Source organism: Mucilaginibacter aquatilis, assembly GCF_009755275.1.
GTDB lineage: Bacteria > Bacteroidota > Bacteroidia > Sphingobacteriales > Sphingobacteriaceae > Mucilaginibacter > Mucilaginibacter aquatilis.
In genome coordinates, this window is record NZ_WQLA01000001.1 from 519043 (window position 1) to 749728 (window position 230686).

Consider the following 230686-nt stretch of genomic DNA (forward strand, 5'->3'; position numbering starts at 1 on the left):
CACGTGCACATTTCTGGAAACGTCACCACCCTGTTGACCTGCAGGGGCATCAGCGCATTATGGACATGCTGCAGTCGGGCAAAGATTTCGATTTCTTGTTTGCTGTATTTCCGAGTGTTGACTGGGACTCTCACTATCATGATGTACGTGACGCCCGTACCATTGAGGCTTACAAAATTGTTGACAACAGCCTTGGTGAGGTACGCGCCCTGTTAGAGCAAAAAGGCTGGTGGGACGACACCTTATTTGTAATGACATCAGACCATGGCCTTACCCCTACCGATAAGCACCTTGATTTGGGCGATTGGATGACTAATAACGACTTAAAATCTGTTTACTACCCAACCATTTGGAAATCAAATCCGAAATCGGCGGTGATGATATCCGGTAACTCATTCGGTAGCATACACCTGCTTAATCATGAAGGCGATCATCCGCTGCGCGAGAGCGAAATTAACACAGCTATGGGCACTAACCGCTTAAACAGCCTGATTGCCGAGCAAGCAGTTGATTTTGGAATTTACCGCGGTAATACTGAACAAAGCTATATTGTGCATAATACTGAGGGTAAAGCAACGGTACAGGTAAATGGCGATAAATTTATATACCGCCCCGAAAGTGCCGACCCGCTTAAACAAGGCAGAGACATTGAAGTAAACGGGCACCGTGCAGCATTGGAAGCTACTTTTGAAACAGATTACCCCGACTCTTTATTTCAAATACATCAACTGTTTAGGAGCCGCCGGGCGGGTGATATTGTGATTAGCGCCCGGGTGGGGCATGACCTGCGCGATTTTTGGGAATACCCTGAACACTTGGGTTCGCATGGTTCGCTGCATAAATCACACATACACGTGCCGCTTATTTACAACCAAAAAAACTGGAACACACAGCCCGCACGCACAGCCGATCTTTTCAACTCCATACTTAAATGGAAGGGCATAACGCCTAAAGCATCTGAAGGCGAATCACTTTTCTAGTATCTCCAAACATCAACCCAAACGTCATCACCAACCATGTCTGATTCAGCAGAAAATTCAAGCTTAAACGTTACACCTACTCAGGAAAAGCAAATAGAAAACGAGGGTAAACAAGAGGTAAAATCGGTATTTGATAAAAGTATTATCATTAAAGGCTCGCTTTGGTTTGCGCTGATAACCGTTTTAACCATCGCCGGAATTTTCTTTTATAATAACACTGGTCAAACGGTTGAAGCGTTACAACATATATCATACAAATACATTGCTATTTGTTTGGTAATGCTTTTTGTTGATTTAATGCTGGGTAGCTGGCGTAATCATATTTACATACGCAAACTTAACCCCGAGGTATCTCATTGGGTTAGTTTCAGGGCTAATGTGGCAAACATGTTTATGGGAGCAGTTACCCCTGCGCACGGCGGTGCTGGTCCGGCTCAAATTTATGTGTATACCAGTGCAGGTGTTTCTTTTATAGATGCCTTTGCGGTAAGCCTTATTAACATGGGTGCAACGCTTATTTTTATGCCGTTGGCCGGCTTTGTGGCCATTATGTTAATGGATACCAGTTACGTAAGCGGCATTGTACCTGCCATGCTTAAATATGGCTTTAGCTTTTTCCTGTTATTTTTAATTGCCTTTTTACTGGCCTTTTGGAAGCCGGTTTGGGTAGGTGTAATTATTAAAAAAATAGCGTCAGGTTTATCTGCAGTTTTCCCAAAGCGCAAAGAGAAACTTGCAGCATGGGCCGAGAAATCATTCGTTAACATATCAAAATACCAGCAAACCTGCAGCGTAATTATAAAGCAGCATCCATTTCTGTTTCCGCTAAGCTTAATAATAACTACGTTGCTTTACATGAATAAGTATTGCATGCAGTACGTTATTTTACTTGGCCTTGGTGTTAACGCAAGCCTGGTGCAAGTAATTTCAATACAAATATTAATTCAGTTTATGATTTATTTTGCCCCTAGCCCGGGTGGCAGCGGCTTTGCTGAGGTAAGTATTTCTGTGTTATTTGGCAAAATTGTGCCGGCTGCATTACTATCAATTTTTACGCTTTTACAGCGCTCTTTTTTGTTATTCTTTCCAGCCATTATAGGGGCTTACTCAGTAATTAATTTATTAAGGAAACAAACGCAACGTCAACACCGTAAACAAGTCAAAAACTAAAAGTTAATTCATAAACAGCGACACAATTTATCAGCGAGGCAATCGTTTGTAACTTTCAGGCTCGGTAAAAATAATTTGGAACTTGCTTAATATTTATTAATTTTATAAAACAACGTCCTGATAGCACATCAATTTTAGGACATTCTTAATTTCAGTTATCATAACCAACCTTTCATTATTTAGTAATTAGTTATAGAGAAAATAGATACTTAATAACCCCTTACTTATAAATGAAATTTAAACTGATTGTATTGGTGCTTTGTATACAAGCATCTTTTGTAAAAGCTCAAAACTGGGACGTCAATCTTTTAAACAAATTTAACCCAAACCGTGGCGATGAAAGCTCGAGCTGGAAATTTGTATCCAATCATGCTATTTACATGTCGGCGGCTACCCCGCTTACTTTAATGGCCATTGGTATTGCCAAGCATGATCAAAAGCTCAAACAAACAGCCATGAATACCGGTATAGCCCTGTTAGGAAACACCGCTATTACCATGATGATGAAGAACACCATTCAACGTCAGCGTCCGTTTGTTACCTGGGCCGATAAGATTGTTTTACAAGGCAACACATCCCCTACCGATTATTCATTCCCATCAGGACATACATCAACTGCTTTTTCGGTGGCAACATCAATAAGCCTGGCTTACCCTAAATGGTATGTTATTGCGCCAAGCTTTGCCTTTGCGGGTGCAACTGCCTATTCTAGAATGTACCGCGGTGCGCACTATCCAAGCGATGTACTGGCAGGAGTGCTTGTAGGTACCGGCTCGGCTTACTTAACACATAAGCTGCAAAAAATGATGTTTAACAAAAGAATGGACCGCCGGCAAAAGGCACTTGCACTGGCAATGGAGCAAGAAGGTCAGTACGGTATGAAATAATATCATATTCAATAAGAATTAGAAAGCCGCTTGGATTACTCCAAGCGGCTTTTTTTGATTTTAACTTGCGAATTATAATGTTATTCGAAATGCAAAAGCCCCCTTAATGTATATAGAAGCTTTTTATTGGTGACCCCGGAGAGGCTATATACTGAGTGCAAAATACATTAAATTATGAATATCAAAGCTCAAATGGGTTCATTTAGGATACTATGTATTGATACTGCAACGTATTTGGAGGTTGCGGCCAGATTGCTAAGCATCAAACACATCCTTGGGTTATCTTACAGGCTTAACCTAATGGAGGTTGATGCCTATATGTTAAACCGGCTTGATAGTCGAAGATCTAAACACATGTTGAAAGTGATAAATGCACTCGTTTTAGATGCCAAAACTACGAAATAGAAAGGCCCAGCTTGTGGGCTTGACGCGAATATTAGTTTTCAATAACAACTGTCAATTCTGCATATTTATACTTCATCTTCATTATCCTACTCAATTCATCTTTTGGCACCGCTGTTTCGCAAGATTCATACCTTTTTTTTGGCTTCACCTCAGCCCAAGGTTTTGTTGAACTGAAATTAATATTGAGGTTTTTAAGGCTTGCGTCAAGAATTATAACGGTGTCTCCCTCTGCTGTTTGGCATAAGTAAGTATTTACACTAGGTATATTCGTACTTGTACTTTTTTTTGAATAAAGCCATGCGTTTAGAATAACAGGAAGAGGTTTTGGACTTTGCATTTCGATGAAATTCGCTTCTTTCATTTCTGACGTATGCAAAACTGTTTTATCTTCATTATTGAACATTTTGCAAGAGGATAGTATTAATATTGATGACACTACTATTAGAGTTTTTGAGTATGTAGCCGTTGGCATCTAAAGCTTTATATAGTTTATTTAGGCAATAGCGCCTGTACATCCTTTGAACCTGATTATAATTTATTGTACCTGACCGCAAATTTAAACCTAATTCATAAAATTGGACCGATCGTTAGCTTTCTTATTATTGTTTTCGCCATAAATTCCAGCGATCGACTTACCATTTCCATTCCCTATCGGTCAATCAAAATCAAATTTTGGGAGCCTCTATCCCAGCAGTATGGCCGCCTTGATGTGCTAGCATTTTTTTAATTGACCTGACATAATGCGTGGCACATATTTCTCGTTAAGAGATATATTTAATCCATTTCATTGCAACTCCAATTGTTCCTGCACTAAATTCTTTATAGTTACGGTCTTTTATTCGATAGACGTGGTCATTTTTCCTATATCTTTTCTGAATTTGCCACATTAATGCTTACAGAAGACGAAATATGGATTTATATCCATCTTCTTTCGAAACTGTGCTATTTAAGACATTTAACATTGTTTGCCCGATTTCCATTGCTCAGGCTCCCAAATAATACTTTATTGCTTTGGTCACTATTCAATTGGCTGTAGTCATCCTTCACTGCATGCCTCTTAAGTTCTGTGATGTAGGACATCACAGAATACATCATGTCTTTACCATCCCTATATCTAAGTTGGTTAACAGCGTGTTAAGCTATTGGCCAATGATCAAACTGGCTCAATCACATTCATTCCGTATCACTCAAATTTCACCTATAGCTTTACCCATTAACAAAAAAACGCCGTTTTCGCGTATGAAAACAGCGTTTCGGGTGACCCCGGAGAGGCTCGAACTCTCGACCCACTGATTAAGAGTCAGTTGCTCTACCAACTGAGCTACGGAGTCAAATTAGCGTTGCTAATATAATGGTTTTGCTGTATGCCAGCTATACTCGCTAACAAGTTTGATTACTAAAATCAATTCAAACTAAGGCATTGATTAACGGTGTTTATTAGCTCAGTTAAATCAAATGGTTTTGCAATAACAGCATCACAGCCAAAACTGTAAAAATCAACGTTATTGGTGGTGTAAGCAGAAAAGATAATAACGGGCGTTTTATGCAAAATTTTGTGAGATTTCATGCTACGGCATATATCACCGCCGTTAGTGTCCATCAATTTAAAATCGAGGATGATTAAGTCGGGATTATAGTTTTCTGCTATGGTGATAATACCACTACTGTCCGAAGTTGATTTTACTTCAAATTGCTCATAAGTAAGCACTTCATGAACAATGTCAAGAATGTCCATGTTGTCGTCAAGTACTAGTATACGTTTGAGCATAATTTGCAATAGTTGTTATAAAAAAACTGTAAGGGAAGTAGCAGATGCATTACAGAAATTTCTGCAAACGCTCGGAAGTCAAAGCTTATGAAGTCAGATTTTTTAATTAGTACAAAAGTAATAAAAATATTTGTGAAATTTTTATCTGTGTTATAGCTAAGTCTGCTGTAGCGCTTTTGGGGTCAACATCATATAAACTAGCAAAAGCCCGCGGCAAAACGTTACCATGTATTTAAAACAAGGAGTATTGTGCCTGCATTGCAGGTGGCTGACTAATGTACGTTGATACAGTAATAACGGCTTCCTGCTTAATTTGATACACCGGCGTTTCCTGGTAACGTGATGTTACAATGATTTGAGTATCCTGAGCATGCGGCAAAAACATATTCCTCGCAACATCAGGGCAGTTGTTGTCTTTTGATAAGTGGGCTAACAATAAGTGACTCATAAATTGTGGCCGGTGTTGCTTAAAAAGCTCCAATGCCTGATGATTTGACAAATGCCCACGGCCGCCGCTAATACGTTTTTTCAGATGATATGGATAGCTGCCACTTGCAAGCATAGCCTCATCATAATTTGCCTCCAAAAACGCTGCATGGCATTGGTTAAAATGCTTTATTAAATGCTGACAAGTGGCTCCAATGTCGGTAAACACCCCGACGTTAACGTTACAGCAACTAACTAAAAAGCTGTGCGGCTCGGCTGCATCATGATATTTTGGGAAGGCGTTTACTTTGAGCCCGCCAATTAAAACCGGTTCATAAGCTTTAAAGGGAATAACTAAGTGCGACTCTAAAAACAGCCGGCCATAATGCATAGTTGCTGCGGTGATGTAAACCGGAATCTGATATTTTTTTGATAATACGGTTAAGCCCCTTATATGATCTGAATGCTCGTGGGATATAAAAATAGCTTTGACTTTTTGTATGTTAAGTCCTAGCCTCAACATTCTGCGCTCTACTTCGCGGCATGATATGCCAACATCAATTAACACAGCCTCCTGCTTATTACCAACATAATAACAATTACCGTTGCTGCCCGAATTAAGTGATGTTATATAAAGCGCCATTCAGTTACAAAGTAACGGTTTTGGCGATAAAAACTTAACAATTATTCAATATTTTTCCTTACTTACTTAGCAATGCAATTTGGGCTAAACACCCGTAGCTAACTTACTTAGTAGAATCTTTGTAACAACGCTATTCATGCTTTTTACTGCGTTACTACTAAATCAAGCTTCAAAATTTACGCTTAATCTCAATGCTTTTAAGCCAACTACTCCTTGAAGTTCCTCCAGTTGCAGGTGTTCAACCTCGGGCTTAATTAGGTTTTTGCCTTGCAACTCCTTAATATATTCTAATTGCTCCTTGGCTTCTTCTTCGGTAAAGTATACAATGGCAATTTTACCGGGTTGCGTAAGCCTTTCTGATCCATCAGCAAGCATTACCTTATCTATACGCTTTTTAATTACTTCATACCTTATGTTGTAGGCACCTTCCACGTCAAAGCGGCGTTCATCGTTCCTAAAGCAAATATCAATTGCCATGCTGTGTATAAAAATGAGTTGGGTAGTTTGTAAAACGGCCGGTAAGCGCTCAAGCAGCTGATTGGTTTGACTGGCAACCTCCACCATGGAGGTTAGTTGCCACATACGCATCTGCTTTAAACAATCATGAGAAAATGACTGTTGCGGCGATATGGCTTGGCCAACATAAACATCATACTCAACACCATCGGTACGAAACTTTTCAAAATAACAAGGATATATGCTTTGCAAACGATGCTGAGCCTGCTCAAAATACTTATTTATGCAATGATTAATGGTTTGCATAGCATTTTCGAGCCGGTTGCGTTGTGTAAACGCCGGACCATCATTCTCCTGCGATATCATTTCCAGGTAACGATCAAGCAACTCGGCACTTTCCGAATTTCCGTTCTTAAAATCACTCAACACCTTACCGGCTTCATCTTCAAGAAAAGCATTAAGGGTTACCTCTTCGCCGGCGTTGATAGGATTTTGCAGCACCTGCAACCAGTTGTTAGCTTTATCAATCAAAGGCTGCCAGCGGTCGTTAGGGTATTGCTCATCAAGCGTTAGCAAAATTTTAAGTAGTAGCTTGGTAACACGGCGCATATCCTGCTGCAGGGCAATGTTGCGCTCCATGGTTGAGTTACGGATATCAATAGCACCATATAAAGGGAAAACATCTTTAAAAGTGATATCATTTTGCTCTTTCTTCTTTCTGCGGCGGTTAGGGTTCTTGATGTAATCCCAGGCAACTTCATTAAACTTCCACTGTACAGCAGGCTGAATAGAAGTGAACTTCTCCTTGATTACATCAGTAATACAATCGTTAAAATACTCTATGGTGTTTTGGAGTAGTTGGGCAACCAGGGGCAAAGCAAATTCCAAACGCGACAACAGATTCTCATAAAACACAAGCTCTTTCTCCGAGTAAACTTCCATAATACCTGCTATGTGCTTGTTATGGAAAACAGGGATGACGGCGTATGACTTAATACCCGACTCGCGCAATACTTTTAAAAAGAAATACTTGTTTTCGAGTGCTTCGGTTATTGAACTAAAAAATTTCGCTTTCGGTTCTTTTTCGTAACGCGTAACCAAGGCATGATAGGCAGCCTCGGCAACACCATACTTAGAGGCCGATTGTATCAAAATACTTTCTGAGCAAGATGACTGATCAAATAAGGGTTGCCCGTTTAATTTCAAAAACGGCAGCAAACCAAATTTAACCTCTGTGTTTTCGGTTAATACTTTAAGCGAATCTATTACCTTTTGGTATAGTGCTTTTTGGTCTTCTGCAGACTCATTGATTGCATCACGAATATCTTCAATGGCCCTACGGGCGGTAACATCTTCCAGGGTAATAACTGAAAACCCCTCGAGTTTAAACAAGCTCAAAGGAAGTATTTCGGCCAATATGCTTACACCCCCGTTATCATCCTGAAGGTAATTTTCAATAGTTTCAAATTCAAGATCAGGAAGCGGGCCTTTTACCTGTATGTCAATAAAACTGGTGTTAACATGTATATGATAATGCCTGCACAAGCCTGTTACAGGATGATGGTAAGTGTAATATACATTACTGCTTAATACCGACGAAAAATGATAGAGACGCTTTAAAATAAGCCTGTAAACGTACTCCAGTTGCTGGCGGCGCAGTTCATCGTCATTGGTTATTATTGATGATGATGCTTCCTCAATACCTTTGCTGGTAATGAGATTATGAAAGGCGTCGGTACTATATAGTATCTCATTGGGTACTGGCGTGCTTAACGCCCAAAGACAGTTATCTTCGCTTTGCAAAACGGGCGATAGTGCACTGTAAATTAATTCTAGCGCATAGGTGTCGTATCCATTAGTTGAAGCAGTAGCTTCATCATTTGCAGTACCTTTAAAATGGTCGAGCGCGAAAGAGTAAAATTTAGCCTTGATAGAATCTGCCGACTGGATATGATGCTCAAGATGGTTTACAAACGGAGTGAATGACAAAGTAGCCTCTACAGGATTTTTGCCCGCCAAATGCTCATTAATGTAATATGATACTTTTTGCATATACCCTTTGGTAATTAACTTATACAACCAATTCAACTATAAAATTGATTGCATTATTAATTACGTAATTACTTTTTACTTGGCTCCCGAATAATTAAATTTCAGTACGCTACCCCTGCTAAATTCATCGCCTTCGTTTGATATATACATGTTGCCTTTTGAATCAAAGGCCAGGCCTTCAGGTTGCAAAAAGTTTTTGTGTTCAAGCGGATAAGCGGCCGTTACTTTGAAAGATGCATCGGCAACTACAAGTAAATTGTTAACTGCCGAAACAATGTACCAGTTTTTGTCAATGGGGTTGAGTGCCATTGCCGATGGACGGAATTTGATCTTATTATCTTTAATAAGCTTTGTAATTTGCTTTACTTCAATTTTAAAATTACCTGCAGGCTCAATTACGCCACTTGGCTGCACATTAAACACATAGCCGGTGCTGCTTTTTGTGGTACGCTCATCATCGCAGTTTTTGCATAACACATAAAGCTTTTTTGCACTTTCATCTGCATACATACTCTCATACTCACCGCCCGGCAGCAAATCAACCAGTTCCTGTACATGAGTAAGCTCCTGCTCATCAATTTCGGCTAACGGGAACGTATATAATTTACCATTACTTTTAAGCACAATTACCTTATCGCCCATTATGGCTACGTCTTCGTAATCGCCATGCTTGCCAAACTTAGTGTGGCTTACGCGGGTATCGCCAAGTTTGCCGTAAAACAGCTTACCATCTTCATCTTGAATGGCATAAAACCTGTCAGCATTTCCTTTGCTAAAGGTAATTCCCGAAATTTCAAGCAAATCGTCGGGCATTTTATACTTCACGGGCTTATTAAGGTCATATCCCTTTGGACTGCTATATTTTGTTTGCTGATTTTGTGCGCACGAAAAATTCATTAATATAAATAGTGTCAGCAAGCCAATGGCTGTATAATTCTTCATTTCAAAAACTGCTTTTAATTGCTTCACTTGGTTTATTTGTGCAGCAAATTGTAAATCATTTGCTGCGAGCTTACAGCTTCTTCTCCGTTTTGTTTAACAGGTATGTTGGTTAATTGTGTGCCTAAATGAACCGCCTGCATGTTATCCCTGAGTTGCAAATTAATCATGGAAATAACCTGATTTTTGATCTCCTCATTTTTAATAGGGAAGCAAACCTCAATACGATGATAAATATTGCGGTTCATCCAATCTGCCGATCCCATGTAAACGTTGGTACTACCGTTATTGCAAAAAATAAAAATGCGGCCATGTTCAAGGTAACGGTCAACAATACGGGTTACGCTAATGTTTTCACTTTGCCCGCTAACACCCGGAATAAGCCTGCAAATACTCCGTACTATAAGCTGCACTTTAACCCCTGCGTTTGAGGCTTCGTACAATTTATTTATCAGCACCTCTTCTTCAAGGTTATTCATCTTAATGGTAATGAATGCCTCCCTGCCCTGCCGCTTATTCTGAATTTCTTCATCTACCATCTCCAAAAAACGCTCCTGCAGGTTAAACTGGGCAACTAGTAAATGTTCAAACGGCATAACATCGGTATCAGCCGGCTTTTGCTTTTTTGCAAGAAAAATGAAAACAAGTTCCATTTCACGTAGCAAATCATGATTACCCGTAAACAAAATATGATCGGTATAGAAACGGGCTGTATTTTCGTTAAAATTACCCGTAGCCAGCAATCCTCTGTATTGCATACGCTCGCCTGCACGCAGTTTAACCAAAGCTATTTTGGCGTGCACTTTAAGCGCCGTTACGCTGTATATTATTTTTGCACCGGCTGCTTTAAGTTTTTTAGCCCATTTAATGTTATTTGCCTCATCAAAGCGTGCTTTAAGTTCAACCAATACATTTACCTTTTTCCCATTTTTGGCTGCGCTGATGAGTGCATTTACAATTTTAGAATCACTCGCAACACGGTATAATGAAACGTAAATTTCTTCTACCTCTGCACGTATAGCAGCTTCATTAAAAAAACGCAACACCATATCATAACTTTGGTACGGCGTATTAAGCAAAAAGTCCTTGTTGCCAATGGCATTTAAAAGCGACGGCGCGTTTGACATTTCATTCATGCGCAATGCGGGCCAGCGCTTTATTTTTAATCCCGCCCCTTCAGCAGGTAACGATGCAAGATCTTTAAGGTTATGATATCGTCCGCCCGGCATTAAACTGCCTTCACGTATGCCCAGCAGTCTGCTTATTTGGTGCAAGGTGCGTAGCGGCAGTCCAGGCTCATGCAAAAAACGTGTAGCTAGGCCATAATCACGTTTTTTAAGCTGCTTCTCCAGCACATCGGCCATATCGCCGTTATACTCATCTTTAAGGTCGTACTCCGCATCGCGTGTCACCTTAAAACTATAGCAACCGTTTACTTGTTGAGTAAATACCTTATCAAGATTATACCTTATTACATCATCTAAAAATATAATGTATTGTCTGCCGTTGTCTTCTACCTTAAAAAAACGAGGCAAATCATCAGACGGAATGTTCAGTACCACCAGCTCGTCATCCTGGCCCAAACTTATCAGGAAATAGAGCTTATTATTTTCGGGAAAAAAGGTGGTAGTTTCGGTAATAGTAAGCGGCTGCAAAAATGCCATTACCTGGCTTAAAAAGTAGTCGGTAGTTGGCTGCTGTATAGCATCAGGTAAATCGCAGTTATATATTATGTCAACACCTTCGTTTTTCAACTGCGGAAGTATGTCCTGAGTTAAGATTTTCCCGTAGAGTTCCTGCTGTTGCTGTATCTGCTCGCGGGCTTGCAAGTATTCTTCATTTTCAATCTCAGCATCAATTTCGGTACCCTTGCGCTTACTTATTTTGTGCAACGCCGCCAGTACAGGCATTCGAACCCGATAAAACTCATCGAGGTTTGATGAGTAAATTGATAAAAAATTTACCCGTTCAAGTAAAGGCAAACTTTCTCTACCAGCTTCCTGCAAAACACGCTCGTTAAAAGAAAGCCAGCTAAGATCACGATTGAAATAGCTATACATATTAATTAGTGCTTACCGTTACCGTTTATAGCTGATGCAATAATGAATGCTAAAACCGATGCAATAAGCCCGAACATGAAAATGTTATATGAGATGCGCAGCAAACGATATTTACGGCCTAAAACCACACCTTGTGAATACACATCAATAATCAAGCTGCCATATAAAAACTCTCTGTCGGCCATTACATTGCGCATGCCAGCAATATATTCCTGCAAATTCATACGGTAAAAGTTTCCAAAAAACAGCAGATTTACCTTTTTTTCATCAACATCCTGCGCTGTAAAGCGGCCTTCAGGAATTGACGGACGTGTAGCTAAAATGGCAAATATCATAGTGGTTAAACTTACCATCAATATGATAAACGTTGGAATAATAAGATAACTGTAATCTTCAAGCCGGCGAAGCAGCAAACTAATTATTGCCGAAAGGATAATGGAATTAACGGTAATCATGATGTGGGCCTTATTATCGGCCATGTCACTCAACCTTTGATGATTGCTTGAACTTACCCTGAACATGGTTTCAATACCTTTTTCGGGCTTATCTTTCTTTTTTACATTTTTTTCGGTGTATACCTCAGTTGGCTTGGCCGATTCGCTTGGCGTGAAAAACAGTTGTGAGTGCTCTGTTTCAGTTACTGTTGTTGTTTCGGTAACCTTAGTTACAGGCACCTGCGGTTTATTTTTTTGATCCCATGCCTCAACCTTTGCCTTAAGCTCCTGCAGGTTTTTAGCTTTTTGATCATCAAGCAGCAACTTTGCATAATCAGTATGGTAGTGATGCATTTCCATAAATCTTATGGTTTTTTCTCTCCACTCCTGTTTACTGTAATCATAGTTAAATGCCAGCTTGCACTCCTTACGCATTTGCTTGTTATTGTCATTAAAGGTGGCCGTACCCAAATGAAATACATCAGCGTCACAAATAATACTTTGCAACAAACCTTCAGGCTTTTGCGGCATCTTTGTAGCCATTATGCAGCCTTTTACCTCGCCAATGGTACTATCGTCAACGTAGTGGGCCTTTAAAAAATCTTCAGCCTGGCGCGCACTATGCTCTTCATGGTTGTTTTTATCTTCCATGTAACCCACATCATGAAACCATGCAGCCGCAGTTACTACAAAAAAGTCATGATCATTTAACTGGTAATGATTTGCTAATTGTATAGCGGCGTTGACTACGTTTTCAGTATGGGTACGATTATGATAAAGCAAATCTTCGTTGTTACGAAGTTTAAAGTATTTAGTAACCTGCTGTTTAATATCTTCAAGCAGCTGCTGGTAATTGATAGATGAATTTATGGTTGCCATTTGTGAAGTTGAACTGCTGTATAATAACTTTTTTGGCTATATGGTTTTCAGATTGTTATGCTTGTAAAAACAAACGCTTGTTAAAGGTAATAAATTACGATTTTATTTATGCAACAGTATGCCTATGTTAGCGTTTAGTTAACTGTATGCGCTTATAATTTATTGCAGTTTTAACACCCTTTTTACTGCGACGCCTATCATCTCACTTATAATGAACAAACTAGATTTTGGTAAATATATTTTAACCATTGCAACGGCACTGGCAACTTGTGTTTCGGCAAGTGCCCAGCTATCTCAACCTACGTTTTTGCGGCAAATTGATACCGATATTATGGTTAACCTGTCTGAAAACCGTACTCCTCCGCGTACCGACTTTTATTACTTTATGTCGAAGACCAACTTGTACGGCAATGCCTTAGTACCGGCCAGTTTACTCATTGGAGGAGCTATAAGTGGAAATAAGGAAATGCGGCAAAACGCGGCTTACGTAGCAAGCAGCTCTGTACTATCATACGGTGCCGTATTGCTAATCAAAAAGCTATTGAAACGTCCGCGGCCGTTCAGAGGAAATTACAGGATTATACCTGTTTACATTGCCGGCGATTACTCTTTCCCATCCGGACACTCATCATCAGCCGTCAGTACCGCAACATCATTGTCTATTGCATATCCTAAATGGTATGTGATTGCGCCTGCTGCACTATGGGCCGGTTCAGTTGCTTACTCGCGTATGTACCTGGGCTTGCACTACCCAAGCGATGTAGCCACAGGCAGTTTAATGGGTGCGGGTACGGCGGTATATTTAAATACGATTAGAAACAGAGTTCAGTAAATAAAAGGCTTCATACTGCGTACGGATTCAGTAAGCCCACAATTACCTTACTTATGAATGATATTGATATTAGAAAAGCGGATTTTAAAAATTTAAAAGCGCTGCAAGCACTTAGTAGAGAAACTTTTATTGAAACATTTGCAGAAAGCAATTCAGACGAAAATATGGCTCAATATGTTGAAGCCAGTTTTAACGAAGATAAATTAACCAACGAACTCCATAACAAAGGCTCACAATTTTACATTGCCTGGGATGAAAACGTTGCGGTAGGTTACTTAAAACTGAATACGGGATTGGCCCAAACGGAAGAACAAGACACGAATGCGCTGGAAATTGAACGCATTTATGTAAAAAGCGCTTATCTCGGCAAAAAAGTTGGACAACTACTGCTAAATAAAGCTTTAGATACTGCAGTCCAACAAGCAAATACTTACGTATGGCTGGGCGTGTGGGAAAAAAACTTGCGTGCTATCAGATTTTACGAAAAAAATGGGTTTGAAGCTTTCGATAAACACATTTTCAAAATGGGTGATGATGAACAAACCGATATTATGATGCGTAAGGAACTTTAAAATGAGAATTGCATTACCTAAGCGATGTAGCCAAGGGCAGTTTAGTGGGTGCAGGTACGATGGTATATTTAAATTCAATTAAAATAGAGTTCAGTAGGAAGCTACTGCAAATGTGAGTTGTAGTATTGCGTTTGAGTGTAAAGACAATTGAAACATTTGATATAGTATTAACGTCTTGTACGTTGCCTACGGCGCGAGCTATCCATTACAAGTCCTCATTTCGCTATCGCTTTATTCCGGGCTTTTCGCTTCTATCCCTAACGCAAATTGCATTATAAGTTTCTTGATACTGCAAAGACTAAGGCAATCTATTATAGTTATGCTCTGCAAAGATTGATTTGATGACCTTTGTTTACAGCCACGTTTCGCATAGGATTTAAAATGAAAAATCCCCCGAGCACTCGCTGCCGGGGGATTTAGCCTCAATTTACAATAATTTTTATTACAGAGCCGATTTAACGGTTTTGATAATACGTGCAGCAACTTTGTACGGATCGGCAGCCGAGTTAGGACGACGATCTTCCAGATAACCGCTCCAGCCTTTTTGTACAGTGTATAACGGGATACGGATCGACGCACCGCGGTCAGATACACCATAGCTATAATCATGAATAGAAGCAGTTTCGTGTTTACCGGTTAAACGTTGCTCATTATCAGCACCATAAACTTCGATGTGTTCTTTTACTACCGGACGGAAAGCCTCAAGGATTTTTTTGTAGGTCTCTTCGCTTGCAGCTGTACGCAGTACAGTGTTTGAGAAGTTAGCATGCATACCTGAACCATTCCAGTCTAATTTACCTAATGGTTTACAGTGCCAGTTGATTGATACACCGTAGCTTTCGCCAATTCTTTCTAATAAGTAACGGGCTACCCAAATTTGGTCACCAGCATCTTTAGCTCCTTTTGAGAAAATTTGGAACTCCCACTGACCTGCAGCAACCTCAGCGTTGATACCTTCAACGTTTAAGCCCGCTTCTAAACATACGTCTAAGTGTTCTTCAACAATTTCGCGACCGAAAGCATTGTTAGCACCTACCGAGCAATAGTAAGGACCTTGAGGGCTTGGGTAACCATTTACAGGAAAACCTAATGGTTTGTTGGTTTCAGGATCCCAAAGGAAATATTCCTGCTCAAATCCAAACCAAAAATCGTTATCGTCATCTTCAATTAAAGCACGACCATTTGACTCGTGTGGTTTACCATCTGAAGATAGTACTTCGCACATTACCAGGAAGCCATCTTTTCTTTGCGGATCGGCACAGATAAATACCGGTTTTAAGATACAATCTGAAGAACCACCCGGTGCTTGCTCGGTTGACGAACCATCAAAGCTCCAAAGAGGACAATCTTCCAGTTTTCCTGAAAAATCTTTTTCAATTTTGGTTTTGCTACGTAAACTTTGGGTGGGTTTGTAACCATCCAGCCAAATGTACTCTAATTTTGATGCCATTTTTGTAGGTTATTAACTAATTAAGGAAAACTATATAAGTTTTATGTTTTAAGTTTTTTATTTAATTGCGAATATAAACTTTCCGCATCAAATCTTTAAAATTTTTGTTAAAATTCAAACTTTATTTTAAAATATTTCTAAAAAATTTACCATTCTTCCAAAATTATATATGGTTTCCTCGATTTTTAAATAATCACAAATTTTATTCGCTCTTAACCTGATATGCCATTTTAAAAATAAAAATCAAGCTGCTTCCAGGTTAGAGAATCGCTTCAATTAAATTCTTTTGTTTTAAATGGCCAATAAAATATATCCACATGCATTTTTAGTATTAACATTTACAACGATCATCAACTAATTGCTAAACCCCAATATTTATGCACAAAAAAAGCCCTCTAACAATTTGTCAGAGGGCCTCTTTATAGCTAATTCAGTAAACTTACTTTACTTCTTCAAAATCAACGTCGGTTACAGTGTCACCTCCGTTTTGAGGGTTTGAACCAGCATCACCTGCTTCAGGCTGTTCGCCCTGTTGTGCTTCGGCAGATGCTTTGTACATATCTTCAGAAGCAGCGCTCCATGCAGTATTTAATTCTGTTTGGGCAACTTCGATGCTTGCTAAGTCTTTAGAAGCATAAGCTGTTTTCAGTTTCTCTAAAGCCGATTCAATAGGTGCTTTTTTATCAGCAGGTATTTTATCACCGTACTCTTTCAATTGTTTTTCAGTTGAGAAGATCAGTGCATCTGCGCCGTTCAGCTTTTCAATCTCTTCTTTAGCTTTTTTATCGGCATCAGCATTAGCCTCTGCTTCTTCTTTCATTTTCTTAATCTCAGCATCAGTTAAGCCAGATGAAGCTTCGATACGGATTTTTTGCTCTTTACCGGTAGCTTTATCTTTAGCAGATACATGCAGAATACCGTTAGCATCAATATCAAAAGTTACTTCAATTTGAGGCACACCACGAGGAGCAGGCGGAATGCTGTCTAAGTGGAAACGGCCAAGTGTACGGTTTTGTGATGCCATAGGGCGCTCACCTTGCAAAATGTGTATCTCTACTGATGGCTGGTTATCAGACGCAGTTGAGAAAACTTCTGATTTTTTGCTAGGGATAGTAGTGTTTGACTCAATTAACTTGGTCATTACACCGCCCATAGTTTCGATACCTAATGAAAGTGGGGTTACGTCTAACAATAACACGTCTTTAACCTCACCGGTTAGTACACCACCTTGAATAGCAGCACCAATAGCTACAACCTCATCAGGATTTACACCTTTTGAAGGCGATTTACCAAAGAATTTTTGAACAGCATCCTGAATAGCAGGAATACGTGTAGAACCACCTACCAGGATGATTTCATCAATATCTGAAGTGCTGTAACCGGCATTTTTCAATGCTGTACGGCAAGGTTCAATTGTACGCTTTATTAAGCTATCGGCCAGTTGCTCAAATTTAGCACGGGTTAATTGCTTAACCAAGTGCTTAGGCATACCGTCAACTGCTGTAATATATGGCAGGTTAATTTCGGTAGTAGTTGAGCTTGATAATTCAATTTTAGCTTTTTCAGCAGCTTCTTTCAAACGCTGTAGTGCCATTGGGTCACGACGCAAGTCAAAACCTTCATCATTTTTAAATTCATCAGCTAACCAGTCAATTATTACCTGGTCAAAATCATCACCACCTAAGTGAGTGTCACCATCAGTAGCTTTTACTTCAAATACACCATCACCCAACTCGAGTACTGATACGTCATGTGTACCACCACCGCAGTCAAATACTGCAATTTTCATATCCTTGTGCGCTTTGTCAAGGCCGTAAGCCAAGGCAGCAGCAGTAGGCTCGTTGATAATACGACGTACTTTTAAACCTGCAATTTCGCCGGCTTCTTTAGTAGCCTGACGCTGAGCATCGTTAAAGTAAGCAGGTACGGTAATAACTGCTTCGGTTACTTCGGTTCCAAGGAAATCTTCAGCAGTTTTCTTCATTTTTTGAAGAATCATAGCAGAAATTTCTTGCGGAGTGTATTTACGGTCGTCTATTTCAACACGTGGAGTATTGTTATCACCTTTTACAACTGAGTAAGGTACACGCTCAGCTTCTTTAGTAACCTCGTTAAACTGGTTACCCATAAAGCGTTTTACTGAGTATACAGTTTTTTTAGGGTTGGTAATTGATTGACGTTTTGCAGGGTCACCTACTTTACGCTCGCCGTTGTCAACAAAAGCAACTACCGATGGCGTAGTGCGTTTACCCTCGCTGTTGGCAATAACTACCGGCTCGTTACCTTCCATTACTGCAACGCAGGAGTTTGTTGTTCCTAAGTCGATTCCAATGATTTTAGACATATGATTGATATTTCCTGTTATTATTTTTTAATCTTAACATGCACTATTTATCAATGCTTGTGCCAATGTTATTTGTCAGTATTATTTATATTCTGATGGCAGAAACTTCTACATTTAGTCAGCCAGTACTTACATTTTAGTGACATGTTGACATTGCTATAGGTAATAGGTAATTTTAAACCATAATCGGCATCAATGCCAAACAGGCATGGTAACTTGGGGTAAGTGTATGCTGAATAGATTCATCGATGTATAATACACAATCTAAAAGGTTAAAGCTTATTCCTCTTGCTCATCATCAGCTTTTATTATCAATAAATGACTGGAGCAAGTTTGAACAAAGTCTTGATCTCAACCCTTCAACACCGTTAATAGATGAGGCTTTCAAAATTGAAATGAGTGAAGCTATGAACAAATACTGGCTGCCCAATACCTTGGCCTACCCTGAATTGTATCACTGGTACACAAACTGGCAAATTGTATTGAAAAGCACTAACAGCATAATTGGCACAATAGGTTTTGGCGGCTACCCTGATGATTACGGCAGTACATCAATTGGATATATGATATTTAAGGACAAACAAGGAAATGGTTTTGCTACCGAAGCTTTGAGTGCTATGCTTGATTGGGGCTTTGGCTTTAGCATACTTAAAAAAGTGAAAGCCGATACGCAGACGAGCAATAAAGCATCACAAAGGGTGCTGCTTAAAACTGGCTTTAAGTATACCCATATAGAGGGCAGTACACTTTATTACGAAGTTACTAAAGATAGATTTACTCAAAGCAACGTAAATTTAACACACTAATTTGCGATGAACTAACGCGCGTATTGCTTTAATTTTATATCGAACAAAATGACATGTTTGAACCACTGCTAAACCACATAGATAAATTCATTAATTTAACTGATAATGAACGGCAACTGGTGGTGAACTATTTGAAGTACCGGGAAATTGGCAAAAAAAGCTACTTGCTAAGCGAAGGCGATAAGTGCAATGCGCAGTACTTTGTAGTTGAGGGCTGCATACGCATGTTTTTCATTAAAGAAAATGGCATTGAGCAAATTGTACAGTTTGGTATAGATAACTGGTGGCTGGCCGATTATACCAGCTTTACACTGCATACACCTTCACAGTTTTACATACAAGCCGTTCAAAAAAGTAAGGTAATTATACTAAGCCAAGACAACCAAGACGAGTTACTTGATAAAGTACCTAAGCTTGAAAAGTATTTCAAGCGGATTTACCAAAGGGCTTATGCCGCTTTACAAACACGCCAAATATTTCAGTCTGATTTGTCGGGCGAGGAGAAATACCATCATTTTGCCAGCCGCTTTCGCGAATTCATTCAGCGTATTCCCCAATATATGCTGGCATCTTACCTTGGTTTCACACCTGAGTTTTTGAGCAGAGTGCGAGCCAAGGAACACTAATTTCATTTCTTGATCATGGTCAAGATTTTGGTTGGAGGCGGTGTGCACCTTTGTACTGTCAGGAACGACAAAACAAATAACACATACCTTAAAAAATAGAAATCATGAAACCAAGATTTGCACAAAACCAAATTGACCCCGAAGCATACAAAGCTATGTTGGGTTTAGAAACCTACGTACAAAAAAGTGGTGTTGATAAAAAGTTGCATGAACTAATAAAGATTCGTGCTTCCCAAATTAACGGCTGTTCGTACTGCCTTGACATGCACACCCGCGACGCACGTAGGGCAGGCGAAACCGAGCAACGCATTTACGTACTCCCCGCCTGGCGCGAAACAAACTTTTTTACCCAAGAAGAGCAGGCTGTTTAAGCCTTGACCGAAGAAATTACCAATATACAAGGGCACGTTAACGATGCAACGTATGATAATGCCGTTTCCGTATTAGGCGAAAGCTTGGTACAAAAGGTTCTTATTGCCGCACTTACTATAAACGCATGGAACCGTTTAGCAATCACAAATCACTTTTTGCCGGAGTTGCAAAAGTAACTGAACGGCTAAGAGACTATCAAAAAACCCAAACCAGTATTTATAGCTAAAACAAAAGCGGCCTGTTCAAGTGAACAGGCCGCTTTGCGTATAAATGATAATTTAAAATTACTCGCCTTTTTCTGCATTCTCTTCGTTTGCAGCAGGTGCTTCCGGAGCAGCAGTTTCTTCAGCAGCAGGTGCTTCAGCAACAGTTTCCTCAGCAGCAACAGGAGCAGCTTCAGCAGCTTTAGCTTTTGAGCCAGCGCCACGACGACGTGTAGCTTTCTTAGCAGGAGCAGCTTCTTTAGCACCATATACAGTGTTGTAATCAACAAGCTCGATGATTGCCATTTCAGCGTTATCGCCTAAACGGTTTTCTAACTTGATGATACGAGTGTAACCACCCGGACGGTTAGCAACTTTCTCAGCAATTTCGCGGAACAAGATAGTAGCCGCTTCTTTGTTTTGCAGGTAGCTAAATACAGTACGACGTGAGTGAGTAGTATCGCTTTTTGATTTGGTTACCAATGGCTCAAAATACACGCGAAGTGCTTTTGCTTTTGCCAAAGTGGTAGTAATACGTTTGTGCAGAATTAATGATGAAGCCATGTTGCTCATCATTGCCACGCGGTGGCTTTTGGTACGACCTAAGTGGTTGTGTTTTTTACCGTGTCTCATTTTTGTTTGTTTGTTGGCACGTGCATACCGTTGGGCGGCGTTACCGTCAAGCCCTCGGAATTATGCCGGGTGAAATATTAGAATCAAGAGTCAAGAAGCAAGAGACAAGATTTCTTAACTCTTTACTCCTGACTCTTGATTCTGTTGTGAAATTATTCTTCGTCTAATTTGTATTTAGACAGGTTCATACCAAAAGATAGGCCTTTTGATTTGACTAAGTCCTGAATCTCAGTTAATGATTTTTTACCGAAGTTTCTGAATTTTAACATATCAGCAACGTCATAAGAAACCAAATCAGCCAGGCTACGGATGTCAGCTGCTTTTAAGCAGTTCAATGCACGTACTGAAAGATCAAGATCAACCAACTCCGTTTTAAGAATTTTACGCATATGTAAAATTTCCTCATCAACTTCTTTAGTCTCTTCTTTAGCCTGAGCTTCTAACATCATATTCTCATCAGAGAACAACATGAAGTGCTGAATTAAAATTTTAGCAGCTTCTTTAAGTGCATCTTCCGGATGAATTGAACCGTCTGTAGCAATGTCCAACACTAATTTCTCGTAGTCGGTTTTTTGCTCTACACGATAGTTTTCTATAGTGTATTTAACGTTCTTTATTGGAGTATAAATCGAGTCGATAGCAATTACACCAACCGCAGCGTCAGGATTTTTGTTCTCATCACTTGGTATGTAACCACGGCCTTTATTTACAGTTAACTCTACTTCTAAAGTTACCGATGAATCCATGTTGCAAATAACAAGATCTGGATTCAGGATAGAAAAGTTGTTAGAGAACTGAGTGATATCGCCGGCTTTGAAAGAATCCTGGCCATTGATGATCACAAAGATCTTTTCCGTATCACCAGACTCACCAGTTTTTTTCAACCTAACCTGTTTAAGGTTCAGGATAATCTCGGTAACGTCTTCAACTACACCTTTGATGGTTGAAAACTCATGCGTTACACCTGAGAAACGTACCGAGGTGACAGCATAACCTTCCAGTGATGAAAGTAAGATACGACGTAAAGCATTACCAATGGTTACACCGAAGCCTGGTTCTAACGGACGGAATTCAAACGTACCTTCAAAGTCGGTAGACTTCTGCATGATAACCTTATCAGGTTTTTGAAATGCTAAAATTGCCATTTATATGCTTTGTTTATTGTTTACTGATGGATGATATGTAACCACGAAAATGACTGACATAATATGCCAATCATTTCGCAGTTCAATATCATTAATTATTTTGAATAAAGCTCGACGATTAAGTTCTCTTTGATATTCTCAGGAATCTCGTCGCGGTTAGGGTAGTTTAAAAGCTTACCGCTTAACGCAGCAGCGTCCCACTCAAACCAGCTATATTTATTGATCTTGCGGCCAGCTACCGAATTGGTAATGGCTTCAAGAGATTTTGATTTTTCACGTACTGCAATTACATCACCCGGACGTAAAGTGTATGAAGCAATGTTCACAACTTCTCCGTTAACAGTAATGTGTTTGTGACCTACCAACTGGCGTGCACCAGAACGGGTTGGGGCAATACCTAAACGGTATACTGCGTTATCTAAACGAGCTTCTAATAGTTGAAGCAAGTTAGTACCGGTGATACCTTCACGTGCAGAAGCACGGTGAAATAAGTTTTCGAAGTAGCGCTCTAATACACCGTAAGTGTATTTCACTTTTTGCTTCTCCATTAACTGTACAGCATACTCAGATTGTTTACCTCTGCGTTTTGACACGCCGTGCATGCCAGGAGGGTAATTTTTTCTTTCTAATACTTTATCAGGACCGAAGATCGGCTCTCTGAACTTACGCGCAATTTTGGACTTGGGTCCGGTGTATCTTGCCATTGTTGTTTGACTTTTAAAGTATCATGCAGCCTGTAGCTGCAGAATCTTAGCTTTAAAAAATATATAAATTAAACTCTTCTTCTTTTTGATGGACGACAGCCGTTGTGCGGCAGTGGAGTGATGTCCTTAATAGTAGTAACCTCGATGCCTGAAGTTTGCAATGTACGGATAGCAGACTCACGACCAGCACCCGGACCTTTTACAAATACTTCAACTTTACGTAAGCCTAAATCATAAGCAACTTTACCGCAATCGGCAGCAGCTTGTGATGCAGCGTATGGAGTGTTCTTTTTAGAACCTTTGAAACCCATTTTACCTGCAGAAGACCAAGATATAGCCTGACCGCTGCTGTTGGTTAAGGTAATAATGATGTTATTGAAAGTAGCGTTAACGTGAGCCTGACCTATCGGCTCAACAATTACAATACGCTTTTTGGTTACTTTTTTAGCTTTAGCCATTTTCTTTTAATTATTAAACCGATGAATTACTGGGTTAACGCGTAACCGGACCCTTCGGCTGTTTGATAATTGTATATTCCTAAGGGCCTGTTACCACGCCCCTAATCATTATTTACTATTTAGTAGCTTTCTTTTTGTTAGCAACTGTTTTACGTTTACCTTTACGGGTACGAGAGTTGTTTTTAGTACGCTGACCACGTAGAGGTAAACCTTTACGGTGACGTGTACCACGGTAACAACCAATATCCATTAAACGCTTAATGTTCAGTTGAACTTCTGAACGCAGAGCACCTTCAACTTTAATCTGATCGTTAATAATTCCACGAATTGCAGCTAACTGATCATCGGTCCATTCTTGTACTTTAGTATCATATGATATACCAGCCTGGTCCAAAATTGCTTGCGCAGTTGAACGGCCGATGCCATAGATGTAAGTAAGTCCGATCTCTCCTCTTTTGTTTCTTGGTAAATCAATACCTGATATCCTTGCCATATTTGTTTGTTTTAATGAATGACCGAACGGCGGGCCACCGTTGTACGAATCATTCCAATGTTTTTAATTACCCTTGACGTTGTTTGTACTTAGGGTTCTTTTTGTTAATAACAAAAAGCTTTCCTTTACGACGGATGATTTTGCAATCAGCGCTACGTTTTTTGATGGATGCTCTAACTTTCATTTTAATTATTTATATCTGTAGGTTATTCTGCCTTTAGTTAAATCATATGGACTCATCTCTAGCTTAACCCTGTCGCCAGGTAAAATTTTGATGTAGTGCATGCGCATTTTTCCTGATATATGAGCAATGATCTCATGACCGTTCTCCAGTTCAACTCTAAACATTGCGTTTGATAATGCTTCCCTGATAGTACCGTCTTGCTCAATCGAGGATTGTTTGGCCATATTTTACTGATTATTACTTTTTTATACCGATGCAAATCGGGATGCAAAAATAAAAATAATTTTTTAAATATTTTTATTTTTTGCTAAAACTTCTTCAACGAATTCAAATGAGGATAAGATCTCGGCTTTTCCCTTGCGCACAGCCACCGTGTGCTCAAAATGAGCAGATGGCTTACCGTCAACAGTAGATACCGTCCATCCATCCTTCCAAAACTTAACACCAGCCTTGCCGGCATTAATCATAGGCTCAATGGCAATCACCATTCCTTCCTCCAGTTTAGCACCAGAACCACGCTTACCGTAGTTTGGAACCTCAGGCTTCTCATGCAGCTTAACGCCAACACCATGCCCTACCAGCTCTTTAACTACGCCGAAACCATGCTTCTCAGCGTGCTCCTGCACTGCAAATCCAATATCGCCGGTACGCATACCAACCACAGCTTTTTCAATGCCTTTGGCTAAGCACTCTTGCGTAACACGTAAAAGCGTTTTAGCTTCTTCACTAACCTCACCAACGGCAAAGGTATAGGCAGAATCGCCGTAAAAGCCGTTTAGAACAACACCGCAATCAACAGAAATGATATCACCGTCTTTTAGCTCTTGTTGTCCTGGAAAGCCGTGTACAACCTGATCATTGGGAGATATACAAAGAGAATAAGGAAACCCGTGAAAATTAAGAAAAGCCGGCACGCCCCCGTTATCACGGATGTAGGCTTCGGCCAGCTTATCTAGTTTGATGGTTTTTACACCAGGTTTTATGATCTTGGCAATTTCGCCCAGTGATTTTGCAACCAACTGGGCGCTTTGCCGTATGAGCTCTATTTCTTCAGCAGTCTTGAATATAATCTTTGACATGCCTCAATTAAATAGCCGGAGGAACAGTACCGGCAGCTGCAGGAACAGCAGTACGGCCTTTAACACGTCCGGTTTTCATTAAGCCATCATAATGACGCATCAATAAATGACTTTCAATTTGCTGTAATGTATCTAACACTACACCCACCAGGATAATCAATGAAGTACCGCCAAAGAAGCGCGCAAACTGACTGTTAATGTGCAAGATGTTAGCTAAGGCCGGAATGATGGCAATAATTGCTAAAAATATTGAACCTGGAAGTGTAATACGTGATATTACGGCATCAATGTACTCAGCAGTAGCATTACCCGGAGCAACTCCTGGAATGAAACCACCATTTTTCTTCATATCGTCTGACATTTGCTTCGGGTTAACCGTAATAGCAGTGTAGAAGTAAGTGAAAAGGATGATAAGAATCGCAAACACCAGGTTATGTAACCAAGATGTGTAATTTGATAATGCCATCAAAACACTGTTCGACTGAATGTCAGGAAAGAAAGAAGATATGGTAGCTGGTATAAACATTAATGCCTGAGCAAAAATGATTGGCATTACACCTGCAGCATTCACTTTTAAAGGAATGTACTGGCGAACACCACCATACTGTTTGTTACCTACTATGCGTTTTGCATACTGTACTGCAATTTTGCGTGTACCCTGAACTACCAGGATAGTAAACATAACTACCGCAACCAGCGCAAGTATCTCCACAATAAACAGTAACGGACCACCTGTAGCGTTAGTACCGCTAACACGTGAGCTGAACTCATCAATTATAGCCGCAGGCAATTGAGCAATAATCCCCACCATAATAATAAGTGAGATACCGTTACCAATACCTTTGTCAGTAATTTTTTCACCTAACCACATCACAAACAAGGTGCCTGCAGTTAAAACGAAAATTGAACTCAGGGTAAATAAGCCCGAACCTAAAGCCGGATTAATGGCTGCAGGTGTAATTTGCGAGCGTACGTAACCTACTGCCTGTGCCATAGTAATAATGATGGTCAGGTAACGGGTCCATTGATTGATTTTGCTGCGGCCGCTTTCGCCTTCCTTCTGCAACTTTGCAAAATAAGGAACAGCAATACCTAATAACTGCACCACAATTGAGGCAGAGATGTAAGGCATAACGCCCAGGGCAAAGATAGAAGCACGGGAAAAAGATCCGCCGGCAAACATATTAAGTAAGCCCAGCAAACCTTCTTTGGCTGCCTGGTTGTTCAAAACATTGGCATCTACACCCGGTAGAGCAATGTATGAACCTACACGGTATATTAAAAGAAATAAGAGTGTGTTTAAAATACGCACTCTTAAGTCCTCAATTTTCCAAATATTGGATAATGTGGTGAAAAAATTTTTCATTGAGAATTACAACTTTACAATTGAACCGCCCGCTGCTTCTATAGCTTTTTGCGCAGTGGCAGAAAATGCATGGGCCTGAACTTCAACTTTAGCAGTCAGGGTACCACGACCAAGAATTTTCACAAGGTCATTTTTTGAAGCTAACCCGTGCTCTTTCAAGGTATCAAAGTTAATAGAAGATACTGAATAAGTATCAGCTAATTGTTGTAAAGTATCTAAATTGATACCGTTGTACTCAACGCGGTTAGGGTTTTTAAAACCAACCTTAGGTAAACGGCGTTGTAATGGCATCTGGCCACCTTCAAAACCAACCTTGGTTGAAGTACCTGAACGTGAACCGGCACCTTTATGGCCACGGGTTGACGTACCGCCACGGCCCGAACCGGTACCACGGCCTATTCTTTTTCTATTTTTAGTAGAACCTTCTGCAGGCTTAAGATTACTTAAATTCATAACATTAAATGTTTTCTACTGCTACCAAATGATTAACTTTTCTAATCATGCCAATGATAGCAGGATTAGCTTCAACTTCAACGCTATGGTTAATTTTCTTTAAACCTAAAGCCTCAACAGTTTTTTTCTGGCGCTCACTTCTATCGATCACGCTTTTAATCTGAGTTATTTTGATTTTTGCCATGATGATTATCCGTTAAATACTTTACCTAAACTAACACCACGATGTTGAGCTACAGTATAAGCATCGCGCAATTGCGCCAGAGCCGATACAGTGGCTTTAACCACGTTGTGAGGATTTGATGAACCTTTTGATTTTGCAAGTACGTTATGTACGCCAGCACTCTCTAATACAGCACGCATCGCACCACCAGCAATTACACCGGTACCGTTAGCAGCAGGCTTCAAGAAAACGAAGCCACCTGAAAACTTACCAATTTGCTCGTGAGGAATGGTGTTGTTGATGATTGGAACTTTAACCAGGTTCTTTTTTGCATCATCAATACCTTTGGCAATTGCCTCGGTAACCTCTTTTGCTTTACCTAAACCGTAACCAACTACACCGTTTTCGTCACCTACAACCACAATGGCCGAGAAGCTGAAAGTACGGCCACCTTTAGTTACTTTGGCAACGCGTTGTATGCTTACCAGGCGGTCTTTTAATTCGATCTCGCTGGTTTTAACTCTTTTAATATTTATTGTTGACATTACTCGTTACGGTTAAAAGTTTAATCCACCTTCACGTGCACCTTCAGCCAGTTGTTTAATACGGCCATGATACAAGTATCCATTTCTATCAAACACTACTGATTCAATACCAGCAGCTTTTGCTTTCTCGGCAATCAGTTTACCTACGGCAACTGATTGTTCGCTTTTACTGCCGTCAGATGAAAAATCTTTTGACAATGATGAAGCTGATACCAGTGTTTTGCCGGCAACATCGTCAATAATCTGTGCATAGATGCCTTTATTGCTTCTGAACACTGACAAGCGCGGACGTTCTGCAGAACCTGAAATACGTTTTCTGATTCCTTTTTTAATTCTGTCTCTTCTTGATAATTTACCTGTCATGACGATTATTTTTTAGATGCTGATTTACCTGCTTTTCTTCTTAACACTTCGCCAACAAATTTAACACCTTTACCTTTGTAAGGCTCTGGAGCACGTAACGAACGGATTTTGGCGGCAACCTGACCGATTAACTGTTTGTCAATTGACTCCAGGATGATGGTTGGGTTTTTACCTTTTTCAGCAGTAGTGGATACTTTGATTTCTGTAGGTAATTCAAATACATAGTGGTGAGAGAAACCTAACACTAAATCTAATGTATTACCTGTATTGGTAGCACGGTAACCTACACCAACCAACTCTTGTTCTATTTTGTAACCGTTGGTTACACCTACAACCATGTTGTTAATTAATGCACGATACAAACCGTGTAATGCTTTGTGACGTTTTTGGTCGGTTGGACGTACTACTGTTAATACGCCATCTTCTTGTGATACAGTGATATCACTGTCTAACGCCTGCTCGAGCTGACCTTTAGGGCCTTTTACGGTTACTACGTTAGCATCACTAACGGTAACAGTTACGCCCGAAGGGATAGTAATGGGGGCTTTTCCTACTCTTGACATTTCTTTAATTCCTTTTGTACGATTAATAAACGAAGCATAATACTTCGCCACCGATGTTTTGCTGACGGGCCTCTTTATCAGTCATTACTCCTTTTGAAGTTGACAGGATAGCGATACCCAAACCATTTAATACTCTTGGCATAGTGTCCATGCCTGCATATTTTCTCAAACCTGGTTTGCTCACACGGGTAAGCGTACGGATAGCCGAAACTTTGGTTACAGGGTGATATTTTAACGCTACTTTAATGGTACCTTGAGGGCCATTGTCTTCAAATTTGAAGTTAGCGATGTAACCTTTGTCGAAAAGCACTTTAGTGATTTCCTTTTTCAGATTTGATGCAGGAATTTCAACAACCCTATGGTTGGCTTTAATAGCATTCCTTACTCTGGTAAGATAATCTGCGATTGGATCTGTATTCATTTATGTTAAAATATGACGGCGGTTTCCTTCGTTTTCACAACGACGACCTTCCATCGGTTAATAATTCAATATAAAAAGGCAAAATAGTTTAGTGGCAAGTATCACTACTTTCCAAACCCACTACTCGCCTGCAAACAGGCATATGTTACAAATTGCCGGCCGCAAAGGTAAGAATTTAATTCTCAACCTGCAACCGGCAATTTTATTACCTGTATTGCTGTTACCAGCTTGCTTTCTTAACGCCGGGGATTTTACCAGCCAGGGCCATTTCACGGAAAGTTACACGTGAAATACCAAACTGACGCATATAACCACGTGGGCGGCCGGTAAGCTTGCAACGGTTGTGCAATTTAACCGGTGACGATGCTTTAGGTAATTTATCTAATGCTTCGTAATCACCAGCGGCTTTAAGGGCTGCGCGTTTCTCAGCATATCTTGCTACTAATTTAGCACGTTTTACTTCGCGTGCTTTTACACCTTCTTTAGCCATTGTTTACTGGAGTTTGATTTTTAAATGGTAAACCAAATTGTTTAAGCAATTCTAACGCTTCAACATCGTTAGTTGCCGAAGTTACAAAGGTAATATCCATACCCTGAATTTTGTTGATTTTGTCAATGTTAATTTCAGGGAAAATGATTTGCTCGGTAATACCTAAGGTATAGTTGCCTTTACCGTCAAAACCTTTATCGTTAATACCTTTAAAGTCACGGATACGTGGCAATGCAACGGCAATTAAACGATCTAAGAACTCGTACATGTTGTTATCACGTAAAGTTACACGTACACCTACAGGCATACCTTTACGTAATTTGAAGTTCGAGATATCTTTTTTAGATTTTGATGCAACAGCTTTCTGACCGGTAATGGTAGATAGCTCGGTAATAGTAGTATCGATAAGTTTTTTATCGGTAGTAGCACCACCAACGCCCTGGTTGATAGCAATTTTCTCCAGCTTGGGAACCTGCATTACGCTTTTGTACTGAAATTTATCTTTCAGTGCAGTGCGGATCTCCTCTTTATATTTGGATTTTAATCTTGGAACGTAAGACATTATTTAATTTCCTCCCCTGATTTTTTTGCTACTCTAACTAATTTACCTGCGTCATTCTTTTTACGGCCTACGCGGGTGGTTTCACCTGTTTTTGGATCAACCAGTGCAAGGTTTGAAATATGAATTGCGGCTTCCTTTTTAACGATACCACCGTTAGGGTTAGCTGCATTTGGTTTGGTGTGCTTTGATATTAAGTTTACGCCTTCAACCACTGCGCGGTTTTTCTCGGCAATAATCTCAGTTACTTTACCTTGCTGACCTTTAGAGTCGCCGGCAATAACTTTCACCAGGTCACCTTTACGGATCTTTAATTTAATTTTCTTTTCCATGGTTATAATACCTCCGGTGCTAATGAAACGATTTTCATGAATTGTTTTTCACGTAACTCTCTTGCCACCGGACCGAAGATACGTGTACCTCTTGGCTCGTCCTGGTTATTTAACAAAACAGCTGCGTTGTCGTCGAAACGGATGTAAGAACCATCTTTGCGGCGAACCTCTTTTTTAGTTCTTACTACTACGGCTTTAGATACAGTACCTTTTTTTACGTTACCTGATGGGATAGCGCTTTTTACAGTTACTACAATTTTATCGCCTACAGAGGCATAGCGCTTTGCTGTGCCACCTAATACGCGGATAACCAGTACTTCTTTAGCACCGCTGTTATCAGCTACGGTTAATCTTGATTCCTGTTGTACCATCTTATTTAGCCCTTTCTAAAATTTCAACTAATCTCCAGTTTTTATTTTTGCTCAACGGGCGGGTTTCCATAATCAATACGGTATCGCCAATACCACAGGTATTAGTTTCATCATGAGCCATGAACTTGGCAGTTTTGTTTACGAACTTACCATAGATCGGGTGTTTCACTTTCCGCTCAACAGCAACTACGATAGATTTATCCATCTTATTGCTTACTACCAGACCGGTACGTGTTTTTCTTAAATTTCTTTCCATTTTGTTTCGACGCTTTAATTATTGCTGTTCAGAAGCTGACGCCGCTTTACGCTTGGTTAATTCAGTATTTAAACGAGCAACTTCCTTACGTATAACTTTGATACGGTTAGGGTTCTCAATAGCCGAAACTGCATGTGCAAATTTCAGTTTGGTAAGATTAGTTTTCTCCTCGCCAATTCTTGCAACCAACTCCTCGGTTGACAGCGCTGATATTTCTGAGCTTTTCATTTTTGTGAGTTTTTCTCTGGTGAACGGTGAGAGGTAAGTTGGATGCTTACATCACGCGTTGCTTCTGTTTGTTAACTTATAAATCAGGTTACGGGTTGTGAGCTTTAATATCAACTCAAAACTCACAACCCGCAACACTTATTATGCTTCTACGTAATCCCTACGTACAATAAATTTGGTTTGTACCGGCAGTTTTTGTGCAGCCAGGCGAAGAGCTTCTTTAGCTACTTCTAATGGCACACCTTCTGCTTCGAAAATGATCCTTCCGGGGCGTACAACCGCTACCCAGTATTCAGGAGCACCTTTACCTTTACCCATACGTACCTCTGCAGGTTTTTTAGTTACAGGCTTGTCAGGGAAAATCCTGATCCACACCTGGCCTTCACGTTTCATAAAACGTGTTACAGCGATACGGGCGGCCTCGATTTGACGGCTGGTGATCCAGGCCGGCTCGAGTGATTTTATACCGAAAGATCCGAATGAAAGTTCAGCACCACGGGTGGCGGCACCTTTCATTCTGCCTTTTTGCATCTTTCTGAACTTCGTTCTTTTTGGCTGTAGCATTTTATTAGCTTTTTATATCTAAACGATGTTATCTCAACTTTGATTAATTATCTGTTTCCGCCCGGACGGTTACCACCCTGACGATTTTGGCCACCTGGACGGTTGTTACCTCCGCCACGTTGGTTGTTGTTACCGCCTCTGCGGTCACCACCACCCTGACGACGATCATTACCACCACGACGGTCATTGCCACCACGCTCATTGCCATAAGCTGCCGCGCCTTCAGGGCGACCGCCACGACCACTTGAACTGCTGGTTGAACCAATGTTTGGAGAAAGATCACGTTTACCGTAAACCTCACCTTTACAAATCCAAACTTTAATACCTATTTTACCATAAGTAGTTAAAGCTTCACCCAGTGCGTAATCAATATCAGCACGGAAAGTGTGCAGAGGAATTCTGCCTTCTTTGTATTGCTCGGTACGTGCCATCTCAGCACCGCCTAAACGGCCAGATGTCATAACTTTGATACCTTCTGCTCCCATACGCATGGTTGATGCGATAGTGGTTTTCATGGCACGACGGAAAGAGATACGAGCCTCTAATTGTTTAGCTATGCCTTCTGCTACTAACTGAGCATCAAGCTCAGGACGTTTAATTTCAAAAATGTTGATTTGAACGTCTTTTTTAGTAAGCTTCTTAAGCTCTTCTTTAATTTTATCAACCTCCTGGCCGCCTTTACCGATAACGATACCCGGACGGGCAGTGTGGATTGTTACAGTGATGCGTTTCAAGGTACGCTCAATAACTACTTTTGATACGCCGCCTTTAGCAATACGTACTGATAAGTATTTGCGGATTTTTTCGTCCTCAACTAATTTATCAGAGTAGTTGTTGCCACCGAACCAGTTAGAATCCCAACCACGGATGATTCCTAAACGGTTACCTATTGGATGTGCTTTTTGTCCCATTTCTAATTAGTTGATTTCGGTTTTACTATCCACAATTAAAGTTACGTGGTTTGAGCGTTTACGGATACGGTATCCGCGGCCCTGAGGAGCCGGACGCAGTCTTTTTAACTGACGGCCACCACCAACTGAAACTTCTTTTACATATAAGTTGCTATCATCGATGCTTTTACCTTCGTTTTTTGCTTCCCAGTTTTTAATAGCTGAAAGCAATAATTTTTCAACGCGGATAGCAGCTTCTTTGTTAGTAAACTTTAAAATGCTAAGTGCTTTAACTACGTTTTCGCCACGGATAAGATCCACTACCAAACGCATCTTACGAGGCGAAGTTGGGCAGTTCTGTAATTTGGCAACCGAAGCTCCTCCTTGCTGAGCTTTCTCTTGCTCTTTACGCTGTCTGATTAGTACAGACTTTTTGATTTTTGTTGTTGCTTCCATTACCTAATTATTTTTTCTTTTCTGCGTGACCACGGAATGTACGGGTTGGTGCAAACTCTCCCAGTTTATGACCAACCATGTTTTCTGTTACATACACAGGGATAAACTTGTTACCATTGTGTACTGCAAATGTATGACCAACGAAATCTGGAGAGATCATGGAACGACGTGACCATGTTTTTACAACAGATTTCTTATTTGATTCATTCAAAACCTGAACTTTTTTGTCCAGATTATGATCAATATAAGGACCTTTTTTAATCGAACGTGCCATTATTTCTTCCTTCTTTCTATGATATAACGATCAGATGTTTTCTTTTTGTCGCGGGTTTTGTAGCCTTTAGCCAATAAACCTTTGCGTGAACGTGGGTGACCACCTGATGAACGGCCTTCACCACCACCCATAGGGTGATCGACAGGGTTCATAGCTACACCACGAACGCGTGGACGACGACCTAACCAACGTTTGCGACCTGCTTTACCCAACACCTCGTTTGCTTTCTCAGAGTTAGATACAGTACCTACGGTTGCAAGGCAGGTAGCCAGGATCATACGGGTTTCGCCTGAAGGCAATTTGATGATAGCATATTTGCCATCACGAGCCGACAATTGAGCATATGTACCAGCTGAACGGGCAATAATACCGCCCTGACCTGGGTTAAGTTCAATGTTATGAATGATAGAACCTAAAGGAATATTCTTTAATGGTAAAGTATTACCCACCTCTGGAGGTGAGCCAGCACCTGAAAGAACAGTTTGACCTACGGTTAAACCTTCTGGAGCTATCATATATCTTTTCTCGCCATCTGCATATACTAACAGGGCAATACGAGCCGAACGGTTAGGGTCATACTCGATAGTTGCAACAGTTGCAGGGATATCGAATTTATTACGTTTAAAGTCAATTAAACGGTATGATTTTTTGTGACCACCACCTAAATAACGCATGGTCATTTTACCGGTGTTGTTACGACCACCTGATTTTTTGTGCGATACCACCAATGATTTTTCAGGAACGTTGGTTGTAACGTCAGAGTAATCAGCACCTACCCTGAAACGGGTACCCGGGGTTACCGGTTTAAATCTTTTAACTGCCATTTCTCTTAATTAAATTGTGCTGTAAAAATCTATTGTTTCACCATCCTTTAAAGTGATGATCGCTTTCTTGTAAGCAGCTGGTCTACCGGTTACGGTACCTGCTTTAGTGTAGCGGCTCTTCAGTTTGCCGGCATATTTCATGGTATTAACTGCAGTTACAGTTACACCAAACATTGCTTCTACTGCTGCTTTGATCTGAATTTTATTCGCTCTGTGATCAACTTTAAAAGCATAACGATTCAGTTTCTCTGTCAACAGAGATACTTTCTCAGTAAGTAAAGGTTTTTTTAATATCTCCATAATTACTTAGCGAACGCTTCCTCCAGAGTTTTAACAGAACCAGTAGTAAGTAACAGTTTGCCAGCGTTTAACACGTCATAAGTGCTCAACTGATCGGCAGTTACAACCTTAGCTTTTTTCAGGTTTCTGCTTGATAAATAAATATTTTGATTAGCCGCAGGTAACACCAATAAAGTTTTTTCGTTGGTGAAGTTTAAGTCAGCAACTAACTGTACATAGTTTTTGGTTTTAATGCTATCGAAGTTAAAGTCTTCTAAAACTACGATGCTGTTATCCTGAGCTTTGTAAGTAAGAGCCGATTTACGGGCTAACTGCTTTAATTTTTTGTTCAGCTTGAAGCTGTAATCGCGCGGTTGCGGACCAAATACACGGCCACCACCGTTAAACAAAGGCGATTTGATGCTACCCGCACGGGCGCCACCAGTACCTTTTTGTTTGTGCAATTTGCGGGTTGAACCTGCAATTTCGTTACGTTGTTTTGCTTTGTGAGTACCCTGACGTTGGTTAGCTAAATACTGTTTAACGTCCAGATAAATAGCGTGGTCATTAGGCTCAATAGCAAAAACCGCATCAGACAGTTGCACCTTGGCACCTGTTTCTTTTCCTGATACATTTAATACGTTGATTTCCATCTTACTTATCCACAATTACGAATGAACCTTTAGCTCCTGGGATGGAACCTTTAACAACCAGCAAGTTTTGCTCAGCAAATACTTTAACAACTTCAAGGTTTTGTACTTTAACACGTACATTACCAGTTTGGCCGGCCATACGCATACCTTTAAATACGCGTGAAGGCCACGATGAAGCACCCAGTGAACCTGGAGCGCGTAAACGGTTATGCTGACCGTGAGTTTGCATACCCACACCGCCAAAACCATGACGCTTAACAACACCTTGAAAACCTTTACCTTTTGAGGTTCCAACTACGTCCACAAAATCACCTGCAGCAAAAATATCAACGGTAACAGTGTCACCTAATGATTTTTCGTCTTCGAATGATTTGAACTCAACCAGCTTACGCTTTGGCGTAGTGCCGGCTTTTTGGAAATGACCTTTTAAAGGAGCAGAAGTGTTTTTTTCCTTCTTTTCATCGTATGCAAGCTGTACTGCTGCATAACCGTCTGCGTCAACAGACTTTACGTGGGTAACCACGCATGGCCCAGCCTCGATTACCGTACAAGGAATATTCTTCCCTGCCTCATCAAAAATGCTGGTCATTCCTACCTTTTTTCCAATAATTCCTGACATTTTAATAATTTGTTTGTTATGCCCATCGAAGCAGTAGGGCTTCGCTCAAGGCGGTTTTCCCGGTTTAAGGGAGGGCAAAGATAGGTATTTTTAATTAGCTGTCAAATAGTTACTTAATTATTTTCAAAGTTTTTAAGCCCTGATAATCAGCAACAACAAACTTTGGCTATTAACCATAAAACACATGTAAGCGCAATAGCAGGCGCAGTTGTCAAAACCTTACCAAAGTTTTTATTAAACTTGATTGTGCGGATGCCTTTTGCCAGATAAGCTTTATAAATTTCATGAATCAGGGTCAGGGCTTTTATACATAAGTAGTATAAATAGCACTCTACCCGTGCAGCAAAGGGATAGCAATACGGTACATTAAAGTAAGAAGTTGATTAACATCAACTTCTTACTTTTGCATCAGCTTTCTAATCATATCAGCACTATGTTGCTGTCCTTCTTCTAAGCGGTGACTAAAAAACGACTGCACCTGATTGAAGTGCTTTTTGTAACCTTCAATATCGCCATAGTTGATGATGGATGACCACTCGCGCACTGCCGAATGAAATTCAAGATCATCTCCTCTTATTGATTTATCATATAGTGCCGTTTGGATTGACTCTTCCAGCAAGTCTTCATTTTTAAATAGATACTCAGCAATACCCAGGCGCAAACGATATGGTGGCGTTTGGCCTATCAGGTTATCATATGGGTTAACGCCAAGGTGATACCAAGCATCAACCATGCTTAATATACTCAGGTGCGAGTTAGCCTTGCGGTCTTGCACACTGCCGTGGAACGTAAACTCATCCATTACTGCGTCATTAAGCATTATTAGCTTACGGCTTTCATGAAACACAAAATCGCGGGCTTTGTATAGGCGGTCACGTAACGTTTGCTCGTCTTCCATAATCATGAGCTTAAAAAGTTCAGATTCTGACTGTGCATAACGCTTAACCTGCTGCCGCGCATACGGATTCAAAATAGCAAGGCCCGCATACACGTGAGCCTTATAACTGAAGATGCGTAAAGTAATTAATATTTTAACGTTATCAATTCCACCTAAGTAGGATGCGTTTTCCCAGGGGAAGAAGCCGGCAGATGCCCAGGCGGTACCCATACTTTCGAAACCTACGTGGGTTACGGCTTGAGTATCGGCCGAAATTTTGTCGTGCTCGTGGTAATCAGATATCTCTACTATTTCGGAGCCAATGGTTGTAAACAAATCAAGCATTCGCTGATAAGCTGCATCATCGGCACGGTAACGAATAAGAATTAATTTTTGCCCTGCGGGTTCAAATCCACCACCATGCATGGCATGAAAAGTAATCACTTGCGAATCGGACGGCAGGTACTTATCAAAGATGGCAATCTCTGGATGTTTAACTGAGGTTTGCCCGGCCACTATTGCGCCAAATTTAATTGAACCGCTTGTTTGGGCAACCACCTGTTCCATACTATCGGCCTCAACCGAATAAATGAGCAAATCGCTCAGGCGGGCTACCTGTTTACCGTCATCCATCAGCTTAATGTTCAACGGCGCTAATTCTGCTTCAAGCCTGTCGCGGTTTTGCGGTAAATCACACCCCATTACGGTATAGCCGGCCCGGGCAAATGCCTTTGCATAAACTTTGCCCATATCGCCCAGCCCTATAATTCCGATATTCATGGGGCTAATATAAATATGGTTTGTTAATTTGCGTCAGGTTATCCTATATTCGTTATTTAGGCTTGGCCAAATAAAACATATTTGTTTTTATACGTTTAAACAAAACTAACCTGTTTACTACTCTACAACTATTAGCTTATGAATAACCGGTATATTGCATTCGCTTTAACATTTGCATTATCTGCAGCCAGTACAGTTACCACTGTGGCGCAAGACTCAACTAAAAAAAGCAATGCTACTGTTGTTAAACCAACATATAAAGCCAAACCGGCTACTTACGCTTACGCCAGCCAGTCTCCCGCTGCACAACAACCCGGAGGCGCTCCTGTAAATACAGACAAAAGCCTTAACGGCCAGTATCAATATCTTGCTACAAAGGTTTACAATTATCAAAAGCCTCAACTTGCAGCATTTTATAAAAACGTAAACGACACCTTACGCACCGAGCGAAAAAAAGTAAGGGATTTACAGGCCAAACTAGCCGAACAAGGCAAAGCAGTTAAAAACCTGCAGTCAGATGTGGATGCAAAAGAGCAAAGCCTTAGTGAGTCAAACTTAAAGGTAGACTCTATAAGCCTGCTTGGTATGCCGGTATCAAAATCGGCGTATAACAGTTTAATGTGGGGCCTGGTAATTGTGTTTGGCGCTGTAGCAGCTATTGTTATTTTCCAATCGGGCAGTGCGCGCCGCGAGGCCAAGTATCGTATTAAACTTTACGAAGAACTGGATGAGGAATACAAAGCCTACAAAGTGAAAGCCAATGAAAAGGAAAAGAAGCTGGCGCGCGAGTTACAGACCGAACGCAACAAGCTTGACGAACTTTTAGGCCGCGGATAATTTAATCCGTTAAATCTTAGAACTTCTTAATATAACATCCGTTAATTGGACAAGCCATTAGCCAACGCTTGCAAAGCAAACTTGCGCTTAATTAACATTTAGGTAAACTTACGTATAGCAGGCAGGCTATTTAACAGTTAAAATTAACAATGGACTATTTAATAGAGCTAAAAAACTGGCTGTTTTCCCTGGGCGAAGAACATGGCGTAAATCCGTTATTTTTGGCCTGCTTATATCTAACCAGCAAAGTATTCTTTTTTTCGCTACTTGGCTGGGTACTTAAAAACCTAAGGGACAAAAAACCGATTACGCTACCATTACTTTTTGCATGTTTATGCTTTAGTGTACCGTACGTTTACATTATTATATTCGGTTACAACATATCTATTTGGATATACCTTTTTATTGCATGTGTGTTTTCATACGGAGCATTTACCATCTGGAAAAAAGTTACTACCAAACCTTCCGTAGTCAACATTCCGGCAGATCAGGCACCTTGATTGAAAGATAGCAAAAAGAGAAAGCCACTTAATTAAGTGGCTTTCTCTTTTTATTACTATTCTGTTCGTAAGCTTTTCACCGGATTGGCAATGGCAGCCCTGATAGCCTGAAAGCTTACCGTAAGCAACGTTATCAGCATTGCTCCTACTCCTGATATGCAAAATATCCACCAAGAAATATTAGTACGGTATTCATACGCCTGCAGCCATCCGCTTAAAAAGTACCAGGCAAGTGGGGCCGCAATAAAACATGAGATTAGTACCAGCAATACAAAGTCTTTTGAGAGCAAACTCCAAAGATTGTAAACTGATGCACCAAGTACCTTACGAACACCAATTTCTTTGGTACGCTGTTCGGCAACAAAGGATGCTAAACCAAATAAGCCCAATGAGGATATCAGGATGGCGAGTATGGCAAACAGCGTAGCCAGATTACCAATCCGCTTTTCATTTTCAAATTTGCTGGCATACTGCTCGTCAACAAATCTGTATTCAAATGCCCCTTTCGGGTCATACTTTTTTATAACCTGCTCAATTTTGCCTAAGGCATCGTTAACCGGCATACCGGGCGTGATACGTATAATAATTTCATTTGTCCAACCGTAATTCAATACGTAAACAATAGGCTGAGCAGGTGCATAAGGTGATTCCATAACCATATCTTTAACTATACCAGTAACCCGCAATGGCTTGCTGTTGAATATGATTGTTTCTCCTATTGGCTCTTTAAAACCAACTATTTTGGCTGCGGCTTCATTAATGATGATACCCGCTGTATCGGTAGAGAAACTGCGTGAATAGTCACGTCCTTGTTTAAGCTGCCATCCTATAGTTTTACCATAGTCATGCGTAACGGCTACAGTGCCGAAAACCGGCGTTGTATTGGGTTGCTTGCCTTTCCAGTAAAACCCTATCTGGTTACTACCAATTGATGTTACCTTGCTCGATGATTCGGCCATGTTTGCTACGGCGCCGGTTTGCAAAAGCTCCTGGCGTATGGCATCATAATGTCCGTTCAGTTCAGGGCTTTGAATGCTGACGTTTATTAGTCCATCGCGCTGATAGCCAACAGGCCGGTTACGTGCATGCTGAATTTGACGGAATACGATTATAGTGCCAATAATTAAAGTGACCGATACTGTAAATTGTGTTACCACTAAAACCTTACGAGGTAGCGCCGCAAACCTGCCGGCCCTGAACGTGCCTTTAAGTACTTTAACTGTGTTGAAACCCGATAGGTAGAACGCCGGATAGCTACCTGCTACCAAACCGGTAATAACTGTGAACGCTATAGTAAATATCCAAAACACAGGATTTAACCAAGGGAAAGCAATTTGCTTATTTGATAAGCTATTGAAATAAGGCAAAAACAGGATAACTAGTACAACTGCTACCAAACACGCCAGCGATGCCATTACTAATGATTCGCTCAGGAACTGTCCTATAAGCTGACCGCGTACCGAACCCATGGCTTTGCGTACGCCTACTTCGCGTGCACGTTTTTCTGACCGGGCGGTACTCAGGTTCATGAAGTTGATACAAGCCAGAAGCAAAACAAACACACCTATAGTGCCAAACAGCCAAACAAAACGAATTTTTCCACCTGAGCTTTTGCCGTTATTAAATTCACTATACAAATGCCATTTACTCATGGGAAACAATTGGATCTCATCTGCCGCCTCGGTAAAGTGTGATTTGGCAACGTCCTTTATACGGGTATTGATGTTGTCCCAACTGGCCCCATCGTGTATCTGAGCAAAAAGTTGAAAGCTATGGTTACCCCACTCATCTTTAGATTTTCGCACCCACTCCTGGCTATCAGCATAAGATTGCCACGCGGTAATAATATTCACGGCATTAAACGTAGTATTGGCAGGCATGTCTTCATAAACTCCAGCTACCTTTACTGTATTTTGGTTATTAATTACAACCGTTTTGCCCATCGCAGCACCATCACTAAAAAGGGACTGTGCAAGAGATTTTGAGATAATAGCTGAATTAGGATCTTTCAAAGCATCAAGCCGGCCTTCGAGCATATGCAGTGCAAGCATTTCCGGAAATTTCGGCTCAGCAAACAAACCGTTGTTTGATATCACTTTATCACCAAACCTTATCATCATATCAAACTGCCAGGTTGTTTGAGCCAGGCGCTTAAGGTCTGAGCCAAATTTTGCCCTTAACTCTGGCGCTAAAGGCAATGCCGTTGCGGGATGCGTGCCTATATTACCGTCAAAGTTTTGGGTTGTCATTATTTGTGCTACCGTATTGTAATTGGCATGGTACTTATTGAAGGATAACTCATCCCAAAGCCACAATCCAATCAACATTGACACAGTCATGCCCAGTGCCAATCCGAATATATTGATAAATGAATATACCCTGTTTTTAAGCAGATTGCGCCAGGCTATTTTAATGTAATTTTTGAGCATAAATGCGAAAGTTTTGATCTCCCCATCAAGTTATCCAAGACGATGCCGAACAAATATTTAATTGATTTACAGTTGCATAAGACAATTACTTCAGTCTTATAGTGTTCGGTTATGATACAGGTTTGTGCGGATGCGTGCGTTAATAATTTTGGCAATTAAAATTAAGTCAATCCCTTAATAACACCAAATAGTTTAACGTGTAAGGTGTCTGAGTACATTACAGTGTAGAGAGCCTCAAATCAAAAACTATAAAACAACAAAGGCTGCCTTTTGAAAGGCAGCCTTTGTATAATCCGTATCTTCCGGTACTATCACACTTTGATTTCAACTTCAACGCCGCTTGGCAACTCAAGTTTCATCAGCGCATCTACAGTTTTAGAGTTAGAGCTGTAGATATCCAATAAACGTTTGTAAGAACATAATTGGAATTGCTCACGTGCTTTTTTGTTTACGTGTGGCGAACGTAAAACAGTAAATACTTTCTTTTCGGTTGGTAAAGGAAGCGGTCCGCTAACTACAGCGCCGGTTGGCTTTACGGTCTTAACGATTTTCTCAGCTGATTTGTCAACCAAGTTGTAGTCGTAAGATTTCAGTTTAATTCTGATTCTTTGGCTCATTGTTGTTTGTTTAATAATCCCCTCTAAGAGCTATTTATTAGTGAGGATTGAATTTATTTTTATTAAGTTGATTGAGTATTAGCAGCAGCTAGCTACTCAATCAACTATTCATCAGCAATTAAACTGATGCTTTTGATTTACCTTTTGATTTAGCAACCACTTCTTCCTGAACGTTACGTGGAGCTTCTTCATAGTGATCAAACTCCATGGTTGAAGTTGCACGACCTGAAGTGATGGTACGTAATTGAGTTACATAACCAAACATCTCAGAAAGTGGCACCATAGCTTTGATAACCTGTGCACCGTTACGAGTGTCCATACCTTGCAGCTGGCCACGACGACGGTTCATGTCACCGATAACGTCACCCATGTTTTCTTCAGGGGTTAAGATCTCGATTTTCATGATTGGCTCTAACAATACCGGTTTACATTTTGGTAACGCCTCGCGGTAAGCCGAACGACCTGCAATCTCGAAAGATAATGCATCCGAATCGACAGCGTGGAATGAACCGTCAATTAAACGTACTTTTAAGCCGGTAAGAGGGAAGCCTGCTAAAACACCATTTGCCATGGCAGAAGCAAAACCTTTTTCTACAGATGGAATAAATTCACGTGGAATTGAACCACCGGTGATTTCATTCACAAACTGTAAACCTTCTTTACCATCATCAGCCGGAGAAATAACAACCTGAATGTCGGCAAATTTACCACGACCACCAGTTTGTTTTTTGTAAGTTTCGCGGTGTTGAGTAGTACCGGTGATAGCCTCTTTGTAAGCTACCTGTGGAGCACCCTGGTTAACCTCTACTTTAAACTCACGTTTTAAGCGGTCCATGATGATGTCCAAGTGAAGCTCGCCCATACCCGAAATAACGGTTTGGCCGGTTTCTTCATCAGATGTTACACGGAAGGTTGGATCCTCTTCGGCAAGTTTACCTAAAGCCATACCTAATTTATCAACGTCGGCCTGAGTTTTAGGCTCAATTGCCAAACCGATAACCGGCTCAGGGAATACCATCGACTCAAGAACGATCTTGTTCTTCTCGTCACAAAGGGTGTCACCTGTTTTTATATCTTTAAAGCCTACTACCGCAGCAATATCACCTGCACCTACGTTAGGTATAGGGTTTTGCTTGTTAGCGTGCATTTGGAATATACGAGAGATACGCTCTTTGTTATCTGAACGCATGTTGTGCACGTATGAACCCGCTTCAAGGTTACCGGCATATACGCGAATAAAGCATAAACGACCAACAAACGGGTCGGTAGCAATTTTAAATGCTAATGCAGCAAATGGCTCTTTAACGTCAGGTTTTACCAATACTTCTTCGCCAGTATCAGGGTTAGTACCAGTTACACCTTTTGAATCTAAAGGTGAAGGCAATAACTCCATTACATAGTCAAGCATGGTTTGTACACCTTTGTTTTTGAAAGATGAACCACAAGTCATTGGAACGATTTTACCAGCTAATGTAGCCTGGCGTAAAGCGTCTAATACTTCGCGCTCGGTGATGGTTGTAGGATCGTCAAAGAATTTCTCCATCAACGTATCATCAAACTCAGCAACAGCTTCAAGTAATTTTTCTCTCCACTCGTTAGCTTCGTCAACCAAATCATCAGGAATTGGCACCTCGGTAAAGGTCATACCTTTATCGTGCTCATTCCAAACCACACCACGGAAGTTAATTAAGTCAACCACACCTTTGAAGTTATCTTCGGCACCGATTGGAATTTGAAGTGGCACAGCGTGGCTGCCCAACATTTCACGTACTTGCTTAACAACTTTAAGGAAGTCAGCACCTGAACGGTCCATTTTGTTAACGAAACCGATACGTGGTACGTTGTAGTTGTTAGCCAAACGCCAGTTAGTTTCTGATTGAGGCTCAACACCGTCAACCGCAGAGAAAAGGAAAACCAAGCCATCCAGTACACGTAATGAACGGTTTACCTCTACGGTAAAGTCAACGTGGCCGGGGGTGTCAATTACGTTTACCTGAAATTTATTACCGCGGTAGTTCCAGAATACTGTGGTAGCAGCCGAAGTGATGGTAATACCACGCTCCTGCTCCTGAGCCATCCAGTCCATGGTAGCAGCACCTTCGTGTACCTCACCAATTTTGTGGCTTACACCAGCATAATAAAGGATACGCTCGGTAGTGGTGGTTTTACCGGCATCAATGTGAGCGGCAATACCAATGTTTCTTGTGTATTTAAGATCTCTTGACATGTCTTTATTTTATTGAGTGAATGAGCAAATGAGTGAATGAATGATTTAAAACCACTCAATTCACTCATTCGCTCATTCAAAAATCTCTCATTAGAAACGGAAGTGTGAGAACGCTTTGTTGGCTTCAGCCATTTTGTGCGTATCTTCTTTTTTCTTAACTGCAGCACCCTCGCCTTTAGCAGCAGAGATGATTTCACCTGCTAATTTCTCCATCATGGTTTTTTCACCACGACGACGGGCATAGCTGATTAACCATTTCATACCTAAAGCAATTTTACGCTCAGGACGAACTTCAGTTGGAACCTGGAAGTTAGCACCACCCACACGACGAGATTTAACCTCAACAGCAGGCATAACGTTGTTTAATGCTTTTTTCCAAGTCTCTAAGCCGTTTTCGCTTGTTTTTTTCTCAACAATATCAACAGCGTTATAGAAAATGCCGTATGCGGTAGATTTTTTACCATCATACATCATGTTATTTACGAACCTGGTTACCATTACGTCGTTAAAACGTGGATCAGGAAGAAGGATTCTCTTTTTTGGTTTCGACTTTCTCATTGTTACTATCCTCCTTTAATTATTTCTTTTTACCTTTTGCCGGTGCAGCAGCTGCCTGACCTGGTTTAGGGCGTTTAGTACCATATTTAGAACGACGCTGGTTACGACCGTTAACACCTGAAGTATCCAGTGCACCACGAATGATGTGGTAACGAACACCCGGTAAGTCTTTAACACGACCGCCGCGGATCAACACGATAGAGTGCTCCTGTAAGTTGTGACCTTCACCTGGTATGTAGGCGTTAACCTCTTTACCGTTTGTAAGGCGCACACGGGCAACTTTACGCATTGCTGAGTTTGGTTTCTTAGGGGTAGTGGTGTATACACGGGTACACACGCCTCTTCGCTGTGGACAGCTGTCCAACGCTGGGGATTTACTCTTATCCTCCAGAGCTACTCTACCTTTTCTAACTAATTGCTGAATAGTAGGCATTTCTTCCTTTTTGTTTTACTCTTGTTTTAACCCGGTTTTCGGGACTGCAAAAGTACACAGTTATTTTTTGATTTTCAAGAGGTTGAGGAAAGTTTTTTCATCGTCTAATTAATCATCTGATAAGCAAAGTATCATCAACGGCTAAAAATACGCATTATGAATGCATCTGAATGTTATATTATTGATAACTAATCTTATATCTTAGTCATTATTAAAACTACTCCATGTCTACCTCCCCCCTCCTCACGCTTATCAAACGCCTCAAATCTATCTCCGACATTGGCCTGTTATATGCTAAAGACGAGTACAATCGCGAACGATATACCGAACTGCAGGATATAAGTTTTGAGATGCTTGAACAGGTAACAGGACAAGCCATAGAAACCCTGCAAGCCGCATTCCCGCCTGCTGCTGACTACCCTACAGCCAAGGTTGATATACGAGGCTTGTTACTATCGGCCGATAATAAGATTTTACTGGTGCGTGAAAGCGCCGACGGCAAATGGTCATTACCGGGCGGATGGGCTGATATTGGCTATAGTCCTAAGGAAACAATAATTAAAGAATTTAAAGAAGAAACCGGGCTTGATGTTACTCCAGTAAAACTATTGGCCGTGTTTGACAAAAAGCTGCACCCTCACCCACCGCAGCCTTTTTATGTATATAAAATGGTGTTTTTGTGTGAGGCATTAAGCTCAGACTTATTAAAAGGCTTTGATGTGATCGATGTACAATTTTTCAATATAGATAATCTGCCCGAGCTTTCAACTAACCGAATACTGCAAAGCCAGATTGAGATGCTATACCGCAATCACATTGAAAATAAACAAACGGCGTATTTTGAATAAAAAAAGGCTGCCTGCAAATACTGCGGGCAGCCTCATATACTCAAACACAAAACCTTAACTTATGCTTTTTGAGCCTTGTAGTGACGGCCTCCAAAATGACCTTTTCGATCTTTGAACAACTCCTTCATCTTAGCTTTCTGATCGGCATTTAAACTGGCCATGAAAGCTTTGCGGCTTTCCTTGCGTACAGCACGATTATCAGCCAAAGCTTTTTTCTGGCTATCAGTAAACGAGGAATTTAATTTTGCCCTGCGCTCTTTATGTGAAAGCGACTTATCTTTAGCTATAGCCTTTTGCTCAGTTGTTAAAGATGCTTTGAAAGCAACCATAGCCTGTCTGCTCTTTTTTTGATCAGCTTTCAATTGCTCCTGCTGCTGAGGTGTTAAAATAGCAGCCATCTTTTGGTGCATTTCTTTACGATGCTGACGATGAGCTACTTTATTACTATCTGCAACTTGTGCATTGGCGGCTACTGCAAAACCCGATACCATCAGGGTTGTAAATGCTATTGATTTAAGAAACTTTATCATTGTTATAATTTGTTTGTTTAATGAGATAGATTACTTAACGGACAATAGGTTTAAGTAACATTTTTGTGAAGAATTATCGATGCCAGCTACAAGGTGAAGGCTGGCGTATTACCTTTTTCGAAATGCTGCCTACTACGTTCAAATAAAACTTTATACCCTCAAATAGGTTAATTATATAAACCCGACGTATGGCTGCCATTTTTTTTACAATAAGCCCAAACCTTGCCATTATTGTAATACCCAATACGCGCGTACATCAAAACGGGCATCAGGTAATTACTTACACTTATAGCGTTTTTAATAACAAGCAGGCAGCTGAACCCGCAGAAACGACATCAACGTTTGGGCTGGAAGAAGGTAAATTAAAGAACCCTGATTATATGGGCTTTATAACATTTGAAGACCCGGGGAAATTATTTAATTATACTGATGACGGCAGCCAAAGGCTTAGCCTGGGCCAGGTTGAAGAGATTATAGAACATATAAGCCATTACCGTGATAACCCTGGTATGTGGCGTCATATACACCAATAAGAATTTAGTTATGGAATTTCAAATAGGAGATGCTGTAAGCACACCAAGGGGTAACGGTTACATTAACGACATAATTGACAATGAAATTATTGTTGACCTTATTGATGGTGACGACCAGCGCGAAGTATTCGAAAAAGAACAGGTATCGCTGCTGGCCGAATAAGGACATAAATGCCCGGCAGTTTAAATTCCTAAAACCTGCTTGAGTTTTACATACCCGGTTTTGCTAACCGGCACGCGTGCTCCTGATTTAAGTATAGCAATATGAGCGTCTTTCTCGTAGGGATCAATACGCGTAATTTGTGCTATACTTACAATATATGAACGGTGTACCCGTGCAAAATGACGTGTATCAAGCGTTTGCTCAAAAAAGCTCATGGTTTTGTTTTTAAGAAATGCTCCTTCTGCGGTATGAATACTTACATAGTCGTCATCTGCCGATAGATATTCAATATCCTGCACCGGTATAATTTTAACCTTAGTACCCGTTTTCACTACTACTCTTTCATGCTGGGAAGGTGATTGCGCTGCAGTTTCCAGCAAATCATCAGTTGATTTGCTGACAGGTTTTTCCGCTGGTATTTGCGAAAGATATTTATCTACCGCTTTATTAAACCGCTCGCGACTAAATGGTTTAAGTAAATAATCAACCGCATGGGTTTCAAAAGCCTTAATTGCATACTCATCAAATGCGGTGGTAAAAACAACCTGAGGCGCCTGCTCAACCAGCTCAAGCATTTCAAAGCCATTGATTTTAGGCATCTGCACGTCTAAAAAAATCAAGTCGGGCTGATACTGCATAATGGCCTTTATGCCTTCAAATCCATCCCCGCATTCCTGCATTACCTCTAATTTGTCTTTATAGGCCTGCAAGTATTCAAGTACAACCATTCGCGCCAATGGCTCATCATCTATAATAAGTACGCGCTTCATGCCTGAGGAATTTTTATCATGATGGTAAATATATCATCATTTGGGAAAGTTTCAACCAAATCATTACGGGCAAAAAGTAAATATAGCCTACGCTGTACTCCGCTAAGGCCAAAACCTGTGCCTCTGCGCGGGCGCGATGTTTTAGGATCATAAGGATTTTGAACAATAACCGTGAGGTAGTTATCTTCCATTTCGGCACGTAAGCTTATGGTTACTTCGCCCGTGGTGTCATATAATCCAAACTTTATAGCGTTTTCAACCAGTGGCTGTAGCAGTAGTGGCGGCAGCATGGCTTCGCGGCATTTATCATCGCAACTAATTTCGGTTAGTAAACGGTGGCCAAAACGCACCTTTTCAATATCCAAATATAAATTTAAATGAGCCAGCTCTTCATTGAAAGATACCTGCTGCTGGTCGTCTTTTTTCAAGGTTCCGCGTAAAAAGTCAGATAGCTGATGAATCATGCGGCGGGCTTCATTAGGCTTAAAGCCTATAAGCGCGTTTATAGAGTTAAGGCTGTTGAATAAAAAATGTGGCTGCAATTGCTGGCGCAGGTTATAAAGTTCGGCATCACGTGAAAGTTTCTCAGCCTCAAGCTTGCGTTTCTCATTGTCCTTCTGGTCTTGCTGTACATACCATATAAGGCTAATCATGGCCATCCAGCCTATAGCCAAAAAGTTGGTTGAATAACGCAGTATTAGTGATTGCTTAAGGAAAGAGTTATAAGTAACGCCAAGCGCTAACATAGGCAATGCCCAACGCACAACCAGTGTACAACCTGCGGCTAATGCAACACACCAAATAAACAGGTTAATATAACTGCCTTTACCTGGTTGATAATAGCGCAGATTATTATCAATAAGCCAGCATGAGGCTGCCAACGGAATTACACTTGCTACGCTATCAATTGCCGCTATATACCAGTTAAACCCAAAACTATAAATGATGTAGGCATGTAACACAGCCCAAATCAAGCCAGCGGATACAAAAGCCAGTTTTAGTCTGCTGTGAAAAGTAGGTGAAGCAGTCATTGCGAAATAAATACAGGGTGGTCAGTTGAAGTTGATTGGGTATTAACCTGGTGTTAGCTTACCGGCCCGCCAAAGAAGCCGATAATCATTTTAAGGATAATACAAATGTTGATGATGATGAGATACCAGTTCATGACTTAAAAGTTTAAAGGTTAAAAACTACGTATATCTATTCCGGCAAATACCGAGATGCCTTTCAGGTAAAGAATTTTATCCGAGCTTTGAGTGGCGTTGCCAAAGCGCTTATCATCAACTCCGGCAAATACCGATGAAACATCTGACACAACCTGCCAGTGCGGGGGAACCAACAATTTGGTGCCGCCAAACAGCTGCGTTATTTCAACAACTACCGGCCCTTGTATATCAGCACGTGTAAAATCTACCTCTGCCCCACCAAATATGTTTACTATCTCGCCTCCTTTAAATGCCTTGGATAGCACCGTGCGCTTTACTCCTCCAAAAACTGAAACAATGTCTAACACATCGTCACCCTTAATATAGCTGTATGCCGACTGGCCTTGTTGTGACGGCTCCTGCTCGGTTGTACCCGGCTCAGTTGCGGTTTCGCCTTCCGGGCGCACTACATAGTCGGCTTCTGTGAATACCGGTTGTTTATCAAAAAACTGGTCTTTTTTTTTATCCCATGGTTTAGGTGATTTGCGTTTAGCTATCAACCAAAAACCAATTCCAATGATGGCAAGCGGAAAAAAGAAGTCGCGTAAATCAAACCAGGGTAGTATATGACGTGATAAAAACACAAACCCAATTAATATGAGGGCAAATGGCCAAGGCTTTTTGAAGTTATCTTTTGCTCCCTGAAACAGGCCTATTACTATAAGCAGTGATGGAAAGCTAAAAATCCATCCGGGAAAATAAAAGAAATCAAACTGGCGCAAAAGTAGCATAGCACCTACACCCAACAGGATAAGGCCTGCTATGGGACGTCCGTTATTATTACGTGGTTGATTGTGATATGATGGTTCGTTATTCATGACTATTAGTATTAGTTGTTATTATGATTCAAAAGTAATTCATGGAGCTAAATCACGCTACACTTATATGGCAGCCATAGCAAGATAGTCGGTAAAAGGCAGGAATTTGTCGGTGAAACATTTTGCGTTATAGCATCTGGCGGTTAACCGGCATTTTACCGGTTGACTGTGATTATTGGGACTAAACTACTTTGGCATCTAAATACTCAAATGCTCTTTAACCAAAATCGGCCCGAACAATTGTTCAGGCCGATTTTGGTTTTATATAACCTTCTATCTCGAGAGAATGTAATTGGATAGTTAATCTTCCGGCTCTTGCTGGCTAAGGCAATGAAAACTACCTAAGCCCCATATGATATCAGTTGAATCGACACCAACTACCTTACGATCGGTAAAACATTGCTGTAAGATGTTAAGTGCCTTGTCATCATTGGCGCAACGGAAGGTTGGTACAATGACGGCAGCATTGCTAATGTAAAAATTAGCATAAGATGCGGGCAGCGGCTGGTCTTCATAAATAACAGGCGTTGGCATAGGCAACTCAACAATATTTAATTGCTTGCCGTTTGTTAAGCGCATACCCTTTAAGGCTTGCAGGTTTTCCTGAAGAATATGATAGTTTTCGTCATTCTTGTTTTCTTCAACAACGGTTACTACCGTGTCTTCATTAACAAAGCGGGTGATATCGTCAATATGCCCATCTGTATCATCACCTATAATACCATCACCCAGCCAAAGTATTTGTTCTACGCCGTAGTAATTTTGTAAATACTCCTCTATCTGACCTTGGTTTAAATGCGGGTTACGGTTGGGATTCAACAGGCAAGCCGTTGTGGTTAACAACGTACCTTTACCATTAAATTCAACCGAACCACCTTCCATAACAATGCCCGGGTGATAAACCGGCAAATTAAAGTGTTGGGCAATACGGGTAGGAATTACATCATCTAAATCATATGGAGGATATTTTCCGCCCCATGCATTATAGCCCCAGTCAACCACAACCTTCTGTTTCGTTTCGGGGTTCACCAAAAAAGCAGGACCGTGATCGCGGCACCAGGCATCATTAGTAGCAAATTCAAAAAACTGGATGCGGTTTAAATCAACTCCGGCTTCATTTAAATGTTGCTTTGCAAATGAAATCATCTGCTCATTAGCCACGTTGATACGCACCAGTTCGCCTGCTGATACCTCTTTAATAAACTCACAATACTTCGCGTAAATGGTATCAATTTTACCCGGCCATGAAGCTTCCTTATGCGGCCAGCTTAACCAGGTGGCCGTGTGCGGTGCCCATTCAGCCGGAAAGGTAAAACCCTGTTTGCCGGGGCTGTTCTCAAAATTATTCATCGTCAAGCAGGCGTTTAGTTATTGGCTGGTAGGTTTCAACTCTACGGTCTCTTAAAAACGGCCAGTGAGTACGGTAATAGTCAGATTTAGCTAGATCTAATTCAACCACGCTGATTTGCTCCTCATGATGGTCACCCTGGAAAATAACCTTTCCAAATGGGTTTGAAACAAATGAACCACCCCAAAACTTCAGTCCCGCTTCTTCGCCAACACGGTTAACGCTTACTACGTGTACACCGTTAGCAACCGAATGTGAGCGTTGTATAGTTTGCCACGCATTGTACTGATCGGTGTTGGTATCCACATCCTGGCTTGAAGCCCAGCCAATAGCAGTTGGATAGAACAATATCTCGGCACCCATTAACGACGTAATACGGGCAGCTTCAGGATACCATTGATCCCAGCAAATTAAAACACCTATTTTGGCAAATTTGGTTTGGAATGTTTTGTAACCCAAATCGCCCGGGGTAAAGTAAAACTTCTCGTAAAAACCCGGATCATCCGGAATATGCATTTTACGGTACTTACCCAGGTAAGTGCCGTCGGCATCAAGTACTGCGGTAGTATTATGATACAGCCCTTGAGCACGTTTTTCAAACAGCGATGCAATAATTACCACACCCTCTTCGGCTGCAACTTTTGAAAGTGCATCAGTTGAGGGGCCGGGAATTGCTTCGGCCAGTTGAAAATTATCGTAGTCCTCCACGTCGCAAAAATACAACGAGGTAAAAAGCTCCTGAAGGCACACTATCTGGGCTCCTTTTTGTGCAGCCTCGCGTACCTTTTCAATTGCTTTCTGCAAATTTTGCTGTTTATCAGCCGTACAGGTGGTTTGTACCAAACCTACTTTTACTTTGCTCATGGGCTTTTAAAAATTTGCGCAAAAATACGCATTACCAAATTAATTAATACACTATTACGTATTGTATAAACAATGATAATATGGACATAATGTAAAAAAACCGACAGGTGTTTTAACACTACCTGACATTAAACTACACATCAGCAACAGGTAAGGTTTTAGTTACTATAAATTGTGTTTAAATACTTTTTCATAGTTTTGCCCCCAAATGACTGATACGGAAACTCTTCCAAAGCAAAAAACCTGGAAGGATACTTTATGGAGTGCCACTAAGCTGATACTTAAAATTGTAGTTACGTCTGCCTTGCTGTACTACGTTTTTACACAGGTTCCTTTTCAAGAGGTTAAACAAAAGCTGCTTCATGCTAACTATTGGTGGATGGCTACTGCGGTAGCAGTGTTTTTCTTATCAACGGTTGTATCAGCCTGGCGCTTGCTAAGTTTCTTTAATTCAATTGAATTGAGGTTAGATCCGCGCTTTAACTTCCGCTTGTACCTGCTGGGTATGTTTTATAATTTCTTATTACCGGGCGGTATTGGCGGCGACGGGTATAAAATTTACTTGCTGACCAAAAATTATAAACTGCCGGCAAAGAAGGTATTTTGGGCAATTTTGTTTGACAGGTTAAGCGGCTTGTGGGCCATAGGTTTAATTATTGTTGCACTTATACTTTTTGTACCACAGGTTGAGTTGCATATTGCCGTACCCGCTTCCGTTTTCTTGGTCGGGACTGCTTTATACTACTTTATCACTCACCGTTTTTTTAAAGAATACACCCGTTATTTTGTACAGGGACATGGCAAAGCCGTTTTAGTGCAATCATTACAGGTTTTAACTATACTTTGTGTGCTATTGGGTCAAAACTTCGATGGCAAGTTTGCACCTTACCTCCTGTCCTTTTTAATATCGGCGCTGGCCGCGGTTGTGCCTATCTCTTTAGGTGGCGCAGGTGCGCGCGAGGCTATATTTACTCAGCTCTCGGTTCCTTTCCATATGAATGTGGCACTGGCCGTTTTTTTGAGTATATCATTTTATATCATCTCACTAATCGTTTCTCTTTTTGGGTTGTACTACGTACTTAGGCCAAGCCGCCTGCAAGAAGGTTTGCCAAGTATTGAAGAAGAAATCAAAGCTGAAAGCAGCGATATTTAACAATAGTAATTTATGAATATTATTATAACCGGTGCCAGTAGCGGCGTAGGCTTTGAGTCTGTTTTAGAACTTATTTTGCAAAATAATAACCAGGTTATCGCCCTGGCCCGTTCGCACGATAAACTAACCCGTTTGCTGGAGATAGCTAAAGGACTCAACCCTGATTGTACGCTTTATCCAATTGCGTTTGATATTGTTCATGATGAATATGTAGGCCTGAAGCAGTTTGTTGAAAGCCGTTTTGAGGGCAAAATTGATGTGCTCATTAACAATGCCGGAGCTTTGGTAAATAAAACATTTGTTAATACCGATGAAACCGACTTCATTGAGATGCTGCAAAGCAACTTTTTAGGTCATACCCGTATGATACAAAATTTGCTACCTTTTATGGCGCAGGGAAGCCATATTGTAAACATTGGTAGCATGGGTGGTTTTCAGGGCAGTGTTAAGTTTGCGGGGTTAGCTGCTTACTCGGCCAGCAAGGCGGCTTTGCACACACTTACTGAGTGCCTGGCACTGGAATTAAAAGACCAAAAAATAAGTGTAAACTGCCTGGCATTAGGATCGGCACAAACTGAAATGCTCGAAAAGGCCTTCCCCGACTATGAATCGCCGGTGATGGCCTTTGAAATAGGCAAATACATTGCCGACTTTGCCACTACGGGTCATAGGTTTTTTAACGGAAAAATACTCCCGGTGGCAGTTACCACACCTTAAGTTACATCAGTGCTTCTTTAACTTGCAGATGGCACTGCCACTTCCTCAGCAGCTGGTTTAGAAGCCAATGACTCTTTACTGATCGTTAAATTGCGGGCTAATTCTTTAGCTAATTGCTTAGCACCTTTTTGAATTTTTTTATCAAGCTTCTTTGATGATTGGCTGAGTTTGGAAGTCATTTCATTTAACTCATTAATCAATGTTGCTTCTATATCTTTTTTTGCAGCTTTGCGGGCTTCCTTTATTAATAACTTAGCGCTTTCCTTTTTCATTTCTAAACGTATCTTCTATCAATCATTCAAAGATATGTTATGAAAAAATCAATTCAATATTATCATTATGTTAACAGCGCAAGGTGAATACGTTGCAAATTTTGATATTTTAACACATCAAATTGATTATTCTGTAACAATAGGTATAAAGCGAGGTCTTACAATTGAATTCAAGTTGTTTATTAATAATCAGGAAAATGATGGGAACAGTGTTATTTCTTTTGACGCGTGCGGCACTGCTAGGTGTACTAGCTGTAATAGCCTGTGCTATGCGCACTGATGTACAAGGCGAGGATGTGTTTTGAAAACCCTGCGAGTGCCAATACAACGCTGCGGAAAATGGTTGAGTTAAGACAATACCTTTAGAACATTACCAGCACTACAAAAATTGAAAAAACTGTGAGCTACTGGCAATGTTTGGATATGCTTTGAAAGACTAATCGTTAAGGATGAATACCGTCATACTACGAGGCCCGTGTGCGCCCAGTACCAACGATTGCTCAATATCAGCCGTTTTGCTTGGGCCGGCAATGAATGCTCCCCAGCCATACTCTGCCTCACCTATACGCATGTAAGCACGATGCATGGTATCAACAATGCTGCTGGCGCTGATAACCGCCGCCAAATGCTGACATATGAACGGTACAGCTCTATGACCAAGTAATTCCTCCGTAACCCAAACCGAACCATTTTCAGCTACGCCAAAGTGCGCTTTAATAATAGATAGCTCTACATCGGCCAGTTGATGGGCACTGGGATTAATTTCGTATGCCGATGTAGCTACGTCATCCAGCTCAGGCACTAAGCTCAATACCCGCACATTTTGCGAGTTGTATTTTTCAGACACAATGGTCCTAATCTCGTCCCAATTGTTTACCCTATGTACCGCGCCGCCAATAGTGGTCAGCACCGTTTCGTACTGAGCCAATACATCGGTATAACCAATATGCTTAAATGGCTCAATATCGGGCAAAGGCTTGGCCTCGGGTTTGCTTGCAGCTACCGCTGCTAATATTTTATCTCGGCTAGACATTTTAGTTCATTGTTGATGGTTCATAGTTCATAGTAGCTTTTTGCTCATGGCTTACCATGAACTATCATCTATAAACCATGAACTAATTTACTTCGTGATTCCTGGCTCTGTACTCTTGAGTCTATTTCTTCCTGTTTTTAGCGTACCACTCCCCAAATGATTCTTTTGGTGACTCCGGCATGTCGCGGTTTTTATACCAGGGGTTTAGCTTGTTGTTTACGGCAAATGGTGCATACTTAATGGTTAAGCGTCCCATTTTACCGGCTGCATGGTATAAAGTTGATGAACCCAGCGTGGTTGCCATTACATGCATGGCTACGGTTTTGGCTTTTGGGGTATAACCCTCTTTAACCAACACTTGTCGCCACTTATATAACTGATCGTGTATATCAATTTTAACCGGGCATACGTTTGAGCACGACCCGCACAGCGTTGAGGCAAACGGCAGGTCGGCATATTTCTTCATATCGAGGTTTGGTGCCAAGATAGAACCGATTGGACCGGCAACCGCGGTATGATAACTGTGACCACCACTGCGACGGTAAACCGGACAGGTATTCATACAAGCACCACAACGTATACATTTTAATGAGTTACGGAAATCCTCGCGGCCTAACTGAATACTACGGCCATTGTCAACCAATACAATGTGCATTTCCTGCCCTTCGCGTGGTTTTTTAAAGTGGCTGCTATAAGTAGTGATAGGCTGGCCTGTGGCGCTGCGGGTTAACAATCTTAAAAACACTCCTAAATGCTCGCGTTTTGGAATTATTTTTTCGATGCCCATACAGGCAATGTGTACATCGGCCAGGTGAGCACCCATATCGGCGTTACCCTCGTTGGTACAAACCACAAACTCGCCGGTTTCTGCAATGGCAAAGTTTACGCCGGTTAAGGCTACTTTGCGGGTTAGGAAAGTTTCCCTTAAGCTGCCGCGGGCAGTTTCGGTGAGAAACTGTGGGTCTGACATGTTGCTTGGCGTACCCAGGTACATGTGGAACAGATCGCCAATTTCTTCCTTTTTTTTATGGATACAAGGTAATACAATGTGGCTTGGCGGTTCGCCGGCCAGTTGTACAATACGCTCGCCCAAATCAGAATCTATAACTTCAATGCCGTGTGTAGCCAGGTAATCGTTCAAATGGCACTCCTCAGTAAGCATCGATTTGCTTTTTACCATTTGTGTTACCTTGGCATCGGTAAGCAATTTATGTACAATCTCGTTATGCTCCTTAGCATCTGCAGCCCAATGCACAATAATGCCGTTGGCCTTTGCGGCGGCTTCAAATTGTGCAAGGTAAATATCAAGGTGACTAAGTACGTTAAATTTGATATTGGAGGCTGCTTCACGCAAAGCTTCCCATTCGGGCAATTGGTGAACGCTTTTATCGCGCTTGGCACGTATCCACCACAAGGTTTCATCATGCCAGTTTACACGATCTTCGTCCTTGTTAAATATATCGGCCAGTTCGGCGTGAGACCCCCCAGCCCCCTGAAGGGGGGGGTTTTTATCTTGAGTTGTTGTAGTTTCCATTTTGAAAATCTTTTTAATGTTTCAAAAGTTCCCCCTTTAGGGGGTTAGGGGGTTATTGACTATTTAATATCTCTGCAATATGCAGCACTTTTACGTTGCTACCCTGGCGTTTTAAAATACCTTCCATATGCATGAGGCAGCTCATATCAGCACCGGTAATGTATTCGGCGCCCTGGCGTAAGTGATCGGCTACGCGGTCTTTACCCATTTTTGATGATACGGCTTCTTCTACCACGCAAAAAGTACCACCGAAACCGCAGCACTCATCCTTACGGTCGAGCTCTACCAGTTCCAGGTCCTTCACCATGTTCAATAACGACCCAGGTTTTGAAAAGCCAGGAGCAACCAGCTCGGTCATCGAGCTTAAATGCAATCCTCGCTGACCGTGACAGCTTTGGTGTACACCTACCTTGTGCGGAAAACGCGAGGGCAGGCTTTCTACCTTCAAAACATCGGTTAAAAATGAAGTGAGTTCCCAAACCTGATGCGCTACTTCTTTAGCAAGTTCGGGTTGTTTATCATCATGCAAATGCTCACGAATGTGCAGCACACAGCTTCCCGAAGGCGATACGATATAATCGAACCCCTGAAAGTTTTCAATAAACAGCTTGTTACAGCCGCCGGTTAAGTGCTCATAACCCGAGTTGGCCATTGGCTGGCCGCAACAGGTTTGGTTTTTGGGATATACCACGTCTACGCCAAGCTTTTCGAGCAATTGCAGGGTTGCAATGGCCGCACCAGGGTAAAACTGATCGACATAACACGGTACAAATAAACCTACACGCATCTATCGCTCCTATTCTGTTTTTATATTGTGTATAACTAAATTACGTTGTAATGCCTTGCGTAACTGAGTAAAACTTCAGCTCGAGCAAGTCGTGTGGCAAGGGTTTAGAGTTCCAGGCCTTGTGAATGGCTAAAGCTGCGCCAACGGCAGTAGCCTGAGCCATAGAAGCGGCAGACACCTCGGTGTGAGGGAATGCTGCGGCCAACAAGTGCATATAAACCGCATTCTTGCTAAACCCTCCATCAACAAATATACGCTTAACCGAGTTGTCTTTTAAAACATAACCGGTCGATATTTTTTGCTGATCAACAATGTCCATCATCAGACGGTGATAAGCTTCCTCTTCATTTGCAAAGGTGCTTAAATCACGCTGACCAAACACAGATGCTTGTAAACTTGTAGCTCCGGTCTTCTTAACAGTTTCCTGCGCTAATAGTTTGGCTACAATGTCGGCATCAAATCTAATTGTACGGTAATGCGCAGTGTTTTGGTTATAGTGCGCAGCAATCCGTTTTACTTGCTGCTCGTACTCATAGCCCGCAAACAAACGTGAAGCTTTAACCGGCTGGCCCTTATACTGAATGTAATTAAGGCAGTCGTTCTTCAGTTCCTCGTCTGTTAACGGAGAATGATCGAAAGGATTCAGTGTTATTGTCCAGGTACCGGTTGAAAGCAATACAAACGGCTCGGTAAAGCTTACCAGGTAAGGGATAAGTGCCGATGAGCTATCGTGCAAACCAATACCAACACTATAGCTGTTGCCTGGAAACGCAGCCGGCATCACTGCATCGGCATTACGTACCGGAGCCAGCTTTTCATCAAGTCCTTCCTTTACTACCCAATCATGATAACTATTTCTTTCAAAATCCCACAAACTAGTGTGACAGCCAATGCTGGTAACATCACTAAACATTTGTCCACTAATTAAATAGCTTAAGTATTGCGGCAAATGCAAGGCATATTTAACCCGGCTAAAAATTTCGGGTTGTTCATGTTTTAAACGATAAAGCTGCAAGCCTGAGTTCAAACTGCCCAACACGGGTGATGACGTTTGACGGGCCACAGTAGACTCGCCCCCATAAGTTTCATAAAACTGCTTGTGCAGCTCGTCGGGGTAAGTTTTAAGGTAGTTATAGAGCGGGGTTAACGGTGCGCCATCCTCGTCAACATACACAAAACTCGCACCGTACGATGAAAAGTTCACGGCCTTCACATCAAATTCCTTGCGCTTGAAAATCTCGCGCAAGGAATCGAAAACCGAAAGTCGTAAACTATCAATATTCTCACAAGGGTCGCCATCCTCGTCGGCCGTTTCGTTAAAGCGGGCCGATTTTTCGTAAACGATCTTATAATCTTCGTTAAACAAAAACAACTTTTTGTTGGTCTTGCCTACATCAAATACGGCTATTACGGGTGTTGGCGTCATGTTCAATGTTATAGTCCGGTGGCAACAGTTTTAGCGCCACGCTCTTTAATTAAGTTTCCACGTACATCAAGGCTACGGTATGCAGCTAAAGGATCAATTGCACCACCTGCACGTAAGCGGGCTTCGGCCACTAATGAGCGAACATCGGTACGGTAAGCAGCCTGTAATATCTCCTGTGCCTGTACAGCGTCATTAGCAGCTTGTGCAGCTTTTAAAGCAGCAGTATCAACCAATAAAGCCTGGGCATAAGCAATCTTGATAGCCTCAACCGACTGAATTAAATCTTCGATGGGGTCTTTCAAATTGTGCGATGCGTCGATCATCCAGCCAATATCGGTAGCGTGAGTCATGCCGCGTGCGTCCATACCTTCAACCAGTTCGTTAAAAATTAAGAATAGTTGGTATGGATTGATGCTGCCAACGGTTAAGTCGTCATCACCGTATTTAGAATCGTTGAAGTGGAAACCGGCCAATTTACCTTCCATCAGCAATAACGATACGATTTGCTCGATGTTGGTATTTGGCAAGTGATGACCTAAATCAACCAGTGTTGATGCTTTAGGACCTAACTTGTTAGCCAGTAATAAGGATTGACCCCAATCACCAATAGTGGTCGAGTAGAAGTTTGGCTCATAAGGTTTATATTCAACCCATACTTTCCAATCATCTGGCAATGCTTCGTAAATTTCCTGTAAGCTTTCTAATGTATTTTGAAAAGCGCCACGGAAGTTTAACTGACCGGGGAAGTTTGAACCATCGGCCAACCATACTGACAAGGCATTTGAACCTAATTCAATGCCATATTTTATCACCTCGATATTGTGTTCTACCGCTTGCTTGCGCACGGCTTTATCAACGTGATGTAATGAACCGTATTTAAAGCTGTGCTGCTGGTCTTTCTGATCCTGAAAAGTATTAGAGTTAACCGCATCAAAACGTAAACCATGATGAGCAGCTGCTGCTTTAATGGCATCGGCGTTTGATGGAATATCCCATGGAATATGCAGGGAGATAGAATTACTTGATTTGTTTAATGCCTGGATAGCGCCTACGTCCTCAATTTTTTCTTCGAGGCTACGGGGCTCACCACCGCCCGAAAAACGGCCGAAACGTGTACCACCGGTACCTAAAGCCCAGCTTGGAATAGCTACGTTGAAAGCCTCCAATTTAGCTAGTACACTATCCAGATCTTTAACATCGGCAGCAACGTACTCAAACGCACGCTGATGTTTGCCGCTGGCCTGATGATTTAACTCATCAATTTTATATTTTTCTATTTGCATAATTTAGTAGTTAATGGTTAATAGATCATGGTTCATAGTAATGATTTGGCTTTTGCCCATGAACCATCAACTATGAACCATAAACTTAATATCTATCTTACAAAACCGGCAGCAACACCTCCGTCAACGTTAATTACGTTACCTGTTGATTTACCTAACAGGCCGCCGGTGATGGCAAAACAAGCGTTGGCAATGTCTACTGGTAAAATAATTTCGTTTAGTAAGGTACGTTTTGCGTAGTAAGCAGGCAGCTCAGCAACAGTGATACCGTAAGCCTTTGCACGGCCTTCGGCCCATCCGCCAGCCCAAATGTTGCTATCGCTGATAACGGCATCGGGGTTAACCACGTTAACACGTATTTTATCAGGACCTAACTCAGCTGCATTTAAACGGCTCAGGTGTAACTGGGCGGCTTTAGCGCTACCATAACCGGCATTGTTTGGTCCGCTTACCAGGGCGTTTTTGCTCACAATGTTAATTACATCACCACCAATGGCTTGTTTTTTCATTACGGCAACAGCAGCCTGGGTTACAAAGAACTGGCCTTTAACCAATACATCATATAACAGGTCCCAGTCTTTTTCGGTATGGTCGGCAATGGTTTTAGAGATTGATAAACCTGCGTTGTTCACAATTAAGTCAACACCGCCAAAGTTTAAGGCTGCTACATCCATAGCACCCTGAATTTGATCGGCGCTGGTAACGTCCATAACCGCAGTAGCGTATGAATCTTTACCGTAAGCAGCTTTAAACTCCTCACCGGCACCTTCTAAACGCTCAGCGTTCATGTCGTTCAAAATAACAACAGCACCTTCTTCAACAAACTTTTTGGCAATAGCTTTACCAATACCACCGGCACTACCGGTAATTAAGGCAATACGACCGCTTAAAGCTTTTGGCTTAGGCATGCGCTGTAGTTTGGCTTCTTCAAGTAACCAGTACTCAATATCAAACGCTTCCTGACGTGGCAATGAAGTGTACTCAGAGATAGCCTCGGCACCTTTCATTACGTTGATAGCGTTGGTATAAAACTCGGCAGCTACACGGGCAGTTTGCTTATCTTTTGAGAAGCTGAACATACCTACACCAGGGTAAAGAATGATTACCGGGTTGGTATCGCGAATGGCAGGGCTATTATCGTGTTTGCAAGTGTTGTAATAATCGGTGTACATTTGGCGGTAAGCCTCAAATGCAGGTGCTAATTTAGCTTTCAGGCCTTCAACATCACTCAAATCAGCGTCAGGTGCTAAATCAAGTACTAACGGGCTGATTTTGGTGCGCAGGAAGTGATCGGGACAGCTGGTACCCAGTGGTGCCAAACGCTCTAAATCGTTGGAGTTGATAAACTCTAAAACGCGAGCATCATCGGTAAAATGACCGATCATGTTGCGCTCGCTTGAGCAAAAGCCACGTAAAATTGGTGCTAAAGCAACAGCTTGTTTTTTACGAGCTTCTGCCTCTAAACTTTGTACTTTTTGTCCGGCAAAAACAGGTCCTTTTTTACCGTAGTTTTGCTCTAAGTACTCAGCACATTTCTCAATTACCTCTAAAGTGTTAATGTAGCTTTCGTAAGCAGTATCGCCCCAAGTAAATAAACCGTGTGAGCCTAACATAATACCACGAATGCCAGGGTTAGCATCTAAACAAGCTTTTAACTGTAAGCCTAACTCAAATCCTGGTTTTTTCCATTCAACCCAACCAATGGTACCGCCAAATAACTCTTCGGTAATTTTTTTTCCGTCTTTAGCAGCTGCAATAGCAATAGCTGCATCAGGGTGTAAGTGGTCGATGTGGGCAAATGGTAAAAAGCCGTGTAAAGGTGTATCAATTGATGGCGCTTTTGAAGCTAAGTCATAGATGCTGTGGTTAAAAAGTTCAACCATTTCATCTTCAAACTCTACACCACGGTATACGTTTTTAAGGCTGCGTAAGCGGTCAACATATAAAGCAGCAAGGCCGCTTTTTTTCAATGTACCGATGTCGCCACCAGAACCTTTGATCCACATTACTTCCACTTCCTGACCGGTAAGCGGGTCTTTTTGCATTAATTTACACGAAGTATTACCACCACCATAGTTGGTAAGGCGTAAATCGGCGCCCAATAGGTTTGAGCGATATATTAAAAGGGCTACCTCATCACCAGCCAGTTCGGCTGCTTTGGCATCGTCCCATAAATAGCTTACGTGCTTAAATTCGGTTGATTTAACAGACATATTAATTTTAATGTGTTTTACTTTTCTAAATAAATTATCCTTTTAAAGAGTTACCGTAACCTACAATCAATACCGAAAGTATGATGGTAGCAATACCTGCAACCACTGTTATATATGCTTTGCGGCTTACGCCTTTCCACTCTTTTAAAACCAAACCCCATAGGTTGGCAATTAAAATAATGAATGCCATGTGCAGTATCCATGAGCTTGGCCCGTTACCTAAACGGCTCTCACCCATTCCGTAGAAGAAAAACTGAAGGAACCAGGTTGTACCTGCTAATGCTGAAAATAAGTAATTGGCCAGCAGCGGTGTTTTTGTATCGGTGTAGTTGCCAAATGTTTTATTGCGCGCATTAAGTATCATACAATAAACCAGGTTGGTAGTTAAACCGCCCCATAGTATTACAATGTAGGTTACGTTGTTTTGGTATAAGAAATTACCCTGGCCCGGGTTAGCGGCCATCCAAATTTTGTTAGCCGTATCAGACATGCTGTGACCAGCCTCAATACCAAAATTAAAGCAAGCGCTTAATATACCCGATATAATAGCCAGTATAATACCCAAGCCAAACTTGTATTCTGTATTAGTTGCGGCAACGTCCTGTGTTTTCGAAAGTTCTTTTTCTTTTAGCACACCTGCACGGCCGCATATCACAATACCTAGTACACATACCGCAATACCCAAAAGCACCATTTGGCCCCAGTTTGTACTCATAAGAAGGCTTATGGAATCTTTACCATCGGCCGGGTACAGTTCATAATATAATGATGGTATTAATGAACCAAATATGGAACACAAACCTAATATTATGGAGCTACCCAATGCTACACCTAAGTAGCGCACGCCCAAGCCATAAGTTAAACCACCAATACCCCAAAGCAGGCCAAAGAAGTAGGTTAGGCCTAATATACCGCCGTTGGTTTGTTTAATAATTTCAACAAAGTTGGGAATGGTTAACCAGGCTGCCAATGGTGGCACAATTAACCATGAAAACAATCCTCCCACTATCCAGAAACTCTCCCACGCCCAGCCTTTAACCTTTTTATAAGGAATGTAGAAGCTGCCTGATGCAAAGCCCCCTATAAAGTGAAAAATAACGCCTAAAATTGCCTGCATTCTGATAAATTATATTATAATTGGTTGGTAGCGAAAGTAGAAAAGCTGACCTACACAGCTATCATGCACTGTCATGGTTATTTTTGGCCGTAATGATGCTTGCTTCAACATAAGGTAGCTTTTACAATAATACTTTATTAACCTGTTAATAACCTAAACCAAGTATTAATTAGACAATTTTATACAATAAAAATGTCAATATCGGCAAATGTGATTACCTTGTGGGCAAAGCTGTTGTGGCTGCTTTAGTACTCATTATTAAACCGCGCTTACAACACACCAAACCTGCTCAAACTTAAATTTTATAAACCTGTTATAAGGCCGCCAATGCCTTGTTAACTACTCGTAGCAATAGTTTGTACATGAAACCAATTTCGTTTTTAGAATACATTGAAATTGATTATTATTCTTCAACGCCCAAGTACCTGCAACTGGCCAACTCCATAGCCAAAGCCGTACGAGACGGACGTTTAAGTAAAAACGACACGCTGCCATCCATCAATGAGCTTAACTACAATTTCGAAATATCGCGCGATACTGCAGAAAAAGCATACAAGCACCTTAAATCAATTGGCATATTGGGGTCTGTACCGGGTAAAGGCTACTACATCAAAAGCGTTGAAACAGTACAGCGTTTTAAAGTATTTTTGCTTTTTAACAAGCTTAGCACTCATAAAAAAATTATATACGATGCTATTATTGCCGGGCTTGAGCAACAGGCCGCTATTGATTTTTATATCTACGATAACAATTTTCTGCTTTTTAAAAAGCTCATTGAAAACGCTAATAACGACTATACACACTTTGTAATTATCAGTCATTTTTTAGATGGCGGTGATGAAGGCTTACAGGAGGTGATCAATAAAATCCCAAAAGACAGGCTCATATTGCTCGACAAAATGGTTAAAGGAGTAAACGGGCAATATGCTGCAGTTTATGAAAACTTTGAAAAGGATATTTTTAACGCCCTCGAACAGGCGTTGAAACCCCTAAGCAAGTACCATACAATTAAAATAACCTTCCCTGAGCATACCTATCACTCAACTGAAATACTTAAGGGCTTTTATAACTTTTGCACGCAATATGCCTTCAATTATAAGGTAGTTAAAAACATACAAAACGAACCCATAAACGCAGGTGAATGCTACATCACCTTAATGGAGAACGATGTGGTAGTTTTGATTGAAAGACTATTACAAACTCAGTTTAAAATTGGGCAGGATGTAGGCATTATATCGTACAATGAAACACCGGTAAAAAAGATTATTCTGAACGGACTAACTACCATTAGCACTGATTTTCAGAAAATGGGCGAAAGCGTTGCGCAGATGATTATTAACAACCGCCGTGAGCATATCGAAAATCCTTTTTATTTAACATTACGCCCTTCATTATAAATCCTCTATTTTTGGGGATATGAGAAGAAGTGTATTCGCGACAATTATATTTATTGCGCTAAATGTTGCGGCTAATGGGCAAGTTAAACTTGCCTCTATTTTTACCAGCAACATGGTGCTGCAACAACAAATGGATGTACCCATTTGGGGATGGGATAAACCCGGCAAGCCTGTAAGCGTAACCACCTCATGGAACAATAAAACATATAAAACCGTTACCGATAATGCCGGCAAGTGGAAAGTGAAGGTGGCCACCCCATCTTTCGGCGGTCCTTATACTGTAACCATAAACGACGGACAAATTACCAAACTTGATAACGTGTTAATTGGCGAAGTGTGGCTCTGCGGCGGCCAATCAAATATGGAGATGCCGATGAAAGGGTTTAAAGGCCAGCCCATCATGGGATCGAATGAAGCTATCCTCAAATCAAAAAATAACAACATTCGTTTATATACCGTTCCACGTTCATCGGTAACCGAGGTTCAGGAAAACAGCAAGCCGTCCGAGTGGCGGGTTGCAAGTCCGGAGTTTGTGAGCAACTTTAGCGCTACCGGATATTACTTTGGCCGATTACTGAACGAGATGCTCAACGTGCCGGTTGGCTTAATTAATTGCAGTTACAGCGGCTCGTATGCCGAAGCATGGTTGGATCCGGAGACTTTGAAGGCCTTCCCTGAAGTAAAAATTCCGGCCAAAGGCGATACCATTAAACAGGTTAGCCGTACCCCTACTACGCTTTATAACGGCATGCTGCACCCTATTTTGGGTTACGGCATTAAAGGTACCATTTATTACCAGGGCGAATCAAACTACGAGCGCCCTGATAATTATGAAGCACTTTTCCCGGCGTTGGTAAAACGCTGGCGCGAGCTTTGGGGGCAAGGCGATTTTGCTTTTTATTATGCCCAAATAGCACCTTATGATTATGCACAGCTACCACCGTATAACAAAGGCGGCAAATACAATTCGGCTTACTTAAGGGATGCTCAGCGCAAATCGCAAAAAACCATTCCTAATAGCGCCATGGCCGTATTGATGGATATTGGCGAGCAACTCAGCATTCACCCCGCCCGCAAGGAACCGGGTGGAACCCGCTTAGCCTACCTGGCTTTGGGTAAAACATACGACTTAAAAGGTTTCGGCTTTGCCAGCCCCGAATATGAATCGATAACGGTTAAAGATACCGTTGCCACCATAAAGTTTACTAATGTAGCAAACGGCCTAACCTCATACAGCAAGCCGTTAACTCAATTTGAAATTGCAGGCAAAGATCAAAAGTTCTATCCTGCCAAAGCGGTGATCAATGGCAGCTCGGTAAATGTATCGGCACCACATGTTAAACAACCTGTAGCGGTACGCTACGCCTTCCGCGATTTTGTTGTAGGCGAATTGTACGGCACCGATGGCTTGCCGGTATCATCATTCAGAACCGATAACTGGTAGTATGATAAAGCGTTTGCATTTACTTTTTTGCCTCACACTCCTGCTTTGTATTGGCGTAAGTAGGGCTCAAAACACTGAGCTTAAACAAAATAATATAGTATGGACCACCCAAAGCCAAAACTCAGGAGAAAGCATGCCCTGTGGTGGTGGAGATATTGGTTTGAATGTTTGGGTTGAAAAAGGTGAACTCTTCTTTTACTTATCCAAAAGCGGCACATTTGATGAGAATAACACCTTTTTAAAATTGGGTCGCGTACGGGTAAAGTTGTATCCTAATCCGTTTGATGGCAAGGATTTTAAGCAGGAGCTTTCCCTACAAACCGGTGCGGTAAACATTGAAGGGGGCAACGGTAAGCTGAAAGCAAATATTAAGGTTTGGGTTGATGTGCATCGTCCGGTTATTCATGTAGATGTAAGCAGCAGTCAACCCGTAAAAACCGAAGCCGCCTATGAAAGCTGGCGAACCGCAGACCGCTATACCAAGGGCCGTGAAAACAACCAAAGCTCATGGAAATGGGCTAACCGCCCCGACATTCGTACCCGCAAAGACGAGATAATTATTAACAGCAATAGCATTGTTTTTTATCATCGCAATGCCGATACCACCGTTTTTGATGCAACGGTAGCCCACGAGGGCATGGAAGGTGTAAAAACTCAAATGTTCAATCCGCTAAAGCAGCTAACATTTGGTGGTAACCTGCAGGGCAAAGGCATGGTTGCAGCCGGAACGTATTCGGGCACACTTTACCACACACCATTTAAGGGCTGGAGATTGCAAAGTAAATCGCCCTCCAAAAAACAAAGCATCGAGCTTTACCTGCATACCGCACAAGTACCTGCCCTAAACCAATGGCAAGCCGGATTGCAGCAGGTAATTAAAGAAGCACAATTGGCCCGGAAAGCCGAGTTAAATACCCAAAATTGGTGGAGACAATATTGGAACCGCAGTTTTATACATATAAATTCCGATTCGGTGCAAACGGAAGCCTGGCAGGCAGGGCGCAATTATCAGTTGTTTCGCTATATGTTAGGATGCAACGCATTTGGGCAATATCCTACCAAATTTAACGGTGGCTTGTTTACGTATGATCCGAATTTTACCGATACTGCCTCTAAATTCACGCCCGACTTTCGCCTTTGGGGTGGCGGCCTAATGACCGCTCAAAACCAGCGGCTGGTATACTTCCCTATGCTCAAAAACGGCGACTTTGACCTCATGAAGCCGCAGTTTGACTTTTACCTTCGCACGCTCAAAAATGCCGAGCTACGCAGCCAAACCTACTGGAACCACGCCGGAGCTAGCTTTACTGAGCAACTGGAAAACTTTGGCCTGCCCAACGTTACTGAGTACGGCTGGAAACGCCCTGCCGGTTATGACAAAGGCATGGAGTATAACGCCTGGCTGGAATATGAATGGGACACGGTGCTTGAGTTTTGCTATATGATGCTCGAAACCGAGCGTTACACCGGCAACGACGTTAAACAGTACATTCCCTTTATTGAAAGCTGTCTTACTTTCTTTAATGAGCACTACCAATACTTAGCTCGTAACCGTGGCAGCAAAGCCTTTGATGGTGCAGGCAAACTGGTACTTTACCCCGGTTCGGCAGGTGAAACGTTTAAGATGGCTTATAATGCCAACTCTACCATTGCCGCCCTGCAAACCGTACTTAAGCGTTTACTTGATCTTCCTGACGGCTACTTAACCAACGAGCAAAAAAAGAACTGGAACCTGATGCTCAGCCGAATCCCTCCTATCAGTTTCCGTGAGGTAAACGGCCATAAAACCATTGCCCCTGCACAAGCTTGGGAACGCGTTAACAATACAGAAAACATGCAGTTTTACCCCATATTTCCATGGGGAATTTACGGCGTAGGCAAGCCCGACATTGATGTAGCCCTCAACACCTGGAAGTATGACACCCTTGCTGTAAAGTTCCGTAGCGGTGTAGGCTGGAAGCAGGATAACATTTTTGCCGCCCGCCTGGGCTTAACCGATGAAGCCGCCAAACTTAGTATCTTTAAACTTAAAGATTCCGGCCGTCGTTTCCCGGCCTTTTGGGGCCCGGGTTTCGACTGGACACCCGACCATAACTGGGGAGGCTCAGGCATGATTGGCGTTCAGGAAATGCTCCTGCAAACCGATGGCAAAAAGATCATGCTCTTCCCCGCATGGCCCAAAAACTGGGATGTGCATTTTAAACTGCATGCACCTTATGAAACTATAGTTGAAGCTACGGTTAAAGCCGGTAAACTGGTTGACTTAAAAGTTTGGCCGGAGAGTAGGAAGGGTGATGTGGTGAATATGTTAAAGTAATAACTACTATCTATTTCTCTATCTTCAATGTGTCATTGCGAGCGATAGCATGGCAATCTCCATATGCAAGGTTTAATGCAATAGGATCGCCGCTTCCTGGTGCAAGCAGTCACTTGTGCCATTCGTCAACTTTTCGCTTATCTACCGCTTCTGAGCCGCGGGGGCTCCTTGTTCTTTTTCTTGATAAAAAGAACCAAAAATCAAGTCACCTCCCTATGCTTCGTTGTCGCACAAGGCCTGCGCTGCAAAGCCGGGCAACACCACGGGCTGCTTAGCTTTTACCCCACTTCGTTCCCGCATTGACCACGCTTCAGCAAAATCTAAGAGGCCCTTGCCAGCCGCACAAGCCATCAGTGCTGCCCCGCTTTCGCCCCGAAGCTGGGAGGTGACGAAAAATTATCTGAACCGGAATTGATTGTCAATGCAATTCTTAGAAAGAGCGGTGGCCTGCCACAACACCCGGCCGGGAGCTGCCCGTGGGGTGGCAGGGATTGTTGTGGCTTGAATTTTTTGTTACTTTTTGTTTCAAGACAAAAAGTAATAGCCCCCGCGGCAATGAGCGGTACCGAAGCGATCAGCTAATGAATTATGCTATACCGCTTTCTAATACAAAAATGCCATCTCGACTAAGGAAAAAACCTTAAATGACCTAAGCGTCTAAGATTTCTCCTAACGTCGAAATGACATCAACTATAAATTAAAACAAAGTAGTGCCTACCTATCTACCGGTAACCATGTAGCCATATCCACATGGCCACGGTTACCCCAGGCGTAATATGGTATTAAACGCACATTAACTTTGGAACTGTTGGTACCAATTTCGCGATACAGCGTGTTTTTCCAGCTGTTTTCATTCAGTAGATCAGCCTGGCCGGTAAGGCTCATGATGGGGCTGTTCTCTATCTTAATTAACTCTGGCTTAAGGTTGTTTTTAACAGGTATAGCCACGTTAAATACTTTTTGTCCCTTTGCCAAATCGGCCGATTCGAGGCAGTATACCACCGGGCCGCGTTTTACAGCCACCTGGTTACGGGTTTCTTCTACTAAGGGGTTCGATTCCAGTAACTGTACCGGCATAGGCAGGTTCAATTCAATTTTATCACCGGCTTTCCATTTACGGTTAACTTCTGCATACTCGCCGGTAACAAGCGGGGTATTTACCGCCTGACCATTGATCGACAATGAAGCACCTTTGCACCAACCCGGTATTCTTAAAAACACCGAATATGCATTTTTAGGCGCTTGCTCTAACATGATACTCACCTTACCATCCCAAGGGTATTCGGTAACCTCATTTAGTTTCAGTTTCGAGCCATCTTTTAAAACAGTGTTTAACGCATTGCCACCGTACAGGTTAAAGTACAAGCCTTTGTCTGACACGCTGTAAGCATAATCGCTCACCTCGGCAATGGTACGCACTACGTTTGGCGGGCAGCAATTTGATAGTTTAATGTATGGCACCCTGTCTTTAGACCAGCGCTGATTAAACGGCAAATCGTCAGAAAAACTCATAGGGTTAGTGTACAAAAAGTTTTTACCGTTTAAGCTAATACCCGATAGTACGCTGTTGTACAAAGCAAGTTCCATTACATCGGCATATTGCGCCTTGCCGGTAGCCTGTAGCATGCGCCAGTTCCAAAGTACGTTGCCAATGTTGGCACAGGTTTCGTTATGCGATGTAAAGTTAGGCAACTGGTAATCGCGGCCGTAAGCCTGGTGTACCTTTTGCACATCAGTAGGCTGATATGATGTTCCATCGGGAGATACACCATCATACAGCGCACCGCAACCTCCGGTAACATACATTTTGCGGGTTACCACATCGTTCCACATCAGGTCTAATACGTCTTTTATAGATTGATCGCCTGTTTCGGCATAAACATCGGCGGCACCTGCAAACAGGTAGTTGGCACGCACGGCATGACCCATTACCTTAGTTTGCTGGCGAAATGGTATACGATCCTGGTTATCGTCAGTTCCGTCTTTCATCAAACCACGAATGTCTATCAGGTTTTTAGACAGCTCCAGATATTTAGGATCGCGAGTAGTACGGTACATCTCTACCACACCCATATAGTGCGACGGACAAATGGCATTCCTTGCCAATTCTGGCGATGCTTTTTTATAGAAATTGTACAGGTAGTCGGTAGCTTTGATAGCCACGTTTAATAACGTTTTTTTGCCCGTAGCACGGTAATGAATACAACCGGCTGTCATTAAGTGGCCTAAGTTGTATGTTTCAAAGTTCAGCCTATCAGCAAAAGCCTTGGCATTTTTAGGGTCGTTATGCTGCGCTATAATGGTTGGCGTATGTATATATCCATCCGCACGTTGTGCTTTGGCAATAACAGCAATGGTTTTGTCCATCAGCGCATCCAGCTTTGGGTCTTTAGTAACAGTATACATACTGGCCACAGCCTCAAACAACTTGTAAAAATCGCCGTCATGAAACGGTGGACCTGAGTGCGAACCCGTATCCAATCCGGCAGCTATTTCAAAGTTTTTAAAAGCATGGCTTACGTTTGGGTCAGTATATACCTTCCACAGATTAGGTATCATGGTATCACGGCACACCTGGAAACGATCGGCCCAAAAGCCTTTGGTCCAGGCCACGTTGCCCATATCCAAACTGCCCAGCTTGGCGTACTTACTTTGCGAGGTATTAACCAACGCTTTACTTTGTGCCATGGCTTGCGTACCTGTAAAAGCAAGTAACGCAATTACACACTTTATTTTAGTCAGACTCTTCATCATCATTATTTACAATTATGTTGTCGGTAGTCTTAAACTAGCGACATAATATCTCCAAATTTTCAAAAACCTCGGATAACGTTTACCAACTCAATAACTATTAATCCAATCAGGGCGTTGCCTCCGGCCCGGGCTATCCGCTGCAAGTCCTCGTTTCGCTGTCGCTGCACTCCGGGCTTTACGCTACTATCCCTAACGCAAACTGCACCTGATTCGGCATGAGAGGCTTGCATCATCTCCAAACCTTCTCCAAAACCACCGGCCCCATCAAACCTGCGGGCAGCAACGGTTTGCCTTCTAAACGGTAAGGCGCGTTGGTCCAGGTTATCTGCTTTTCTTTAGGCAAACGATGATCGCCCATTAAGCGGTTGGCCCAGGTGTTGGTTACTTCTATTTTAATTTCGTTTTTGCCCGGTTTAAGAGCTTTTGTGATATCTACCCGGTAAGGCGCTGTCCAGGCCACACCGCAAGGCACGCCATTTACAATCACCTCGGCAAGGTTATCTACCCTGCCTAAATTTAGCCACACACTTTCGCCTGGTTTAGCATTAGCCTTCCAATTAAAGTTTTGTGTATAAACAGCAGTTCCCGAGTAATAACGGATGGTTGAATCGGCCGAGAGGCTCCAGTCTTGCAAAGCGTTCCACTTTACAGGTGCTTTTGGCCCGCCTAATTTTGGATCAAAGCTAACTGTCCAGGCCGTTGATAAAGTTTGAACGTTTTGTACGGCAGGTTTAGTCTTTACCGCATTTGCTAAAGATTTAGTTGGCGTACGCAACACCACAAATACCGCCCCGCCTGCTTCCAATTCCACAGGAACTAATATACGGCTATTTTCTATCTTCCAGCCCTGTGCTTCAAAAGTTTCGCCGGTTAATGGATCAAATAATTCCGGTTTTTGGTTGCTTAAACGCAGCGACACCTCTAACTTGCGTTTAGCGCTTAACTGGTTTGAAATAAAATAAACTTCAAAATCACCTCCCGAACGGTGAGTCCATGCAACACTATCGGCAGCCCTACCCTTTTCGGTAGCCACAAAATCTTTTACTAAACCAATACTGCTAAAGTCGGGTTGCTGATATTGGCCAATAATCAATTTTCCTTTTCCGCTTTGCTTTAACGCCGGCCCTGTCTCCGGGTGATAAATAATGGTAGCACCATCGGCTATCAACTGGTTTAACTTGTTAACCACCGCAGCCGATCGTACTGCACCGTTAGGCAACATTTGCGTACTGCCAGGTATAACCAGCACCTTGTAACTGGCGCCGCCGGGCAGTTCAACACGGCCATTGTTCACTTTGGCTAAACGCATCAGCGCATCAAGGTTAAACGAGTCATACTTATAGCCACGCAGCGGATCAATCAAGTCCTCGGAACCCAGCATGTTAGAGCTGCTGTTTACCCCAATAGGAATAGTGCGCATAGGCAAACCTTTGTTAGCCAAACGCTCTTTCTCGCGGGCAACTCTTTCGGCACCAAAGAGCCCCGGCAGTGTAGGTATTAATCTATCTGGCAGTAACGAACGGCGCGGGGTTTCCTCGCCGGTAAATACGGCAATATCGGTAACCGGGTGTCCTTGTTGCAACAACGCCTGGCAACGGTTCACGTATTCAACCCATGCACGGCCGGGTTTGTACCAGGTTTGGTCGCGCTGCATAAACAGGCCAATACCATCCAGGGTCATACCGGGTTTGCGGTCAATCCATGGGTTGTGCATGTTTACATGGTAATCAATTTTGTTAATACCCAACGCCAGGTTACGGTCGCCCAAAGCCTTAAGCATACTCGGATGCTCATTCCACATGGTACGTAACTCGGTATATGATTCAGACTGTATAATATTTTTACCGTAAATGTGCCCGCCCGAAATAGCATCCAACATATCATTGGGCTTATCATGTGTTGGGCTGTTTAACCAAAATTCGCCCATGGTTACATCGGCTATATTGTAATGCAGCAGGCCATCGCTCACCATGGTTGGTGCAACGCTTTCGGCTGTAAATGTGCAACCTTTTTGATGCGCCAGGTTAGCCAGCGTAACATAAAATTTATCTACAATAAGCTCGGCTATAGTTTGGCGCACATCGGCCAGTACCTGTTCTGATTTTGCCGCGCTTTCCACTGGCACGCCCGCCATTACAGGTAGGTAAGCCATCAAATCATACCCCCGGCGCTGCTTAAACTCCTGGGCAAACCCGGCCGACCAGTTTTGACTGCCACATTCCCAGCTATCCATATGGAAAACCTTTAATACGCGGCTTGCTAATTCAGGACCAATCTGTTTCCAAGCCTCGCCATACCAGTTATCAAACTGCATTTTAACGGCTACCGGGTTAAACTTATCGCACTCTAAGCCAGCGCCTTTTCCACCCGTGGCATTGGTATGCCCTGTCGAAGTATGGCCTATGCGTAAAATGGTCCAGTTACCGGCAGGCGCTTTCCAGTTTAACCTACCGCTGGCGTCCAGCTTATCCGTAAGGTCGATAATTTTATCTTTATTGATACACAATTCGGCAGGCAACTGCTCAGCCGTGGTATTTTTACTCACGCGCCAAACCTCGCCGGTTTTGCCTTCGAATTGACTAATGCGCGGGTCAGACGATAACTCAATACCCGTTATTTTAAGCGATTGCTTCCACTTAGCAAAATCCAAATCCTCTGCTCCTGGTTCCGAACCTTCGCGGTTATAATAAAACCTGAAGTATTTTGCCGTGGTTGGCGTAATTGCATGCGTAACATCAATCCCGGCGTCCTGCCAGCCATGGCGCGGCGGCAGCAAATGCCCGGCCTTACGAAACACTTTACCATCATCACTCACCTCAATGCGTAAACGTTGCGCCTGGTAATTAGGCGATGCCGTATGCACCACCAGTGAACGGCACAAAAAAGGCTTGGCAAATTCCAGTTGAACCCAGCAGGAATCGGTAGTGGCAAAGGTTTTTTTGTTGCCTGCCTCGGCTAAAAACTGCACATCTGTACTAGGCAAACTGGTTGTTACCTTAGGCTTAACCGTATTGCTGCTTATTCCCGCACCCACAGGCGACGGGTAAGCCAGCACCGATATATCTTTATAATAGCCTTTGTAGCTCTCGGGGCGTTGGAGCGTATCGTTAAATTTCGTACCACCGCTCACCATGGTTTTGCTGAACACTACTTTCTGCATCGACAGTTCGGGGGTAATCCACGGACCACCGGCCAATGCAAACCCATCGCTCACGTGCATCCCCATTTTCAAGCCTAAGCGGTCGGCCTCCTGCATCGAGAACTTCACCATATCCCACCATAAGGGCGAAAGCTGTTCAACAGGCGGCGTTATGTAAGGCGGGTTGGCAACGCCTTTAATAGTCATTAAATAGGCACCACCCAAACCGGCATTCTTCATGGCCTCTAAATCGGCTGTTATACCAGCCTTACTTGCCGATGCCTGCATCCAATACCATATAGCCCACGATTTTGCAGCGTACGGCGGATTTCTGAATATTTTTTCAAGATCGGGTCGCTGGGTGGTTTTGCCGACTGTTTGACCTATTGCTGTATGCACGGAAGAACTCAGGCCTACGCAGCCAATTAATAAATATTTTGTGAGTTTCTTCATGATTATTATTCTATTAGCCACCTGTCATCTCGAACGATAGTGAGAGATCCTATTTGCATTGCAAGCTTATTAGCTTTTATAAGATTTCCCGTTATCACTCGAAATGACAACGCATGTTTTTTTAACTAAATCCGGGCGTTTCCCTCCGGGCCGGGCTATTCGTTACAAGTCCTCGTTCCGCTATGCTTCACTCCGGGCTTTCCACGGCAATCCCTAACGCGGCCACGCTTCTGTACTATTTACCACTCTTCACCTTACTCACCACACCACTTACATTAGCAGGCGTAGCTTTACAAGGCAACAAGGTGAAACCATAGCTATACGGCTTAGCAGGTATCTGGTAAATATCCAGCGGTGCAGCCACGTCCGACCAACTGTCGTTGCCGCCCACGCCCATCTGTATCAAATCGATGTTAAGGGTTATGTAACCAGCGTCTTTTAACTTGTTGGTATGCTTGGCTCCTACAATGTTAGCTTCGGTGTACGGCCAGGCGCTCATGCTCAGCAGGCTATCGGCTACTACCAACAAACCGTTTTGCTGCTTATCGCCTAAAAACATCCAGCGTACATCGGTGCGGTTACCGTTTTCCTGCGGTACGGCGTAAGGCTCCATAAAATCGGTAATCGATTGGCCGTAAATCCCAGCCTCGAAACCGCTTCTACGGTCAATATAATTTTCTAACGGACCACGGCCGTAGTAACTAATATTATCGTAACTGCGTTTAATGCCGCCCTGCATACCCACCTTAGGCAGGTTTGGCAGGCCGCTTACTTTTGGTGCAAACTGGTAATCAACCTTAACCACACCTGTTGCGTTAACAGTATAGATCACGGTCACTGCAGCGCTATCGCCCACAACCGTATAGTTGCTGGTTACCGCCACCAATCCATTAGCCAGTTTATTGGCCTTCACATCTTTTAGTTTAGGAACTGATGTATACCACGGTTTGAGCTTTTTATTCGATTTCCAGCCACGAAGATCATTATCAGTAACCGGCCGGGTAAAGTGAGGCAGGAACGGAGCCGATATTTGCTCCTGATTATTGAATATGTATGAGCTTAAAGCGCCATTTTGCTTGTTGATGCTTACCTTAAAGCCTTTACCGCTCAGCGTGTAGGCATCGGTACCATCGTTTAACGTAAGAGCACCGTTAGCAGTTGCTGCTTTGGTTGGTACCAAACCTGTCAATGCAAATTGATCTGATGCTATCTCGTAACCCTTAGCTGCCCAAAGTTCATCTTTACTTAAGCCGAAATGAATATCGGCCAGATACTCATGTCCTGTTTTTAAAGATGGCAGGTATGATTTAATGCTAATGGTGGTATCTTTTCCGGCTGCAAGATTCATGGACGGCAGTACTTTACTCACCACTACTTTACCGTCTTCACGTATTTGTAACAAAATACTGAAACCGGCTAAAGATTGTACAGCACTACGATTAGTGATTTTTACTAAGCCCTTGGCAGCATCTACTAACTCACTCACCACCGGTTGGAACACGTGCTTGCTCTCAAACATAGCCGCCTTAGGGCGACCATCCGAAGCTACTGTTCCTTTAATGGTAAAATTGTCAAAATACTTTTCGCCGTAATCGCCGCCGTAAGCAAAGAATTCGGTTCCGTCATCATCTTTTTTTAGCAAGCCTTGATCTTTATATTCCCAAATAGCACCGCCAATTACGCGCGGTAATGAGCGCCATTGGTCCCAAAGGTTTTTCAAGTTACCGTTTGAATTACCCATGGCGTGTGAGTATTCCACAAAGAAGATCGGGCGGTTATCACCGTTCTTTTGGTTAACCAGCAAAGGCGCTGTATATAAGGCCGGGTACATGCGGCTTACTATATCTACATACGGCTCATCAATAGGATTTTGCAAACGGTGCGAGTGATCGTTTGGTTTGAGGTAACGCGCATCGGTTACATCAATATAGCCTTCGGCTTGCGGGGTACCTTGTGCAGGTTCGTAATGTACGGGGCGGGTAATATCAAAATCATGAATCCAGGCGGCCATGGCAGCATGGTTTGGTCCGCGACCGGCCTCATTGCCTAAGCTCCATATTACAATGCTCGGGTGGTTTTTATCGCGCATTACCATGCGGGTAGCACGGTCGAGGTAGCCGCTGGTCCAGGCAGGGTCGTTACTTAGTTTAGAGCCTAAACCATGGGTTTCAAGGTTGGCCTCGTCAATCACCAAAATACCGTACTGGTCGCACAAATCATACAGATACGGGTCCATAGGATAATGGCTGGTACGGATACAATTGAAATTGAAACGCTTGATGGTGCGCACATCGTCCAAAATATCCTCGCGCGAAAGCGCCTTGCCTTTCACCGCATGATGGTCGGGGCGGTTGATGCCGTACAGATAAGTCACCTTGCCGTTAATGAGCAGCTTGCTGTTATCTTTTGCAAACTCCACGCTACGGAAACCTACGCGGCAGCTTTTCACTTCTAATACCTTACCTGTACTGTCCTCTAACGACAGCGTAAGCGTATATAAGTTCGGTTGTTCGTCGCTCCATTTGGCCGGGTCGCTCACTTTTGCTTCCATCAGGCCAAACTTTACGTTATCTAAACGCGGGTAAATCTCGTTAATAATATCGTTAACGCTACGTTGTAATGGCTTCTCAAAAACTGCTTTGCTGTTCTTATCAAATAATTGCGCTTTAAGCTGATAACCATTGATAGCTTTACCAGTGAGGTTTTCTATACGTGGGCGAATACTTAACAATGCGTCCTTATACTGCTTATCCAGCTTGGTTTGATAAAAGAAATCGGCAATGCGCAATTTAGGTTCGGCCAGTAGCATTACCTCGCGGTGGATGCCGCTTAAACGCCATTGATCCTGATCTTCGAGGAAAGAACCATCGCTCCAGCGGATGTTTTGTACCGACACAATGTTTTCACCTGCCTGTAAATAAGGCGTTATGTTAAATTCCGATGACAGGAAGCTATCCTCGCCATAACCCAAAAACTTGCCGTTTAACCACACCTTAAAGCCCGAACTTACGCCGCCAAAGTGCAGGGTAACATTCATATCTTTCCAATTGGCAGGCAGGGTAAATGTGCGCTGGTAACTACCTACGCCGTTCATATCATGCGGTACATAAGGCGGGTTAACCGGGCGGAACGGGTATACCGCGCTTTTATAAATAGGCTTACCATAACCCAGCATTTCCACGCTTGAAGGCACGCTTATTTTCTTCCAGCCGCTAACACGGCTTTTGTAAAAATCCTTAGGTGCATCGGCAGGTTTTTCAGCAAACGAAAAATCCCACTGACCATTGAGCAACAACATACGGCCCGATTTATCGCGCTCGCCTTTTAAAGCTTCGTTTATTGTGGCAAACGAATAAGCCGTAGCGCGCGAGGCATCGCGGTTAATGCCGCTTACCAACGGGTCTTCCCAGGGTTCGGTACTAAAAATAGCTGGTGCGTTGGGTACTGCAGCCGGTGTTTTATCAACCAGCTGTGCAAATAAACTGCCGGGCAATAAAACAGAAAATATGGTATAGATGATTTGTTTCTTCATCAATTAATGTCCGTTAAAATATAAGTATAAGCCAATCATTACTACGGTTAACAGCACCCAAGCCATTTTAACTTTGGATGATGTTTTCGGCGTGTTTTGTTCTTCGTCTTCGTCGGCTATGTACACTTTAGGATTACGATCAACCAGCGATACAACAATGGCAACCACCATTAGGAAAGCAAACGTGTAGAATGATAACAGCAAGTAATGCGGCCAAAAAGTATAAACATCTTTAGGGAAAACCCATAGATATAAAACGCCAACAGTAAGGCTGAATGCAGACCCGGCAGAAAGGATGGTATTGACCGCTGTACGGGTAGTACGCTTCCAGAAAACAGTAAGCAAAAACACAACTGATAAAGGCGGCGCAATAAAGCCCAGTATCGACTGGAATACGTCGAAGAATTTTAATCCTTTAATGCTATCCAAAGCAATGGCTACCCCTACCGACAGGATACAACCCACGATGATTGACATGCGGCCAACGCTGATGAGTTGCTTGTTGGTAGCGTTTTTGTTGATACGCTCGGCATAAATATCCATTGTGAACACCGTACTTAACGAGTTAAGCGACGAGCCTATGGTACCCACCAAAACGGCTATTAATACCACGATAACTAAACCGTTCAATCCTGCAGGGAACAAGTTGGTCACCATGGTCATGTAGGCCAGATTTTCGTCTTTTAAATCAGGGAAAATAACGCGGCAAAGTATACCGGTGAATATGAACAGCGGCAGCGAAAGAATTTTTAACCAGCCAATGAAATTAACACCAAGTTGCCCTTGCTCAAGATTACGGGCACCCAATACCGATTGCACCATAGATTGATCGGTACAAAAGAAGGCTACGGCAGCGACCGGATAACCCAGTAATATGGCATGCCATGGATAAGCGGCATCAGTTGTTGGATGTAGTAAATTCCAGAAGCCTGACGGTGTTTGGCTAATTACGTTAGATAAGCCCCCTGCGCGTTGCAAACCCAAAACAGTAAGTAAAATAGATACGCCTATAAGCAATAACATCTGGAAAACATTCACCTTAGCAATAGCCGTTAAACCACCCATATAGGTAAACAAACCGGCAAAGGCCACCAACACAATAACCGACTCCCACATAGGGATGCCCAATATTTGCCTTACTAAAGTTCCGCCTGCATAAAGGCCAAGCGACAACCACGAGATTTGAATTTTAATGAGCGCATACCAGGCCAAAATGGTACGGGTAGAATCGCCGTAGCGGTTACCCATAAACTCGGGCATGGTGTTTACTTTGGCAGCCAGGTAACGCGGTGCAAACACCAATGCCAGCAGCATTAAAAACACAAAGGCGTACCAATCAAAGTTTACGGCCACAATGCCCGTACTGAAGCCAACACCAGCAAAAGCCACCAGCATAGAGGGCCCAACGTTGGTACCCCACATGTTAAAGCCGATGCTTGACCAGCCCAATGATTTATCGCCAAGGAACAAGGTTCCTTCTTCATCGCCGCGCTTGCGGTTTTTAAAACTGGCCTGTATACCCAAAAACATCAGTACCCCCAAATAGGCGGCAACAATGGCATAATCGAGTAAGGTTAAATGTTGTACAATGTTTCCCATGCCGTAAGGTTAGGCTTTTAAAATATCGGGTGAAATGTTAAACTCGGCCAGTATATCGTTAATTTTTACCGGCATCCCGGTTTTAAGCGTGCGGTCCATTGCTTGTAATAATGCTACTGTTCCAACACCTTCTTTTACGTCGGGGTATGCAGTTTTGCCGTTTTCAAGGCAGTCGGCTACGTACTCTAAGTAATTCTGATATTCGCCTGCGTGATGGCTTTGCCCTTCGAAACGGAAATAGTATTTTAAGGTTGAATCGCCCCAAACCACAATTTTTTCTTCACCGGTTTTATCGGTAACAGCGTAGCGCAACTCATGGTAATCGGCTTGTGAAGCGCCACCGGTTCCGCGTAAAATAGTGCTCATACCGCTATCGCGCTGCGCAGGTTGGGTAGGACCTGTATAACAACCACTTACCCGGGCAATACGACCGTCGGTAGCCTTAAAGATGAAGTGCATGGTGTCCTCGTTTTTCAATCCGGCTTTTTGACCGTTAGCGCTGATCATCCCATAACCCATAACTTCTTCTACATTAGGTAAATACCAGCGTATAAAATCAACCGGGTGACTTAAACCACCATACAGCCATTTAAATGCTTGCTCCAAAGCCCATGGTTTCTCTAAAAACCAGCGATGATCAGCATGGTATTGAGCTTCAATGGTAATTAAATCACCAATTAAACCTTCTTCAAAATCTTTACGCTGACGTTTGGCCGGCTCAAAAAAGCGTGAGCTCTGGCCAATAAACACCTTTTTACCGGTTGATTCTGAAAGCTGGATAAGCTCTACAGCATCACTCAGATCATCAATAAAAGGTTTAGTGCAAATAACATGCTTACCCGCCGAAAGTGCCTGCTTTACGTGCGTAGCATGCAGGTGATCGGGGGTGTAAATGGCAATCAGGTCAATTTCGGGATTGTTTAGCATTTCATCATACTCGGTGGTATAGCTATGAAAGTTGAACTCCTCGGCACGCTTTTTACACATATCGAGGTTGCGGTCGCATACCATGGTAAGTTCGCATTTTGAACTGTGCAACGCCGCCGACATGGTGCTGCGGCCTTCGCCCAAACCTAAAATTCCTATTTTCAGCATAATTATATATTCGTATTTCTTTATAAAACTTCAAATTCTTTACCTAAAACCTCATTTTCCTGTGGGTTGAAAGAACACCCAAACCTCGCCCGGTTTGGTGCCTTTTACACCCTCCTGGTACTGGCTCATGATCTTGTTCCAGTCGTTAACCCTTGGGTTGTTTTCGGTGGTTTTGGGGTTTAGCTTGTCAAGGTCTTCGCCTTTTGGTATGCTGATGATGAGCATAAGCTGGCGCCCATTCTTTAATATTACCAATTGCTGGAAGCTGGCGTTACAGAACCCTTTGCTTACCTCGGGCCACTTAGTAAATTGGGTGGCGTGGTAATTCAAATACTCTTGTTGTTTTTTCGTATCGGCAACCAGGTTTGTGCTCAATATCACGTTGTCCCACTCGGCAACAGTTTTGCCATCAGGACAATTATTTTTGCGGTTAAAGGTGTAAAACCTATCGGTATATAATTTCACCTCCGCTTTAGGAAACATTTCCTTCAACTTTTTTACCTGGCTTTCGGCGTTAGGTATGTATCCAAAAATCACCGTGCGGTTGGTCCACTGGTAAACGGCAGATTTTGGGATACCGTTACGGATGCACAGGTCTTTCACCTGTTCTAAATCTACAGCTTTATCATCGGCATTTACTATTTCAATCACCTGCGGATTATCGGCAAAAGCATCATAACCTACATAATTGATTGGCGATGTGGCTGTAGTTGATACGTTTTTGAACAGGTGCTTATAGTCATTCTGCAAACCAGCATTTTGCTTAATGCTGTTGCTTACCTGCGGGCCATTATTTTCCCACTTATTATCAGGTCCGTTTGCATTTTGCAGAAATTTATCAGCCGGAGTCCAGTTGTTTTTTACGGTGAAGCCTGATGAACCTTCATCGCAATACAGGTAAAACCAGTGGTGAACATCGTGTGCGTACGGTACTTTGTAAACACTGTCTATATAGTTTTCTGAGATAACCGAACCAGGTTGCGCCGAAAGCGTATAAATGCCCGATACATCGTACAAGTGTTTACCGTACCGCGATATTTTGTTAGCGGTTATTTTGTTGCCGCTCATGGCGTTGTTGAGCTTGGTCCAGCCCCAGCCCATGCTGATGCCGCTGTATGATACTTCGCTGATGTCGTTATGCTCAATGCTGATGTTTTTTACATAGCCGGTGCCAATGCCTACACAGCCCCAATCCTCGTTGGTAACATCGGTAATGAGGTTGTTAATAATGCGCTCGTTGGTGCAAACCTCACGCTTATCATCAGGGTTGTAAGGCAGGTGTACTTCAAAGGCCTCGTCAGAAAAAGTGCCCACTTGTATTCCTGTTCCACCTATATCTTTAAAAAGATTGCCTTTAATCTCATTATCGTGCGTTCCGCGCTGGTAATTAACTCCGGTTGATGCCATGTGCTCAAAACGGCAGCCCTCAAAACCGGTATGATGTGCATAAGCCACTTCCACCGCGGCAGCAGGGCGACCAACCCATGCCTGGTTTTCTAATCCTTTTTTCTCTGGAGTACCTGCAACCTTCAACTTGTAAGCATCGGTCATGTACATACCGGCCTGGTGCGGCACATGCCCTTGCTGCGATGGGCGTAACCAGGTAGCATGCTCAAAGGCTATACCTTTTACGTACACATAGCTCACGGGGCGGTCGGCGGTGCCGGTCATTTTTAGCAGCGTTTGCTGTGCGGGGGCAACCACCTTTGCGCTGGTTATGGTTTCGCCAGTGCGCGGCCAGTAGTATATTTTATTAGTTTTAGCATCGGCATACCACTCGCCCGGCTGGTTTAAGAACTCCAGGGCGTTGGTCAAATAAAAGGCCGAATTGCCATTCATCTTCTTATCCTTATCTATTACCGCCTGTGGCCAGGGGTGCTCAAACTGTATGCGGCTCTCGGGCTGTTGAAAGGTGACTTTGGCTTTATCACCTACTACAGTCAAAGTTTTAATACGCAAATTTGCTATGGCCCACATTTGGTGAATAAGCATTTCCATTTGGCCTATGGCACCTGTTTTAATTTTGGGTGCCGGTATCCACATTTCCTGCTTTACCTTATCAACCGACAAAATGCGGCTCATCAAATTATCGTTATCCACCTCGCGGGCACGAACGGCTTTCTTTCCGTTCACCCATAACTGGCGGAACAACAATGCCTGCCCATCCAACGATGGTACATCGGCCATCCAAACTTTACCTTGTGCAGAGGCAGGCAAACCGGCTACTTTGGCAACAGCTTTACGCCAGCCTTTAATATTAATACCACCGCTTAAAACAGGTTGCCCGTTAGCTGCAGCCTCAATCCAGGTTGGAGATGTAGCCGTTCCTGAATCTTCCGGACGAATAAATACCGGCTCGTTCAGCCTGTACTCACCACCGGCCATTATGATACGAATACCGTTTTTAACGCTCTCATCATTCAATCTGCGTAATTCGCGTGCTTGTCTTAGGGCAGCGTTCAGCGTAGCTTTGGGGCTACCCTTGGTACCATCATTGGCATCATTTCCTTTAGGCGACACATAAATATCAGCAGCACGCACGCCTGCCGATAGTGTTATTGTTAATAACAAAAGGAGTGTTTTACGTAGAGCTTTATTCATGTGTGTTTTTAATATATAGTTTATTCCCAACTCTGTCATTTCGAGGTACGAGAAACTCTTTGAAAGCGATTAGCTTGTTGGTTTGAGATGACAAGAGTTGCTTATAGTAATTTATCTATCCTTGAAAAATCGACTTTACATATGCCGTATTTGCCGTAAAGTTCCACTTTACGTTGCGCGGGTCTTTAACATCGCGTGAGCGTTCAATTACCAGCCACCCTTCCCACTTCATTTTATCTAGGGTTTTCTTCACCTTCTTCAAATCAACTTTCGGATCGTTTTGTAACCAAAAACCGTCGGTATTGGTACAATGGATCTGGCAAATGCGGTTCTTACCTAAAATCTGCAACTCCTCGTTTACATCGCGGCCATTAGTCCAGGCGTTTGAGAAATTGAAATAGCTTTTAATTGCTTTTGAGCCTACCTCGTCCAGCAGTTTGGCCTCGTCGGTAGCATTTAATGATGATTCAATACCAATTACCACACCTGCTTCCTCAGCTTTAGGAGCAATCATTTTCAGGCGCTCAATTACTGCAGGGCGTAGTTCGGGGTTCTTGGTCAGGTCGGCATTTACACCGAACGGCAAAAATGCCACCTTTACGTTCATAGCCCTCATGGTATCAATACAATCCTGCACCATGCGGTCTACCCCATCACGTGTGGCAAACGACTGGGCAAAAAATCCAGTCATTGCCATTGAGCATATCTCCAAGTTCAGCTCTTTGGCTTTATTCAAAAATTGTTGCCTTGTTTCAGGTTGAGCTAACTGGTTTTCAAAAGTCGGCCGGTTGCCTAATCCGCCCATGTCTACTTCTACCCCATCGGCGCCTATGTCTTTGGCTAACTGAAATGCACCCAATTTCTGACGCTTCAATATCATCAAATCAACTACTGCCACTTTATAACGACCGCCTTTAGCCGCACCTCCCAATAACGATGCACAACCGCTTTGCGACAGGGCCAATCCAGCGCCAAGCATTGATGTGTGGGCAATAAAGCCGCGACGTGTAGTTTTCATAGATTTCATGTTCTTTTATTCTTTTATTTGGGCGTTGCCTTCGCCCGGGCTATCCGCTGCAAGTCCTCGTTTCGCTATGGCTACACTCCGGGCTTTTCACTGCTATCCCTAACGCAAACTGCTATCAAACTTACTTCTTCGCCGCTGCAAAAATCTTTTCCAACTCCGCAAAACCGTGTATCGCTTTGGCCGGCAATTTCTTGCCTTTTTCACCAAATACATACATAGCAGGGTATTTTTCAATCGTTACCTTGCTTTCGTCAACCTTACCATCGGCACCTTTAACGGCAGCTATATTTAAATTAAATTGTTTAGCCACAAAATCATACATAGCCAGGCGTTTTGATTTGCCGTAGTCATGCCCCTCTTTAGGGAAATGAGCATTGGCAACCATTTCGGGCTTACCATAATAGCTGTATATTTTTTGAAGGTAAGGCAAATCGGTATCGGGCACATTGGCCGACCAGTCTCCACCATCCGAAATTACCAGTTGCGGGCGAGGTGCAGCCATAGCCGCCAACTCATCATTATTAGTACCGCCGCCGCACAAATGCACCGGCATACCGCTTTCGCATGGGCATCCGCCCGAAAAATAGCTCGACAACATTACCACCGGCACGCTTAGCTTAATGCGGTCATCAAGCGCGGTAATCAACATAGTTTGGCTGCCGCCACCCGATGCACCGGTAATAGCCACCCTGCTGGTATCAGCTTCTTTAAGCGACAAGAGGTAATCGAGTATACGCATACTGTTAAGCGCCTGTATAGTCATGGCTAAACTACGGCGATGGTCTTTGCCATCAAATTGCAGTAATGATTCGCCCCAGGCAAAAAGATCATAACTGATAGCCATAGCGCCCATTTTGGCCAGCATAGCGTAACGGTATTGCCCATCGGCACGGTAACGGCCATCTCCAAAATGCCCGTCGGGACAAAGCACTACGGGTATTTTGCCTTTAACTTTCAACGGCTTGTATAACGATCCGCATACATACACGCCGGGTAAAGTTTCAATGGCAATGTTCTCAATAGTATAACCATCCATCACCCGCTTATTGGTAATAATGGGTTTTGATTTAGGCTTAACCGGCATAGGCGATAATTGCAGAGCCTCGTACATGCACGGGCGCAAATCCGCCTTGCGCTTTTCCCAACTGGTTTTATCCGTATAAAACGACGACAGGTAGGCCAGTTTTTCTTTACCCTCCTCCGGCGTTAAGCGCGAATATTCGTAATATTTCAGCTTAAAGTTACCGGGCTTTTCCTCGTTTACCTTCATATCTAGCGGAGCTAGCATGGCAGCCAGTGTTTTGGCAGCAGTCGGCTTGTAACGCCAGTCGGCATATGGTACCCAGCGATCTTTAACCATGTCTTCCGAATACTTAACCTTTACTTTGAATTTGGCTTCAACTTCGGCCAAAACCTGTTTCAGGGGTTTCTTGTATTCGTTATCGGAAGTGTTTTGGGCAAAGGCATCGCAGACCCCTAAAAGGAGCAGGATGATTAACCTTATTTTCTTGTTATTTAACATTTGTTTTTCAAAGAGAGGCACAAAGTATTGTGCCCCTACAAATTCATTTTATAACCGTAGGGACACAATACTTTGTGTCTCTATTTCATATTATAAATCCTTCGATTCAGCCTTAATCTCCGGCAGTTTGTAACCTTTAACTTCAGGCCATTCGCCGTTTTTGATTTCTACCAATTTCAGCTTTTTAGGGTCGGCAACGGCATGTTTAATGCGTAACCGGCGCCAGGTATAAATGAAATGAATCATACCATCTTTGGTTTGAATTACCGATGGGTAAGAATACTGGCTGATTGGCGAATCTTCTAAAATCAAAGCGGCATACCAGGTTTTTCCATCTTTTGACAGCGATACGTTTAACGGCGTACGCGGCCCTTTAGCCAGCTTACCCGGAGGCAACACGTGGTTATAAATCAGCAGTTGCCGGCCATCTTTCAAAGTTACCGCATCAGTACCCGAATTATTATTGGGCAGATTAGTTTTTTCGAGCGGAGTCCACGTCATACCCTGGTCGCTTGACCATGCAGTAAGCAACGCACGGTTGCGGCTGCGAGCCAATAACTGTAAGCGGCCATCTTTATGCTTTAAAATGCTTGGTTGTATACCTTCTAATGTATCAGGCCCTTTGGCTACCTCAATTTGCTTCCAGGTTTTACCCCAGTCGGCTGTTACTTCGAAATGAATTCTCCAGCCGCCTTTACCTTCTACACTAGTTGGGCAAAACAGGTTTTTACCTACTAATACCGGTTTATTCTTGATTGGGCCTAAATAACCCTCGGGTAAAGCTTCTTGCGCTCCCCAAGTAACGCCGTTATCTTTCGAACGTTTTAGATAGCCCTTCCATGTTGACGGGCTTGGGCCTATCTTGTAAAATAGCAACAGTTCGCCGCCCGGAATTTGGTACAAAACAGGGTTCCACGTTGGGTATCGTAAGGTATCATTTTGGATACCGTTGGCTACGTTGATGCCTTCGGTCCACTTACCATTTACATGGCGGCTTACCCAAATACATACATCGGGGTTACGTTCTTTAGTACCGCCAAACCACGCAGCTACTAAACCTTTGGGTGTTTCAACAATGGTTGACGAATGACACTCTTTATAAGGGGCTTTTTCGTAAACAAACTCATCGGTTACAATGCCACTGCGCCAGGGGTTGCTTATGCTTTGCGCATTAGCACTCAACGTTGCAAATAGCAGTAACGCCGGAGCGCATCTTTTTATCAGGGAGGTAAACATCATCATTAATTTATTAGTTAGCCGGTTTGCTTTCAGCGGCAGCTTTGGCAGCAGCCTTCTTAGCTTTCACGGCATCAGTGTAAGCCTTAAACATGTCATGCCAGTTGCGGCCGTGCGTGTTTAAATATTGCTCGTTCTTGGTTTTGTAAATCTCAAAAATGGCCGATATCTGAGTCATGTTCTTATAATCAACAGCTTGTTCACGGGCCTTCTTCAGGTTTGCGGTTAGCACTTTTTCTTCTTCGGGAGTAAGGTTTGGCACTATGGAACGATAACCATTCATGGTAAAGGCCACTTTGCCGATGGTATATTTATCCAGTATGGCTTCAACCTGTGCTTCATCTAAATTTTGGCGAAGGCCGGTCATCAACGTTTCATGTACTAATTTGGGCATGGCCGATATGGCTATTACCTGCCTATCAACCGCGCTTAGCGGGTTGCCCGTAGCCGGGTTAATTCCAGCAGGTACAGTTGCTGCCGGATGCTCATTGTTCCAATCGCGTATGGTTTTCAGGTGCGTAGCAATGATGCCCTTTACCGCTGTTTCTTTTGCAGGGTTGTTTAAATTAAGCGAAGCCACCCATTCGGCTGCGCGTTTATCGGTTTCCTCGTCAAATTTTGCTCTTGCTTCAGCCGTCATACCAGGCTTCGCCTCAGCAGTTTGTTGAGCATAAACATTTACAGTAAACAACGTTGCCGCTGCTATAATTACTGATGTTTTAATGTACTTCTTCATATATCGGTGTGTTTATATTGGTTCTTCTCTTCTTATAAATCCGATTTAAAGCTGTAATTGCCCGAGCCTGCTTCGTAAACCGCGTAGCCTTTATCCATTTTTACAAACTTTAAGCCTTCTGCTTCGGCAGCTTTTTTGCCACCCTCGGTAACCCCACCGGCCGATTTTGCCGGAATGGAAATCAACGCCGTAGCATTAGCCGGTATGCTGATGTTCCAATCAAAGTTGCTTCCTTTTCTCCACTCGCTTTTTACCAAACCGTAAGGAGTTTTGTAAGATGATTTTACAAACTTCAATCCATCAGGCAGGGTTGGTTTCATAATTACCTGCTTAAAGCCGGGCTGGTTAATGCCCGCTTTAATACCAGCCAAATTTTGATAATACCAAACAATCAGGTCGCCAAGCAACATGACGTGGTTTCCCGAGTTCATGCTTGGGTTGGCAGTATCGCCATTCCAAAGTTCCCAAATGGTGGTAGCGCCACGCTCGGCCATATAACCCCAGCTTGGGTAATCTTTATTAGTGGCAATGCGGTAAGCCAAATCCGGACGACCATATTCGGTTAGTCCGCGCATTAACCATTGGGTACCTATTACACCAGTGGCAATGTGATTGTTATCAACGGTTGTCACACGTCTTACTATGTTTTCGAACACGGCTTTACGGTTAGCTACCGGAGTTATATCGAAGTACAGCGGTAGTAAGTTGGCTGTTACTGTACCATTATCATATTGCTGCGTTTGAGCATTATAAAACTTAGCGTTAAACGCATCGGCAATTTTGCCCTGCAAAGCCGAAAATTCTTTAGCATCATCCTGCTTTCCAAACATCTGCGCAAAGCGTTTCATTTGAAAAAGCATACGGTAATAGTATGCCGTAGCAATCAATTGCCCGTTGGTGGTACGGCTACTATCTTTAGCGTGTATCAGTTCAGGTGATTCGGGCGGAACGCACCAATCACCATATTTGTCTTTAGTTACAATGTAGTCCTTCATGTACTTACCTTTCATGTAGGTAAGCCACTTTTTCATAGAGGCATAATGCTTTTCGGCCGGACGAGCATCGCCAAACTGTTTGTACAGCATATCGGCAATTAGTACATAGGTAGCAGGCCAGGTCATGTTATCGCTGTAATAATTCCAGTATGCCGGAGCCACATCCGGGATGGCACCTTCAGCTGTTTGCGATTCTTCAATATCATCCAACCACTTGGTGTAAAGTTTTTGGTTATCAAAAATAAAGCTTTCGCCTAACGATCCGGTTGCCCTGTCGCCTAACCACGGCATACGCTCGTTACGTTGCGGACAATCAACCGGCATGCCTTTATAGTTTCCGGCTACACCCCACCAGGTATTGCGGTAAACGTTATTAATTACCTCGTTAGATGTTTCGAACTCACCAATGGTGGCCAACGCATCATACACCATCTCGCCTGTAAAATCACTTTCTTTAGGCTTGCCAGGATAGCCGGTAATTTCAACATATCTAAAGCCGTGATACACAAATACCGGGTGCCATGTTTCTTCTGCTGCGCCTTTCAGGGTATATACATCGGTAACTTTGGCATCGCGCAGGTTGGCAACATATAAGCTACCGTCTTTTTGCAGCGTTTCGGCAAAGCGCATGGTTACTTTATCGCCACGTTTGCCTTTTACCTTAATTTTTATCCAGCCGGTCATGTTCTGCCCCATATCCATAATCCAGGTACCGGATTTAAGCTGGCTCAGTTTTTTTGGCTGAATGCTTTGCATTACCTTAATGGGTTCGCTCATTTGCGCAACCAGTTTGCCACCGGGTGCGTCAACCAGTTCGGGTTTAAACCACCTGGCAGCGTTATAGCCTACTTTACTCCAACCGGTTAACTCTTTATTGGCGTCGTATTCTTCACCATCATATTCGTTATTGCTGCGTATGGGGCCATCGGCGGTCATTTTCCAGGTTTGATCACTTACCACCAGTTGGTGATGACCATCGGCGTACTCCAAATCCAGTTGCACCAGCATTTTAGGGAAACCAAACTCCTTTATCTTTTTAGGCTTATATTTAGGGCGCATGGTAAAATACCTGCCATTACCTAAAACTGCACCAATGGCGTTTTTGCCCGGCTTTACATCGGCAGTAACATCATAAGTGCTGTATTGTACCGATTTAGTATAATCGGTAGGCATTTGTGCCAACACCTCGTTGCCCACCTTTTTACCGTTAATGTATAATTCGAAATGGCCTGGGCCTGAAATATAGGCAGTAGCTCTTTTTACCTTCGCTGCTGATGAGAACTCCTTGCGGTAGTAGCGTGCCGATAAGCGCGAGAATTTAGACACACTATCCCAGGGCGAACCCTTTTCGTAGCCTATCCATTTGCCTTTCCAATCGGCAGGGGATAATAAACCTATGCTCCATTTGGCCGGTGTGCTCCATTGGCTGTCGCCGTTATTGGTGTACACTTTTACCTTCCAGTAGCAGGCAGTACCACTTTTAAGGGCTTTACCTTTGTAAGCTATCATTACCGACTCGTTAGAAGCCACTTTGCCCGAAGTCCAAAGATTGCCCTGGCCGGCGGCCAACTTTGCAGGCGATGATGCCACTATAACCTCATAAGCCGTTTGCATAATATTGCGGCCGGTACCGGTTAACTGCCAGCTTAACCGCGGTTGTACTACATCAATGCCTTGCGGATTTACCAGCATTTCGCAACGCAAGTTTTGCAGTTGAATATCGGCTGCAAATACATTTGCGCTGATAGACAAACCCAGTAAAACTGCTTTTATATGTTTAAGTAACTTCATGGTTATCTCCCCGAAAAATCAAAGTAAAGGTTCATTTCCTTGGCGCGTTTAGGCTCCTTTTCGTAATCGTAAAAAATGTGCTTCATACCCATTGGCCCGGTATCTTCGGCACCTAAAGTTTTGTTGCCAATGGCACCAATGCCCTGCATAAAAGATATATCGCCCGAAGGAAATTTCACCACGTAGTTATGCCATTGATCATCGTGTGGTTTGGGTGTAAACAGGCGGAAGAACGTATCTTCATCATCGGTAAGCACGGTAAATGGCTGACTACTAGTAATAAATTTACACCAGTACATATTAGCATGGTAGCCCTTAAACTCAGGGTAATTCCAGCTTTGCCCGGTTTCGGTGTCGTTGTAGTCCTTTTTCCAAACACCCAGCTTAGTGCCTTTCATACGGTTCTTCCACACACGGTAAGGGCCGCTGCCCATGTATTCCACCGATTTCATTTCCTTTTCGGGGAACGAGAAGTTTAGACCTACAAAATTGGTAAAGTAATCACCCGGAAAATAGCGCACCTGCATTTTAACCCAACCGGTTGGGTATATAGTCCACTGCAAAGTGTTATAAGCAGCTTTGCGGTCAAACGTTGATTCAATTACCACGTTTTTACCTTCCAGCTTTTGCGTAAAATTTTTAAAGTTGTTAGCACCCTCTTGTAATACGGGACCGTTGTTGAACGGAATTATACCTTTAGTGTTTTCCACTTTTTCAAGCATACCGCTGGTTTTACTAAACCATAGTTTAATGCCGTTGGCGCTAACCTGATACAACGAATCTACCCCGGTTACATTAATGGTTTGCTTGCCATCTTTAACTACAATTTTGCGGGCAACCTTCTCCGGCTTAGTAATAGGCCAGCTCCAGGTAAATAGCTCACGCTTATAGTTATCAGTTACGGTGATGTACAAAAAGTCGTAGCTTTTAAAGTCAGACGGCATATTAACTTTGAGGTCGCCTTTTTCCCAAGGTTTAATGTTGGGCGATGTAATGGCGATGTTTAGCTCGGCCGGCTTGGCTTTGCCATAAGTATCACTCACCCTCACCAACTTACCGGTGAATGTACATTGGTTAAGATTGGTTACGTTGTAGCGGTTCTCTAAATGAAACACGCCATCAAATCCCGAAGCTATTTCTCTACGCTCAAAAAATACGGGCGACCACACTTCTTTCACCGTAAAAAAGCTTCCCTCTTTTTCGTGGAATGGGCCAACTATGCCGTCAGGTCCTTTGTCGCCCTCAGTATCAATTCTGCCCTTCTGATCGGTGCGCAATACACCCTGGTCGGCAAAATCCCAAAGAAATCCACCGGCCGATAGCGGGTTAGCGAGCATCATTTTCCAGTAATCGTCGATACCGGCACCGTGACCGCCATCGTACATGCCGTGCAAAAATTCGGTTGGCATTACAATGCTGTGCCCATTATCATATGTGCCTATGCCGTAGTTATAATCCCGGTAGTGTTGCGTATCGAAGCCGCCAAAATCTTCCCAGGCATGCAGTACAGAGCGTTTTTGCACATCCATTTTACGGAATAATGGATCAAGTTCAACGTTATGCCCGCCCTCGTTTCCGTTCACCCATAAAACAATGGATGGATGGTTTTCATCATGCTCCATCATTTCCTTCAAGAGCTTGGTACCGGTTTGGGTGTCGTAATGTCCGTGCCAGCCGGCCAGTTCATCCAGTACAAAAAGGCCTAATGAATCGCACACGTCCAGGAAATGATCATCGGGTGGGTAGTGCGACATGCGCACGGCATTCATATTTAAATCTTTAATCAAGTTGGCATCTTCAATACTGCGCAATTTGTTTAAAGCTCTGCCGGTTGTAGGCCAAAACGAATGACGGTTAACGCCTTTAAATTTCACTTTAAAACCGTTCACGTATACGCCATCACGCTGCTTAACTTCTACCGTACGGAAGCCAAAGCGTTTGGTAACCGTGTGTAGCACTTTTCCGTTTTGAGTCAGGGTAAATACCGCATTATACAAATCAGGTGTTTCGGGCGACCATTGCTTAGGGTTGGCTATGTTAGCTTGCAGGTGCATAACCGAATCTGCTGCAACCGCAGCATTCACCTGGGCACCTACTTTTTGACCGTTTAATGTAGTTATTTGTACCGATGCAGTGCTGTTTACCGGTGCACTTTTCAAATAAACATCAGCCTTAAAGCTGCCATTTGCTTGTGCATCTAATGTAACACGACTGATGTGCTGAACCGGCAAAGCCTGCAGATAAACCGGGCGGAAAATGCCGCCAAATATCCAGAAATCGCCTTTGCGCTCAGCCTCATTAACCGATTGATTGGCCGAGTGTTTGGCAACGGTTGCCTCTAAGAGGTTGGTGCCATCAAATTTTAGTAGTGAGGTAATATCATATTTAAAGGCATAATACGAGCCCTGATGCATTGGTCCGGCAGGTTTGCCGTTTATTTTCACCTCCGTATCGGTCATGGCGCCCTCAAACACTATTTGAACGGTTTTGCCTTCGAATGATGCAGGAACCTTAAATTTATACTTGTACTGTCCTACTTCTTTACCTCTTGCGGTGTCTTTAGCCCAGCCATAGTTGTACTTGCCAAAGCCCTGCAATTCCCAATTTGATGGTACCGGTATGGTAGTCCATTTGCCGGAGTTACGCCCTGCGGAGCAGTGAAATTGCCAGTTAACCGTTTTGTCGCTGCCGGTGCCCGAGAGGTACATTTTTTGTGTTTGCTGGGCAAAAGATGTTAAGCCCGCTAAGGTTAGCAGACCAATAAGAGCAATGTAACGGCAAAAAGACTTCATTAAAAACAATATCAATTAACGGATTTATATTTTAGCGGGTTATCGGTACGAAAAGGCATAGCCGGTAAGCCGTCTTTATTGTAAAAATTGGGTTGAGCTGCTTCATCCCATGCAAAGCGCACGGCTACAGGCTTTTTCACGTCGGGCGATGAAACAACCAGAACATTGTCTTTGATCATGACGTTCGCTGGAACGAACTTTTTATCGGCACCTGCAATTACAAAATGAGTTAATGGTTTACCATTATTACTGATTAACCCTTTACCCACATGATCAAATTTAAGGATGACCTGATCGCGGTCTACACTCATACCAGCATAAACCGGCCCCGAATATTCATTTTTTAAGCCATAAGATTTAGCTAATGCAACTAAAGCCAAACGACGACCGATCTCCCACTTAAACGGTGGGTGAATGTTCTTCACGTTATCGTTCAAATCGGTAGTTACAATCATGCCCGTGCGGGGTATTTGTAATACCTGTACTTGCGCTTCACGGAATTCAGGCAGTGTTTCGTTGGTAAACTTTTTATCTACAGAATTTGTATAAGGCGCCAGTTGAACATAATAGAACGGAAGTTTATTGTTACCCCAAAGATTACGCCAGCTGTTGATGAGTACCTGCATTTTGTAAATGTAGCTCATAGTTTCGCCCACGTTACTTTCGCCCTGGTACCATAAAAAACCTTTAATGGCATACGGAGCCAAAGTTTCAATCATAGGATGATAAAACTTACCCGGATCGCCATCAACTTTAATAGTTTTAAAATAGGGCTCGGAGTTAAATGCCGTTTCGTTTATCCATGGCTCTATACGGCTGCCGCTAACGGCTGATGATATGATACCCACAGGCACTTTCAACTCGGCATGAATCTTTTTAGCAAAAAAGTAGCCCGCTGCCGAAAACGCGCGTAAAGCCGAATCCTGCGCTATGCTCCAGCCGCTATGAGTTGAATCGGGCTTTACCTGGCGTTTTCTATCAACTAAAAAAATACGGATAGCAGGGTTGTGCGCACGCTCCAGCTCATCAATAGGAGAATTAGCAGTGCTGGTATCAGGACGGGCAACTTTGCTGTTCTTGCGCATCTCGTATTGCATATTACTTTGCCCCGAGCATAACCAAACTTCACCTACCAAAATATCGCTTAGAACAATTTTATTGGTACCTGAAATCATTAGGTCCCTACCCTTTGCTGATGCTTCCATTGGTTTTAGAAACACTCGCCATTTACCGCCCGTATCTGCAGTTGCAGTTTTGGTTTGGCCGGCAAAGCGTACGGTAACCTTTTCGCCTTTGGCCGCAGTTCCCCAAACAGGTACCGGCTGATTGCGCTGCAACACCATGCCGTTACCCAATATTTTAGGGAGCACAACTGTAGCATGGCTATTAGCGGCTATTAGGCAGCCGGTTAGCATTACGCCAAAAGCTTTGTAAAATCCTCTGAACATTAGTTACCTTTTGTAATAAATGATTTGATGTAAAACGAAGCCTGTTTAACCGGGTCACCTGCCTTAGGCAAGTCGAAATTCTGATCGGTAGGCGTATCAGCATCAGGGAAACGGCGTACGTCGCCGGTGCGGAACACAATACGGCTTACGCTGGTTAACGGTGCAAACATTAACGATAACGACAGTTCTTTACCGTTTACATTCATGGTGTAAAAGCGGTTCTTTACGTTTAATTTAAGTTTGATGCGGTATTCTTTACCTGCCTCATACTTCATGAAGTTTTTATACCGGTAGCCTGACTTCCCTTTAAAGGTACCTGTTGAATCAAATGCCAAACGGATTCCGGCCTGGCCTTTGGCATCCTGAAACTCGATGTCGAGCTGGCCATTGCTGTTTTGAGCGGGTACAACCACAAATTCGGTTTCTAAAACCTCTGATTCAGGCACTATGCGTTCTGCTTTGGCATAATCATAACGGTCCCAATCTTTCAATGCAAGGCTTTTAGTACCATCAGGCGCTTTATCAATAGATACAGGAGTCCATAAGCCACTGTTGTAATTCCATTTGTCGAGTTCTTTACCGGCAGGTAGCTGAGCAAAATTATCGTTAGCATGAGCGGTTGCAACTTCGGTCAACGGCACAGGTACCGATGACACCCAAATGTCTTCCTTGTTCATACTGTAAGTAAGCCACATTTTACCATCGGGCGGCGTACCGTTACCTTCTATAATGCCACGTATGTATTGCGGCCCGTATGATTTGTAATTGCCACCGTAGCGCATGGTCGAAATTTCGCCATTAACCAATAGCAGGTTTGTATAATCCAAGCCATCCTTACTTACCGATACAGCCAGCGGCCAACGGTACTCTGACGGATTATACACCGTGGCATATTTGCCATCGCTGGTTTTTTGTCCCCATATTTTGGCAGCCGCGTTTACAAAACGTGGTGCACGGGTAGCATTAGGCCAGGTTTTACCGCCGTCTTTACTTATAGCGGTTAAAGCATTTTTCCATAAGCCTACCACACGACCATCAGGTAAGTGATAGTAATTAAAAGCTTTATATTCTTTATGCAGGGGAATGATTGGGTCTTTACGATCGGTTTCTTCTACCCATTGCATCATCATAAGCGGGTTGGCCATCAGCTCATCACAAGCCTGCACAAACGCTTTATTTTTACTCTTTTTATAGAAAGGGTACGAGGTATTGCTCTCGTTCCATTTTGGGTTGTAGTGAATGAAATAGATAGGGCCATACTTACCATCAGGCAGTGCTTCGCGCACTACGCGGCCAATGCCCAGGCCGTCGTTCGGGTCGTCTTTTGCATCAAGGCAAATACCATAAAAGCCTAATACCAGCAGGTGATTTGATTTTGAGGTATAAAAGCCCATACGCTGGTGCATCACAGCCATTAAATTTTTGGCTACTCCATCATGACCGGGCTTAGTTGTACCATCAGGTATTTTATACTGAGGAAATACCACCGTTGGCTTGCTCCAGGTATTACCATCTTTAGATGTTACAACCAAAGTTTGACCGGGAGGAACACTTTCACCTACCTTATCACTTAGGTATTCAACATAAAAAGTTTTATTCCAATAAGCCAGCATAGGCGCATGGTTATATGTAAAGCCAAAACCATCGGCCTGATCGGGGTGCTCGCGGTTAGCACGAAAAACCTGCTGACTATGCACGCCTATAACCGGCACTAACTGCCCGTGGTGGTAATCAACGTTAGATAAGGTTTTACCGCTGTAGTGCACTGTATCCTGTGCGTTTACAGTTGTTATGCCTATAGCCGCTATAACGGTTAAAATACTTTTACTATTCAATAACTTCATAAAAACACAAAAGGGCCTGCATTACTGCACGCCTGTTTCTTTCTTTAAATTATTTAACGTTTTAGTGGTTACCTTTAATATGGTACCGTGTTTATGACCTTCGGGCACCGTTACCTTGTTCGAAAAATCGGTAAAGGTTTTAAAATCGGTGGTTTGCATGGCCCCGTATCTCTTTAGGCGGTACGAGTCATAATAAATAAGCCAGTCGTTGCCCACTTTGGTAGCATTGGGTCCTTCAGAGAAAAGCTCCGTAAACCTGCTACTGTAGTTACTGTACGGACCTAGTGGATCTTTTGCAGTAGCTACTAAAATGTTACGGTTAGGGCGGGTATTATCTTTCATTACCAGCACATAATCTTGAGTTCCGCGTTTCAAAATCTGCGCATCTATAACGCTGAAACCAGGGTCGAGGAATAATTTCGCCGTGCTAAATGCTTTAAAATCAGTTGTAGTGGTGTAATATAATCTGTGATTATTGTTGGCATCCTCCTGTCCGTTAGGAAAACGGCCAGGAATGCAAGATGCCCAAACAATGATGTATTGTTTCTTTACATCATCATAAAAAATCTCTGGTGCCCATACATTAACGGTAGTTGGCTCGGTAGCCATAATGTTAATGTGCTGCTGAGGCGACCAGTGTATTAAATCTTTTGATGATGCATAGCCAAAACCTAAATCACCTTTCCAGCCGGTAGTCCACACCAGGTGAAAAGTTCCGTCCGGCCCCTGCACCATTGACGGGTCGCGCATTATTTTAGCATCGCCGGCTTCAGGCTTTAGGAATATGTGCTTAAAATCGTTCCAGTGGTAACCATCATTACTATACAGCAGTCGCAACCCTTCATTAGCGGGTTCGTGAAATGAGGTAAATAGGTAAACGTCTTTTTTAGCGGCACATGAGGTGATTAAAAGCACACTGTATATCAGTATAACAAGCTTTGTCATCCGGAACGACAGAGAGAAAACCCTAAGAGCCGGGCAGCTGATCGCTTTGATAAGATCACTCGTTCCTCGGAATGACAGGGTGTTTATATTTTCTTCTATCATGAACATTTCCTTCTTAAATAGCATCCAGAATCAACACCCAATCGTTACCATTTTTAGGTTCACCCGGTGGATTAAAGGCCAGTGTTTTGGCTTTGGCCTGAGTGGTGCCTGCGGTGGTTGCTCCTGTACGCGGGTTAAACCACGATGATTTAATTTTAGTACCCGGCAAACTGCTGGTATTAACCGAGAAATTTTTGCCATTGTAAGTATAAATGAAGGCGTAGTTTTTACCACGGGTAGCGAGCAAATAATTATAACGGGTACCTTGCTTACCTGCAATAAGCGATTGATCGGGCACGCGCTCGAAGTAAGGGCGTGATAACATGAGGTTTTTGATGTACACCATCTGTTTAGCACCGGGATCATTGATAGATTTGTACCAATAATCTTTAGAACCGTAGGCAGCTTTCTTATCAGTTGGTTTATGCATTTGCATTACGTCGTTATTACCGTAAGTGTAACCACAACCACCTGCAAAAACCGACCAATAACCATAACGGCGTACATCGGCAGCCGTCCAGCGTGGAAGCTTTACATTGTGCAACCCCCATGGAATTTTCTCGTAAGATGGTTCGGCATCAAATGTGGGCTTAACCGGGGTTTTGTTGTAATCAACGTTTACGTATTTCCAGTTATCCTCACCGTATTTCAAATCTTTTTTAGACGTGTCTTGCGCGTAAGTGCGGTGACCTGATTGGAAAGTGTTGAAATCTAACCACTGCTCATTATGAAACCAGGTTGACGACTGGGTGCGGCCACGAGGGTGATAAGTAATTAACTTATCGGGATTTTCGGCGCGTAAAGTTGCACCTATCGTATTCCAAACCCGGGTTGAATCGCTGCCGGCAATATCGCCCCCGTTCATCCAAATGATGTTGCTACGGTTTTGGTAGCGTTTAGCCAGAAAATCAGCATATACTTTGGCTTTCTCGGCTGGTACATCGTGGTTTTTTGATTTCACCACTGAACCCCAAACAGGAACTAAAGCCATGTAAATACCTTTTTTTGCAGCTAAATCAACAATGTAATCAACATGGTCCCAGTAATCATACTGCGCAGCGTTTTCGGGATTATTTCCCTCAGTAACTTTAGGATTGGCAATGTTTGATGCCACTAAAGCAGAATCGCCATAAGCATTCACTTCTTTAATATCATGAATTATCATAACCTGTATTACATTGTAGCCTTGTTGTTTACGTATTTCCAGGTATTTTTCGGCCTCGGCACGGTTAAGTTTGGCAAAAAGCAACCAGCCGGTATCGCCCAGCCAAAAGAAAGGCTTGTCGTTACCCGTCATAAAGTAACGGTGGTTAGCTGATATTTTAAGTTGAGGCAAATCGGCCGGTTTGTTGGCTACAAAAGCAAAACCCACCAATGCCAAAAGCATAATGCAGATGATTTTCTTAGACATAGTATTTTAAATTCTTTTTAACCACAGCACTACCGAACCACTGGCAGGGCTTTGTAAAGCAGTAAGCTTTACACCCTTTTGTTTAGTAGTTGATATGGTTTTACCTGTTTTGGTATCTATCCAGTTTACCTCGTAGTTTGCATTGGCGTCAACCGCAGGTGTTGCAACAGTAGGCACATTGCTGTAAATAATAAAACCTTTGGCGGTGTTACCTAAAGCCCATTGATCTTTAGGCTCACCGTTTAAACTTAATATTTTCATGGCTGAGGCATCGGCCAATAATCTGGCATCAACTGCCGCCGGAAGATTAGGCAACGAACCGCCAGCCATAAAGGCTGCCCAGCCAAAACGGTCAAAACCATCGCCCGAGTAAATCACTGCCTTCTCAGGGTATTTTTGGCGATACTCGCTCACAGCATGGTAAACCTGTTCAAAAGATGTTGCCTTTGGCTTAAACTGGCGAGCCTGCTGTCGTGGTGCCAGGTTTTGACCACCGGCTGGAGCGTAAACTTTTCCATCGGCCTGGTAATGCCAGTAACGAATATCAATTACATCGATACCTGCCGAAAGGGCCGGATTAGCCAGTATAGCATCCTGTACATCTTTAGTGGTGCTGATGCCGGTAACTGCGTTTTTACCTTTCTCTTTTTCCCACTGTTGTATGGTCTCAACCCAAAATTTTGCAAAGTGTAACGGACCGGTAAACTCGGCACTGATAAATTGGATTACACCGTTATTATCGCCAAATGCATCTAAATTTTGGCGGATGAACGCCTGATGCAATTTACGGCGTACCGGATGTGTTTCGTCATAAAACTGCTCGGCCATAAATACACGCTTATCACCTGCGTATGGCACAGGTTCAGGGAAACCGGTATTATTTATATTATTTACCGGGCGCCAAGGAAAATCAGCATAATGTGCGCCGGCTTCAATAATATTGTGCTGGAAGTAGGTATGATTGATGAGCACCAAACCTTTTTGATCGGCCAGGGTGGCAAATTGCTTCAGGCGGTTCCAGTACCATTTGTTGTAGGTAGTTAAATCATATTTGCTTAAACCATCCCAGGCGGTTTCCTTACCACTGCGGGCAAAAGGTAACTCATAAAACGGCGGCCAAACATCACCATCAATACGGCGTATGCGCTCATGATCATCACGGCGGCGCTCGTACCAAAGTGCATAGTTTTGCTCAAAACCTGCAATGTGTTTATCCTGCATCCAGTTAACCACATCGGTTAAATCATCAGTTAAACCAGTGCCAGTACGGCCGGGCACCCAACGGGTAACAGCTGGTTTAGCATTCTTTTTTAAATATACAGGATCAACCGAACCATTCCACCAAGGTGAATCAGAACGTGAACCGCTGAGTACAGTGTTGCCTCTAACTAACCAACCGTTATTAATAGCCATTTTAGCAGCTAAAGCAGGTGTAGTAGGCTGTTTAAAACCAATTTGATCAATAGTTTTAGCACCACCAGCAATTATTGTTATTGGGTTACGCTGTGATGCCTGATTTACCCAATCACCTAGGGTTACTGCCGGCTTAACTGAGTTTGCCGTTAAAGCCATAGCCACCTCAACAGTTGGGCTGCTTGATGCTTCGCCTTCGAAAGGTAAAATATCTGATTGTTCTTTAGAAACTTCTCTGCCTAAACGCTCTTTCAACTGCGCGTAATAAAAGCTACGCGGATTTATGGAATTGTTCGATTCTTCCCAATGACCATCGCCTGCAAACTGTGCCCAGGTACCATATGCCCAATTTTGAGCACCGGGTGGTTGGTAGCAATCGACGCGACCTGCGGTACAGTTCCAAAACATGCTGTTAGCTGTGGTCCAGCCTGCGCCTTGACCGTCTTGGCCGCAGTTCATGTAGCTAAGTGCCTGCCCGTCAATGTTCGTTAAATCAAACAACACCCCCGACGACCAGCTGTCGATAGTACCGCTAAAACCAAATGGTTGCCATGCCTGGCATTGCACAAATGCATTGGGGCCGGGAGCGCAATAGCCCACGGCAAAATCATGATAGCCATGCTCGGCATACAAACGCTGGAACAACGTTTGACCACCCATGGTGTAAAAAGTATAACGACGCTGCCCTCCTATCTCAGATACAGGGGCAGTGGACTTACAATCCTGCACCGTAATGCGGCTACTTGTTTCGAGTACAAAAACAGCCGAACCGGCAAAATGCTCAAAAGCTACCTGGCGTACCCATGCATCCTGAACATTTTCCATTGTAATAGCCATCCAGCGGTGCGCTTCGTCTTTAGAATTCTGCACATCGTAAGCCGATTGCAACTTTAAATTCTCAATGCCGATGTTGTTGATACGGCCTGCCCATTGATAGGTATTTACTAAACCGCCTCCGTAAGCAGTATCTAAAGCTGTAGTAAGTGGCGCGTCAATGCTTATTTTATTGCCAGATGCGGCAGTTACAGTTCTGTCCCAAATCACGTCACGCTCACCGGGCTTCCAACCTAGTGCGGTGATGCCGCCACCAAAATGGTCGGTTTTTAGTAAGTCAATCCAGTTTTTTGTGCTCGGGCGACGAATGAAGATATGATCGCCTGCTTTAAATTTCCCTCCAGCTAAAGTAAATGAGGTAGCATTAACCGGCACGTAGGCATCGGCTATGTTAACAGTGTCGATAACTTTTCGGTCGTCTTTGCCCGCAACTCTTATGAAAGTTTCACGATCAGTACCTGCGGCTACAAGTGTGGTGCCATCATTGCCCATCCCACTGCCACGTAATACAACGCCAGAAGATTTAAATATTAGGCTTCCGTTTACCTGATAAATTCCCTTTTGTAAAAGTACTGCACCTTTAAGGCCGCTTTTGTTAGCCGGTAATGCTGCTACATAATCAATTGCTGCCTGTATGCGTACAGTAGCATCGCCAGCTTTTACGGGAACAACAACTTTTACCGCGGCATCGGGTATAGGTTGTTCTGCGGCTTTATATCCTGCGTAGGAATAATCGGGGATACGGTTGCCTTTACCATCAACCGCATAAACAAGTTTGCCGCTCTTTTCAGCGGCAACCGGTGGTTGAGGTTTAACTTTGTTTGCTTTTTGGGCCCATGCGGGCGCGCACATAAGCGCGCACCCAAACATGCAACCAACCAAAATTCTTATGTTTCTTTTAAAAGCGGAATCAATTATCATCCAATTAAACATTTACTTAACCTGTGCTACACTTTTTTCGCCTTTTTGAGCAAGTGTATTCAAATATACTTCGATGTTGCTGTAACCACCACCATTTTTAGCCATGGCTGCAGAGTCTTTAGGATCTTTTGGATTTAAACCATGAGCTTTTTCCCAAGCGTCAGGAATACCGTCGTTATCGCTATCTACATAAGGTGTACCTTTATAGTCAGGATAACCACCAACCTGACTTGGATCAGTTATAATACCAATTTTATACGAATCAATAGGTAAACGACGGTGTTTAAACTGTGTTTCAGGTAACTTAACGCCGTCTTTGTATTCAATTTTACCAGTAGCCACTTGTTTAACAATACGGGTATCAACCGCATCGCGCACCGGTAATGTTGCACCTGCATTAGCTAATACAAACGCGCGGCCGGTTTTAGCATCCATGATTTTAGTTGCCGGCATAGGGAAAGGCTTATTCCATTTCATGTAATCGGTGTATTTACCGGTGCCTTCCATTTCTTCACCTTTTTCGCCCTCTACCTGTACGCCTCCATCCCAGTTGTTGGCTGTTACTTTGGCATTGCCTTCCATAATGTTGCCATTAACGTAAGCCATACCATATACTTTATACTTCAACTTACTACGGCCCGACTCCGGTTTAAGGATACGGTGACCTACCGGCTCGTTTTTAGGCGTAGCCGGCCCTGGCTGAAAGTAGTTATTGATGATGTTGAATTTAGCTGTGTAATCACCACCATCCATTGAGCGGTGTACCCAGTTAAATACAACGTTATTTACAAAATTGTAAATACCATTCCATCCAATTGATGGGTTACGGCCAGTATTGTCAGCCCAAAGGTTACGTACCAGCATGCTGTTTTCGCCGCCGGTTGTGCTACCAAAAGCGTGATTCCAGGTATCTAATGATTCTGAATATATACAGTTCGAGATAGTTACGTTAACAGTACCTTTTTTCTCGTCTTTGCTGCCATCTTCGGGGTCGAACATGTGGCGATAGATTGACATGTTCTCATCCAAACCCCAGCTGGTTGAGCAATGGTCAATAATGATGTTACCCACCGGATTACCACCTAAAGCGTCATCACGACGACCTACATTGGTTTCACCACGACGGAAACGCATGTAACGCATAACCACGTCGTGCGTGTTGATCCAAACCGATTCGCCCGCCACGCAGATACCCATACCCGGAGCAGATTGACCCTGGATAGTGATATATGGTGCACGAATAATTAAAGGCGTTTTAATACGGATTATACCCGAAACGTTGAAAACGATAATACGTGCGCCACCTTGCTCGCAAGCCCAGCGTAAAGTACCCGGACCGCTATCGGCCAAACTGGTAACCACATACACTTTACCGCCACGACCACCGAATGAGTAAGCGCCACCACCTTCAGCTCCTGGAAATGCTTTGATATCGGCTTGTGGTAAATCTGTAGGACGTGATGCCCACGGAATAAACGGTTTACCATGACGCATATCATAATCAACCTGTTTGTAAGCTATTTGCCACGCCGAGTCAGACTTACGCTGATTCTCTTTCATCATGGCCTCGCTTGCTGCCTTAACATCGGCGGGAATATCAGGATATTGAGCCGAAGCATTATTTGCAGTAATGCCGGCTAAAAAAACAGATGCGATTAAAATTCGTTTCTTCATCTTCAGTTCATTGTATTGGTTACTACCCGGCAGTAAGAGCGTATCTCTGTAACAGTTTTTGCCCTCACCTGCAAAAGCTTTCCAAAATAAAAACAGGAAACCTAGGTAATATTGGTTCTTAAATACTTATTTCAAAGATGCGATGTAGCAAGGGCGATTTTATATAAAATATTAACAAACTCTTATGAGATGTTAGCATTGCCCCCGCAAATGGCCAAATGAGCCATACATAGCAAATATGTTACAAATTTATGCTGCACAAACACAGTTTTGCTGAATTAAGATACTTTTAAAAGCGAATGGTTTAGTTAAGATTATACAAAAGCTGTAAAACAACAAAGGGAGGCTTAACGGCCTCCCTTTGTTGTTTTATGAGATAAAATTATTGTAACGGATCAAATGTGCCCCCCCAGCCTTTGTTCTGAAGTATTTTTGGATTGTTAGCAATTGAACTTTGAGGAATACCAAAGAAGTAGTATTCATCTTTCCAATTGATGGTATAACCATTATCAAGTTGTTTATTCACAATTGTGAAATAAGTATACGCCTGATCTAATGTAAGCGCATCTCTACCAACGTATGGTGAAGTTGCTAAGCTTGCTGGAGCGCCAGCATTAAGATTTATTTGTCTTCCTGTCCTTACTTTTCCATTTAACACAGAGGCAAAAAGTTTACGACGACGAAGATCCCAAAAACGTTTACCCTCAAAAGCGAACTCTATTTGGCGTTCATACATTACGGCGTTGATTAAAGGCGCACCACTTAAACCTGAAGTTATGCCGTACTGATCCGCAGTTGTTCCCTTCTCAATACCTGCACGTGCACGTATCAAATATAAATTGTCATAAGCTTCTTGATTGCGATTAGTAGCTGCAGCAGCCTCGGCAAGATTCAACAACACCTCAGCGTAGCGAATTTCCATCCAATCAGTTCCTGAAAATTGAACTGCACTTTGAAGTGGGCTTGGATCAACAGCTTTACGGCAATAAAAACTTGTTCCACTGGCGTTGCCAGGCTCAACAGTTCTATTGTTTATAAAATAAGTCCACAGTCTATAGGTAGAGTTACCTATTATAGGCCATGTAGCTCCGTTGAACGCAATTGTTGCATTGAAACGCGGATCGCGATTTTGATAAAATGTCTGATCGTTGTAAGTGTATTTAGTTGACGTTCCGGGTACTTTACCATCAAGCATAGGATAAGCTTTAACCATTTCCCACGTTGGCTGGTAGGTTGCGCTACCGCCGGTACCTAAATAAGATGGACGAGCGTTATTATCATAAGTATTACTTTTTCTTACTTCTGTGGTTAAATTGTTAAAACCTGTAACCAAAACAGCTTCAGGGTTATTAACTTCAGTAAACCACATGTTATTGTAAGAAGTATTAAGCTTCCAATCTGCGCCCAAAAGGGTTACTGCCTGTTTACATGCATTATATGCATCTTCCCAACGTGAAGCAATACTTGCGGGAGCATTAGGATCGCTAGCACCTTCAGTAACAAACTGAGGACTTGCCCAAGTGATCAATACCCGCCCTTTGAAGGCAGCTGCAGCACCTGAAGTGATTCTTCCCCAGTCAGCAGAAGAGGCCCATTTTCTTGGCAAGTACTTTATACAAGTATCAAGGTCGTTAGTGATTTGTTTTATACAATCCGAGGTCTTGCTTCTAGGAATTTGAGCTGCTTCTTTTGCTTCATTACCAACAGCTTCAAGCGGTGTTAAAACTAATGGCACTCCACCATACAATCGCACTAAATCAAAATATCTGAATGCACGTAAAAATAAGGCCTGTGATATTAATCGGTTTTTAGTGGCAGCAGGAAGCGAGCCTGCATTTACATCTCTTATAAATGTATTTATTACCCTGATTTTACCGTAGTTATTGGTAATGCTTACAGCAGTTGCAATATCACCAACCTCGGAAACACCTAAAGTACCTCTGAAAAACTTCACGTCGGCATAGGCCTCATCAGATATGCCCGTCGGGTTTGAAATTGCGCTACCTGCACTTACCCCTGCCCAAGTTGGAAGGTTTTGATCGTAAATATAGTTGACGTTAAGAATTGCCAGTGTTGAGTCATTGAATATTTGACTTGCTACAGAGTAGTTTTCATCAACGTTATCAAGGGCCTTTTTGCAGCTTGTGAAGAAAAGCGGCAAACATAAAGCGGCCAAAAATATCTTATATAGTTTCATTTTTATTGCTATTAAAATCCAACATTTAAACCAAGTGATAGTGTTTTCAGGTTTGGATAAACATTATACGGCGTTCCATTATCACGATAAGTGAAAGGATTGTAGAAGTTTACCGGGTTAGTTGCAACTAAAAATGCTTTAGCACTTCCAATACCTAACTTTTTGGTAAAAGACGCCGGAATGTTGTATCCTAAATTGATGTTGTTAATACGGAATGTATAAGAACTTACATACCAAAAGCTTGACGGAAGGTCATAAGTATCTTTGTAGTATGGACTAGGATATTTAGCATTTATGTTTTCAGGAGTCCAATGGTCTGACCAAAACTCAGGACGATTAATTAAAGCTGTTGCTTGCTTACGTGAATCACCCTCGTAGCTACCCTGACCACCATAAGACATGCCCATAGTAACTGCTAAAGTTATTCCTTTATAACCCGCACCAAAGTTTAAACCAAGGCTGTAATGGTTATCTTGTTTGTTAGTTAAATAGTCCTGATCTTCTTCATTGATTTTACCATCAGGGGCTGTGAATTTACCTGAAGCATCTCTTGGTCCTCTCACGTCTTGATAATAAAGCATACCAGCCATTGGTTTTTGACCTTTAATAGTATAACCAGGATTGGCCGCGGCAAATGCATCAGCTTCCGCTTGAGTACGCCACATACCTAAATAGTGATAGCCAAAAAAGCCACGATCACTTGAATATCCATTTTTATCAAGATATGTACCTACGTCACCCAAAGGTTGATCAACATTCAAGAGCTTGTTATCATTCCAGGCAAAGAATGGACTGAAATTATAGGTAAAATCCTTTCCAATTTTATCTCTCCACGAGAAAGATAATTCATAACCAAAGGTGTTAACTGAGGCAAAATTTTCAGTTGGCGGCGCAACACCGATAGTTGCAGGAACAGATGAAGTTAATGCTGACAGTAAGTTATAACGGTGAGAGAAGAATCCGTCCAAGGTTACAGATAATCTGTTTCTTAAAAACTGAGCATCAATACCGAAGTTCGTAGTCAGGTTATCATCCCATCTTGTGTTTGCGTTAGCAATTGCTATGTTAGGTGCAAATGAGTTACCTCTATCATTATTTCCACCAAATACGGCAGCTTTTCCTGTTTCCAGCTTATAGTTTTCCTGATATAGGAATGGCTTTGAACTATCATTACCTAATAAACCAACAGAACCGCGTACTTTTAAGAAATCAACAAATTTGACACTGTTTTTAAAGAATCCTTCTTCAGAAATTACCCAACCTAATGATCCTGAAGGGAAAAAACCATATTCCTTGCCTGGGGCAAAGTTGTTGTTAGCATCTGTACGTAAAGAAACCTCTACCAAATACTTATTATCATAAGCATAATTTAAACGAGCTGCATAAGCTAAGCGACCGTAATTAAGTATTCGGCCATTTGCTTGATCTGTTGCTTGCTGACCGGTAGCAAAGTTCATGTTGTCAAAACCGCCAACTAACGTACCCTCACGAGAAGCAGCTAGGCTTTCTCCATGATTTTCCTGTTGCTCGAAAAGTGCTATTGCTGAAATATCATGCTTACCAAACTTATTCGCATAACTTAAAATTCCGTTGAATTGGTATACATCCAGATAGCCGGGAGTGAAACGTACGACATCGCCGTTCCTTGCAGTTGGTGTACTAACAATATTACCGCCAACAATATGCTTGTTTTCACCTAAACCTTCAAAATTGTAAAGGGTGTAACGACTACCATACTGCTTACTGAAATCGTTATTGATGTTACGGTTATAGCTCAAGGTTGCTTTCAAACCTTTAACATGTGGTACTTCATACTCAATAGATGCCAAGAAGTTAAGCATCGTAGAACGTTGTGATGTATAGTTATTTAAGCGCTGAACTTCGAAAAAGTGAGCACCTTCAGTTGTACCAGTGTTTGATGACTGCAATACCGGTAGCCCGTTATAATACATAGGCCTAAATTGTGGAATTGCTTGTAATGAAATAAAATCGTTATTTAAGCTTTCTGAGCCTTGTTTAAAATAATAACGTTTGTTATCGCCAAGTGCTCCACTTACCGAGGTTGATACTTTAAGACCATTGGCAACTCTCACGTCAGAACTTGCTCTGAACGTTAATTTATTGGTATTAACGCCATCAAAGTTCGAATTTTGCTGTGTGTAACTTCCACCAGCAAAATAGGTGGCTTTATCACTACCACCACTTACGTTTAAAGCATGGCGTGTTATATAAGATACTTGCCACGCATCTCTAAGATGATCGTAATTGTTATTTGCGAAGTGTGCAAGTTCATCAGGGCTGTAATAAGCTGTAAGACGTGTAGTAACTCCTGTGCTAGGGTTTGTATAATCGCCGTTTGGTTTAATAGCAAAATTGTTTGCAACCTGCAAATTATCATTTAAGTAAGTTGCTTGCTGCAGTCCATTCATCATTTTAGGCAACATAACTGCGTCGCTCAAGCCATAAGAACCACTATAGCTAATTTTTGCCGCACCGGCCTTACCTCTTTTTGTTTTAACAACAATTACACCGTTGGCACCTAATATACCGTAAATAGCAGCAGACGCATCTTTCAAAATACTTATGCTTTCAACCTCGGAAGGATCAAGCAAGTTAAAGTCACTAACAGTACGTTGAATGTCATCAATAATATATAAAGGATCTGTTTTACCATCTTTAGCATAAAACACCGGATTTCTAATGGTAATTGTTGCGTTATTACCCGGACGCTCACTTCCACCTGCAACATTTACGTTAGGTAATTGACCACGCAACGTAGCAGCAAGGTTGGTAGATGGAATGTCTTCAATTGCTTTTATATTAACCTGTGCAACAGCACCTGTCAATGAAGCTTTCTTCTGCGTACCGTAACCTACAACCACAACATCTTCAAGATTTTCGGTTGATGGCACCATACGTACGTCAAAGTTGTTTTCGCCTACGCGTAATGTGCGTTCCTGGTACGCGTAACCAACATATTTAACGGTAACAACTACATTTTGCATGTTTGTTGTTTTGAGGGCGTATTTACCGTTAACGTCGGTTTGTGTTGCCGTTGGGCTTCCTTTAACCTGGATAGTTACGCCCACAAGAGGCTCGTTTTTATCGCTGCTTACTACAGTACCGGTAATGGTTCGTGTTTGTGCGAACACCGATATTGAGACAATACAAAGCGATAAGAAAAGTAGAATTTTCTTCATCTTATTAATTTAGTATAGTTCACAAATTGGGTTTGTTATTTAAATTTTGTTTGGAGGGAAAAGCGTAATGTTTATCTCATACTTAAAATTTATGTTTATTATTTATTGCTTAAAGGCATACACGCAGCGCTATAAGCGCGCATGTATGCTTAGTTTCTTATTTATTTAACTGTTGTTTGTTTTTTTCTTCTTTAACGCGGGCTAACCATGCAGCCTCTTCTTTCTTCATGTCAATGCCGGCTGCAGATAGGTAATTGTTTATACGTCCTTTGTACTTACCAAACCACGCATGTTTTTTTTCTGATGATTCTGCATCCATTGCATGCTCTCTTGCCTCAATAAGCCATGCAGTAATTTGAGTTCTTTGCTCGTTGGTAAGGTTTGGCAACATGCTGTTGTAAGCCGTAGTAGTTACATTCAGCACATTGTATGTCATGCCGTCCTTAACCTGATTTATTTGCTCAGGTGTTAGGCCTGCCTTTTTTAAGCGTGTTAAGTATTGCGGGTGCAATTTATCAATTTTAGCAGTGGTTTCTTCGTCAAGCTTTTTCAGCTGCGCTGCTGCCGCCTCTTTATTGTCGCCGGTTTCGGCTTTAATGGCCGCTTTACGGTTATCACGTAAGGTATATATATCATTTAAATCCTGATATTGCTTAGCAACAACCTTTGTTACTTCAAGTGCCCTGGCAGAATCAGGAAGATTGATGCCTTTAACAATTTTTGCTGCGCGATCAAATACCACCTTACGGTAAGCTATTTCCTTTTCGGCAGCGCTGGTATTATCTTGTGCTACTGCATTTGTAACGCTCAATAAAACTACGGCAAGCAAACCGTATATCACTTTTCTCATCATCATCACTAATTAATTACTTTGCAAATTTACGTCACCACAAAAATGGACTTTTAAACCCATTTCACTTAGCGCTGCCGCTTTTATACGACATGCCTGGTGTGCTTTGTTTTCATCTGTAGCGTAAACTACCTGTATGTGGTTGGCTTTATGACGAGCCATTAACTGGTTGCGCGATACACCTTTAAGCGTAGCATTCATAATAGGCCACTGCGGAGTGGTCATATCCCAGCGTCTTTGAGTTTCAGCATCTGGTAATAACACAGATTCGCCTACGCCCAGGTCACAATGCAGTTCATTATTCATTACGTAAACACGGCTCCAAACCAGATAACCGGGTTTGCTGATGCCTTTCAAACTGCCACCACCTAAACGGAAATACATTGCCGGCTGTCTGTCGCTTGATGCGCCTTCATAACCACAAATAAAATGGGCAGGAGGTGCAGCGCCTGATATCAAAAACACCCAAACAAAATCGTCAATACCATCTCCTTTAAAATGCTCGCCCCAGCGTAAATCATGCAGCGTGGTTTCGCCCGGCATACCTAATTCTTTCCACAGGTGGTAGGTAACCAATGCATCTATACCGGCACATTCATCTACTTCATTAAAGTGAGGCAAGGCATCACCGGCATAAAGCTCCCGACCATCGTTTGATTTTACCGGCGGACGGTCCTGATTATTCAACAAACCTTCTACCAGATCACTGGCAGCGGTCAGGTCTTTTAATCCTTGCTGATATTGTATACCTATTGTATCGCAACCAAACTCATCGGCTAAACGCAATGCGGCTATGTACATTTTACATTGCTCCAGTGTTTGTGCTTCGGTAAGCTCTGTTGCAGCATCTGTACCCCAGTTAAACTGCATACCTTTTTGCTGCAGCCATTGCAGTACTTCACGTGCTTCATCATCAGCTACCTGCAACATAGCAGCATACAGGGTAGACTGACTTAAACGCTCTTTAAAAATACCGGTAGCATGTAAAAGATCATCAGGAACAATAGCATTGAACATACCCATACATCCCTCATCAAACACGCCCATAATAGCTTTATTGCTTTTAAGCTTGTGCCCGAATGCTTTACCAATGGCTTCGTCTTCTACAGGAATATTTACCAGATCGTAGCTTTTTACATGGCTTTGATCATGTTTTATTTTACCGCTTTGCAGCCACTCTTTAATTTTTGCCGTAAAGAATTCATCTGTAAAGTCCTCGCTCCAAAGCGTGCTGTATGACACGCCTGCCTTGGTCAACGATCCGTTTAAGTTTAACATACCTACCAAACCCGGCCATGTACCGCTCCAGTTTGCTAATGTTAAAATTGGACCTTTATGTGTTGTTAGTCCGGCTAAAACGTGGTGGGTATATTGCCAAACACTTTCGGCAACTATAATAGGTTGACTAGGATCAATATCACGAAATATTTCAATACCCATTTTTTGAGAATCGATAAATCCGTGCTGTTTAACCTCGTCGTAAGCATGTGCGCGTTTTACAGTCCAACCCTGTTTTTCAATGGCAGCCGTTAGCTGGCTCTCCATTTCGTGTTGAGCTGCCCAGCAATTTTGATTTGCTGATAAGCGTAGATCGCCGCTGGCAACTAATAAAACTTGTTTGTTACTGCTTGTATTAGACATATTTTGGCATTTTAACCAATAACTGAAGCTAAACCCGATTTCTTGAACGTCAGAGGTCCAGGTATTGCAATTAAACCACCTAAATGTTAGTGTACGATATACACATTTAACTGATTTATAATTACTTAATCACCATTCTGAGCTTAAAAAATGATATGTTTAAATTTTCACTAATTGGTTAGATTACAAATATCTGATAACCCTAAGAGGCTTTTTTAACAGTTGTTATCTATTTATTATAGGATGTTAGCATCGATTACATACTAAGTTTGTTTAATTTCTACGCTTATTTATCAATGGCACAAGCGTTTAATACCAACATTACAATCATTACAAATTGATGTAGAAATATTATCAACAAACAACGCAAATAACTATTAAGATGTTAATGCGACCAACAAAAAGCTGGTTTGCGCAAACCTCAGCCAACTTTTATTAAAAACTGTTAAACTACATTACACTTTTTATCTGCAGTTCATGCTGCAAAGCGTTGTAGTCTTGATATAATTTGTCAACTTGTTCTTTTACGTCAGAGCTGATGTCTCCAACATTGCGCCTTGTATAACCGGTCATTTTAACTCCACGCTTTTGAAGATAATATTTTGCAACCTTTGGATACACATTATGCATTACATCCATGTTACTAATGAAAAACTGTTGCACACGGTCTACCTCAGTTGCTAATGTGTCATTGTTGTAATTATCGCACAGCCAAACTACCAGCTCAGGAAAGTAATTCCCCTGTATACACGATAGTCCTGCAGATCCGGCTTTCAACGACTCCACCGCATGTACCATATAAGCATCATACAAACCAAAACCATGCTGACTATTAGTACCATTTAACTTGGCTTTAATTTGCTCGATATCCAAACAGGTATCTTTATGATATGTAACCTGCCCGGTAGATACAAACTGATGTAATTGCTCGGGAGATATCAAACGTTTGTAAGGTACCGGACATTCATAAAAACCTAAGGGTACATTGCCGGTTAACTGCATCAACTCTTCTACCCTGCCGTTAAACACCTCATCGCTTTCGTTTTCATCGGCCAACAAACCGGTTATTCCTATTACGGCCTGTACACCTGTATCGGCAACACGGTTTACAAACTCGGCTTGTTTAGCTATAGGTCCGCCAAAGGTGCCGGTAGCCACTACTGGGACACTGCCATTAGTTACCTTCAGCACATGTTCAATTAACTGTATGCGCTCGGCCTCGTCTAACTCAAACATTTCGCTCGATAAACAATTGGCAAACAAACCGGCGGCTCCGGCTTCAAGGTAAAACTCCGTAAGGCCTGTAAGCGCGTTAAAGTCAATTTTACCGGTTTCGGTAAACGGTGTAAGCATCACCGGGATAAATCCTTTTTTTGCCGGTGTAGTGTTAGTAGTAGTCATTATATTGGGATAAATGAGTATTAAAAATTAGTGTGTAGCCGAAGTACGCGCTAACTTATTTTGTTTTATACGGGTGAGTATAATGCCGGTCAAAAAGATAACCAGAGTGCCAATTACTATCACCATATTTTGGTGAAGTACATTGCGAAGCATGCCCAAATCGGGTGGTAAAAGCGGAGACAGCGTCATCCACAAAATAACAACGATACCAATGATAATGGCTATGACAGCTTCGTGGTTACGAGTTTGCTTGCTGATGATGCCCAGCAAAAACAATCCCAGCATGCCACCGGCAAATATGCCCGATAACTGCCACCAAACATCAAGCACGCTTTTAACACCAATCATTGCTATGCCTGCAGCCACACCGGCAACACCAGCAACTACGGTGGCGGTATGCAGCAACGTCATGTTTTGCTTTACGGTGATGACGGGCTTAAAGTAACGCTTGTAAATATCCTCGGCAAAAACCGTGGCTGATGCGTTCATGCCTGAGCTAATGGTACTCATTGCAGCCGATAAGATGGCCGAAACTATTAAACCAACCAAACCGGCAGGTATTTTGGTTACCATAAAATTGGGCATTACTTTATCGCCGTAATCTTCAGGTTTCAAAGACGCCGCCATTTGAGCAATATCAGCAGCCGATGCGCCCGGCAAACGCTCGGTTGCTACCTGGTGGCGAATGGCTTCCGTCAATTCGGGATTAACGTGGTAGTAAGCATAAAGTGCCGAACCAATAACACAGAACAGCAACGAGGCTGGCAGATACAGCCAAACACATAACCAGATTGATTTTGCGGCTTGCTTTGACGATGTAGCTGTGTGGTAACGTTGAACATAATTTTGGTCCATGCCAAAATTATTGAGGTTTATAAAGAACCCATACAGCAATACCACCCAAAATGTGGATGTAGTAAAATCGGGTGCAAGACTACCCAGACTAAACTTATTATCAGTCTTCCCAATTTCAACCACCTTACTTATGCCTCCCGGCATGTTGGTGATAATAATGTATAAAATAAGCAGTGCTCCAAAGGTTTTGATAATGCCTTGAACAACCTCAGTCCATATTACGGCTTCAATGCCACCCAGCACGGTATAAATGATGATACAGATACCCATTGTTAGGATAATCATCTTCATGCTGAAGCCTGTGAGCGCCTGCAAACTTAAGGCAATACCAAAAAATATGGAACCCATACGGGCCACTTGTGTAAGCAGAAAGCAAACAACCGCATAAGTGCGCGCCCATGCGCCAAAGCGGTGCTCAAGATGTGTATAGGCCGAAACCTCGCCGGTATTACGGTAAAACGGCACAAAATACTTAGCCGCAAACCAGGCGGCCAAAGGCATTGAAAGACTGAACACAAAAGCATTCAAATTGGTGCCAAAAGTTTTGCCCGGTACCCCCAAAAATGTGTTACTGCTTAAAAAGGTAGCGTATATGGATATACCCAAAGCCCAGCCGGGTATAGAGCCCGATGCCTTGGTAAATTGCTCGGCGTTTTTGTTTTTACGCGAAAAGTAAAAGCCAACCAGCAACATGGCCAACAAGTATATAGCAATAACACCAAGATCGAGAGCTGGTAAGCTTTTCATCTATGTAAAACTGATATTTGGTTTAATTGGTCGGCTGGCCAGGAATGCCAATGCCTTAAAAACAAAACTATCAGATACTACACAGCTTGTTCTATAACATTTTCGCTTCATGTTATAGCATATTATCCAGCCCCTGCTAAATCTCCCAGGGAGGGGTAACTTTGGAAATGTGAGATTAAGCTTTTTACCAATTATAAGCCCTCCTTTTCGGGGAGGGCTGGATGGTAACTACTTTACTCTGATTACAACCGTGGCAGGCAGCAAGCCTTCTGATTGTGCCGTTACGGTAAGCAACCCGGCGCTTTTGCTGGCTTGTACTATAGCCAAACAAAGCCCATGAAACGCCTTACGTTGCGGTTCTTTAAAAGATTCCATACTGGCCTGCGCACCATTATCAACACCGGCCAAAATCCCCTTACCTTTTATAGTAAAATTCACCAGGTTATCTGCATCAGGTACTATATTGCCTGCGGCATCCAAAACGCGCACGGTAATAAACGACAGGTCTTTACCGTCAGATTTAATGAGCTTACGGTCGGCCACCAATTCAATTTTAGCGGGTTTACCTGCGGTATGCTTTTCTTCTGTAAGTACTACTTTACCATCCTTGCGCGATACTGCTTTCAATACGCCCGGCTCAAAAGGCACCTTCCAAACTATGTGCAACTCTTCGCCTTGCTTGCTGCGGGTTCCTAATGAGCGGCCGTTCAGGAAGAGTTCTACCTCATCGGCATTATTGTAGTATGCCCACACGTCTACAGTTTTACCAGCTTCCCAATTCCAGTGTGGTAATAAATGCAGTACCGGCTTGTCGGTCCACTCACTTTGGTACATGTAGTATACATCCTTAGGGAAGCCAGCCAAATCAATAATACCATAATACGAACTGCGGGCCGGCCAAGGATAAGGCACAGGCTCGCCAATAAAATCGAACCCCGACCATACAAATTCGCCCGACAAGTAATCATATTTTTTAATCAGCTTCCACGTTTCCTCATGGGTCGAACCCCAGTAGGCAGCTACGTTATCGTAAGCAGGCACGGCAAACTGACTGTTACCCTGGGTAAACTTAGCTTTTGAACTGGTTGGCCAGTGGCGTGTACTATCGGTTGGGGTATCATAATATCCACGCGTAGCATAGCCCGAAATAGTTTCGGCCGCTATAAACTTTTCGCCTGGGTAATTCTTAGGAAAATCGGCATAGGTTTCGGGGTGATAGTTAAAGCCTAACAGATCTAAAGCACCCGATTTGTACAGGAAATTCTTTTTACCATCGGCCTCGCTTAATGCGGTAGTAACCGGGCGGGTTGTGTCCAGATCTTTAACAATTTTAACCAGTTCGCGGGTAAGAGTGATGCCTGTGCTGTCAAACTGTTCGCGTATCTCGTTACCAATGCTCCACATCATTACCGATGGGTGGTTACGGTCGCGTTTAACCTGGTCTTCCAGATCGCGCTTGTGCCAAGCCGGGAAATACTGGTAATAATCCTGCTTGTTTTTTTTCTTGGCCCACATATCAAACGCCTCATCCATCACTATAAAGCCCATCCGGTCGCACAGGTCTAAGTATTCTGGCGCAGGCGGGTTATGTGAGGTACGGATAGCGTTACAGCCCATTGCTTTTAGTATTTCCAACTGCCGCTCCATAGCACGCGCATTTATAGCAGCACCTAACGCACCCAAATCATGGTGCATACAAACGCCCTTTATTTTCATACGCTCGCCATTGAGCGAAAAGCCTTTATCTGCATCAAAATTAAAGCTGCGAATACCAATTGGCGTAACATACTTATCAATTACCTGCTTACCGGCCAACACCTGGAAAACCACTTTGTACAGGTACGGATTATTAACCGACCATAACTTAGGCTGGCCAACTACTATGTTTTGATTAACCGTAGTTAAACTATCATTTCCTTCTAATGCAGTGGTTATTGAGTTAACCAACTGGCCTGACGGTGTAAGCACCGATGCTTTTAAATGCAAGCCTTTTTGATTAACCACCACCTGTGTTTGCATGCTCACAATGGCATTGGCAGTATTAACTTTCGCTGTTACAAACGTTCCCCACTGCGGTATGTATGATTTTGATGTTGTGGTTAACCATACATTACGGTAAATACCCGATCCCGTATACCAGCGCGAATTAGGCTGTGCTGAGTTATCAACCTTCACCGCAATTATATTTTTTTGAGCGCCGTAGTTCAAATAAGGCGTTAAATCATACTGAAACGAAATATAACCGTTAGGTCGTTTACCCAGCGAGTGGCCGTTAATCCAAACCTCACTATTGCAGTATACCCCGTCAAAATCTATGAAAACATTTTTACCCTGCGCAGTTTGCGGTATGGTGAACGTTTTGCGGTACCAGCCTATGCCAGCAGGCAAACCACCACCAGCCTGGCCGGTAGGGTTCTTTTCGTCAAACTTACCTTCAATGCTCCAGTCGTGAGGCAACGTAAGCTGACGCCACTCCCCATCGTTATAAGCCAAATTTTTGGCATCGCCTTCGTCGCCTAAATAAAATTTCCAGTTGGTGTTAAAGCTCTCTACCTTACGCCCCGGCTGCGCATAGGCAGCTAACAGGCTTATCATCAATATCGTTAATACACTTAGAAACTTTTTCCGCATGGGTATATTTTATTATTTGGTTGTAATACTAAAACTTGATACAACTCCTCAACAAATCAACTTAATAACTCAATTACTAGTACATAGGCGTTGCCTACGGCCCGGGCTATTCGCTGCAAGTCCTCGTTTCGCTATGCTGCACTACGGGCTTTACGCTGCTATCCCTAACGCAAGCTGCATTAACTCTTTTTAGCCTTTGATGGCGGCGGAGCTACAAAATTAAGCTTGCTTTTGCCCATATCTTTTGATGTAGCAACGGCAATACCACGCTGGTCGGCCTTATTTACAGCACAGTAAAAGTGGTAAACTACACCTTTCCATTTCACTACACATGATTTATGCGCAAACATATTATCATAAGGCTCCGTAGATTTCACCAGGTCGTCGCCTTTCCATTCAGTCCAGTTTTCTAAATCATACGAGCAGGCAAAACTGTTAAATGCTCCGCCTTTATCTTTCCAAAACGCACCAAAGTAGAACATTACCCAAACATCGCCTATTTTTTGCAAGTATGGGTCGCCTGTAATGCCAATATTGTGGTCTAACAGTGGGTTGTTCTTATAGCGGGTCCAGGTTTTCAAATCGTCTGAAAAAGCCATGCCGATGCGCTCGGCACCGCGTTTTTTATTTACACTGTCGCCGTTGGCGTTGTAATACATAATAAACGGATGTCCTAACGATTTCTTTTTATCCCAAAGCACAGTTTCTTTATACATAGTGTGGTTATCCCACCATTGCACATTGCTATCGATTGACATTAACACCGGTTTTGGCAAACGGCTCCACTCGTGTACCACCATAGGATCTTTTTCGGTATAGGCCATGTTTATGGATAGCAATCCCTTTTCGTAACCGGTACTGTTACCGCCAAAGTACGACATCCAATACTTGTTATCATACTTTTGCAGTTCGTAGCTGCCGCCCCATTTTGGGTCTTGCAAGCCTACATAGCCCGCTTTTTGATTACTGTCCCAATCGGTAGTATCGGTAAAAGACATGATGCGCCCGGTAGTTTTCCAATTGAGCAGGTCGGCACTGGTAGCCAGCCACGTTTCGTAACCACGTCCATCAAAAATAATGTAACTCATATACCACTGCCCATTTTTACGAAACACAGTAGGGCAATCCATTTTCTTGCTATTCTCTACCGGAACCAGCGCCAAACCGTATTTATGAGGTGTTTTTATTTTTTCGTAAATGTCGTTCATTACGCTTTCGGGCACTTCCTTCTTTGCCTTTTGCGCCCAAACCGTACTAGCTGCCAATGACAGCATAACCAGCATTAAACCTATGTTTTTGTATTTCATGTTCAACTTTATCCTTCAAAAAATCACATATAGTTAGTAATCCTACTTAGCTTCAAGATGATAAGCACCCGAACCCACTTTCATTATTGCCTTGCCATTTTCATACCCTGTGGCCTGTACTGCCTTGCCGTTCATGCTCAGTTTGGCGGTTTTGGCAACTGGCAGGTAAACCGTTGCGCGGCTGTTGGCCGGTATCTCAACATCCAGTACAAAAGTGCCGCCTTTTTTATTCCATTTTGTGCTGATGATACCATAAGGCGATTGTGTTTTGGCTTGTGCCGATGTGACATCGCCAACTGGCTCGGGCCTAATATCAATAGACCTGAAACCAACGCCATTAACGTTATCGGGCTGTTTTATACCAGCAAGCCCGCTATAAAACCATTCCATGATGTGGCCCAGCATGAGGTGGTTGTTAGACACACCCGGCAGTGCCTGCCATGATTCGGTGAGTGCTGTGGCACCTCTGGCCAGTTGGTAACCGTAGCCGGGCACGTCGGAGCGGTTGTTCATTTCAAAAATCACGTCCGAGCGGCCGGCATCATCCAGCACGCGCAGCAGGTAACGGTAACCAATATCACCTGCGGTAAGCGCATTGTTATGGTCTTTAATTTCTTTTACAATATTGGCAATTACGGCTTGTTTATCCTTCGCTTCAACCAAATCAAAGTATACCGCCATGGCATTGGCCGTTTGGCTGCCGGTACCGTACTGTTTGGTTTGTTGGTTGAAGAACTTTTGATTGAATGCCTTTCTTACCTCAATAGCCAGTTTTTCATATTTAGCTGCATCGGCAGGTTTGCCCAGCATACGGGCGATCTGGCTTACAATGTTTAAATCGTAATAGTAAATGGCCGTGGCCGTGATGCCCTGAGGGGTATTTTGCGACAAGCCGGGGGATTTGGGGCCTAAGTCATACCAATCCCCTAAACCCTGACTCAGGATATTCTCTTTTGCCATACCTGCCAAATAGGCGAGGTAACGCTGCATCATGCTGTAGCTATCAGCCAGTACCTTTTTGTCGCCATACCATTGGTAAACGTACCACGGCAAAATAATGGAGTTACTCCCCCACTCCGGCGAATCTCGGAAAATGCCGCCAAAGTTGGTGAACTCGGGGGCAATTTCGGGCACTAAGCCATCTGCCGTCTGTGCCACCTTCATATCGTTGATGCACTTGCGGCTTAGGTTGGCTATATCATAAATGTATCGTATCGAACCACCTACCAGGTGCGCTTCCTCCAGCCAGCCTAGCTTTTCGCGGTGCGGACAATCGGTAAACACACTGGCCATATTGCTTTTTATCGACCAGTCGATAAGCGTGAAAGTTTTGTTGAACAACTCGTTCGAGCATGAAAACTCACCTACAACTGGAGCAGCATTACGCGTATGCAAGCTTTTTAACCCTATTACCACAGGTAATTGATGCGGATTAACCTCACCTTGCGCGACGGCATTTTCAACCTGTATGTATCTGAACCCGTAATAAGTAAAACGTGGTTGCCAAGCTTCCTCGCCACTCCCTTTCAGCACATAATCATAATAATGCGGGTTGCCCGAACCTTTTTGATTAATGGTTCCTTCAGCAGCCAATAATTCGGCAGGGTAAATGCGTACGGTATCGCCCTTTTTGCCTTTAACCTTCAGCTCAAATATGCCGGATAGGTTTTGTCCAAAATCATATAAGTACCGGCTGCGCATCACCTTTTGCTTCATGGTGCTGTCCTTGGGTTTACTGTACTGCCCGGTAACACCTTCGCCCAAATTTTTGATGCTTTTTGCCGTGAGTTGTTCAAACACTTTTAACGGCTCTGCTATTTGTGCATCTAACTGCGGGATACCATCAACTACAATTGCCTTTTTCCAGGCGGCATCGTTAAAGCCGGGTTTGTTCCAGCCCGCCTGCTCTAAATTGGCGTTATAATCTTCGCCTCCGTAAATGCTGGTATAGGTAATTGGCCCCGGTGCGGTTTTCCAGGTTTGGTCGCTTACTACGCTTTCGGTTCTACCGTCGGTATATTCGGTAACTAAACGGCATATCATTTTAGGATAGCCATAAGCGCCGGTCAACTTGCGGTAGCGCACGTCGCGCGGAATAAAAAAGAACCCGTTGCCCAGCATTACGCCAATGGCATTTTCACCTTGCTTGAGTTGTTTGGTTACATCAAGCGGTACGTACAAGGCTTGTTTATCATAACCTGTCCATCCCGGATCAAGGAAGTGATCGCCGGTTTTAGTGCCGTTTACGCTCAGCTCAAAATGACCTAAGCCGCTTATGTACATAGTAGCCTTTTTGACAGGCTTTTTAATGGTGACCGTTTTGCGTAGCAAAGGCAATACATCATTGGCTAAGCCTAACTTTTTAGGCCCACGTAGGTGAATAAGTGGAGTAATATGCGACGAATCGGGCAACCTGTCATAACCTATCCATTGCGCGCCTTTCCAATCGGCTTTGGTTAACAGCCCCATTTGCCACTCGGCGGGTTTGCTCCAGGCCGAGGTATGCTGCTGATTATCCCAAACCATCACCTTCCAGTAATAAGTCTTGGCGGCTTGCAGTGGCTTGCCACTATACAACACTTGAATAGATGCAGATGAACTTACCTTTTTCGAATCCCAAACGTTACCTGTGTTTTTAGCCAGTGCTTGGATATTATCGGCCACCAGAACTCGGTATGAGGTTTGAATAATATTGTGTCCGGCACTTTGCAATTGCCAGCTCAGTTTTGGTGAAGCTGCCTCTACCCCCTGCGGCGCAGCCTTGTATTCACACTGTAGGTTAGCAACCTTTAGTGCCTGCGCAAAAACCTGTACCGGCAGTAACAAAAGCCATATATATAATTTCTTGATCTTCATTTTTATTGCATTTCAACGCCCGACAGGTTGAGGTCTTTAGCATCAACACCCGTAATTACCACACGGTAATTACCTGCATTTATACTGGTACCCGTAGTAGTAGCATGGGTTCCTGATTTACCTTTTTTAACAACACCAAAGGTTACATCCTCTTCTTTCATTACGGTGCCATCCTCGGCTAGCAGCGTCATCTTTCCGGTGAGTGGCCTGTCTGTAAAGTTGTAGTATTTAATGCGGAGCGCATACACATCGCCCACACCGGGGGTAATGGCAAAAGTTGCTGTACCGCCCACAGGCTGGGTAAAGCGGATAACCTTGCGACCGCTCAGGGTATCTTTAACCGCCCCGTTGCCTTGCGCTAAGGCATCATCGGCACGATAGGTAATAGTTTTGCGTAAGTCGGTAGCAGGTGCAAGGGTAACGTTAGGTAACACTGCAACGGTATACATTTGCGTACCAACATTAGCTCCCAAATTAACTGTTTCACCTTTTTTATACGCTTTGCGATACAGGTTAAGCGTCGCACCGTTACTTGCATCCGTTTGAATTTTCAAGCCGCTTACTTCATACCCTTTCAACCACTCGGGGCGATTACCGGCTGTGGCATTTATGCCTACGTACACGCTACCATCCTCACTCATGCTGAATATAGCGCTGCCCGAATTGGCCGATGTCTGCAGCCATTCGGCGCCAAATAAAGTGGAAGGCAATTCGTTAACAATAACATTCGCATTGTCGGCGTAAAGCCTATCACCCAAATCCAACCATGATTTAGCCGACCAGTTAGCCGGAACTTTCAAGTTGGTAATAAGTCCCAGAGTTGAATACTGCGGCACCTTCACTTGCTGGTTTGCCGTGCTGATAGCAATAGCCGAAATTATAGCCTCTCCAGCAGCAACATTCGGAAAGCTGATGGTCAGTTTTCCGCCAGATACTTGCGCGGTAAGTGTTTTTTTAAGTGCATGGTTAACGCCTGCTTCTTTCCATATATCCAGGTTGTTAATTACCGTTTTTCCGTTTAGCGCTACATCAAACAAGCGCCAGCCTTTGCAGTCTATACCACCGCCTATGCCGTACCATGGTTCGTTAAAGTACAGTTCAACCTGGTACTTTCCATCAGGCAGCGGAAAGTCGTATTTAAGCTTATCCATGCCGTAACGGAAGGTTTGAAATAACGTGCCATCATTAGTGCCTTTTATTAAATCGAACGTGCGTTGCTGACTGGCAAAAAAATCAGGCATGCCCTTAAAATCATCCGTCCACGAGGTTGAACCCCAAGATTGGGGATTTGACAGGTGCTTGTCGGCCAGCCAGATATTGCCATGGCTGTCCTTGTATTCGGCTCCGCCACAGTTTACGCGGTACAGGTATTTTTGGCTTGAGGACGGTTTTGTGAGGTCAGAGGCAGGAGGCTGGTTGCCAGTTGTCTTACTTACATTGCCGGGCATCTGCCTTCCGACAGCCGACAACTGACTTAATTGAGGCGCTTTAGGCAGATGATTAAGCACGATGTAATCCTCAGCCACAACTTTACCGTTTACGTAACCAACGGCATAAAGTACGTTGTACTGAATATTAGCTCCATCCCATTGAAAATGTGTGCCTGTTTTTCCGCGTTTGTGTTTGCCAAGAGATACGGTTTTTACATCGTTAAATAGTTCCACCTCATCGCAATTGGAGTATACGCTAATGCTGTCCTTTTTGCCGGGCTTTAACCAGCGGTTTGGCCATGTGTGCGATACAATATACACCATCGGCTGCTTATTTTTTGGTGCATAGTTGGAGCGGAACATGTAGAACACATCTAGCGGTTGCCCCCACGGTGTAAACAGGCCTTTATAATTAATAGGACCTACCCTATCCAATTCGCGCAAACCTTCGCCGCCTTGTATACGGCCGGGGTTTTCGTGCGAATAAAATATCCAATGGTAATGCCCTGCCACCTCGTTTTTAACAGAATCGGCCAGGCGTACTTTGGTTTCCATCATCTGGGCCATGCGGTCTTCACTTAATGGGCCGCTGGCGTTAAACGGGCCTTCGGTATGCAGTTCGAGGCTGCGCCATGCGCCGTATTCGCCTACTAAAACCTGGCGCTTCAAATCTTCACCGTAGGTGAGCGGGCTACCGCCGTAGGTACCCGTCCAGTTTTGCGGCACGTCCCAATCGGTTCCTTTGCCACCGTTACAGGTAGTTACCTTACGTTGCGATGATGCAGTATGATCTAAAGAACGTATGAGCTCGGTACACTCACGGGCAAAAGCTTCAGGAAGTTTGCTTTCATTCTCCAAGCCCCACAGCATAGCCGACGGACTATTCCTGCGCTCCTTGATCCACTCAACAATCAAGGCCTTATAATTCTCTTTGAACTCGTGGGTATCATACCAAATATGCGCCGAAAACTGCGGCCACCAAATGGTACCCTGTTTGTCCCAATATTTTTGATACTCGAGGTTATGCGGCTGGTGTGCATCGCGGAAACCATTGAAACCGGAGGCATTCAATTGCATTACCCGGGCCTTAATTTCTTCATTACTGAAAGCATGGCTCTTGCCCATCAAATGCTCGTACTCGCCCATGCCGTTGATGAACACCGGCTTGCCGTTGATGTAAAAGCGGTTATCGCCATTAACGCCCATCCCCCATTTTATCCATCGGATGCCATAGGGAGTTTGTAATTCGTCAATTACCTTTCCGTTTTGAATGATTTGTGTATGCAGAGTGTAGAGGTATGGGTCTTTGTCTGACCATAACCGTACATTTTTTATATCCTTAAAATCCTGTTTAAGGGTTTGCTCTTTAGTTGATGACAGGTTGAGGGTTGATTGTGCAAGGGCAACCTGCTTGCCTGCGGCATCGGTTAGGCGGTTAATGATTTGCACCGATGCCAATTTGCTGCCGTAGTTTTTAAGCTCGGTTTCTAAATGCAGCGTGGCTGATCTTTCAGTTACGGTAGTATCGTTCCATACATACACACCAAAAGGCTGAATGCGCACCGGGTTAGTAGCGATCAGGTGTACCGGACGAAAAATACCCATTGGTTGCGAACCTTCTGAAAAACCAACTTCATCTGAGCAGCCACCGCATACCCAGGGTAGGTTTTGAATATTGGCTGGATGGTCGGCTTTTACGGCCAGTAAATTAGGCTGGTTCAGTTTGATAGCGTTGGTAACATCCAAGGTAAAGGATGTGCGCCCACCAGCATGATAGCCTACTTTTTTACCATTGAGATAAACCGTTGCATACGAACTTACCCCTTCAAACCATAGAAAATAACGCTGACCTGCCTTTAACTGCTTTGCGGTAAATGTTTTGCGGTACCAGGCATAGCCATGGCGGTTGCCGTGTTTCAGCCTGCGGTAGCCCTCGTAGCCATCCCAGTTGTGCGGTACGGTTACGGCTTGCCAATTAGTTGTTTTATAGTTTGATTGCTCGAAGCCGTTGTAGGCATTGGCTTGGGTATCGTGTGCCACCGTTTGCCAGCCACTGTTGAGGAGGATATCCTGGCGAGGGTTGGTTTGGGCGGAGCTGTTGTTTACCAGTATCACAATAAGCAACATGGCTATGGACACACCCCTGACAACCACCTGTGCAAAATTTGTAGGCCGCGTTTTCCCCTCTCGAGGGCGAGAACTTTTGGTTGTACTTATATTTTCTGTTTGAATGAAAGGGTGTGTTCTAAACGCCATATTATATTTCCTGTAGAGAACCACTTAGCTTGTAAGTTTTACCTTTCTCTGTATAAAATTTAATTTGCTTGTTGTTGTAGTTTACTACGCAAGGCTTACCAGCTTCAGAAGTAATATCAACCTGCTGCAGTGCGCCGTTTTGCCATTTAATGTTGAGCACGAAACCGCCTCGGGCGCAGATGCCTTTAACCTCGCCATTGGGCAGGGCTTTGGGCAGGGCGGGCAGTATATCGAGCGTACCGAACTGACTTTGCAATATCATTTCGCCAATACCTGCAGCGCCGCCAAAGTTGCCATCTATCTGGAACGGCGGGTGCGCATCAAACAGATTATGGTATACGCCGCCTTTCTCGTGGTTAGGCACGGCATCGGCAGGTGAAAGCAGTTTGGTGAGCATGAGGTACGAGTGGTCACCGTCGCGCATACGTGCCCATAGGTTTATTTTCCAGGCAATGCTCCAGCCAGTGCCATCGTCGCCACGGTAATGCATCGATTTTTTAGCAGCATTTAATAGATCAGGGGTAGCTGCAGAAATTTCGGTGCCCGGATGTATACCCCACATGTGCGATACGTGTCGGTGAGTGTCAGTGGTATCATCCTTATCCTGCATCCACTCCTGCAACTGGCCGAACTTGCCTATTTTATTAGGCGCTATTTGGTTATATTTCTCTTGAAGTGTTTTGCTGAAGTCAGCATCGGTGCCTAATACTTTGGCTGCCGCAATGGTATTCTTGAATAACTCACGTATAATTTGATGGTCCATTGTTGGACCGGCCACTAAACCACCATGCTCAGGGGAGTTTGATGGGGTACTCATGAGATAGCCCGTTGCAGGGTCTTTGACCAAATTGGCTACAAAGAATTCGGCAGCGCCTTTCATGGCCGGGTAAGCTTGGCTTTGCAAAAAGCCTTTGTCCTGTGTGAACTGGTAGTGCTCCCATAAGCTCTCACTTATCCAGGCAGCACCGGTTGTCCATATTCCATGATTGGCAGCGTTTACCGGGGCTGCTCCGCGCCATAAATCGGTATTGTGGTGCAGTACCCAGCCGGGGGTATTGTAGTGCGCTTTGGCGGTTGCCTTGCCCGTCTGCATCAGGTCATCAACCATGCTGAAAAGTGGCTGTGTTAAGCCCGACAAATTTAGCATTTCGGCTCCCCAATAATTCATTTGCAGGTTAATGTTGGTGGTAAACTTACTGCCCCATGGCGGCGTGAGCAAATCGTTCCATAAACCTTGCAGGTTAGCAGGAACTTTACTTCCAGGCCTTGAGCTGGAAATCAAAAGATAACGGCTGTACTGCATAAACAGGCTTACCAAGCCAGGGTCAACGGTGCTGTTGTATTTTAGAATGCGCTCATCAGTTGGCAAGGCATCATTAACGCCATTACCAAATGTAACTGCAAAAGTGTTAAAGTATTTTTGGTAGTCGGCAATATGGGCAGCTTTTACCGCCGCATAAGTTTTAGCACGAACAGCGGCTATCTGCTTAGCACAAATGGCCTCCGGATTGCCAGATACATCTTTATAAGTTTTGAAGTTGGTAGCGGCGGTTAAATATAACGTAGCCTCGTTAGCGCCACTAATGCTGATACCGGTGTTAGTAACAGTTAGTTTGCCGCCTTTAGCATCGGCATATAAATAGCTTACGCCGCGTAAAGCACCGTTGCGCACCTTGAACGATAGTGCCAAAGTATGCGCGTCAACTTTACGTATAGTTACTGATTGGTGCATTGTATGCAGCAAAGCTGTAAACGATATCTTTCCCGGTTTATCGGCCGTGATATGCACAGCCATTACCTGGTCGGGATTGCTGGCTATGTACTCGCGGGTGTAGTTTACGCCAGCTTCGTTATAAGTAACGTGTGCCGTGGCATTGCTAATATCAAGGTCGCGTTTGTAATTGATTATGGAGCCGGTTTTGGTCATTTGCAAAAACAGGTCGGCAAAGGGTTGATAATCGGCATTATAACGCGGAAATTGCGGTGGCTGGTTGTCTTGTATCCAATATTTCCATGACCCGTCTAACCTTACTACTTTGAATTTTTCACCCGTTTTTTGGTCAACGGCCATGTCTTTGGGTGTTGTAGTGGCAGCAGCCCCTTTTAATTCAGTTGGCGTTAACCCCATCGGATAAATTGCCATTTCGCGCGGATTACTCGTTAAACCTCCTTTATCCCAGTAATTAATTACCTGTACGGCTATCTGGTTTTTGCCTGCCCGCAACAACTTTGCAGGGATTGTGTACCGTCGATAATCGGCGCCATCAACTGAGCCTACCTGCTCACCATTTACAAAAGTAAAATCCATGTCGCGCATGCGGCCAAGGCTCAATGTTAAGTCTTTGCCTTTCCAGTCGGCTGGCAAATCAAATGTAGTGCGGAACCAAACGGCACCGTCTACGCCTTCAAATCCGGGTATTACCTCCCAGCCTTTCTCGGTGGGTAAGTTTATGGTTTTCCACTTACTATCGTTGTACGCAGTAGCCGCCGGTGCCTTTACTGCACTCACTTGTTTAAACCACGCGGCTTTCTGCTTATCGTAATCTTCCTCGTTAACTTTACGGCCCATAAAGTGCGCCTCGCCTATGGCTTCGGCTTCCTTCTGTTTGCCATCAAATACCAGTTGACGCATCTGAGCTAAGTACTGATAAGCGCCTTCGCGTTGGTAATCGCGGGGTTTGCCGGTCCACAGAGTTTGTTCGTTGTATTGTACGCGTTCGGTATCGGCTGCGCCGTATATCATACCGCCAATCCGGCCGTTACCTATGGGTAGGGCGTCGGTCCATTTTTTGGAGGGTTGATTGTACCAGAGTTTGAGGGTTTGGGCTGAAAGGTTTGTAAAGCAGATTGTTGTTAAAAACAATATCGTTGTTGTTATTACTGCTTTTATAAATCTTCTTCTCATTGGTTTCTGCTTTTACTCATTGTTGTGCTCCGTTAGGCTCGGTAAAGTGATCTTACTCCCGCCTATGGATGTACTTTTTCTTTTATACAAAAGAAAAAGGTACCAAAAAGAAAACTTGCGGCTACGTTTATTTGCTACGTTAGTGCTGTGCTTTTACGTGAGGCTCTGCTACCCGCAAAACACTGATGCCGCGAAAAAAGGTATTGTTAAGACAGTGCTTTTACATAGGTTCTAAACCTTCTCTAAGCATTTCGCTTACCGATCTTTTCATTCCCCAATCCTCACTCTTCGCTCCCGCACCTTTTTATCATCCTCAACCACTCACTATTCACCACTCACTACTCACCAAATTAATTAAACAACCACCTCAAATCTTTAATATTACCTGTGGTGCTTAAGCCGGCGTCATATACCGGGATTGGCTGATTTTCGGGGATGAAGCCTAATATTACAGCTATACCTTTACCTAAAGTAAGGGTGTTGTTACCTGCTTTAAAGCTGAAAGTGTGTATGTTGACTGATGGCTGTGTAGGGATCAATAGTCCGTTAGAAAGCTTTACGTCGGCTTGGCCGTAGTCATTAGCGCTGGCGTCGGTTTCCAGTTGCGATGGCACGTGGTAAGGCCAGGTGTCGGGGTTAATGAAGCCCGTTTTGTTGAAATAGCCTACCAGTACTTTTACCGGCTGCGCATTGGTAAAGGTTATTTTGGTGCCTGATTTACGCTGTTTGGCTCTATCTAATTGAACTGCCTTTAAGCCTTTTAGTTCTTTAGCAAAATCAGTAATAGCTACGCTAGTATCAGCAAACGGCTTGGCTCCCTCGCCAATAATGTAGCTACCTTCGGCACCGCCGGTAACCGTAACCTGTGCATTAGTAAGCGTAGTAAGCGCTGTTTTTTTTGATTTAGCCGATGGCGATTTTAGCGAATCAATGTTCTTCTTAAAGTTAGCCAGTTCCTTTTCGTAAACTGGCAACAGTTCAACCCAGGTCTTCATTTTACCGTCGTTGCCGCTTACCGGAATTTTACGTTGCTTGGTTTGCATACTATTGGCATACAGGTAAGTATCTTTAGTAAGTTTCACCAGTTGGCGGTAGTAATTCAAGCTGGCCTCCATATCGGGCAGCGCTTTTTCCAAGTCGGCTACATCGTCAGTATATTTATAGCGCATAATGGCTATGGCTGCCTTTATTTTAGCCGAGTAGCTGTTAGCCATGGCCTCGTGGATGTACATATCATTTTTAAGGCGATCAAATTCTGCCTTGTTCTTTTTTACACCCGGCGATGCCTTTTCAATAGCCTCTACCGATTTCTTTCCGAAAGCCACGATGTTGTTAGCTACATCCAAAGGGGTTTCGCCAATATGCTTTTCATGTTTCCATTCCTTTTCGGCGTACTCGCTTAGTATTTCTCCTTCTGGCGCTTCTGAGTTATACAACAGGCTAAACAAGCCAAACTTTTCGGGGTTAGTAAATTGTGCCATCAGCATACCCAAAGTCATGGTTTGGCGGTTACCATCGGTAATACCAACGCGGCGTAATATCTGTGGCGATATTTCACCGGCTTCTTCATAAGCTTTTAGTATTTGCTCGCCTTGCTGTTGGGTACAACCGTACATTCCTGCCAGTAGCTTGCCCCAGTATTTAATTTCTTCGGCCCTGTCACGATTACATTTCCAGGCGTAGCGTGCCCATTCTTTGTACCATATCCAGTCGCGGTCTATTTGCAGTAAGCGCGGGTCGGCTTTATCGGCAGTGTAAGGCCAGTCCCAGTATGATGCCTGCGGATACAGGTGTAAACCGTTAGCTTCATAAGTGTTGTGCATAGCCTGCACGCTCTTTTGTATAAAATCGGCCGATCCATAGCGGAAAGGCTCAAGGTTAGCCAAAATGTGTACGTTCTCAATTTGTACGCTGCCCAAACGGCTCAGGGTACGGTGCAACTCGGCCCACGGACCGCGAGGAGTATATGTGGTTAAAGCCTCGCCGTTAAACTTGGCTTCGGTATAAAGGTTTTTGTAAAGCGGCAACGCAGCTTTCATTACTGCCGGGGCATCAGTATCATGCGCACGCAAAACAATAGGCGGCTCTTCGGTTTTGCCTAATGCCTTTAATCCGTCTTTTACACCCGGGATGATGGTTTTGGTAAACCAGTCAATATCATCCTGACCAACACCTTCCATGGCCTCGCCCAAGGCTACCATTAAACCTACGTGCGGGTATTTTTTAACAAACTCGGCAATTGATTTGCGGGTATAATCGGCAATGATGGGAATGATTGGACGGTTACGATCTTGCGTGGCCAGCTTGTTTTTTTCGGCAAAGGGCTTTGATACAATGATATTGTAGAACATTTGTATAACCCATATACCGCGTTTGTCGGCCTCGTCGGTTATAAATTTGTAAATCTCTTCGTTCTTTTTAAAGGTGGCATCGTCAACCTCTACCGCATATGGGTACTCTTTAACGCGCACCAGTGAGGCAAACGGGTGACCGTTCCACAAGTAAAGGGCGTTCATACGATTTTCGGCCAGCGAGTCGAGGTAGCGCAGCCAAAGGGCTTTATCGTAAAACCATGGAAAGTTTTTAGGGGTATAAGGGTACTCATAAACGCCGCGGCCTTCGAGCAATACCGGTTTTTGAACGCCTACACAGGCCCCGCGCATTACCATCTCCGGCTGATCAGTAAGGTTTATGCTTGACGGAAGCTTGCCCTGGTCAAGTATACGGTCGGCCAGTTCTAAACAGCCATACATAGCGCCCGAAAAATCAGCACCTGATATAACCATGCTGTTTTTACCGGTACCAATGGTATAACCCTCTTTACCGGGTTTGCCAATGGTTTTGATACTGAATTTTGCAAGACCACTTTTTACAACTGCATCCTGCGCCCTACCGATAACAATGCTTGCACCTGATGCAGGTGCCTGCTTAAGCATTTTAGTTTGGTAACCGCTTTTTTGAAGTGCTTTTGCTAACTGACCAGCACCGTAGCCAATACGCACATGCGCGCCAGCCGGCGTAACAATAGCTATAGACTTAGTAGCTGCCTTTTGAGCGTAAGCGTTAGCAAAACAAGAAAAAGCGATTAAGACGCTAAGAAAACAGCGGTTATATAATTTGACCATATCAAGTTATCAAAAACGATTTACCTGCTGATGGCCGGTGGTTATGCAACCACGCTGAAACTGATTTTAACCCAGCTTAACAAACAGGTGAAAAGTTTATTATTGGTTTTAAAAGTTTATGAGCTCTGTTTACTTCCTGGCTTTACCCATGTAAGGATTTTTGCGCGGGTACGAAAAACAAAAATTGCTCATTTTATCAGGTTCAAAGCTATAAGTACCCTGTTAGTTATTCATATAGCATTTTTTCATGCTATTGTATCATTTTATCTCTTGTAAGCGCAGGTAACGGCAATTTTACCATAATATGCTTCAACTCTTTGCCCTTGGCAATCTCTTTGCCATCCGAGTAAATCACAAAGCCTTGTCCTTGATTATACTTTGTACCGGTTTTATCCCAGCGGATGGTGATGGTACGCCCGCGATAATTTACTTTGTCCAAACAGAACCAGTCCCATTGCCCTTGAGGAATCAGCGGGTACACTTCCAGTTTATTGTCTTCGCGTGGTTTGAGGCCAACAAGGTCATTGATAATTAAATCGGCAAAGCCGGAGTGGTTATAGTAGCTGCTGCGTGGATTATCGCCTTTAAGCCAGTATCCGTTTTTTTCATCCTGGTACTCGCCTAAATATGGCAAGCCGCGTTTTTGATGCGATGCAGCATATTTATGCAGTTCATCATAAAATATGTTTGCGCTCATCCCATCCTTATTCTTGTAGTTGGTGAGCAGGTTTGACAACCCCTTTAAAGTTTGGGTGGTGGCAAAAGGCCATACGGCACCATCCCACTCGCAGCCATGGCCTGTACCATGCGTACGGAAACCCGGATGACGACGCTCGGCTGTAGTGATACCCCAAGGTGCGTTGAACCCCTTTTCATCTACCAGTTGCTCCCATTGCTCGGCATACTTAGCCTTATCATCAGGCAAATTAAAATACCATGGAATATAGCCCAGTTCCTCACGGGCATCAGCCAGTTGGTTTTTAGCTACCTGTTTTACTTTGAAGAATGATGCCTTATTATCCCACAGAGTATCCTGCACCAATTTCTTCAACTCCATTGCCTTAGCAGCGTAAATCTTTTTAAGGGTATCGTTACCCACTAATGCTGCCATTTTTGATAGGGCAACGGCGTTGCCATACATATAGCTGTTAATAGTAGGGCGAATGTTTTTATCCTTACGGCCACCGCTAATTGATTCTTCCATCGCGTCTTTTACATCAAACTGCCAAAACATGTTATTGGGAAGTTTTTTGTCTTTTTCCCAAGCCCGGTAGTCAGCATCTAATACAGGTAACAGCTTTTGCACCATTGGCTTATTACCGTTAACCAGGTAGTAATTAAAAACGGCGTTTTGCAGCCAGCTGCTAAAGTTGCGCAAGTGCGGCTTTGGCGTTTTAGGATCAACGTACAGCCAAAAGTTTATATAATCGTTAATGTAGGTTTGATTACGCAACCAGCGGCCTTCGTAAATGTGATGACCTAAAGCACTGCTCACCGTATTGTACTTGCCTGCGTGATTAACCGGGGTAATAAACTCGGTAAACACAAAGCCATCGGGTGTTTGCTTTAAATGTTTACGCATAGCCCACCAACGGTAGTAATATATTTTTTCCAGCGTAGAATCGGGGCACTCAAATAGTGGCACGTTTTGCGACATCCAATCAATAGCCTGATCGTTAGTTACGTAGTTTTTAACCGTTTCCGTATCTATTTTATTAAAATAGGTAACGTACGATTTCAGCTTATTATTGGTAAGGCCGAGTTTGGTTTGGCTGTAAGCAATGGTTGCTGTTAGTGCGAGTAGTATGGTGAGTATTTTCTTCATTTATAATTGGTTCATCTCAAACCACAATATGTCATTGTGAATTTGCTTCCTATTTTCTGCCGCAAGTATTTAGCGAGGGTATTGTGTGATGGCTACTTGTGCCCTCGTTTACCTTTCACTTTTCTACCGCTCATTGCCGCGGAGGCTATTTCTTTGTCATAGCCACAAAAGAAACAAAAAGGCCTATCCACAAACAATCCCTTCCATCCCACAAGCCAGCTCCCGGCCGGGTGTTGTGGCTGGCCACCGCTATTTTAGGATTAATGGTTTGCTGTTTAAATTTAAAAATTAAACAGCTATCATTTCCAAAAGGCCTCCCTCCCGGGAGGATTTAGGTGGGGCTATACCTCTATCATCGCCTTAATTACTCCCGTTTCTGGATTCAGCCAACTTTCAAAGTTGTCTTTTACCTCGCCAAATTGTACGCGGTGAGTGATGTATGTTTTAGGATCTACCAAGCCTTTTTTCATGCTGGCTATTACATGTTCAAAATCTTGACGTGTTGCGTTGCGGCTGCTCATCAGGGTCGATTCTCGCTTGTGAAAATCGGGGTGGTTAAAGCTAAATGCTTCTTTTTGCAACCCAATCAGTACATAACGGCCGCCATGTGCCAAGTAGTCAATACCACCATTTATTGCCTTCAGGTTGCCAGTCGCATCAACCACTACCGACGCCATATCACCACCGGTTATTTCGCGTAACTGTTCGACTGCATTGCCATCTAAAGGATTAATGGTGTATTCAATACCGAGATTTTCCTTGCAAAACTGCAAACGCTCATTACTTACATCCATAGCTATTACCTTGCCGCCTGCAATACGGGCAAACTCAATAGTACCTAAACCAATTGGGCCTGCGCCAATTACCAGCACAAAATCGCCCTGGTTAATACCTGCACGGCGAATGCCATGCGCGCCAATTGCCAATGGCTCAACCAATGCTAGCTCATCGTAAGTTAAACCCTCGCCATGTACTAGTGAGTACGATGGTACTTGCAGATACTCAACCATACCACCATCGGCGTGTACGCCACAAACCTGTATGCTTGAGCAGCAATTAGGCTTACCGGTGCGGCAGGCTACGCAATGATCACAGTTGAAATAAGGGATAAAAGTTACTGCTTCTCCTGCTTCAAATCCCAAGGCACCATCAGCCTCCACTAACTCGCCCGAAAGCTCGTGGCCTAAAATACGCGGATAGCTAAAAAATGGCTGCGTTCCTTTAAAAGCATGTAAATCGGTTCCGCACACGCCTATACGTTTTATTTTGATGATGGCGTGATCCTTTTTTAGTTCGGGTTTATTGGCCTGGCCATAATCAAACTGGCCGGGTGTAGTACAGGTTAATATTTTCATTTATTGTTTTAAACTTCCAGATTATAAAATTTGATGGCATTGCCACCCCAAAACTTAGCCTTATCAATATCGCTGAAAGGCTCAAGATAATGTCTTACCATTTTAACCACACGGTTATAACCACCGGCAACCATACATACAGGCCAATCTGATCCAAACATCAAACGGTCGATACCAAAGGCATCAAAAACCACGTCCATGTAAGGCTTGAAGTCTTCTTCTTCCCAGTCATACCAATTAGCCTCGGTAACCATACCTGATATTTTGCAATACACGTTAGGATGTTTAGCTACCTCGCGAATGTCCTTTTCCCATTCAGCTACCTGCTTATTTTTGATATCGGGTTTGGCAATGTGATCAATTACGAATTGCTGTTTTGGAAACTCGGCTACTAGTTGAGCGGTGTATTTAAGCTGATCGGCAAAGATGAGTACATCATAGGTAAAGCCATATTTGTGCAACAGGCTTATTCCTCGTTTAAACTCGGGCTTAAGCATAAGGTCGCGCTGTGGCTCGCCTTGTAACACATGACGAAAGCCCACCATTTTGTCAATTTTACCGTAATGCTTCAATTGCTCTTCAACATCTTCGGCCTGTAAATCAACCCAGCCAACCACACCCTTTACAAATGGTGTGGTGCTTGCCAGCTCAAGTAAAAATTGATTTTCTTTTTCGGTTTGACTTGCCTGCACTGCCACACACCCCTGCATTTGGTTATGCATAAGTATATGCATCAAATCCTGCGGCAAAAAGTCGCGGCGTATAACGTCCATTTCCTCGGTAATCCAACTATCTCTTACCGGATCAAATTTCCAAAAATGCTGGTGAGCATCAATTTTATACATGGTAGTGTGTGTATGGTTTATAATCCTGTTGTTAATTGCTAACAGCTGCCTCAATGCAGCCCGGATGTATAAATGGCATTTTCAAAGAGATTAAAAAATTCAGACAGATACTTATCAGTAATTGCCTGTTTGTTATATTATATTGCCATTAACAGAAAACTTACAGCCGGTAGATTTAAGCAACTGCTTGTATAAATGTATTACATTTTTAACCGATGTATATTAAAATGTGATTAAAAATATAAAACCCCGTGGCAAACGCACGAGGTTTTATGTAGGATATTAACCTGAAATTTGTTCAGGTATATAGTGATCTACAATTATAAAGACACGCCGCGTTTCCAGGGAATAAAATCGTCCTGACCGTGACGCACGGCAGACACTTCAACCTCACCGCTGGCAACCTGAATTACATAATCTAAAATACGTGCACCAGCCTGCTCAATAGTCTCTTCGCCTTCAATAATGGTACCTGTGTTAAGATCAATAATGTCGCTCATTTTGTTGTACAGGTTTGTGTTGGTTGCAATTTTTACTACCGGCACAATTGGGTTACCTGTTGGCGTTCCTAAACCTGTGGTGAACAATACAACGTTAGCACCTGAGCCCACTTCGGCAGTGGTGCTTTCAACATCATTACCTGGAGTGCAAAGCAGGTTTAAACCTGGGTTTACCACTTTTTCAGGATAATCTAACACATCAACTACCGGTGATGTACCACCTTTTTTGGCAGCACCTGCAGATTTAATGGCATCGGTAATCAAACCGTCTTTAATGTTACCAGGCGATGGGTTCATATCAAAGCCAGAGCCTGCTTCTTCAGCACGTTGCGCGTAAGTGCGTACAAGGTTTACAAAGCGGTCTGCGTCTTCCTGCTGAATACAACGGTCAATAAGGTTTTGCTCAACTCCGCAAAGTTCAGGAAACTCAGCCAAAATAACCGAGCCACCCAAAGCAACCAATAAATCAGAAGTATAACCAATAGCCGGATTTGCTGAAATACCAGAGAAACCATCCGAACCACCACACTCCAAACCAATAGTAAGTTTGCTTAATGGTGCGGGCTGGCGGGTATACTCGTTAGCCTGAATTAAACCTGCAAGCGTTTTACGTAACGCCTGCTCCATCATGTCAGACTCTTTACCTATCGTTTGCTGATCTAATATATACAACGGCTTTTTGAAGCCCGGAGAACGTTTTTGAATTTCGTTTTCCAAAATGCTAACTTGTGCATTTTGGCAACCTAAACTTAGCACGGTAGCACCAGCACAATTAGCATGAGTAATGTAACCGGCTAACAAACCGCAAAGTGCTTCAGCATCCTGGCGGGTACCGCCGCAGCCACCAGAGTGGTTCAGAAACTTTATACCGTCAACATTAGGAAATACTTTGCTTTCTTGTGAAGCTACGTCGCCTGCGTTAATCTCGGTAAACAATATCTCGTCAACACCGCTACCAGCTTTAATTTTGCTTATTAACTGCTGAGCCTTGGTTTCGTAAGTTTTTTTACGACCGTAGCCTAGTGGCTTAATCAATGACTCCTGCAACACCTCTATATTACGGTTTTCGCAAAACACCATCGGTATAACCAACCAGTAGTTTGCTGTACCCACACTACCATCCGGACGGTGATAGCCGTTAAACGTGCGGCTTTCCCAGGCACTAACATCAGGCTTGTTCCAGTCGGTATGTTTGCTTGCGGCTGACATGCTGTTGGCAGCATGCTTAATATTCTGTGTGCTTATTACACCGCCCGACGGAATATCAAACTGCGCTTTGCCTACCAATACGCCGTACATAACAATGCTATCGCCGGCTTTAATATCGTTAATGGCAACTTTATGTTTAGCGGCAATTGGGTTAACAGTTGTTATGGTAACTCCATCATAAGTTATCACCTCACCTACGGGCAGGTCAACCAACGCTACCAGTACGTTATCATTAGGGTGAATCTTTAAAATATTTTGTTTCATTGTATGTTATACAGTTGCTTCTTTTGCTAAAATCTCTTTTGTTCCGTTGGCTTCAATTTGCTGAAGCTGATCTAACACGGCTTCTTTAAAACCCGGAAGCTGGGCCAAATCTGCACCCCAAAGCTCCTTATTATTCAAGATGCTGTAAGTTACATCATGCAACTCAGCCTTTTGCCAGGCGTGGTAGAAAACCTCAGCGTTGCTGTCGGTAATTACGTAATCTTCACCATTGTTTGTACCAATGTATTTACCATCCTCATCTTTTACAGATTTCATAAACCTGATGAATGCTGCAAAGCCAAGTGCTATATGTACCGGGACCGTAGTATGATGCTTAAAATGATTTAAAATTAACGGCACCACCCTCAATTGCATTTTTGACGAAAACTGTGCCGAAATACTGATCCAAAGGTGCTCCAGGTTAGGGTTACGGAAACGATCTAACACCTTACCTGCAAATTCGGCAGCAGTGTCATGATCAACGTCATAAGGAATGGCCGGAGCTATTTCCTTTAACATTAATTGATTGATGAAGTGTGTAAAACCGGCATCTTCCATGGCTGCTTTAACCGTGCGGAAACCTGATAAAAATGCGACAGCACAACTTAATGTATGTGTACCGTTCAATAGGCGTAATTTCAGTTCGCGGAATATGTCAATATTGGGCACTATTACAACGCCCTTATCAACTTTATGGAATGATAATACATCTTTAACGTAATCATCGCCTTCAATAGCCCAAAGTGAATATACTTCAGATACAATACGTAATCCGTCTTTGTATCCGCAATCAGCCTCCAGTTGCTCGGCTAGCTTTGCATCGGGCTTACCCGGTACAATACGGTCAACCAGTGTGTTGCAAAAGCGGTTATGCTCTTCAAGCCAATCAATAAAAGCAGGTTCCAGGTTGTTTAAGTGCGCGAGTTCAAGTACAATTGCTTCCAGCTTTTTGCCGTTATCAACTATCAACTCAGCCGGAACAATAACCAAACCGCTTTCGGCACTGCCGTTGAATGTACGGAAGCGCTTGTATAAGATGGCTAATAATTTACCAGGGAAAGACACAGGTGGATTTTTGAATATATCATCCTGAACAAGTTGAATGCCCACCTCGGTGGTATTGGATGTAACAACTTTAAGTTCGGGGTTTTGAGCAACCTTTAAAATCTCCTCCCAGTCTTCTCCTGCCGATAGTACCCGGCTAATAGATGAACATACAATTTGCTCATCAACCTCGTTACCATCTTCAATACCTTTAATTGATAGTGTGTACAGGCCATCCTGACGGTCAAAATCATTAGCCGAGCCTGTATCGGTTGATTTTACCACCACAATACGGCCGTTAAACACCCCTTCCCTGTTTGCTTTATCTATATAAAAATCAGGAAGGCCGCGCAGTAACACGCCGGTACCAAATTGTAAAACTTTCTCGGGCAGGTTGAACACATCCTCTGGCGGAAGCACCAAGCCCGGTACATTAATCTTCTTTAAGTTATATCTTGATAGTAACATTTGCTTATAATTTGCCACTTACTTTTTGGCAGCCTTAGCCGGAATCTGATCTACCAGCCAGGCCACTAAATCATTGGCAGCTTTAAAATTTTCAAGGTCGGCCGTTAGTTTGCGACCATCAAGGTATTCGTTATAAAACCATGGGTCGCCAACTGCAAGCACCGTACCCTTACCGTATTTTGCCATTGCTACAACTACCTCACCATTATGATTTAAAACCGATTTGGCAGGGGCCGATAGGTTGAACGTGCTTATTTCTTTAATATATATCTTTTTAGCTGTTTTAAACACAGGGTTGCCAGCCGGAATATTTACCGCACCCTGCTGAAACTGCTGACCAACCACATGGTTAATGCTGTTTTCCTTAAACGGCATACCAAATTTGCTCATCAGTGTATTGAAGTGCTTAAACTCGGCATTGCCGGTATCATTATGCAAAACCAACAGTACGCCGCCATGCTTAACCCACTCACTTACAGCGGTAACATGTGCAGGCTCAACATATTTAGCATTAGGGTTTTCCTTAGGAATATCAGCATCAACAATAAGGTAGATTGAAGCCGGTTTTAAGTTGGTAGCGGTTGGTGCCTGGTATAACGTGGCAGTTTCTAAGCCGTAGTTATTAAAGATGTGCCCTAAAAGCGAGAAGCCATTGTTATCACGACCTTCCCATTTGTAGTGATAAGGAACAACAGCACCGGTTATGTCTTTTTTACGCTCATCGTTAAAATAACTGTCCAATAATACGGTTTTGTTATTCGCCTTATTTAAATTGGCAATACGCTCAATTTCAACGCTGGCCTGCAAAAAAGCACCAAGGCCTTTAGCATCATTGGTAACTACTTTTTCTTTTAAATAATATTCGTAGCTGCCATCGCGGTATGGATTTCCGCCTAAACCGGCAACACTTACCGTACCGTTAAAATTAACCTGACCGTTAGCATCAACTTCCACAAATTTTTTGATAATGCCTTTGTAACCTGTTTCGGCTACGCCTCTAAAATAATTAGGCAGGTTATGCTGGCGCACACCTTTAGCCAATGCATAAACAAACATTGACGATGCCGAAGCCTCCAGGTAATTGCCTTTTCCATTAGGTTTATCCATTACCTGGTACCATAAACCCGATTGCTTATCCTGAAATTTAGCTACTGCTGTAGCAAAACGGTTTAAAATAACCAGTAATTCCGCACGCTTCGGATGATTTACCGGCATTTTATCAAGCACATCAACTAAAGCCATACCGTACCAGCCCATAGCACGGCCCCAAAAATTAGGTGATTTACCGGTTTCGGGGTTTGACCAACGCTCTTTGTGGCTTTGATCCCACGCATGGTACAGCAATCCTGTCTTACTATCGCGCGACATGCGCTCCATTAAAATAAATTGTTTGGCTATATCATTAAACGCAGTATCTTCATGAAAAGCAGTTGCGTATTCGGCATAAAATGGCTCGCCCATGTACAAACCATCCAACCACATTTGATTAGGGTAACGTTTTTTATGCCAAAAACCACCCTCAGGAACACGTGGTTGCTTACTCAATTGCTCTCGAAGGGTTCGGGCTGCTTTTAAGTATTTTTCGCCGCCAATTACCTGGTAAAGCATTAGCACACTACGGCCGGGTAAGATGTTATCGATATTATAATCGTCCATTTTATAGCCTTTTATGGTGCCGTCATCATTCAGGTGAACATCTACGCGGCTTTTGATGTATTTAAAGTATTGCGGATCGCCGGTTTGCAGCCACACATCTTCTAATCCCTTCCATACAACGGCGTGCTCATAAGTCCAGTGTGGTTTTGAAGTATCGGCCCACACCTTCATAGCTGTTTTAGCCATGCGCTGCGACCAAGGTTGCGTTTGCGCCTGAACAAGTTGAAGACCTGAAATCAGGAACAGGCATGCAAATAAGAATTTTCTCATAGTTTCTTCTTCTGATAATTAGTTAATGACAGAATGTGTCGCCGTCAAAGGTTTGGTTAGTACCCCGCATATCTTCAGGATACAATTTTATAATATTGAAAGGATAAAAAGGCGATAATGGCTGTAAAAATCAATGCAAACGTTTTCGTAACGCCATTTTACTTACTTTACACTGGCCAAGGCAAGCGGATTCCAATTGTCTTTGCCACCTAATATATTTTGTAACGTATATTTTTTGGCTTCCTTATCAGTTAACTGTTTTGACCAGGTAACACGTTCAGTAGTTTTGGCGCCTGCTCCATAACATTTGTATTCGGCGTAAAAAGCTGTTTTCTCCTTATCAGGAAACATGGCATCTCCCTTCCACGGATTCCAGCCTTGAGGTGCAATATGAGCACCCACCTCGCAGCGTATTAATACCGTTTTAGCATAAGGCCTCCACGGGCGGCCCAGTAGTGCTTTTTTCAGGGTACTATCAGCAATTAATTTACAATCCATCAGCACATAACCAAACTCCTGGTTTGCAGTGGTAGCTGCCGCAGTAACAAATGAATTAGTTAAATTACGAATAGTACAGCGCTGAAATACAACCGTTGCTTCACCAAATAGAAAGTCGGTTGTGCCTTCAATATAACAATCCTGGTAAAATTGACGGCTGTTGCTTTTGGCTGTGTATAACGTATCCTGATTACCCAGCAAACGGCATTTTGTTATTACGCATCTGTCGGCCTCAATGTGCAAGGCCACAGCCTGTCCTACTCTGCCGGCCGTATTTTCGATGGTGAGGTTACTGGCCTCAAAGCCGTCGCCCTGTACCAAAACAGTATACGAGGTGTAAGTTGTCATTTTGTCTTTACCAAAAGCATCCTTGCCCCCCGGAACAGGCTTTCCAGAATAATCATTGTTGGTTATGATAGTGCTTTCCGCGCTTTCGCCAACAAGAGATATATTAGTTTTCCAGCTGGGAACAACCAGTTTTTCACGATATGTTCCCTTCTTTATATGTATAATTACCCGCTTTTGCCCCAAATCGCGCACTGCGTTAACTGCTTCCTGTATGGTTTTGTAGTTACCGCTGCCATCGGCAGCAACGGTAAGTTCTGCAGGAAATACAGGCTGTTGAGCGAATGCATGACCGATGAAGAAAACGGCAAGTATTAACAGCTTAAACACTTTCATACCGCTGTTATTTAGCTATAAATGCCTTTTGATCGGCACCGTTTTTAAACGCCACCTTTTGCTTGGCCTTACTCAAGTCTGACGCGGTAACTTCAATATTTGATGTTTTTTTACCGTTAATGCCAAACACCTGTTCTGTACCGGCACCGTAACGCAGGTTACTAAACTTAACATTATTTGAATTGATAACATTAATCAAAGGCGCTGATGCTTTGGCTTCAACATAGAAGTTTTTCAGAGTAATATCTTTACCCTCTATAATATCAATGCCTTTGTTGGCTTTAATGCTTACGTTTTCAAGATTAATATTTTTGATAGCCATCTCTGGTAAACCACGAATCATTAATGCCCTGTCGGCACCGTTACATGATACATTACTCACCCAAAAATCTTTAAATACTGGTGTAGCTTCTGTTACCGGCGGAACATTGGTATCATTTGCCATTTCCTCATCCGTTGGAGATTTTCCGGTGTAATACATATCAAACAAGATGGCACTGGTTACAATATCGCGCATGGCTATGTTTTTGATATGGATGTTTTCAACTACTCCACCACGTCCGCGGGTGGTTTTAAAGCGGAGGCCAATATCAGTACCGATGAACGTACAGTCGGTTACGAAGAGGTTACGCGCACCGCCCGACATTTCACTACCTATTACAAAACCGCCATGTGCACGGTAAACTATGCTGTTTTTAACCACCATATTTTCGGTTGGTTTGCCACGTTTACGCCCTTCCTCATCACGGCCAGATTTTATACAAATACCATCATCACCGCAATCAAACGTACTGTTATTGATCAACACATTTTTGCACGACTCCACATCAACACCGTCACCATTGGCAGCGTTCCACGGGTTGCGCACGCGTACGCCATCGAACGTTAAGTCTTCACACATTAATGTGTGGAGGCACCATGCTGCAGAATTTTGAAATGTTGCACCCTGTAGTAAAACCTTTTTACAGTTAGCCAGCACAAGCATATTAGGGCGGTAGTAATCTTTAAATTCCATAGCAGCCTCAGGTGTAGAGCCAGGCTCGATGTAACCGGCCTTTGGTGTACGTGCTGCCTTGTAGTAGGCTGCCGATGGATACCAGGTTTTACCGTTTTCGCTTACAACACCACCCGATGCTACTTTTCGGTTCCATTCCTGTTCGGTTAAACGGTCTTTGGCAATTAGTCTCCATATCTCGCCGTTTCCGTCAATAATTCCCTCGCCGGTGATAGCAATATTTGTGAGGTTAGTACCTGATATAGGCGACTCGTTGCGATAGGCCGCATGCCCCTCCCAATTGCCTTCAATAAGTTTATACTGGCTTTTATCAGCCGTAAATTGCACCAGGGCTGCGCGGCTAACGTGCAGGTTTACGTTGCTTTTAAGTTTTATAGGGCCTGTTAGCCATAAACCTTGCGGTATCAATACTACACCTCCACCTTTTGCACTGCAGGCGTCAATAGTTTTGTTAATACTCTCGGTGTTGAGTGTTATGCCATCGGGCTTAGCGCCATATTTTATGATATTAAAGGTATCTTTTTTAAAAGCAGGCAAAGCTGCCTTAGGTAAATTACTCCAGCTGTAGGGCTTGGTTTTTACCTGGGCCGAAGCAAGAAATGCACTGCCTGTTATTAATAAGGCGGCTATTGAACATTTTTTTATATTAAACATTAAGCTGTGGTTTATGTGGTTTTCAAAATAAGGCAATTGGCAACTAAACAGGTTGACTGATGTTGCCCAACTTGTTCTTATAAGTTATCAAGATTTAGCTTTAACTATGCGATCGGCTAAACCCAGCTTTAAATCAATTATGCTTTTCAAGACTAACTCGGCCACACGACGGGCGCCTAGTTCACTAAAATGGGTATCATCTGCCTTGCCTTTAGGGTAATTGGGGTTTTGCCCTGGCTCCAGGTAATTAAGCAGCAGCTTTGACTTTTCATCGCCCAGTTGCTGAAACATTTGCTGGCTTTGCATATCAAGATCAATAAGTGCAATTTTGGTTTCCTTAGCAACGTTGCGCACTATTTGCGCGTACACTTCGTGAGTTTGCATTACATGTCCGGTGCTGTCAAATTTACGGCGGGCAACAGGTGTAATAATTACTGGCGTAACCTGTTTGGCTTTAGCAGCTGCAACAAATATTTCGAGGTTCTTTTTAAATTCAGTCTGTGTGGTTGCACTTTTTTTGGTAGGCACCTCATCATTATGGCCAAATTGGATAATGAGGTAGTCGCCAGCCTTCATGCCCTCATTAACAGATGCCCAACCACCATTAATGAAGCTTTTGGTACTCTTACCGTTCTTTGCCCTGTTTTCAATCACAACGGTACTGTCAAAATAGTTTGCAAAAGGCATACCCCAACCCGTTTCGGGGTAATAGCGCTTTTCTTTGATGGACATTGTTGAATCGCCAATCATGTAAACGGTAATTTTTTGGGGCGGCGAAACCCAGGCGCATAATGCCAATAACAATACACTAAGCAGTGTTACATTCTTCTTCATAATTTGGTTTGCTATTGCGTAATAGGTTTGGAGTAGCGTATAAAAGATGTGCTATAGCCGGACTAAATTAGTCATAACAACTTAAAAAACAACACAAAGGGCTTGTTCAGTTAACGAACAAGCCCTTTGTAGCATAATTTTTATATAAGGTTAAAAACCTAAGCCCAATGCAAAGCCACGTGTGCCTTGCGGGAATGACACACCGGCCGATACAGCACCGGTTTGCAGATTTATACCGTAAAACCGTGTTGTACCTGCAACAGTAAATATACCGTAAGCATTACCTGTGTTTGAACTGATATCAAATCCGTTTGCTTCTGTTATGGTGATGCCAAGTGAACCAATTTCGGTCATAGTACCAGCATTTGGTGGATCTTGCTTGTATAATTTACCTGTTTGAGAGTTAATGGTGAACAACACAGTTGATGTAGCACCTGGAAAGTTGTTAGTATAAGCGGCTGCATTAACAAAGCCTGTATTTGCAGGCAATTGCGTATCAACACCTGCAATGTCGCCGGTTACCGGGCTTATACGTAAATTTTGGCCTGTGTTGCTAACTACACGTATTAAATCGGCCACCGGATTAAAATCAAACCCGAAAGATGTACCCGACAAAGCTGTAGAGAATTGAGCACCACTAACGGCAGTTGCCACACCTGATGATGGATTGATGGTATACAGGCGATTGCTGCTACCCAAGCCGTACAACCGGCCATTAAGCGGACGGAAATCTATACCTAATATTTGCTCATTAGCCTGTACACCACTAATTGCTTTTGCAACCGGTGATATACTTGCAGGGTTAAAAATAAGTAGTTCGTTGTTACCGCTAACAGCGTATGCTACGGGGTTGGTAAATATAGCCAAACCAACGATATTGGTATTAAATGAATAAGCTTTATAAGCCTTACCATTGCTCATATCAATACTGTAAAGGCCTTGTGTACCATTTACAGTTAAAGCAGCCAATGCCGATTTACTATCGGGAGTGATATCAAAATCGCCTACTGCAGAAGCGTCAACACCAAGGGAACCAACTTCAACTAGCGTACCGTTGTTAGGTGGATCCTGCTTGTAAAGTTTTTTGTTAGTTAAGTCGATGTCAAATAATACCGTTGAACTTGCACCCGCATAATTTTCGGTGTAAGCTACTGAAGATATTTTTGCACCGGCGGCACCGTTGATATCACCATCGCGAAGTGCAGTTCCATCTTCAGGGTTTAAGCGCAGGTTTTGCCCATTGTTTGATACTAAACGCAAACGATCAACTGTTGGATTAAAGTCAATACCAATTGCTGTTCCGTCAATAGCCGGGGTAAAAGGCGTTGCACTTACAGCACGGGCTGCACCGGTTGATGGATTGATAATGTATATGCGGCTACCGCTGCTTACACCATACAATTCGCCTGTGGCCGGGCGGTAATCAATAGCCAGCATGTTTTCGCCGGTTTGCATGCCGGTTATGCTTAAGGTTTGTGTAAGTGCACCGCTGGTTTGCGCATTGAAAGAGGCAATGCGGTTATTTTGCAGTAACGCAGTAACATTAACATTAGGTGCAACAATTTCGCTGTCGTTGCGGTAATCGTCATCGTCGTCTTTTGAACACGAGCTTAACAATACAGAAAGTGCCAGGCCACACAAAGCCATTCCTCTCATAAAAAAGGTAGTAGTATAATTTTTCATAATTTATGTAAATACGTAACTAAACTGAAGGCTGTAACAAGCCCTCATAAATAAAAAAACAGCAGTAGATTTTTGCTAAGCGTTGGGAGGCGGTGTAGGTACAACCAAATGAAATGCCGAAAAGCTTACCGGCACAAACAAGCTATACTTTTTAGCTTGCAGCACAGTTGGAAGCACCATCAAATCAGTTGCTAAATAGTTTGTAGACAGTAAGTTTTTGCTACCAAATTGTGCGTCATCTTTTTCATCGGCGTCGCCGGTGTCACCATCCTGGTTACCCGGAGCTACTAAAGCTTTTTTGACGTAAGGTTTGCCTGATTGCATAACCGTTTTAAAAGCAACGCTCAAAGCAAACAATAAAATGGTAAGTGTAAATACACATTTTAATTGCTGCCTTAAAGAAGTACTATGTAAAAAGCTGCCCATGCAATCCAACTTACGAATATGACTTCATAAAGGATTTCAACATGCAAATGTTTTTAATTGAAAATCAACATCATACAACCTGAAGCACTAAAACAAGATTTTCGTGACTACTACAAGTAATCAAAGTAATTACTGGACTGTTAAATAAGGGCGCGCTTTTTTTAACGTTGCTAAATCAATGATAGCTACGTTGCTTAGTTCATTTACCGAATCATAATCACCGTGCTGCTTTCTGTACTGTACAATTGCATTGATTTGCTTATAGCTTAAGTAAGGAAAGTTCTTAAGATCTTCGTACTCGGCAGTATTTACATTAAACTTCTTTACTCTCTTCTTGTCAACGGTAAATTGTTGCTGTATATCCTTGTAATGCATTTCATCTAAGCCAAACACCTCTGTAAGCTGCTGCTTTTTATAAAAGCCACCAAGCCGTGTACGATATTGGATAATACGACGCGCAAACGCGGGGCCAATACCTTTAAGCTTAGCTAAAGTTGCTGAGTCGGCCGTATTAAGTTCTACCACTAAACGGTGTTCAGCAATGTTTAACTGTTTGCCGGCAGGTAAATCAATGTAAGGCTCCAGGCGTTGATAATCGCCTGCACTAAGGGTGTACATCTTCTTAACATCGGCTTTGATATTGAAATTGCCTCCACTGGCTTCATAGTTCTTAATCCCCTTAATTTGCCGTACCGACAACCCGAGCCGTTTCCAACTTTCGACCGGTAATTTATTAGGGTTAAACTTAAAAGGCTTTACCTGCAAATGTGCACTTGCTGTTTCTCTTTCTTCATTTAAGTAAGGCTTTACGCCTGCACGCTGTAACTCGGCAACAGCTAAATCAACCTTTTTAAAATTAACCGGCTTTTCAACATTTAAGCGCCTGTTAATTGCTGGAGCCGCCAATGCCCCGGCTATAAGCAACACCAATACAATTAGTCCGTTCCATTCTGTTTTGGTTAACAGCAGGTAATTTTTGATGCGTGCTTTCACTTATACCTAAATAAAAGGTTAAATTAGTAATTTTATAAATTTACCTACGTATATAAGCATGAAGATTATAACCACAGATGAATTTGCTAAGGCCACCAAGCTTGATAAGTTGCGTATGCCCGGCCTGGCAGCTTTACTGATGGAGTTAATGAAAATTAACCAGGTTAATGATTTGTTTGCCAAGGCTCAGCCCAAACAAGGACCTGAGTTTGTAGATGCAATACTGGAGGGCTGTGGCGTTACTGTAGATTTTGACGAAAGCGAGCTGCGGAATTTGCCTGCTGATGGTGCCTTTATAGCCATTGCCAATCACCCCTACGGCGGAATTGAGGGCATGATATTACTTAAAATATTATGTATGGTTAGGAAGGATGCCAAACTGATGGCAAACTTCCTGCTTAAAAAAATACCCAATCTAGCCGATTACTTTATAGCCGTTAACCCTTTTGAAAACGTTGAGCATTCATCAAGCATCAGCGGTATTAAGTCGACGCTGGAATTACTCAGAAACGGAACACCTATAGGAATATTTCCGGCTGGTGAGGTGTCAACTTATAAATTGAACAGCAAACAGGTTACCGACCGTATGTGGCACCCGGTGGTTGGAAAGCTAATTGCAAAAGCCAAAGTACCGGTAGTACCCATTTATTTTCATGGCAACAACGGCCTGCTATTTAACCTGCTTAGTTTAATACACCCTACCCTACGCACTGCCAAGTTACCATCAGAATTATTCAACAAACAGGGACATACCATAAAGCTACGTATTGGTAAGCCTATTAAGGTTGAAGAAATACCCAACTATAACAACGTTACGCAGCTGCTAAATTTTTTACGCGCCAAAACCTATGCGTTAGGTACTGGTCTTGAAGATGAGAAGCGCCTTTTTAACCCACGGAATCTTTTTAAAATAAAAAAAGAGCCGAAAGAAATTGTTGCGCCTACCATGGCCGAGCTCATGGACAGGGAGTTAGTTCCGCTGCGGGAAAACTACAGGGTATGGACTGAAAAAAACTATGAGGTATTCATTACCCCAACAGCGCTTATTCCTAATATCATTCGTGAAATTGGACGTTTGCGCGAGATTACGTTTCGTGAGGTTGGCGAAGGAACCAATAACAGCACCGATTTAGATGAGTATGATATTTACTATCATCACCTATTTATTTGGGATGTTGACACCAAAAGAGTTGTTGGCGCCTACCGTATAGGCATGGGCGATGAAATATTTGACAGCTTTGGCAAAAAGGGCTTTTACACCGCTAACTTATTTAAAATTAAATCACAGTTTAGTGATGTTTTGCAAAGCAGTCTTGAACTTGGCCGCTCATGGATCAGGAAAGAATATCAGCAAAAAGCCCTTCCACTGTTTTTGCTTTGGAAAGGTATATTAAAGTTTGTTATTGATAACCCCAGGTACCGGTATTTAATTGGGCCGGTAAGCATAAGCAACACCTTTTCCAAATTCTCTAAATCGTTAATTGTTGACTACATCACCCGCCATCATTTTGATCATGATATGGCGCAGTATGTAAAGCCACGCAAGAAGTTTAAAGTTGACTTTGCCAGCATTGACACTGAATTGCTTATGGCCGGTGAAGAAAACTTTAAAAAGCTTGATAACCTTATATCTGAAATAGAAACCCATAATATTAAGGTGCCGGTACTGTTAAGGCAATACATATCGCTCAACGCGAAAATTATTTGTTTTAATATCGATCCAAAGTTTGCAGATTGTTTGGACGGTTTCCTGGTACTTGATTTACAAAAGGTGCCTAAAGATGTATTGGAGAAGATTGGTAGAAATCTATAACATTACACACTATTTGAAAAAGGCCAATCAGCAATGCTGGTTGGCCTTTTTTTATGATACACATTAAAAGCAAAACGGCCACCTGCAATGCAGGCGGCCGTTTGTTTTAAGAAAGGTATACGTTGTTAATATTATTTTACAGCACCCGGAGTGGTGTAAGGTAAGTTTTGAGGATCAAAGTGAGCCCAACCAGCAGCCCAGTTCTCAGCACCGAATGCACCTTTGAAAGCTACTTTATCAAAGAATGCATCAGCATAAGCACCTGTGAAAGCAGCACCTGCTAAACCAACCGAACCGGTTTTTTGAGTAAATACAGGAGTACCAACACGACTGCCACCAGCTAAATCAGCTGCAAATTTGTAAGGCTCATTGTATAATGCGTTAGCCAAATCAGCAGAGATTGCGTTTCCGCCAGCATTAATTTTATCAGTTACAGCTTGTAATGCAGTAGCATTAGTTGCTCTGATTGGTGTAGTACAACCGTATATAAGGTTGTTAAGGAACAATGATGTGTTACCGGTTAATGCACCGCTTGAATTACCTAAAGCATCATCATAAAACACACCAACTGTATAACCTGCCAATACTGAATTGCTAAGGCTCATAGCAGAGTTACGGCGAATTTGAGCTGCATTTTGGTAGTTAGCATTTACGCTTGGAGCCGAAGTGGCTGTACCTTGCAGGTGCTCACGCGGACCTAAGATAGTTACGTTTGAGAATAAAGCTTTAGTTTGAGGAGTAGCTGAAGTACCACCAGAGTTGTTATCAGATTCGAAACCGTTTGAACCAGATACGTCGGCAGTTGAAGCTAAACGCTGAGCTAAAGCAAACTGAATTTTACCTGAGTAACCGTTATCGGTATCAAAGTCATCGTCCCAGGTAGCAATAGCTAATAAATATTTAGCGTTTACAGAACCACCAAACCACTCGTATGCATCGTCACCTGAACGGTAAACCTCGATGTGGTCAATTGTAGTACCTGAACCAACGCTACCAAAAGTTAAACCGTTGATTTCGTTATCCGGACCAAGTGGAATACCAGCAAACTCAATACGAACGTATTTCATTACGCCAGAGTTATCGGCATCGTCAGTACCACCATGTTTAGCTTTATCAGTAGCGTCAGATATACCTTCGATGGCTACAGAAGCACCAATGTTATTATTTGCTTTACCTAAAAGGATAACACCGCCCCAGTCGCCTTGTGAACGGCCACCTGCAGAAGCATTAGAAGTAAATACAATTGGTTTATCTACGGTACCGGCAGCGTTTATTCTGGCACCGCGGGTTATAATTAATGAACCTTTGGTTGATTTCTCGCCTTTAATGATTGTTCCGGGCTCAATGGTTAAGGTTGAATTGTTAGTTACAAACACGTTACCTCTCAACAACCAGATTTTATCGGCAGTAAGGGTTCTGCTGGTAGTGATATCACCAGACAGTACGTTATCTTCCGAAACTGCAGGTGCGCTATCGTCACTTGAGCAGCTTGATGCAATTACCATCAATCCTAAAGAGGCAAGTAAAAAGAATTTCTTAATGTTCATCTTTTGTGTGAATTTATTTCGGTTCAAAAATCGCGGTTGTATATAACGTTAATGTTATGTTGTATTTAACTTATTATGAGCAAAGTGTTTACTTATTGTTAAGCCCTTAAAAGTTGTAGCTGAATACAAATGAGTAATTGCTACCGTATTTAAAGCGGCTAAGTGTCTGGTCGGCAGCCTGATCGTATTTCTTGTTACCATCACGATCAAAGTAAAACAGCGAGCGCTGATTAAGAATATCGTTTGCATTCAGCTTAAGCTCACCACGGCTTTTAAGCACTTTAATGCCTAACTGTAAATCAATAACGTTACGCGGAGCTTCCCAAATTGCCGGGAATATAGGACCACCAACTACGTTGAGCCTGCGGCCAACAACGTTGTACAGAGCGTTGAACGTTACCTTATTTTCAAGGAAAGTATGCATTAAGCCGGCGTTAACTACATAAGGTGCCTGGCCAACCAAAGGTCTTTCTGAATAATTAAGGTTTACACCTAAGTCGGGGTTGGTTGCTTTTGATTTTATCAACGATACGTTGGTGTACAGCGTAGTGTTTTTAAGGAAATCAGTGTTTGATATAAAGCCCAGTGAATGGCGTAACTCAAACTCAGCACCGTACACGGTTACCTTTGGTGAGTTACGATACTCGATTTGCCTGTTTGAGCCCTGATCAAAATTGTAGGCTTCTATGGCATTCTGGAAGTTTTTGTAGAAACCTGAAACAGAGATAATTTGACCGGCAGAAGGGAAAAATTCATAACGCAAATCAAAGTTATCAATGAGCGTACGCTTTAAGTTAGGATTACCTGTTATAAAGCTTACCTGCTCATAATCATAATAACCAAACGGCGCCAACTCTCTGAATTCCGGACGTGCAAGCGTACGATAGTATGCCAAACGAAGGTTAGCTTTAGGCGTTAAGCTGTAAGTAAAGTTTGCTGATGGCAATACGTCAACGTTGCTTAGTTGTGCTCTTGATAACGCCGATTTACGCAGGTTTTGCAAATCTAAGTCAAAGTGTTCAACACGTACACCCCACACTACTCTTAGCTTATCGCTGAGTTTATTATCTAACATGGCGTAGCCTGCGTTAGTCATGGCGTGGCCATTGTATGACTCATCAAGGTAGCTACCCGGAATTTCACTCAAGCGGTAAACATCACCACGGTCAATCAAATCTTGGCCGTAAAGTGTGTTTAGTGGTCTTTGTCTTATTTGCTCTAAATCATCAACGTTATTAGGTAACAAACCTATAAAGCGTACGGTGAAGCCACGATCGCGGTATGATGAATTTAAACCGGCTTTGAATGTTGCCGAGTTATTAAACATTTTCAGAGGTGTTGAATAATTCAAGTTACCTGAATAACCGTTTTCGCTCATGTAGGTAAACATGCGGGCATTCTCCTTACCTAATGTGGTGTTTTGAGCAAAGAAAGGAGCATTACCTGTAGCGTTTATATCACGCACATAGTTAGCCTTACGTTGGTCAGGCTGATCATTTAAGGTATTGCTGTAGCTGGCAGACCAAGTTAACTTGCTTCCTTTTTCGCCAAAAGAGTGTGTACCTTCAAGTGTTGATTTAAATACGGCTTTTTGTATAAGGTCAAAAGCCGAGAAGCGTACCTGGCTGGTGATGTTTTCATTTACACCTGCTCTTGAAAGGTACTGATCATCATAAATGCGGTTATAAGTATTTTTAAGGGTAATTTTATTTTTACCCCAGGTATATGCAAAGTTTGCCAGTGCACCTACGTTAGTTGAAAATTTATAAACCTGGTCGGTAAACTTGTTACCATAAAACTCGCGAAATAAATCCTGATAATAGTTTTGCGTATTGCGGTAGCTTAATGATACTGTTGCACCAAATCTGTTGCCGGTTTTTTCGAAATCCTTCACACGACCAACGGTTAGTTGGTAGTTTTGTGAAGGCAGAGCTTTTTTATTGTAAACGTTCCAGTCTTGCTGTAAGCTTTTGATAGCTGCAGTATTTTGTGACGTTGACAAGGAGTTATTCACCAACGCTTCTGAACTTGGGAAGGATGACGGAAGCTTTTTGTCACCATTGTCAAAACCAAAGTAATCGCTGGTGTTACGCTGTCCGCTCTTAAAATCTTTAAAAGTTGATGCGGTGTTGTAACCTGCGCCCACACTCACCGAAGTATAATTACGGTCCGGAATATCTTTAGTGGTAACCTGTACCGAACCACCAGCAAAATCACCAGGAAGATCAGGAGTTGCAGTTTTGTTGATAATAAGGTTATCAACCATGTTTGATGGTACAATGTCAAATGAGAAAGCCTTACGGTTAGGCTCGGTGCTTGGCAGTGGAGCGCCATCAAGGGTGGCATTGTTATACCTGTCGCTCAATCCACGTACAACCACAAACTTATTGTCTTGTACGGTAACACCACTCACACGCTTCAACACATCGGCAGTGTTGCGGTCAGGTGAACGGCGTATAGCCTCAGCCGATATACCGTCGGTTACACGGGCACTATTTTTTTGTTGTGCATATAACGAGTTTGCAGACTCCTGGCGGGCTGTTGCTCTTACCGTTACTGCAGCTAACTGCTGGGTTGCCGCTTCGGTCAACACTATATTTAAAGTAGTTGGCTGTGCGGCTTTAATAAGTATTTCAGATATCTGCTTGTTTTGATAACCTACGTAACGCACTAAAACGCTGTGTGTTCCTGCAGGAACATCGTTTATAGTATACTCACCGTTAACATTGGTTGCCGCACCACGGGTAGAGCCTTCAACCAAAATTGATGCGCCAATCAGCGCTTCGCCTGTTTTCTGATCGGTTATTTTACCGGTAAGCTTACCGGTGCTTTGAGCATGTGCTAAACTAAAAGATGCTGTAAGTAACAAACACACTGTTAGTTTAAATAAGGTAATAGCTAATTTTTTCACTTGCATATTTTTGATGCAGCAAAATTATTAGCGCAACATTAGCTCATTGTTATCATCAAATTAACTGTACAATTTCTAATTGTTAAATTAAAATTAAGAACCATTGTAAAATCTTGATAAATAGAGAATTAAGTCAATAGTTAATTTTTTGAGATTAAGTTAATGTCATTAATGGCAGTAACTTATGATCTTAAAATACTGTTAATGCTTGAAATTCAATTTCTTGATGATGGAAACAATTAACCATAAAGGGGCTAACATTAACAAACGTAAACGCCTGTTAAAATTAAATGAACGGTATGTTAAAAGCTGCAAGGCCAGTCCAACTATTAAGGCGACTAATCCAACCAGCCACAACTCAGGCCCTCCTGCTTTCTGCCAGCCTTCTAACTGAATGATACCGTATGAGAAAGCAAAAAGCATAAAAAGCATAACATATGATACCAACGGCGATAAACGCAACAGGTAATAAATACTGAACGCTATTAAAAAGGAAGCCCAGTTAATGTATCCGTTATAACGCCCCAAAAAGCTGATATAAGGAAACGGCAAAGCCCATATAAAAGTAACAAGGCCAAACAAGGTTAAAACTATGGCAAAACATAGCACAGGCACAGGCAGCATGAATTGCTTCTGCACCAAACTGTATTCATCGAAATGCTTGTCAACCGGTCTTAGTTCTGCTTTAGGAGGCATAGTATTAATTAAAAAAAGCGACAGGAATCATCCTGTCGCTTGGTTATGCTTTATTGCAAATAATTATTTAGCGTAAGATACCGAACGCGTTTCGCGTATTACGGTAACCTTAATTTGACCAGGATAGGTCATTTCAGTTTGTATACGGTTTGATATATCTGCGGCTAGTACTTCTGATTGCGCATCAGTTACCTTTTCGCTTTCTACTACTACGCGCAGCTCACGACCAGCCTGTATAGCAAATGTTTTTTCAACACCCGGGTATGAGAGTGCCAGTTCTTCCAGCTCTTTCAAGCGCTTTATGTAGCTTTCAACAACTTCACGGCGGGCACCCGGACGAGCACCTGAAATAGCATCACAAGCCTGAATAATAGGCGATATCATTGATGTCATTTCAATTTCATCGTGGTGGGCACCTATGGCGTTACATACTTCAGGATGTTCTTTATATTTTTCGGCCAGTTGCATACCCAATATTGCGTGCGGCAATTCTGGGTTATCATCAGGAACTTTACCAATATCATGCAGTAAGCCGGCACGTTTAGCCAGTTTAACATTCAAGCCTAATTCGGCTGCCATGGTAGCACAGAAGTTAGCAACCTCGCGCGAGTGCTGTAACAGGTTTTGCCCGTAAGATGAACGGTAACGCATACGGCCAACCATGCGTATAAGCTCAGGGTGTAAACCGTGAATACCTAAATCAATAACGGTACGCTCGCCAATCTCTACAATCTCCTCCTCAATCTGCTTACGTGTTTTGGCCACTACCTCTTCAATACGTGCAGGGTGAATACGACCATCGGTTACCAAACGGTGCATTGCTAAACGGGCAATTTCGCGTCTAACCGGGTCAAAACCCGAAAGTATAATAGCCTCAGGGGTATCATCAACAATAATCTCAATACCGGTTGCTGCTTCTAACGCACGTATGTTACGGCCTTCGCGACCAATGATACGGCCTTTGATTTCATCATTTTCAATATTGAAAATTGATACCGTATTTTCAATCGCACTCTCAGTTGCGGTACGCTGAATGGTTTGAATAACTACCTTTTTAGCTTCTTTGGTTGCTGTAAGTTTAGCCTCATCTACAATGTCTTTTATTTGCATCATAGCTTTGGTACGTGCTTCCTCTCGTAAGGTATCAACCAATTGATTTTTGGCTTCTTCAGCAGTTAGTCCTGCAATAGTTTCCAGTTGCTGAACATGCTGTTGTTTTAAGTGCTCAACTTCTTCCTGCTTTTTGTGCAGTATTTCGTTCTGCTTTTCCAGGTTCTTACGCTGGTTTTCCAGTTCGTTATCCTTGCGGTTTACGTTTTCAAGCTTTTGATTGAGTGACTGCTCTTTTTGCTTGATAGAATTTTCGCGCTGATTGATGTTATTATTTTTAGCGTTTACCTCTTGCTCGTGTTCGGCCTTAAGCTGCAAGAACTTTTCTTTGGCCTCAAGCAATTTATTCTTTTTAAGAATTTCAGCGTTGTTCTCAGCGTCTTTCAGAATTTTCTTAACCTTATTCTGAGCTGCTACTTCCTGTTCCTTAAATAGCTTCCGGAGCAGGAACCGGCCTATCAAAGTGCCAATGATGGCACCTACGAGAAGGCCTATAATGGTGGATAAAAGGTCCATTTTGGTGTTTGTGTGATGTATATATATGTTAAAAAAAACGCAACTAAATTTTAAGTGCCATCCCACATTGCTTTATGCCTGATGGGGCAGTAAGGTAAAAACTACTACCTACCGATAACCAACCAGCAAAAAGCCTGTGCCTGTCAGTGAAACTTAAAACTTAACTGCGTTAAATTTATCTTGCTCTATTTATAAGAACGTTTATTGCTTTTTAAAAAACTCCGTCAGCATATGGTCTAACTGGTAAGCCTTTTCGGCCACAGTTGTATCTTCAACCGTAACTTTACGCTCTGCTTTTAATGATGCGGTTGCATAATGCAATACACTCATTGAAAGCAAATCCTGCTTATCTTTTACCGCATAGTTTTCCTGATACTCCTTTATGCGGTCGTTAACCAATTTGGCAGCCCGGCGTATCAATTCCTCTTCTTCCGTATCAACTTTCAACGGATATACGCGATCAGCAATGTTTATTTTTATTGAGATTTCTCCCATTTGAGCTTGTTCACTTTACAATGTTACTTTTTAAGCAACACGATACACTTATCAATTTCCCGCACAAATTCGTTAATTTTTTGCTTGATGTCAAGGCTTTTTTCATTTGTTTCTGAAAATGACTTAGCCAGCTTCAATACACGAAGCTTCTCTTCAAGCTCTTTATTCTTACTTTTACTTACATCTAAAGCTGTGCTCAGCGACTGGTTTTCCAGCTTCAGCAAGTCGTTTTCTTCCTGCAACGCACCACAAAGCGCTATAAGCCGCTCCGTTTTCTCTACTACTATACTCAGCTGATCGGTTACTGATGGCATCTTTTTGATTTCAGATTTCGAATATTCTGTTTGGGATTTTTTTATTTCGGACTAACGCTTTGCCACGCAATATAATTTCAAATTTGTGTAATATCCTCATTTAAAATTTAATTTTGAAACGGGCTTAGCTTCATACCAAACGTTTGAAATTACTTTCTTATTTCTGCTCCTGCCTCTTTGCCAAAGTTGTAAATAAGCTTTTGCATTATCGCATCAATAGCCTTGTCGGTAAGCGTTTTTTCTTCGTCTTGTATAACAAAGCTAAGCGCATAAGATTTCTTACCTGCCGGAAGCTTATCTCCCTGATACACATCAAATACACTAACCTCAGTAAGCAACTTGCGCTCGGTTTTGTGCGCTATTTGCTTTAACTGACCAAATGTAACTGCGGTATCAACCAGCATAGACAAATCGCGACGTACGGCCGGGAACTTAGAAATTTCTTTGTTCACAATTTTGTTCTTGCGAACAATGCTCAGCAACGTATCAAAATTAAAGTCGGCATAAAATACCTCTTTTTCTACCCCGGCCTTCTTCAAAGCACCAGGTAACACCGAGCCAAATTTCACCAGCGTCTTGCCACCACGGAAGTTGTATTGCAAACCGTAAGCAAATTCGTGATCATGTATTTCGTCGGTGGTGTAATCGGTAATATTTAACCGGCTCAGTAAACCATCAACAATGGCTTTAAGGTTGTAAAAAGAAACAGCATTGGCTTTTTGGTTCCACTGCTCCTGCTGGTTACCACCCGACAGGAAAACCGACATACGTTGCGTTTCAACGTATTTACCATCCTCAAAAAAGTAGGTTTTACCAAATTCGTAGAGCTTTAAATCGGCCTGACGACGGTTTTGATTATAAGCAATTGCCTCCAAACCTGAATACAACAGCGTTTGACGCATAATATCCAAATCGCTGCTCAGCGGATTAAGCAATTTTACCGCATTATCCAAACTTTGTGCGTATGATGAACTGGTTAATGAATTTGCCAGCATCTCGTTAAATCCATTAGCCGACAGCAAATCTGACAGCGCATTTTGTACAGTATCGCGCTCTGGACGGTTACTGGTGTTCAGCGATGCACGTATCTGCGTAGGAATTTCAATATTGTTATAACCGTAAATACGTAAGATGTCTTCAATGACGTCAACTTCGCGGGTTACATCAACACGGTAAGGGGGAACTTGCAAGGATAAGCCTTCGGCAGTTTCGTTAGTTATAACAATATCTAAAGCTTGTATAATTGCCTTTATGGTATCGTTACCTATTACTTTACCAATAAGCCTGTCAATATTTTTGTAAGTAACCTCAACGCTAAACGGCTCAACAGGTGCTGGGTAAATGTCAGATATTTCTGATGAGATTACACCACCGGCAACCTCCTGAATTAACAAGGCAGCACGTTTAAGCGCAAACACGGTAATATCAGGATCAACGCCACGCTCAAAACGGAAGGAGGCATCGGTTTTTAAACCATGCCGTTTTGATGTTTTACGTACCGAAACCGGGTTGAAATAAGCGCTCTCAAGGAAAACAGCCGTTGTACCCTCTGTTACGCCCGATTTAGCACCACCAAATACCCCCGCAATACACATTGGTTCCTGGGCGTTGCCTATCATCAAATCATCTGCCGATAGTTTGCGCTCAGCATCATCAAGCGTTACAAATGACGTACCTTCGGCGTACGTTTTAACCAATACTTTACCACCGGTAATGGCGTTAGCATCAAACGCATGCAAGGGCTGGCCTAATTCATGCAACACGTAATTGGTAACGTCTACAATGTTATTAATTGCGCGTACGCCAATAACTGCTAAACGCTCCTTTAACCACTGCGGTGATTCCTGCACCTTTACACCTGATATGGTTAAACTGGCATACCGCGGGCATACTGCTTGAGCCTCAATGGTTACAGGTATGTTTAAATCATTATTTTGAACCTTAAACGCCGAAACATCGGGCTTGGTTATACCAATACGCAAAAACGCGGCAATGTCGCGGGCTGTGCCCAGGTGAGAAGCAGCATCGGCACGGTTTGGTGTAAGGCCTATTTCAAATAAATAATCGTCATTAAGCTTAAAGAAATCTTTTGCCAAAGCTCCAATAGGTGCATCAGCATCCAAAATCATGATACCATCATGATCATGGCCTAAACCTATTTCATCCTCCGCGCAAATCATACCTTGCGATAGTTCACCACGAATTTTTGATTCTTTTATTTTGAAAGGCTCGCCCGTAGTTGGGTGTACGGTTGAACCAACCACAGCCACAACCACTTTTTGACCGGCAGCAACATTGGGTGCACCACAAACAATTTGCAAATCATTTTCGGCACCAACGTCAACTTTGGTTATGCGCAAACGATCGGCATTAGGATGCTGTTGAGCGTCTTTTACATAGCCAATTACCAAACCTTCCAAACCACCGGGAATGGCCTGCACCTTTTCCAGGCTTTCTACCTCCAGCCCTACGCCGGTAAGTATTTGTGATATATCTTCGGGCGACTTATCAGTTGAAATAAACTCTTTAAGCCAGTTATACGAAATCTTCATTATACTCTATAAACGGTCAAATATAGGATTTTTGAGTTATAACATTTCCAGCAACTCTGCATCGGTTATGATGGGCACATTCAGCTTATTAGCTTTCTCCAGTTTTGACGGCCCCATATTGTCACCTGCTACAAGGTAGTTTAACTTAGCCGATATACTGCTCAGTATTTTACCGCCGTTTTGCTCTATAAGTTCCTTAAGCTCCTCGCGTGAGTATTTTTCAAATACACCCGATATGATAAAGGTTTTGCCCGCCAGCTTATCACTTTGCAACACAACTTCTTTTTGGGCTGATTCAAATTGCAGACCCTGGATTTGCAACTTTTGAAGCTCAGCTAAATGTACAGGCCCGCTCATGTACTCCACCAAGCTTTGGGCTATGCGTTCGCCAATTTCTTCAACGGCGGTAAGCTCTTCTAATGATGCCGACTGCAGCCTATCTAATGTTTTAAAGTGAGCCACCAACTTCCGTGCTACGGTTTCACCCACGTAACGTATGCCCAAGCCGAATAACACTTTTTCAAAAGGCTTTTCCTTTGATTTTTCGATGCCGGCCAGCATATTAGTAATTGATTTTTCACCAAAGCGGTCCATTATTTTTAATTCATCAGCATGTGTATGCAACTCATATATATCACTGATATGGTTAAGCAATCCACGCTGATAAAGTGTTTCAATTGTTTCATCGCCCAACCCATCAATATCCATAGCCTTACGCCCTACAAAATGCTGCATTTTACTGACAATTTGCGGCGGGCAGCCTTCATCATTAGGGCAATAATAGGCAGCTTCACCCTCTTTGCGCTCTAAAGGCGTACCGCAAGCCGGACAAGTACTGCGGTATTCTACTTTTACAACATCAGGCTTGCGCTTATCGGGGTTTACGCTGATAATTTTGGGGATAATTTCACCTCCTTTTTCAACAAATACGGTATCACCTTCATGCAAATCCAAACGGATAATTTCATTAGCGTTGTGCAATGTAGCACGCTTTACAGTTGTACCTGCCAGCAGTACAGGTTTTAAGTTAGCCACAGGGGTAACCGCGCCGGTACGGCCAACGTTATAATCAACGCTCAATAACTCGGTTTCTACACGTTCGGCTTTAAACTTATAGGATATGGCCCAACGCGGCACCTTAGCCGTAAAGCCAAGTTCTTCCTGCTGGCCATAGTTATTTACTTTAATAACAATTCCATCAATATCAAAACTTAAGTTAAAGCGCTCAGTATCCCAATAATTTATAAACTCCAGCACCTGCTTAATATCAGTGCAAAGCCTGCTATCTTCACTCACGTGGAAGCCCCAGCTTTTAATAGCTTGCAAACTCTCCCAATGAGTTTTAAACGGTGATTTTTCCATATGCAGGGCATACAAAAAGCAGTCTAGCGGGCGCCGTGCCACCTCGGCCGAATCCTGCAGCTTCATGGTACCTGATGCGAAATTACGGGGGTTAGCGTAAGCCACCTCCCCTTTTTCAATACGGTCGTCATTTAAACGCTCAAAAGCCTTACGGTGCATAAACACCTCGCCGCGTATTTCAAATAAATCGGGGTAGCCGCTATCGGCATGTAGTTTTTTAGGTATGGTGTGTATGGTGCGCACATTGGTGGTTACCTCATCGCCTTCAACTCCGTTACCACGGGTTACGGCGCGGGCTAGTTTGCCGTCCTCATAAGTAATGCTCATGCTCAGGCCGTCAAACTTCAATTCAACTACGTATTCAAAATTATCGCCAATGGCTTTGCGCACGCGCTGGTCAAAGTCCAGCAGCTCCTGCTCGCTGTAAGTGTTACCTAATGATAGCATGGGCCAGCGGTGACGAACTGTTTTAAATTCTTTGGTTACCTCGCCGCCAACTTTTTGCGTTGGCGATTCCGAATCGGCTAAATCAGGATACTGCTCTTCTAAGGCGGCCAGTTCTTTCAATTTAAAATCAAAATCTTGGTCAGATATGGTGGGCTGAGCCAGCACATAGTAGTTGTAATTGTGTTGCTTAAGTTCAGCAGTAAGCTGGGTAATGCGTTGTTTAGCCTGGTTTGTTGCCATAAAGGCGAAGATAAGTTTTTTGTTAATGTGTGAGGGGAGTAAGCGGAAGGAATGAATGATTTGTATTATAAGAATTATGAGTCATACTATGTTATATAGTAACAATTGCCCCCCTTGTTAAATTGTGTTAAATACAGATTCGGAGAATATCATCCAATGACATTTTTCGTTTCGATGACTTACAATTGTACTAACGTGCAATACATTAAGCACTCACTTAAACCTATGCGTCCCATTATCACTATTTTACTATCTCTACACATTTTAACAGCTTATTCTCAAAATGCACCAATATCTATTGCTGATGCAGAATTTAATGCTCAATTTTTCAAGACACCTAAGCCGATTGTTTCAGGGAAAATTATAAATGCCTCCAAAAAAGATTTAGCCGAATTAAAAATCACTTATAGCCTGGTAAACCCATTCCTATCAGTACAAACCAATGGTATTGCCAGCATTAATAAAGATGGAAGCTTTAAATTCAATTTAGAATATCCCTTTCCGTACCAGGAACTGTGGATTAATTTAGGAGACTACTTTTACAGCGGTGTTTATGTAAATAAAGGCACTAATTTGGAACTTGACCTGGCTCAGCTTAAAAAGCACAGTGTTGAATTTAATGGAAAAGGTGTAAAATATAAAGGTAGAGATGGCGAATTCAATCTGTGGCGAAATGATTTAAGGCTATATAAAAGAAAACAACAGTCTGCAATTTACGATGAGCTCTATAAACTTCAAATGCACCAACCTGATTATATTGTAAAGTTAGATTCACTGCACAATTTATTGAAAAGCATTTACAGTGAGTACATTACTAAAAATCCATCACCTTTAAGCACCTTATCCGAAAACGACAGGCTTTGTGATTACTACTCAAGTTTGCTAAAGTATATGCAAATCACCAAAAAGGAGTTACCTGTGTGGAAGCAGATAAAAAATCATAAAGCGCTTATGATATCAAACAGTGCAAGTATGTTTAATTATAACCTCTTTAATTACGCCAATTATAAAGCCCAAACGCAGAATGAAGCGATAGATAAGATATTAGGAATTTATTATGCTGATATGCTAAAGCTAAAAGCCGGTAACAGGGGTGTAATAGCGAATGAGCAGGAATTTGGTGAATTGACAAGCACTGTACACACTCATTGGGTAAAAGAAGTTTTACGAAAACAGCACTATAACGCTCTAAGAAAATTAGATGAAGTGAAAGCGGCGTTAAATTCAGGGGATGTAATAGCAGGTGATTTAGTAGTTGGCCAACCTGTTGCACAGTACACGTTTGGTGCCAAGCTTTCAAGTGTAAGCAAAACAAAAGCAACCCAATTTTTGGCAAAACTCCACAATAAATTTAAAGGCAAAGCAATGATTATTGATATGTGGGCCACATGGTGCGGACCTTGCATAGCCGACTTACCTTACAGTTCAAAACTACATAATGAAGCTGCAAATCTTCCAGTTGAGTTCGTCTATCTGTGTACAAGTTCCGGCTCGAGTATCGAGAAATGGAAAAATAAAATAACAGAGTTAAAACAGTCCGGCACTCATATTTTCATTGACCAACCTTTAACCAATGAATTACTGAGCTTATTCGGAAAATCGGGTTTCCCCAGCTATGTATGTATTGACACTGATGGTAAGGTGTCTACAACAATATTAATAGAAAGAATGCAATCCGTATCGTTAAATGATATCAAAAAACTTATTATAAATTAATTTTCAACAACACCCAATCATTACTTTGCCTTAAACATTTTCAAACTCCCTACCACTAACCCTGCGGTTGTAAAAAAACAATCCTAAACTCATAATAATACTGGTGCCAAGTATTACTACAAACAGCAAACTTGTTTCAACGCCAGGTAAACGTAATTGCGGCGGCAAATTATAGTATAACAACACGCTAATCAGTCCGCGCGGAACAATAACCAGTTCGGGCATTAAGTCGGTTTTTAATGCCAGCTTAATATAAACAAAGCGTATAAAGTAAATTGTGAACAGTATAAGTGCCCCAATAAACAGAACGGTTGATTTTTGCAGTTGATACACATCCATACTGAACCCGAAAATGATAAAGAAAAACGTACGCATGATAAAGGCGCTCTCGGCCGAAAGTTGCAGCAACTGCTTAAGATCAAGACTTAGTCCGTGGTAAATGAAATGTTTGCGAAACCAGGGCAGATTTATCTGATCGGCATTATTGAAGAACAGCCCCAGTGCAAGCACAATAATGAGGGACGACAAATGAAACGACTGTCCTATGGCATAAACCAAAATTAGCAACGCAATAATTAAGAAGAACTTAACATGGTGCGTTATACGGCCAATTAAATACAGCAACAGCAAACAAGCCACCTGCGCCAATATAAGTATGGCAACCAGCTCAACGCCCAGTTTGGCAAACGAACCTATGCTAATAACGCTGTTACTAAGCATGAAGTTAAACAGCACCACCGTTAAAATATCTGAAAATGAGGATTCGTAAATTATGAATTCCTTTTTGTGCTTACTGATGTTTGAAGCCGACGGTATGGCAATGGCCGAACTGATAACACAAAAAGGTATGGCATTTATAAAGCAGCGGTAATAATCGGCCCGGGTAAGCACATAAATTAGCCCTGATATACTGAACGTGGTAAATAACAGCACAAAAAATGCCGACATGAACGATTTTTTAATTACCTGATTTTTTGAGGGCGAGTACTTTAATTCCAGTGCCCCCTCAAAAACTATTAATATTAAACCCAGCGTTCCGAGCGTGGGCAAAATAGTAGTTAAATCAAAAAGCTTTATGCTAAAGTAATCAACCAACTGATGTAAGGCTACACCTAAAAACAGCAGCAGCAGTACTGACGGTATTTTGGTTTTACCAGCAATTAAATCAAACAGGTATGAAAAAATAACCAGTGAACAAAGAACAATTAATGTAGTATAGGTAGTCAAAATGCAATTAACTTGTGTAGCAATATAACATTTTGGCTTAAATTGTTTGTAAAGGGATGCTTTAATGTCATATACACATCATCTAAAAACGCTTTTACAAACCGTTTACACAGTGTTAATGTTTGTACCGTAAGTTTGATGATATGGCTAATTTACTTTCACCCTTAACTATAAAAGGCACAACTTTTAAAAACCGTATTGTTGTATCGCCCATGTGCCAGTACAGCAGTACTGATGGCTTTGCTAATGATTGGCATCTGGTACATTTAGGTGCATTTGCTACAGGTGGAGCAAGTCTTATAATTACCGAAGCAGCCGCGGTATCACCTGAGGGCCGCATAACCTATGCTGATTTGGGCATATGGAACGATGAGCAAATTGAAAAATTAAAACAAATAACAAGTTTTATAGAGGCGCAGGGATCGGTAGCCGGTATACAACTTGCACATGCGGGCCGTAAAGCCAGCCATGATAAGCCCTGGATTGGCGGTAAGCAGTTTACATCAAATCATGAAAACGGCTGGTTAACTGTAGCACCAAATGCCCTGCCTTTCACTGAAGGTGAGGAAGCACCAGTAGCGTTAGATAAGGCCGGAATTGAAAAGGTTAAAGCCGACTTTAAAAGTGCTGCCGAGCGTGCGCTTAGCGCAGGCTTTAAAGTAGCAGAAGTACATGGCGCACATGGTTACCTGCTTCACCAGTTTTACTCGCCGTTGAGTAATCAACGTACCGATGAGTATGGCGGTAGCTTTGAAAACCGTATACGTTTGCTGGTTGAGGTTACTGAAGTGGTACGTGAGGTGTGGCCTCAGGATTATCCGCTATTTGTCCGTATATCATCAACCGATTGGACCGAGGGTGGCTGGACCATTGAAGATTCGGTTAAACTGGCTGCCGTTTTAAAAGAAAAAGGTGTAGATTTGGTTGATTGCTCATCGGGCGGCAACGTGCCGAAAGCAAACATACCTAATAAACCGGGCTACCAGGTTGAATTTGCCGAGAAGATTAAAGCACAAACCGGAATATTAACCGGCGCCGTAGGTTTAATTACCAATGCGCTCCAAGCCAATGTAATTATAGAAAACAACAAGGCCGACATGGTATTGATGGCCCGTGAACTGTTGCGTGATCCGCATTTTGCTTTACGCGCTGCACATGAGTTGCAACATGAAATTGCATGGCCTGCACAATACGAACGCGCACAATGGCGTTAATTGAATGCAAAACTAATTAACCTTTTAATAATCAACCCAAAAAAGAACATGAAACGTACAGCAACTGCTCACTGGAACGGAACATTGAAAGACGGCTCAGGCCACTTAACTACACAAAGCACTACTTTAAATCAAACTCAATACTCGTTTAAAACCCGTTTTGAGTCGGGCGTGGGTACTAATCCAGAGGAGCTATTAGCAGCTGCACATGCAGGTTGCTTTACTATGGCTGTTGGAGCAGCTTTAACCCAGCAAGGTTTTCAGCCTGGTGATTTAGACACCGCTGCTGTATTAGACCTTGATATGGCTAACCTTGCCGTAACTGGTATTCACCTTGAAATTAAAGCCACAGCTATTGACGGCGTATCTGAAGATCAGTTTAAGGCTGTAGCCGAAGACGCTAAAAAGAATTGTATTATATCAAAAGCTTTAAGCGTACCATTTACCCTTAACGTAATTTACGGCGTATAAGCAACAATAATGCTACCATGCTTGCTACCATTGCCGATAGTTTACGGTAATGACATGCGCAGGTAAAATATACAAAGAGCAGACAATAACGTCTGCTCTTTGTTGTTTAAAACCAAATACATATTAAAACTATGCGTAGACGTTTATCGCTTACTTTTCTATTTGTCATCGTTATTACCGGGTTCCTGATATTCCTGTTTTTTTACATAAAACACCAGTTTGGCACTGTACGTACCGAGGTTAAGGAAGATGTTATGGTAGAGAAAATAACTGCCATGGGAAAACTCGAGTTGGTGAAATACAGCATGAAAGATGTGCTGGAAAAAAAACAGATACACACCATTTTGCCGGATGAACGCGTATTATTTGTAGCCGTGGGCGAAGTAACCGCCTGCATTGACCTTACAAGAGTAACCAAGCAAAACATCACCCGCAGTAACGGCGACAGCGTAGTTACTGTAACGCTGCCCCAGCCCGAAATTTGTTACGCAAAGCTCGACCATCAACGCTCCAAAGTATATGACGTAAGCGGCGTAATACTGCCAAGCACCACCAAAGCTATGGTTGAGGATATTTACAAACTTGCCGAAAAGCGCTTGCTGGATAATGCCAAACAACAGGATATTACCGGTAAAGCCCGGCAGAATGCACAGGTTATATTCAAACCTTTGCTAGAAGGCATATCGGGTAAAACGGTTATACTTAAATTCAAGTAACTGATTTTCATTAATTCAATTTTAACATAAACAAAAAGCGGCCTGAATAATAAATCCAGGCCGCTTTTTATGTCTACAACGATAAGTCTATTTCAATACGTTTCTCCAGCTTACCAAATCGCCAATTATTTTTTGCAACTGGTCGGCAGGTACACGTTCTTGTTGCATACTATCGCGATGGCGTATGGTTACGGTGTTATCTTCAAGTGTTTGATGATCTACCGTAATACAAAACGGTGTACCGATAGCATCCTGACGGCGGTAACGTTTACCAATGGCATCTTTTTCTTCGTACTGAATATTAAAGTCTAGCTTAAGCGTGTCCATAATCTCGCGCGCTTTCTCAGGCAAACCATCTTTTTTAGTAAGCGGGAAGATAGCAGCTTTTACCGGTGCCAGGCAAGGGTGCAGGCGTAGTACGGTACGGCTGTCCTGCTTTTCTTCGGTGCTCAGGTCTTCTTCCTCGTATGCATTAATCATGGTAAGTAAAAACATACGATCTAACCCTATTGAAGTCTCAATAACATATGGCACATAGTTACCATATGGCTTATTAGTGTCGGGATCAACCTCAGGGTCAAAGTACTGCATTTTTTTGCCCGAGAATTGCTGGTGCTGGCTTAAATCAAAATCAGTACGGCTATGAATACCTTCTACCTCTTTGAAGCCAAACGGGAAGTTAAATTCGATGTCATAAGCAGCATCGGCATAGTGTGCCAGTTTGGTGTGCTCATGGTAACGGTATTTTTCAGGAGCGGTTCCCAAGGCCAAATGCCATTGCAAACGGGTTTCCTTCCACTTATCAAACCATTCCTTTTGGGTACCCGGACGAACAAAGAATTGCATCTCCATTTGTTCAAACTCACGCATACGAATAATAAACTGGCGCGCAATAACTTCATTACGGAAAGCCTTACCAATTTGTGCGATACCAAAAGGTATTTTCATACGACCGGTTTTTTGCACGTTAAGGTAGTTTACAAATATACCTTGTGCAGTTTCAGGGCGTAAGTAAATAGTATCGGCATCATCAGCCACCGCTCCCATCTGGGTACTAAACATCAGGTTGAACTGGCGTACCTCGGTCCAGTTGCGGGTACCGCTTACCGGGCAGGCAATCTCGTGCTCAACAACCAATTCGCGCAGGCGGTTAAGGTCATCTGCCTTCATGGCATTGTCTAATTCCAGCTGCAGTTGCTCAGCTTTATCGGTTTTGCCATCAGCATCGTATTTTGCTATACGGTCTTCTAAAAGCTGGTCGGCACGGTAGCGTTTTTTCGAATCTTTGTTATCAATCATCGGGTCGCTAAAACCATCAACGTGACCGCTTGCTTTCCATATTTTAGGGTGCATAAATATGGCTGAGTCAATACCCACAATATTATCGTTCAACTGAACCATGCTTTTCCACCAGTAGGTTTTGATGTTATTTTTCAGTTCAGCACCATTTTGGCCGTAATCATACACAGCGCTCAGGCCGTCGTAAATTTCACTTGACTGAAATACAAAACCATACTCTTTAGCATGGGCAATTACATTTTTAAATAATTCGTCGGTACTTTTACTCATAGCGCGTCAAAGATAGAATTTTTTTGATTTTAGATATCGGATGTTCCATTGCGGAATTACATTAGTTATAAACCCTTAGCTCAAAATGTACTGTTAAACTACCATCTATGATGCATCGCCAAAAAAAGCTAGCTTTGGCAAATTATGATTGACCAGCAAATCAAATCCGTAATTCGCGATATACCTGATTTTCCAAAGCCCGGAATAGTATTTAAAGACATTACCCCTATACTTAAAGAGCCTGTTTTGTGCGAAAACATAGTTAACGCATTTGCAGCGCATTTTCAAAACGCTACTGTTGATGCCGTAGCCGGTATTGAAAGCCGCGGGTTTTTGTTTGGTTTACAGTTGGCCGGTAAATTAGGTGTACCCTTTGTGCCTATACGTAAAGCAGGGAAACTGCCATACACCGTTAAAAAAATGGAGTACGATTTGGAATATGGCTCGGCAGTTATTGAGGTTCATACCGATGCATTTAAACCTGGTCAGCGTATTTTAATACATGATGATTTGCTGGCTACCGGGGGCACCGTAACTGCAGCTGCAAACCTGGTTACTCAAATGGGTGGTGTAATTGCCGGCTTTAGCTTTATTGTAGGATTGAGTGCATTGGAAGGCAGACAAAAAATTGCGCCTTTGGCAGATAAGATTGTGGTGTTGGCAGATTATTAAGCCACGTTATGATCTTACACAAGATAAGGTAAGCTAACCTGAATATCCTTATTTAACACAATTTAACAAGGCGTTAAGGCAATTATGTGCATCTTTATGCACAACCCCTATCCTACGCATGAAGATTGTTTTATCGCTCATCAGCCTGTTGTTTATATCGGTTACAGTGCTGGCTCAAAACTTTACTATTAATGGCACGGTAAAAGATAACACAGGCCAACCTGTGCCTTTTGCTACCGTGCTGGTAAAAAACACCACCAAAGGCTCGCCCGCTAACGCCGAGGGGCAGTATACGCTTACGCTTCCAACCGGCACCTACGAAATTCAGTTTAAAGCCATAGGCTACAAGCAGGAAAGCAGGAAAATCACTTTACAAGGCAATCAAACATTAAACATTGAGCTTTTGCCCGAGGCGTTCCAATTACAAAACGTAGTGGTAAGGGCTGGTGGAGAAGACCCGGCGTATGCTATAATACGCAAATCCATACGTAAGCGTAAAGTATATTTAACCGAAATTAAGTCTTACACCTGTGATACTTACATTAAAGGTTTACAGCGAATATTGAACATGCCAAAAAAGTTCATGGGCCGTGATCTTGATCAAATGGCACGTGAAATTGGCCTCGACTCTAACCGCAGAGGGATTGTTTATCTTTCTGAATCTGAATCCAAACTTGCTTTCATGCAACCCAATAATTACCATGAGGAAATGGTATCATCAAAAGTATCGGGTAGTAACAGAGCCTTTAGTTTTAACAGGGCTTCTGAGCTTAACGTAAACTTTTATGAAAACATGCAGGAATGGGACGGATTAAGCAACCGGCCATTAGTTTCACCTATTGCCGAAAATGCTTTATCGTTTTATAACTATAAATACATGGGCGAAACGGTAGAAAACGGTGAAACCATTAACCGTATTAAAGTAACGCCCAAGCGTAAGTTTGAACCGACCTTTGAGGGATTTATTTACGTTATTGAAGATAGCTGGCGCCTGCACAGCGCCGATTTAATGCTGACCAAATCGGCGGGAATTAACTTTGTTGACACCCTCACCGTTAAACAGCAATTTGTTCCAGTTGGCACTAACACATGGATGCCATCATCGGTTAAATTTGAGTTTACGGCCGGCTTATTCAGCTTTAAAATTGGCGGTTACTTTGTAGCGGTATTTAAAAATTACGACATTAACCCTGCACTTACACGCAAAACGTTTGCCGAGGTTATGCGGGTTACCCAAGGCGTAAATAAAAAAGACTCAACTTACTGGCAGCAGGCACGCCCAATACCACTTACTGCAGAGGAAATGACCGATTATGAAAAAAAGGCGGTGCTTGCAAAAAAGCGCGAATCAAAGCCTTACCTTGATTCGCTCGACAGGGTTCATAACAAAGTATCAGCTACACGATTTTTACTGTCAGGTATCAGCATACGTAACCGTTATAAAAAAACATATTTTAATACCGAATCTGTATTAGGTTCATTGCTATACAACACGGTGGAGGGCGTAGCTATTAACTATGGCGCATCGTTCAGCAAGCAAATTGATAGTGCCCGCAATAAATATCTCAGGCTCTCGGGCCGGGTGAGGTATGGCTTTAGTAATAAACTGCTACATGGGAGCATAAACGGCGTAATTCCAATTAATGATTACACGCTAAGCTTTGCCGGTGGCTCAGATGTAGTAGATTTGAATAACAACTACCCCGTACGGCCGCTGTCGAATACCATATCAAGCTTATTTTACCGGCTTAACTATCAAAAGCTTTATGACAAGCATTTCATTTCTGTTGGCTTATCAAGGCGTATTGCAGGAGGCTTACAGGGAAGCGTAGTTGCCGAATTTGCCGACAGGCGCTGGCTTGACAATACATCAGATTACAGTTTCTTTTTCCGCAACCGCGAATACTCATCAAACAACCCGCTGGCTCCCTTTTCAAATACACCACTATTCCCTAACAACCAGGCTTTGAAAGTGAGCATTCGCGCCAGTTATGATTTCAGCAACCGCTATGTAACTTATCCAACAGGCAGGTTCTATCTTGCATCAAAGTATCCTAAGCTTGATATTGGCTATACTAAAGGGATAAACAAACTACTGGGCTCTGATGTAGACTATGATTTACTCACCGCCAGTTTAAGTAAGAGTGATGTAAGCCTGGGTATGTACGGCAAGTTTGATTTTTACATTGGCGCAGGTAAGTTTTTTAACAACAAGCAACTTTACTTTACCGATTACAAACACTTTTCGGGTAACGAAATACTGATTCATCATGATGCGCCAAATTCCTTCTTGATGCTAAATTACTATACCAATAGTACCGCCAGCAGTTATTTGGAAGGACATTATGAGCATAACTTTGGCGGTTTGGTATTAAGTAAAATTCCGTTGATACGCCGGCTTAAATTACAGGAAATAGTAAAGTCAAGCTATCTTACCACACCACAATTTAAAAACTATGCAGAGCTTGGCATGGGCATAAGCTACCTTGGCGTAAAGGCACTTTACGGATGGTCATTCAACAGTGGTCCTAACTCAAAAACAGCATTTCGTATTAATCTTGAATTTTAAAAAATTTGATACAAACTTAACGTTGGTTAAATAAAAATGGCATTTAAACAGCGGAAATCATATCTTAGCAATCCTGTTAATTAGATAAGATGGAAATGTTTCACGGAACGGGAGTGGCAATGGTAACTCCTTTTACTACCGATGGCCAGGTAGATTACGCCGGCCTCGAAAACCTGATTAATCACCTCATTGGCGGAGGTGTTAAATATCTGGTATCATTAGGTACAACCGGCGAAAGCGCCACATTAAGCAAGGAGGAGAAGAAGAAGGTATGGGCTTTTACCGCCGAAAAAGTAAATAAACGTGTTAACCTTGTTGCTGGCATAGCCGGTAACAATACTTACGAGGTTGTTGAAGCTGTTAAAGGTTTTGAAGCAGCAGGCTATGATGCTATACTATCGGCCAGCCCTTATTATAATAAGCCAATACAGGAAGGCATTTATCAGCATTACAAGGCTATTGCCGAGGCATCTCCGCTACCGGTGTTGCTTTACAATGTGCCTAGCCGTACCGGCAGTAATGTAACTGCCGAAACTACCATACGTTTAGCCAACGACTTTAAGAATATTATAGGCACTAAAGAAGCATCAGGTAACTTTGAACAGTTTAACCAGATTATGCGCGATAAGCCTGAAGATTTCATGTTTATATCAGGCGATGACCCGGTAACTCTTCCTATGATTGCTATGGGTGCTGTTGGTGTAATTTCGGTTATTGGCAATGCGGTACCACGCCAGTTTTCAGACATGATACGTACCTGCTTAACCGGCAACTTTAAAGATGCACTTAAAGGCCATTACGAATTAATTGAATTTACCCGCCTTATGTTTGCCGAAGGAAGCCCGGGCGGCATTAAAACAGCCCTTAAACAACTAGGCATTTGCGGCGATACCCTGCGTTTACCTTTAGTACAGGTAAGCAGTGCTGCTGCTGATAAAATTGCATCAGAGCTAAAGAAAATAACTGCGTAATAGCTGAGCATTTCACCAAGCTCTGCTAAATACATACAACGTAAATTTACGACATAAAAAAAGCTGGTTTTTTCAACCAGCTTTTTTTATAGCTTTTAATTAAGCCCTGATATAAACTTAGGCTTTGTTTTTAGTGTCTTGTACTTCCAGGCGTATTGCTTGAGCAAGGTTTTTTAAATCCTGCATTCCTTTACGTATACGGGTTCCAGCAGCGCTGTTACCTTTGTTATAGAATTTGTCAGCATCGCCTTCTAATGAAGCAATAAGCTCTTTTACCTGGTTAAATTTGTCCATTTTAATTTACTCCTTTTAAAGATTGAGGTTTATTGTTTTAACTAAGGCTAATCTAAAATCTTTTTTTTGAATATAAAAACGTTTGATATCCTAAAAACGCCCTTCTGATGCTGTTTAGGCACTTTTTCAATCAAACCGTTTATTTAATTGAATTATACTATTAATTATCGCTTATAAATTAATTTTTTTCAAAAAGGCAGTATTTATGTTGAAAACTTTTAGGCCGTTAAAATGCTCAAACAGCTATTATTTACTCATCCAAGCTATAATTTGAATAGTATTTGCTGTATAAACGCACTTGAAAAACGCAAAAAAGCCTCCGTGGTAGCGGAGGCTTTGTATAGCTAAGTTTTTAGTTAGGCAAGTTCTAAGTTCTTTTCCTTGTAAAAACCGTCTTTTAATTTTTGGGCAACTTCGCTGTAAGCATCAAGCGTACGCTGTACATCCTCTAACGAATGTGTTGCTGTAGGTATAAGTCGCAATACAATCAGTCCTTTTGGAATAACAGGATAAACCACTATTGAACAAAAGATACCGTAGTTTTCGCGTAAATCGCGGGTAAGACTTGTTGCCTCAAATAAATCGCCTTTTAAAAACACAGGCGTAACCATTGTGTTGGTGTTGCCTATATCAAAACCACGCTCCTTTAAACCGTTTTGCAGTGTGGTAGCAATCAGCCAAAGCTTTTCGCGCAGCTCGGGTTGTGATTTTAAAAGTTCAAAACGCTTATGCAAGCCCATTACCATTGGCATTGGTAGTGCCTTAGCAAAAGTTTGCGAACGCATGTTATAACGTAAGTAAGCTATAATATCCTTTTTAGCCGCTACAAATGCACCTATACCTGCCATTGACTTTGCAAACGTACCAAAAAACACATCAACACCTTCAATACAGTCTTGAGCCTCGTGAGTACCAGCCCCCGTTTTGCCCATTGTACCGAAGCCGTGAGCATCGTCAATAAGTAAACGGAAATTATACTTGCTTTTAAGGTCAACAATTTCTTTAATTTTACCTTGAGCACCCGACATTCCGAACACACCTTCGGTGATTACCAAAATACCACCGCCTGATTGCTCAGTAAGTTTGGTAGCCCGCTCCATTTGCTTTTCAAAGCTGGCAATATCATTATGCTGGTAAACAAAGCGCTTACCCATGTGAAGGCGTACACCATCTATAATACAGGCATGTGATTCGGCATCGTATACAATTACGTCATTACGATCAACCAGCGTATCAATAATTGATACCATGCCCTGGTAACCATAGTTTAATAAAAAGGCATCTTCCATGCCCACAAACTCGGCCAAACCCTGCTCTAACGACTCGTGATATTTGGTGTTGCCAGACATCATACGGGCACCCATAGGATAAGCCATACCATAATCCGCAGCTGCCTGAGCGTCAGCCTGGCGCACTTCCGGATGATTTGCTAAACCTAAATAGTTGTTAAGACTCCAAACTAAGTGCTCTTTGCCATTAAACATCATATGAGGAGCGATCTCCCCTTCTAATTTAGGAAAAGAAAAATAACCATGTGACCACTTTTGGTGCTGACCAATAGGTCCGCCAAGGTTTTTTGAAATTTTGTCAAATAAATCCAATGTCTTTAATTTATTTATTTAAACGCAAATATAAGGGATTACATTCAGGCAATCAACGCCTATAACTTTTTATAATAGCTTATAACATAACGTTGACAGGTTATTGTTGCGCATAATTAAAGGATTAATAACAAAACAATTGACCCCAAATATATGTTTAAACATATATTATTTAATTTCAGATGCTATGAATTATTTAAAAGACAAAGTAGTACTAATTACCGGTGCAGCAATGGGTTTAGGTTTTGCTACAGCGGTTGAAGCTGCAGCTGTGGGTGCTAAACTTGCGCTTGTAGATTACAATGCAGAAGGGCTGAAGAAAGCTAAGGCACAAATCAGTGAGCAATCTCCCGCTGCGGAAATATTAACTATTGTTGCCGACACGTCAAGCGAAGAGCAGGTGCAAAACTACGTGGAACAAACCATTAATAAATTTGGTGCCATTGACGGCTTCTACAATAACGCAGGGATTGAAGGAAAGCAGGCGCCTTTGGCTGATTACGATGCCGAAGTATTTAAAAAGGTTATTGACATTAATTTACTCGGGGTGTACTATGGTATTAAGCACGTGTTACCGCATATGCAAAACAAAAACTACGGACGTATAGTGAACGTGGCATCTGTTGGTGGTATACGCGGAGTAATGAACCAAACACCTTATGTGGCAAGTAAACATGCAGTAGCTGGTATAACCAAAAATACGGCATTAGAATACGCAAAATTTGGAATTGTCACCAACGCCATTGCCCCCGGAGCTATATTAACTCCTATGGTTGCAGGTGCTTTTAAACAAGTAAACCCCAGCGATCCGGCAGCAGCCGAAAAGGAGTATGCACAAGCCAACCCAACTAAACGACTGGGTAAGCCCGAAGAGGTTGCCAAAGTAGTTTGCTTTTTGCTAAGCGATGCCTGCAGTTACGTAAACGGACAGGTAATTGCAATTGACGGAGGGCAATCAAACAGTTACGGGAACGTTTAAAACCACTATAAAAGCTGTATAAAAAAGAAGTGCCCAACTCCTATGAGTCGGGCACTTCTTCTATTCGTATACTTTACAAGTTGAAGTTTATTTGATTAGTCAACATTATCGTGCAGGAACGAATTGTTGCGGCGAATTTCAGGATTGCCCTCGTTGTCTGACAATGAAAACTTAGAAATAGAGCTTTCATTTGATGCAGCAGGCTGTTGTAATGATATCTCCTTACGTTTATAAGCAGGTACATTTTCAAGCTCCTGAATGTTGCCATTACGCAGTTTCATGCTCAAATCTTTCAAACGCATAATGCGCTCGCGCGATTTACGTAACTGCTCTTCTATCGACTCGTTGGTTTTACCTTCATCAGCATTAACTACCGGCTCGGGTTCAGGCTGGGGTTGCGGCTGTGGTGCATATTGTGGCTGTGGCGCTACAGGTGCTTCGTTTACCGGGCCAAAGTTCATTACGGTTTCAGTCACTTTGTAAACCAGCTCATCAGCCTGAGGCTCAGGTGTAGGCTCCGGATCAGGCTCCATCAGATTATGCCTAACCACGGTTGGTGCCTGCTCTTCCTGGCGTGCAGTAACCTGCATGTTAAACAAATCGCTTTGTTGAGGTGCTGCTGTTGCAGTGGTTTTTGCCATTACAACTTCCTCCTCTTTAACAGTTGTTTTTACAAACTCGTTAACCGGTTTTACAAGCGGTGTATTTTCAGGCATCAGCATTGATACCACTTTTTTATTGCTTTCCTCTTTCTCGCGTTCGTCTTTAGTTTGGAAACCGGTAGCAATAATGGTTACCGATAGTTTGTTACCTAAAGTTTCGTCAATACAGTTACCCCAAATCAGGTCGGCGGCTAAACCGGCTTCTTCCTGGATGTAATCGGTAATGATGCTTACCTCATCCATGGTAACTTCCTGCTCACTACCCGAGCTGATGTTTAACAGAATATAACGGGCACCTTCAATTTGATTGTCTTTTAACAACGGTGAAGAAAGCGCACCTTCAACAGCACGTGATGCACGGTTATCTCCATCGGCAGAGTAACTACCCATGATGGCTACACCACTGTCTTTCATTACAGTGCGCACATCTTTAAAATCCACGTTTATGTAACCCGGATGAGTTATAATTTCGGCAATACCCTTAGCCGCAGTAGTCAAAATATCATCGGCCTGCGCAAATGCCGAACCTAAAGTAAGGTTGCCAAAAATTTGGCGCATTTTATCGTTAGAGATCACTAAAAAAGAATCCACATACTTTTTTAGCTCTTCCAAACCTTCTTCGGCCTGCATTTTACGGCGTTTGCCTTCAAACGAAAATGGCGTAGTAACAATACCCACTGTTAAAATATCCATTTCGCGGGCAGCTTTTGCAATAATAGGGCTTGCGCCTGTACCGGTACCACCGCCCATACCTGCAGTTATAAACAACATTTTGGTGTTGCTGCCCAGCATTTGCTTCACATCCTCAATATTTTCAATAGCCGAGTTTTTACCAACCTCGGGTATTGACCCTGCCCCCATTCCTTCCGTTAAACTGGCACCTAATTGTACTTTGTTAGGGATTGGGCTAAGCTCAAGTGCCTGCGCATCGGTATTACAAATAATAAAGTCAACACCGGTAATTCCTTGCTTGTACATGTGGTTTACAGCGTTTCCGCCGCCACCGCCAACACCAACTACCTTGATAATTGACGATTTTTCTTTTAACATCTCAAACTGCATGATACTTATTTTCAGGGGTATGTGAATTGATGGATATTCTGTTTTCTGCTATGTAATTATAAAGCTTTTTGCTTAAAATTTATCAACATTTCTAAATTGTTAATAACTTAAACCTGTGCCCGTCTTTACCTTATTTAAACGTGCAATTTTAAGTTTCTTCTAAAAAATTTACACTTTGTAAGGCGCAGGCACTGGTAGTTGTTATTTTAAAAAGTCTTCGTCTTTGATATCGTCTTTTATAAACTTTTTACCAGTTTCTAAAATTTTGCCAAGTAAGCCAAAACGGCGCTCGTCGGTATATTTGGCTTTCTGCACTTTTACTTCGGGTTGTACCGAGGTAAGGGTATCATACTCCATGCGCTGTATGCCTTTTATTAACAAGCCAATACCTGTTGCAAAAGTAGGGCTTTGCAGCTCTTCATATATTCCTTTAGGCAACGTCTCGTTTTTAGCCAAATGCTCATTAGGGTAACCTGTACGGCAATCTAAACCTGTAACATACTCAACAAGTTGTGACAGGTGCTTAAGCTGCGCACCGCCACCCGTAATTACTATACCGGCTATCAGTTTCTTTTCGTAACCCGATGATTTGATTTCGTAATAAACGTGCTCTATGATTTCTTCGATACGTGCCTGAATAATGTAGGCCAGGTTTTTTACTGAAATTTCTTTTGGTTCGCGGCCACGCAAGCCAGGTACGCAAACAATTTCATTCTCCTTGTTCTCGTCGGCCAACGCTGAGCCAAATCTTACCTTCAATTGCTCGGCAATATTGCGCATTACTGAACAGCCTTCACGTATATCTTCGGTAATACTATTGCCACCAAAAGGAATTACCGCAGTGTGACGAATAATACCTTCATGAAATATAGCTACGTCTGTTGTACCACCGCCAATATCAACCAGCACTACGCCAGCCTCCTTCTCTTCATCGCTCAAAACAGCTTCTGAAGATGCAAGTGGCTCCAGTATCAATTCCTGGCTTTCAAGCTGGGCCTTGGTAACACACTTAACAATGTTTTTAATTGCAGTTACCTGTCCTGATATGATATGGAAATTTGCCTCAAGCCTCACCCCCGACATCCCGATCGGGTCTTTAATACCAGGCTCGTTATCTACTGTAAACTCCTGTGGTAATACATGAATAATTTCTTCACCCGGAGGCATTACCAGGTTGTACATGTCCTCAATCAGCTTGTCAATATCCTTGCGGCCAATTTCGGTGTTTAAATCGCGGCGAGTGATAAGGCCGCGGTGCTGCAGGCTTTTGATGTGCTGCCCTGCTATGCCAACATTCACAATACGTATTTCAACGTTTGATTGCGAACCTGCAACATCAACGGCAACATTTATACCCTGCACAGTTTTGTCAATATTTGATACCATACCACGGGTAACCCCGGCCGATTCGGCCTTACCAATACCCAGTACCTCTATCTTTCCGTTTTTGCTCCTGCGTCCAACTATTGCGCATATTTTAGTTGTACCAATGTCCAACCCTACAACAATTGGCGAGCTCTTCTCTTGTGGTATGCTTTTTTCCATAACTTATTAAAATTGGGATGTTGTATCTCTTAAAATTTCCTGTTTCTTTATCGATGAATCGGCTTTTGAGGGCGCAATTTTTTTAACGGTTGAACTATCAGCAAGGCTGGTTTCACTTTTTACACCAACTACCTGGTTGGTGTACTTCACGCTAATAGCTTTGTATTTATTCCAGCCAACCTGCGGCATGGCCTGCTTGTAAAAAATTTCAAGGTTATGAAACTTCCTGTCAAGCGAATCGGCATTACCAAGTAAGATACGGTGATTGCCTACACGTGGTATAAGTTGCATCTCATGATTTTGATCAACATATATTTGTGCTATCTGGGCATTCCAGAGCGTATCTTTCCTTATAAAGTTTGCGGTAGCAAACAGGTCTTTAGCCAGCCTGGTGTGCAATGTATCCAACCTATTGGCAAACAACTCATCGATAAAGCCATTTGCAGCCAAAACCTGGGCAGTAAAATTGTTAGACAGCGGTACTTTAACGCCGTGCTGATCTATATAAAAATCCTGATCGAAACGGTTCAAAATGCGTAAAATAGGGTGACGTTGACTGATCTCTACTCTAATCAATCCGTCCATATCGGCATAAACTTCTGCTGATTCAATAAATGGATTTCGCTGCAATTTGTTTTCAAGATCATGTATATTGATCTGATCAATTTTACGGCCTACAAGCGTATTACTGCTTACTCCTAAAATGTTGTCTACCTCGGCCTGGTCAATAAAATATTCATTACCCGGAATGTAAACCTTAACCCCTGCACAAACTACACCCGCTTGCTTTGCGCCAATGAAACTCATAAGCACAATTAAACCGGTAATACTTGCAACCCAGGCAAACCCGATACCTATTTTTTTCCAAAGCTGTTTACTCCCCATATTCATGACTGTAAAGCTTGCTTTAAGGGTTCAACTAATTGGTCAATATCTCCGGCGCCAACGGTTAATAACAATTCGGGCTGTTGACTTTGTACGTAGTCAACAACTTCTTGTTTGCTTAAAAGCTGTTTATTATTCAGCTGCATTTTACTTAATATCAGCGACGAATCAACACCTGCTATAGGCAACTCCCTTGCAGGGTAAATTTCAAGCATCAACAACTCATCGGCCATATCAAGTGCCCCGGCAAAACCATCGGCAAAATCACGGGTGCGTGTAAACAAATGCGGCTGAAATACTACGGTAAGCTTACGCTCAGGGTATAGTTTTTTCACTGATGTAATAGCTGCCTTCAACTCCTCAGGATGATGAGCATAATCATCAATGTACACGCTGCCGGCACCCTTAACTATGTATTCGAACCTGCGTTTTACGCCTTTGAAAGAAGCAAGTGCAGCCTTCGCTTTGGCAGGGCTTACATCCATAAATAATGCAACCTGTATAGCGGCAACTGCATTTTCAATATTGTGTATTCCCGGAATGCCCATTTCAATGTCTTTGATGATAGTATCACCACTCTCAAAGTCGAAATAAAAGCTACCGTTTTTAACATGTATGTTAGTACCAACCGCATCTGCCGCTTCGGCACCTATGGTATAGCTGGTAAGGGTATGAGTTAATGGCAAACCTAGCTTAGCTATTAACTTACCGCCTGCTTTTATTTGCGATGCAAACATTTTAAACGAATCAGTCAAATGCTCATGATTGCCATAGATATCCAAGTGATCGGCATCCATGGACGTGATTACGGCAACATCAGGGTGCAGGGTTAAAAATGACCTGTCGTACTCATCGGCCTCAACCACCACAATATTTGATTTGCCGTAAAGTACATTACTGTTATAGTTTGACGCTATGCCACCTAAAAACGCACTGCAATCTTTACCAGCCTCAGTAAGTATATGTGTAATAAGGCTTGATGTTGTTGTTTTGCCATGCGTACCTGCCACAGCAACCGTAAACATGCTTTGGCTTATAATGCCTAACACCTGCGAACGCTTATACAACTCAAAACCCGCCGAGCGGAAATGATTAAGCACAGCAGAATCCTTGGGGATCGCCGGAGTATAAATAATTAACGTTTTGTCATCGGGCTTGTTAAAGGCCGAAGGAATAAGACTTACATCATCCATAAAAATGATAGCCATACCTTCGTTTTGCAAAGCATCAGTCAACGTCGTTGGCGTTTTGTCGTAACCGCAAACAGCGCACCCCAAATGATTAAAATAACGGGCAAGGCCACTCATGCCTATGCCGCCTATTCCAATCAGGTAAACCTGTTTTATGTTACTTAACTCCATCATTTTTATTTGTACCTTCTAATCTCATTTGCCATTTCAACCAAGGAAAAATCTTTTCAAAGCGCTTTATTTTATCACTTTGAAAAGATCTCTCACCATAGTTCGATATGACATATCATTTAATTTTTATTATTCTCTTTTATAATTTCAACTACATGCTGAGCAATCACTTCATCGGCATTAGGCAGAGCCAGTTGGCTGATATTTTTGCTTAGCTTATTTTGTTCTTCTCTGTTCTTCAATAACTCTAGTGCCTGCGGAACCAATTTAACAGGTGCATCGGCATCTGTTATAAACATGGCTGCATTGTTTTGTACAAGCGCCAAAGCGTTCTTGGTTTGATGATCTTCAGCCACGTTAGGCGACGGCACCAGTATTACAGGTTTACCAACAATACATAACTCTGCAATGGTACCGGCCCCTGCACGTGATATAATTATATCGGCGGCAGCATAGGCTAAATCCATACGGTTTAAAAACTCCAATATGCGTATGTTAGGATGATAGTTTTCACCTAACCGTTCCATTATGCCCTTGTAGTAAACTTTACCGGTTTGCCATATAAGCTGCACATCGGCCGCTATCAATTTATCTAAACCTGCAAGTACACTGTTGTTTAAAGTGCGTGCGCCTAAACTTCCACCAGTAACCAAAATAGTTTTCTTATTAGGCGAAAGCTGAAAGTTGTGCAAGGCTTCTTCTTCCCTGCCTTTAATATCAACTGATGCGCGGCGTACAGGGTTGCCCGTTTTCACAATTTTTGAAGCTGGGAAAAACCTGTCCATTTCATCAAAGGCTACACAAATTTTGCGAGCTTTTTTACTTAGCCATTTGTTGGTAATACCTGCATATGAGTTTTGCTCTTGTATAAGCGTAGGTATACCTTTTAATGAGGCAGCATACAACAACGGACCTGATGCATAACCGCCCACACCAACAGCAGCATCGGGCTTAAAATCTTTGATAATTTTGGCAGCCTTACTTATACTGTTAATTAGCTTAATGGGGAAAAACACGTTTTTCCACATGGCTTTACGCTGTATGCCCTGTATATCCAGCCCTATAATTTTATAGCCGGCCGCCGGAACTTTTTCCATCTCCATGCGGCCATTGGCTCCTACAAACAATATCTCGGTATCTGGAGCAAGTTGCTTTAACGCGTTGGCAATAGCAACCGCCGGGAATATGTGGCCACCCGTACCACCACCACTAATGATGATGCGAAGCGGACGCCCTCCCTGTCCCGTAACGGGAAGTTGTTGCTCGGTGCTGTTTGCTTGCTCGTTTAACATTTTTGTATCTTCTATCTTAATGCCTGACTTTTTACTCTTGATTCACTCTTAAGCTACTTCCAGTATTTCTCCAACCACTACTTTTTTTGCACCTTCTTTACCACCAGCACCCTTAAGCGCTTCATTTTCGTCAATATGGCGACTTACTGATAGTATAATACCAAACGCAACGCTGGTAAATAAAATAGATGTACCACCCATACTAACCAACGGCAATGGCACACCCGTAACCGGGCCTAAACCTACTGCAACTGCCATGTTTGCAAATGCCTGAATAGTTAAGCTAAAGCTTAACCCGGCGGCTAGTAATGCACCAAAGGCCTTAGGGGCTTTAGTTACGATTTTAATACACCGGTATAGCAAAAACAGGTATATTACAATAATGAATAAACCGCCTATAAGGCCATACTCTTCTACTATGGTTGCATAAATAAAATCGGAGTACGGGTGAGGCAAAAAGTTACGCTCGGTACTGTTACCTGGCCCCTTGCCAGCTACGCCACCAGTTGCGATGGCGATTTTTGCGTGGTCGCTTTGAAATGATTTATCTTTATCTACCTTTTCGGGGTGTAAAAATGTATTAACACGCGACATGTAAGTTGCACGGCGCGGACCTAAAAATATAACCCCGGCCAACAACACTGCACCAGCCAAACAAACCACGGCAATTTGCTTCACGCTTATACGGCCAATTATGAGCAGCAATATGCTTACACCAAAAAGCATTAAAGCTGTTGATAAGTTAGCCAGCGCAATTAATATAAACACCACACAAACCGACCCCATTATTGGGATAAACGATTGCTTAACGTCTTTTATATTCTCCTGCTTGCGCGATAATGTACGTGCCAGGTAAGTAATTAGGGCAAGTTTAGCCAAATCGGAAGTTTGGAAAGTTAAGCCAGTACCAGGTATGGCTATCCAACGGCTTGCATCGTTTACATGGCTACCAAAAGCTAAAGTGTAAAACAGCAAAGGAATAGTTACCACCATAAGCATTTTTGATATGCCGGCGTAATACCGATAATCGAGCTTATGTGCTATATACATCAACGCGACACCGCCCACCATCATAAAAAAGTGCTTAATCAAGATAGATTCGGTACCCACGCCGCGCTTATACGCAAGCGTACCGGTTGAGCTGTATACAGCCAGCATTGATATTACGCAAAGCATAATAACGATGAGCCATATCCACCTGTCGCCTTTGGTTTTACTTAGTATCCTATGCATTACCTTTAATTTTTACAATATCACTAACTACTTCCTGAATCAAATTCAGCAAACTCTGATTACAGTTCCATTACTGCCTGCTTGAACTGATCGCCGCGATCTTCGTAGTTTTTAAACAGATCGAAGCTTGCGCAAGCCGGTGACAATAAAACCGTATCGCCTTTAGTAGCCAGTTTATAAGCTGCGGCAACTGCCTCTTTAGCCGATGCTGTATTAACTATCGTTTTTACATCATCGCTGAAAGCTTCATGAATGCGAGCGTTTTCAGTACCCATGCATACAATAGCTTTTACTTTACTTTTTATAAGCGATGTTAATTCGTTATAATCATTTCCTTTGTCAACGCCACCCAGTATAAGTACTACCTTTTCGTTAGGCATACCTTCAAGCGCATACCATGTTGAATTAACATTGGTAGCCTTTGAATCATTAATGAACCTGATACCGGCAATGTCAGCCACGTGCTCTAAACGGTGAGGTACGTTTCTGAAGTTGCCCATGCTTTCACGGATATCCCCGTTCCGCAATTCTAATACCTTCGACACAATTCCGGACGCCATTGAATTGTAGATGTTGTGTTTACCTTGTAAAGCAAGTTTGGTGATAGTCATTTCGAAATGATTATTTGGTGTATTTATGGTTAGTTCTTCGCCATTAAGGTATGCACCTAACGGCAATGTTTTTTGTATACTAAATGGTAATAGTTGTGCTTCAAAAGTGCGTTGCTCCATCCCTTTAAGGGTTTCAGCATCGTCGGCACAGTAAATAAAATAATCGGTCGCAGTTTGATTTTGCGTTATGCGAAACTTACTGTCAGCATAGTTCTGTAGCTTATAATCATAGCGGTCAAGATGATCGGGCGTAATGTTCAATAACACGGCAATGTTTACCTTAAACTTATACATGTCATCAAGCATAAAGCTGCTTAACTCTAATACATAATGATCATAGCTTTCAGTGGCTACCTGGTACGCGAAGCTCTTACCTATATTGCCTGCCAACCCTACATTTAAACCAGCGTTTTTAAGTATATGGTAGGTAAGACTACTAGTAGTAGTTTTACCATTTGAACCTGTAATGCCAATGATGCAGGCCTTTGTGTACCTGCCTGCAAATTCTATTTCTGATATTACAGGAGTTCCTTTTGCACGCAATGCTTTTACAATAGCAGCTTTTTCAGGTATTCCAGGGCTTTTTATAACTTCAACCGCCAATAAGATTTCGCTTTCGGTATGTTGCTTCTCCTCAAAGCGTATGTTCCACTCTTCAAGCTGAGCCTTATATTTATCTGCAATAACACCAAAATCTGAAACAAACACATCATACCCCTGCTGCTTGGCAAGGTAGGCCGCCCCAACACCGCTTTCGCCGGCACCGAGAATAACAAGCCTTTCTCCAGCCATCTCCAAAGAGGGAGCAGTTTGGTTTGATATGTTATTAGTTTCGTTCATTTGTCTTTTAATCTTCTTGCTATCGACCTTTTGTCTTGGTTCTTGTCTCTTGATTCTATCTTAACTTCAGCGTTATCACTGTTATAATGGCCAGCATAATTCCGATGATCCAAAATCGGGTTACAATCTTGGCCTCATGAAATCCGCGCTTTTGATAATGGTGATGCAGCGGCGCCATTAAAAAAACACGACGGCCCTCGCCAAAGCGCTTCTTGGTAAACTTAAACCAGCCCACCTGCATTAGCACCGATGCATTTTCAATGACAAAAACACCGCATAACAAAGGCAGCATTAATTCTTTACGTATCAATATGGCAAACACGGCTATAATACCCCCTATAGCCAAACTACCCGTATCACCCATAAAAACCTGTGCAGGGAATGAGTTGTACCATAAAAAGCCTACACAGGCACCTACAAAGGCTCCGGCAAAAATTACCAGCTCGCCTGAGTTAGGCAGATACATTATGCTCAGGTAATCGGCAATTACAACGTTTCCCGATACATAAGCCAATACCGCCAGCGTAACACCTATAATTGCGGAGGTACCCGTGGCAAGGCCATCAATACCATCGGTTATATTTGCACCGTTTGATATAAATGTGATAATCATGATAACGAAGAACATGAACACCAACAGTGTCCAGCGTTCATAATCGCCACCCATAAACTTTAATACCTTGCCGTAATCAAATTCATTATTTTTATAAAACGGCATAGTGGTTTTTGTAGACTTTATATCCTGCGTGTAAACAGGCAATCCGTTTTTAAGGTGATAACTTACCGGAGCGTCATACTTAACTGGAAGCTTAACCTCCTGACGCATTTTGATACCCGTGTTTGACCACATTGTCCAGCCAATGATGATGGATAAACCAACCTGGCCAACAATTTTAAATTTACCGGCTAAGCCTTCTTTGTTCTTTTTAAATACTTTAATGTAATCATCAAGAAAACCTATGGCGCCTAACCAAACGGTAGTAACCAGCATCAGTATTACATACACATTATCTAACCGGGCAAATAATAAGGTTGGTACGAGTATACCCAGCAAAATAATGATACCGCCCATGGTTGGGGTACCTGCCTTTTGCATCTGGCCTTCCAAGCCCAGGTTGCGTACGGTTTCACCAACTTGCTTAAAGCGTAAATAATCAATTAGCCTGCGCCCCCAAACGGTAGTAACCAGCAACGATACAATAACAGCCATGGCCATACGAAACGTAAGATATTGGAATACACCCGCGCCAGGAATATTGTAATTACGATCCAGATAAGTAAATAAGTAATAGAGCATCGGCTGGTTTTTTATTGAGTTATTTAGGTTACTGGTTCTTTTTATTAATAATTGCTGTTATAGTTTTGAAAATGCGTTTAGAAGTTCTTCTTTATCGTCGAAGTGGTTTTTCACACCGTTTATTTCCTGGTACTTTTCGTGTCCTTTTCCGGCTAACACTATAATGTCTCCGGGTTGAGCCAGATGTACCGCTGTTTTAATGGCTTCCCGGCGGTCGACTATACTTATTGTCTTGCGCTGGTTACCTGGGTCAACTCCGGCCTCCATATCTTTTATAATTTGGGCAGGATCTTCTGTGCGTGGGTTGTCAGAGGTAAGTATCACTTTGTCGCTCCAGTCGCAGGCGGTTTTTGCCATTACCGGCCGCTTTGTTTTATCTCTGTCGCCTCCGCAGCCTATAACGGTTATTACCTTTTCGGTTCCTTTGCGTATATCTTGTACGGTACTCAAAACATTCTGCACGGCATCAGGTGTATGGGCATAATCAACAATACCAATAATCTTATTGGGTGCTATTGAATAATCAAAACGGCCTTCCGCGCCAGATAATTTGCTTAAGCTGGTTAATACGGCACTTTTTTCCTGACCTAATAGTATAGCTGCTGCATACACTGCCAATAAATTGTAAGCATTGAAGCTGCCTACCATTTTAAACCAAACTTCGTCGCCATCAACATTTAACAAAAGGCCGCCAAACTGATTCTCCAGAACCTTTACCTTAAAATCGGCCATGTTTTTAAGGCCATATGTTTTTTTAAAGGCTTTGGTATTTTGCAGCATTACGTTGCCATTGCGGTCATCAACGTTGGTTAAAGCAAACGCACCTTTAGGCAAGGCATCAAAAAAACCCTTTTTGGCCTTTAAATAGCTATCAAAGGTTTTATGGTAATCAAGATGATCATGCGTAAGGTTTGAAAATATGCCGCCGGCAAAAGTCAACCCATCAATGCGGTGTTGTGCAACAGCATGTGAGCTTACTTCCATAAAACAGTAATCACAACTTTGCGCAACCATATCGTCAAGTAAGGCATTAAGCGCAACCGGATCGGGCGTGGTATGAGTAGAAGGTATTACCCTACCATTTATCTGATTCTCTACCGTTGAAAGCAAACCACATTTGTAACCTAAATCACGAAACAACTGGTATAGCAAAGTTGCCGTAGTAGTTTTACCGTTTGTACCGGTAACTCCAACAAGCTTTATTTTTTTGGATGGATTGGCGTAAAAGTTTGATGCCAGTATCCCCAACGCTTCCGCAGAGTTTTGTACCATCAAAAAGTCTGCAGCTTCGGCGGTATGACCCGGCAAATCTTCACAAACTATAGCAACAGCACCATCTTTAATGGCTTGCTCTATATAATCATGGCCATCAACATGGGTACCGCGCACTGCAACAAACAATGCACCGGGTACAACCTTACGCGAGTCGAACACTACCGCAGTAATTTCAACATCGGCACTGCCCTGCAATTTGGTAAAGGCCAAGCCTTCAATTATTTCGCTTAAATATCTCATTGCAGTTCAATGGTTACGCGTGACCCTTTAGGAATAATACTACCACCCGTTACCGACTGGCGTGCTACTACTCCGCATCCTCTTACAGTTGTTTTATATCCTGCATTACCTAATGCATAAAGCGCATCACTCAAACCCATTCCGGTTACGGCGGGTACAGTGCCACGTTTGTATTTTACTTCTTGCGGAGCCAAACCATTGCTGGTATCAACCGAACGCGATGCATTTGATGCATACAGCGGTTTAACTCCAAGTTTGCCATACACCTGCTGCAGGGCTTTAATGTTTCCGTGCTTAACCTCAGGTAGCTGCGTGTTGCCAACTAAACGAGTTACCGGGGCCTGGTCCATCTGCAAATCGCTCGAGTATACTTTATCAGCAATTTCCCTGAAAACCGGACCGGCAACTGCTGCACCGTAATAGCCGTTCTTTGGATCATTGATAACCACTATAAGCGAGTATTTGGGCTTATCGGCCGGAAAATAACCTGCAAACGAGGCCTGATATTGACGGCGGGCTTTATAACCTTTGTTTGCATCGGCCACCTGTGCAGTACCCGATTTACCGGCAACTCTGTACAATGGATTATAAATGATGCCTTTACCCGTACCCTCGGTAATTACCCCTTCCATCATTTCCTGCATTTTTTTCAGGGTTTTTTCGGAGCATATTTTATCGTTAACTACACGGGCCGAAAACTGCTCGATGGGGTTACCCAGTCTGCGAATTTCGCGCACAAAAATTGGCGCTACATACTTGCCGTTATTGGCAATGGCATTATAAAACGACAACATTTTAAGCGGCGTCAAATTCATCTCATAGCCATAGGCCATTTGAGGCAACGACATGTTCTTGTTCCAGCTTTTGCTCTTAGGATTTTTTACCACCGGCTGAGCTTCACCCGGTATTTGCAAACCCAGCTTTTCATTCAGCTTCCAATCGTAAAGATGGTCGGTAAACTTCGATTGATTTTGCTTGTAATACTTATCAACTAAATAGGCAACCGCGGCGTTTGATGACTCTTCAAACGCCTTTTTTACGGTCACCACTCCAATACTTCCATGCGAATCCTTGATGATGTGGCCACGGATGGGATATGTACCCGTACCTACAAGGGTGTTGGTGTCAACATACTTATCTTCAAGTAACGCCATATACGACGCAATTTTGAAGGTAGAGCCGGGATCTTGATTACCGGCAATAGCATAATTGAATTTCTCTTTGTATTCGCCGTCGGCAACCTTGCTGTAATTTGCTACAGCGCGTATTTCACCGGTTGACACCTCCATTAATATGGCGGCACCATGATCGGCATTGCTTTTAATGAGCTGTTTAAGCAACGCATTTTGCGTAACATCCTGAAAATTTACATCAATAGTTGATATAATATCTGCACCTTCTTTTGGGGCAATCTCATTATCGGGGTTTACCGGCATCCAAACACTACCTGCAATACGCTGCATTAAACGCTTACCGCTTTCGCCTTCAATATAATCAGCATATGCACCCTCCAAACCTACCGGGTTTTTGATGTTTTCATTTTTATAACCAATGGTACGTGCCGCAAGCGAGCGATAAGGGAGAATGCGCTTATTTTGCTGAACAATGATTAAACCGCCTTTATAACGGCCCATATTAAATATGGGAAACTTGCGTATTTTTTTAAGATCTTGATAAGAAACCCTTCTGCGTACCAGTTGATAACGGCGCTTTTCGCGGCGCGCCTCACGCAAAGCGCGCGAATAATCACCGGCTGATTTATCGCCAAAGAAAGCCGACATTTTGTAGGCCAGTGAATCTACCTTATCGTAAAACACCTTATCATCTTCAATACCACCGGCAAGCATATCCATATGCAGCTCATATTCAGGCACTGAAGTTGCTAGTAAGCTACCATCAACAGCAAAAATGTTACCCCGTGCAGCATCAACGTTAACATACTTTACAGAGAGGCTATCGGCCATATTACGCCACTTTTTACCCTGCGCAAATTGTAAATGACACAGCTTAAAAAACACAGCAAACGCCAGCACCACTATTAGCCCAAAGGCCAGGTACACACGCAGCAATATGTTAGTCCTGATATTCATTTTTCAACCTCCGTATTATCGGTTAACTTTTGCGGTGGCTCAACAGCTTCACTTATACCCAGGGTATCTACACGCTTGGCCACTTCTGTAAGCGTGCTGTGGTAAGCCATCTCGGCTTTGGTAGTTTTATAATCCCAGCTTAATTCTTTTACTTCTTTACTTAATTTATCAATGTCACGTATATTGTTTTCGGCAAATTGCCTGTTACCTATGTACACCATACCCAGCAATGCCAAAAAGAAAACAAATGGCAAAGCACGGGTAACATCCTCGGTAGATATTACTCCTTTACTGATGAGGTTTGTGAAAAAGTTTTCCGGGTTTTCTTTAGCCGGTATCTCTTTAACCACAATCTCCTTCTCAGCTTCTTCTTCCTGAATTTCTGTACGTAAACGGTTGCTCATTTTTTTACAGCTATTCTTAATTTGGCACTACGTGCCCTGTTATTTTCCTTTATTTCTTCTTCAGTAGCAGTTATTGCGCCGCGGCTTACAGCCTCCAGCGGTTTTTGATCATTACCGTAAAAATCTTTTTCCACCTCGCCGCTGAACTTGCCTTTAGCAATGAAGTTTTTAACCAGCCTGTCTTCCAGTGAATGGTAAGACAGAACCACCAACCTGCCTCCTGTACCTAAAACCTCGGCGGCCTGCTGCAGGAAATCTTTCAATACCTCCAGCTCCTGGTTTACCTCAATGCGCAACGCCTGAAATACCTGTGCCAGGTACTTATGTTCTTTGCCACGGGGAATTAATCCCGCAATTGTGTTTTTCAAATCGGCTACCGTACTCAGCTGACCATTAAGCCTGCCTGTTACAATAGTTTTTGCAAGCGATTTCGCATTTTGGATTTCACCGTAAATGCCAAAAATGCGGTGTAACTCAGCCTCGCTGTACGTATTTACCACCTGCTTGGCGGTAAGGTCGGATTGCTGGTTCATGCGCATGTCCAGCTCGGCATCAAACCTTATCGAAAATCCGCGCTCTGCCTCATCAAACTGATGCGACGATACACCCAAATCGGCCAGTATACCATCAACCTTTGTTGCACCGTGCAGGCGACAAAAGTTTTTGAGATACCTAAAATTCTGATCAACAAACACAAAGCGTTTGTCATCAATTTTATTACGCTGCGCATCGGCATCCTGGTCAAACGCTATTAACTTACCGTTTTCACCCAGGTGCTTCATTATTTCCCGCGAGTGACCACCACCACCAAAGGTTACATCAACGTAAGTTCCATTTGGCTTAATATTTAAAGCGTCAATACACTCCTGCAACATCACCGGGTTATGATAATTACTCATCTCCCCTCCTTCCTAAACTACCCATTACTTCCTCGGCCAGGTTGGCAAAGTTTTCAGGAGCGTTATCCATCTGCTCATCATATGCAGTTTGATCCCAAACCTCAATTTTATTAAACTGGCAAGACAGCACCACTTCGGTACCTATGCCCGCATATTCAGTGAGCGCCTTTGGCAACAATACCCTACCCGATGCATCAAGGGATAGCTCGGTAGCTCCACGGGTGAAATACCGGATAAACTCACGGGTTTTCTTCTCGTACTGGTTAAGCTTGCTAAGGTCGTCCACTATTTTATCCCACTCCTTACGAGTATAGATTACCAGGTGCTTTTCAAAGCCACGGTTGATCACAAGGCCCTCTTTATCAGCTTCTGGAAGCTGTTTCTTGAGGCCCGCCGGGATCATCATCCGCCCTTTGGCATCCAGTTTACAATCAAATTCTCCTAAAAAATGAGACATGCAGGGTCTTATCCTAATTTTCAGATGTAAAAGTAACACAGAATTTCCACTTCCTCCCACTTTTTCCCACTAAAAAGTTTTCAACAGCAACTTTTGATAACTTTATCCCCACCACTGCAAACAATTGCTTATTTGTACAGTTATAATTCCCTTACTGCACTTTCATAAACCGCCCTAAAAATCATTATAACTATCTCATTAATAGTCAATAGTGCTACCACTACTAGCTCATTGATTATTTTCGGTACTTTGCAACCCGTTACCAATTACATTGCCTTTGAAACCACATTATCCTATACTTGATGGCTTACGCGGAACAGCGGCCATTATGGTAGTTATCTTCCATTTGTACGAGTCGTTGTATATCGATTATAGCATCCACCCTATTCACCATGGCTACCTCGCGGTTGACTTCTTTTTTATGTTGTCGGGCTTTGTTATTGGTTATGCCTATGATGACCGATGGGGCAAGCTGAAACCCTGGGATTTTTTTAAGGCGCGCCTCATTCGCCTGCATCCTATGGTTATTTTCAGCACAGTACTGGGGGCTATTTGCTTTTGGTTTGACCCTTATATAGATGCCAAATACCACATTGACTTTATGAAGCTGGTGGGCATTACATTAATCGGGTTAACATTACTGCCCACTCGTGATGTACGGGGATGGGATGAAACACATTCATTGAACGGGCCACTATGGTCGCTTTTGCAGGAATACATAGCCAACATTCTTTATGTTGCTTTCGGGCGCCTACTGAGCATCAAAGCATTGTGGATTGTAGCTATAGTAAGCGGTTTATGGTTAGCGTATGCGGCTAATATGCTTGGCAGCGTGGCCAGCGGATGGGCCTACGGCAATTTTTGGATGGGCTTAACACGTATGGCATTCCCGTTCTTTGCAGGCTTACTATTGTTCAGATCAGGATTATTGCTCAAAGTGCGTAACGCCTACCTGCTATGTTCGGTTGTATTAATTGTGCTTTTTATGCTACCGTATGTTAAATACAATGGCTTATTTGAGGCTGCGTGTATCATCTTTGTTTTCCCGCTTATTATTGCAGCAGGCGCCGGAAGCAGCATTAGCGGAAAGTGGGCCAAGTTGTGCAAGTTTTCGGGAGACTTATCTTACCCGCTTTATATTATACACTACCCCGGTATTTACTACTTTTTATATTGGATACAAGCAAAAAAGCCAACACCTGCCCAAATGCTAACTGTTGGCTGCGGGTTATTTATAGTGTTTGTGGCAGTTGCTTACGCAGCACTTAAGCTATATGACGAACCTGTGCGCGCATGGCTGAAAAGAAAATGGATGCGCGCTTAAAACGCAAACCTCAATATACAAAAAAGCCCCTGCTATAAAATAACAGGGGCTTTTATTATGTTTAAGTAAGTATTAACGCTGGGTAATGCCTTCGGCAAGTACCATTACTTTGTTATTATTTACTTCAACCACTCCGCCTTGTATGCGGTAAACACCTTCTTTACCATCTTTGCTTCCGCCGCGAACAATAAGTTTACCATCCTCAAGCGTTGAAATGATTGGTGCGTGATTATTTAATATCTCAAACGACCCTAAAGTACCCGGAACGGTTACTGAGCTAACTTCGCCCTCAAATACTTTTTTATCAGGAGTAAGAATTTCTAAAGTCATTTTTTGAGTTATGTGCTGTAGGTTGCGTGTTGAGAGTTTTGCAATTCATTGTTTGTTAACTCTTAAACCCGCAACCTGCAACAATTAATTATTTGCTTCTGCTAATAGTTTTTTACCTTTTTCAATGGCATCTTCAATAGTACCAACAAGGTTGAATGAAGCTTCAGGATATTGATCCACTTCACCGTCCATGATCATATTGAAACCTTTGATGGTTTCTTTAATATCAACCAATACACCTTTTAAGCCGGTAAACTGCTCGGCCACGTGGAAAGGCTGTGATAAGAAACGCTGAACACGACGAGCGCGTGATACTGTTAACTTATCTTCTTCAGATAACTCATCCATACCTAAAATGGCAATGATGTCCTGAAGTTCTTTATAACGTTGTAAGGTTTCTTTAACACGTTGTGCTGTGTTATAATGCTCATCGCCTAATACAGCAGCGCTCAAAATACGTGAAGTTGAATCCAGAGGGTCAACCGCAGGATAGATACCTAACTCAGCAATTTTACGTGAAAGTACGGTAGTAGCATCCAAGTGAGCAAAGGTTGTAGCCGGCGCAGGGTCAGTCAAGTCATCCGCAGGTACGTAAACGGCCTGTACTGATGTAATTGAACCACGTTTGGTTGAGGTAATACGCTCCTGCATGATACCCATCTCGGTTGCAAGCGTTGGCTGGTAACCTACCGCTGATGGCATACGACCTAAAAGAGCCGATACTTCAGAACCTGCCTGAGTAAAGCGGAAGATGTTATCAATAAAGAAAAGAATATCGCGTCCTTTACCTTCGGCATCACCATCACGGAAGTACTCAGCAATAGTTAAACCTGATAATGCAACACGTGCACGTGCACCCGGCGGCTCGTTCATTTGACCGAATACGAAGGTTGCTTTAGAGTCTTTTAATTCTTCGGCATTTACCTTAGAAAGATCCCATCCGCCTTGCTCCATAGAGTGCATAAACTCTTCACCGTATTTGATAATGCCTGATTCAAGCATCTCGCGCAATAAGTCGTTACCTTCGCGGGTACGCTCACCTACACCAGCAAATACCGATAAACCTGAGTATGCTTTAGCAATGTTATTAATCAGTTCTTGAATTAATACGGTTTTACCTACACCCGCACCACCAAACAAACCAATTTTACCACCTTTAGCGTAAGGCTCTAAAAGGTCAATTACTTTAATACCGGTAAACAGTACTTCAGTTTCGGTAGATAAGTCTTCAAATCTTGGAGGAGTAGCGTGGATAGGACGACCACCTGTTTTGTCTAAATCAGCCAAACCATCAATAGCATCGCCTACTACGTTAAATACACGACCTTTGATGTTATCGCCGATAGGCATACGGATAGGAGATTCCAGATCGGTTACCGGCATGCCGCGTAATAAACCGTCGGTTGAGTCCATTGCAATTGCACGTACGCGATCTTCGCCTAAGTGCTGCTGAACTTCTAATACAATTTTCTGACCGTTGCTTTTGGTGATCTCCAGCGCATCATAAATTCTAGGAAGATGTGCATCGTCGCTAAAGCTTACGTCAACTACCGGACCAATGATTTGTGAGATTTTTCCAATGTTTGGCATATATACCTTACCTAATTTTTTAAAACTGATAATGAAACAGGTTTTGTAACAAACACATGACACTATTTCGGAGCGCAAAGTTAAGGTTTATAATGACTTTTTAACTACTTATATGAAAGAATTTTACTGAAAATATGAACGTAATACACTTAACTGATAATGATTAATAACAGATGGATAATATATCACAATAAAAAGCGTTTAGCTGACCATTATAAGGACGTACTTTTACGTTAAATTTAAGGCACTACGAGGACAATTTTGCCTATATGTTCGCTGCTCTCCATTAGCAAATGTGCTTCAGCGGCCTGTTGTAAAGCATAGGTTTGATTAATCACTGCTTTAATTTTCCCTTGCTCAATTAACGGCCATACATGGTTCTTAAGTTGTTTTGCAATTGCAGCCTTAAATTCAATATCTCTGGCACGCAAAGTTGAACCGGTTATGGTGATTCGCTTAAGCATAATTAATGACAAATCAACTTGCGCATCTTTACCCTTCATGGTATTAATAAGCACCAGTCGCCCATCATTTGCCAGTGCGGCAAGGTTAAGCGGCGTGTAATCACCGCCTATCATATCCAAAATTACGTCAACACCATTTCCGTTGGTTAACTGCATAATCTCGTCAGCAAAATTTTGCGTTTTATAATTGATGGCTTTTGCTGCACCCAAATGTTCGCACACCTCGCATTTATGCGCTGAACCAGCTGTTACATACACCGTACTACCTAACGCTTTAGCTATTTGTATAGCTGCCACCCCAATGCCGCTGCTGCCGCCATGTACAAGCAAACTATGGCGTGGCTTTAACCCTGCCCTGTCAAAAACGTTACTCCAAACAGTAAAAAAAGTTTCGGGTAGGCTTGCAGCTTCAACCATGCTCACACCCGCCGGAACCGGCAAACATTGCCCTTCGGGAGCTAAGCAATATTCAGCATAACCTCCACCGGCTACAAGGGCACACACCTCGTCACCCGCCTGCCACAACAATACGCCAGGCCCGATTGCTTCAACCACGCCCGCCACTTCAAGACCCGGTATATCAACAGGTGCACCCGCTGGCGGCGGATAGCTGCCTTTACGCTGGGCAACATCGGGCCGGTTAACACCGGCAGCATACACTTTTATCAATACTTCACCGGGCCGGGGCACAGGCTTTGGCCGCTCGGCCAGCTGCAACACTTCAGGTCCTCCGTGTTCCCTAATTATCATTGCCTTCATCAGTCAGTTAACTATGTTACTTGTCCGAGGGTTTTAACTTTCATACGGTTTATAAATTTTCAGCGTTGTATCATGAGCGTTTTTTTGGTTTATTTAACGCTTGTAATTTTACTATCTCTTTAATTTAAATGGTTAACTCTTACACCCTAAAACGCCTGTTAGTTGCAGGCCTGCTTTTATGTGCCACAAACACATTTGCCCAAACCCCCGCCAAGCCAAAACCCAACTGGCAAAACCTTGACCTGAAAGCCGATGGCATGTTTGGAATCAGCACCGAAAAAGCATATAACGAATTACTGAAGGACAAAAAGCCGTTGAAAGTAATTGTTGCCGTAATTGATGGCGGGGTTGACGTGAACCACGAAGATTTGAAAGATGTAATTTTGAGCAACGGCAAAGAAATTGCAGGCAATGGTATAGATGATGACAAAAACGGCTATGCCGACGATATACACGGCTGGAATTTTATAGGATCGGCCAAGGGCAACCTCCAATATGATAACACAGAACTTACCCGCCTGTTAAAAAAATACTGGATGAAGTTTGCCTATGCAACACCCGAAACACTAAAAGGTGAGGAACTAAAAGCTTACAATGAACACGAAAAGCACAAGGCCGAGCTGCAAAAGCAACGCGCTGAAGCTACCCAAAGCCTACAAAATATAAGCGGTTTTAAACAGGCCCTTGAAGCGGTACAACAAGCCATTGGTATTGAAAACCCAACGTATAAAGATGTAATGAATTTTGTGCCGCGTAACCAGGTTGATAACCGCGTGCGCGAGATTGTGCTGCGCATGATGCCTGAATACAAGGATTTTAAAGATTTTAAAAAGAACGTAGTAGATGAGGCCTATCAACATTATAACGAAAAGCTGAATTACCACTTAAATATGGACTATGAGGCGCGTGACCTTGTGGGCGATAACTACGAAAACAGTAACGAACATTTTTACGGCAACAATGATGTTACCGGCCCTGACGCAGATCATGGTTCGCATGTGGCAGGAATTATTGCCGCCCTGCGTGAAAATAATTTAGGCATCAAAGGTGTAGCCAATAACGTTGCAATCATGTCGGTACGCACGGTGCCCAACGGCGATGAACGCGATAAGGACGTAGCGAACGCTATAAGATATGCTGCCGATAACGGAGCCAAAGTAATTAACATGAGCTTTGGCAAACCCTACTCATGGGATAAAAAAGTAGTAGACGAAGCGGTTAAGTACGCTGTAAGTAAAGATGTGCTACTTATACACGCTGCAGGTAACGACAATGAAAACACCGACGACAAGATATTCTATCCTAACCGCAATTATGAAGATAAAAGCGGTGCCGCCGAAGCCTGGATAGAAGTTGGTGCATCGGGCTTTAAAGATGATAAAACACTAAAAGCACCATTCTCAAACTATGGCAAAAACACCGTTGATGTATTTGCCCCGGGTGTTGCTATCTATTCAACCACGCCAAATTCAGAGTATACCAATCATGATGGTACCAGCATGGCAGCACCGGTAGTAAGCGGACTTGCGGCACTCATCAGATCATACTACCCCTCATTAACCGCTACAGAGGTTAAAGAACTTATTTTAAGATCGGTTGTTAAAATAGACCATAAAGTAAACTACAAAGTTGGCAGCAAAGAGCGAAGCATTACCTTTGCCGACTTGTGTAAAACCGGCGGCGTTGTAAACGCTTATAACGCGCTTAAACTTGCGGCGGCTAAGTCGGCAGCCAAATAAGAACATGAAACAACAACTTGTGTTATGTTAAGTTGAAAATTAATATGCTGATTATGAACTCAAAAACTCAGTTTTTAAAATTATTCAGCATTTTTTTATAAAAACATTTGAACGGAATGTAGAATAATACTACTTTTGCATTCCGTTTCAGGAAGCACTCGTAGCTCAATTGGATAGAGCATCTGACTACGGATCAGAAGGTTAGGGGTTCGACTCCCTTCGAGTGCACTTTTTAATCTCAAAGCCTTTCCGTATTATTGCAGAAAGGCTTTTTTAATTTAAAACACAAATCACAAGGATGCTGAACTTAGTTTTGTTTGGTCCGCCGGGCGCTGGCAAGGGTACACAATCTCAAAAACTTATTGAAAAATATGGCTTAATACATCTCTCAACTGGTGATATATTACGCAATGAAATTGCACAAGGTACTACGCTGGGCCTCGAAGCTAAAAAACTGATGGATGATGGCAAACTTGTACCCGATGAAGTAGTAATTGGCATGATCAGCAATAAGCTTGATGCAAATGCTGATGCCAAAGGTTTTATTTTTGACGGGTTTCCGCGCACTGTTGCTCAGGCAGCTGCTTTAGATACCTTACTTGAAGAAAAAAGCACTGCAATTTCAGGTATGATAGCTTTGGTGGTTGATGATGAAGAGTTAGAAAAACGTTTGTTGGAGCGCGGCAAAACATCGGGCCGCCCTGATGATGCGAACCCCGAGATAATTCGTAAACGCATTAACGAGTATAATAGCAAAACCACGCCGGTAGCAGAGTTTTACAAAGAACAAGATAAATTTACCAGCATTAACGGCGTAGGTACCATTGATGGTATTTTTGATGCCATTAGTGAGGTAATAGAAAAATATTAATATTTCCGCTAGCTGGAATTTTGATTTCGGATTTGAACAGTGCTCCTAAGGGCTGTTTAAATCCGAAATTGTTGTTTATAGCAAGTTAGGATTTACTAAGCATTTTGTCATCGCTAACCACCGTGGGAGATTTTAATAAACGTGCAAGCTAAGCACACCAAAAAGGTCTCCGTGGTTTGAAATGATACGTAGAAAATTAAAGAGTTACACAAATTCGAATGTAAAATTCGGATTTTGAAATACAAAACACATGAGCCAGGGTTCGAACTTTGTTGATTACGTAAAAATATGCTGCCGCTCGGGCAAGGGCGGAGCAGGGTCGGCGCATTTGCACCGTGATAAACATACGGCTAAAGGTGGCCCCGATGGTGGCGACGGTGGCCGTGGCGGACATGTTATTGTAAAAGGCAATGCCCAGCTATGGACCATGCTACACCTTAAATACCGTAAGCATATCATTGCCGGCGATGGCGACAGTGGTGGCAGTGCCCTTAGCACAGGTAAAACCGGCAGAGACGAAATACTTGAAGTACCCCTGGGTACTATAGCCCGCGATGCAGAAACCGGCGAGGTGATTTTTGAAATTACTAAAGACGGCGAGACCAAAATTCTTACCTCGGGGGGCCGTGGTGGTTTAGGTAACTGGCACTTTAAATCATCAACCCACCAAACACCACGTTACGCTCAACCGGGCGAACCGGGACAAGAGCATTGGAACATACTCGAGCTTAAACTACTGGCAGATGTTGGTTTGGTAGGTTTTCCTAACGCAGGCAAGTCTACACTACTATCAGTAGTATCAGCGGCCAAACCCGAAATTGCCGATTATGCTTTTACCACCCTTGTACCTAATTTAGGCATTGTAGCTTACCGCAATAACCGTTCATTTGTGATGGCCGATATTCCGGGCATTATTGAGGGGGCATCAAAAGGTAAAGGTTTAGGCTTCCGTTTTTTACGCCATATTGAGCGCAATTCGGTACTGTTGTTTATGATTCCGGCTGATACCAACCGCAGTATTAAGCAGGAATATGAGATTTTATTGCATGAGCTTAAAGAGTACAACCCCGAGCTTGCTCATAAGCCACGCGTACTTGCCATTACCAAAAGCGATTTACTGGATGACGAACTGCAACAAGAGATGAAAGCAGAGCTTCCGGAAGGTATACCTGCAGTATTTATTTCAGCCGTAGCCCAACAAGGCATCGATCCGCTGAAAGATTTGCTATGGAAAGAAATCAATATAAACATTCAATAATTTCCTAACCTTTTTATCCAAAGGGAGCTTTTCTGAAAAGGATTAAATACGGAATTGAATAATTACTTTCCTATCCAAACGGTATAATCACTTGTAAGCTTTTTAGTTTCGAAGTTATTATATTCGGGGAAACACTTTTGCATGATAAACTTAGCTCCTCCATTGGTTTCATACTCTGATGGCAGCAGGATATACAATGGTCCGGCGTGGCCTTTAAATGTATAATCATCGTAATTGGTACCAACATCGGCACCAATGGGTTCAATGGTAATAAACCGGTTGTTTTGAATTTCTAAACCTAAATCGGCGCTGATGAAAACGAAGATAGCATTGCGCTGCTGTTGATCTGCCTGTAAAATGTATTTAAGCGTTGGCTTGTCTATAAATTGCTGCGTAATGCCCGATGTGCCGTGTATCCCTTCCTCGCGGTTATACCAGTATTCGCGGTGTAGGGTTGATATGCTTTGCCAGGCAATAAAAATCCAAGCAAATACAAAGGCTACCCTGAAATAAATTTTGCTCTTCTCAATCAAATAAATTGCTCCGGGAACAATTAACAGCCCCACAATACGAAAGTGCCGCCCTTCATATGATATTGCTAACTGGCGCACAAAGGCCTGCCCAAAGAAAAGAAAGAAGACGGCATAAAAAACAATTAATGCGATAATATAGGCGCGGTAAGGCACACACCTTACAATTGCCCAAACCAGAGCTACGCTGCCCGCCGCTATTGCAATTAACAATATGGTTGTAACGGCCGGCGAAAACATAGGTCCATCGGGGTGATAAATTAAGCCATGCGTCAATTCATCTAACGAGAAACCAGCCAGCAAAGGTGAGCCTATGGGGAACAAGAACGTTTCCCATATTATACGGAAACCACCGCTTGACTCTGACGCCGGGTTTTCGCCCCTGCTTAAAAAGAAGATGTAGATACAAGCTACAGAAATCACAAACGGAATACCGATGGCTATCCCGTTTTTAATCCATGCAGTATAATCTCTGCGTTGCGGCGACATGTTAATCCACATACAAAACAAACCGGCGGCGTACACCAGCATCATTGACGATTTACTGAAGAAGCCTGCCCATCCTGCAACCAATACAAACAGCAGCATGAGCGGACTGATTTTTTTAAAATAAAAGCATCCGTATAAAAACCATCCTGCATAAGCAAACATGATTACCTCTCCCCCATTATAAAACGCAAACGGAATATAGTAAAACAGCTGACTGGCAATAAAAGCCACACTTACTGCAGCAATAACCGGTTTAAAGCCTACTTTTTTAAAAAAAGCAAAGAAGCCAAAAAGACCTGCGATTTCACATAATACACTGGTTAGTACGGAAGCCTGCCCGGTATTAACTGCAAATAACTGCTTAAAGGCATAAGGCAACAAGTATTGCCCCGGCGACCACCACGTTAAAAAAAAGCCGGAATCCTTGGCTATGTTGGCAGTATCAGGTCCTACCAGCATGTTAAAGCCACCGCCGTTTTCCATTGAGCGCATTACCTGGAACCCCCAGCTTGGATCGGGGTATATGGCCGGAGGTGCTGCAAAACTATAAGCTCCGGTAATTAACGTTACCAATACAGGAACCGCCAAAATAATGAAGGCCCATTTATTTTCCCTGATGTTACTTGTATAGGTCATGCACTTACAAAAGTAAGCATTATTAAAAGATAGTATGAATATGACCCGCCCGTGTAATAAAGCACATGTTTAAGCCTTTATATTTTATAATTTTGCAGGGTACTAAGCATTAAATAATGAGAATAGCTATCAATGGATTTGGCCGCATTGGCCGCATCTTTTTGCGTAATATATTAAACAGGCAAGGCATTGAGGTAGTTGCCATTAATGACATTACCAGCACACAAACCCTAGCACATTTATTTAAGTACGACAGTGTTCACCGCGGCTTTAAAGGCGATGTTTCTTTTGATGAGCAACACCTGTTTGTAAACGGCAAATCAATAAAAATACTGGCCGAAAGCATTCCGGCAAATCTCCCATGGGCAGATCTTGATATTGACCTTGTCATTGAATCTACCGGCAAATTTGCATCGCTCGATGGCGCTAACCAGCATTTAGCTGCAGGTGCCAAACAGGTCATTATATCGGCACCTGCCGGTGGCAAAACCGTGCCTACCGTGGTGTTGGGTGTAAATGATGATCAGATTGACCTGCGGTCGCCCATTATTTCAAATGCATCATGTACCACCAACAATGTGGCCGCTATGGTAAAGGTGCTGGAAGAAAACTGGGGCATAACCGAAGGTTATATCACCACCGTACACTCCATGACCGGCGATCAAAACCTGCACGATGCCCCTCATAAAGATCTTCGTAGGGCAAGGGCGGCATCATCATCCATCATACCCACAACAACAGGTGCAGCGAAGGCAATAACTTCAATATTTCCTCACTTAGATGGTAAACTGGGCGGAGCAGGTATACGAGTGCCGGTACTGAACGGTTCACTTACTGATTTTACCTGCCTTTTGAAAAAGCCGACAACTGTTGAGGCCATTAACGCAGCCTTTAAGCAAGCGGCCAACGGCGCAATGAAAGACATCCTAGAATACACCGAAGACCCTATAGTATCAACCGATATACTTGACAACCCTCATAGCTGTATATTTGATGCTCAGCTAACATCAATAGTTGGCGACCTTGTAAAAGTTGTGGGCTGGTATGACAACGAAATGGGCTATAGCAGCCGTTTAGCCGACTTGGTTGAGCGAATTGCATTGTTGAATTCCTAAATGCAGCTTCAGTAATAATATAATTTACACTTCCTAACTTACAGAACGAATAACTATCACTCGTGGTAAAATTTATAAGCAAAGATGATATACTTCCTATCCGCAATGAAATATTGCGAGAGGGAAAACTTACCTTGGAAGAATGCCGCTTTCCTGGAGACGATAATGCCGAAAGCTTTCACTTAGGTTTTGTTGATGGTGATGAGCTGGTAAGTATTGCCTCGTTTCACCCGCATGGTTACGGTGATTTTACAGGCAAAGGCTACCAGTTAAGGGGCATGGCTACTTTAAAAAGCTACCAAGGTAAAGGTTTAGGTACGCAGCTTGTAAATTTTGCCGTGGTTTACCTGCGCGGTCAAAAGGCAAACTATGTATGGTGCAATGCACGTAAAGTAGCCGTTAACTTTTACAGTAACGTTGGTTTCGAAATTGTATCAAAGGAATTTGATATACCCGGAATTGGCCCGCACCATGCTATGTATCTTAAAATTCAATAAGCCGCATATATAAAGTGTGCCTATACAAAAAATGCAACCCACAAAGGGTTGCATTTTTTATTTGAGCTAAGTAAGCTTATTGGTTTTCTTTTTTCTTCTCTACTATTTTACCAACGCCATAACCTGCTGCACCACCGGCTACACCGCCAATTAATGCACCAACGCCACGGTTTTTCTTGGTTACCAAAGCACCTGTTAAAGCACCTGCACCAGCACCTATCAAGGCACCATTACGTGCTGCATGGCTTTTCTTTTTGGTAGTTGTTGTGGTATTTGCACCGTAACCAGATGCCGCATACGACGACCTTGTACCCGATGAAGCATAAGTAGTAGTTGCTCTTGCACGGCGGCGTTCACGCTCGCGCGCAGCGCCTACGTTTTTAAGACTGTCTTCATAACGCGCTTGCTGTTGAGCCCTGAAAGCTGCCAGACCTACGGTATCAGACTTTTCCATTGTTACGGTTGATGTTTGCTGGCTGTCTACTTTAGCAGCCACGGTGTTAGATTGATTTGGGTTTGAATGACAAGCAACTAAACCTAGTGCTACGCCCGAAACCATCAATAAACGCTTTACCTGTATCATAATTAACTGTTTTAAGTAAATGCTAATAATTAATTGACTTGCTGAATTAATAAAAGTCAAATGGTAAAAGCAATTTAGCTGCCAAATTTCACAACTCTCGCTACTAAAGTGCTTATAAAACACTGTTTCAAAGAGTTTTAACTCTACCGTATGGAGTAAATTTACTTATCATTAAAAAAGTTAATTCATACACAAATACATTCAACTTAAAAACCATTAAGCCTGCATAGTGTATTTTCCACACATTTTTAAAATTACGTTTAAGTATCTCAATTAATTTTCTGATTTTGGGCACTCATTTTGACATGCAACCAATCATGAAAACAATCGACCAACTAAACTTTGCCGGAAAAAAAGCCCTGATAAGGGTTGATTTTAACGTTCCGCTTGATAAGGATTACAACATAACCGATGATAACCGCATTACCGCTGCGCTGCCAACCTTAAAAAAAATATTGGCTGATGGCGGTTCGCTTATATTGATGTCGCACTTAGGCCGGCCAAAAGAAGGACCTACCGAAAAGTATTCTTTGAAGCACATCATTCCGCACCTATCTCAACTGCTTGGTAAAGAGGTACAATTTGCAGATGACTGCATAGGCCAACAAGCAACTGAAAAAGCTGCTGCTCTTAAAGATGGCGAAGTATTGCTGCTTGAGAACCTGCGTTTTTACAAGGAAGAAGAGAAAGGCGATAAAGACTTTGCCGAAAAACTTTCAAAATTAGGCGATGTATACGTGAATGATGCATTTGGAACTGCTCACCGTGCCCATGCTTCTACCGCTATTATTGCACAATTCTTTCCTGAGGCTAAATACTTTGGCTACCTGATGGCTGCCGAGCTGGAAAATGCCGAAAAGGTATTGAACGGTGCTGCCAAACCATTTACCGCTATTATGGGCGGCGCTAAAGTAAGCGACAAGCTGCTGCTGATTGAAAACATGCTGGAAAAAGTTGATAACCTTATTATTGGCGGTGGTATGGCTTATACATTTGCCAAAGCCCAAGGTGGGAACATTGGTAAATCATTAGTAGAAGATGATAAGCTAGACCTGGCTTTACAGCTGATTGAGAAAGCTAAAAGCAAAGGCGTTAACTTATTGTTACCAACCGATTCGGTAATTGCTGATGCATTTGCTGCCGATGCTAATACCGACATAGCGCCGAACAAGGAAATTAAAGAAGACTGGATGGGCCTTGATATTGGTCCGGATTCGATAGCTGCATTTACTAAAGTTGTAGCCGAATCAAAAACTGTATTATGGAACGGTCCAATGGGCGTTTTCGAAATGGAAAAATTTGAAAGAGGCACCAAAGCCGTAGCCGAAGCAGTAGTACAAGCTACGAAAGACGGTGGCTTTACGCTGATTGGTGGCGGCGACTCGGCCGCTGCCGTTTCTAAATTCGGCTTTAACGATGATGTAAGCTATGTATCAACAGGCGGTGGCGCGTTGTTGGAATATATGGAGGGTAAGGAGTTACCGGGAGTAAAAGCGATAAACGATTAATCTTAACTCATTAGACAGGAAAACGGCAGGTGTTTACGCTTGCCGTTTTCGTTTTGTAGTAATATATTTACTACTAATAAAAACCTTATGCACGCTATTATCACCTTTACTAAAGAGGATCTTTTGACCAACTGTTTATTTGTTGTTTCAAAATCCAAACTTGCTAAACGCACCAGGAACAGAGGTGTAATATTTTTAACTGTTTGGTTTTTACTTTTAGCTGCTTGGTGTTTTTATGAGGGCGATATGGAATGGACAGGCTATTGTATAGGCCTTGCTTGTGTGACTTTTATACTGCTTCCTTTCTTACAAAAAAACATTTATAAGAAAATCTATAATAAGCATACAAACGAAAAATTTGAAAAGCTTAAGAACGCTCCATTTGATATAACATTAACACCTGACTCATTCATATATAAAAGCATATTTTCAGATGTAACTCTTAACACATCACAGATAGAAAACATTACCGAAACCGGAAATCACTTTTTTGTTAAATTTAATTCGCAAGACACAATCACACTGCCAAAACGCAGCTTTGATTATCAGGAACTAAATAATTTGCTTAAAGATATTGCAAAGACAAATAACATTGAGGTGAACAGAGAACTTAACTGGCGATGGAAATAACCCTTCAATAAATCCCAGTGATATTATTACGAAGGCCGCTTTTACCAAAGCGGCCTTTTTTGTATGTTTAGCTATTCAATAGCATTTATGAAACTCCTCACTACGCTCCTGTTCTCTTTGCTTTGCCTTACGGCCGTTGCACAGCCCGGCAGTGCCGATGCCGCTTATGTTAAAGAACACTATACCAAGCATGAGTATCAAATACCCATGCGCGACGGCAAAAAGCTGTTCACGTCGGTATACGTTCCTAAAGATCAATCAAAAAAGCACCCTTTTATGATGGACCGCACCTGTTACAGTGTTGCCCCTTATGGAGCGGAGGCTTACAGGCCATCATTAGGACCAAACCCAAAGTTTATGCAGGATGGCTACATCTTCGTTTATCAGGATGTCCGCGGTCGTTGGATGAGCGAAGGCATTTACGAAGAAATGACTCCTGAACTGGAAGAGCACAAGACCAACAAAGATGTTGACGAAGGCACCGACACTTACGATACTATTGATTGGTTACTTAAAAACGTAGCCAACAACAACGGTAAGGTTGGCGTGTGGGGTATCTCATATCCGGGCTTTTATACTACAACAGCATTATTAAGCCGTCACCCCGCATTGGTTGCAGCATCGCCACAGGCACCCATTGCCGATTTATGGCGCGATGATGCCTGGCATAACGGCACCTTCTTTTTAGCAGCTAACTTTGGCTTCTATCCGGGCTTTACTAACAGGCAGGATGATAAGCCTACCCAGCGCCGCGGTGCAAGGTTTAACCCTAACCCTGGCAGTGAGGACGGGTACGACTTTTTCTTGAAAATGGGATCGATGCGTAATACCAACGTAAAGTACTTTAAAGACACTATACGCTTGTGGAACGAGATGATGGACCACCCCGACTATGATCAGCATTGGAAAGACCGTAACGTATTAACCCACCTGCATGATATCAAAACTGCTACACTGGTTACCGGCGGCTGGTATGATGCCGAAGATTTGTACGGCGCCATTAACACCTATAAAGTGCTGGCAGCTAAAAATCCTAACACGCCGGTTTACTTTGCTATGGGTCCGTGGGTACATGGCGGCTGGGCACGCGGCCTGGGCGACCACTTAGGTGATGTTGATTTTGGTGGTGCTACCGCCCCTTACTATCGTGATAGTATTGAGTTTGCATTTTTTAGCCATTATTTAAAAGGCACGCCGTTAAACCTGCCAAAGGTAAACACCTTTGAAACAGGCGAAAATAAATGGAGAAACTACAACATATGGCCGCCAGCCCCCGCCAAAGAAAAGAACCTTTACTTTTTGCCCGGTGGAAAATTATCATTTACGGCGCCATCTGCCACTAAAGAAAGCTTTAACGAATTTGTGTCAGACCCTAACAAACCCGTGCCTTACTACGCTAAGCCAACCATGGACATGGAGCGTGATTACATGACGGCAGATCAGCGTTTTTTAAAAGACCGTACTGACGTTGTAACTTATCAAACGGATGTGCTTACAAGTGATGTTACGCTGGCCGGCAACATTTGGGCTAACCTCAAGGTATCAATCACCGGCACCGATGCCGATTGGATTGTTAAAGTGATTGATGTTTACCCTGACGGTGCCCCTAATAATAAGTTTACGGGCAAAGAGGTGCAAATGGCCGGCTACCAGCAAATGGTACGCAGCGAAAGTATGCGCGGAAAATACCGTACAGGCTTTGATAAGCCCTCTCCATTTGCACCAGCCAAGGTAAGCCCGGTTAACTTTGAACTGCAGGATGTACTTCACACCTTTAAAAAGGGCCACCGTATTATGGTACAGGTACAAAGTTCATGGTTCCCGCTTATTGACCGCAATACTCAGCAGTTTCAGGATATAATGAAGGCTAAGGATACCGATTTTAAGAAAGCAACGCACCGCGTGTACACTTCTAAAAACAATCCGAGCTTTTTGAAAGTACGAGTAATGTAATATGAAACATCTACTTATTTATGCAGGCGTGTTAATGGTAAGCTTACAAGCGTGCACTAACTCGGCTAATAAAAAGCCCGATTCGGTTGTAAATTTACCAACCGGAGATAGTGCCTTTTTAGCACTTAAAGATACTGCTCAAGCGAAGATCAACCAATTTGTTGATAGTTTGAAACTGCATGCCGCCGATGAAAAGAATTACGTTTTTGCTGTAAAATCAGACTTTATTGTAGATGGGCAACATGAACATATGTGGTCAAGAGTTTTTGTGTTAAACAATAATATTCTCCAAGGAATGCTCGTTGACTCGCCATACGTTTAAAAAAGCTCAAAATACAAGACGAGGTAACGATTCCTTTAAAAGAGGTGGAAGACTGGGTAATTTATGATGAAGTGCATAAGCAAAAAATTGGCAGCTTCTCATCGAAATATTTAGAGGGCCAAAAAGGGAATAATTAAGATAATGAACTTTTCGGCATCCTGCTTAACTTAGCCCCATGTTTAAAAATATACTGCCTGGGTTAATGTTTGCCATATTATGGTCAACCGGGGCAATAGGGGCTAAGTTTGGCATTCGCTCAGCCGATGGCCTTATGCTGGCTTCTATACGTTTTATTTGTACGGGCTTACTATTCTCACCTTTGTTTTTAATTCATCCCAAGCATCGTTTTTTGCCTAAACGCAATGAATGGAAACCCATCTTCATTTACGGTTTTTTAAATAGCACAGCCACCTTGGGCAGCTTTTTTGCCGCTCAAAAATACTCACCGGCTGGAATCAGTATGTTGTTTACAGCAGTTACTCCACTTTTGATTGCATTGCTTTCATCCATTTTTTTAAAACGTAAACTAACACGATTTGAAGTTGGGGGTATGCTTATATCCTTTACCGGTTTAATTGTAGCCTCGTTAGCGGCACTGCCCAACGCTTCTATTAAACCGCTTGGCATACTGTTATTGGTTGTTTATGTAACTGCCTATGCATCCAGCAGCATTTATCTTTCCAACGCACACATGTCACTTTCACGCATGGTGTTTAACATATGGCAGGTTTTTGTTGGTGGGGTTATGTTATTACCGTTTTGCTGGCTCTTCAATGCACACCAGGTTTACAAAGTAGATGTAAATTTGCTCCTAAGCCTTGCGTGGCTTATACTGGTACTATCATTTGTAGCAAATATGATATGGATGTACCTTGTAAAGCGCGACCCGGTAACTGCGGCGTCGTGGCTGTACCTTGTACCTGTGTTTGGCTACCTATTTGGCTATTTATTATTGGGCGAAAGCATTACGCTATATTCAGTTATTGGTACTATGCTGGTTATAATAGGGCTGGTAATTTCTAAACGTAAAAACGGGTCAACTGCGCAGTCGGCATAACGGTTACTTAATTAACAAACCGTACAGCTTTTCGGGGTTTGAACCCGCTGATAAGTCAATATTAATATCCGGTCTCAAAAAATTTTCAACTGATTTTCCGGCAGGGCGCAACCATTCTTTTACGCCAAACCTTACTGGCAGTTTTGTATTAGGCAAGGTTACTGAGTACATTTCACCAAAGTGGGAAGGATGTCCGTTTTTAGGCACCTGGCCTGCTAAAGCAGCAATTTTGTTGTCTTTAATTACAGTAGCAAACATCATAGCGCTCGAAAATGTACCGTTGCCTACAATGATATAAACCTTACCATTATAACGAAGCGGATTGTTTGCCGAGGGAAAAACTTGTTCTGCATCAAAATGAATTAAGGTGCCTGCTGCTTTCGCTGCGTAAACGCTATCTTTTATTCCCCACCTTTGCATCAGCTTTAAATATTCATCACTACGCCGCCAATTGCATTGATAGTTAAGGTATGGTTTAGCGGAAAAGTAATCTATCATTGCATCACCAACTTCAGAGTTTCCTCCATCGTTATTACTCACATCAACAAAGAGGTACTTAGGCTTATCGGTATTTATCTTTTGAAAAACTGTTTTGAGTACGTTCCTTATTGAGTCCATCTCCCTATTGTTGTGGATGCTGAAAGAATTGGCATTGATGTATCCGGCGTCCTTATAAAGCGAATAAGAAATCAGCGGTAATTTTGCGGTACTAGTAACTGGAGCAGCGCTCAGGTATTTTTGCCAAACCTTTATGTCAACTCCAGGAACAACAATAGTTTTTCCTGAACCCGTTTTTACTTCATATTGCACTTTTGGCTGGGATGTGCTCCAGCCGAACCATAAACCAAATTGCTGCATTGCCTTGTCTAACCGCTGGCCACGAAAGCCGGTTGTATAAGCAATATTGCGATCAACTAAGGCGTTCACCGGCTCATTGTTTATTTGCGTTATAACGTTGCCCTTAACAATACCTGCAACATCTGTCAGGGTTTTATCTACTACGTAATCCTTACCTCTTTTTGTTAGCGTGATAGGTAAGAACACACTGCTGGTAAAATAGGTACCAATAAGTTTTCCGTTGTAGCCTATTTGCGCATGCTCGTCAGACAGGTAAGATACTACAGGTTTTACTAAACGATAAAAATCTACCGCTGTTAGCGAATCAGTGATGCGGGATTCAATGTCGTCGAATAACTTTTGATATTGCGTTTGCGAAAGCTCAGTAAATGGGTTAGCGTGCACATTAAATACTTGCTGTTTCAGAAAGACAAGATCTGACTTAAGCTCATCAGCAGAAAACTTTGGTAGTTCATTTGTATTTTGTCCAAAAGCTAATAAAACGTCAAATAGCGCAGCAAACAGGATAAAAAGTTTTTTCATTCGGGAATGGGGAGGGGTTAAGGCAAAGTCTTGCTGTTTATTAAATTGCCTTAAAAAAAGCATTTAAATAACGTTGTAAAGGCGAATTATCCCATCAACTCTTTCATCAGCTTATCAAACTCGGTGCGCATAGTGGCAAGCTCTTCTTCCAGCTTTGCAACACGTTCTTCAAGCGCAGCAACTGATGTATTTGATTTTGACGATGAAGCAATGTCGGACTCATCATCCTCCGGAATATCCAATGATTCGCCCAGCAAATGCATATAACGCACTTCTTTTTGCCCGGTACGGCGTGGCAATTGAGTGAGATACGGCATGTCGCCGCTGCTTAATTTTTCCAGGGCTGCCTGTACATCGTCCAAACTTTCAAACTCGTACATACGGCCCGAATTAGTATTCAGCTCGCCGGGTGTTTGCGGACCGCGTAACAGCAGCAGGCAAATAATAGCTACTTCGGATGGGATTACCGGGAAGGCAATTGCAAAGTTATGTTTATACTTAGTAGCGCGACTGCTTCCGCCGGTGGCGGTTGATACCAAGCCTTTTTTCTTTAAAGCATCAAGTGTACGCACCACGGTATCCTCATCATAATTAACCACCGGCTTGCGCGACGACTTTTGGTTGCACGCCGCCGTTAAGCTGTTAATAGTCATGGGGTAATAATCGGGGGTGGTACGGCTCTTTTCCACTAAGGAGCCTAACACACGTATTTCTTCTGCACTAAGTTTAGGTAAGCTTTGCGAGTAATCCATGTGCTAAATATAGCAATTGTGGCTACAAAACTACCTCATTCGCTTAAAACGCATACCGCAGGCCTCACGGCAGGGCGCATTAAGTTCTAAATCGTTACCATCTACCTTGTATCGGTAGTTTACCGGCGCCGTGTTACCCTTTATATTTATTGCCAGGTGAGTGTTATCAGTAACCTTATAATTAGTGGCACCATAAATAGCATTGCCGTTTATAAGTCCGCTTTTATTAAATACAAGGTAAGCACTGTCGGCAGTTACGGGCACATATTTGCCTTTACCATCGCCAATATCGTTCAAAGTTTCGGTTAATGCCCAGCGGCCTTCCAATTTGTCATGTACCGACATTCCCTTTTGAGCCGTACATGCCGCAAAAAACACTGCTATAAATGCAAGCAAATAATAGATTTTCTTTTTCATATAAAGTGTTGGTACTTTAAAGTCAAAAACTCGGGATTTGTGTGATGCATTACTCAAAAACAACCGTTTTATTTTTGTAAACAAACACCCTATCGTGCAAAACCAATTGTAATGCATTTGCCAAAACAGATGTTTCCACTTCACGGCCGGCCTTCATCATGTCTTGTGCGGTGTAGGTATGATTTACATGAATGGTTTGTTGCGAAATAATAGGTCCCTCATCCAAATCATTGGTTACAAAGTGAGCGGTGGCACCTATGATTTTCACGCCACGATTGTACGCCTGCCTGTATGGGTTGGCACCAATAAAGGCAGGTAAAAAAGAGTGATGGATATTAATAACCCGCATAGGGAACCTGGCTACAAACTCGGGCGACAAAATTCTCATAAATTTGGCCAGCACTACGTAATCAGGATTGTAGTTGTTAATGGTATCGGCAATTGCTGCTTCAAACTGACCTTTAGTTTCCTGTTCGTGTGTTATATAATGGAACGGTATGCCAAACCGACGGCATATATCCTCAAGCACATTGTGGTTACCAATTACCGCCTGCACGGTTGCTCCCAACGTTTTAAAATAATTGCGAACCAATATATCTGCCAGGCAATGGTATTCTTTGGTAACCATCACTACTATCTTTTTCTCGGGCGATGGATTAATGGTTACTATGGCATCATCAGGTAGCAATGGTTTCAGATCATCTTCATGCAAACCGGTGCCCTCGGGTTGTTCGACATTCAGCCTCACAAAAAAACGATTTTCGGCCTTATCAACGTACTCATCCATATTAATGATGTTGAGACCGGCCTTACTCATTGCACCCGATATGGCCGACACCAGTCCCACCCGGTCGCGGCATTGAATTATTATAATCATGAGGTGCGAAAGATAGTAAATTAAAGTACTGGTATACGCGCAGATTTATTGCTTAACCAAACGGAATCCGCATGGCTCAAAACATGGAGGATTGATCTCCAGATTTTTGCCATTAATTTTATAACGCCATTGCACAGCCTGGGTATTGTCCATTTGCGGACTAACATTGAGGGTTACACTATCAATAATGGTAAATCGTTTGGCATTTAATAAATAATCGCCTTTAATGGTTCCGTCGGCATTAAAAGTTACGTATTGGTTACCTTGTACTTTTTGCCAATTGCCGCTAGCATCGCCGGGGTCAATCAATTGTTCGGTAAGCTTCCAGCGCCCAAATAAACCGCTTATTGACTTTTGATCTCCCTTTTTGCAGGCGCTCATTGTAGCAAAAGCCAACATCAATAAAATAAAATGCTTTTTCATAATAAGGTTTTATAACTGCCGGTACGCAAAAGGGATTCCGTATGCTACAGCAGCATTATAATAATCATGCAGGCTATGTCTTTTAATAAAGCCACTTATAAGTTACAACTGCAACAATTTCCACAAGCAAAGCAGCCGTGGCTTTTTTAAGTATTGCAACCATCAAATTCACTCATAACATTTTAATTTTTATAGGCATCAAGGCAATTTCAGGCTGAAATTCCAAAAACTACTATGCATGCATAGTATCAATACCGAATACCGTTTTAAACTTTGGTATAATCTTATAAATAGATAATTTTAATTTTTATATAGTAAACAGAATAATGTTCTTTATTTAAAGAATATAAAGAATAATGTTCTGTTTAAAATTTTTAATAATTGCTATTGACTATTCTAAGCTATCTCTCTACCTTACAAATATTGATTGAGGGATTAAGTTTAAACCAAAATTAACATTGCTGTTTAAACAACTGTCACCGAATTTGAAAGAATTTTAAGCATAGTCTCAATTCAATAAATTATAAACGGAAGTACTATATAAAAATGAGCTTTAATACCGACACTACCGAGGCTGCTGAGCTGAACAAGTACAGCAAAACCCTCACCCAAGACCCTACTCAACCTGCGGCACAGGCTATGCTTTACGGCATTGGTTTAACCGATGATGATATGAAAAAGGCACAGGTGGGTATTGCCAGTATGGGTTATGATGGCAACACCTGTAACATGCACCTTAATGATTTAGCCAAAGTGGTTAAAACTGGTGTATGGGGCGAAAACCTGGTGGGCTTAATTTTTAACACCATTGGTGTAAGTGATGGTATGAGCAACGGTACCGATGGTATGCGTTATTCATTAGTAAGCCGTGATGTAATTGCCGACTCGATTGAAGCCGTTTGCGGTGCTCAGTATTATGATGCCGTTATAGCCCTGCCCGGTTGCGATAAAAACATGCCCGGCTCGTTGATAGCTATGGGTCGTTTGAACCGCCCGGCCATTATGGTTTACGGTGGTACTATTAAACCCGGCCACTATAAAGGCGAAGATTTGAACATCGTATCGGCGTTTGAAGCCTTGGGTAAAAAGATTGCCGGTACTTTAGATGACTTTGACTTTAAAGAGATTATAAAAAATGCCTGCCCGGGCGCTGGTGCCTGTGGTGGTATTTATACCGCTAATACCATGGCCGCTGCCATTGAGGCTTTGGGCATGAGCTTACCATACTCATCATCAAACCCGGCTTTAAGCCAGGAAAAACAGGATGAGTGTTTGGCAGCAGGTAAAGCCATCTACAAATTATTAGAGCGCGATATTAAGCCAAGCGATATCATGACCCGCAAGGCTTTCGAAAACGCTATTATCACTATTATGGTATTAGGCGGCTCAACCAATGCAGTATTGCATTTATTAGCCATTGCCAAAAGTGTTGATGTAGAGTTAAACATCGACGATTTTCAACAGCTAAGCAACCGTATACCATTACTGGCCGATATGAAGCCTAGCGGTAAATACATGATGGAAGACCTGCACAAAATTGGCGGTGTACCTATTGTAATGAAATACCTGCTAAAACTTGGCTGGTTAGATGGCAGTTGCTTAACCGTTACCGGAAACACACTGGCCGAAAACTTAGCCAATGTACCTGATCTGGATTTTGAAACGCAAGATATTATCCGTTCTACTGAAAATCCTATTAAAGCAACCGGTCACTTACAAATATTATACGGAAACCTGGCCACTAAAGGCAGCGTAGCTAAAATTACAGGTAAAGAAGGTGAACGCTTTGAAGGCCCTGCCCGCGTTTTTCAGGGCGAGCAGTCATTAATAGCCGGTATTACCAGCGGCCGTGTTCGCCCCGGCGATGTTGTGGTAATTACCCACGTTGGACCTAAAGGCGCACCGGGTATGCCAGAGATGCTTAAACCAACTTCGGCCATATTTGGTGCCGGATTAGGTAGCTCGGTAGCACTAATTACAGATGGCCGTTTTAGCGGTGGTACCCATGGCTTTGTGGTAGGGCACATTACCCCGGAGGCTTTTGATGGTGGTAACCTTGCACTGGTAAAAGATGATGACATTATTGTTATCGATGCGGTAAACAATACGATGGACCTCAAAATTAGCGACGAGGAACTGGCCGAACGCCGCGCACAATGGCAACAGCCTAAGCCGCCGGTAAGCAAAGGCCTGCTATTTAAATACTTCAAAAGCGTAAAAGACGCCAGCCAGGGCTGCGTTACCGACGAGGAATAGAGCCCCCCAGCCCCCTAAGGGGGAGCATGGAAGCTGAAATGATATAAAACTAAATAACCAATAACACTAAAATTCCCCTTTAGGGGGTTAGGGGGTTCAATTATGGAAGTTGCACAACAAGACGTACTCACCGCACCTGAAGCGCAAACAGTAACCGAAATGACAGGTTCTGCAGCGCTGTTAGAAGCTTTACTTGTGGAAGGCGTTGATACCATTTTCGGTTATCCGGGTGGTGCCATTATGCCTATTTATGATGCTTTGTATGATTACAAAGAGAAATTAAACCACATCCTGGTCCGCCACGAGCAGGGAGGCATTCACGCCGGTCAGGGCTATGCCCGTTCATCAGGTAAGGTAGGCGTCGTCTTTGCAACCAGCGGTCCTGGTGCAACTAACCTGGTAACCGGTTTAGCCGATGCCCAAATTGACAGCACGCCATTGGTATGTATCACCGGTCAGGTATTTGCCCACCTACTGGGTACTGATGCCTTTCAGGAAACCGATGTAATTAATATTACCACCCCTGTAACCAAATGGAACTACCAGGTAACCGATGCCAATGAAATTCCTGAGGCTATTGCCAAGGCATTTTATATTGCACGTACAGGCAGGCCCGGCCCTGTGCTTATTGATATTACCAAGAACGCACAAATTCAAAAGTTCGACTTTAAAGGTTACACACCGTGTAATCATATTCGTAGCTATCGTCCAAAACCTATTGTTCGCCCTCAGTTTATTGAGCAGGCCGCACAGGTTATTAATGAGGCCAAAAAACCTTTTATCCTTTGGGGACAAGGCGTACTGTTAGGTAGCGCTGAGCAAGAGTTTAAAGCCTTCATAGAAAAATCGGGCATTCCTGCCGCATGGACCATTATGGGTGTGGGCGCTATCCCAACTGATCACCCATTGAACGTAGGTATGCTGGGTATGCACGGTAACTACGGCCCTAACGTATTAACCAACGATTGTGATGTATTAATTGCAATAGGTATGCGTTTTGACGACCGTGTAACCGGTAGGTTAGATAAATACGCTAAACAGGCCAAGGTTATTCATTTAGATATTGACCCTGCCGAAATTGACAAAAACGTACAAACTACGGTAGCCGTTTGGGGCGATTGTAAAGAGACCCTGCCTATGCTTACCGAACTGGTTGAGCAAAAGCAACACACCGAATGGCTGGCTAAATTTAAAGAATACACCCGCCAGGAAGAAGAAGCAGTTATTAACGCTGAACTTCGTCCGCAAACCGGCGAAATGACCATGGGTGAGGTAGTTGATCAACTAAATCAACTTACTAATGGCGACGCTGTTATTGTAACCGACGTAGGCCAGCATCAAATGGTGGGTTGCCGTTACGCTAAATTTAACAACACCCGCAGCAATATTACCAGCGGTGGTTTAGGCACTATGGGCTTTGCCCTGCCTGCAGCAATAGGTGCCAAGTTTGGTGCACAAGACAAAACGGTTGTAGCTATTATAGGCGATGGTGGTTTCCAAATGACCTTGCAGGAATTAGGCACTATTATGCAAAGTGGTGTAGATGTTAAAATTCTAATTCTCAATAACCGCTTCTTAGGCATGGTGCGCCAATGGCAGGAGTTGTTTAACGAGCGTCGTTATTCGTTTGTTGACATTCAAAGCCCTGACTTTGTACAAGTTGCTAAAGGCTACGGCATTGCCGGTAAATGCATTAAAGAGCGCGACGAACTGCAATCTAGCTTGAAAGAAATGCTTGAGCATAAAGGTTCTTTCCTTTTAGAAGTGTTTGTTACCAAGGAAAACAACGTGTTCCCGATGGTACCACAAGGTTGCAGCGTTAGCGAAATTAGATTGAAATAACCCCCCGGCCCCCTATAGGGGGAGTTAAGAACATAGAAATATGAGCACCGAAGAAACAATGCCCGAAGGCAAACAGGAATATAACATCACGGTTTATACCGAAAACCAAATTGGTTTACTGAATCGTATAGCTATCATTTTTACCCGTCGTAAAATTAATATCGATAGTTTAAATACCTCTCCATCAGAAATTGAGAGCATTCACCGCTTCAACATCGTTATTAATGAAACCGAGGATGTGGTGCGCAAACTGGCCCGTCAGATTGAAAAACAGGTAGAGGTGTTAAAAGTATACTACCACACCAATGCCGATATTATATGGCAGGAAATGGCACTGTACAAAGTACCGGCCGATATTATTGCCGAAAAGGCTTCGGTTGAGCGCTTACTGCGCGAGAACGGTGCCCGCGCGGTAGTGATTCGTAAAGATTACATTGTTTTTGAAACCACTGGTCACCGCGAGGAAACGGACAACTTGATTAATGTATTGCAACCTTTTGGCTTGATTGAGTTTGTACGCAGTGCTCGTATTGCTATTATTAAAGACAGCGAAGGCTTCAACCGCAAACTGCGTGAGTTTGAAAAACGCGAACCGGGCGAAGACGTAATTGAAAACGAATACCTAAACCAACGCGACAAGGTATTTACCATGTAATGGCTATGGAGTTTGCAATTGAAATAGCACGGCACACAAGGTTAAACTTCATCAAACTGATGGAGGGTTTAAGCATTGAGCAACTGAACGTAATTCCGCAGGGATATAACAACAACATTGCCTGGAACTTTGCCCACATTGTGGCCGCACAGCAAACGTTATGCTACGTAAGAGGTAAGGTGCCTACTCGATTGGCTATTGAAGAAGTAACTAAATACCAAAAGGGCACCCGCCCCGAAGATTTTATTACCGAAGAAGAGCTTGATTTTTATAAAGACAAGGCCATCACCCTGCTTGATGATTTAAAAATTGATATTGAGGCTGATATATTTGACAACTACGAACCGGTAACCACAGCTTTTGGTGCAACCTTAAGTAACATCAATAATGCCGTTGCCTACTTCTGTACGCATGATAATTTACATTTTGGTTATGCCCTGGCATTGCGCCGTGCAGTATTGAATATTGAACAAGCGGCAGTGCATAATTTTAGCGCAAACTAAACTAACAACATAAATAACTTACAAATAACCCAATAACTAATAACATAGAAATGGCACAATTAAATTTTGGCGGTACCGAAGAAAACGTAGTAACCCGCGACGAATTTCCTTTATCGAAAGCACAGGAAGTGCTTAAAAATGAAGTAGTAGCGGTAATTGGCTACGGTGTTCAAGGTCCTGGTCAGGCTTTAAACCAAAAAGATAACGGCATTAACGTTATTGTTGGTCAGCGTAAAAATTCAAAAACCTGGGATAAAGCAGTAGCTGACGGTTTTGTACCCGGCGAAACTTTATTTGAAATTGAAGAAGCCCTTGAAAAAGGTACCATCATTTGTTACCTGTTGAGCGATGCCGCCCAGATTGAACTTTGGCCAACTGTTAAAAAACATTTAACTCCGGGCAAAGCCCTTTATTTCTCTCACGGTTTTGGTATTACATTTAACGAGCAAACCGGCATCGTTCCTCCTGCAGATGTTGACGTATTTTTAGTAGCTCCTAAAGGTTCAGGTACTTCATTACGTCGTATGTTCTTGCAAGGTCGTGGCTTAAACTCAAGCTATGCTATCTTCCAGGATGCAACCGGTAAAGCATTTGAGCGCGTTATTGCTTTAGGTATTGCCGTAGGTAGCGGTTACCTGTTCGAAACCGATTTCCGTAAAGAAGTATACAGCGATTTAACTGGCGAGCGTGGTACGCTGATGGGTTGTATCCAAGGTATCTTCGCTGCTCAGTTTGAAGTATTACGTGCTAAAGGTCACTCACCTTCTGAAGCTTTCAACGAAACTGTTGAAGAGTTAACCCAATCATTAATGCCATTGGTTGCCGAAAACGGCATGGACTGGATGTACGCCAACTGCTCAACCACTGCACAACGCGGTGCTTTAGACTGGTGGAAAAAATTCCGTGACGCTACTAAACCAGTGTTCGAAGAATTATACGACAGCGTAGCTACCGGTAAAGAGTCACAACGCTCTATCGACAGCAACAGCCAGCCAGATTACCGCGAAAAACTGAACGAAGAACTTCGTGAGCTTCGCGAAAGCGAATTATGGCAAGCTGGTAAAACTGTACGTAGCTTACGCCCTGAAAACCAGGAAGTAGAAGCATAATTTTTAAGTAGTAAAAAGTAGTAAGTACTTAGTACAAAGACGGAAAACTTACCATCTTTAATAGGTACTTACTACTTTATACTTACTACTTTATACTAAAAGAGGAAATGGGACAAACATTATTCGATAAAATTTGGGATGCACACGTTGTAAGCAGCAACGAAGGCTTCCCCGATATTTTATACATCGACACGCATTTTATACACGAGGTAACCAGCCCGCAGGCTTTTGATGGTTTGCGCGACCGTGGTTTACCCGTTTTCAGGCCAAAACAAACAGTGGCCACTGCCGATCATAACGTACCCACCTGGGACCAGCACCTGCCTATTAAGGAGGAGCTTTCGCGTTACCAGGTTGATATGCTGACTAAGAATTGTGCGGAGTTTGGCATCGAGCTTTACGGCTTAGGTCACCCTTACCAGGGTATAGTACACGTAATTGGTCCCGAACTGGGCATCACCCGCCCGGGCTGCACATATGTATGCGGCGATAGCCATACCTCAACCCACGGCGCTTTTGGCGCTATTGCGTTTGGTATAGGCACTTCACAAGTTGAACAGGTTATGGCAACACAATGCCTGTTACAACAACGCCCAAAACGCATGAAAATTGAAGTGAACGGACAACTTCAAAAAGGCGTAGGCGCTAAAGACATTATCCTGTATATCATTTCTAAAATATCGGCCGCTGGCGGTACCGGTTATTTTGTGGAGTACGCAGGCGACACCATCCGCTCCCTGAGCATGGAAGGCCGCATGACCATTTGCAACATGAGCATCGAAATGGGTGCCCGCGGTGGTTTAATTGCGCCCGACCAAACCACTATCGACTATGTAAAAGGCCGCGAATTTGCCCCTAAAGGCGAAGAGTGGGACAAAGCGGTTGCCTACTGGCAAACCCTATATTCTGATGCAGACGCTCAGTTTGACAGCGAACTCTATTTTGACGCTGCAGACATTGAGCCCATGATAACTTATGGTACCAACCCGGGTATGGGTATTGGTATTACTCAGCATGTTCCCGAAACGGCCAGCTTTGAGGCTAAAGAACAAGGCTCTTATGCAAAGGCACTTAACTATATGGGCCTGCACGATGATGAATCATTAATAGGCAAACCTATAGATTACGTATTTATCGGCAGCTGTACCAACTCACGCATTGAAGATTTGCGCGAAGTTGCAGCCTTTGTAAAAGGCAAACACAAAGCCGATAACGTTACTGTGTGGGTAGTACCCGGCTCAAAACAAGTGCAAATACAAGCCATTGAAGAAGGCTTGGACAAAATATTTGAAGCAGCAGGTTTCCCACTGCGCGAACCAGGTTGCAGTGCCTGTTTAGGCATGAACGAGGACAAGATACCTGCAGGCAAATACTGCGTATCAACCTCAAATCGCAACTTTGAAGGTCGTCAAGGACCAAACTCACGTACATTACTAGCCAGTCCGTTAACTGCTGCTGCGGCGGCTATTACGGGTAAGGTAACGGATATACGTTCATTTTTGCAACAGGAGGAGTTAGTTAGTTAATGCCTTTCCGCCACAGGCGGAATGCACGAACAAAGGAAAGCTATGGCAACTAAGATTTTTAAACATTTACAAACCTCGGTAGTGCCGTTGCCTATTGAGAATATTGATACTGACCAGATTATCCCGGCAAGGTTTCTGAAAGCCACCACCCGCGAGGGCTTTGGCAACAACCTGTTCCGCGACTGGCGTTTTGATGAGAACGATAATCCTAAGGAGGATTTTGTGCTCAATCATCCAACTTACTCTGGTAAAATACTGGTAGCCGGTAAAAACTTTGGTTGCGGTAGTAGCCGCGAACATGCAGCGTGGGCTATATCAGACTATGGCTTTGACGTAGTTGTAAGCAGCTTTTTTGCTGATATTTTTAAAGGGAATGCGCTTAATAATGGCCTGCTGCCAATTCAGGTAAGCGATGAGTTTTTAAAAAACCTGTTTGAAGCTGTATTTTCAGATGCGCACGCCGAAGTTGAGGTAGATTTAGAAAATCAGTTCATCAAAATAGTAAGCACCGGCGAGCAGGAAAGCTTTGAAATTAATCCGTACAAAAAAGCCTGTTTGATAAACGGTTACGATGATATTGATTACATTTTAAGCAAGAAAGCTTTGGTAGAGGAGTTTGAAAAACAAACCCCCTAACCCCCTGAAGGGGGAACAGGAGTTAATTACTCACTATTTAAATATACAAACTCTTCTGCTCCCCCTTCAGGGGGCCGGGGGGTTAGAGTTATTATATGAAAAAACACATATTGGTCATCCCGGGCGATGGCATTGGCCCTGAGGTTACCGCCTGGGGCAAAGCAGTTTTAGAGCAAATAGCATCACAATACGGCCATGAGTTCACTTATGATGAGGCACTAATGGGCCATGCAGGTATTGAAGCCACAGGCAACCCACTGCCAGATGAAACTTTGGAAAAAGCCAAGGCCAGTGATGCTATCCTATTCGGTGCCATTGGTCATATTAAATATGATAATGATCCATCGGCAAAGGTACGCCCGGAGCAGGGTTTGCTTAAAATACGCAAAGAGCTTGGTTTGTATGCCAACCTCCGCCCTATCATGCTGTTTGATGAGCTGCTGGATGCATCGAGCCTGAAACCTGCTGTATTGCGTGGTACCGATATTTTGTTTTTCCGTGAACTGACAGGCGATGTTTATTTCGGCGAAAAATCGCGCAGCGAGGACCGCAATACCGCGTCTGACCTGATGATCTATCACCGTTATGAAGTGGAGCGTATCGCACACAAAGCATACCAGGCAGCACAAGCGCGCAGCAAACGTTTATGTTCGGTTGATAAAGCTAATGTACTCGAATCATCACGCCTGTGGCGTGAGGTAGTACAGGAAATTGCCAAGCAATACCCAGATGTTGAAACCGAGCACATGTTTATTGACAACGCGGCTATGCAATTGGTGAAAAACCCTAAAAAGTTCGACGTGGTGTTAACCGCTAACCTTTTTGGTGATATTCTAACCGACGAGGCTTCGCAAATTGCAGGTTCAATGGGTATGCTGGCATCAGCTTCGGTTGGTGATGGTACCGGCTTTTTTGAGCCTATACACGGTTCGGCACATGATATTGCCGGACAGGATAAGGCAAACCCGCTTGCTTCTATCCTATCAGTTGCCCTGATGTTGGAGATTAGCTTTGGCCTAAAAGACGAAGCCAAACGTATTACTACGGCTATTGACCATGTACTGAAAGCAGGTTATCGTACCGGCGATATTGCCGATACCTTAACCCAGCCCGATAAAATTTTAGGTACTAAAGCCATGGGCGAAATGGTATTACAGTTTTTATCAAAACCGGCATTAACATAATCTCTGAATCAGAATTACTGAATTAAAAAATTAACTGAATAAATTTCCAAATAACAAATCCTCCCACCCGAGGAGGATTTAGGAGGGGCTTTATGAAATGGAACGCAGATTTATATGACGACAAACACAGCTTTGTTTCGCAATTTGGCGAAAACGTGCTTGAATTGCTGGCTGTAAAACCGGGCGAATCCATACTGGATATTGGATGCGGTACGGGCGACCTTACTAAGCAAATTCAGGACAAAGGTGCGGATGTAACGGGAACTGATTACTCGCCCGAAATGATAGCGCAGGCTCGTTTTAAATACCCTACGGTTAATTTCGAGGTGACTGACGCTGCAAATTTTACCGTAGAATACCCGTATGATGCCGTTTTTTCTAACGCTGCACTGCATTGGGTACATAATGCGGGCGGTGTAATTAAATCAGTTTATGAAGCCTTAAAGCCCGGCGGCCGTTTTGTAGCCGAAATGGGTGGTAAAGGTAATATTGGAAAGCTACGCTCGGCCATTAAACAGGTGCTTGTAAAACATGGCTACACCATGCAAGCCGAAACACAGATTTGGTACTTCCCATCGTTAGGCGAGTACACCAGTTTACTGGAACTGCATGGTTTTAGAGTAACTTTTGCGGTTCACTTTGACCGTAAAACACCATTACAGGATGGCGACAAGGGTGTAGCCAAATGGATAAAAATGTTCGGCGCCCAATATTTTACTGGCATACCCGAAACAGAACAACCCAAACTATTACAGGAGATAACCGACATACTAGAGCCGCACTACAACGAGAACGGCCAATGGTATGCAGATTATAAAAGATTAAGATTTACGGCGGTGAAGGAGTAGTCTTTTGTATCAAGTAGTTAGTATCAAGTATCAAGACAGTAGTTTTCATATTTGATAAGCACTGTCTTGATACTAACTACTTGATACTTGCTACTAAAAAAACAAAAATATTATGTTACACGATCCAAACCGAGTATATGTATTTGACACCACCCTACGCGATGGTGAGCAGGTACCGGGCTGCCAGTTAACCACGCCTGAAAAGATAGAGATTGCGCGCGAACTGGAAGCGCTGGGCGTTGACATTATCGAGGCCGGTTTCCCGGCATCGAGCCCGGGCGATTTTCAGAGCGTAGTAGAAATTGCCAAAGCCGTTACCAACCCTACCGTGTGTGCACTAACCCGCGCTCACAAAGGTGATATTGATGCTGCTGTAGAAGCGTTAAAATACGCTAAACGCCCACGTATACATACGGGTATTGGCTCTTCGGACATGCACATCAAAACAAAGTTTAATAGCACCCGCGAAGAGATTTTGGAGCGTGCTGTTGAAGCAGTTAAGTACGCCAAAAAATCGGTAGAAGATATTGAGTTTTATGCCGAAGATGCCGGCCGTGCCGACATTGAATATTTGGCTAAAATGGTAGAAGCGGTTATTGGCGCAGGTGCAACCGTGGTAAACATCCCCGATACCAATGGCTACTGCCTGCCCGACCAGTATGGCAGCAAAATCCGTTTCTTGAAAGAGAACGTAAAGAATATTGACAAAGCCATTATATCGGTACACTGCCATAACGATTTAGGTTTGGCTACCGCCAACTCTGTAGCCGGCTTACAAAACGGTGCCCGCCAAATTGAGGGTACCATTAACGGTATTGGCGAGCGTGCAGGTAACACTTCTATTGAGGAAGTGGTCATGATCCTCAAAACTCACCAGTCTTTAGGTTTACATACCAATATTAATACGCAAAGCTTTTATGAGTTAAGCCGCATGATTAGCACGCAAATGCGCATGCCGGTTCAGCCTAATAAGGCCATTGTGGGCAGCAATGCTTTTGCACACAGTTCAGGTATCCACCAGGACGGGTTCCTTAAAAACCGCGAGAATTACGAGATTATTCGTCCGGAAGATGTAGGCTTCCCGAGCGCTACCATTGTGTTAACCGCACGCAGTGGCCGCCATGCCCTAAAGTATCACTTAGACCGCTTAGGCCATGTTTTGGGCAAAGAAGAACTGGCTACTGTATATCAAAACTTTTTGAAGTTAGCCGATAATAAATTAGATATAAACGATACCGACTTACTGAGTTTAGTAGCACATCGTTTGGTAAAACAATCATAACGATGGAAACCAAATCCAATACAAAACAGCTTGATTTTGCTGCGGCGCAGGAGCGTTTAAAAAATGTGGTTCGTCGTACCCCGCTGGAATTTAACCAAGGGTTGTCAGACAAATACTCATGCGAGGTTTACCTCAAGCGCGAAGACTTGCAGGTGGTACGTTCTTATAAATTACGTGGCGCCTACAACATGATCAGTCAACTCCCGCACGAGCAATTAGCTAAGGGTGTAGTTTGTGCAAGCGCAGGCAATCATGCACAAGGGGTAGCCTTTTCGTGCCGCAGGCTGAACATTAAAGGCGTAATATTTATGCCCGGCATTACCCCGAAGCAAAAGGTTAAACAAACCGAAATGTTTGGTAATGGCAATGTGGAGATTGTTTTAATTGGCGATACCTTTGACGATTGCCTGCAGGAAGCTTTGGCTTATACCGAAGCCAACGGCATGACCTTTATCCCACCATTTGATGATTACCGCATTATGGAAGGCCAGGGCACCGTAGGTGTAGAAATACACGAAGACCTGCCCGATGCCGAGGTTATAATAATGCCGGTAGGTGGCGGAGGTTTAGCCGCTGGAGTGGGAAGCTTTTTTAAGCAAATTAATCCAAGCATCAAACTTATTGGCATTGAGCCCGAGGGTGCACCGTCAATGGTGGAAGCTATACGCAGAGGGCAACCTTATACCCTATCGCAAATTAACCGTTTTGTTGATGGTGCCGCAGTAAAACGTGTAGGCGCATTAACTTACCAGGTTTGCAGCGAGGTGCTTGATGATATGTTACACGTACCCGAAGGTAAGGTTTGCACTACTATTTTAAAGTTATACAACGAAGATGCAATTGTGGTTGAACCTGCAGGCGCACTATCGGTATCGGCGTTGGATTTGGTTAAAGACCAGATTAAAGGCAAAAAGGTAGTTTGTGTAATAAGCGGCGGCAATAACGATATTGACCGCATGGGCGAAATCAAGGAGCAATCACTTTTATACGAAGGCTTAAAGCACTATTTCATCGTGCGTTTTCCGCAACGCCCGGGCGCTTTGAAATTATTTGTAAACGAAGTTTTAGGCCCGTATGATGATATTACCCGTTTCGAGTTCATCAAAAAAACCGAACGCGAACGCGGACCTGCTTTAGTAGGCATCGAACTAAAAAGTGCCGATGAATACCCTGCCCTATTGCAGCGCATGAAAGATTACAAGTTTGACGTTATTGAAGTAAACCAGGACCAAACTTTGTTTGAGTACTTGGTGTAATTCTCTTAAGAAAAACTTATACACTATGTCATCTCGAACGATAGTGAGAGATCTTTTCAAATTGGCAAGATAATCGCCTTGAAAAGATTTCTCCTTAGGTCGAAATGACATTTTTTATTTGAGGAAATAGCTAACGGGATATTTTGGTAATAACAGCTTTTCTTAAAATTCCAGGTACTTAGCCACCCGTACATTTAAGTGGCTGTAATTGTCAAACAAGCCAGGTTCATGGTTGGTAAAGTGCACTTCAATGGGGCCATACTCTAAGTAGATGGCTTCGTGTGAGCCTTTGAAAAGAATTTCTTTGATCGTCCAGTCTATATTTTCGCCCGAACTTACAGGCTTTATCCATTCAGGGTATATCACCACTTTTTCCTTTACGGCTTTAATGCGTAGGGCGCGTGCTTCTTCGCGCAGCAGTACGTTGCAATTGGAGAGCAAACGTGCTGTATAAAGGTTTTGTGGCTCATTGTACAGTTTCTTAGGCGAACCGCTTTCCAGTATACTTCCGTTTTGGATTACTATCAATTCATCGGCCATGGAAAGCACCTCAGTTGGATCGTGCGATACGATGATGACTGTTATGCCGGTTTGCTTTACAATGTGGCGTATATCCTGTTGCAAGCCGTCTCTAAAGGTGGTATCAACCTGGTTAAATGGCTCATCCAATAACAACACCTGCGGGCGTTTAATTAAAGCGCGGGCAATGGCTACGCGTTGTTTTTCACCGCCGCTCAGGTCGGCCACCCGCTTATCGGCCAGGTGGAACATATTGAGCTGGCGGAGTACCTTTTCGCTTTCTTCCTGCTTAGCTTTAAGGTTAGTATTGGGCATGAGCGAGGCTACGTTATCCCATACTTTTGCATACAAATTCAGATCATCGGTATGTTGGGTTACCATTTTCATGGCATCATGACCCGGTATTAATTTTTCCACCGGCCCCCAAACGCGTTCACCCTGAAAGCGTATTTCGCCAGAGTCGGGAGATAACAGACCGAAAAGCAATTTAAGCAGTGTGCTTTTACCACTACCGCTTTCACCAATAATGGCAGTTATTTTGCCGGGCTGTATAGTTACATTAACATCTTTAACGCCCGACTGCTGTTTGCCTGGATATACTTTATTTACTGAAATAGCTTGTAAAAAAGGGGTAGAATCTGCCATCGGGGTAAAGATACATAACCCCATCTAAATCTATCGTGAATGCCACTTTTTAAAAATGAAAAAGCCCTCTGTAAGAGGGCGTAATTTTATTTGAGTGGTCGTTTTGCTTTAAGATATCGTTATATGTTTAAAATCCTAACATAATACCGAACGAAAAGTTGCGCAATCCATTTTGCACTGGGGTGTCAAACATATCGTTAAAGTAATATTTACCGTACACGCCCCAGGCACCGTAACCAAGGCGGGCAGTCATACCATAGCGCCATTTGGTAAAATGATAATTATCATTGGCCTTTTGTTTGCCGTTTTCATCGCTTATTTGCTTAACACGGCCGTTATATAGTACGCCTAACATTGGTCCGCCTGCTATATGGAAGCGTTTACCTTCGCTATTTACATGGCTTCTCCAGTCAAAGGTTAAAGGTATGCGGAAGTAGCTTGAGGTAAAACGGTTTTTACTGTAATCAATATTATCTGTGGTGTATACCAGGCCTAGATCACCGGGCTGCTCCTTTTGTATGGTAATGTCTTCGCGCAAACGGAAGTGAGTCCAGTCTAAACCACCTGAAACGTAAATACGGAACGCACTGTTAAAACGGTATCCTACCTGAATGAAATCAAAGCCAACGTTACTGCTTTTCCATGAGCGATAGCGAAGAAAATTGTTTTGAGGCGATAAATTGAAACTCCCGTTATCAACCAGTGTAGCCAAACCCAAATCTAACCTTGATAGTGTAAGCCCCCATGAAAAGCCCGGAGCTTTAGATGGCTTATCCTCCGTTCTTATAGTATCTCGACGGTTTACCGACACTGAAGCCGCATCTTCACCTTTACCGAAGCTAAACCTAAAGCCTTTTTTTTTAGTTTTAACAGTATCAGTACGCACCTGTACAGTATCACCTTTGTCATTAGTTGTTACTACTGTTTTGGTGGTAGTAGTTGTTGTAGTACTTTGCGCAAACGCACCGGTTGCGCAGGCCGTAATTATTGCGATTATAATTGAGCGTTTCATGATTATTTAAGTTGAATATGTTTAATCTTATTTTTCTTTCTTAACTTTTAACAGGCCAAGGTTAATTCCTGTAACGTTAGCATTATCCTCGTCAGTTTCGGTAAACTCTATAAACTTGTCTTCGCGTTTATCCACCGCCGAAACTACAGCATTGATGATACCTCCCAACGAGTGTATCCCACGTCTTCTTCTTTTTTCGGGCTGCTGAGCCATTAGCGTTGGAGAAGAAACAGAATGAGTTGTTTTCAAGGCAGCAGGAACAGTATCAATGGTTTTGGTAGTTAAAGCCATTTCTGGCAGCACCGGCTTATTTACAGGAACATTTACAACTGCAGCTAATATTTGTTCAGGTTCGTTAGTAATAGTGGCAGCATCATGAATAGCCTCATTTACCGGCTGCGCATTTACTGTTGCTTGCTTACCTAAAGGCTTACGTTTCGTAACTGCAACTTGTTCAATATTTTCATCGGCTTTTTTAACGCTAACAACTGGCTGGTTGATTAGGTCAGACTTAGTATTAGTAGCTTGAAGCTGTTTTATCGCATTAACCTTTTTATTTACCACAGATGCGTGAGCCTGCTCAACTTTTGCCGGTTTATTTGATGCAAACCACATTCCGGCCGATAAAATAACAAGTAAAGTAGCCGCAATACTAAGCGTGTGTATTAAAGGCTTCTTTTTTTCCTTTCCCAAGGAAGCATTAATATTATCCCATATATGAGCGGATGGTTGCATTTCCAAACCACCCAGCTTTGAACGGAACAGTTCGTCTAATTCATTATCCTGCATATTCATATAGCTTTCCCTCCAATTGTTCAATCTTTTGCTTTAATAATGTGCGTGCCCTTGATAGCTGCGATTTCGATGCTCCTTCGGTAATGTCTGCTATATCAGCAATTTCGCGATGTGAGTAACCCTCAATAGCATAAAGGTTAAATACCATACGGTAACCTGCAGGCAATTGCTGTATTAAGGCCATCAGGTCTTTAGTTTCGAGGCTGGAAGCAGCCGCAGCATTAACCGGTTGCTCATAACCACTCTCGTCAATATCAACTAAAGTCATCTTATGATGTTTGCGGTAGTACTCAATTGAGCTATGCACCATAATACGGCGCATCCATCCTTCAAAACTGCCATCACCGCGATAGTCATTTATTTTTTGGAACACCCTTACAAAGCCATTCTGTAACATGTCTTCAGCCTCCATTTTGTCAACTGCATAACGCATACAAACCGCAAGCATTTTTGAAGCGAATTGCTTATAAAGCAACTCCTGACATTTGCGGTCGGCTGTTTTGCATTTAGCAATTAAGTCTTCGGTTGAATATTTATGTTTTAAAAACAGCATTTGTAGGTAAGATGATACATGCAGGGAAATGGTTGCATCACTTTATAAATATTTTTTAAAATTCATCGCCATCTCGCTCCAGTACCTCTTCACCGGTTAATTGAAGCGTTTGGTGTGTAATTTTAAAGGTCCAGTCAATAGTATCTCCTGCGGTGTTATGAACATCAGAACAGGTATAATGATACATTACTTTAAATCGGCACCTGAAGCGGCCCAACATTG

The 230686-nt window shown here is 42.8% G+C and carries 191 protein-coding genes and 2 tRNA genes (2 of these 193 running past the window's edge); 51 read left to right on the plus strand and 142 right to left on the minus strand.

What is annotated here, in order from left to right; all coding sequences use genetic code 11:
- The 3 genes from GO816_RS02445 to GO816_RS02455 form a co-directional block, all read left to right on the plus strand.
- On the plus strand, window positions 1-980 hold the 3' portion of the coding sequence (locus GO816_RS02445; protein WP_157539760.1) for an alkaline phosphatase family protein. Its footprint begins 439 nt before the window's first position; the window shows 980 of its 1419 coding nt (coding positions 440-1419); its start codon lies beyond the left edge, outside the window; it ends in the stop codon at window positions 978-980.
- Window positions 981-1016: 36 nt separating this feature from the next.
- On the plus strand, window positions 1017-2150 hold the full coding sequence (locus tag GO816_RS02450; RefSeq protein WP_157539761.1) for a lysylphosphatidylglycerol synthase transmembrane domain-containing protein: 1134 nt from the start codon (window positions 1017-1019) through the stop codon (window positions 2148-2150).
- 230 nt (window positions 2151-2380) lie between these two features.
- A complete protein-coding gene (locus GO816_RS02455) occupies window positions 2381-3037 on the plus strand; it encodes a phosphatase PAP2 family protein (protein WP_157539762.1) in 657 nt (218 codons plus the stop codon).
- Window positions 3038-3473: 436 nt separating this feature from the next.
- Here the strand turns inward: GO816_RS02455 and GO816_RS02460 are convergent, their stop codons facing one another.
- The 8 genes from GO816_RS02460 to GO816_RS02495 all read right to left on the minus strand — a co-directional run bounded on the left by GO816_RS02460 (window position 3474) and on the right by GO816_RS02495 (window position 13099).
- Window positions 3474-3845, minus strand: coding sequence for a hypothetical protein (locus GO816_RS02460; protein WP_198171400.1), 372 nt, complete (start codon window positions 3843-3845; stop codon window positions 3474-3476).
- 855 nt (window positions 3846-4700) lie between these two features.
- Window positions 4701-4773 (minus strand) — tRNA-Lys (locus GO816_RS02465).
- 71 nt (window positions 4774-4844) lie between these two features.
- The gene (locus GO816_RS02470; protein WP_157539764.1) at window positions 4845-5210 is read right to left on the minus strand and encodes a response regulator transcription factor; all 366 of its coding nucleotides are present in this window, start codon (window positions 5208-5210) and stop codon (window positions 4845-4847) included.
- Between the two features lie 232 nt (window positions 5211-5442).
- The gene (locus GO816_RS02475; protein ID WP_157539765.1) at window positions 5443-6279 is read right to left on the minus strand and encodes an MBL fold metallo-hydrolase; all 837 of its coding nucleotides are present in this window, start codon (window positions 6277-6279) and stop codon (window positions 5443-5445) included.
- A 162-nt stretch (window positions 6280-6441) separates the two neighbouring features.
- The gene (locus GO816_RS02480; RefSeq protein ID WP_157539766.1) at window positions 6442-8787 is read right to left on the minus strand and encodes a GAF domain-containing protein; all 2346 of its coding nucleotides are present in this window, start codon (window positions 8785-8787) and stop codon (window positions 6442-6444) included.
- 75 nt (window positions 8788-8862) lie between these two features.
- Window positions 8863-9729, minus strand: a complete 867-nt coding sequence (locus GO816_RS02485; protein WP_157539767.1) for an SdiA-regulated domain-containing protein — start codon at window positions 9727-9729, stop codon at window positions 8863-8865.
- 32 nt (window positions 9730-9761) lie between these two features.
- Entirely contained in the window at window positions 9762-11786 is a 2025-nt protein-coding gene (ppk1, locus tag GO816_RS02490; protein ID WP_157539768.1) for a polyphosphate kinase 1, read from the minus strand.
- A gap of 5 nt (window positions 11787-11791) precedes the next feature.
- Window positions 11792-13099 carry a Pycsar system effector family protein gene (locus tag GO816_RS02495; protein WP_157539769.1) on the minus strand — a complete coding sequence of 436 codons (1308 nt, stop codon included), beginning with the start codon at window positions 13097-13099 and terminating at the stop codon, window positions 11792-11794.
- 211 nt (window positions 13100-13310) lie between these two features.
- On the opposite strand from GO816_RS02495, the gene GO816_RS02500 reads away from it, so the two are divergent.
- Both GO816_RS02500 and GO816_RS02505 read left to right on the plus strand, forming a co-directional pair.
- On the plus strand, window positions 13311-13931 hold the full coding sequence (locus GO816_RS02500; protein ID WP_198171401.1) for a phosphatase PAP2 family protein: 621 nt from the start codon (window positions 13311-13313) through the stop codon (window positions 13929-13931).
- A gap of 53 nt (window positions 13932-13984) precedes the next feature.
- The gene (locus GO816_RS02505) at window positions 13985-14503 is read left to right on the plus strand and encodes a GNAT family N-acetyltransferase (RefSeq protein ID WP_157539770.1); all 519 of its coding nucleotides are present in this window, start codon (window positions 13985-13987) and stop codon (window positions 14501-14503) included.
- A gap of 442 nt (window positions 14504-14945) precedes the next feature.
- On the opposite strand, the gene GO816_RS02510 is transcribed toward GO816_RS02505, so the two are convergent.
- Both GO816_RS02510 and dnaK read right to left on the minus strand, forming a co-directional pair.
- Window positions 14946-15953 carry a glutamine synthetase beta-grasp domain-containing protein gene (locus tag GO816_RS02510; protein WP_157539771.1) on the minus strand — a complete coding sequence of 336 codons (1008 nt, stop codon included), beginning with the start codon at window positions 15951-15953 and terminating at the stop codon, window positions 14946-14948.
- 439 nt (window positions 15954-16392) lie between these two features.
- Window positions 16393-18297: a molecular chaperone DnaK gene (dnaK, locus tag GO816_RS02515; protein ID WP_157539772.1), complete on the minus strand. Its 1905-nt coding sequence runs from the start codon at window positions 18295-18297 to the stop codon at window positions 16393-16395.
- A 248-nt stretch (window positions 18298-18545) separates the two neighbouring features.
- Here dnaK and GO816_RS02520 point away from each other — a divergent pair, with 248 nt between their 5' ends.
- The 4 genes from GO816_RS02520 to GO816_RS18935 all read left to right on the plus strand — a co-directional run bounded on the left by GO816_RS02520 (window position 18546) and on the right by GO816_RS18935 (window position 20277).
- Window positions 18546-19103 carry a GNAT family N-acetyltransferase gene (locus GO816_RS02520; protein WP_157539773.1) on the plus strand — a complete coding sequence of 186 codons (558 nt, stop codon included), beginning with the start codon at window positions 18546-18548 and terminating at the stop codon, window positions 19101-19103.
- 53 nt (window positions 19104-19156) lie between these two features.
- Window positions 19157-19729, plus strand: coding sequence for a Crp/Fnr family transcriptional regulator (locus tag GO816_RS02525; RefSeq protein ID WP_157539774.1), 573 nt, complete (start codon window positions 19157-19159; stop codon window positions 19727-19729).
- 104 nt (window positions 19730-19833) lie between these two features.
- Window positions 19834-20100 carry a carboxymuconolactone decarboxylase family protein gene (locus GO816_RS18930; RefSeq protein ID WP_317163574.1) on the plus strand — a complete coding sequence of 89 codons (267 nt, stop codon included), beginning with the start codon at window positions 19834-19836 and terminating at the stop codon, window positions 20098-20100.
- A 3-nt stretch (window positions 20101-20103) separates the two neighbouring features.
- A complete protein-coding gene (locus GO816_RS18935) occupies window positions 20104-20277 on the plus strand; it encodes a carboxymuconolactone decarboxylase family protein (RefSeq protein WP_317163575.1) in 174 nt (57 codons plus the stop codon).
- A gap of 108 nt (window positions 20278-20385) precedes the next feature.
- Here the strand turns inward: GO816_RS18935 and rplQ are convergent, their stop codons facing one another.
- The 30 genes from rplQ to GO816_RS02680 all read right to left on the minus strand — a co-directional run bounded on the left by rplQ (window position 20386) and on the right by GO816_RS02680 (window position 37326).
- Window positions 20386-20937: a 50S ribosomal protein L17 gene (gene rplQ / locus GO816_RS02535; RefSeq protein WP_157539775.1), complete on the minus strand. Its 552-nt coding sequence runs from the start codon at window positions 20935-20937 to the stop codon at window positions 20386-20388.
- Window positions 20938-21089: 152 nt separating this feature from the next.
- Window positions 21090-22082, minus strand: coding sequence for a DNA-directed RNA polymerase subunit alpha (locus GO816_RS02540; protein ID WP_157539776.1), 993 nt, complete (start codon window positions 22080-22082; stop codon window positions 21090-21092).
- Between the two features lie 95 nt (window positions 22083-22177).
- Entirely contained in the window at window positions 22178-22786 is a 609-nt protein-coding gene (gene rpsD, locus GO816_RS02545) for a 30S ribosomal protein S4 (RefSeq protein ID WP_157539777.1), read from the minus strand.
- A gap of 68 nt (window positions 22787-22854) precedes the next feature.
- A complete protein-coding gene (gene rpsK, locus GO816_RS02550) occupies window positions 22855-23244 on the minus strand; it encodes a 30S ribosomal protein S11 (protein ID WP_157539778.1) in 390 nt (129 codons plus the stop codon).
- A gap of 115 nt (window positions 23245-23359) precedes the next feature.
- Entirely contained in the window at window positions 23360-23737 is a 378-nt protein-coding gene (rpsM, locus tag GO816_RS02555) for a 30S ribosomal protein S13 (RefSeq protein WP_157539779.1), read from the minus strand.
- Between the two features lie 67 nt (window positions 23738-23804).
- Window positions 23805-23921, minus strand: coding sequence for a 50S ribosomal protein L36 (gene rpmJ, locus GO816_RS02560; RefSeq protein WP_157539780.1), 117 nt, complete (start codon window positions 23919-23921; stop codon window positions 23805-23807).
- Between the two features lie 5 nt (window positions 23922-23926).
- The gene (gene infA, locus GO816_RS02565) at window positions 23927-24145 is read right to left on the minus strand and encodes a translation initiation factor IF-1 (protein WP_022833270.1); all 219 of its coding nucleotides are present in this window, start codon (window positions 24143-24145) and stop codon (window positions 23927-23929) included.
- A 63-nt stretch (window positions 24146-24208) separates the two neighbouring features.
- Window positions 24209-25000, minus strand: coding sequence for a type I methionyl aminopeptidase (gene map / locus GO816_RS02570; protein WP_157539781.1), 792 nt, complete (start codon window positions 24998-25000; stop codon window positions 24209-24211).
- Between the two features lie 7 nt (window positions 25001-25007).
- Complete coding sequence (gene secY / locus GO816_RS02575) at window positions 25008-26366, minus strand: preprotein translocase subunit SecY (RefSeq protein WP_157539782.1); 1359 nt, start codon at window positions 26364-26366, stop codon at window positions 25008-25010.
- Window positions 26367-26372: 6 nt separating this feature from the next.
- Window positions 26373-26819 (minus strand): 50S ribosomal protein L15, encoded by a 447-nt coding sequence (rplO, locus tag GO816_RS02580; protein WP_157539783.1) that lies wholly within the window; start codon window positions 26817-26819, stop codon window positions 26373-26375.
- Window positions 26820-26823: 4 nt separating this feature from the next.
- Window positions 26824-27003 (minus strand): 50S ribosomal protein L30, encoded by a 180-nt coding sequence (gene rpmD, locus GO816_RS02585; RefSeq protein WP_157539784.1) that lies wholly within the window; start codon window positions 27001-27003, stop codon window positions 26824-26826.
- A 5-nt stretch (window positions 27004-27008) separates the two neighbouring features.
- Window positions 27009-27527: a 30S ribosomal protein S5 gene (gene rpsE / locus GO816_RS02590; protein ID WP_157539785.1), complete on the minus strand. Its 519-nt coding sequence runs from the start codon at window positions 27525-27527 to the stop codon at window positions 27009-27011.
- 12 nt (window positions 27528-27539) lie between these two features.
- On the minus strand, window positions 27540-27890 hold the full coding sequence (rplR, locus tag GO816_RS02595; RefSeq protein WP_157539786.1) for a 50S ribosomal protein L18: 351 nt from the start codon (window positions 27888-27890) through the stop codon (window positions 27540-27542).
- A gap of 5 nt (window positions 27891-27895) precedes the next feature.
- A complete protein-coding gene (gene rplF / locus GO816_RS02600; protein ID WP_157539787.1) occupies window positions 27896-28453 on the minus strand; it encodes a 50S ribosomal protein L6 in 558 nt (185 codons plus the stop codon).
- A gap of 22 nt (window positions 28454-28475) precedes the next feature.
- Window positions 28476-28874: a 30S ribosomal protein S8 gene (gene rpsH / locus GO816_RS02605; RefSeq protein ID WP_157539788.1), complete on the minus strand. Its 399-nt coding sequence runs from the start codon at window positions 28872-28874 to the stop codon at window positions 28476-28478.
- Window positions 28875-29094: 220 nt separating this feature from the next.
- Complete coding sequence (gene rpsN, locus GO816_RS02610; RefSeq protein ID WP_157539789.1) at window positions 29095-29364, minus strand: 30S ribosomal protein S14; 270 nt, start codon at window positions 29362-29364, stop codon at window positions 29095-29097.
- Window positions 29357-29926, minus strand: a complete 570-nt coding sequence (rplE, locus tag GO816_RS02615) for a 50S ribosomal protein L5 (protein ID WP_157539790.1) — start codon at window positions 29924-29926, stop codon at window positions 29357-29359. The genes rpsN and rplE overlap by 8 nt, the downstream gene beginning before the upstream one ends.
- Complete coding sequence (gene rplX, locus GO816_RS02620; protein WP_157539791.1) at window positions 29926-30255, minus strand: 50S ribosomal protein L24; 330 nt, start codon at window positions 30253-30255, stop codon at window positions 29926-29928. Before rplX ends, rplE begins: the two co-directional genes overlap by 1 nt.
- A 2-nt stretch (window positions 30256-30257) precedes the next feature.
- Entirely contained in the window at window positions 30258-30626 is a 369-nt protein-coding gene (rplN, locus tag GO816_RS02625) for a 50S ribosomal protein L14 (RefSeq protein ID WP_157539792.1), read from the minus strand.
- A gap of 1 nt (window position 30627) precedes the next feature.
- Window positions 30628-30882, minus strand: a complete 255-nt coding sequence (rpsQ, locus tag GO816_RS02630; RefSeq protein ID WP_157539793.1) for a 30S ribosomal protein S17 — start codon at window positions 30880-30882, stop codon at window positions 30628-30630.
- An 18-nt stretch (window positions 30883-30900) separates the two neighbouring features.
- Window positions 30901-31110, minus strand: coding sequence for a 50S ribosomal protein L29 (rpmC, locus tag GO816_RS02635; protein ID WP_157539794.1), 210 nt, complete (start codon window positions 31108-31110; stop codon window positions 30901-30903).
- Window positions 31111-31251: 141 nt separating this feature from the next.
- A complete protein-coding gene (gene rplP / locus GO816_RS02640) occupies window positions 31252-31674 on the minus strand; it encodes a 50S ribosomal protein L16 (RefSeq protein ID WP_157539795.1) in 423 nt (140 codons plus the stop codon).
- A gap of 47 nt (window positions 31675-31721) precedes the next feature.
- Entirely contained in the window at window positions 31722-32585 is an 864-nt protein-coding gene (rpsC, locus tag GO816_RS02645; RefSeq protein WP_157539796.1) for a 30S ribosomal protein S3, read from the minus strand.
- 6 nt (window positions 32586-32591) lie between these two features.
- Complete coding sequence (gene rplV, locus GO816_RS02650; protein WP_157539797.1) at window positions 32592-33020, minus strand: 50S ribosomal protein L22; 429 nt, start codon at window positions 33018-33020, stop codon at window positions 32592-32594.
- Window positions 33021-33027: 7 nt separating this feature from the next.
- Window positions 33028-33294, minus strand: a complete 267-nt coding sequence (gene rpsS, locus GO816_RS02655; protein WP_157539798.1) for a 30S ribosomal protein S19 — start codon at window positions 33292-33294, stop codon at window positions 33028-33030.
- Window positions 33294-34118 carry a 50S ribosomal protein L2 gene (gene rplB, locus GO816_RS02660; RefSeq protein WP_157539799.1) on the minus strand — a complete coding sequence of 275 codons (825 nt, stop codon included), beginning with the start codon at window positions 34116-34118 and terminating at the stop codon, window positions 33294-33296. The genes rpsS and rplB overlap by 1 nt, the downstream gene beginning before the upstream one ends.
- 9 nt (window positions 34119-34127) lie before the next feature.
- Window positions 34128-34418: a 50S ribosomal protein L23 gene (rplW, locus tag GO816_RS02665; RefSeq protein WP_157539800.1), complete on the minus strand. Its 291-nt coding sequence runs from the start codon at window positions 34416-34418 to the stop codon at window positions 34128-34130.
- A 2-nt stretch (window positions 34419-34420) separates the two neighbouring features.
- A complete protein-coding gene (gene rplD / locus GO816_RS02670) occupies window positions 34421-35050 on the minus strand; it encodes a 50S ribosomal protein L4 (protein WP_157539801.1) in 630 nt (209 codons plus the stop codon).
- A gap of 1 nt (window position 35051) precedes the next feature.
- A complete protein-coding gene (gene rplC / locus GO816_RS02675; RefSeq protein WP_157539802.1) occupies window positions 35052-35669 on the minus strand; it encodes a 50S ribosomal protein L3 in 618 nt (205 codons plus the stop codon).
- A gap of 397 nt (window positions 35670-36066) precedes the next feature.
- Window positions 36067-37326, minus strand: a complete 1260-nt coding sequence (locus tag GO816_RS02680) for a prephenate dehydrogenase (protein ID WP_157539803.1) — start codon at window positions 37324-37326, stop codon at window positions 36067-36069.
- 138 nt (window positions 37327-37464) lie between these two features.
- On the opposite strand from GO816_RS02680, the gene GO816_RS02685 reads away from it, so the two are divergent.
- Window positions 37465-38163, plus strand: coding sequence for a hypothetical protein (locus tag GO816_RS02685; protein ID WP_157539804.1), 699 nt, complete (start codon window positions 37465-37467; stop codon window positions 38161-38163).
- A 149-nt stretch (window positions 38164-38312) separates the two neighbouring features.
- A complete protein-coding gene (locus GO816_RS02690) occupies window positions 38313-38663 on the plus strand; it encodes a hypothetical protein (protein ID WP_157539805.1) in 351 nt (116 codons plus the stop codon).
- A gap of 56 nt (window positions 38664-38719) precedes the next feature.
- On the opposite strand, the gene GO816_RS02695 is transcribed toward GO816_RS02690, so the two are convergent.
- The 5 genes from GO816_RS02695 to rpsL form a co-directional block, all read right to left on the minus strand.
- The gene (locus GO816_RS02695; RefSeq protein WP_157539806.1) at window positions 38720-41092 is read right to left on the minus strand and encodes an ABC transporter permease; all 2373 of its coding nucleotides are present in this window, start codon (window positions 41090-41092) and stop codon (window positions 38720-38722) included.
- 311 nt (window positions 41093-41403) lie between these two features.
- Window positions 41404-41709, minus strand: coding sequence for a 30S ribosomal protein S10 (rpsJ, locus tag GO816_RS02700; RefSeq protein WP_078347761.1), 306 nt, complete (start codon window positions 41707-41709; stop codon window positions 41404-41406).
- Window positions 41710-41827: 118 nt separating this feature from the next.
- Window positions 41828-43936, minus strand: a complete 2109-nt coding sequence (fusA, locus tag GO816_RS02705) for an elongation factor G (protein WP_157539807.1) — start codon at window positions 43934-43936, stop codon at window positions 41828-41830.
- Window positions 43937-44026: 90 nt separating this feature from the next.
- On the minus strand, window positions 44027-44494 hold the full coding sequence (gene rpsG / locus GO816_RS02710) for a 30S ribosomal protein S7 (RefSeq protein ID WP_157539808.1): 468 nt from the start codon (window positions 44492-44494) through the stop codon (window positions 44027-44029).
- A 19-nt stretch (window positions 44495-44513) separates the two neighbouring features.
- Window positions 44514-44927 carry a 30S ribosomal protein S12 gene (gene rpsL / locus GO816_RS02715; RefSeq protein ID WP_128769576.1) on the minus strand — a complete coding sequence of 138 codons (414 nt, stop codon included), beginning with the start codon at window positions 44925-44927 and terminating at the stop codon, window positions 44514-44516.
- A gap of 224 nt (window positions 44928-45151) precedes the next feature.
- Here rpsL and GO816_RS02720 point away from each other — a divergent pair, with 224 nt between their 5' ends.
- A complete protein-coding gene (locus GO816_RS02720; protein ID WP_157539809.1) occupies window positions 45152-45775 on the plus strand; it encodes an NUDIX hydrolase in 624 nt (207 codons plus the stop codon).
- 59 nt (window positions 45776-45834) lie between these two features.
- Here GO816_RS02720 and GO816_RS02725 read toward each other — a convergent pair whose 3' ends face one another.
- Window positions 45835-46305: a hypothetical protein gene (locus GO816_RS02725; protein ID WP_157539810.1), complete on the minus strand. Its 471-nt coding sequence runs from the start codon at window positions 46303-46305 to the stop codon at window positions 45835-45837.
- Between the two features lie 188 nt (window positions 46306-46493).
- Between GO816_RS02725 and GO816_RS02730 the strand changes: the two genes are divergently transcribed.
- Window positions 46494-46838: a hypothetical protein gene (locus GO816_RS02730; RefSeq protein WP_157539811.1), complete on the plus strand. Its 345-nt coding sequence runs from the start codon at window positions 46494-46496 to the stop codon at window positions 46836-46838.
- A 10-nt stretch (window positions 46839-46848) separates the two neighbouring features.
- Window positions 46849-47001 carry a hypothetical protein gene (locus GO816_RS02735; protein ID WP_157539812.1) on the plus strand — a complete coding sequence of 51 codons (153 nt, stop codon included), beginning with the start codon at window positions 46849-46851 and terminating at the stop codon, window positions 46999-47001.
- Window positions 47002-47021: 20 nt separating this feature from the next.
- On the opposite strand, the gene GO816_RS02740 is transcribed toward GO816_RS02735, so the two are convergent.
- The 5 genes from GO816_RS02740 to GO816_RS02760 all read right to left on the minus strand — a co-directional run bounded on the left by GO816_RS02740 (window position 47022) and on the right by GO816_RS02760 (window position 52006).
- Window positions 47022-47771, minus strand: a complete 750-nt coding sequence (locus tag GO816_RS02740) for a LytR/AlgR family response regulator transcription factor (RefSeq protein ID WP_157539813.1) — start codon at window positions 47769-47771, stop codon at window positions 47022-47024.
- A complete protein-coding gene (locus GO816_RS02745) occupies window positions 47768-48802 on the minus strand; it encodes a sensor histidine kinase (protein WP_157539814.1) in 1035 nt (344 codons plus the stop codon). Before GO816_RS02745 ends, GO816_RS02740 begins: the two co-directional genes overlap by 4 nt.
- A gap of 152 nt (window positions 48803-48954) precedes the next feature.
- Window positions 48955-49794, minus strand: a complete 840-nt coding sequence (locus GO816_RS02750) for a LiaF transmembrane domain-containing protein (RefSeq protein WP_157539815.1) — start codon at window positions 49792-49794, stop codon at window positions 48955-48957.
- Window positions 49795-50094: 300 nt separating this feature from the next.
- Window positions 50095-51144: an agmatine deiminase family protein gene (locus GO816_RS02755; protein ID WP_157539816.1), complete on the minus strand. Its 1050-nt coding sequence runs from the start codon at window positions 51142-51144 to the stop codon at window positions 50095-50097.
- Complete coding sequence (locus GO816_RS02760) at window positions 51137-52006, minus strand: carbon-nitrogen hydrolase (RefSeq protein ID WP_157539817.1); 870 nt, start codon at window positions 52004-52006, stop codon at window positions 51137-51139. Before GO816_RS02760 ends, GO816_RS02755 begins: the two co-directional genes overlap by 8 nt.
- Window positions 52007-52214: 208 nt before the next feature.
- Here GO816_RS02760 and GO816_RS02765 point away from each other — a divergent pair, with 208 nt between their 5' ends.
- Window positions 52215-53159: a lysylphosphatidylglycerol synthase transmembrane domain-containing protein gene (locus GO816_RS02765; RefSeq protein ID WP_157539818.1), complete on the plus strand. Its 945-nt coding sequence runs from the start codon at window positions 52215-52217 to the stop codon at window positions 53157-53159.
- Window positions 53160-53171: 12 nt separating this feature from the next.
- Window positions 53172-53876 carry an SDR family NAD(P)-dependent oxidoreductase gene (locus GO816_RS02770; RefSeq protein ID WP_157539819.1) on the plus strand — a complete coding sequence of 235 codons (705 nt, stop codon included), beginning with the start codon at window positions 53172-53174 and terminating at the stop codon, window positions 53874-53876.
- 17 nt (window positions 53877-53893) lie between these two features.
- Here GO816_RS02770 and GO816_RS02775 read toward each other — a convergent pair whose 3' ends face one another.
- From GO816_RS02775 to rhaT, 8 genes are all read right to left on the minus strand, one after another.
- The gene (locus GO816_RS02775; protein WP_157539820.1) at window positions 53894-54148 is read right to left on the minus strand and encodes a hypothetical protein; all 255 of its coding nucleotides are present in this window, start codon (window positions 54146-54148) and stop codon (window positions 53894-53896) included.
- Window positions 54149-54584: 436 nt separating this feature from the next.
- Window positions 54585-55181: a LutC/YkgG family protein gene (locus tag GO816_RS02780; RefSeq protein ID WP_157539821.1), complete on the minus strand. Its 597-nt coding sequence runs from the start codon at window positions 55179-55181 to the stop codon at window positions 54585-54587.
- Window positions 55182-55302: 121 nt separating this feature from the next.
- Window positions 55303-56715 carry a lactate utilization protein B gene (locus GO816_RS02785; protein WP_157539822.1) on the minus strand — a complete coding sequence of 471 codons (1413 nt, stop codon included), beginning with the start codon at window positions 56713-56715 and terminating at the stop codon, window positions 55303-55305.
- A gap of 52 nt (window positions 56716-56767) precedes the next feature.
- Window positions 56768-57502, minus strand: a complete 735-nt coding sequence (locus tag GO816_RS02790) for a (Fe-S)-binding protein (protein ID WP_157539823.1) — start codon at window positions 57500-57502, stop codon at window positions 56768-56770.
- Between the two features lie 40 nt (window positions 57503-57542).
- Window positions 57543-58928, minus strand: a complete 1386-nt coding sequence (locus GO816_RS02795) for an FGGY-family carbohydrate kinase (protein WP_157539824.1) — start codon at window positions 58926-58928, stop codon at window positions 57543-57545.
- Window positions 58929-58936: 8 nt separating this feature from the next.
- Window positions 58937-60211 carry a TIM barrel protein gene (locus GO816_RS02800; protein WP_157539825.1) on the minus strand — a complete coding sequence of 425 codons (1275 nt, stop codon included), beginning with the start codon at window positions 60209-60211 and terminating at the stop codon, window positions 58937-58939.
- Between the two features lie 92 nt (window positions 60212-60303).
- Window positions 60304-62424, minus strand: coding sequence for a bifunctional aldolase/short-chain dehydrogenase (locus GO816_RS02805; protein WP_157539826.1), 2121 nt, complete (start codon window positions 62422-62424; stop codon window positions 60304-60306).
- A 34-nt stretch (window positions 62425-62458) separates the two neighbouring features.
- Window positions 62459-63541, minus strand: coding sequence for an L-rhamnose/proton symporter RhaT (rhaT, locus tag GO816_RS02810; RefSeq protein WP_157539827.1), 1083 nt, complete (start codon window positions 63539-63541; stop codon window positions 62459-62461).
- Between the two features lie 362 nt (window positions 63542-63903).
- On the opposite strand from rhaT, the gene GO816_RS02815 reads away from it, so the two are divergent.
- From GO816_RS02815 to GO816_RS02825, 3 genes are read left to right on the plus strand one after another with little or no spacing between them, the layout of a single operon-like run.
- Window positions 63904-64938, plus strand: coding sequence for a GntR family transcriptional regulator (locus GO816_RS02815; protein ID WP_157539828.1), 1035 nt, complete (start codon window positions 63904-63906; stop codon window positions 64936-64938).
- 19 nt (window positions 64939-64957) lie between these two features.
- On the plus strand, window positions 64958-66382 hold the full coding sequence (locus GO816_RS02820; protein WP_157539829.1) for a sialate O-acetylesterase: 1425 nt from the start codon (window positions 64958-64960) through the stop codon (window positions 66380-66382).
- Window position 66383: 1 nt separating this feature from the next.
- Window positions 66384-68699: a DUF5703 domain-containing protein gene (locus GO816_RS02825; protein ID WP_157539830.1), complete on the plus strand. Its 2316-nt coding sequence runs from the start codon at window positions 66384-66386 to the stop codon at window positions 68697-68699.
- A 714-nt stretch (window positions 68700-69413) separates the two neighbouring features.
- Here GO816_RS02825 and GO816_RS02830 read toward each other — a convergent pair.
- The 43 genes from GO816_RS02830 to GO816_RS18940 all read right to left on the minus strand — a co-directional run bounded on the left by GO816_RS02830 (window position 69414) and on the right by GO816_RS18940 (window position 148184).
- Complete coding sequence (locus GO816_RS02830) at window positions 69414-71456, minus strand: aceric acid hydrolase (protein ID WP_157539831.1); 2043 nt, start codon at window positions 71454-71456, stop codon at window positions 69414-69416.
- Window positions 71457-71512: 56 nt separating this feature from the next.
- The gene (locus GO816_RS02835) at window positions 71513-71686 is read right to left on the minus strand and encodes a hypothetical protein (protein ID WP_157539832.1); all 174 of its coding nucleotides are present in this window, start codon (window positions 71684-71686) and stop codon (window positions 71513-71515) included.
- Complete coding sequence (locus GO816_RS02840) at window positions 71683-75045, minus strand: glycosyl hydrolase (RefSeq protein ID WP_157539833.1); 3363 nt, start codon at window positions 75043-75045, stop codon at window positions 71683-71685. The genes GO816_RS02835 and GO816_RS02840 overlap by 4 nt, the downstream gene beginning before the upstream one ends.
- A gap of 235 nt (window positions 75046-75280) precedes the next feature.
- Complete coding sequence (locus GO816_RS02845) at window positions 75281-78577, minus strand: glycoside hydrolase family 2 TIM barrel-domain containing protein (protein ID WP_157539834.1); 3297 nt, start codon at window positions 78575-78577, stop codon at window positions 75281-75283.
- A gap of 3 nt (window positions 78578-78580) precedes the next feature.
- A complete protein-coding gene (locus GO816_RS02850; protein WP_157539835.1) occupies window positions 78581-80176 on the minus strand; it encodes a sodium:solute symporter family transporter in 1596 nt (531 codons plus the stop codon).
- 9 nt (window positions 80177-80185) lie between these two features.
- Window positions 80186-81271 (minus strand): Gfo/Idh/MocA family protein, encoded by a 1086-nt coding sequence (locus GO816_RS02855; protein ID WP_157539836.1) that lies wholly within the window; start codon window positions 81269-81271, stop codon window positions 80186-80188.
- Window positions 81272-81322: 51 nt separating this feature from the next.
- A complete protein-coding gene (locus GO816_RS02860; protein ID WP_157539837.1) occupies window positions 81323-83872 on the minus strand; it encodes an L-rhamnose mutarotase in 2550 nt (849 codons plus the stop codon).
- Window positions 83873-83987: 115 nt separating this feature from the next.
- Window positions 83988-84899, minus strand: a complete 912-nt coding sequence (locus GO816_RS02865; RefSeq protein ID WP_232336468.1) for a sugar phosphate isomerase/epimerase family protein — start codon at window positions 84897-84899, stop codon at window positions 83988-83990.
- Between the two features lie 121 nt (window positions 84900-85020).
- The gene (locus GO816_RS02870; RefSeq protein WP_157539838.1) at window positions 85021-86421 is read right to left on the minus strand and encodes an alpha/beta hydrolase family protein; all 1401 of its coding nucleotides are present in this window, start codon (window positions 86419-86421) and stop codon (window positions 85021-85023) included.
- 90 nt (window positions 86422-86511) lie between these two features.
- On the minus strand, window positions 86512-87663 hold the full coding sequence (locus GO816_RS02875; protein WP_232336469.1) for a sialidase family protein: 1152 nt from the start codon (window positions 87661-87663) through the stop codon (window positions 86512-86514).
- Between the two features lie 7 nt (window positions 87664-87670).
- A complete protein-coding gene (locus GO816_RS02880; protein ID WP_157539839.1) occupies window positions 87671-88393 on the minus strand; it encodes a DUF3826 domain-containing protein in 723 nt (240 codons plus the stop codon).
- 32 nt (window positions 88394-88425) lie between these two features.
- Complete coding sequence (locus GO816_RS02885; protein WP_157539840.1) at window positions 88426-91179, minus strand: alpha-L-rhamnosidase; 2754 nt, start codon at window positions 91177-91179, stop codon at window positions 88426-88428.
- Window positions 91180-91181: 2 nt separating this feature from the next.
- Entirely contained in the window at window positions 91182-93971 is a 2790-nt protein-coding gene (locus tag GO816_RS02890; RefSeq protein ID WP_157539841.1) for a glycoside hydrolase family 2 protein, read from the minus strand.
- 11 nt (window positions 93972-93982) lie between these two features.
- A complete protein-coding gene (locus tag GO816_RS02895) occupies window positions 93983-95419 on the minus strand; it encodes a sialate O-acetylesterase (protein WP_232336470.1) in 1437 nt (478 codons plus the stop codon).
- Window positions 95419-97263 carry a six-hairpin glycosidase gene (locus GO816_RS02900; protein ID WP_157539842.1) on the minus strand — a complete coding sequence of 615 codons (1845 nt, stop codon included), beginning with the start codon at window positions 97261-97263 and terminating at the stop codon, window positions 95419-95421. The genes GO816_RS02895 and GO816_RS02900 overlap by 1 nt, the downstream gene beginning before the upstream one ends.
- A 21-nt stretch (window positions 97264-97284) precedes the next feature.
- A complete protein-coding gene (locus tag GO816_RS02905; protein WP_232336471.1) occupies window positions 97285-98316 on the minus strand; it encodes a glycoside hydrolase family 43 protein in 1032 nt (343 codons plus the stop codon).
- A 7-nt stretch (window positions 98317-98323) separates the two neighbouring features.
- Window positions 98324-99721 (minus strand): glycoside hydrolase family 140 protein, encoded by a 1398-nt coding sequence (locus tag GO816_RS02910; protein WP_157539843.1) that lies wholly within the window; start codon window positions 99719-99721, stop codon window positions 98324-98326.
- A 6-nt stretch (window positions 99722-99727) separates the two neighbouring features.
- Entirely contained in the window at window positions 99728-102820 is a 3093-nt protein-coding gene (locus GO816_RS02915) for a DUF6298 domain-containing protein (RefSeq protein WP_157539844.1), read from the minus strand.
- Between the two features lie 81 nt (window positions 102821-102901).
- The gene (locus tag GO816_RS02920; RefSeq protein WP_157539845.1) at window positions 102902-104563 is read right to left on the minus strand and encodes a polysaccharide lyase; all 1662 of its coding nucleotides are present in this window, start codon (window positions 104561-104563) and stop codon (window positions 102902-102904) included.
- 382 nt (window positions 104564-104945) lie between these two features.
- Complete coding sequence (locus tag GO816_RS02925) at window positions 104946-106760, minus strand: RagB/SusD family nutrient uptake outer membrane protein (RefSeq protein WP_157539846.1); 1815 nt, start codon at window positions 106758-106760, stop codon at window positions 104946-104948.
- 11 nt (window positions 106761-106771) lie between these two features.
- Window positions 106772-109960, minus strand: a complete 3189-nt coding sequence (locus GO816_RS02930) for a SusC/RagA family TonB-linked outer membrane protein (protein ID WP_157539847.1) — start codon at window positions 109958-109960, stop codon at window positions 106772-106774.
- Window positions 109961-110117: 157 nt separating this feature from the next.
- Entirely contained in the window at window positions 110118-110816 is a 699-nt protein-coding gene (locus GO816_RS02935) for a DUF3826 domain-containing protein (protein WP_232336472.1), read from the minus strand.
- A gap of 6 nt (window positions 110817-110822) precedes the next feature.
- The gene (locus GO816_RS02940; protein WP_157539848.1) at window positions 110823-112451 is read right to left on the minus strand and encodes a fucose isomerase; all 1629 of its coding nucleotides are present in this window, start codon (window positions 112449-112451) and stop codon (window positions 110823-110825) included.
- A 450-nt stretch (window positions 112452-112901) separates the two neighbouring features.
- A complete protein-coding gene (locus tag GO816_RS02945; protein WP_157539849.1) occupies window positions 112902-113852 on the minus strand; it encodes a dihydrodipicolinate synthase family protein in 951 nt (316 codons plus the stop codon).
- Window positions 113853-113879: 27 nt separating this feature from the next.
- Window positions 113880-115454, minus strand: coding sequence for a sodium:solute symporter (locus GO816_RS02950; RefSeq protein WP_157539850.1), 1575 nt, complete (start codon window positions 115452-115454; stop codon window positions 113880-113882).
- Between the two features lie 228 nt (window positions 115455-115682).
- On the minus strand, window positions 115683-118085 hold the full coding sequence (galB, locus tag GO816_RS02955) for a beta-galactosidase GalB (RefSeq protein WP_157539851.1): 2403 nt from the start codon (window positions 118083-118085) through the stop codon (window positions 115683-115685).
- 179 nt (window positions 118086-118264) lie between these two features.
- The gene (locus GO816_RS02960) at window positions 118265-119392 is read right to left on the minus strand and encodes a glycoside hydrolase family protein (RefSeq protein ID WP_198171402.1); all 1128 of its coding nucleotides are present in this window, start codon (window positions 119390-119392) and stop codon (window positions 118265-118267) included.
- A gap of 42 nt (window positions 119393-119434) precedes the next feature.
- Window positions 119435-122248: a family 78 glycoside hydrolase catalytic domain gene (locus GO816_RS02965; RefSeq protein WP_157539852.1), complete on the minus strand. Its 2814-nt coding sequence runs from the start codon at window positions 122246-122248 to the stop codon at window positions 119435-119437.
- Window positions 122249-122250: 2 nt separating this feature from the next.
- Window positions 122251-125934, minus strand: a complete 3684-nt coding sequence (locus GO816_RS02970; RefSeq protein ID WP_232336473.1) for a malectin domain-containing carbohydrate-binding protein — start codon at window positions 125932-125934, stop codon at window positions 122251-122253.
- Window position 125935: 1 nt separating this feature from the next.
- On the minus strand, window positions 125936-128839 hold the full coding sequence (locus GO816_RS02975; RefSeq protein WP_157539853.1) for a glycoside hydrolase family 95 protein: 2904 nt from the start codon (window positions 128837-128839) through the stop codon (window positions 125936-125938).
- Window positions 128840-129189: 350 nt separating this feature from the next.
- Complete coding sequence (locus GO816_RS02980; protein WP_157539854.1) at window positions 129190-131964, minus strand: alpha-d-galacturonidase; 2775 nt, start codon at window positions 131962-131964, stop codon at window positions 129190-129192.
- 250 nt (window positions 131965-132214) lie between these two features.
- Window positions 132215-133789: an MGH1-like glycoside hydrolase domain-containing protein gene (locus GO816_RS02985; RefSeq protein WP_157539855.1), complete on the minus strand. Its 1575-nt coding sequence runs from the start codon at window positions 133787-133789 to the stop codon at window positions 132215-132217.
- 341 nt (window positions 133790-134130) lie between these two features.
- Complete coding sequence (locus GO816_RS02990; protein ID WP_157539856.1) at window positions 134131-135144, minus strand: zinc-binding alcohol dehydrogenase family protein; 1014 nt, start codon at window positions 135142-135144, stop codon at window positions 134131-134133.
- A gap of 8 nt (window positions 135145-135152) precedes the next feature.
- A complete protein-coding gene (locus tag GO816_RS02995; RefSeq protein ID WP_157539857.1) occupies window positions 135153-135989 on the minus strand; it encodes an amidohydrolase family protein in 837 nt (278 codons plus the stop codon).
- 320 nt (window positions 135990-136309) lie between these two features.
- A complete protein-coding gene (locus GO816_RS03000; protein WP_157539858.1) occupies window positions 136310-137962 on the minus strand; it encodes a UxaA family hydrolase in 1653 nt (550 codons plus the stop codon).
- Between the two features lie 6 nt (window positions 137963-137968).
- Complete coding sequence (locus GO816_RS03005; protein WP_157539859.1) at window positions 137969-139474, minus strand: tagaturonate reductase; 1506 nt, start codon at window positions 139472-139474, stop codon at window positions 137969-137971.
- Window positions 139475-139492: 18 nt separating this feature from the next.
- Complete coding sequence (locus GO816_RS03010) at window positions 139493-141400, minus strand: glycoside hydrolase family 88 protein (RefSeq protein ID WP_157539860.1); 1908 nt, start codon at window positions 141398-141400, stop codon at window positions 139493-139495.
- Between the two features lie 162 nt (window positions 141401-141562).
- Entirely contained in the window at window positions 141563-142579 is a 1017-nt protein-coding gene (locus tag GO816_RS03015; protein WP_157539861.1) for a pectinesterase family protein, read from the minus strand.
- A gap of 7 nt (window positions 142580-142586) precedes the next feature.
- Complete coding sequence (locus GO816_RS03020; protein WP_157539862.1) at window positions 142587-144248, minus strand: glycoside hydrolase family 28 protein; 1662 nt, start codon at window positions 144246-144248, stop codon at window positions 142587-142589.
- An 87-nt stretch (window positions 144249-144335) separates the two neighbouring features.
- Window positions 144336-145082, minus strand: coding sequence for a rhamnogalacturonan acetylesterase (locus tag GO816_RS03025; RefSeq protein ID WP_157539863.1), 747 nt, complete (start codon window positions 145080-145082; stop codon window positions 144336-144338).
- 150 nt (window positions 145083-145232) lie between these two features.
- The gene (locus GO816_RS03030) at window positions 145233-146765 is read right to left on the minus strand and encodes a DUF4394 domain-containing protein (protein WP_157539864.1); all 1533 of its coding nucleotides are present in this window, start codon (window positions 146763-146765) and stop codon (window positions 145233-145235) included.
- A 75-nt stretch (window positions 146766-146840) separates the two neighbouring features.
- Window positions 146841-147089, minus strand: a complete 249-nt coding sequence (locus GO816_RS03035; protein WP_157539865.1) for a hypothetical protein — start codon at window positions 147087-147089, stop codon at window positions 146841-146843.
- 231 nt (window positions 147090-147320) lie between these two features.
- Window positions 147321-148184, minus strand: a complete 864-nt coding sequence (locus tag GO816_RS18940; protein WP_157539866.1) for a ComEA family DNA-binding protein — start codon at window positions 148182-148184, stop codon at window positions 147321-147323.
- Between the two features lie 58 nt (window positions 148185-148242).
- Here GO816_RS18940 and GO816_RS03045 point away from each other — a divergent pair, with 58 nt between their 5' ends.
- Entirely contained in the window at window positions 148243-149997 is a 1755-nt protein-coding gene (locus GO816_RS03045; protein ID WP_157539867.1) for a lysophospholipid acyltransferase family protein, read from the plus strand.
- A 131-nt stretch (window positions 149998-150128) separates the two neighbouring features.
- On the opposite strand, the gene GO816_RS03050 is transcribed toward GO816_RS03045, so the two are convergent.
- The 8 genes from GO816_RS03050 to ligA all read right to left on the minus strand — a co-directional run bounded on the left by GO816_RS03050 (window position 150129) and on the right by ligA (window position 162187).
- On the minus strand, window positions 150129-151544 hold the full coding sequence (locus tag GO816_RS03050) for a hypothetical protein (RefSeq protein ID WP_157539868.1): 1416 nt from the start codon (window positions 151542-151544) through the stop codon (window positions 150129-150131).
- A 106-nt stretch (window positions 151545-151650) separates the two neighbouring features.
- On the minus strand, window positions 151651-154461 hold the full coding sequence (locus GO816_RS03055; RefSeq protein WP_157539869.1) for a TonB-dependent receptor: 2811 nt from the start codon (window positions 154459-154461) through the stop codon (window positions 151651-151653).
- 195 nt (window positions 154462-154656) lie between these two features.
- Window positions 154657-155151, minus strand: coding sequence for a hypothetical protein (locus GO816_RS03060; RefSeq protein ID WP_157539870.1), 495 nt, complete (start codon window positions 155149-155151; stop codon window positions 154657-154659).
- 63 nt (window positions 155152-155214) lie between these two features.
- A complete protein-coding gene (gene rny / locus GO816_RS03065) occupies window positions 155215-156777 on the minus strand; it encodes a ribonuclease Y (protein ID WP_157539871.1) in 1563 nt (520 codons plus the stop codon).
- A 201-nt stretch (window positions 156778-156978) separates the two neighbouring features.
- Window positions 156979-157272 (minus strand): cell division protein ZapA, encoded by a 294-nt coding sequence (locus tag GO816_RS03070; RefSeq protein ID WP_157539872.1) that lies wholly within the window; start codon window positions 157270-157272, stop codon window positions 156979-156981.
- 23 nt (window positions 157273-157295) lie between these two features.
- Entirely contained in the window at window positions 157296-157586 is a 291-nt protein-coding gene (locus tag GO816_RS03075; RefSeq protein WP_157539873.1) for a hypothetical protein, read from the minus strand.
- A 149-nt stretch (window positions 157587-157735) separates the two neighbouring features.
- A complete protein-coding gene (gene pheT, locus GO816_RS03080) occupies window positions 157736-160138 on the minus strand; it encodes a phenylalanine--tRNA ligase subunit beta (protein ID WP_157539874.1) in 2403 nt (800 codons plus the stop codon).
- Between the two features lie 36 nt (window positions 160139-160174).
- Window positions 160175-162187: an NAD-dependent DNA ligase LigA gene (gene ligA, locus GO816_RS03085; RefSeq protein ID WP_157539875.1), complete on the minus strand. Its 2013-nt coding sequence runs from the start codon at window positions 162185-162187 to the stop codon at window positions 160175-160177.
- Window positions 162188-162343: 156 nt separating this feature from the next.
- Here ligA and GO816_RS03090 point away from each other — a divergent pair, with 156 nt between their 5' ends.
- Window positions 162344-163903 (plus strand): TlpA family protein disulfide reductase, encoded by a 1560-nt coding sequence (locus tag GO816_RS03090; RefSeq protein WP_157539876.1) that lies wholly within the window; start codon window positions 162344-162346, stop codon window positions 163901-163903.
- 30 nt (window positions 163904-163933) lie between these two features.
- Here GO816_RS03090 and GO816_RS03095 read toward each other — a convergent pair whose 3' ends face one another.
- Window positions 163934-165130 (minus strand): cation:proton antiporter domain-containing protein, encoded by a 1197-nt coding sequence (locus GO816_RS03095; protein ID WP_157539877.1) that lies wholly within the window; start codon window positions 165128-165130, stop codon window positions 163934-163936.
- Between the two features lie 143 nt (window positions 165131-165273).
- Here GO816_RS03095 and GO816_RS03100 point away from each other — a divergent pair, with 143 nt between their 5' ends.
- The 3 genes from GO816_RS03100 to GO816_RS03110 all read left to right on the plus strand — a co-directional run bounded on the left by GO816_RS03100 (window position 165274) and on the right by GO816_RS03110 (window position 167531).
- Window positions 165274-166344, plus strand: a complete 1071-nt coding sequence (locus tag GO816_RS03100) for an NADH:flavin oxidoreductase/NADH oxidase (RefSeq protein ID WP_157539878.1) — start codon at window positions 165274-165276, stop codon at window positions 166342-166344.
- A gap of 48 nt (window positions 166345-166392) precedes the next feature.
- Window positions 166393-166815, plus strand: a complete 423-nt coding sequence (locus GO816_RS03105; protein ID WP_157539879.1) for an OsmC family peroxiredoxin — start codon at window positions 166393-166395, stop codon at window positions 166813-166815.
- A 131-nt stretch (window positions 166816-166946) separates the two neighbouring features.
- Complete coding sequence (locus GO816_RS03110) at window positions 166947-167531, plus strand: DUF4230 domain-containing protein (RefSeq protein ID WP_157539880.1); 585 nt, start codon at window positions 166947-166949, stop codon at window positions 167529-167531.
- 87 nt (window positions 167532-167618) lie between these two features.
- On the opposite strand, the gene GO816_RS03115 is transcribed toward GO816_RS03110, so the two are convergent.
- A complete protein-coding gene (locus GO816_RS03115) occupies window positions 167619-169100 on the minus strand; it encodes a glycine--tRNA ligase (RefSeq protein ID WP_157539881.1) in 1482 nt (493 codons plus the stop codon).
- A 144-nt stretch (window positions 169101-169244) separates the two neighbouring features.
- Between GO816_RS03115 and GO816_RS03120 the strand changes: the two genes are divergently transcribed.
- From GO816_RS03120 to dapA, 3 genes are all read left to right on the plus strand, one after another.
- Entirely contained in the window at window positions 169245-169772 is a 528-nt protein-coding gene (locus GO816_RS03120; RefSeq protein ID WP_157539882.1) for an adenine phosphoribosyltransferase, read from the plus strand.
- A 118-nt stretch (window positions 169773-169890) separates the two neighbouring features.
- Window positions 169891-172341, plus strand: coding sequence for a DUF5686 and carboxypeptidase regulatory-like domain-containing protein (locus GO816_RS03125; protein ID WP_157539883.1), 2451 nt, complete (start codon window positions 169891-169893; stop codon window positions 172339-172341).
- Window positions 172342-172430: 89 nt separating this feature from the next.
- The gene (gene dapA / locus GO816_RS03130; protein ID WP_157539884.1) at window positions 172431-173312 is read left to right on the plus strand and encodes a 4-hydroxy-tetrahydrodipicolinate synthase; all 882 of its coding nucleotides are present in this window, start codon (window positions 172431-172433) and stop codon (window positions 173310-173312) included.
- Between the two features lie 117 nt (window positions 173313-173429).
- Here dapA and GO816_RS03135 read toward each other — a convergent pair whose 3' ends face one another.
- On the minus strand, window positions 173430-173606 hold the full coding sequence (locus GO816_RS03135; RefSeq protein WP_157539885.1) for a histone H1: 177 nt from the start codon (window positions 173604-173606) through the stop codon (window positions 173430-173432).
- Window positions 173607-173962: 356 nt separating this feature from the next.
- Window positions 173963-175207, minus strand: coding sequence for an aminotransferase class I/II-fold pyridoxal phosphate-dependent enzyme (locus GO816_RS03140; RefSeq protein WP_157539886.1), 1245 nt, complete (start codon window positions 175205-175207; stop codon window positions 173963-173965).
- Between the two features lie 187 nt (window positions 175208-175394).
- Between GO816_RS03140 and GO816_RS03145 the strand changes: the two genes are divergently transcribed.
- Complete coding sequence (locus tag GO816_RS03145) at window positions 175395-176186, plus strand: glucose 1-dehydrogenase (RefSeq protein WP_157539887.1); 792 nt, start codon at window positions 175395-175397, stop codon at window positions 176184-176186.
- A 95-nt stretch (window positions 176187-176281) separates the two neighbouring features.
- On the opposite strand, the gene ftsZ is transcribed toward GO816_RS03145, so the two are convergent.
- The 13 genes from ftsZ to mraZ all read right to left on the minus strand — a co-directional run bounded on the left by ftsZ (window position 176282) and on the right by mraZ (window position 192339).
- Window positions 176282-177910 carry a cell division protein FtsZ gene (ftsZ, locus tag GO816_RS03150; protein WP_157539888.1) on the minus strand — a complete coding sequence of 543 codons (1629 nt, stop codon included), beginning with the start codon at window positions 177908-177910 and terminating at the stop codon, window positions 176282-176284.
- A gap of 201 nt (window positions 177911-178111) precedes the next feature.
- Window positions 178112-179455, minus strand: a complete 1344-nt coding sequence (gene ftsA, locus GO816_RS03155) for a cell division protein FtsA (RefSeq protein ID WP_157539889.1) — start codon at window positions 179453-179455, stop codon at window positions 178112-178114.
- A gap of 6 nt (window positions 179456-179461) precedes the next feature.
- Complete coding sequence (locus tag GO816_RS03160) at window positions 179462-180346, minus strand: cell division protein FtsQ/DivIB (RefSeq protein WP_232336474.1); 885 nt, start codon at window positions 180344-180346, stop codon at window positions 179462-179464.
- Complete coding sequence (gene murC / locus GO816_RS03165; RefSeq protein ID WP_157540155.1) at window positions 180343-181701, minus strand: UDP-N-acetylmuramate--L-alanine ligase; 1359 nt, start codon at window positions 181699-181701, stop codon at window positions 180343-180345. The genes GO816_RS03160 and murC overlap by 4 nt, the downstream gene beginning before the upstream one ends.
- Window positions 181702-181820: 119 nt before the next feature.
- Window positions 181821-182993: an undecaprenyldiphospho-muramoylpentapeptide beta-N-acetylglucosaminyltransferase gene (gene murG / locus GO816_RS03170; protein ID WP_157539891.1), complete on the minus strand. Its 1173-nt coding sequence runs from the start codon at window positions 182991-182993 to the stop codon at window positions 181821-181823.
- Window positions 182994-183041: 48 nt separating this feature from the next.
- Complete coding sequence (locus tag GO816_RS03175; protein WP_157539892.1) at window positions 183042-184226, minus strand: FtsW/RodA/SpoVE family cell cycle protein; 1185 nt, start codon at window positions 184224-184226, stop codon at window positions 183042-183044.
- Between the two features lie 59 nt (window positions 184227-184285).
- Entirely contained in the window at window positions 184286-185677 is a 1392-nt protein-coding gene (gene murD, locus GO816_RS03180; RefSeq protein WP_232336475.1) for a UDP-N-acetylmuramoyl-L-alanine--D-glutamate ligase, read from the minus strand.
- 55 nt (window positions 185678-185732) lie between these two features.
- Window positions 185733-186974: a phospho-N-acetylmuramoyl-pentapeptide-transferase gene (gene mraY, locus GO816_RS03185; RefSeq protein ID WP_157539893.1), complete on the minus strand. Its 1242-nt coding sequence runs from the start codon at window positions 186972-186974 to the stop codon at window positions 185733-185735.
- Between the two features lie 57 nt (window positions 186975-187031).
- A complete protein-coding gene (locus GO816_RS03190; RefSeq protein WP_157539894.1) occupies window positions 187032-188489 on the minus strand; it encodes a UDP-N-acetylmuramoyl-L-alanyl-D-glutamate--2,6-diaminopimelate ligase in 1458 nt (485 codons plus the stop codon).
- A complete protein-coding gene (locus tag GO816_RS03195; protein ID WP_157539895.1) occupies window positions 188486-190579 on the minus strand; it encodes a penicillin-binding protein in 2094 nt (697 codons plus the stop codon). The genes GO816_RS03190 and GO816_RS03195 overlap by 4 nt, the downstream gene beginning before the upstream one ends.
- Window positions 190576-190983 (minus strand): FtsL-like putative cell division protein, encoded by a 408-nt coding sequence (locus tag GO816_RS03200; protein WP_157539896.1) that lies wholly within the window; start codon window positions 190981-190983, stop codon window positions 190576-190578. The genes GO816_RS03195 and GO816_RS03200 overlap by 4 nt, the downstream gene beginning before the upstream one ends.
- Window positions 190980-191882, minus strand: coding sequence for a 16S rRNA (cytosine(1402)-N(4))-methyltransferase RsmH (gene rsmH, locus GO816_RS03205; protein WP_157539897.1), 903 nt, complete (start codon window positions 191880-191882; stop codon window positions 190980-190982). The genes GO816_RS03200 and rsmH overlap by 4 nt, the downstream gene beginning before the upstream one ends.
- On the minus strand, window positions 191875-192339 hold the full coding sequence (mraZ, locus tag GO816_RS03210; protein ID WP_157539898.1) for a division/cell wall cluster transcriptional repressor MraZ: 465 nt from the start codon (window positions 192337-192339) through the stop codon (window positions 191875-191877). Before mraZ ends, rsmH begins: the two co-directional genes overlap by 8 nt.
- Before the next feature lie 277 nt (window positions 192340-192616).
- Between mraZ and GO816_RS03215 the strand changes: the two genes are divergently transcribed.
- Entirely contained in the window at window positions 192617-193663 is a 1047-nt protein-coding gene (locus tag GO816_RS03215; protein WP_157539899.1) for an acyltransferase family protein, read from the plus strand.
- A 72-nt stretch (window positions 193664-193735) separates the two neighbouring features.
- Here the strand turns inward: GO816_RS03215 and atpC are convergent, their stop codons facing one another.
- The 3 genes from atpC to GO816_RS03230 all read right to left on the minus strand — a co-directional run bounded on the left by atpC (window position 193736) and on the right by GO816_RS03230 (window position 196806).
- A complete protein-coding gene (atpC, locus tag GO816_RS03220) occupies window positions 193736-193993 on the minus strand; it encodes an ATP synthase F1 subunit epsilon (protein WP_157539900.1) in 258 nt (85 codons plus the stop codon).
- Window positions 193994-194077: 84 nt separating this feature from the next.
- Window positions 194078-195583, minus strand: a complete 1506-nt coding sequence (gene atpD, locus GO816_RS03225) for a F0F1 ATP synthase subunit beta (RefSeq protein ID WP_157539901.1) — start codon at window positions 195581-195583, stop codon at window positions 194078-194080.
- A gap of 239 nt (window positions 195584-195822) precedes the next feature.
- A complete protein-coding gene (locus GO816_RS03230; RefSeq protein ID WP_157539902.1) occupies window positions 195823-196806 on the minus strand; it encodes an NAD(P)H-quinone oxidoreductase in 984 nt (327 codons plus the stop codon).
- A 128-nt stretch (window positions 196807-196934) separates the two neighbouring features.
- Between GO816_RS03230 and GO816_RS03235 the strand changes: the two genes are divergently transcribed.
- The 4 genes from GO816_RS03235 (at window position 196935) to obgE (ending at window position 200674) form a co-directional block, all read left to right on the plus strand.
- Complete coding sequence (locus GO816_RS03235; protein WP_157539903.1) at window positions 196935-198545, plus strand: S8 family peptidase; 1611 nt, start codon at window positions 196935-196937, stop codon at window positions 198543-198545.
- Window positions 198546-198699: 154 nt separating this feature from the next.
- Window positions 198700-198773 (plus strand) — tRNA-Arg (locus GO816_RS03240).
- Between the two features lie 70 nt (window positions 198774-198843).
- Window positions 198844-199416 carry an adenylate kinase gene (locus GO816_RS03245; protein WP_157539904.1) on the plus strand — a complete coding sequence of 191 codons (573 nt, stop codon included), beginning with the start codon at window positions 198844-198846 and terminating at the stop codon, window positions 199414-199416.
- A gap of 250 nt (window positions 199417-199666) precedes the next feature.
- Window positions 199667-200674 carry a GTPase ObgE gene (obgE, locus tag GO816_RS03250; RefSeq protein WP_157539905.1) on the plus strand — a complete coding sequence of 336 codons (1008 nt, stop codon included), beginning with the start codon at window positions 199667-199669 and terminating at the stop codon, window positions 200672-200674.
- A gap of 62 nt (window positions 200675-200736) precedes the next feature.
- Here obgE and GO816_RS03255 read toward each other — a convergent pair whose 3' ends face one another.
- A complete protein-coding gene (locus GO816_RS03255) occupies window positions 200737-202329 on the minus strand; it encodes a hypothetical protein (RefSeq protein ID WP_157539906.1) in 1593 nt (530 codons plus the stop codon).
- A gap of 116 nt (window positions 202330-202445) precedes the next feature.
- Between GO816_RS03255 and gap the strand changes: the two genes are divergently transcribed.
- Entirely contained in the window at window positions 202446-203444 is a 999-nt protein-coding gene (gap, locus tag GO816_RS03260; protein ID WP_157539907.1) for a type I glyceraldehyde-3-phosphate dehydrogenase, read from the plus strand.
- Between the two features lie 62 nt (window positions 203445-203506).
- Window positions 203507-203941 carry a GNAT family N-acetyltransferase gene (locus GO816_RS03265; protein ID WP_317163576.1) on the plus strand — a complete coding sequence of 145 codons (435 nt, stop codon included), beginning with the start codon at window positions 203507-203509 and terminating at the stop codon, window positions 203939-203941.
- Window positions 203942-204017: 76 nt separating this feature from the next.
- On the opposite strand, the gene GO816_RS03270 is transcribed toward GO816_RS03265, so the two are convergent.
- Complete coding sequence (locus GO816_RS03270) at window positions 204018-204524, minus strand: glycine zipper domain-containing protein (protein WP_198171403.1); 507 nt, start codon at window positions 204522-204524, stop codon at window positions 204018-204020.
- A gap of 317 nt (window positions 204525-204841) precedes the next feature.
- Here GO816_RS03270 and GO816_RS03275 point away from each other — a divergent pair, with 317 nt between their 5' ends.
- The 5 genes from GO816_RS03275 (at window position 204842) to GO816_RS03295 (ending at window position 209994) form a co-directional block, all read left to right on the plus strand.
- Window positions 204842-206032, plus strand: a complete 1191-nt coding sequence (locus tag GO816_RS03275) for a phosphoglycerate kinase (protein ID WP_157539908.1) — start codon at window positions 204842-204844, stop codon at window positions 206030-206032.
- An 87-nt stretch (window positions 206033-206119) separates the two neighbouring features.
- Window positions 206120-206662: a YcxB family protein gene (locus GO816_RS03280; RefSeq protein WP_157539909.1), complete on the plus strand. Its 543-nt coding sequence runs from the start codon at window positions 206120-206122 to the stop codon at window positions 206660-206662.
- A gap of 87 nt (window positions 206663-206749) precedes the next feature.
- Entirely contained in the window at window positions 206750-208615 is a 1866-nt protein-coding gene (locus GO816_RS03285) for a CocE/NonD family hydrolase (RefSeq protein ID WP_157539910.1), read from the plus strand.
- A 1-nt stretch (window position 208616) separates the two neighbouring features.
- On the plus strand, window positions 208617-208937 hold the full coding sequence (locus tag GO816_RS03290) for a hypothetical protein (protein ID WP_157539911.1): 321 nt from the start codon (window positions 208617-208619) through the stop codon (window positions 208935-208937).
- Between the two features lie 175 nt (window positions 208938-209112).
- On the plus strand, window positions 209113-209994 hold the full coding sequence (locus GO816_RS03295; protein WP_157539912.1) for a DMT family transporter: 882 nt from the start codon (window positions 209113-209115) through the stop codon (window positions 209992-209994).
- Window positions 209995-209997: 3 nt separating this feature from the next.
- Here GO816_RS03295 and GO816_RS03300 read toward each other — a convergent pair whose 3' ends face one another.
- The 5 genes from GO816_RS03300 to GO816_RS03320 form a co-directional block, all read right to left on the minus strand.
- Window positions 209998-211374, minus strand: coding sequence for a S41 family peptidase (locus GO816_RS03300; RefSeq protein WP_198171404.1), 1377 nt, complete (start codon window positions 211372-211374; stop codon window positions 209998-210000).
- A gap of 86 nt (window positions 211375-211460) precedes the next feature.
- The gene (locus tag GO816_RS03305; RefSeq protein ID WP_157539914.1) at window positions 211461-212126 is read right to left on the minus strand and encodes a YceH family protein; all 666 of its coding nucleotides are present in this window, start codon (window positions 212124-212126) and stop codon (window positions 211461-211463) included.
- Window positions 212127-212156: 30 nt separating this feature from the next.
- On the minus strand, window positions 212157-212543 hold the full coding sequence (locus GO816_RS03310; protein ID WP_157539915.1) for a hypothetical protein: 387 nt from the start codon (window positions 212541-212543) through the stop codon (window positions 212157-212159).
- A 49-nt stretch (window positions 212544-212592) separates the two neighbouring features.
- Window positions 212593-213420 (minus strand): formyltetrahydrofolate deformylase, encoded by an 828-nt coding sequence (purU, locus tag GO816_RS03315; RefSeq protein WP_157539916.1) that lies wholly within the window; start codon window positions 213418-213420, stop codon window positions 212593-212595.
- A gap of 45 nt (window positions 213421-213465) precedes the next feature.
- The gene (locus GO816_RS03320; protein WP_157539917.1) at window positions 213466-213843 is read right to left on the minus strand and encodes a hypothetical protein; all 378 of its coding nucleotides are present in this window, start codon (window positions 213841-213843) and stop codon (window positions 213466-213468) included.
- 546 nt (window positions 213844-214389) lie between these two features.
- Between GO816_RS03320 and ilvD the strand changes: the two genes are divergently transcribed.
- From ilvD to ilvA, 11 genes are all read left to right on the plus strand, one after another.
- Complete coding sequence (gene ilvD / locus GO816_RS03325) at window positions 214390-216099, plus strand: dihydroxy-acid dehydratase (protein WP_157539918.1); 1710 nt, start codon at window positions 214390-214392, stop codon at window positions 216097-216099.
- 102 nt (window positions 216100-216201) lie between these two features.
- The gene (gene ilvB / locus GO816_RS03330; RefSeq protein WP_157539919.1) at window positions 216202-217941 is read left to right on the plus strand and encodes a biosynthetic-type acetolactate synthase large subunit; all 1740 of its coding nucleotides are present in this window, start codon (window positions 216202-216204) and stop codon (window positions 217939-217941) included.
- A 40-nt stretch (window positions 217942-217981) separates the two neighbouring features.
- Window positions 217982-218596, plus strand: coding sequence for an acetolactate synthase small subunit (gene ilvN / locus GO816_RS03335; protein WP_232336476.1), 615 nt, complete (start codon window positions 217982-217984; stop codon window positions 218594-218596).
- Window positions 218596-219099 carry a DinB family protein gene (locus GO816_RS03340; RefSeq protein WP_157539920.1) on the plus strand — a complete coding sequence of 168 codons (504 nt, stop codon included), beginning with the start codon at window positions 218596-218598 and terminating at the stop codon, window positions 219097-219099. Before ilvN ends, GO816_RS03340 begins: the two co-directional genes overlap by 1 nt.
- A 50-nt stretch (window positions 219100-219149) precedes the next feature.
- A complete protein-coding gene (gene ilvC / locus GO816_RS03345) occupies window positions 219150-220208 on the plus strand; it encodes a ketol-acid reductoisomerase (RefSeq protein ID WP_157539921.1) in 1059 nt (352 codons plus the stop codon).
- 107 nt (window positions 220209-220315) lie between these two features.
- Window positions 220316-221734, plus strand: coding sequence for a 3-isopropylmalate dehydratase large subunit (gene leuC / locus GO816_RS03350; protein ID WP_157539922.1), 1419 nt, complete (start codon window positions 220316-220318; stop codon window positions 221732-221734).
- A gap of 42 nt (window positions 221735-221776) precedes the next feature.
- On the plus strand, window positions 221777-222370 hold the full coding sequence (gene leuD / locus GO816_RS03355; protein WP_157539923.1) for a 3-isopropylmalate dehydratase small subunit: 594 nt from the start codon (window positions 221777-221779) through the stop codon (window positions 222368-222370).
- A 95-nt stretch (window positions 222371-222465) separates the two neighbouring features.
- Entirely contained in the window at window positions 222466-223554 is a 1089-nt protein-coding gene (leuB, locus tag GO816_RS03360; RefSeq protein ID WP_157539924.1) for a 3-isopropylmalate dehydrogenase, read from the plus strand.
- A gap of 92 nt (window positions 223555-223646) precedes the next feature.
- Window positions 223647-224402 carry a methyltransferase domain-containing protein gene (locus tag GO816_RS03365; protein WP_157539925.1) on the plus strand — a complete coding sequence of 252 codons (756 nt, stop codon included), beginning with the start codon at window positions 223647-223649 and terminating at the stop codon, window positions 224400-224402.
- A gap of 112 nt (window positions 224403-224514) precedes the next feature.
- Complete coding sequence (locus GO816_RS03370) at window positions 224515-225684, plus strand: 2-isopropylmalate synthase (RefSeq protein WP_157539926.1); 1170 nt, start codon at window positions 224515-224517, stop codon at window positions 225682-225684.
- A 2-nt stretch (window positions 225685-225686) separates the two neighbouring features.
- Window positions 225687-226940 (plus strand): threonine ammonia-lyase IlvA, encoded by a 1254-nt coding sequence (gene ilvA / locus GO816_RS03375; protein WP_157539927.1) that lies wholly within the window; start codon window positions 225687-225689, stop codon window positions 226938-226940.
- A 162-nt stretch (window positions 226941-227102) separates the two neighbouring features.
- Here ilvA and GO816_RS03380 read toward each other — a convergent pair whose 3' ends face one another.
- From GO816_RS03380 to GO816_RS03400, 5 genes are all read right to left on the minus strand, one after another.
- Window positions 227103-228104: an ABC transporter ATP-binding protein gene (locus GO816_RS03380; RefSeq protein WP_198171405.1), complete on the minus strand. Its 1002-nt coding sequence runs from the start codon at window positions 228102-228104 to the stop codon at window positions 227103-227105.
- Window positions 228105-228231: 127 nt separating this feature from the next.
- Window positions 228232-229116 (minus strand): porin family protein, encoded by an 885-nt coding sequence (locus GO816_RS03385; RefSeq protein WP_157539929.1) that lies wholly within the window; start codon window positions 229114-229116, stop codon window positions 228232-228234.
- A 27-nt stretch (window positions 229117-229143) separates the two neighbouring features.
- Window positions 229144-229911, minus strand: coding sequence for a hypothetical protein (locus GO816_RS03390; RefSeq protein WP_157539930.1), 768 nt, complete (start codon window positions 229909-229911; stop codon window positions 229144-229146).
- Entirely contained in the window at window positions 229895-230461 is a 567-nt protein-coding gene (locus GO816_RS03395; RefSeq protein ID WP_394350652.1) for an RNA polymerase sigma factor, read from the minus strand. Before GO816_RS03395 ends, GO816_RS03390 begins: the two co-directional genes overlap by 17 nt.
- A gap of 58 nt (window positions 230462-230519) precedes the next feature.
- A protein-coding gene (locus tag GO816_RS03400; protein ID WP_157539932.1) for a hypothetical protein crosses the window boundary here: on the minus strand, window positions 230520-230686 show its 3' portion. The gene runs 214 nt beyond the window's last position; 167 of the gene's 381 nt are visible here — the last part of the coding sequence; the start codon falls outside the window, past its right edge — the gene reads right to left on this strand; the stop codon is at window positions 230520-230522.

Bases quoted from the DNA above. Each gene is read 5' to 3' on its own strand.
- GO816_RS02500 (WP_198171401.1), top strand. From the start codon at position 13,311: ATGAACAAACTAGATTTTGGTAAATATATTTTAACCATTGCAACGGCA.
- secY (WP_157539782.1), bottom strand. From the start codon at position 26,366: ATGAAAAATTTTTTCACCACATTATCCAATATTTGGAAAATTGAGGAC.
- GO816_RS02925 (WP_157539846.1), bottom strand. From the start codon at position 106,760: ATGAAACTATATAAGATATTTTTGGCCGCTTTATGTTTGCCGCTTTTC.
- rplD (WP_157539801.1), bottom strand. From the start codon at position 35,050: ATGGAAATCAACGTATTAAATGTATCAGGAAAAGAAACAGGTGCCAAG.
- GO816_RS02990 (WP_157539856.1), bottom strand. From the start codon at position 135,144: ATGAAAATATTAACCTGTACTACACCCGGCCAGTTTGATTATGGCCAG.
- GO816_RS18930 (WP_317163574.1), top strand. From the start codon at position 19,834: ATGAAACCAAGATTTGCACAAAACCAAATTGACCCCGAAGCATACAAA.
- GO816_RS03105 (WP_157539879.1), top strand. From the start codon at position 166,393: ATGAAACGTACAGCAACTGCTCACTGGAACGGAACATTGAAAGACGGC.
- GO816_RS02875 (WP_232336469.1), bottom strand. From the start codon at position 87,663: ATGATGATGTTTACCTCCCTGATAAAAAGATGCGCTCCGGCGTTACTG.
- GO816_RS02855 (WP_157539836.1), bottom strand. From the start codon at position 81,271: ATGCTGAAAATAGGAATTTTAGGTTTGGGCGAAGGCCGCAGCACCATG.
- GO816_RS02695 (WP_157539806.1), bottom strand. From the start codon at position 41,092: ATGCTCAAAAATTACATTAAAATAGCCTGGCGCAATCTGCTTAAAAAC.
- mraY (WP_157539893.1), bottom strand. From the start codon at position 186,974: ATGCTCTATTACTTATTTACTTATCTGGATCGTAATTACAATATTCCT.
- GO816_RS03310 (WP_157539915.1), bottom strand. From the start codon at position 212,543: ATGAAAAAGAAAATCTATTATTTGCTTGCATTTATAGCAGTGTTTTTT.
- GO816_RS02915 (WP_157539844.1), bottom strand. From the start codon at position 102,820: ATGTGCGCGCCCGCATGGGCCCAAAAAGCAAACAAAGTTAAACCTCAA.
- dapA (WP_157539884.1), top strand. From the start codon at position 172,431: ATGGAAATGTTTCACGGAACGGGAGTGGCAATGGTAACTCCTTTTACT.
- GO816_RS03245 (WP_157539904.1), top strand. From the start codon at position 198,844: ATGCTGAACTTAGTTTTGTTTGGTCCGCCGGGCGCTGGCAAGGGTACA.
- GO816_RS02450 (WP_157539761.1), top strand. From the start codon at position 1,017: ATGTCTGATTCAGCAGAAAATTCAAGCTTAAACGTTACACCTACTCAG.
- GO816_RS03110 (WP_157539880.1), top strand. From the start codon at position 166,947: ATGCGTAGACGTTTATCGCTTACTTTTCTATTTGTCATCGTTATTACC.
- GO816_RS02830 (WP_157539831.1), bottom strand. From the start codon at position 71,456: ATGATGATGAAGAGTCTGACTAAAATAAAGTGTGTAATTGCGTTACTT.
- GO816_RS03020 (WP_157539862.1), bottom strand. From the start codon at position 144,248: ATGTTTAATATAAAAAAATGTTCAATAGCCGCCTTATTAATAACAGGC.
- rplC (WP_157539802.1), bottom strand. From the start codon at position 35,669: ATGTCAGGAATTATTGGAAAAAAGGTAGGAATGACCAGCATTTTTGAT.
- GO816_RS03195 (WP_157539895.1), bottom strand. From the start codon at position 190,579: ATGAATATCAGGACTAACATATTGCTGCGTGTGTACCTGGCCTTTGGG.
- ilvD (WP_157539918.1), top strand. From the start codon at position 214,390: ATGAGCTTTAATACCGACACTACCGAGGCTGCTGAGCTGAACAAGTAC.
- GO816_RS02820 (WP_157539829.1), top strand. From the start codon at position 64,958: ATGAGAAGAAGTGTATTCGCGACAATTATATTTATTGCGCTAAATGTT.
- GO816_RS02885 (WP_157539840.1), bottom strand. From the start codon at position 91,179: ATGAAGTTACTTAAACATATAAAAGCAGTTTTACTGGGTTTGTCTATC.
- mraZ (WP_157539898.1), bottom strand. From the start codon at position 192,339: ATGTCTCATTTTTTAGGAGAATTTGATTGTAAACTGGATGCCAAAGGG.
- GO816_RS03060 (WP_157539870.1), bottom strand. From the start codon at position 155,151: ATGCCTCCTAAAGCAGAACTAAGACCGGTTGACAAGCATTTCGATGAA.
- GO816_RS02935 (WP_232336472.1), bottom strand. From the start codon at position 110,816: ATGATGATGAGAAAAGTGATATACGGTTTGCTTGCCGTAGTTTTATTG.
- GO816_RS02940 (WP_157539848.1), bottom strand. From the start codon at position 112,451: ATGTCTAATACAAGCAGTAACAAACAAGTTTTATTAGTTGCCAGCGGC.
- GO816_RS03320 (WP_157539917.1), bottom strand. From the start codon at position 213,843: ATGAAAAAGCATTTTATTTTATTGATGTTGGCTTTTGCTACAATGAGC.
- pheT (WP_157539874.1), bottom strand. From the start codon at position 160,138: ATGAAGATTTCGTATAACTGGCTTAAAGAGTTTATTTCAACTGATAAG.
- rpsS (WP_157539798.1), bottom strand. From the start codon at position 33,294: ATGGCACGTTCGATTAAAAAAGGTCCTTATATTGATCATAATCTGGAC.
- GO816_RS03380 (WP_198171405.1), bottom strand. From the start codon at position 228,104: ATGGCAGATTCTACCCCTTTTTTACAAGCTATTTCAGTAAATAAAGTA.
- GO816_RS02805 (WP_157539826.1), bottom strand. From the start codon at position 62,424: ATGTCTGTTAAATCAACCGAATTTAAGCACGTAAGCTATTTATGGGAC.
- GO816_RS03030 (WP_157539864.1), bottom strand. From the start codon at position 146,765: ATGAAAAATTATACTACTACCTTTTTTATGAGAGGAATGGCTTTGTGT.
- GO816_RS02980 (WP_157539854.1), bottom strand. From the start codon at position 131,964: ATGGTCAAATTATATAACCGCTGTTTTCTTAGCGTCTTAATCGCTTTT.
- GO816_RS03045 (WP_157539867.1), top strand. From the start codon at position 148,243: ATGAAGATTATAACCACAGATGAATTTGCTAAGGCCACCAAGCTTGAT.
- GO816_RS02480 (WP_157539766.1), bottom strand. From the start codon at position 8,787: ATGCAAAAAGTATCATATTACATTAATGAGCATTTGGCGGGCAAAAAT.
- GO816_RS02985 (WP_157539855.1), bottom strand. From the start codon at position 133,789: ATGAAGAAAATACTCACCATACTACTCGCACTAACAGCAACCATTGCT.
- GO816_RS02455 (WP_157539762.1), top strand. From the start codon at position 2,381: ATGAAATTTAAACTGATTGTATTGGTGCTTTGTATACAAGCATCTTTT.
- GO816_RS02815 (WP_157539828.1), top strand. From the start codon at position 63,904: ATGAAACCAATTTCGTTTTTAGAATACATTGAAATTGATTATTATTCT.
- rpsJ (WP_078347761.1), bottom strand. From the start codon at position 41,709: ATGAGCCAAAGAATCAGAATTAAACTGAAATCTTACGACTACAACTTG.
- GO816_RS03290 (WP_157539911.1), top strand. From the start codon at position 208,617: ATGAAACATCTACTTATTTATGCAGGCGTGTTAATGGTAAGCTTACAA.
- GO816_RS03370 (WP_157539926.1), top strand. From the start codon at position 224,515: ATGTTACACGATCCAAACCGAGTATATGTATTTGACACCACCCTACGC.
- atpD (WP_157539901.1), bottom strand. From the start codon at position 195,583: ATGCCAAACATTGGAAAAATCTCACAAATCATTGGTCCGGTAGTTGAC.
- rplE (WP_157539790.1), bottom strand. From the start codon at position 29,926: ATGTCTTACGTTCCAAGATTAAAATCCAAATATAAAGAGGAGATCCGC.
- rpsN (WP_157539789.1), bottom strand. From the start codon at position 29,364: ATGGCTAAAGAAGGTGTAAAAGCACGCGAAGTAAAACGTGCTAAATTA.
- GO816_RS02860 (WP_157539837.1), bottom strand. From the start codon at position 83,872: ATGAATAAAGCTCTACGTAAAACACTCCTTTTGTTATTAACAATAACA.
- GO816_RS02780 (WP_157539821.1), bottom strand. From the start codon at position 55,181: ATGTCTAGCCGAGATAAAATATTAGCAGCGGTAGCTGCAAGCAAACCC.
- rpsG (WP_157539808.1), bottom strand. From the start codon at position 44,494: ATGAGAAAGTCGAAACCAAAAAAGAGAATCCTTCTTCCTGATCCACGT.
- GO816_RS03075 (WP_157539873.1), bottom strand. From the start codon at position 157,586: ATGCCATCAGTAACCGATCAGCTGAGTATAGTAGTAGAGAAAACGGAG.
- rpmC (WP_157539794.1), bottom strand. From the start codon at position 31,110: ATGAAAAGCTCAGAAATATCAGCGCTGTCAACCGAGGAGTTGGTTGCA.
- GO816_RS02920 (WP_157539845.1), bottom strand. From the start codon at position 104,563: ATGAAGAAACGAATTTTAATCGCATCTGTTTTTTTAGCCGGCATTACT.
- GO816_RS03120 (WP_157539882.1), top strand. From the start codon at position 169,245: ATGATTGACCAGCAAATCAAATCCGTAATTCGCGATATACCTGATTTT.
- GO816_RS02840 (WP_157539833.1), bottom strand. From the start codon at position 75,045: ATGAAGAAACTCACAAAATATTTATTAATTGGCTGCGTAGGCCTGAGT.
- rny (WP_157539871.1), bottom strand. From the start codon at position 156,777: ATGGACCTTTTATCCACCATTATAGGCCTTCTCGTAGGTGCCATCATT.
- GO816_RS02485 (WP_157539767.1), bottom strand. From the start codon at position 9,729: ATGAAGAATTATACAGCCATTGGCTTGCTGACACTATTTATATTAATG.
- GO816_RS03275 (WP_157539908.1), top strand. From the start codon at position 204,842: ATGAAAACAATCGACCAACTAAACTTTGCCGGAAAAAAAGCCCTGATA.
- GO816_RS02470 (WP_157539764.1), bottom strand. From the start codon at position 5,210: ATGCTCAAACGTATACTAGTACTTGACGACAACATGGACATTCTTGAC.
- rpsL (WP_128769576.1), bottom strand. From the start codon at position 44,927: ATGCCTACTATTCAGCAATTAGTTAGAAAAGGTAGAGTAGCTCTGGAG.
- rpsC (WP_157539796.1), bottom strand. From the start codon at position 32,585: ATGGGACAAAAAGCACATCCAATAGGTAACCGTTTAGGAATCATCCGT.
- purU (WP_157539916.1), bottom strand. From the start codon at position 213,420: ATGATTATAATAATTCAATGCCGCGACCGGGTGGGACTGGTGTCGGCC.
- GO816_RS03340 (WP_157539920.1), top strand. From the start codon at position 218,596: ATGGCTATGGAGTTTGCAATTGAAATAGCACGGCACACAAGGTTAAAC.
- GO816_RS02945 (WP_157539849.1), bottom strand. From the start codon at position 113,852: ATGACTACTACTAACACTACACCGGCAAAAAAAGGATTTATCCCGGTG.
- GO816_RS02845 (WP_157539834.1), bottom strand. From the start codon at position 78,577: ATGAAGAAACAAATCATCTATACCATATTTTCTGTTTTATTGCCCGGC.
- GO816_RS02850 (WP_157539835.1), bottom strand. From the start codon at position 80,176: ATGGGAAACATTGTACAACATTTAACCTTACTCGATTATGCCATTGTT.
- leuC (WP_157539922.1), top strand. From the start codon at position 220,316: ATGGGACAAACATTATTCGATAAAATTTGGGATGCACACGTTGTAAGC.
- obgE (WP_157539905.1), top strand. From the start codon at position 199,667: ATGAGCCAGGGTTCGAACTTTGTTGATTACGTAAAAATATGCTGCCGC.
- GO816_RS02475 (WP_157539765.1), bottom strand. From the start codon at position 6,279: ATGGCGCTTTATATAACATCACTTAATTCGGGCAGCAACGGTAATTGT.
- GO816_RS02760 (WP_157539817.1), bottom strand. From the start codon at position 52,006: ATGAGCAAAGTAAAAGTAGGTTTGGTACAAACCACCTGTACGGCTGAT.
- GO816_RS03390 (WP_157539930.1), bottom strand. From the start codon at position 229,911: ATGAATATGCAGGATAATGAATTAGACGAACTGTTCCGTTCAAAGCTG.
- GO816_RS02510 (WP_157539771.1), bottom strand. From the start codon at position 15,953: ATGGCATCAAAATTAGAGTACATTTGGCTGGATGGTTACAAACCCACC.
- rplO (WP_157539783.1), bottom strand. From the start codon at position 26,819: ATGAATTTAAGTAATCTTAAGCCTGCAGAAGGTTCTACTAAAAATAGA.
- GO816_RS03270 (WP_198171403.1), bottom strand. From the start codon at position 204,524: ATGATACAGGTAAAGCGTTTATTGATGGTTTCGGGCGTAGCACTAGGT.
- rhaT (WP_157539827.1), bottom strand. From the start codon at position 63,541: ATGCAGGCAATTTTAGGCGTTATTTTTCACTTTATAGGGGGCTTTGCA.
- GO816_RS03090 (WP_157539876.1), top strand. From the start codon at position 162,344: ATGACATTTTTCGTTTCGATGACTTACAATTGTACTAACGTGCAATAC.
- ftsZ (WP_157539888.1), bottom strand. From the start codon at position 177,910: ATGCAGTTTGAGATGTTAAAAGAAAAATCGTCAATTATCAAGGTAGTT.
- rplB (WP_157539799.1), bottom strand. From the start codon at position 34,118: ATGGCAGTTAAAAGATTTAAACCGGTAACCCCGGGTACCCGTTTCAGG.
- GO816_RS02890 (WP_157539841.1), bottom strand. From the start codon at position 93,971: ATGAAGTCTTTTTGCCGTTACATTGCTCTTATTGGTCTGCTAACCTTA.
- GO816_RS03055 (WP_157539869.1), bottom strand. From the start codon at position 154,461: ATGCAAGTGAAAAAATTAGCTATTACCTTATTTAAACTAACAGTGTGT.
- GO816_RS02765 (WP_157539818.1), top strand. From the start codon at position 52,215: ATGACTGATACGGAAACTCTTCCAAAGCAAAAAACCTGGAAGGATACT.
- GO816_RS03230 (WP_157539902.1), bottom strand. From the start codon at position 196,806: ATGAAGGCAATGATAATTAGGGAACACGGAGGACCTGAAGTGTTGCAG.
- GO816_RS03280 (WP_157539909.1), top strand. From the start codon at position 206,120: ATGCACGCTATTATCACCTTTACTAAAGAGGATCTTTTGACCAACTGT.
- GO816_RS02930 (WP_157539847.1), bottom strand. From the start codon at position 109,960: ATGAAGAAAATTCTACTTTTCTTATCGCTTTGTATTGTCTCAATATCG.
- GO816_RS02870 (WP_157539838.1), bottom strand. From the start codon at position 86,421: ATGTTAAATAACAAGAAAATAAGGTTAATCATCCTGCTCCTTTTAGGG.
- GO816_RS02730 (WP_157539811.1), top strand. From the start codon at position 46,494: ATGGCTGCCATTTTTTTTACAATAAGCCCAAACCTTGCCATTATTGTA.
- GO816_RS02790 (WP_157539823.1), bottom strand. From the start codon at position 57,502: ATGCGTGTAGGTTTATTTGTACCGTGTTATGTCGATCAGTTTTACCCT.
- ilvA (WP_157539927.1), top strand. From the start codon at position 225,687: ATGGAAACCAAATCCAATACAAAACAGCTTGATTTTGCTGCGGCGCAG.
- gap (WP_157539907.1), top strand. From the start codon at position 202,446: ATGAGAATAGCTATCAATGGATTTGGCCGCATTGGCCGCATCTTTTTG.
- ilvC (WP_157539921.1), top strand. From the start codon at position 219,150: ATGGCACAATTAAATTTTGGCGGTACCGAAGAAAACGTAGTAACCCGC.
- GO816_RS02835 (WP_157539832.1), bottom strand. From the start codon at position 71,686: ATGATGCAAGCCTCTCATGCCGAATCAGGTGCAGTTTGCGTTAGGGAT.
- GO816_RS02775 (WP_157539820.1), bottom strand. From the start codon at position 54,148: ATGAAAAAGGAAAGCGCTAAGTTATTAATAAAGGAAGCCCGCAAAGCT.
- ppk1 (WP_157539768.1), bottom strand. From the start codon at position 11,786: ATGTATAGCTATTTCAATCGTGATCTTAGCTGGCTTTCTTTTAACGAG.
- rplQ (WP_157539775.1), bottom strand. From the start codon at position 20,937: ATGAGACACGGTAAAAAACACAACCACTTAGGTCGTACCAAAAGCCAC.
- GO816_RS02770 (WP_157539819.1), top strand. From the start codon at position 53,172: ATGAATATTATTATAACCGGTGCCAGTAGCGGCGTAGGCTTTGAGTCT.
- GO816_RS02825 (WP_157539830.1), top strand. From the start codon at position 66,384: ATGATAAAGCGTTTGCATTTACTTTTTTGCCTCACACTCCTGCTTTGT.
- GO816_RS03235 (WP_157539903.1), top strand. From the start codon at position 196,935: ATGGTTAACTCTTACACCCTAAAACGCCTGTTAGTTGCAGGCCTGCTT.
- GO816_RS02965 (WP_157539852.1), bottom strand. From the start codon at position 122,248: ATGAAGATCAAGAAATTATATATATGGCTTTTGTTACTGCCGGTACAG.
- GO816_RS03025 (WP_157539863.1), bottom strand. From the start codon at position 145,082: ATGAAGAAGAATGTAACACTGCTTAGTGTATTGTTATTGGCATTATGC.
- GO816_RS02865 (WP_232336468.1), bottom strand. From the start codon at position 84,899: ATGAAATCTATGAAAACTACACGTCGCGGCTTTATTGCCCACACATCA.
- murG (WP_157539891.1), bottom strand. From the start codon at position 182,993: ATGTTAAACGAGCAAGCAAACAGCACCGAGCAACAACTTCCCGTTACG.
- GO816_RS02505 (WP_157539770.1), top strand. From the start codon at position 13,985: ATGAATGATATTGATATTAGAAAAGCGGATTTTAAAAATTTAAAAGCG.
- rplN (WP_157539792.1), bottom strand. From the start codon at position 30,626: ATGGTACAACAGGAATCAAGATTAACCGTAGCTGATAACAGCGGTGCT.
- GO816_RS03255 (WP_157539906.1), bottom strand. From the start codon at position 202,329: ATGACCTATACAAGTAACATCAGGGAAAATAAATGGGCCTTCATTATT.
- GO816_RS02795 (WP_157539824.1), bottom strand. From the start codon at position 58,928: ATGACGCCAACACCCGTAATAGCCGTATTTGATGTAGGCAAGACCAAC.
- GO816_RS02540 (WP_157539776.1), bottom strand. From the start codon at position 22,082: ATGGCAATTTTAGCATTTCAAAAACCTGATAAGGTTATCATGCAGAAG.
- GO816_RS03300 (WP_198171404.1), bottom strand. From the start codon at position 211,374: ATGAAAAAACTTTTTATCCTGTTTGCTGCGCTATTTGACGTTTTATTA.
- GO816_RS03295 (WP_157539912.1), top strand. From the start codon at position 209,113: ATGTTTAAAAATATACTGCCTGGGTTAATGTTTGCCATATTATGGTCA.
- GO816_RS03010 (WP_157539860.1), bottom strand. From the start codon at position 141,400: ATGAGAAAATTCTTATTTGCATGCCTGTTCCTGATTTCAGGTCTTCAA.
- GO816_RS02680 (WP_157539803.1), bottom strand. From the start codon at position 37,326: ATGAATATCGGAATTATAGGGCTGGGCGATATGGGCAAAGTTTATGCA.
- GO816_RS02690 (WP_157539805.1), top strand. From the start codon at position 38,313: ATGGACTATTTAATAGAGCTAAAAAACTGGCTGTTTTCCCTGGGCGAA.
- GO816_RS03035 (WP_157539865.1), bottom strand. From the start codon at position 147,089: ATGCAATCAGGCAAACCTTACGTCAAAAAAGCTTTAGTAGCTCCGGGT.
- ftsA (WP_157539889.1), bottom strand. From the start codon at position 179,455: ATGGAAAAAAGCATACCACAAGAGAAGAGCTCGCCAATTGTTGTAGGG.
- GO816_RS03135 (WP_157539885.1), bottom strand. From the start codon at position 173,606: ATGGACAAATTTAACCAGGTAAAAGAGCTTATTGCTTCATTAGAAGGC.
- GO816_RS03070 (WP_157539872.1), bottom strand. From the start codon at position 157,272: ATGGGAGAAATCTCAATAAAAATAAACATTGCTGATCGCGTATATCCG.
- GO816_RS02755 (WP_157539816.1), bottom strand. From the start codon at position 51,144: ATGAATAATTTTGAGAACAGCCCCGGCAAACAGGGTTTTACCTTTCCG.
- GO816_RS02970 (WP_232336473.1), bottom strand. From the start codon at position 125,934: ATGGCGTTTAGAACACACCCTTTCATTCAAACAGAAAATATAAGTACA.
- GO816_RS03145 (WP_157539887.1), top strand. From the start codon at position 175,395: ATGAATTATTTAAAAGACAAAGTAGTACTAATTACCGGTGCAGCAATG.
- GO816_RS02720 (WP_157539809.1), top strand. From the start codon at position 45,152: ATGTCTACCTCCCCCCTCCTCACGCTTATCAAACGCCTCAAATCTATC.
- atpC (WP_157539900.1), bottom strand. From the start codon at position 193,993: ATGACTTTAGAAATTCTTACTCCTGATAAAAAAGTATTTGAGGGCGAA.
- GO816_RS03050 (WP_157539868.1), bottom strand. From the start codon at position 151,544: ATGAACATTAAGAAATTCTTTTTACTTGCCTCTTTAGGATTGATGGTA.
- rpsD (WP_157539777.1), bottom strand. From the start codon at position 22,786: ATGGCAAGATACACCGGACCCAAGTCCAAAATTGCGCGTAAGTTCAGA.
- murD (WP_232336475.1), bottom strand. From the start codon at position 185,677: ATGAACGAAACTAATAACATATCAAACCAAACTGCTCCCTCTTTGGAG.
- GO816_RS02735 (WP_157539812.1), top strand. From the start codon at position 46,849: ATGGAATTTCAAATAGGAGATGCTGTAAGCACACCAAGGGGTAACGGT.
- leuB (WP_157539924.1), top strand. From the start codon at position 222,466: ATGAAAAAACACATATTGGTCATCCCGGGCGATGGCATTGGCCCTGAG.
- GO816_RS02900 (WP_157539842.1), bottom strand. From the start codon at position 97,263: ATGAAGTTATTGAATAGTAAAAGTATTTTAACCGTTATAGCGGCTATA.
- GO816_RS03160 (WP_232336474.1), bottom strand. From the start codon at position 180,346: ATGAATATGGGGAGTAAACAGCTTTGGAAAAAAATAGGTATCGGGTTT.
- GO816_RS02905 (WP_232336471.1), bottom strand. From the start codon at position 98,316: ATGTTCATGATAGAAGAAAATATAAACACCCTGTCATTCCGAGGAACG.
- GO816_RS02460 (WP_198171400.1), bottom strand. From the start codon at position 3,845: ATGTTCAATAATGAAGATAAAACAGTTTTGCATACGTCAGAAATGAAA.
- GO816_RS02495 (WP_157539769.1), bottom strand. From the start codon at position 13,099: ATGGCAACCATAAATTCATCTATCAATTACCAGCAGCTGCTTGAAGAT.
- rplF (WP_157539787.1), bottom strand. From the start codon at position 28,453: ATGTCAAGAGTAGGAAAAGCCCCCATTACTATCCCTTCGGGCGTAACT.
- GO816_RS02950 (WP_157539850.1), bottom strand. From the start codon at position 115,454: ATGAAAAGCTTACCAGCTCTCGATCTTGGTGTTATTGCTATATACTTG.
- GO816_RS03385 (WP_157539929.1), bottom strand. From the start codon at position 229,116: ATGAAACGCTCAATTATAATCGCAATAATTACGGCCTGCGCAACCGGT.
- GO816_RS02910 (WP_157539843.1), bottom strand. From the start codon at position 99,721: ATGTCTAAGAAAATCATCTGCATTATGCTTTTGGCATTGGTGGGTTTT.
- GO816_RS03115 (WP_157539881.1), bottom strand. From the start codon at position 169,100: ATGAGTAAAAGTACCGACGAATTATTTAAAAATGTAATTGCCCATGCT.
- ilvN (WP_232336476.1), top strand. From the start codon at position 217,982: ATGAGCACCGAAGAAACAATGCCCGAAGGCAAACAGGAATATAACATC.
- murC (WP_157540155.1), bottom strand. From the start codon at position 181,701: ATGGAGTTAAGTAACATAAAACAGGTTTACCTGATTGGAATAGGCGGC.
- GO816_RS02960 (WP_198171402.1), bottom strand. From the start codon at position 119,392: ATGAAATACAAAAACATAGGTTTAATGCTGGTTATGCTGTCATTGGCA.
- GO816_RS03200 (WP_157539896.1), bottom strand. From the start codon at position 190,983: ATGAGCAACCGTTTACGTACAGAAATTCAGGAAGAAGAAGCTGAGAAG.
- rpsE (WP_157539785.1), bottom strand. From the start codon at position 27,527: ATGTCAACAATAAATATTAAAAGAGTTAAAACCAGCGAGATCGAATTA.
- GO816_RS02525 (WP_157539774.1), top strand. From the start codon at position 19,157: ATGTTTGAACCACTGCTAAACCACATAGATAAATTCATTAATTTAACT.
- rsmH (WP_157539897.1), bottom strand. From the start codon at position 191,882: ATGAGTAATTATCATAACCCGGTGATGTTGCAGGAGTGTATTGACGCT.
- GO816_RS02685 (WP_157539804.1), top strand. From the start codon at position 37,465: ATGAATAACCGGTATATTGCATTCGCTTTAACATTTGCATTATCTGCA.
- ligA (WP_157539875.1), bottom strand. From the start codon at position 162,187: ATGGCAACAAACCAGGCTAAACAACGCATTACCCAGCTTACTGCTGAA.
- GO816_RS03005 (WP_157539859.1), bottom strand. From the start codon at position 139,474: ATGTTACTATCAAGATATAACTTAAAGAAGATTAATGTACCGGGCTTG.
- GO816_RS02725 (WP_157539810.1), bottom strand. From the start codon at position 46,305: ATGATAAAGTTTCTTAAATCAATAGCATTTACAACCCTGATGGTATCG.
- GO816_RS03190 (WP_157539894.1), bottom strand. From the start codon at position 188,489: ATGAGATATTTAAGCGAAATAATTGAAGGCTTGGCCTTTACCAAATTG.
- GO816_RS03365 (WP_157539925.1), top strand. From the start codon at position 223,647: ATGAAATGGAACGCAGATTTATATGACGACAAACACAGCTTTGTTTCG.
- rplP (WP_157539795.1), bottom strand. From the start codon at position 31,674: ATGCTACAGCCAAAAAGAACGAAGTTCAGAAAGATGCAAAAAGGCAGA.
- GO816_RS03000 (WP_157539858.1), bottom strand. From the start codon at position 137,962: ATGAAACAAAATATTTTAAAGATTCACCCTAATGATAACGTACTGGTA.
- GO816_RS02740 (WP_157539813.1), bottom strand. From the start codon at position 47,771: ATGAAGCGCGTACTTATTATAGATGATGAGCCATTGGCGCGAATGGTT.
- rpmJ (WP_157539780.1), bottom strand. From the start codon at position 23,921: ATGAAAGTTAGAGCATCCATCAAAAAACGTAGCGCTGATTGCAAAATC.
- GO816_RS02520 (WP_157539773.1), top strand. From the start codon at position 18,546: ATGTATAATACACAATCTAAAAGGTTAAAGCTTATTCCTCTTGCTCAT.
- fusA (WP_157539807.1), bottom strand. From the start codon at position 43,936: ATGTCAAGAGATCTTAAATACACAAGAAACATTGGTATTGCCGCTCAC.
- GO816_RS03285 (WP_157539910.1), top strand. From the start codon at position 206,750: ATGAAACTCCTCACTACGCTCCTGTTCTCTTTGCTTTGCCTTACGGCC.
- GO816_RS02975 (WP_157539853.1), bottom strand. From the start codon at position 128,839: ATGAGAAGAAGATTTATAAAAGCAGTAATAACAACAACGATATTGTTT.
- rpsQ (WP_157539793.1), bottom strand. From the start codon at position 30,882: ATGGAAAGAAATTTAAGAAAAACACGTACCGGTCTGGTAGTAAGCAAT.
- GO816_RS03015 (WP_157539861.1), bottom strand. From the start codon at position 142,579: ATGAAAGTGTTTAAGCTGTTAATACTTGCCGTTTTCTTCATCGGTCAT.
- GO816_RS02785 (WP_157539822.1), bottom strand. From the start codon at position 56,715: ATGGAAACTACAACAACTCAAGATAAAAACCCCCCCCTTCAGGGGGCT.
- rpsH (WP_157539788.1), bottom strand. From the start codon at position 28,874: ATGAATACAGATCCAATCGCAGATTATCTTACCAGAGTAAGGAATGCT.
- rplW (WP_157539800.1), bottom strand. From the start codon at position 34,418: ATGGAGATATTAAAAAAACCTTTACTTACTGAGAAAGTATCTCTGTTG.
- infA (WP_022833270.1), bottom strand. From the start codon at position 24,145: ATGGCCAAACAATCCTCGATTGAGCAAGACGGTACTATCAGGGAAGCA.
- GO816_RS02800 (WP_157539825.1), bottom strand. From the start codon at position 60,211: ATGCAAATAGAAAAATATAAAATTGATGAGTTAAATCATCAGGCCAGC.
- dnaK (WP_157539772.1), bottom strand. From the start codon at position 18,297: ATGTCTAAAATCATTGGAATCGACTTAGGAACAACAAACTCCTGCGTT.
- GO816_RS02745 (WP_157539814.1), bottom strand. From the start codon at position 48,802: ATGACTGCTTCACCTACTTTTCACAGCAGACTAAAACTGGCTTTTGTA.
- GO816_RS03125 (WP_157539883.1), top strand. From the start codon at position 169,891: ATGAAGATTGTTTTATCGCTCATCAGCCTGTTGTTTATATCGGTTACA.
- GO816_RS02880 (WP_157539839.1), bottom strand. From the start codon at position 88,393: ATGAAGAAGTACATTAAAACATCAGTAATTATAGCAGCGGCAACGTTG.
- galB (WP_157539851.1), bottom strand. From the start codon at position 118,085: ATGCGGAAAAAGTTTCTAAGTGTATTAACGATATTGATGATAAGCCTG.
- rplR (WP_157539786.1), bottom strand. From the start codon at position 27,890: ATGACAGGTAAATTATCAAGAAGAGACAGAATTAAAAAAGGAATCAGA.
- rplV (WP_157539797.1), bottom strand. From the start codon at position 33,020: ATGGAAGCAACAACAAAAATCAAAAAGTCTGTACTAATCAGACAGCGT.
- GO816_RS02995 (WP_157539857.1), bottom strand. From the start codon at position 135,989: ATGTATAAAATTGATGCTCACCAGCATTTTTGGAAATTTGATCCGGTA.
- GO816_RS02895 (WP_232336470.1), bottom strand. From the start codon at position 95,419: ATGTTCAGAGGATTTTACAAAGCTTTTGGCGTAATGCTAACCGGCTGC.
- rpmD (WP_157539784.1), bottom strand. From the start codon at position 27,003: ATGGCAAAAATCAAAATAACTCAGATTAAAAGCGTGATCGATAGAAGT.
- leuD (WP_157539923.1), top strand. From the start codon at position 221,777: ATGGCAACTAAGATTTTTAAACATTTACAAACCTCGGTAGTGCCGTTG.
- GO816_RS03175 (WP_157539892.1), bottom strand. From the start codon at position 184,226: ATGCATAGGATACTAAGTAAAACCAAAGGCGACAGGTGGATATGGCTC.
- rpsK (WP_157539778.1), bottom strand. From the start codon at position 23,244: ATGGCTAAAGCTAAAAAAGTAACCAAAAAGCGTATTGTAATTGTTGAG.
- map (WP_157539781.1), bottom strand. From the start codon at position 25,000: ATGTCAAAGATTATATTCAAGACTGCTGAAGAAATAGAGCTCATACGG.
- ilvB (WP_157539919.1), top strand. From the start codon at position 216,202: ATGGAAGTTGCACAACAAGACGTACTCACCGCACCTGAAGCGCAAACA.
- rplX (WP_157539791.1), bottom strand. From the start codon at position 30,255: ATGGAAAAGAAAATTAAATTAAAGATCCGTAAAGGTGACCTGGTGAAA.
- rpsM (WP_157539779.1), bottom strand. From the start codon at position 23,737: ATGGCAAGGATATCAGGTATTGATTTACCAAGAAACAAAAGAGGAGAG.
- GO816_RS03100 (WP_157539878.1), top strand. From the start codon at position 165,274: ATGGCTAATTTACTTTCACCCTTAACTATAAAAGGCACAACTTTTAAA.
- GO816_RS02750 (WP_157539815.1), bottom strand. From the start codon at position 49,794: ATGAATAACGAACCATCATATCACAATCAACCACGTAATAATAACGGA.
- GO816_RS03305 (WP_157539914.1), bottom strand. From the start codon at position 212,126: ATGGATTACTCGCAAAGCTTACCTAAACTTAGTGCAGAAGAAATACGT.